At 62.2% G+C, this 223,218-nt stretch carries 239 protein-coding genes and 2 pseudogenes (2 of these 241 cut by a window edge); 97 read left to right on the top strand and 144 right to left on the bottom strand.

Annotated features, from left to right (window positions below; all coding sequences use genetic code 11):
- From L0U84_RS26515 to L0U84_RS26505, 3 genes and pseudogenes are all read right to left on the bottom strand, one after another.
- Positions 1-130, bottom strand: partial view of a hypothetical protein gene (locus L0U84_RS26515; RefSeq protein ID WP_233854141.1) — the beginning only. It extends 155 nt beyond the left edge of the window; only the first 130 of its 285 coding nucleotides appear in the window; its start codon is at positions 128-130; the stop codon falls past the left edge of the window.
- Entirely contained in the window at positions 127-1,182 is a 1,056-nt protein-coding gene (locus L0U84_RS26510; protein ID WP_233854139.1) for a helix-turn-helix domain-containing protein, read from the bottom strand. The genes L0U84_RS26515 and L0U84_RS26510 overlap by 4 nt, the downstream gene beginning before the upstream one ends.
- 228 nt (positions 1,183-1,410) lie before the next feature.
- Positions 1,411-1,578: pseudogene (locus L0U84_RS26505) on the bottom strand (aldo/keto reductase); the annotation flags it as partial.
- Positions 1,579-1,747: 169 nt separating this feature from the next.
- On the opposite strand from L0U84_RS26505, the gene L0U84_RS26500 reads away from it, so the two are divergent.
- Positions 1,748-1,945 (top strand): hypothetical protein, encoded by a 198-nt coding sequence (locus L0U84_RS26500; RefSeq protein WP_233854138.1) that lies wholly within the window; start codon positions 1,748-1,750, stop codon positions 1,943-1,945.
- On the opposite strand, the gene L0U84_RS26495 is transcribed toward L0U84_RS26500, so the two are convergent.
- Positions 1,942-3,480 (bottom strand): hypothetical protein, encoded by a 1,539-nt coding sequence (locus L0U84_RS26495; RefSeq protein ID WP_233854137.1) that lies wholly within the window; start codon positions 3,478-3,480, stop codon positions 1,942-1,944. The two genes, L0U84_RS26500 and L0U84_RS26495, sit on opposite strands and share 4 nt — an antisense overlap.
- A gap of 337 nt (positions 3,481-3,817) precedes the next feature.
- On the opposite strand from L0U84_RS26495, the gene L0U84_RS26490 reads away from it, so the two are divergent.
- Complete coding sequence (locus L0U84_RS26490; RefSeq protein WP_233854136.1) at positions 3,818-4,429, top strand: hypothetical protein; 612 nt, start codon at positions 3,818-3,820, stop codon at positions 4,427-4,429.
- A gap of 100 nt (positions 4,430-4,529) precedes the next feature.
- Here the strand turns inward: L0U84_RS26490 and L0U84_RS26485 are convergent, their stop codons facing one another.
- From L0U84_RS26485 to L0U84_RS26280, 42 genes are all read right to left on the bottom strand, one after another.
- Positions 4,530-5,132, bottom strand: coding sequence for an alpha/beta fold hydrolase (locus L0U84_RS26485; RefSeq protein WP_233854134.1), 603 nt, complete (start codon positions 5,130-5,132; stop codon positions 4,530-4,532).
- Positions 5,129-5,590, bottom strand: a complete 462-nt coding sequence (locus tag L0U84_RS26480) for a hypothetical protein (RefSeq protein ID WP_233854132.1) — start codon at positions 5,588-5,590, stop codon at positions 5,129-5,131. Before L0U84_RS26480 ends, L0U84_RS26485 begins: the two co-directional genes overlap by 4 nt.
- Positions 5,591-5,600: 10 nt before the next feature.
- On the bottom strand, positions 5,601-5,897 hold the full coding sequence (locus L0U84_RS26475) for a hypothetical protein (RefSeq protein WP_233854130.1): 297 nt from the start codon (positions 5,895-5,897) through the stop codon (positions 5,601-5,603).
- A gap of 11 nt (positions 5,898-5,908) precedes the next feature.
- The gene (locus L0U84_RS26470) at positions 5,909-6,352 is read right to left on the bottom strand and encodes a lysozyme (protein WP_233854129.1); all 444 of its coding nucleotides are present in this window, start codon (positions 6,350-6,352) and stop codon (positions 5,909-5,911) included.
- Entirely contained in the window at positions 6,349-6,708 is a 360-nt protein-coding gene (locus L0U84_RS26465; protein WP_233854128.1) for a hypothetical protein, read from the bottom strand. Before L0U84_RS26465 ends, L0U84_RS26470 begins: the two co-directional genes overlap by 4 nt.
- Positions 6,692-6,865: a hypothetical protein gene (locus L0U84_RS26460; RefSeq protein ID WP_233854127.1), complete on the bottom strand. Its 174-nt coding sequence runs from the start codon at positions 6,863-6,865 to the stop codon at positions 6,692-6,694. Before L0U84_RS26460 ends, L0U84_RS26465 begins: the two co-directional genes overlap by 17 nt.
- Positions 6,866-6,875: 10 nt before the next feature.
- Entirely contained in the window at positions 6,876-8,744 is a 1,869-nt protein-coding gene (locus L0U84_RS26455) for a glycoside hydrolase family 55 protein (RefSeq protein ID WP_233854126.1), read from the bottom strand.
- Positions 8,744-11,320: a lytic transglycosylase domain-containing protein gene (locus L0U84_RS26450; RefSeq protein WP_233854125.1), complete on the bottom strand. Its 2,577-nt coding sequence runs from the start codon at positions 11,318-11,320 to the stop codon at positions 8,744-8,746. Before L0U84_RS26450 ends, L0U84_RS26455 begins: the two co-directional genes overlap by 1 nt.
- Positions 11,320-12,834, bottom strand: a complete 1,515-nt coding sequence (locus L0U84_RS26445) for a hypothetical protein (protein ID WP_233854123.1) — start codon at positions 12,832-12,834, stop codon at positions 11,320-11,322. Before L0U84_RS26445 ends, L0U84_RS26450 begins: the two co-directional genes overlap by 1 nt.
- Before the next feature lie 3 nt (positions 12,835-12,837).
- On the bottom strand, positions 12,838-13,662 hold the full coding sequence (locus L0U84_RS26440; RefSeq protein WP_233854122.1) for a hypothetical protein: 825 nt from the start codon (positions 13,660-13,662) through the stop codon (positions 12,838-12,840).
- Positions 13,659-14,495, bottom strand: a complete 837-nt coding sequence (locus L0U84_RS26435) for an SET domain-containing protein-lysine N-methyltransferase (RefSeq protein ID WP_233854121.1) — start codon at positions 14,493-14,495, stop codon at positions 13,659-13,661. The genes L0U84_RS26440 and L0U84_RS26435 overlap by 4 nt, the downstream gene beginning before the upstream one ends.
- Positions 14,496-14,839: 344 nt before the next feature.
- Positions 14,840-15,559 (bottom strand): hypothetical protein, encoded by a 720-nt coding sequence (locus tag L0U84_RS26430; protein WP_233854115.1) that lies wholly within the window; start codon positions 15,557-15,559, stop codon positions 14,840-14,842.
- 77 nt (positions 15,560-15,636) lie between these two features.
- Positions 15,637-17,211 (bottom strand): hypothetical protein, encoded by a 1,575-nt coding sequence (locus tag L0U84_RS26425; RefSeq protein WP_233854114.1) that lies wholly within the window; start codon positions 17,209-17,211, stop codon positions 15,637-15,639.
- The gene (locus L0U84_RS26420; protein WP_233854113.1) at positions 17,211-18,215 is read right to left on the bottom strand and encodes a hypothetical protein; all 1,005 of its coding nucleotides are present in this window, start codon (positions 18,213-18,215) and stop codon (positions 17,211-17,213) included. The genes L0U84_RS26425 and L0U84_RS26420 overlap by 1 nt, the downstream gene beginning before the upstream one ends.
- Positions 18,212-18,544, bottom strand: a complete 333-nt coding sequence (locus tag L0U84_RS26415; protein WP_233854112.1) for a PASTA domain-containing protein — start codon at positions 18,542-18,544, stop codon at positions 18,212-18,214. The genes L0U84_RS26420 and L0U84_RS26415 overlap by 4 nt, the downstream gene beginning before the upstream one ends.
- Positions 18,545-18,552: 8 nt before the next feature.
- Positions 18,553-18,861, bottom strand: a complete 309-nt coding sequence (locus L0U84_RS26410) for a hypothetical protein (protein WP_233854111.1) — start codon at positions 18,859-18,861, stop codon at positions 18,553-18,555.
- Position 18,862: 1 nt separating this feature from the next.
- Positions 18,863-19,204, bottom strand: a complete 342-nt coding sequence (locus tag L0U84_RS26405) for a hypothetical protein (protein ID WP_233854110.1) — start codon at positions 19,202-19,204, stop codon at positions 18,863-18,865.
- 12 nt (positions 19,205-19,216) lie between these two features.
- Positions 19,217-19,624, bottom strand: a complete 408-nt coding sequence (locus L0U84_RS26400) for a hypothetical protein (RefSeq protein WP_233854109.1) — start codon at positions 19,622-19,624, stop codon at positions 19,217-19,219.
- Positions 19,625-19,636: 12 nt separating this feature from the next.
- Positions 19,637-21,001 (bottom strand): P22 phage major capsid protein family protein, encoded by a 1,365-nt coding sequence (locus tag L0U84_RS26395; protein WP_233854108.1) that lies wholly within the window; start codon positions 20,999-21,001, stop codon positions 19,637-19,639.
- A gap of 74 nt (positions 21,002-21,075) precedes the next feature.
- A complete protein-coding gene (locus tag L0U84_RS26390; RefSeq protein ID WP_233854106.1) occupies positions 21,076-22,083 on the bottom strand; it encodes a hypothetical protein in 1,008 nt (335 codons plus the stop codon).
- Positions 22,084-22,085: 2 nt separating this feature from the next.
- Positions 22,086-22,505 (bottom strand): Gp49 family protein, encoded by a 420-nt coding sequence (locus tag L0U84_RS26385; RefSeq protein ID WP_233854104.1) that lies wholly within the window; start codon positions 22,503-22,505, stop codon positions 22,086-22,088.
- On the bottom strand, positions 22,502-24,709 hold the full coding sequence (locus L0U84_RS26380) for a portal protein (RefSeq protein ID WP_233854101.1): 2,208 nt from the start codon (positions 24,707-24,709) through the stop codon (positions 22,502-22,504). Before L0U84_RS26380 ends, L0U84_RS26385 begins: the two co-directional genes overlap by 4 nt.
- Positions 24,706-24,963, bottom strand: coding sequence for a hypothetical protein (locus tag L0U84_RS26375; protein ID WP_233854099.1), 258 nt, complete (start codon positions 24,961-24,963; stop codon positions 24,706-24,708). Before L0U84_RS26375 ends, L0U84_RS26380 begins: the two co-directional genes overlap by 4 nt.
- Entirely contained in the window at positions 24,956-25,171 is a 216-nt protein-coding gene (locus L0U84_RS26370; protein ID WP_233854097.1) for a hypothetical protein, read from the bottom strand. The genes L0U84_RS26375 and L0U84_RS26370 overlap by 8 nt, the downstream gene beginning before the upstream one ends.
- Positions 25,164-25,379: a hypothetical protein gene (locus L0U84_RS26365; RefSeq protein ID WP_233854097.1), complete on the bottom strand. Its 216-nt coding sequence runs from the start codon at positions 25,377-25,379 to the stop codon at positions 25,164-25,166. Before L0U84_RS26365 ends, L0U84_RS26370 begins: the two co-directional genes overlap by 8 nt.
- A complete protein-coding gene (locus tag L0U84_RS26360; RefSeq protein ID WP_233854095.1) occupies positions 25,372-25,575 on the bottom strand; it encodes a hypothetical protein in 204 nt (67 codons plus the stop codon). Before L0U84_RS26360 ends, L0U84_RS26365 begins: the two co-directional genes overlap by 8 nt.
- Positions 25,572-26,921, bottom strand: coding sequence for a phage terminase large subunit (locus tag L0U84_RS26355; protein ID WP_233854093.1), 1,350 nt, complete (start codon positions 26,919-26,921; stop codon positions 25,572-25,574). The genes L0U84_RS26360 and L0U84_RS26355 overlap by 4 nt, the downstream gene beginning before the upstream one ends.
- Positions 26,918-27,313, bottom strand: a complete 396-nt coding sequence (locus L0U84_RS26350) for a hypothetical protein (RefSeq protein WP_233854086.1) — start codon at positions 27,311-27,313, stop codon at positions 26,918-26,920. Before L0U84_RS26350 ends, L0U84_RS26355 begins: the two co-directional genes overlap by 4 nt.
- Before the next feature lie 819 nt (positions 27,314-28,132).
- The gene (locus L0U84_RS26345; RefSeq protein WP_233854085.1) at positions 28,133-28,561 is read right to left on the bottom strand and encodes a co-chaperone GroES family protein; all 429 of its coding nucleotides are present in this window, start codon (positions 28,559-28,561) and stop codon (positions 28,133-28,135) included.
- The gene (locus L0U84_RS26340) at positions 28,558-28,752 is read right to left on the bottom strand and encodes a hypothetical protein (protein WP_233854084.1); all 195 of its coding nucleotides are present in this window, start codon (positions 28,750-28,752) and stop codon (positions 28,558-28,560) included. The genes L0U84_RS26345 and L0U84_RS26340 overlap by 4 nt, the downstream gene beginning before the upstream one ends.
- Positions 28,752-28,907 (bottom strand): hypothetical protein, encoded by a 156-nt coding sequence (locus tag L0U84_RS26335; RefSeq protein ID WP_233854083.1) that lies wholly within the window; start codon positions 28,905-28,907, stop codon positions 28,752-28,754. The genes L0U84_RS26340 and L0U84_RS26335 overlap by 1 nt, the downstream gene beginning before the upstream one ends.
- Positions 28,897-29,058 (bottom strand): hypothetical protein, encoded by a 162-nt coding sequence (locus tag L0U84_RS26330; RefSeq protein ID WP_233854069.1) that lies wholly within the window; start codon positions 29,056-29,058, stop codon positions 28,897-28,899. Before L0U84_RS26330 ends, L0U84_RS26335 begins: the two co-directional genes overlap by 11 nt.
- 243 nt (positions 29,059-29,301) lie before the next feature.
- Positions 29,302-29,451, bottom strand: coding sequence for a hypothetical protein (locus L0U84_RS26325; RefSeq protein WP_233854067.1), 150 nt, complete (start codon positions 29,449-29,451; stop codon positions 29,302-29,304).
- Entirely contained in the window at positions 29,448-29,696 is a 249-nt protein-coding gene (locus L0U84_RS26320; RefSeq protein WP_233854066.1) for a hypothetical protein, read from the bottom strand. The genes L0U84_RS26325 and L0U84_RS26320 overlap by 4 nt, the downstream gene beginning before the upstream one ends.
- Positions 29,693-29,875 carry a hypothetical protein gene (locus L0U84_RS26315; RefSeq protein WP_233854065.1) on the bottom strand — a complete coding sequence of 61 codons (183 nt, stop codon included), beginning with the start codon at positions 29,873-29,875 and terminating at the stop codon, positions 29,693-29,695. Before L0U84_RS26315 ends, L0U84_RS26320 begins: the two co-directional genes overlap by 4 nt.
- Positions 29,872-30,255, bottom strand: a complete 384-nt coding sequence (locus L0U84_RS26310) for a RusA family crossover junction endodeoxyribonuclease (RefSeq protein ID WP_233854064.1) — start codon at positions 30,253-30,255, stop codon at positions 29,872-29,874. Before L0U84_RS26310 ends, L0U84_RS26315 begins: the two co-directional genes overlap by 4 nt.
- The gene (locus L0U84_RS26305) at positions 30,252-30,467 is read right to left on the bottom strand and encodes a hypothetical protein (RefSeq protein WP_233854060.1); all 216 of its coding nucleotides are present in this window, start codon (positions 30,465-30,467) and stop codon (positions 30,252-30,254) included. The genes L0U84_RS26310 and L0U84_RS26305 overlap by 4 nt, the downstream gene beginning before the upstream one ends.
- Positions 30,464-31,423, bottom strand: a complete 960-nt coding sequence (locus L0U84_RS26300) for an AAA family ATPase (RefSeq protein ID WP_233854059.1) — start codon at positions 31,421-31,423, stop codon at positions 30,464-30,466. Before L0U84_RS26300 ends, L0U84_RS26305 begins: the two co-directional genes overlap by 4 nt.
- Positions 31,414-31,926 carry a histidine ammonia-lyase gene (locus tag L0U84_RS26295; protein ID WP_233854058.1) on the bottom strand — a complete coding sequence of 171 codons (513 nt, stop codon included), beginning with the start codon at positions 31,924-31,926 and terminating at the stop codon, positions 31,414-31,416. The genes L0U84_RS26300 and L0U84_RS26295 overlap by 10 nt, the downstream gene beginning before the upstream one ends.
- Positions 31,923-32,669, bottom strand: coding sequence for a hypothetical protein (locus L0U84_RS26290; protein WP_233854057.1), 747 nt, complete (start codon positions 32,667-32,669; stop codon positions 31,923-31,925). Before L0U84_RS26290 ends, L0U84_RS26295 begins: the two co-directional genes overlap by 4 nt.
- Positions 32,670-32,752: 83 nt before the next feature.
- Positions 32,753-33,061, bottom strand: a complete 309-nt coding sequence (locus tag L0U84_RS26285; protein ID WP_233854056.1) for a CII family transcriptional regulator — start codon at positions 33,059-33,061, stop codon at positions 32,753-32,755.
- 63 nt (positions 33,062-33,124) lie between these two features.
- Positions 33,125-33,349, bottom strand: coding sequence for a helix-turn-helix domain-containing protein (locus L0U84_RS26280; RefSeq protein WP_233854054.1), 225 nt, complete (start codon positions 33,347-33,349; stop codon positions 33,125-33,127).
- Between the two features lie 81 nt (positions 33,350-33,430).
- Between L0U84_RS26280 and L0U84_RS26275 the strand changes: the two genes are divergently transcribed.
- The 21 genes from L0U84_RS26275 to pdeR all read left to right on the top strand — a co-directional run bounded on the left by L0U84_RS26275 (position 33,431) and on the right by pdeR (position 49,919).
- Positions 33,431-33,937: a helix-turn-helix domain-containing protein gene (locus L0U84_RS26275; protein WP_233854053.1), complete on the top strand. Its 507-nt coding sequence runs from the start codon at positions 33,431-33,433 to the stop codon at positions 33,935-33,937.
- A gap of 300 nt (positions 33,938-34,237) precedes the next feature.
- Positions 34,238-34,570, top strand: a complete 333-nt coding sequence (locus L0U84_RS26270; RefSeq protein WP_233854051.1) for a hypothetical protein — start codon at positions 34,238-34,240, stop codon at positions 34,568-34,570.
- Positions 34,563-34,742, top strand: coding sequence for a hypothetical protein (locus tag L0U84_RS26265; protein WP_233854049.1), 180 nt, complete (start codon positions 34,563-34,565; stop codon positions 34,740-34,742). The genes L0U84_RS26270 and L0U84_RS26265 overlap by 8 nt, the downstream gene beginning before the upstream one ends.
- A gap of 1 nt (position 34,743) precedes the next feature.
- Positions 34,744-34,881: a hypothetical protein gene (locus L0U84_RS26260; protein WP_233854047.1), complete on the top strand. Its 138-nt coding sequence runs from the start codon at positions 34,744-34,746 to the stop codon at positions 34,879-34,881.
- Positions 34,881-35,069, top strand: coding sequence for a hypothetical protein (locus tag L0U84_RS26255; RefSeq protein WP_233854045.1), 189 nt, complete (start codon positions 34,881-34,883; stop codon positions 35,067-35,069). The genes L0U84_RS26260 and L0U84_RS26255 overlap by 1 nt, the downstream gene beginning before the upstream one ends.
- Before the next feature lie 57 nt (positions 35,070-35,126).
- On the top strand, positions 35,127-35,339 hold the full coding sequence (locus L0U84_RS26250; protein ID WP_233854044.1) for a hypothetical protein: 213 nt from the start codon (positions 35,127-35,129) through the stop codon (positions 35,337-35,339).
- A 13-nt stretch (positions 35,340-35,352) separates the two neighbouring features.
- A complete protein-coding gene (locus L0U84_RS26245; protein WP_233854042.1) occupies positions 35,353-36,603 on the top strand; it encodes a hypothetical protein in 1,251 nt (416 codons plus the stop codon).
- A 26-nt stretch (positions 36,604-36,629) separates the two neighbouring features.
- Positions 36,630-36,818, top strand: coding sequence for a hypothetical protein (locus L0U84_RS26240; protein WP_233854040.1), 189 nt, complete (start codon positions 36,630-36,632; stop codon positions 36,816-36,818).
- A complete protein-coding gene (locus L0U84_RS26235; protein ID WP_233854038.1) occupies positions 36,815-36,961 on the top strand; it encodes a hypothetical protein in 147 nt (48 codons plus the stop codon). The genes L0U84_RS26240 and L0U84_RS26235 overlap by 4 nt, the downstream gene beginning before the upstream one ends.
- Positions 36,958-37,824, top strand: coding sequence for a PD-(D/E)XK nuclease-like domain-containing protein (locus L0U84_RS26230; RefSeq protein ID WP_233854032.1), 867 nt, complete (start codon positions 36,958-36,960; stop codon positions 37,822-37,824). The genes L0U84_RS26235 and L0U84_RS26230 overlap by 4 nt, the downstream gene beginning before the upstream one ends.
- Positions 37,817-38,578 (top strand): hypothetical protein, encoded by a 762-nt coding sequence (locus L0U84_RS26225; protein ID WP_233854028.1) that lies wholly within the window; start codon positions 37,817-37,819, stop codon positions 38,576-38,578. The genes L0U84_RS26230 and L0U84_RS26225 overlap by 8 nt, the downstream gene beginning before the upstream one ends.
- 24 nt (positions 38,579-38,602) lie before the next feature.
- The gene (locus L0U84_RS26220) at positions 38,603-39,289 is read left to right on the top strand and encodes a hypothetical protein (protein ID WP_233854026.1); all 687 of its coding nucleotides are present in this window, start codon (positions 38,603-38,605) and stop codon (positions 39,287-39,289) included.
- Between the two features lie 24 nt (positions 39,290-39,313).
- Positions 39,314-39,469: a hypothetical protein gene (locus L0U84_RS26215; RefSeq protein WP_233854024.1), complete on the top strand. Its 156-nt coding sequence runs from the start codon at positions 39,314-39,316 to the stop codon at positions 39,467-39,469.
- Positions 39,469-40,374, top strand: a complete 906-nt coding sequence (locus tag L0U84_RS26210) for a hypothetical protein (RefSeq protein ID WP_233854022.1) — start codon at positions 39,469-39,471, stop codon at positions 40,372-40,374. The genes L0U84_RS26215 and L0U84_RS26210 overlap by 1 nt, the downstream gene beginning before the upstream one ends.
- Complete coding sequence (locus tag L0U84_RS26205) at positions 40,367-40,741, top strand: hypothetical protein (protein WP_233854020.1); 375 nt, start codon at positions 40,367-40,369, stop codon at positions 40,739-40,741. The genes L0U84_RS26210 and L0U84_RS26205 overlap by 8 nt, the downstream gene beginning before the upstream one ends.
- Before the next feature lie 59 nt (positions 40,742-40,800).
- The gene (locus tag L0U84_RS26200) at positions 40,801-41,244 is read left to right on the top strand and encodes a hypothetical protein (RefSeq protein ID WP_233854018.1); all 444 of its coding nucleotides are present in this window, start codon (positions 40,801-40,803) and stop codon (positions 41,242-41,244) included.
- Positions 41,241-41,441 (top strand): excisionase, encoded by a 201-nt coding sequence (locus tag L0U84_RS26195; protein WP_233854016.1) that lies wholly within the window; start codon positions 41,241-41,243, stop codon positions 41,439-41,441. The genes L0U84_RS26200 and L0U84_RS26195 overlap by 4 nt, the downstream gene beginning before the upstream one ends.
- A gap of 7 nt (positions 41,442-41,448) precedes the next feature.
- A complete protein-coding gene (locus tag L0U84_RS26190; protein ID WP_233854013.1) occupies positions 41,449-41,727 on the top strand; it encodes a hypothetical protein in 279 nt (92 codons plus the stop codon).
- Between the two features lie 13 nt (positions 41,728-41,740).
- On the top strand, positions 41,741-42,826 hold the full coding sequence (locus L0U84_RS26185) for a phage integrase Arm DNA-binding domain-containing protein (protein ID WP_233854011.1): 1,086 nt from the start codon (positions 41,741-41,743) through the stop codon (positions 42,824-42,826).
- A gap of 388 nt (positions 42,827-43,214) precedes the next feature.
- Positions 43,215-47,723, top strand: coding sequence for a DEAD/DEAH box helicase (locus tag L0U84_RS26180; protein ID WP_233854009.1), 4,509 nt, complete (start codon positions 43,215-43,217; stop codon positions 47,721-47,723).
- A gap of 192 nt (positions 47,724-47,915) precedes the next feature.
- Entirely contained in the window at positions 47,916-49,919 is a 2,004-nt protein-coding gene (pdeR, locus tag L0U84_RS26175; RefSeq protein ID WP_233854007.1) for a cyclic di-GMP phosphodiesterase, read from the top strand.
- A 19-nt stretch (positions 49,920-49,938) separates the two neighbouring features.
- Here the strand turns inward: pdeR and L0U84_RS26170 are convergent, their stop codons facing one another.
- Positions 49,939-51,042, bottom strand: coding sequence for a malate/lactate/ureidoglycolate dehydrogenase (locus L0U84_RS26170; RefSeq protein WP_233854002.1), 1,104 nt, complete (start codon positions 51,040-51,042; stop codon positions 49,939-49,941).
- A gap of 124 nt (positions 51,043-51,166) precedes the next feature.
- The gene (locus L0U84_RS26165; RefSeq protein ID WP_233856817.1) at positions 51,167-52,624 is read right to left on the bottom strand and encodes a M20 family metallopeptidase; all 1,458 of its coding nucleotides are present in this window, start codon (positions 52,622-52,624) and stop codon (positions 51,167-51,169) included.
- Between the two features lie 168 nt (positions 52,625-52,792).
- On the opposite strand from L0U84_RS26165, the gene L0U84_RS26160 reads away from it, so the two are divergent.
- Positions 52,793-53,104 carry a superinfection immunity protein gene (locus L0U84_RS26160; protein ID WP_233854001.1) on the top strand — a complete coding sequence of 104 codons (312 nt, stop codon included), beginning with the start codon at positions 52,793-52,795 and terminating at the stop codon, positions 53,102-53,104.
- A 75-nt stretch (positions 53,105-53,179) separates the two neighbouring features.
- Here L0U84_RS26160 and L0U84_RS26155 read toward each other — a convergent pair whose 3' ends face one another.
- The 4 genes from L0U84_RS26155 to L0U84_RS26140 form a co-directional block, all read right to left on the bottom strand.
- Entirely contained in the window at positions 53,180-53,449 is a 270-nt protein-coding gene (locus L0U84_RS26155; RefSeq protein WP_233854000.1) for a YodC family protein, read from the bottom strand.
- A 489-nt stretch (positions 53,450-53,938) separates the two neighbouring features.
- Positions 53,939-55,492, bottom strand: a complete 1,554-nt coding sequence (locus tag L0U84_RS26150) for an MFS transporter (protein WP_233853999.1) — start codon at positions 55,490-55,492, stop codon at positions 53,939-53,941.
- 57 nt (positions 55,493-55,549) lie between these two features.
- The gene (locus tag L0U84_RS26145) at positions 55,550-56,179 is read right to left on the bottom strand and encodes a TetR/AcrR family transcriptional regulator (protein ID WP_129958400.1); all 630 of its coding nucleotides are present in this window, start codon (positions 56,177-56,179) and stop codon (positions 55,550-55,552) included.
- A gap of 193 nt (positions 56,180-56,372) precedes the next feature.
- On the bottom strand, positions 56,373-56,798 hold the full coding sequence (locus tag L0U84_RS26140) for an OsmC family protein (protein ID WP_062137154.1): 426 nt from the start codon (positions 56,796-56,798) through the stop codon (positions 56,373-56,375).
- A gap of 320 nt (positions 56,799-57,118) precedes the next feature.
- On the opposite strand from L0U84_RS26140, the gene L0U84_RS26135 reads away from it, so the two are divergent.
- Positions 57,119-57,427, top strand: a complete 309-nt coding sequence (locus tag L0U84_RS26135) for a DUF4148 domain-containing protein (RefSeq protein ID WP_233853998.1) — start codon at positions 57,119-57,121, stop codon at positions 57,425-57,427.
- Between the two features lie 129 nt (positions 57,428-57,556).
- Here the strand turns inward: L0U84_RS26135 and L0U84_RS26130 are convergent, their stop codons facing one another.
- From L0U84_RS26130 to L0U84_RS26115, 4 genes are all read right to left on the bottom strand, one after another.
- Positions 57,557-58,111, bottom strand: a complete 555-nt coding sequence (locus L0U84_RS26130; RefSeq protein ID WP_233853996.1) for a carboxymuconolactone decarboxylase family protein — start codon at positions 58,109-58,111, stop codon at positions 57,557-57,559.
- 32 nt (positions 58,112-58,143) lie between these two features.
- Positions 58,144-59,472 carry an aspartate aminotransferase family protein gene (locus L0U84_RS26125; RefSeq protein ID WP_233853995.1) on the bottom strand — a complete coding sequence of 443 codons (1,329 nt, stop codon included), beginning with the start codon at positions 59,470-59,472 and terminating at the stop codon, positions 58,144-58,146.
- Between the two features lie 5 nt (positions 59,473-59,477).
- Positions 59,478-60,569 (bottom strand): C45 family autoproteolytic acyltransferase/hydolase, encoded by a 1,092-nt coding sequence (locus tag L0U84_RS26120; protein WP_233853994.1) that lies wholly within the window; start codon positions 60,567-60,569, stop codon positions 59,478-59,480.
- Between the two features lie 120 nt (positions 60,570-60,689).
- Entirely contained in the window at positions 60,690-61,544 is an 855-nt protein-coding gene (locus L0U84_RS26115; protein ID WP_129958403.1) for a MurR/RpiR family transcriptional regulator, read from the bottom strand.
- A 336-nt stretch (positions 61,545-61,880) separates the two neighbouring features.
- Here L0U84_RS26115 and L0U84_RS26110 point away from each other — a divergent pair, with 336 nt between their 5' ends.
- Positions 61,881-62,087 carry a hypothetical protein gene (locus L0U84_RS26110; protein WP_233853993.1) on the top strand — a complete coding sequence of 69 codons (207 nt, stop codon included), beginning with the start codon at positions 61,881-61,883 and terminating at the stop codon, positions 62,085-62,087.
- A gap of 247 nt (positions 62,088-62,334) precedes the next feature.
- Here the strand turns inward: L0U84_RS26110 and L0U84_RS26105 are convergent, their stop codons facing one another.
- The 4 genes from L0U84_RS26105 to L0U84_RS26090 form a co-directional block, all read right to left on the bottom strand.
- Positions 62,335-62,934, bottom strand: a complete 600-nt coding sequence (locus tag L0U84_RS26105; RefSeq protein ID WP_233853992.1) for a lytic transglycosylase domain-containing protein — start codon at positions 62,932-62,934, stop codon at positions 62,335-62,337.
- A 582-nt stretch (positions 62,935-63,516) separates the two neighbouring features.
- Complete coding sequence (locus tag L0U84_RS26100) at positions 63,517-64,650, bottom strand: porin (RefSeq protein ID WP_233853991.1); 1,134 nt, start codon at positions 64,648-64,650, stop codon at positions 63,517-63,519.
- A gap of 388 nt (positions 64,651-65,038) precedes the next feature.
- Entirely contained in the window at positions 65,039-66,091 is a 1,053-nt protein-coding gene (locus tag L0U84_RS26095) for a LacI family DNA-binding transcriptional regulator (RefSeq protein WP_233853990.1), read from the bottom strand.
- Positions 66,092-66,191: 100 nt separating this feature from the next.
- A complete protein-coding gene (locus tag L0U84_RS26090; protein ID WP_233853987.1) occupies positions 66,192-66,914 on the bottom strand; it encodes a haloacid dehalogenase type II in 723 nt (240 codons plus the stop codon).
- A 359-nt stretch (positions 66,915-67,273) separates the two neighbouring features.
- On the opposite strand from L0U84_RS26090, the gene L0U84_RS26085 reads away from it, so the two are divergent.
- Positions 67,274-68,395 carry a branched-chain amino acid ABC transporter substrate-binding protein gene (locus L0U84_RS26085; RefSeq protein ID WP_233853982.1) on the top strand — a complete coding sequence of 374 codons (1,122 nt, stop codon included), beginning with the start codon at positions 67,274-67,276 and terminating at the stop codon, positions 68,393-68,395.
- A 28-nt stretch (positions 68,396-68,423) separates the two neighbouring features.
- The gene (lhpH, locus tag L0U84_RS26080) at positions 68,424-69,431 is read left to right on the top strand and encodes a trans-3-hydroxy-L-proline dehydratase (protein ID WP_233853981.1); all 1,008 of its coding nucleotides are present in this window, start codon (positions 68,424-68,426) and stop codon (positions 69,429-69,431) included.
- Between the two features lie 112 nt (positions 69,432-69,543).
- Here the strand turns inward: lhpH and L0U84_RS26075 are convergent, their stop codons facing one another.
- From L0U84_RS26075 to gltA, 4 genes are all read right to left on the bottom strand, one after another.
- On the bottom strand, positions 69,544-70,200 hold the full coding sequence (locus tag L0U84_RS26075; protein WP_233856816.1) for a hypothetical protein: 657 nt from the start codon (positions 70,198-70,200) through the stop codon (positions 69,544-69,546).
- A 59-nt stretch (positions 70,201-70,259) separates the two neighbouring features.
- Entirely contained in the window at positions 70,260-70,886 is a 627-nt protein-coding gene (locus tag L0U84_RS26070) for a DUF429 domain-containing protein (protein WP_233853979.1), read from the bottom strand.
- Positions 70,883-73,162, bottom strand: a complete 2,280-nt coding sequence (locus L0U84_RS26065; protein ID WP_233856813.1) for an amylo-alpha-1,6-glucosidase — start codon at positions 73,160-73,162, stop codon at positions 70,883-70,885. Before L0U84_RS26065 ends, L0U84_RS26070 begins: the two co-directional genes overlap by 4 nt.
- A gap of 294 nt (positions 73,163-73,456) precedes the next feature.
- The gene (gltA, locus tag L0U84_RS26060; protein WP_233853977.1) at positions 73,457-74,755 is read right to left on the bottom strand and encodes a citrate synthase; all 1,299 of its coding nucleotides are present in this window, start codon (positions 74,753-74,755) and stop codon (positions 73,457-73,459) included.
- A 410-nt stretch (positions 74,756-75,165) separates the two neighbouring features.
- Between gltA and L0U84_RS26055 the strand changes: the two genes are divergently transcribed.
- The gene (locus L0U84_RS26055) at positions 75,166-75,567 is read left to right on the top strand and encodes a hypothetical protein (RefSeq protein WP_233853975.1); all 402 of its coding nucleotides are present in this window, start codon (positions 75,166-75,168) and stop codon (positions 75,565-75,567) included.
- Between the two features lie 66 nt (positions 75,568-75,633).
- Here L0U84_RS26055 and L0U84_RS26050 read toward each other — a convergent pair whose 3' ends face one another.
- The 3 genes from L0U84_RS26050 to L0U84_RS26040 all read right to left on the bottom strand — a co-directional run bounded on the left by L0U84_RS26050 (position 75,634) and on the right by L0U84_RS26040 (position 78,671).
- The gene (locus L0U84_RS26050; protein ID WP_233856811.1) at positions 75,634-76,422 is read right to left on the bottom strand and encodes an alpha/beta fold hydrolase; all 789 of its coding nucleotides are present in this window, start codon (positions 76,420-76,422) and stop codon (positions 75,634-75,636) included.
- A 320-nt stretch (positions 76,423-76,742) separates the two neighbouring features.
- Positions 76,743-77,795, bottom strand: a complete 1,053-nt coding sequence (locus L0U84_RS26045) for a rod shape-determining protein (RefSeq protein WP_233853974.1) — start codon at positions 77,793-77,795, stop codon at positions 76,743-76,745.
- A 189-nt stretch (positions 77,796-77,984) separates the two neighbouring features.
- Positions 77,985-78,671, bottom strand: coding sequence for an alpha/beta hydrolase (locus L0U84_RS26040; RefSeq protein ID WP_233853972.1), 687 nt, complete (start codon positions 78,669-78,671; stop codon positions 77,985-77,987).
- A gap of 299 nt (positions 78,672-78,970) precedes the next feature.
- Between L0U84_RS26040 and L0U84_RS26035 the strand changes: the two genes are divergently transcribed.
- On the top strand, positions 78,971-80,572 hold the full coding sequence (locus tag L0U84_RS26035) for a DHA2 family efflux MFS transporter permease subunit (protein ID WP_233853963.1): 1,602 nt from the start codon (positions 78,971-78,973) through the stop codon (positions 80,570-80,572).
- Between the two features lie 113 nt (positions 80,573-80,685).
- On the opposite strand, the gene L0U84_RS26030 is transcribed toward L0U84_RS26035, so the two are convergent.
- The 3 genes from L0U84_RS26030 to L0U84_RS26020 all read right to left on the bottom strand — a co-directional run bounded on the left by L0U84_RS26030 (position 80,686) and on the right by L0U84_RS26020 (position 83,611).
- Positions 80,686-81,462, bottom strand: a complete 777-nt coding sequence (locus L0U84_RS26030; RefSeq protein WP_233853961.1) for an AraC family transcriptional regulator — start codon at positions 81,460-81,462, stop codon at positions 80,686-80,688.
- 122 nt (positions 81,463-81,584) lie between these two features.
- Positions 81,585-82,454, bottom strand: coding sequence for an NmrA family NAD(P)-binding protein (locus L0U84_RS26025; protein ID WP_233853958.1), 870 nt, complete (start codon positions 82,452-82,454; stop codon positions 81,585-81,587).
- Between the two features lie 638 nt (positions 82,455-83,092).
- A complete protein-coding gene (locus tag L0U84_RS26020; protein WP_233853950.1) occupies positions 83,093-83,611 on the bottom strand; it encodes a hypothetical protein in 519 nt (172 codons plus the stop codon).
- A 36-nt stretch (positions 83,612-83,647) separates the two neighbouring features.
- Between L0U84_RS26020 and L0U84_RS26015 the strand changes: the two genes are divergently transcribed.
- Together L0U84_RS26015 and L0U84_RS26010 are read left to right on the top strand one after the other, a co-directional pair.
- The gene (locus tag L0U84_RS26015) at positions 83,648-84,058 is read left to right on the top strand and encodes a hypothetical protein (protein ID WP_233853949.1); all 411 of its coding nucleotides are present in this window, start codon (positions 83,648-83,650) and stop codon (positions 84,056-84,058) included.
- 269 nt (positions 84,059-84,327) lie between these two features.
- Positions 84,328-84,867 carry an alkyl hydroperoxide reductase gene (locus tag L0U84_RS26010; protein WP_233853948.1) on the top strand — a complete coding sequence of 180 codons (540 nt, stop codon included), beginning with the start codon at positions 84,328-84,330 and terminating at the stop codon, positions 84,865-84,867.
- A gap of 598 nt (positions 84,868-85,465) precedes the next feature.
- On the opposite strand, the gene L0U84_RS26005 is transcribed toward L0U84_RS26010, so the two are convergent.
- From L0U84_RS26005 to L0U84_RS25990, 4 genes are all read right to left on the bottom strand, one after another.
- Positions 85,466-85,771 (bottom strand): helix-turn-helix domain-containing protein, encoded by a 306-nt coding sequence (locus L0U84_RS26005; protein ID WP_233853947.1) that lies wholly within the window; start codon positions 85,769-85,771, stop codon positions 85,466-85,468.
- Positions 85,743-87,053: a type II toxin-antitoxin system HipA family toxin gene (locus tag L0U84_RS26000; RefSeq protein ID WP_233853946.1), complete on the bottom strand. Its 1,311-nt coding sequence runs from the start codon at positions 87,051-87,053 to the stop codon at positions 85,743-85,745. Before L0U84_RS26000 ends, L0U84_RS26005 begins: the two co-directional genes overlap by 29 nt.
- Before the next feature lie 274 nt (positions 87,054-87,327).
- Complete coding sequence (locus L0U84_RS25995; protein WP_233853939.1) at positions 87,328-88,341, bottom strand: FAD-binding oxidoreductase; 1,014 nt, start codon at positions 88,339-88,341, stop codon at positions 87,328-87,330.
- A gap of 19 nt (positions 88,342-88,360) precedes the next feature.
- Positions 88,361-89,473 (bottom strand): MFS transporter, encoded by a 1,113-nt coding sequence (locus tag L0U84_RS25990; protein WP_233853938.1) that lies wholly within the window; start codon positions 89,471-89,473, stop codon positions 88,361-88,363.
- A gap of 101 nt (positions 89,474-89,574) precedes the next feature.
- Between L0U84_RS25990 and L0U84_RS25985 the strand changes: the two genes are divergently transcribed.
- Both L0U84_RS25985 and L0U84_RS25980 read left to right on the top strand, forming a co-directional pair.
- Positions 89,575-90,438, top strand: a complete 864-nt coding sequence (locus L0U84_RS25985) for a PadR family transcriptional regulator (RefSeq protein ID WP_233853937.1) — start codon at positions 89,575-89,577, stop codon at positions 90,436-90,438.
- Positions 90,439-90,500: 62 nt separating this feature from the next.
- The gene (locus L0U84_RS25980) at positions 90,501-91,337 is read left to right on the top strand and encodes a siderophore-interacting protein (protein ID WP_233853936.1); all 837 of its coding nucleotides are present in this window, start codon (positions 90,501-90,503) and stop codon (positions 91,335-91,337) included.
- A gap of 188 nt (positions 91,338-91,525) precedes the next feature.
- Here L0U84_RS25980 and L0U84_RS25975 read toward each other — a convergent pair whose 3' ends face one another.
- On the bottom strand, positions 91,526-92,428 hold the full coding sequence (locus L0U84_RS25975; protein ID WP_233853935.1) for a LysR family transcriptional regulator: 903 nt from the start codon (positions 92,426-92,428) through the stop codon (positions 91,526-91,528).
- A gap of 119 nt (positions 92,429-92,547) precedes the next feature.
- Here L0U84_RS25975 and L0U84_RS25970 point away from each other — a divergent pair, with 119 nt between their 5' ends.
- The 5 genes from L0U84_RS25970 to L0U84_RS25950 all read left to right on the top strand — a co-directional run bounded on the left by L0U84_RS25970 (position 92,548) and on the right by L0U84_RS25950 (position 97,320).
- Positions 92,548-92,958, top strand: coding sequence for a (R)-mandelonitrile lyase (locus tag L0U84_RS25970; protein ID WP_233853934.1), 411 nt, complete (start codon positions 92,548-92,550; stop codon positions 92,956-92,958).
- 88 nt (positions 92,959-93,046) lie between these two features.
- Positions 93,047-93,751: a carboxymuconolactone decarboxylase family protein gene (locus L0U84_RS25965; protein ID WP_442794084.1), complete on the top strand. Its 705-nt coding sequence runs from the start codon at positions 93,047-93,049 to the stop codon at positions 93,749-93,751.
- A 90-nt stretch (positions 93,752-93,841) separates the two neighbouring features.
- The gene (locus tag L0U84_RS25960; protein WP_233853933.1) at positions 93,842-94,069 is read left to right on the top strand and encodes a tautomerase family protein; all 228 of its coding nucleotides are present in this window, start codon (positions 93,842-93,844) and stop codon (positions 94,067-94,069) included.
- 10 nt (positions 94,070-94,079) lie between these two features.
- A complete protein-coding gene (locus tag L0U84_RS25955; RefSeq protein WP_233853932.1) occupies positions 94,080-95,276 on the top strand; it encodes an arabinose transporter in 1,197 nt (398 codons plus the stop codon).
- A gap of 115 nt (positions 95,277-95,391) precedes the next feature.
- On the top strand, positions 95,392-97,320 hold the full coding sequence (locus L0U84_RS25950) for an enterotoxin (RefSeq protein ID WP_233853930.1): 1,929 nt from the start codon (positions 95,392-95,394) through the stop codon (positions 97,318-97,320).
- A 19-nt stretch (positions 97,321-97,339) separates the two neighbouring features.
- Here L0U84_RS25950 and L0U84_RS25945 read toward each other — a convergent pair whose 3' ends face one another.
- A complete protein-coding gene (locus tag L0U84_RS25945; protein ID WP_233856807.1) occupies positions 97,340-99,211 on the bottom strand; it encodes a beta-galactosidase in 1,872 nt (623 codons plus the stop codon).
- Positions 99,212-99,551: 340 nt separating this feature from the next.
- Between L0U84_RS25945 and L0U84_RS25940 the strand changes: the two genes are divergently transcribed.
- Genes L0U84_RS25940 through L0U84_RS25930 form a run of 3 tightly spaced genes read left to right on the top strand, consistent with a single transcriptional unit; the run spans position 99,552 to position 102,312 of the window.
- The gene (locus L0U84_RS25940) at positions 99,552-100,112 is read left to right on the top strand and encodes a FecR family protein (protein WP_233853929.1); all 561 of its coding nucleotides are present in this window, start codon (positions 99,552-99,554) and stop codon (positions 100,110-100,112) included.
- A complete protein-coding gene (locus L0U84_RS25935) occupies positions 100,109-100,726 on the top strand; it encodes an OmpA family protein (protein ID WP_233853928.1) in 618 nt (205 codons plus the stop codon). Before L0U84_RS25940 ends, L0U84_RS25935 begins: the two co-directional genes overlap by 4 nt.
- Positions 100,727-100,764: 38 nt before the next feature.
- The gene (locus L0U84_RS25930) at positions 100,765-102,312 is read left to right on the top strand and encodes a CHASE2 domain-containing protein (protein WP_233856805.1); all 1,548 of its coding nucleotides are present in this window, start codon (positions 100,765-100,767) and stop codon (positions 102,310-102,312) included.
- 200 nt (positions 102,313-102,512) lie between these two features.
- Here the strand turns inward: L0U84_RS25930 and L0U84_RS25925 are convergent, their stop codons facing one another.
- Positions 102,513-103,010: an aminoacyl-tRNA deacylase gene (locus tag L0U84_RS25925; RefSeq protein WP_233853927.1), complete on the bottom strand. Its 498-nt coding sequence runs from the start codon at positions 103,008-103,010 to the stop codon at positions 102,513-102,515.
- A gap of 162 nt (positions 103,011-103,172) precedes the next feature.
- Between L0U84_RS25925 and L0U84_RS25920 the strand changes: the two genes are divergently transcribed.
- Together L0U84_RS25920 and L0U84_RS25915 are read left to right on the top strand one after the other, a co-directional pair.
- Positions 103,173-103,361 (top strand): hypothetical protein, encoded by a 189-nt coding sequence (locus tag L0U84_RS25920; RefSeq protein ID WP_233853926.1) that lies wholly within the window; start codon positions 103,173-103,175, stop codon positions 103,359-103,361.
- A 195-nt stretch (positions 103,362-103,556) separates the two neighbouring features.
- Entirely contained in the window at positions 103,557-103,886 is a 330-nt protein-coding gene (locus L0U84_RS25915) for a hypothetical protein (protein WP_233853925.1), read from the top strand.
- Between the two features lie 76 nt (positions 103,887-103,962).
- Here L0U84_RS25915 and L0U84_RS25910 read toward each other — a convergent pair whose 3' ends face one another.
- From L0U84_RS25910 to L0U84_RS25865, 10 genes are all read right to left on the bottom strand, one after another.
- Complete coding sequence (locus tag L0U84_RS25910) at positions 103,963-105,057, bottom strand: AI-2E family transporter (RefSeq protein WP_233853923.1); 1,095 nt, start codon at positions 105,055-105,057, stop codon at positions 103,963-103,965.
- A 236-nt stretch (positions 105,058-105,293) separates the two neighbouring features.
- Positions 105,294-105,479: a CsbD family protein gene (locus tag L0U84_RS25905; RefSeq protein ID WP_233853921.1), complete on the bottom strand. Its 186-nt coding sequence runs from the start codon at positions 105,477-105,479 to the stop codon at positions 105,294-105,296.
- A 138-nt stretch (positions 105,480-105,617) separates the two neighbouring features.
- Positions 105,618-105,872, bottom strand: coding sequence for a hypothetical protein (locus tag L0U84_RS25900; protein WP_233853919.1), 255 nt, complete (start codon positions 105,870-105,872; stop codon positions 105,618-105,620).
- 272 nt (positions 105,873-106,144) lie between these two features.
- Entirely contained in the window at positions 106,145-106,510 is a 366-nt protein-coding gene (locus L0U84_RS25895; protein WP_233853917.1) for a hypothetical protein, read from the bottom strand.
- Between the two features lie 263 nt (positions 106,511-106,773).
- A complete protein-coding gene (locus L0U84_RS25890) occupies positions 106,774-107,937 on the bottom strand; it encodes an enoyl-CoA hydratase/isomerase family protein (RefSeq protein WP_233853915.1) in 1,164 nt (387 codons plus the stop codon).
- A complete protein-coding gene (locus tag L0U84_RS25885; RefSeq protein ID WP_233853913.1) occupies positions 107,934-108,734 on the bottom strand; it encodes an enoyl-CoA hydratase in 801 nt (266 codons plus the stop codon). Before L0U84_RS25885 ends, L0U84_RS25890 begins: the two co-directional genes overlap by 4 nt.
- Positions 108,731-109,648, bottom strand: coding sequence for a 3-hydroxyisobutyrate dehydrogenase (gene mmsB, locus L0U84_RS25880; protein WP_233853911.1), 918 nt, complete (start codon positions 109,646-109,648; stop codon positions 108,731-108,733). The genes L0U84_RS25885 and mmsB overlap by 4 nt, the downstream gene beginning before the upstream one ends.
- A gap of 32 nt (positions 109,649-109,680) precedes the next feature.
- The gene (locus L0U84_RS25875) at positions 109,681-111,222 is read right to left on the bottom strand and encodes a CoA-acylating methylmalonate-semialdehyde dehydrogenase (RefSeq protein ID WP_233853908.1); all 1,542 of its coding nucleotides are present in this window, start codon (positions 111,220-111,222) and stop codon (positions 109,681-109,683) included.
- Positions 111,223-111,385: 163 nt separating this feature from the next.
- A complete protein-coding gene (locus tag L0U84_RS25870; protein ID WP_233853906.1) occupies positions 111,386-113,077 on the bottom strand; it encodes an AMP-binding protein in 1,692 nt (563 codons plus the stop codon).
- 122 nt (positions 113,078-113,199) lie between these two features.
- The gene (locus L0U84_RS25865) at positions 113,200-114,333 is read right to left on the bottom strand and encodes an acyl-CoA dehydrogenase family protein (RefSeq protein ID WP_233853901.1); all 1,134 of its coding nucleotides are present in this window, start codon (positions 114,331-114,333) and stop codon (positions 113,200-113,202) included.
- A 221-nt stretch (positions 114,334-114,554) separates the two neighbouring features.
- Here L0U84_RS25865 and L0U84_RS25860 point away from each other — a divergent pair, with 221 nt between their 5' ends.
- The 7 genes from L0U84_RS25860 to L0U84_RS25830 all read left to right on the top strand — a co-directional run bounded on the left by L0U84_RS25860 (position 114,555) and on the right by L0U84_RS25830 (position 121,437).
- The gene (locus L0U84_RS25860) at positions 114,555-115,601 is read left to right on the top strand and encodes an AraC family transcriptional regulator (RefSeq protein WP_233853898.1); all 1,047 of its coding nucleotides are present in this window, start codon (positions 114,555-114,557) and stop codon (positions 115,599-115,601) included.
- Positions 115,602-115,685: 84 nt separating this feature from the next.
- A complete protein-coding gene (locus L0U84_RS25855; RefSeq protein WP_233853897.1) occupies positions 115,686-117,359 on the top strand; it encodes an NfeD family protein in 1,674 nt (557 codons plus the stop codon).
- The gene (locus L0U84_RS25850) at positions 117,356-118,126 is read left to right on the top strand and encodes a slipin family protein (RefSeq protein WP_129962313.1); all 771 of its coding nucleotides are present in this window, start codon (positions 117,356-117,358) and stop codon (positions 118,124-118,126) included. Before L0U84_RS25855 ends, L0U84_RS25850 begins: the two co-directional genes overlap by 4 nt.
- Before the next feature lie 218 nt (positions 118,127-118,344).
- Positions 118,345-118,611: a DUF4148 domain-containing protein gene (locus L0U84_RS25845; protein ID WP_233853896.1), complete on the top strand. Its 267-nt coding sequence runs from the start codon at positions 118,345-118,347 to the stop codon at positions 118,609-118,611.
- A 155-nt stretch (positions 118,612-118,766) separates the two neighbouring features.
- Positions 118,767-119,261: a YaiI/YqxD family protein gene (locus tag L0U84_RS25840; RefSeq protein ID WP_233853895.1), complete on the top strand. Its 495-nt coding sequence runs from the start codon at positions 118,767-118,769 to the stop codon at positions 119,259-119,261.
- Positions 119,262-119,434: 173 nt separating this feature from the next.
- A complete protein-coding gene (locus tag L0U84_RS25835; RefSeq protein WP_233853894.1) occupies positions 119,435-120,736 on the top strand; it encodes an NCS2 family permease in 1,302 nt (433 codons plus the stop codon).
- A 167-nt stretch (positions 120,737-120,903) separates the two neighbouring features.
- Complete coding sequence (locus L0U84_RS25830; protein WP_233853893.1) at positions 120,904-121,437, top strand: cytochrome b; 534 nt, start codon at positions 120,904-120,906, stop codon at positions 121,435-121,437.
- Between the two features lie 158 nt (positions 121,438-121,595).
- On the opposite strand, the gene L0U84_RS25825 is transcribed toward L0U84_RS25830, so the two are convergent.
- Positions 121,596-121,886 carry a DUF1488 domain-containing protein gene (locus L0U84_RS25825; protein WP_129962318.1) on the bottom strand — a complete coding sequence of 97 codons (291 nt, stop codon included), beginning with the start codon at positions 121,884-121,886 and terminating at the stop codon, positions 121,596-121,598.
- Between the two features lie 305 nt (positions 121,887-122,191).
- Here L0U84_RS25825 and L0U84_RS25820 point away from each other — a divergent pair, with 305 nt between their 5' ends.
- Positions 122,192-122,500 (top strand): 2Fe-2S iron-sulfur cluster-binding protein, encoded by a 309-nt coding sequence (locus L0U84_RS25820; RefSeq protein ID WP_233853892.1) that lies wholly within the window; start codon positions 122,192-122,194, stop codon positions 122,498-122,500.
- A gap of 60 nt (positions 122,501-122,560) precedes the next feature.
- Here L0U84_RS25820 and L0U84_RS25815 read toward each other — a convergent pair whose 3' ends face one another.
- From L0U84_RS25815 to L0U84_RS25805, 3 genes are read right to left on the bottom strand one after another with little or no spacing between them, the layout of a single operon-like run.
- Positions 122,561-122,761: a YqaE/Pmp3 family membrane protein gene (locus tag L0U84_RS25815; RefSeq protein ID WP_233853890.1), complete on the bottom strand. Its 201-nt coding sequence runs from the start codon at positions 122,759-122,761 to the stop codon at positions 122,561-122,563.
- 36 nt (positions 122,762-122,797) lie between these two features.
- Complete coding sequence (locus tag L0U84_RS25810; protein ID WP_233853884.1) at positions 122,798-123,025, bottom strand: DUF1653 domain-containing protein; 228 nt, start codon at positions 123,023-123,025, stop codon at positions 122,798-122,800.
- 58 nt (positions 123,026-123,083) lie between these two features.
- The gene (locus L0U84_RS25805; RefSeq protein WP_233853883.1) at positions 123,084-123,728 is read right to left on the bottom strand and encodes a helix-turn-helix transcriptional regulator; all 645 of its coding nucleotides are present in this window, start codon (positions 123,726-123,728) and stop codon (positions 123,084-123,086) included.
- A 238-nt stretch (positions 123,729-123,966) separates the two neighbouring features.
- Between L0U84_RS25805 and L0U84_RS25800 the strand changes: the two genes are divergently transcribed.
- The 3 genes from L0U84_RS25800 to infA all read left to right on the top strand — a co-directional run bounded on the left by L0U84_RS25800 (position 123,967) and on the right by infA (position 125,466).
- Positions 123,967-124,185 carry a hypothetical protein gene (locus L0U84_RS25800; protein ID WP_233853882.1) on the top strand — a complete coding sequence of 73 codons (219 nt, stop codon included), beginning with the start codon at positions 123,967-123,969 and terminating at the stop codon, positions 124,183-124,185.
- Positions 124,186-124,770: 585 nt separating this feature from the next.
- On the top strand, positions 124,771-125,052 hold the full coding sequence (locus L0U84_RS25795) for a hypothetical protein (protein ID WP_233853881.1): 282 nt from the start codon (positions 124,771-124,773) through the stop codon (positions 125,050-125,052).
- Between the two features lie 135 nt (positions 125,053-125,187).
- Positions 125,188-125,466 carry a translation initiation factor IF-1 gene (gene infA, locus L0U84_RS25790; protein ID WP_233853880.1) on the top strand — a complete coding sequence of 93 codons (279 nt, stop codon included), beginning with the start codon at positions 125,188-125,190 and terminating at the stop codon, positions 125,464-125,466.
- A 296-nt stretch (positions 125,467-125,762) separates the two neighbouring features.
- Here infA and L0U84_RS25785 read toward each other — a convergent pair whose 3' ends face one another.
- The gene (locus L0U84_RS25785; RefSeq protein ID WP_233853878.1) at positions 125,763-126,524 is read right to left on the bottom strand and encodes a GntR family transcriptional regulator; all 762 of its coding nucleotides are present in this window, start codon (positions 126,522-126,524) and stop codon (positions 125,763-125,765) included.
- A 204-nt stretch (positions 126,525-126,728) separates the two neighbouring features.
- Here L0U84_RS25785 and L0U84_RS25780 point away from each other — a divergent pair, with 204 nt between their 5' ends.
- The 3 genes from L0U84_RS25780 to L0U84_RS25770 all read left to right on the top strand — a co-directional run bounded on the left by L0U84_RS25780 (position 126,729) and on the right by L0U84_RS25770 (position 130,036).
- On the top strand, positions 126,729-127,970 hold the full coding sequence (locus tag L0U84_RS25780; RefSeq protein ID WP_233853876.1) for a cyanate transporter: 1,242 nt from the start codon (positions 126,729-126,731) through the stop codon (positions 127,968-127,970).
- Between the two features lie 331 nt (positions 127,971-128,301).
- Positions 128,302-128,877 (top strand): ANTAR domain-containing response regulator, encoded by a 576-nt coding sequence (locus tag L0U84_RS25775; RefSeq protein WP_129962327.1) that lies wholly within the window; start codon positions 128,302-128,304, stop codon positions 128,875-128,877.
- A 7-nt stretch (positions 128,878-128,884) separates the two neighbouring features.
- Complete coding sequence (locus L0U84_RS25770; RefSeq protein ID WP_233853874.1) at positions 128,885-130,036, top strand: CmpA/NrtA family ABC transporter substrate-binding protein; 1,152 nt, start codon at positions 128,885-128,887, stop codon at positions 130,034-130,036.
- An 88-nt stretch (positions 130,037-130,124) separates the two neighbouring features.
- Here L0U84_RS25770 and rhaS read toward each other — a convergent pair whose 3' ends face one another.
- The 6 genes from rhaS to rhaM form a co-directional block, all read right to left on the bottom strand.
- Positions 130,125-131,135 carry a rhamnose ABC transporter substrate-binding protein gene (gene rhaS / locus L0U84_RS25765; RefSeq protein WP_233853873.1) on the bottom strand — a complete coding sequence of 337 codons (1,011 nt, stop codon included), beginning with the start codon at positions 131,133-131,135 and terminating at the stop codon, positions 130,125-130,127.
- Between the two features lie 79 nt (positions 131,136-131,214).
- On the bottom strand, positions 131,215-132,243 hold the full coding sequence (locus L0U84_RS25760; RefSeq protein WP_233853872.1) for an ABC transporter permease: 1,029 nt from the start codon (positions 132,241-132,243) through the stop codon (positions 131,215-131,217).
- Positions 132,236-133,291 (bottom strand): ABC transporter permease, encoded by a 1,056-nt coding sequence (locus tag L0U84_RS25755; RefSeq protein WP_233853870.1) that lies wholly within the window; start codon positions 133,289-133,291, stop codon positions 132,236-132,238. The genes L0U84_RS25760 and L0U84_RS25755 overlap by 8 nt, the downstream gene beginning before the upstream one ends.
- The gene (locus tag L0U84_RS25750) at positions 133,288-134,817 is read right to left on the bottom strand and encodes a sugar ABC transporter ATP-binding protein (protein WP_233853868.1); all 1,530 of its coding nucleotides are present in this window, start codon (positions 134,815-134,817) and stop codon (positions 133,288-133,290) included. Before L0U84_RS25750 ends, L0U84_RS25755 begins: the two co-directional genes overlap by 4 nt.
- Before the next feature lie 86 nt (positions 134,818-134,903).
- Positions 134,904-135,797 (bottom strand): amidohydrolase family protein, encoded by an 894-nt coding sequence (locus tag L0U84_RS25745; protein WP_233853866.1) that lies wholly within the window; start codon positions 135,795-135,797, stop codon positions 134,904-134,906.
- A gap of 66 nt (positions 135,798-135,863) precedes the next feature.
- Positions 135,864-136,202, bottom strand: a complete 339-nt coding sequence (gene rhaM, locus L0U84_RS25740) for an L-rhamnose mutarotase (protein ID WP_233853862.1) — start codon at positions 136,200-136,202, stop codon at positions 135,864-135,866.
- A 121-nt stretch (positions 136,203-136,323) separates the two neighbouring features.
- Between rhaM and L0U84_RS25735 the strand changes: the two genes are divergently transcribed.
- The gene (locus L0U84_RS25735; protein WP_233853860.1) at positions 136,324-137,319 is read left to right on the top strand and encodes a LysR family transcriptional regulator; all 996 of its coding nucleotides are present in this window, start codon (positions 136,324-136,326) and stop codon (positions 137,317-137,319) included.
- Positions 137,320-137,338: 19 nt separating this feature from the next.
- On the opposite strand, the gene L0U84_RS25730 is transcribed toward L0U84_RS25735, so the two are convergent.
- The 5 genes from L0U84_RS25730 to L0U84_RS25710 form a co-directional block, all read right to left on the bottom strand.
- On the bottom strand, positions 137,339-138,121 hold the full coding sequence (locus tag L0U84_RS25730) for an SDR family NAD(P)-dependent oxidoreductase (RefSeq protein ID WP_233853859.1): 783 nt from the start codon (positions 138,119-138,121) through the stop codon (positions 137,339-137,341).
- Between the two features lie 66 nt (positions 138,122-138,187).
- Positions 138,188-139,366: an L-rhamnonate dehydratase gene (gene rhmD / locus L0U84_RS25725; RefSeq protein ID WP_129962339.1), complete on the bottom strand. Its 1,179-nt coding sequence runs from the start codon at positions 139,364-139,366 to the stop codon at positions 138,188-138,190.
- A gap of 99 nt (positions 139,367-139,465) precedes the next feature.
- Complete coding sequence (locus tag L0U84_RS25720) at positions 139,466-140,218, bottom strand: SDR family NAD(P)-dependent oxidoreductase (RefSeq protein ID WP_233853858.1); 753 nt, start codon at positions 140,216-140,218, stop codon at positions 139,466-139,468.
- Between the two features lie 161 nt (positions 140,219-140,379).
- Complete coding sequence (locus tag L0U84_RS25715) at positions 140,380-140,613, bottom strand: hypothetical protein (RefSeq protein ID WP_129962341.1); 234 nt, start codon at positions 140,611-140,613, stop codon at positions 140,380-140,382.
- A 149-nt stretch (positions 140,614-140,762) separates the two neighbouring features.
- Positions 140,763-141,380 carry a copper-binding protein gene (locus L0U84_RS25710; protein WP_233853856.1) on the bottom strand — a complete coding sequence of 206 codons (618 nt, stop codon included), beginning with the start codon at positions 141,378-141,380 and terminating at the stop codon, positions 140,763-140,765.
- 947 nt (positions 141,381-142,327) lie between these two features.
- Here L0U84_RS25710 and L0U84_RS25705 point away from each other — a divergent pair.
- Positions 142,328-142,606, top strand: a complete 279-nt coding sequence (locus tag L0U84_RS25705) for a hypothetical protein (RefSeq protein WP_233853854.1) — start codon at positions 142,328-142,330, stop codon at positions 142,604-142,606.
- A 129-nt stretch (positions 142,607-142,735) separates the two neighbouring features.
- Here the strand turns inward: L0U84_RS25705 and L0U84_RS25700 are convergent, their stop codons facing one another.
- Complete coding sequence (locus L0U84_RS25700; protein ID WP_233853852.1) at positions 142,736-143,044, bottom strand: hypothetical protein; 309 nt, start codon at positions 143,042-143,044, stop codon at positions 142,736-142,738.
- 789 nt (positions 143,045-143,833) lie between these two features.
- Here L0U84_RS25700 and L0U84_RS25695 point away from each other — a divergent pair.
- Positions 143,834-144,160 carry an H-NS histone family protein gene (locus L0U84_RS25695; protein WP_233853850.1) on the top strand — a complete coding sequence of 109 codons (327 nt, stop codon included), beginning with the start codon at positions 143,834-143,836 and terminating at the stop codon, positions 144,158-144,160.
- Here the strand turns inward: L0U84_RS25695 and L0U84_RS25690 are convergent.
- The 3 genes from L0U84_RS25690 to L0U84_RS25680 all read right to left on the bottom strand — a co-directional run bounded on the left by L0U84_RS25690 (position 144,157) and on the right by L0U84_RS25680 (position 145,925).
- The gene (locus L0U84_RS25690; protein ID WP_233853849.1) at positions 144,157-144,795 is read right to left on the bottom strand and encodes an arsenate reductase/protein-tyrosine-phosphatase family protein; all 639 of its coding nucleotides are present in this window, start codon (positions 144,793-144,795) and stop codon (positions 144,157-144,159) included. The genes L0U84_RS25695 and L0U84_RS25690 overlap by 4 nt on opposite strands.
- Before the next feature lie 216 nt (positions 144,796-145,011).
- Entirely contained in the window at positions 145,012-145,203 is a 192-nt protein-coding gene (locus L0U84_RS25685; RefSeq protein ID WP_233853848.1) for a hypothetical protein, read from the bottom strand.
- A gap of 8 nt (positions 145,204-145,211) precedes the next feature.
- Complete coding sequence (locus L0U84_RS25680; RefSeq protein ID WP_233853847.1) at positions 145,212-145,925, bottom strand: J domain-containing protein; 714 nt, start codon at positions 145,923-145,925, stop codon at positions 145,212-145,214.
- A gap of 507 nt (positions 145,926-146,432) precedes the next feature.
- Between L0U84_RS25680 and L0U84_RS25675 the strand changes: the two genes are divergently transcribed.
- The 6 genes from L0U84_RS25675 to L0U84_RS25650 all read left to right on the top strand — a co-directional run bounded on the left by L0U84_RS25675 (position 146,433) and on the right by L0U84_RS25650 (position 151,746).
- Positions 146,433-147,131, top strand: a complete 699-nt coding sequence (locus L0U84_RS25675; RefSeq protein ID WP_233853846.1) for an NADPH-dependent FMN reductase — start codon at positions 146,433-146,435, stop codon at positions 147,129-147,131.
- A 324-nt stretch (positions 147,132-147,455) separates the two neighbouring features.
- Positions 147,456-147,671 (top strand): hypothetical protein, encoded by a 216-nt coding sequence (locus L0U84_RS25670; protein WP_008917353.1) that lies wholly within the window; start codon positions 147,456-147,458, stop codon positions 147,669-147,671.
- A 203-nt stretch (positions 147,672-147,874) separates the two neighbouring features.
- Positions 147,875-149,329, top strand: a complete 1,455-nt coding sequence (gene iaaH, locus L0U84_RS25665; RefSeq protein ID WP_233853845.1) for an indoleacetamide hydrolase — start codon at positions 147,875-147,877, stop codon at positions 149,327-149,329.
- Between the two features lie 103 nt (positions 149,330-149,432).
- The gene (locus L0U84_RS25660) at positions 149,433-150,221 is read left to right on the top strand and encodes a CDP-diacylglycerol diphosphatase (protein WP_233853844.1); all 789 of its coding nucleotides are present in this window, start codon (positions 149,433-149,435) and stop codon (positions 150,219-150,221) included.
- A gap of 159 nt (positions 150,222-150,380) precedes the next feature.
- Positions 150,381-151,448, top strand: a complete 1,068-nt coding sequence (locus L0U84_RS25655; protein WP_233853843.1) for a fatty acid desaturase — start codon at positions 150,381-150,383, stop codon at positions 151,446-151,448.
- Positions 151,402-151,746 (top strand): Arm DNA-binding domain-containing protein, encoded by a 345-nt coding sequence (locus tag L0U84_RS25650; RefSeq protein ID WP_233853838.1) that lies wholly within the window; start codon positions 151,402-151,404, stop codon positions 151,744-151,746. The genes L0U84_RS25655 and L0U84_RS25650 overlap by 47 nt, the downstream gene beginning before the upstream one ends.
- Before the next feature lie 133 nt (positions 151,747-151,879).
- Here the strand turns inward: L0U84_RS25650 and panD are convergent, their stop codons facing one another.
- From panD to L0U84_RS25635, 3 genes are all read right to left on the bottom strand, one after another.
- Entirely contained in the window at positions 151,880-152,266 is a 387-nt protein-coding gene (gene panD, locus L0U84_RS25645; protein WP_233856803.1) for an aspartate 1-decarboxylase, read from the bottom strand.
- A gap of 119 nt (positions 152,267-152,385) precedes the next feature.
- On the bottom strand, positions 152,386-153,396 hold the full coding sequence (locus L0U84_RS25640; protein ID WP_233853836.1) for a zinc-dependent alcohol dehydrogenase family protein: 1,011 nt from the start codon (positions 153,394-153,396) through the stop codon (positions 152,386-152,388).
- 444 nt (positions 153,397-153,840) lie between these two features.
- Positions 153,841-155,211, bottom strand: a complete 1,371-nt coding sequence (locus tag L0U84_RS25635) for an MFS transporter (protein WP_233853834.1) — start codon at positions 155,209-155,211, stop codon at positions 153,841-153,843.
- A gap of 458 nt (positions 155,212-155,669) precedes the next feature.
- Here L0U84_RS25635 and L0U84_RS25630 point away from each other — a divergent pair, with 458 nt between their 5' ends.
- The 4 genes from L0U84_RS25630 to L0U84_RS25615 all read left to right on the top strand — a co-directional run bounded on the left by L0U84_RS25630 (position 155,670) and on the right by L0U84_RS25615 (position 160,867).
- A complete protein-coding gene (locus L0U84_RS25630) occupies positions 155,670-156,854 on the top strand; it encodes an iron-containing alcohol dehydrogenase family protein (protein WP_233853832.1) in 1,185 nt (394 codons plus the stop codon).
- A gap of 34 nt (positions 156,855-156,888) precedes the next feature.
- Positions 156,889-157,827 carry a LysR substrate-binding domain-containing protein gene (locus L0U84_RS25625; protein WP_233853830.1) on the top strand — a complete coding sequence of 313 codons (939 nt, stop codon included), beginning with the start codon at positions 156,889-156,891 and terminating at the stop codon, positions 157,825-157,827.
- Positions 157,828-158,187: 360 nt separating this feature from the next.
- Entirely contained in the window at positions 158,188-159,426 is a 1,239-nt protein-coding gene (locus tag L0U84_RS25620; protein WP_233853826.1) for an acyl-CoA dehydrogenase family protein, read from the top strand.
- A 97-nt stretch (positions 159,427-159,523) separates the two neighbouring features.
- Complete coding sequence (locus tag L0U84_RS25615; protein ID WP_233853824.1) at positions 159,524-160,867, top strand: CaiB/BaiF CoA transferase family protein; 1,344 nt, start codon at positions 159,524-159,526, stop codon at positions 160,865-160,867.
- Positions 160,868-160,979: 112 nt separating this feature from the next.
- Here the strand turns inward: L0U84_RS25615 and L0U84_RS25610 are convergent, their stop codons facing one another.
- From L0U84_RS25610 to L0U84_RS25570, 9 genes are all read right to left on the bottom strand, one after another.
- Positions 160,980-161,870, bottom strand: coding sequence for a LysR family transcriptional regulator (locus L0U84_RS25610; RefSeq protein WP_233853823.1), 891 nt, complete (start codon positions 161,868-161,870; stop codon positions 160,980-160,982).
- A 257-nt stretch (positions 161,871-162,127) separates the two neighbouring features.
- On the bottom strand, positions 162,128-163,546 hold the full coding sequence (locus L0U84_RS25605; RefSeq protein WP_233853822.1) for an aldehyde dehydrogenase family protein: 1,419 nt from the start codon (positions 163,544-163,546) through the stop codon (positions 162,128-162,130).
- 136 nt (positions 163,547-163,682) lie between these two features.
- Positions 163,683-165,308 (bottom strand): GMC family oxidoreductase, encoded by a 1,626-nt coding sequence (locus tag L0U84_RS25600; protein ID WP_233853821.1) that lies wholly within the window; start codon positions 165,306-165,308, stop codon positions 163,683-163,685.
- 59 nt (positions 165,309-165,367) lie between these two features.
- On the bottom strand, positions 165,368-166,807 hold the full coding sequence (locus tag L0U84_RS25595; protein WP_233853820.1) for an NAD(P)(+) transhydrogenase (Re/Si-specific) subunit beta: 1,440 nt from the start codon (positions 166,805-166,807) through the stop codon (positions 165,368-165,370).
- Entirely contained in the window at positions 166,804-167,127 is a 324-nt protein-coding gene (locus tag L0U84_RS25590; RefSeq protein ID WP_233853819.1) for an NAD(P) transhydrogenase subunit alpha, read from the bottom strand. The genes L0U84_RS25595 and L0U84_RS25590 overlap by 4 nt, the downstream gene beginning before the upstream one ends.
- 20 nt (positions 167,128-167,147) lie before the next feature.
- Positions 167,148-168,293 (bottom strand): Re/Si-specific NAD(P)(+) transhydrogenase subunit alpha, encoded by a 1,146-nt coding sequence (locus L0U84_RS25585; protein WP_233853818.1) that lies wholly within the window; start codon positions 168,291-168,293, stop codon positions 167,148-167,150.
- A 126-nt stretch (positions 168,294-168,419) separates the two neighbouring features.
- Positions 168,420-169,625 carry a 3-oxoadipyl-CoA thiolase gene (gene pcaF, locus L0U84_RS25580; RefSeq protein ID WP_233853815.1) on the bottom strand — a complete coding sequence of 402 codons (1,206 nt, stop codon included), beginning with the start codon at positions 169,623-169,625 and terminating at the stop codon, positions 168,420-168,422.
- Between the two features lie 81 nt (positions 169,626-169,706).
- A complete protein-coding gene (locus L0U84_RS25575; RefSeq protein WP_233853813.1) occupies positions 169,707-170,885 on the bottom strand; it encodes a thiolase C-terminal domain-containing protein in 1,179 nt (392 codons plus the stop codon).
- 10 nt (positions 170,886-170,895) lie between these two features.
- On the bottom strand, positions 170,896-171,312 hold the full coding sequence (locus L0U84_RS25570; protein WP_233853811.1) for a Zn-ribbon domain-containing OB-fold protein: 417 nt from the start codon (positions 171,310-171,312) through the stop codon (positions 170,896-170,898).
- Positions 171,313-171,772: 460 nt separating this feature from the next.
- Here L0U84_RS25570 and L0U84_RS25565 point away from each other — a divergent pair, with 460 nt between their 5' ends.
- Complete coding sequence (locus L0U84_RS25565) at positions 171,773-172,327, top strand: carboxymuconolactone decarboxylase family protein (RefSeq protein ID WP_233853810.1); 555 nt, start codon at positions 171,773-171,775, stop codon at positions 172,325-172,327.
- An 80-nt stretch (positions 172,328-172,407) separates the two neighbouring features.
- Here L0U84_RS25565 and L0U84_RS25560 read toward each other — a convergent pair whose 3' ends face one another.
- The 6 genes from L0U84_RS25560 to L0U84_RS25535 all read right to left on the bottom strand — a co-directional run bounded on the left by L0U84_RS25560 (position 172,408) and on the right by L0U84_RS25535 (position 178,946).
- Positions 172,408-173,616 carry an ABC transporter substrate-binding protein gene (locus tag L0U84_RS25560; protein ID WP_233853806.1) on the bottom strand — a complete coding sequence of 403 codons (1,209 nt, stop codon included), beginning with the start codon at positions 173,614-173,616 and terminating at the stop codon, positions 172,408-172,410.
- A 71-nt stretch (positions 173,617-173,687) separates the two neighbouring features.
- Positions 173,688-173,855 (bottom strand): hypothetical protein, encoded by a 168-nt coding sequence (locus L0U84_RS25555; RefSeq protein ID WP_233853804.1) that lies wholly within the window; start codon positions 173,853-173,855, stop codon positions 173,688-173,690.
- 188 nt (positions 173,856-174,043) lie between these two features.
- Positions 174,044-174,769, bottom strand: a complete 726-nt coding sequence (locus L0U84_RS25550) for an electron transfer flavoprotein subunit alpha/FixB family protein (RefSeq protein WP_233853802.1) — start codon at positions 174,767-174,769, stop codon at positions 174,044-174,046.
- Positions 174,770-174,786: 17 nt separating this feature from the next.
- Positions 174,787-175,536: an electron transfer flavoprotein subunit beta/FixA family protein gene (locus L0U84_RS25545; RefSeq protein ID WP_233853800.1), complete on the bottom strand. Its 750-nt coding sequence runs from the start codon at positions 175,534-175,536 to the stop codon at positions 174,787-174,789.
- 25 nt (positions 175,537-175,561) lie between these two features.
- The gene (locus L0U84_RS25540; protein WP_233853799.1) at positions 175,562-177,715 is read right to left on the bottom strand and encodes an acetate--CoA ligase family protein; all 2,154 of its coding nucleotides are present in this window, start codon (positions 177,713-177,715) and stop codon (positions 175,562-175,564) included.
- Positions 177,716-177,725: 10 nt separating this feature from the next.
- A complete protein-coding gene (locus L0U84_RS25535) occupies positions 177,726-178,946 on the bottom strand; it encodes an acyl-CoA dehydrogenase family protein (protein WP_233853798.1) in 1,221 nt (406 codons plus the stop codon).
- Between the two features lie 457 nt (positions 178,947-179,403).
- Between L0U84_RS25535 and L0U84_RS25530 the strand changes: the two genes are divergently transcribed.
- From L0U84_RS25530 to L0U84_RS25520, 3 genes are all read left to right on the top strand, one after another.
- The gene (locus L0U84_RS25530; protein WP_233853795.1) at positions 179,404-180,633 is read left to right on the top strand and encodes a CaiB/BaiF CoA transferase family protein; all 1,230 of its coding nucleotides are present in this window, start codon (positions 179,404-179,406) and stop codon (positions 180,631-180,633) included.
- A gap of 405 nt (positions 180,634-181,038) precedes the next feature.
- A complete protein-coding gene (locus L0U84_RS25525; protein WP_233853794.1) occupies positions 181,039-181,515 on the top strand; it encodes a tripartite tricarboxylate transporter TctB family protein in 477 nt (158 codons plus the stop codon).
- Positions 181,512-183,065, top strand: a complete 1,554-nt coding sequence (locus L0U84_RS25520) for a tripartite tricarboxylate transporter permease (RefSeq protein WP_233853793.1) — start codon at positions 181,512-181,514, stop codon at positions 183,063-183,065. The genes L0U84_RS25525 and L0U84_RS25520 overlap by 4 nt, the downstream gene beginning before the upstream one ends.
- Positions 183,066-183,103: 38 nt before the next feature.
- Here L0U84_RS25520 and L0U84_RS25515 read toward each other — a convergent pair.
- The 3 genes and pseudogenes from L0U84_RS25515 to L0U84_RS25505 form a co-directional block, all read right to left on the bottom strand.
- Positions 183,104-183,256, bottom strand: a pseudogene (locus L0U84_RS25515) (MFS transporter); the annotation flags it as partial.
- Between the two features lie 42 nt (positions 183,257-183,298).
- Positions 183,299-184,312, bottom strand: a complete 1,014-nt coding sequence (locus L0U84_RS25510) for an alpha/beta hydrolase (RefSeq protein WP_233853791.1) — start codon at positions 184,310-184,312, stop codon at positions 183,299-183,301.
- A 150-nt stretch (positions 184,313-184,462) separates the two neighbouring features.
- A complete protein-coding gene (locus tag L0U84_RS25505; protein ID WP_233853789.1) occupies positions 184,463-184,930 on the bottom strand; it encodes a DUF2255 family protein in 468 nt (155 codons plus the stop codon).
- An 81-nt stretch (positions 184,931-185,011) separates the two neighbouring features.
- Here L0U84_RS25505 and L0U84_RS25500 point away from each other — a divergent pair, with 81 nt between their 5' ends.
- The gene (locus L0U84_RS25500; RefSeq protein WP_233853787.1) at positions 185,012-185,947 is read left to right on the top strand and encodes a LysR family transcriptional regulator; all 936 of its coding nucleotides are present in this window, start codon (positions 185,012-185,014) and stop codon (positions 185,945-185,947) included.
- A gap of 128 nt (positions 185,948-186,075) precedes the next feature.
- Entirely contained in the window at positions 186,076-187,074 is a 999-nt protein-coding gene (locus L0U84_RS25495; protein WP_233853785.1) for a zinc-dependent alcohol dehydrogenase family protein, read from the top strand.
- A gap of 91 nt (positions 187,075-187,165) precedes the next feature.
- On the opposite strand, the gene L0U84_RS25490 is transcribed toward L0U84_RS25495, so the two are convergent.
- Complete coding sequence (locus tag L0U84_RS25490; RefSeq protein WP_233853783.1) at positions 187,166-187,945, bottom strand: SDR family oxidoreductase; 780 nt, start codon at positions 187,943-187,945, stop codon at positions 187,166-187,168.
- 328 nt (positions 187,946-188,273) lie between these two features.
- Here L0U84_RS25490 and L0U84_RS25485 point away from each other — a divergent pair, with 328 nt between their 5' ends.
- Positions 188,274-189,071: an enoyl-CoA hydratase/isomerase family protein gene (locus L0U84_RS25485; protein ID WP_233853781.1), complete on the top strand. Its 798-nt coding sequence runs from the start codon at positions 188,274-188,276 to the stop codon at positions 189,069-189,071.
- A 79-nt stretch (positions 189,072-189,150) separates the two neighbouring features.
- Here L0U84_RS25485 and L0U84_RS25480 read toward each other — a convergent pair whose 3' ends face one another.
- Complete coding sequence (locus tag L0U84_RS25480) at positions 189,151-190,866, bottom strand: sigma-54 interaction domain-containing protein (RefSeq protein ID WP_233853780.1); 1,716 nt, start codon at positions 190,864-190,866, stop codon at positions 189,151-189,153.
- A gap of 369 nt (positions 190,867-191,235) precedes the next feature.
- Here L0U84_RS25480 and L0U84_RS25475 point away from each other — a divergent pair, with 369 nt between their 5' ends.
- The 3 genes from L0U84_RS25475 to L0U84_RS25465 all read left to right on the top strand — a co-directional run bounded on the left by L0U84_RS25475 (position 191,236) and on the right by L0U84_RS25465 (position 194,519).
- Positions 191,236-192,015: an enoyl-CoA hydratase-related protein gene (locus L0U84_RS25475; protein ID WP_233853778.1), complete on the top strand. Its 780-nt coding sequence runs from the start codon at positions 191,236-191,238 to the stop codon at positions 192,013-192,015.
- Positions 192,016-192,041: 26 nt separating this feature from the next.
- The gene (locus L0U84_RS25470) at positions 192,042-193,712 is read left to right on the top strand and encodes a class I adenylate-forming enzyme family protein (RefSeq protein ID WP_233853777.1); all 1,671 of its coding nucleotides are present in this window, start codon (positions 192,042-192,044) and stop codon (positions 193,710-193,712) included.
- 63 nt (positions 193,713-193,775) lie between these two features.
- Entirely contained in the window at positions 193,776-194,519 is a 744-nt protein-coding gene (locus L0U84_RS25465) for an SDR family NAD(P)-dependent oxidoreductase (RefSeq protein ID WP_233853776.1), read from the top strand.
- 103 nt (positions 194,520-194,622) lie between these two features.
- Here L0U84_RS25465 and L0U84_RS25460 read toward each other — a convergent pair whose 3' ends face one another.
- The 3 genes from L0U84_RS25460 to L0U84_RS25450 form a co-directional block, all read right to left on the bottom strand.
- Positions 194,623-196,101, bottom strand: coding sequence for an NAD-dependent succinate-semialdehyde dehydrogenase (locus L0U84_RS25460; RefSeq protein ID WP_233853775.1), 1,479 nt, complete (start codon positions 196,099-196,101; stop codon positions 194,623-194,625).
- Between the two features lie 122 nt (positions 196,102-196,223).
- Entirely contained in the window at positions 196,224-197,069 is an 846-nt protein-coding gene (locus L0U84_RS25455) for an oxidoreductase (RefSeq protein WP_233853774.1), read from the bottom strand.
- Between the two features lie 75 nt (positions 197,070-197,144).
- Complete coding sequence (locus tag L0U84_RS25450; protein WP_233853773.1) at positions 197,145-197,627, bottom strand: MaoC/PaaZ C-terminal domain-containing protein; 483 nt, start codon at positions 197,625-197,627, stop codon at positions 197,145-197,147.
- A 279-nt stretch (positions 197,628-197,906) separates the two neighbouring features.
- On the opposite strand from L0U84_RS25450, the gene L0U84_RS25445 reads away from it, so the two are divergent.
- A complete protein-coding gene (locus tag L0U84_RS25445) occupies positions 197,907-198,476 on the top strand; it encodes a DUF2889 domain-containing protein (RefSeq protein WP_233853772.1) in 570 nt (189 codons plus the stop codon).
- Positions 198,477-198,541: 65 nt separating this feature from the next.
- Here L0U84_RS25445 and L0U84_RS25440 read toward each other — a convergent pair whose 3' ends face one another.
- The 7 genes from L0U84_RS25440 to L0U84_RS25410 all read right to left on the bottom strand — a co-directional run bounded on the left by L0U84_RS25440 (position 198,542) and on the right by L0U84_RS25410 (position 205,796).
- On the bottom strand, positions 198,542-199,663 hold the full coding sequence (locus tag L0U84_RS25440) for a CaiB/BaiF CoA transferase family protein (protein WP_233853771.1): 1,122 nt from the start codon (positions 199,661-199,663) through the stop codon (positions 198,542-198,544).
- A complete protein-coding gene (locus tag L0U84_RS25435; RefSeq protein WP_233853769.1) occupies positions 199,660-200,343 on the bottom strand; it encodes a 3-hydroxyacyl-CoA dehydrogenase family protein in 684 nt (227 codons plus the stop codon). The genes L0U84_RS25440 and L0U84_RS25435 overlap by 4 nt, the downstream gene beginning before the upstream one ends.
- 2 nt (positions 200,344-200,345) lie before the next feature.
- On the bottom strand, positions 200,346-201,221 hold the full coding sequence (locus L0U84_RS25430; protein ID WP_233853767.1) for a 3-hydroxyacyl-CoA dehydrogenase family protein: 876 nt from the start codon (positions 201,219-201,221) through the stop codon (positions 200,346-200,348).
- 9 nt (positions 201,222-201,230) lie between these two features.
- Positions 201,231-202,397, bottom strand: a complete 1,167-nt coding sequence (locus L0U84_RS25425) for an acyl-CoA dehydrogenase family protein (RefSeq protein ID WP_233853766.1) — start codon at positions 202,395-202,397, stop codon at positions 201,231-201,233.
- A 92-nt stretch (positions 202,398-202,489) separates the two neighbouring features.
- Positions 202,490-203,260, bottom strand: coding sequence for an enoyl-CoA hydratase/isomerase family protein (locus L0U84_RS25420; protein ID WP_233853763.1), 771 nt, complete (start codon positions 203,258-203,260; stop codon positions 202,490-202,492).
- 65 nt (positions 203,261-203,325) lie between these two features.
- Positions 203,326-204,258, bottom strand: coding sequence for an electron transfer flavoprotein subunit alpha/FixB family protein (locus L0U84_RS25415; RefSeq protein ID WP_233853761.1), 933 nt, complete (start codon positions 204,256-204,258; stop codon positions 203,326-203,328).
- A 308-nt stretch (positions 204,259-204,566) separates the two neighbouring features.
- Positions 204,567-205,796, bottom strand: coding sequence for a CaiB/BaiF CoA transferase family protein (locus L0U84_RS25410; RefSeq protein ID WP_233853760.1), 1,230 nt, complete (start codon positions 205,794-205,796; stop codon positions 204,567-204,569).
- Between the two features lie 425 nt (positions 205,797-206,221).
- Here L0U84_RS25410 and L0U84_RS25405 point away from each other — a divergent pair, with 425 nt between their 5' ends.
- The 12 genes from L0U84_RS25405 to L0U84_RS25350 all read left to right on the top strand — a co-directional run bounded on the left by L0U84_RS25405 (position 206,222) and on the right by L0U84_RS25350 (position 218,094).
- Positions 206,222-206,563, top strand: coding sequence for a carboxymuconolactone decarboxylase family protein (locus L0U84_RS25405; RefSeq protein ID WP_233853759.1), 342 nt, complete (start codon positions 206,222-206,224; stop codon positions 206,561-206,563).
- 69 nt (positions 206,564-206,632) lie between these two features.
- Positions 206,633-207,535 (top strand): NAD(P)-dependent oxidoreductase, encoded by a 903-nt coding sequence (locus L0U84_RS25400; RefSeq protein ID WP_233853758.1) that lies wholly within the window; start codon positions 206,633-206,635, stop codon positions 207,533-207,535.
- Between the two features lie 28 nt (positions 207,536-207,563).
- Positions 207,564-208,451, top strand: coding sequence for an NAD(P)-dependent oxidoreductase (locus L0U84_RS25395; RefSeq protein WP_233853757.1), 888 nt, complete (start codon positions 207,564-207,566; stop codon positions 208,449-208,451).
- A 97-nt stretch (positions 208,452-208,548) separates the two neighbouring features.
- On the top strand, positions 208,549-209,883 hold the full coding sequence (locus L0U84_RS25390; RefSeq protein ID WP_233853756.1) for an MFS transporter: 1,335 nt from the start codon (positions 208,549-208,551) through the stop codon (positions 209,881-209,883).
- A 161-nt stretch (positions 209,884-210,044) separates the two neighbouring features.
- Positions 210,045-211,022: an amidohydrolase family protein gene (locus L0U84_RS25385; RefSeq protein WP_233853755.1), complete on the top strand. Its 978-nt coding sequence runs from the start codon at positions 210,045-210,047 to the stop codon at positions 211,020-211,022.
- A 233-nt stretch (positions 211,023-211,255) separates the two neighbouring features.
- On the top strand, positions 211,256-212,158 hold the full coding sequence (locus L0U84_RS25380; protein WP_233853753.1) for an NAD(P)-dependent oxidoreductase: 903 nt from the start codon (positions 211,256-211,258) through the stop codon (positions 212,156-212,158).
- 97 nt (positions 212,159-212,255) lie between these two features.
- Positions 212,256-213,473 carry an ABC transporter substrate-binding protein gene (locus tag L0U84_RS25375; protein WP_233853751.1) on the top strand — a complete coding sequence of 406 codons (1,218 nt, stop codon included), beginning with the start codon at positions 212,256-212,258 and terminating at the stop codon, positions 213,471-213,473.
- 180 nt (positions 213,474-213,653) lie between these two features.
- Positions 213,654-214,358: an ABC transporter ATP-binding protein gene (locus L0U84_RS25370; RefSeq protein ID WP_233856793.1), complete on the top strand. Its 705-nt coding sequence runs from the start codon at positions 213,654-213,656 to the stop codon at positions 214,356-214,358.
- A 2-nt stretch (positions 214,359-214,360) separates the two neighbouring features.
- Positions 214,361-215,071, top strand: coding sequence for an ABC transporter ATP-binding protein (locus L0U84_RS25365; protein WP_233853750.1), 711 nt, complete (start codon positions 214,361-214,363; stop codon positions 215,069-215,071).
- A gap of 2 nt (positions 215,072-215,073) precedes the next feature.
- The gene (locus L0U84_RS25360) at positions 215,074-215,943 is read left to right on the top strand and encodes a branched-chain amino acid ABC transporter permease (RefSeq protein ID WP_233853749.1); all 870 of its coding nucleotides are present in this window, start codon (positions 215,074-215,076) and stop codon (positions 215,941-215,943) included.
- 1 nt (position 215,944) lies between these two features.
- A complete protein-coding gene (locus tag L0U84_RS25355) occupies positions 215,945-216,979 on the top strand; it encodes a branched-chain amino acid ABC transporter permease (protein ID WP_233853748.1) in 1,035 nt (344 codons plus the stop codon).
- 83 nt (positions 216,980-217,062) lie between these two features.
- Complete coding sequence (locus tag L0U84_RS25350; RefSeq protein WP_233853747.1) at positions 217,063-218,094, top strand: amidohydrolase family protein; 1,032 nt, start codon at positions 217,063-217,065, stop codon at positions 218,092-218,094.
- A gap of 57 nt (positions 218,095-218,151) precedes the next feature.
- On the opposite strand, the gene L0U84_RS25345 is transcribed toward L0U84_RS25350, so the two are convergent.
- Entirely contained in the window at positions 218,152-218,451 is a 300-nt protein-coding gene (locus tag L0U84_RS25345) for a superoxide dismutase (RefSeq protein ID WP_233853746.1), read from the bottom strand.
- 48 nt (positions 218,452-218,499) lie between these two features.
- On the bottom strand, positions 218,500-219,060 hold the full coding sequence (locus L0U84_RS25340; RefSeq protein ID WP_233853745.1) for a flavodoxin family protein: 561 nt from the start codon (positions 219,058-219,060) through the stop codon (positions 218,500-218,502).
- 168 nt (positions 219,061-219,228) lie between these two features.
- On the opposite strand from L0U84_RS25340, the gene L0U84_RS25335 reads away from it, so the two are divergent.
- From L0U84_RS25335 to L0U84_RS25325, 3 genes are all read left to right on the top strand, one after another.
- Positions 219,229-220,185: a LysR family transcriptional regulator gene (locus tag L0U84_RS25335; RefSeq protein ID WP_233853743.1), complete on the top strand. Its 957-nt coding sequence runs from the start codon at positions 219,229-219,231 to the stop codon at positions 220,183-220,185.
- 131 nt (positions 220,186-220,316) lie between these two features.
- Positions 220,317-221,600: a CaiB/BaiF CoA transferase family protein gene (locus L0U84_RS25330; RefSeq protein WP_233853741.1), complete on the top strand. Its 1,284-nt coding sequence runs from the start codon at positions 220,317-220,319 to the stop codon at positions 221,598-221,600.
- A 47-nt stretch (positions 221,601-221,647) separates the two neighbouring features.
- Entirely contained in the window at positions 221,648-222,136 is a 489-nt protein-coding gene (locus L0U84_RS25325) for a MaoC family dehydratase (protein ID WP_233853739.1), read from the top strand.
- A 99-nt stretch (positions 222,137-222,235) separates the two neighbouring features.
- Here the strand turns inward: L0U84_RS25325 and L0U84_RS25320 are convergent, their stop codons facing one another.
- Together L0U84_RS25320 and L0U84_RS25315 are read right to left on the bottom strand one after the other, a co-directional pair.
- A complete protein-coding gene (locus L0U84_RS25320; RefSeq protein WP_233853738.1) occupies positions 222,236-222,976 on the bottom strand; it encodes a lactate utilization protein in 741 nt (246 codons plus the stop codon).
- A 36-nt stretch (positions 222,977-223,012) separates the two neighbouring features.
- Positions 223,013-223,218, bottom strand: the 3' portion of a protein-coding gene (locus tag L0U84_RS25315) for a Bug family tripartite tricarboxylate transporter substrate binding protein (protein WP_233853736.1). The gene runs 763 nt beyond the window's last position; 206 of the gene's 969 nt are visible here — the last part of the coding sequence; its start codon lies off the right edge, out of view — the gene reads right to left on this strand; the stop codon is at positions 223,013-223,015.

Here is a 223,218-nt window from a genome sequence, read left to right as displayed (position 1 = left end):
AGGCATGCAGCGCATCGACCACGTGCTCGATGTCGTTGGTGACGCTCATCCCCTCGTCACGGTCGGTGACACACACAAAGCGCACCGAGTTGCGCACGCGGGTTTCAACGCTGTAGGTGGAGTGCATCATGCGGCCCGTGCCTCCGCGCTGCGCGCACGACGCAGCACCTCCTCGGGTTGCGCACCGCGCACCGGCACACGCACGTTCGCCTCGGGCATCCCTGCGGGTCGGAGCAACTGGGCGGGCTTGCAGTGGAGCGCCGCGGCCAGCTTCTCCAGCGTGCGGGCGCGCAGGGTTGTATCGCGCTCCTCCATCTTGCGGATATTGTCGTTGGAGCACCCATACGCGTCGGCAAGCTGCGCGACGGTGAGTTCGCGGTGGATCCGCCACGCGGTGAGCGGAGACTTGCCGCCGATGATATGTGCGAGCACCGCCTTGGGATACTCGGTGCCCTCGGGTGCGTTCACTTCCGGTTTCGCGCTGTCCGCTGGAGGTGTATTGGACTGCTCGATCACGCGTAGCCACGGCTGCGTGTTGCTACCCGGCTTCGCGGTCAGTTGCGCAACGCTGCAATCCAGTATCTCGGCGAAGCGGGCGAGTGTCTTTGGCGTGGGTGTGGAGTATCCGTTCTCGTGCCAGTTGACCGTAGCCTTGCTCTTGCTGAACAGGTCCGCGACATCGTGCATGGTGAGCTTGCGGTAGACGCGCCACGCGCGCAGGAAGTACACGCCGCGCCGCACCTGCTCGGCGACTTCCTCGGGGACCGGTGCGGCGAACTCGCGCACGAAGATCACCTGCTTGGTCTTGTGTCCGGTGATGCGGTTTGGATCGGTGGGTGACGCGGCAGGACTTGGAGTGGGATCGGCGGGGGCTGGTGAAACTTCGGGTGGTGCGAGTGGTTCGGGTGGTAGTGCTGCGCACAGCTTGTCCCACTGTGACGGTCTGGTGCGAGGCGGTGGTTCGGCTGGTGATGTGGTGGGTTCGACAGCAGCGGCAGCGAGCGAGGTCTTGAACTGTCCCGGTCGGGTCTGTGTCTCCAGGCTCGCGGTCTGCGCCCTGCGTGCCTCGCGCCAGAATTCGACCAGCGCGGAAAACATGGGATAGGGAATGGTGGCCTTGAGCTTGTTGCCTGCGTGGTCGGTCTCGTACCGAACCTCGGACATGTCGAGTCCGTAGTACATGCGCGCCTCCCTTGGGCTTTGGCAAAGACTGCACCCTAGACGATAGGTTAGACAAACCCGAATCGGGGTTAACTCCCGATGGTCTGAAACCCTTGCTGGACGGGGCGGAAAACGTTTGCGGGGAGGCGGTCTAAGGGTTAACGCTCGATGGTCTGAGACCCTTGCTGGACGGGGCTTGGCGGCGGGTTATCCCAAAAAGTGGGGTACAATATATTGAGTGGTTTTAGTGGTATCGATGAAATTGATGCCCGCGTCGAGCGCCCGGCCGACCAGCCGCTCCGCGTCGTTCTGCTGCAGGTCGCCGATCTGCCGCCAGATGCCTTCGCCGCCGCCGAAGGTCATCGTGCCCAGGCACAACTCCGAAACAAACGACCCGATAGACGAAGGTTTACGCAATCAAATCATCAGGTTGCGCGATTTTCAGTGGTAAAAACAACATGCAGAAACGTCATGTTGCGTCGTAAACAAATCAATAAGTTACGCGTGGTTTTGAACGCAGTTACCCGTGTCGCATAGTTCAAATCCGCCACGCTGCTAGAATCGTCCGACCAAACGGAGACGCCTAATGAACAACGAAAAATGCAGGTTTTGCGGATATGTCGGCCCTATCGTCTGCGACGGAATCGGCCCGCGCATGGGGTGCGACATGCCGGGAAAGCAGCCTGGCTATCAACCGCCATCAGACGCGCTGATTCGCGCGGAGATCAACGGAGATAGCCCGGTCATGCCGTTCGTGTCGGAGTTGCAGACGCTGGTGCCCTAGCTCCCGGTATCGACGAGGGAACCCATCAGGGCTGAGACCGTAGTCCCGAGCGGGTTGGATAGCGTTGCGGTGGATGGAGTAGCGACCATGCCCCACGGATCGCCCTGGAACATCTGATAGACGAGCACGCCTGCGATGTTGTACTTGTATTTCAGGTTCCACGCCTCATTCATCAGGCGAGTACAGTAAGCAGCGTTCTGTGCCTCGGTCCAACCACCGTTGCCGTTGAACTCGGAAATGATGATCGGAACGCCGAACTGCTCTTTCAGGTACTGGTAGACGTTGAAATACGGTCCGTTGACGAACGTCTGCATGCCAGTCAGGAACCCATACGACTGATAGTTATGGAACGCGCTGATATCCCACCGAACGGGCGGCCCTCCAGGCGTGACGGTATTCCCGGCGGCCGGCGAATTCCCGTTCCAGAGGTTGACCATCGCGCCGACGCTCGCGATCGTGAAGGCATTCGACGCTGCCAGACAGCCGAGCGAATGCACACCATCAACAGCGCCGTGGATGATGCCGCGCATAATCGGCCATTGGGCAATGCTATACGTGTACGGGTAATAGCCCCACGTTCCGCCGCCTGATGTCCCGTTGCCATACTTCGTATCCAGTTCGTTCCCACACTCAAACATCGTCACGCCGTAGGGCTTCAGCGCGCTCACGACGTGCTGCGCGTAGAGATAGCCGTACGTATAGGCGGCCTGCTCGTTCGGCCATTGATTCGTACCATCTGAGGTCTGGTCAAGGTCGATGCAGACGTAAAGCTGAATGTTCAGCGAGTTCGCCTGGATGTACTGCGCGAGGTTGACAATAGCCGCGAGTGATGCATCACTTGACTGCCACGTGTATCCGACGTTCTCGACCGTCAGTCGCAACGTCGTCGCATTCATAGCCGTCATACATGACGCCATCTGCGCATTGGTGACAGCGCCACCGCCGGCAGACAGGTCATTGAAGTGCGCGTTGGCACCCCAGAAAATCTTTTTACCTGGCAGCAGCCGGTTCGTCGGATACGACTTGCCCTGCACCGCCCAGATGCTGTACCGCTGGATCTGCATGCTGTCTGAAGCACTGGCCATCGTTCCCCAGAACGCCATCTGTAGCGGCTGGCCCGCGATGCCCGAGTAAGTCATCGTGAACGTTGTCGCCTTGAATGCAGTAGTCGACGACGAGCCAGGCACCTTGGATGATGAAACCAGTTGAGCCGTTGCAGTCTGCCCAGAGAACGTGATCCGGAACATCAATTCATTCGAGATATTGGTCGTCTCGATGTCCGAGAACAGCGTCGCCATCAGCGTGCCGATGTCGCCGAAATTCACGTCGAGTTGCTTGGTATTGGCGCTCGAGCTGCACGACCAGCTGATATTCACAAGCAGTTCTGTATCCGGGGTAATGGTCGCAGGAACAGTGATATTCACTACGTCGAGCAAAGTCCGCGACGTTGTGCCAGTCAGCGAATATGACGGCACATTGCTCTGTGCCAGAGAAATGACGTTATTGTTTGGCGACGCGCCGATTGCTCGCAACATGACTGCTTCTCCTTAGCGGCGGCGCCGCGCCGTGATGGTCCCATATGCGGAAAGTGTGCTGGTAGTGAAGTTGCCTTGGGCTACCAGATAAACCGTGGTCGTCGATGCCAGACTCACCCGAATCGTCGGGATCGTGACGCCAGCTACGGTCGTAATGCCCGCTGCGTATGAGCCTCCCGTAACAAACGGCGTGGCTGTAGTGGCGCTCGTCTGACTGGCTGATCCCACAAGCAACTGAACGACAGTCGTAGCGCCAACGTTGTAGTCCACCGCGCCGAAAACGTCCCAATCACCAGCGGTCAATGAGATGGATGTGACATTGACGGGCGTCCCGGACGTGAGCGAGATCGCCGAACCGGAAGCGATCGAGGAAGCGATCGTCTCGCCAACGCTCCCTGCGTTCGCATTGTTATTCGTCGTGGTGCCTACGATGCCGTTCGTCTGCGAAGGCGTGAACGTGCTGGTGCTGCTGAGCGTGGTGAAGCTACCGGCCGCCGCTGCCGTGCCGCCGATCGCAGGCGGCGACGCGAGGTATGTGCTGAAGCCTGAGCCACTGACCGTGCTACTCGCGGCAAGCGTCGTGAACGATCCGGTGCTTCCGCTGATTGGAGTCCCGGTCACGCCGTCAAGCATCGTCACAATACCGGTGCTGTTCGCGACGGAGATCGGGCTATCAGTGAACGTGCCCGCGACGTATCGCCCGAGGGTAAAGGCGCTCGTTGACGATGTATTCGTCAATGCCCATTTACCAGTTCCGGTGTTATTGAAGAACAGCGATGAAGCGCTGGCGCCGCTGGTATCGTTGATCGCCATCACAGGGCTAGCGTCGCTTACCTGTACGGTGCCTGTGAACGTCGCGCCAGTCAGCGCCGCCGCGCCTGTCACGTTCGCGACCACCATCGTTGCGAATGTTGGCGCACTGGAAGGGCCATTCGATATGATCGCCTGACCGCTCGTTGATCCGACCGGATTCAAGAGTTGAACAGGAACGAGAGTCGCGCCGAAAGAAGCGGCCGAGAAAAGCGCCAGCAGCGCGCCGAAGATTCGTTTCATGTTGTCGCTTCCTGAGAAGTGGTCAGAGCATCGATCACCTTGACGATTGAGTGATCGAGCGTGTTAGGGAACGGCAATTCAGGCTTTCCGATCTGAATGAGAGGCGCGGAGAGCTGCCAGTAAAACGGCACGTCCGGAACGATGTCGAGACCATTGCGATAGAGCGCGACCGGGACCGTGGCGAGGATCGCAGCTATGTTCGTTTCCGGGCTCACGCGCGGCGGCTCGAAGCCATAGACGGCGATCGGCGGCTTACCTTCTACCGTCAGCGCAGCTGCGGCACAGACTGCGATAGCGGCGCCAAGACTATGGCCCACGAAGATGACCGGCCGATCCGCGATGGCAGCGACGACAGCATCGGAGAGCGTCACCCATGCGTTCCAGAAGCCGCGGTGAACCTTGCCGATGCCAGGCACGTCGATAATGTCGATATCGAAATCGGCTTCCCAGCACTCGCCATTGTCCGAGCCGGGAAATGCGACGACGAGCCCCGCATCAGTCAGTCGAACGATCGCGCGCGAGGCGCTTGCCGCAACGCCGATATCCGGCGCCGCGGTATAGGACTCTTGCGCGATCAGCGCGAATTCCAGCGCGTTCATTGCGACACAGCCGGAGCAGATGCAGCAGCGGGCGCCGAGGCAGCGGCCGGCGCGGTTGCCGGATGCACCGTTGCGACTACCTGCTCGGCGAGTTGCAGCAGGAGCGGCCCGAACGTTCCCAATCCCAAAGCGATAGCCTGGCTCGGGAAAGCGGGCGTAGGCGGGATTGCGTTGAGGATGATCACGAGCTGAGGCAGCAGCGTATTCGCCAGTTTCTGTACGCTGCTCACGTCGATTGCCGATCCCGCGTTACAAGCAAGCACGTTCAGGTCGTGCGCCTCCTTTGCAACGGCTTGCCCGGCCGGATTGACCAGCGGGCTGATCGAGATCGTTTGCAGATCCGCTGTGACGGTCGGACAGAGCGCGTTGAACTGCTGCTGCACGGTCGGAAGGTTCTTGCAGCCGGCGAAACCGACAAGTGCCGCGAGCGCGGCGAAGATCAGAAAGATGCGTTTCATGGCGGTTCCTTTAGTGTTGGGGAGTGGCGGGGATGGGAGCACCGACGACCGCTGGGACTGCGGTCGCTTGCTTCGCCGCAAGGAGAGTGGCTACTTCCTCAGCGACGGAGGTCACATTCACGCCGGTCTCTTTCGCGTGCATGACGTTCAGCGCGAGCGCGTCGAGTACCCGATATGCCTTCCCCCACGGAGTAGCGGGATTCGGCGTCGGGATGACCGCGGCGATTGCAGATGCCGCAACCACCAGATGCGACGGATCGGCTTGCAGCCAGTTGAGAATTGCCATCAGGAATTGCATGGTGTTCATGTGATTTCCTTTTAAGAGCCAAGTAGAAAGAGAGCCTTCTCGGCGTCCCTGCGCTTCACCAGACCGGGCAGAACTTCTCCTCCGGCCAGATCCCATTTGTCGAACTCATTCGCAGCGGCAAACGGATTGCCTGCATTGACGAGTTCAAGCAGTGTCGAGTGCTGAAGATTGCCGAGGCCTTCGTTGTAGGCGAAGTCGCACAGCGCGCCCTTCTGCTCATCCGTCAGAGCGACAGTGCATATCTCGTCGATGCGCGAGCCGATCGCGTTCATGCGGTTCGAGAGATCACTATCGGCCTGCTCCTGCGTCCAGACGGTCTGCTTCGTGATGCCGTAGCCGGTCGCGCCATAACCTATGGTCGGAACCAGCCAGCCGTGTGCAGGGTCCGGATAAGCCTGCAATCGGCATCCTTCGAACTGCTTCGCGAGCGAGACCGCCAGATCGACCCAACTCATACGATCCTCGCCGGTATAACTGCGTCTTCGTCGAGGCTGTAGACGGCGCACGCGCGGTGGTAGCCGTCAGCAATAATCAGCTTGTCGCCAGTGCGCACGAGCAGGATCGGCGAGAGCTTTTGCCCTTCATGAACCTTCTGACGATCGCGTTCGATGTGGCTATTGCTGATGCCAAGGATCGGCAAACCCGAGGCGCGCATGATGTCCTTCGCCTTGAATGAAACCTTCTTGGCGTGTCGCAATCTGTCGACGAGTTCAGCCGCTTCCTTGAGCGTGAAATGCAGGCAGAGATACGACAGCGCCGCAGGGTAGTCGTGATGTTCCGGCTCATCCAGCCATTCAATCGCGTGAGACATTTCTCCCTCTCGCAAAGTGCGCCCATATCGTCACGACGCTACAGACGATCGACAGAACCAGAGCAATGTTCGAGAGCGTGATGTCGCTTACGAAATGGCCCATCGCAAAGGCGAGCCATGAAACAAAAGAAGCGATCAGATTGCTGTGGTTATTCATGTTTTCCCCGTTATTGCGAGCCGCCGCCGATGGTGTTGTTTGTGCCTGCGTTATTGACGTTCGTCCCGTTCCCGCTGTAGCAGTTGGACTGGACGTTGACGAACTGAGAAGCCGCGAGCAATGCAATTGCGATGGTCAGCCCGTTGAACTGGTTGCCAGTGATGACGCCCGCGCCCTGCTCATAGGTGCCGATTTGCACGCCCTGCTGATTCACCGGCGAGCCGTTTGCGGTGCTGAAGATGTTCCCGACGATGCTGAGATTGGCCATCTGTGCCGCGTTGATGCCGACCGAGTTATTCAGGACCAGGAAGAAGCAATTGACGAACGAAACCGCCTGGCAGAAGACCTGGAACAGAACCGAGTCGTTAATGTTGGCGAACTGCGACGAATTGACGGTCAATTGATCAGGCGCGACGGCCGTATTCGGGACGATGATCCCGACGAAATTCCCGGTGAAATTGCACTTCGAGACGGTGACGCCCTGGCAGTTACCGCCGTAGACGAGGCCGCTTTGCAGGTGCGTGAACGAGCAGCCGTCGAGGTTGTAGACCACAGGAATGATCGTGTGATCGTTCGGCGCATATCCGAGGCTGATGCCGGCGCCGAATGGCGTTCCGGTAGGGCCATAGAAGGTGCAGTCGTACCAGTTGATATTCGAAGCGCCGAGCACGCTGCAACAGTTGCCCCAATAGTTCGTTTCGTTGAAGCCATCGCTGCCGCGGAATTCGAGATCGCGCATTGTGCTGAGGCTGTATTGCCCCTGCCCTGTTGCGAACGTCGCATTCTGCTCAAGCGTGAGGCCAGCATTACCGCCCGCAGTCGGAGACAGGAACGAGATGCCTTCCACGCGTACGCCAGTCCAGGCGGAGCCATACAGAATGGTGAAGCCACTGCTAGCCGCGGCGAACTTGAATAGTGTGATGCCCGAGCCCGCGCCACGAATCGCCAGACCAGCCGGATTCGTCTGCGTCGATGTCATCGTGATCGTCTGCTGCGTGGCGAAGTAGTACGTCCCGGCCGGGAAATAGATGTTGACCTGATTCGTCGGGCACGAAGCGATAGCGGCGGTGAGTGCCGCAGTGCAATCCGCCACGCCAGTCGGATCGGCACCGAACTGCAATACGTTCACATGGTCATAATTACCGACGACGTTTTGCCACTTGGCGGGCGAGACCGCCGTTGCGACGACCGATTGCCCGAGCGTCGTGTCGTAGTACATCTGCCCGATCGACTGCGGAACCGGGCGCGCGCTCGTAGGACCAAACACCGGGAAAGAGAAATTGGCGATACCAACCGTGTTGGTTCCGGGCGTGCCGACAGTCAGCGCCGTTCCGCCCTTCACATAGACTTTGTTCGTCCCTACCGGAATAACGGCGTTGAACGTGAGCGTGTTTCCGCTGAGCGTATAGGTATCGCCGCCTTGTTCTACTCCGTCGAACGCGACCCACAGATTCGATGCAGAGCCGTAGTTCTGCGAGAGCGTCAGGCTCGTGGTCGTCCCTGCGGTGAAATCCACACCGTTGACGAAGCCAACCTGGCCGCCGCTGCCCTTCTCGTCAGTCATGTTGCCGACAGCGATAGGCGCGATCGCCATCACGTCACTGGCCGTCCATAGCTGATTGCCGAGCGAGTCGAAAAGCGTGAAGGCGTACTGAATCCCGGTCTGCAAGAAAAGCTGACAGGAGATCCCAGACGAGTTCGAAATCTCGCCGCGCGAGTTCAGCGGAATCGGATTCGGAAGCGGCGTTGCGCCGGCTGAATCCTGATAGGTCGGATAGTTGACGCCGCCTACCTGCGTGAGAAGGCTGCCGCCTGCATTAAGCAGACCGGCATTGTTCAGAAACGACAGGATTGGCGATTCGGCGAGAGCGACGGACATTATTGGGTTCCCCGATTACGGATCAGCGAGTTCAGCGGGACGCCGACGCCTGCGCCCGGTTCGAGCGAGCGGGACACCGCTTTTTCACCCGCGCGACGCTCAAGCGCCTGTCGGGTCCATGTGCCGATTGGCACGCCGAAGGCCGCTCTATTGGCGACGCCCTCTGCGGCAGATTTGGCGGCGCTGGCGGCGCTCGCGACGAACGTATTGCTGTTGTTCACGTAGCTGCCGCGCGGCTGCTCCTGCGTATAGCGCGCCACGTTGCCGAGCTTTTCGAGCGTCTGTGAGGCTTGCGGGCCGAGGACAATGCGTGTCTTGTCGCCGAGATTGACGAGCGCCTTATTGAGCCCCGCCTGGCTGATGTTTCCTGAGCCAGTGCGTAGATCAACGCCGGCCTGCTGTCGAACGTGGTCCATCAACGCAGACGCGACGAGTTCCCGGTTGGCTGGATCGTTCGACAGGTTCTGCATCATGTTCTGGACGTTCGATGTCTTGCCGCCTGCGATGTACTTGCGCGCGAAGTCATCAGCAAGCGCGGAAGGCTCGCCAGCGGGCGCTATATCGTTCACCGCGGCCTTGTATGCCGGGTCTGCATCCATCGCCTGGAATCGCGCGCGCGCGCTTGCCTGCGCCGTCTTGTATGCAGCAAAGGCATCGGCGCCAGCGGCCGACGGATCAAGCTGCGAATTGACGATGCTGTCGCGCAGTGCGCCGATGTCGTGCCGAACCGAGCCATCCGTTGCGCTTTTCAGCGCTCCGGATAGTGTCTTGTCGATGTCCATCAGGTCACCGACGTTCATGGGGCGCACTGACGAACCATTGACCTCGAAGCCGGGAGGAAGCGCGACCTGATTGGCGCTCGCATCGCGGAAAATCTGCTGCACGTTCGCCGGCAGAGCGTTAAACCGCGTCGGCCCGATCTGCGCGGCGAAGTCCTTCATCTGCGGCGCGGCATCGACCAGAGCAGGCGCGCCGTTGTTATCGCGCGCTTTCGCGTACAGCTCCGAAATCTGCTGCTGTATCGGCGCGTCCATTTCCTTGTACGCATCGACCAATGCTTGACCGGTCGGCGCGCCAGAAGGGACATTGACGTTCGGCGAGACCTGATCGCGGATCGCGGAGAGGTTGTCGGCAATCTGGCCGTTCTGCGCGTTGAAGCGGTTCGCAAGTTCCGGATTACGGCCGCGCGAGTTCATTTCGCTCGACAGCAGATTCACATCACCGCTCGCCTGCCCTGCGGTCAACTCGATCGGAACCGGAAGAGATCCGGCTTCGATATGGCGCTCAGCAGCGGTCGGATTCAATTCACCCGATTTCTCGGCTGCGGCGATCTTCTGGACGATCGGTGAAGGAACGCCTTCATCTGCGGCTTGCTGGGCAAACGAGGTACCGGCCGCGCCAACGCTTGGGCGCCCAGGAACCGGCATAGGCGCATTCGTGAGCGCGGGCGCTTCCGGAGCCTTCAGGCCGGTCACCGTGCCTATTGCATTGCCGAAGTCGCTAGCAGTCTGACCGGCTGCTCTGCCTGCATCAGCGACCGCTCCGCCGACCTTGCGCACGCCGGCCGCTGCTGCATCTGCGGCATAGCCGACTTCATTCGCAATGCCGCGCGCGAGCGGTGCGGCGAGATGCGCGGCGCCCGGAACGAGCATCGCGGCAGACTGCGCCATGTTCGCTACGTCCTGCTGCGGCAAGCCGGTCGCATTCGCTACTGCATTCACGCCTTGACCGACAGCGCCGCCTACGGCCTGCATCGCGCGCTGTGATGCTTCGCCCTGATAGCCCAGTGTATTCGTGACGCCGAACGCATTGCCCACAGGATGAATCGCACCGCCGAAATGCGCCGCTTGGGCCTGCGCTTCTTCGGGGCTCATGCCCGAGGCGCGCGCGAGTGCGTATGTTCCTTGCTGCGCTATCTGACCGGGCAGACTCAGCGCGGTATCGGCGAGCCCCGCTGCGGCGTGGCCGAACTGCTGAAGCGGCGTTTCGGCTTGCTGAGGCGCGGCTGTCGGCTGAACTGGCTTTGCGGCTGGCGCTGCGGGCGCGCCGCTCATCGCCGATTGCAATGTGTCCAACAGATCCGACTTCGGGCCGCTATCGGCCGGCGCCTGCTGACCTGAATAGGACTGCCCCGGCGTGGTAGGTGCAGGACCGCCAGAGAAGCCCGGTACGCCGTTCTCAACGTGGTTGATGTACTGCGACGGATCGGCATGCACGAAGCCGCCATAGGCCTTCAATGCGCCGTCATAGCTGCCGCCGTTCTGCGCTTTCAGCTTCTGCAAATACCAGTCAGCCGCCGCGCGCGATTGCTGCGGGTCGAACGGATCGAACTTGACGCCCTGTTGACGTAGATCGGCGATCGTCTGCGGAAGGAACTGGTACGGTCCCATCGCGCCGGTCTGCTTGTTGACGAGATTCTTGCCGCCGCTGCTTTCCTGATTGGCCAGGTTGTCCAGCATTTGCGACGGCGTGCCATAGCTTTTCGACGGATCGAATGCACCCGGGCCACTCGGCGCGGCGCTCTGCGGCATCTGCGCGCCGGTTGCCTGCGAAAGCGTGGCGAGAAGATCGTCCATTACTGGGCGCTCCCCGTATTCGACAACTGCTGAAGCGCGGACGCCTTCTGCATCAGCGCCTTGAACTGCGGTGAGTTCTTGCCGCCGAGGCTATTGACGATCGAATTGACGGTCTCGGTGTCGCCACTCTTCGCCGCGTTGTACATCTGGTAGATGCGCGGATCGAAGTTCGCGCCCCATTGCTGGTCAAATTGCCGCTTGGCGAAAACGCCAGCAGAAGGGTTCGCTGCGATGGCGCGCTCAAGACCAGGCTGATACGCCTGTACACCGGTCGTCAGCGCATCATTGAGCTTCGTAACTTCCTTGATGGCTTGAGGCGTATATCCCAGCGATCCATTAGCCTTGATCTGCGCGTCCAGCCCGGCGTTTGTGTTCGGGCCCATCGACTGAGCAGCCTGCAATGCGGACCGCTCCAAGCCCTTACCAACGAGGTCATAGGCAGTCGCCGCGTCGGAATTGCTGTTGATCCCAAACACACTCAACGCGTTGCGCGCTTTCATGCCGATCGGACCTGTCGCAGCCACCTGATCGATGTTCTGCAAGACAAGCTGATTGTTCGTGTGAGCAGACGGTGCATTCGCAAATGCAGAGCGAGCCTGTTCGCGTTCAGCCGAAAGACCCGGCAGCGCCTGCGCGTCGCCCGGTTGTGGAACGTAGACGCCCTGCGTCGGCGGATTGGTGAGGCCGGTGATCTGGCCGCCGCCATTGCGGTTGACGATCATCGGTCCGCCGGTGACGCTGTTCGTGCCGACTTGCTGACGCTCGCCAAGTGGGATGCCTTGCTTGACTTCCGGACCTTGAGCGCCCATCGGCGTAGCCGAGTTCGGATTGACGTTGAACGCCTGCACACCGCCGTTCGGGCCGGTCGTGGTTTGCATATTCGGCGCCTGCTCATTAGCCGTCGTGCCGGCCGGCTGCAATCCCTGCACCGCATGCCTCAAAACCTGATTGCGCTGATCGGGAGTCGCATTCGGCGGAATCGCGCTAACAGCTTGCTGCGCGTTCTTGATAAACGGCACTAGGTCTGGATTCTGCTGGGCGAGTTGATCCAGCCGGGAAGAAACGCCGGAACTGTCGGGTTCGCCAATACCGGACGCCAGTACGCCACTAACCGCGCTGCGCTGCTCGTTGGTCAGTTTCAGAGCATTCGTGTGATAGGTATTGGCGTTGTCCAGCGTCGAGATGATGTTTTGCTGGACTGCCTGGCCGCTGATCGGGAGATACTTGTTCGCGAACTTGCTAACAGCCGGATAGTTCAGCGAGCCATCGGGATTCTTTATAGAGTTCCCATCCGGATCTTTCCCAGATGACAAAGCACTTTGATACAACTGGCGCTCTGCCATCTGCTGTTGCGCCATTTGTGCTTGACCCTGACCGACCTGAAGTTGCTGTTGGCCAAGCTGAAGATCCTGATTCGTTTTCGCGAGACCCAACATCCCCGAGAGCGTTTGCATCCCTTGGGTCGGGCTAGGAGATGTGATCTGATCTGCGACAGGCGCGCCAAAGTCCGGCATGGCTTAGCTCCCCCCCGATGCCGGCGACCATCCAGGAACGCCATAATCTGTGGAATTGTTGTTGGTATTGCTGAGCATGTTGCCGAGCGTCAGATAAGAACCAAGCGTATTTCCGGCTCCGCTCAATCCGCTGGAAAGCGCATTCGCTGATCCCACAGTGCCGGCCGCTTGCGAAGCCGCTGCTCCGGCGGTGGCTTGGGCCATACCAGTTCCGAGTTGCGTACCGGCCGTACCGACCTGGCTGGCAGCGTTCTGGCCCAATCCAGCAATCCCGGAGAGGCGAGAGAAGATGTTGTTCTGCTGGCTTTGAAGCGAATTCAGGTTCGTCTCATACTGGTTCTGCGCCATGTTGTAATAGTTGTTGTAGTACTGCTCGGCAGTGCCAGTTGCGAAGCTCGTCAGATCCTTGAGCGCTGCCCCTGAGAGAGCACCAACCGCGGGCGCGGCCGCGTTCTGAACCTGCTGTAGCCCTTGGCTTTGCGCAAACTGATAGGCCGGCGAATTCGCCATCGTCGACGGATCGAACGAAAACTGCCCCATCGTCTGATTGAGGTAGCCGTTCGGCAATCCCCCGGGACCGGCACCGTTCGTCAGCCCTAGCAGGTTATTAAGTGCGCCGGCCGCGCCATTGCCGATACCGATAAACGGCTGTTCCTGCCCGTTTATGGTGTTGAACATGTTCTGCTGAACCTGTGCGGCTGCGTCTTGCCCGGCTGCCTGTGTATTGGCCGCCGATTTCGCACCGCTGGAACTGATAACGGCGCCGGCTACCGAACCGACGCCCGCCGCAATACCACCGATTGCAGCCGCCGAAAGCCCCGCGCTCATGATTTATCCCCGAGTGGTTTGAACCCGGCGCCATTGACCTGCATGGCCTGCCGGTAGTCGACAGTCACTTCGTCTCCCATGCCGATTGATTTGCAGGCATAGGCCATCAGATCGCCATTCGGCATGGCGACAAATCGGCAATTCGGATTTACTGAGTGATTGATGAAACGCCCTGCTGGTGTGCGTTTGTCATCTATCCGGACTGGTGCGATCAGATCGCCATCGGATAAAGCGTCTCGCGCAAACATGCCGTAACCGGCAATCAGGGAAGCGCCTCGCACGAGAGTGTCAATTCCGTGAGGCATCTGAATCTGGTCGAGTTCGTTCTCGACAAGCAGCGACACGTATTCCTGTGTCAGACCATATTCGACGAGGAACCGGGAATAGTCTTCACGATCACGTTGCGCGCGCGCCTGAACATTGTTTGCACCGCCGATCAGCTCTGCGCTCGTCGATTCGGTGATTTCCTCGATGAGCTGGTCGATATCCGTCGTATCGGTCGCGTGGTATGTCGTCCAGACGGTTTCCTCGATGGCATATCCGACGCGCTTTGCGCCCGGTTTGCTCACGATCGTGCATGGCGCCGCAAGTTCTTTCATGCCCTCGTCGGTCGAAACTAGAATCCGTCCTTTGCTTACAGTGCAAAGATGCTCATGCCGATGCACCGCGCCAGTGATAACGACTCCAGCCGGAATCGTCATTTCTCGCGCGGCCATGCCGGGTGCGAAATAATGGCGAACCGGGCAATCAACCTGAGGAAGACGCTGAATCTCGCGCTCAAGTGCGACGACCTGATCGAGAGTAACGGGAGACGTTTCGACGACGTCGCTCATACGATGAGAACGCCGGATGCAGTAAACGTTACCGAACTGGCCGAGCCCGCAAAGACATGCAGAACAGAACCGGGATTGATAATGGCGCCCGCGAGTTCTGGCGAAACGTAGGATTCGCCTGGGGCAAGAGTTCGCGCGGAAATCATCGTGGTAGAGGCTCCGAGTGCTCCGCCGGTCGTGATACCGGCAGTGATGGTGACTGCACTCGAAGAGGTGTTGCAAAACACCGCACGGCCGATCTGGGCCGATGTATTCGTGCTCGGAGAATATACGGCTGTATCTGTTGCGGCAAGCTGTTGCGGCGCAACTAGAAGAGTTGGAGTGATAGTAGTGATTTCAGCCTCCTACGCAGGAAGAAACGCGACAGTCGGCGCGCTTGAATAAGTGATGACGACTTTGTCCAGCCGGCGCAGTGGAACGAGACCGCCGGATGCGCTAACCGTCGCTGCGAGCGCGCCTTTGACGTAGACCTTGGTTGTGCCGACAGGAATGGCCGCGTTGAAAGTCAACGTCGTACCGGACAACGTGTATGAGTCCGCGCCCTGTTCGACGCCATCAAAGGCCACCCACAGACGCGCGGCGCTTCCATATGCCTGCGAGAGCGTGAGAGAGGTCGTTGTGCCAGCCGTGAAGTCGACGCCGTTGGCAAATCCGAATGTGCCGCCAGAACCCTTTTCGTCGGTCAGGCTCTGGACGACGCCTGAACTTGAAGACGTGATGCCGGTGGCAACCGTGACGCCCTGTCTGACGATGGAAACGTTTGACGTGGCGCCGCCAGTGACAGAAAGCGTGCCGTTTGCGAGTGCGGTATAGGTGAATGGCGACGCGCCGACAGTGACTGTCTGCGCCGGCTGTGCCGCGGGCGTTGGGTCTTGCAGAGCGGGCGCCGCTATCAGCGCACGCAGATTTGAGATCTGCCGGAACGCCTGCGGAATGTCCGAGGTCGCAGCGAGAAGATCTGCGGCGTCGATCGCATCGAATGGGGAAGCCGGGGTACTCCCGCCCCCGCCGCTGCTGCTGAGTGTGCTGTTCCACAGGTTGTAGATCAGCAGGAACCAGGGCATGTCGATGGTGACTTCTTTTCCATCCGGCGTACGCCCGAGTGGCACGCTCTGCTGCGGGAACTGGTTCGGTAGCCCGCTCATGCTGAACTGAACGCTTTCAACGTGGCACCAACGAGATCGCGCGCGACCGGGTCAATGACCTCAATGTCGAGCACGTTGTCGCGCCCCATGCCCAGGCGCCGCCACATCGTACGGTTGCGATACTGCCCGGTCTGGCCGATCGGCGCCGGCCACGGCTGGCCGAACGTGATCCCGCCATCGCGCGAAATACGCAGATTGCATTGCGGGTTTGAGCCCATGCCACTCGAATTGCCGACGCCCGGATTGAAGTCGAGCTGAAGGCTCTGCATGAAGACGCGGCCGCGCTGGCCGTCATCCCACACATGCGGCGAGCGACGTTTAGCAAGCAAGGGCCAGCCAGCATCCGTATATGCGTTGCGCGTGAGCCAGTAGAGCGCGCCGTTCTGATAGTCGCCGACGACGCGCATGCCGCCGAAGTTCATGAACGAGTTCGATCGATGGCGGTGCATCTGCTGCGCGTACGGATCGTATGAGGCGCGCTTGTGCAGCAATCCGGACTGACCGTCATAGACCCAGGTAACGTCCGCGGTCGGGAAGGTCAGCACATAGAATTCATGCGTGTCTTCCTGATAGGTGTAGGCGATCGCATCCGCGGTCGTCGGATACGTGGCGACCTCATCACCGAAAGCCGGCGTCGAGACGGTCTGATCAAGAAAGCCCTGAGTCTTGATAATGACGTTCTCGCCGCGCTCGGAGCGGCCGAACCACATCAGCCCTTCCTGCCCCTGCGAGGCAAAGCGCGCGATCGAGGCAGCAGCCTTGCAGCCGGTTTGCAGAAGCGTTCCGGAGATCCGCTGGAACGGGAAATACTGGCCGCCCGCGTCGTACCAGATTTCGGTTGTGCGCTCGCCAAGCAGCCAGAGCATTTCCTTGTTCTCGAAGACGGCGACAAGGTTGTCTGAAGCGGCGTCTTTTAGCGCGAAATAGAGACCATTGAAGCCGGTTCCATACACAGGGAAGTTCGTATAGAACGTCTGCGTCCCGGGCTTGTTGAAAATGAACCAGCCATCGATAAAGGCGACCGTGTTCGAGCCGTGAAAGTTCGGATCGTTGATCTGCGTGAACTTCTGCGTCGCGATGTTGTACCAGTAGCCATACGGGCCATCGACGAGCACCGCATAGCCGCCTGCGTTGTTGTCGCGGATGCATACAGGCCCGGTCGAAGTCTGAAGCGTGCCAACTGACGCCATGCTGAGCGTAGGCCATACCGTAGGCGCGGTCTGCGTCGCGGTGACGAGATAGCAGGTATTGCCAATCACGGCGAGCGCGGTTGTGCCGCCCGGCAATGGCCATAAGCCCCGCACCGGGAGTGCAGGACCGGAATAAGGCTGCGGCCATACGGTCATCGTGCTGGTGAAGCCAGGAGCACCGCCACCAGGCGCCGCGCAAAGCTGTTGCAATCCAGGCGCGCCGAGCAGCCCGACGACCTCTTTCGCGTTCATCTGGTTTACTTCGGCATACCAGTTCACACAGAGCTGATCGTCTTGCCGCTTGTTCGGTGCGTTGTCCTGGCCGCCCGCGAGACCGAAGTCCCCGAACATGTTGAGCGGGCCATTGTTGGCGCCGGCCATTACCGATACCCGCCGTGAGTTATCCAACCACCATCGGGCCGGTTGCCGCGCACCAGTTCGCGGTCATACTTCGCGACCGCCGCGGGCTTCGCGTTGAGAGCCTTGATGTAGTCGGCCGCCTCGCGCGAGAGCTTTTCCAGCATGCTCGGGATCTGGCTTGCGCCCATATATTCGAGCCAAAGCTCACGCGCGAGAAGCAGTTTTAGCGACCGCGCATATCCCTGCGGCATGACGAGAACGCTCGTCAAGGTGAGGTTTTGCAGGAGCGTATCCGTGAACAGATGGCATTCGGCGCTGTTGCCTGGCGTCTGGTAGACGTTAAGCAGGCCATACGGCATCGTGTTGTTGTACCAGGCCACCGTTGGCCACGGTCCCGGCTGCGCCTTGTACAGGAACTCGGTGTATTGCGTTTCCGTCTCGTACACGTCGAGCGTGAAGTCGAGCGCATTGAATCGCGTGAAGCCGTGCGTGATGCGCAACGGGCGCGGGATCGGGAAATCGCCCGGTACGGTGTAACTGACCTGGTCGAAGCCGGCCGAATTGCCGATGGCATTCGCCGACATGGTGATCGTGTTCGCGCCAGCGTTGAACGAAAGGACAGTCGTGTTCGCCGGAATCAGCCCCTGCACGTCGGTCAGGATTGAGCCGGAGCCCACGGTATAGGCTGCGTTCTGCCCCGCGACGAGTTGCGCCGGAAAGTTCGTCACGCCGGTAATGACGGGCGATCCTGCCGTCAGCGTGCCGGCGAACGGCGCGAGGCCTAGCAGCGTCATGACCGGATTGCCGATCTTGTACAGCCGCTGCTGAGCCGTCCATGTCAGGATGTTTTCCTGCGAGCCGAAGATGAACTGCTTGTCCGTGCTCAGCGAGTCGAGCAGATCGTTCAGCGTGTCAAGAGAATCGAGTTCGTCAGGCGTCGCAATAGGCTCGCCGGACTGGTATGAGTTGATCTTGCGGAGCGCGCCCTGAATGAGGTTAAGCGCGGTCGTTGTACCGATGGTCATGAGAATGCCCCTGCGGTGAACTGGCTTGACACGGCCATCGTTGGCGCGTTGACAGTGAGCGTGATTGGCGGCGTATAGCTCTCGTTGACAGGGACCGAGTTGACGACCGTCACAGGCTGACCTGATGCCGGCGACTGAGCCGTCACGACGCCTTCGGGAACACCCTTCTGCCAATGAATAGCCACCGGCCACGGCGAGAAATAGCCCACCATGGCCGGCGGATTTAGAGCGGTTGGCACTGACCCATCGTTCGGAATAACGCCGGCCTCGATGAGCGCCACCGTTGCCGCACGCCATTGGAGGCCGACGAGGTTGGGCATCGTCGGCATACTTCCCCCTATATGCCGTCGCCGGGCGTGACTTCGAACCCGGTTGCGCTGCTCGCGATCATGAAATCGCCGAGACCGGTGAAAGTCTCGGTCGAGCTCGGCAGCATCCCGATCGTGGCCACAGCAGGAACGCCAGCGGAAGGCGGGCTTGCCGAAGTGACGCTGCTCGTTGCCCCGGTCGTGAAGTACTGCACCGATGTCGACAGGTTGCGCACGCGATAGCTATTGGAGACGCGGACGTTCTGGCCTATCTGCGTGGCGGTGGCGCCGACAAAAACTGTCGGGCCACTCGGTGCGAATGCGAATGATGAGGCCATGTCAGGGAATCGACGAAGGGAGAGCCGCGAAGCCCAACGAATCGGCGTCCGAGCGCGTCACGCCCATGACGATCTTGTAGCCGGTCTGAACGCCGATCGTGCCGGTCGTGGAGTTCTGGAACTGCACGGTTAGAACCCCATTCGCTGCGCACCAGCCCGCAACGATCGCGAGGCCGGCCGTATGAGTCTGCGGAACCGGATCGCAAAGATCGTTGACGAGCAGGCCGGGAACGTTGTACGTCGCTGTCACCGACGTATTCGCACCGACCGAAGGCGTCGACACCGTGAGGCCAAGCTGCCATTGGCCTTTCGTGTTTCCGTACGGCAGCCATGCGCTAGTCATGTCTGCCTCTCCTTACCAGTCAAGCTGGTTGCCGCTAGCCGGCTTCACCCAGTTCGGTTGGACGCGGAATACGGTCACGAGGTAGTTGCCGGCCGGCGGCGTCAGAGAACCAGCAGTCGGATTCACGAACTGAATCGAGAGCTGGTCAGCAGCCGACACCCACGTGGAACCTTGAGTAACGCCGGCCGTAGCGCCCGGAGGCGTCACAACCACGGCATCGGTCGTCAGCAGGCCAATACCGGTCGCGGCGAAGTTCTGGATCGGTGCGCTGATCGTCGCGACTGCTGCCGGCGTCAGAGAGATCGAAAAGGTTCCGATCTTCCAGAGGTTGCCGACCGGGCTCTGCGTGGTATCCGGTTGCGTGACTACGTTCGGTCCCGGATTCGAGCCGTCGACGTTTGTGCTTGCAGGAAATGACATGTCGGTAGCTCCTTAGCCCGAAACACGAACAGCGAGCGAACGGTAGAGGCTTGAGAAGCCATAAGCCACGTCCATACGCGTCGGTTCAGCGTCGTTGTTGATGGTGTACTGCGTCGCAACGCGAATCGAGAGACCGAGGTCTTCGTCGAACGCGCGGCTTGCTTCCACTGCGGTACGCGGAAGCGGCAGATCGACGAATGCCAGCGCGAATGCATCACGATGGAAGTACAGGTTTTCCGTCGAAGCCGTACCGCCTGCCGATCCGCCGTTGATCGTCACGGCCGGCGTGCCGGTGAATGCCGCGGTCGCCATGCAGTTCTGGAACTGGCCGCCAGTGATCACGCATTCGCCAACCGTCACCGACAACGTGCCGGAACCGCTCGACGTATAGAGCCCGGTCGTCGCGTTGAACGTGCCGGCTGCGAGCGTTGCGGGTGCGAACTGAGGACCGCCAGGAGCAGCCGAGCCCGTCATCTGCGCGTAGCCGCCCGGAGGCAGCACGACGAACGACTTCAGCGTGTTGCCGTAACGGCCGCGGTTCTGCGGGTTGACCGGGTAGATACCTGCGATCTGGATCGTGTCACCGACCTGGCATTGCGCAGCCGTGTTCGTGAGCCCTTGCAGGTTCAGAACGCCCGTCTGTGCCCAACCCGAAGTGATGATTGCCGAGCCGCCAGCCGAGGTCGTCACGCCTGCGAGAACCGGAGTACCGGTCAGCGTACCGAGCGAGTAGTTGGCGATGTTCGGATCTTCGAACCAGTCGGCGCCAGCAGTCTTCGACGCGACCATGCCGGTCTCGAAGAATTCGCTGATCTGCGCTTGCGGGTTGAAGAGGCCCTTCAGGCTGTCAGCCATCGACGACGATGCGAGCGGGTGCAGGACAGCGGTCGGCATCAAGCCCTTGGGCATGCCTTCTGAAGCCAGAATCGCGCGAGCGTCCGAGAACGACTTGAACGAGGTCGGCGTCGTGCCGGGATTGCCGAGGCGGTTCGCCGTGTTCTGCATCGCGAAGTACGCGCCATCCGAGTCGATCCGGTTGCCAACAGCGACGCAAGCCGGATGGATGAAGCGCTCTTCGAAATCGTCGATGTCCAGCAACATATTGATCGTGTTGAACTGGATGTCGACGTGGAACTGATACAGGATGTTGACCGGCACATAGTTTTCGGTCGAGGGCTCAACGTTCAAAGCCGGACCGAAAGTACCGAGGTAGCGCGGGGGCAGACGCACGTTACACGTGGCGCCGATCTTGCGGCCCTTTTGCCCGAATTCCTTGTCGTACTGACGGTTAAATTTGTCCGTCAGCACACACAGATTTGCCAGAACCGGGAGAGCCCGGTTGGTGATCTGGCTGATTGTGAGAAGCTGATTCGCCATTTTGGTTGATCCCCAAGCGCGCCATAAGGCGCAAGCACATTACGAGTGCGTGTCTTGGGGCCAACCGGGGACGGCTAGTGCCGTTTGCGCATGCCGAGATTTGCCTTGTTGCGCTTGGAATAATCCTCGATGGCCTCGCGGATGTTCATATCCTTCGAGTCCTTGTGGATTCCAGCGCTACCAGTACCATCTAACGGCGTGATCACCGGGGCCGCTTTGACACGCGGCTTGCTCGGACTTGTGTCCGTTTCTGCGCTCGGTGCAGGCTTGGCCTGGCCGTCAGATGCTTCCTTGCTCGACTTTTGGTCGTTTTCGGTCTGTTTTGACCCGAATGGCGAGAGGGTACTCTCAATCTTTCCGACTTTCACTAGTTGCTGATGCGGCGTGAGTTTGGCGAGTGATAGTAATACTTCCGGATTCTTCGCGAAGTAATAGCTAAGTTCCGCGATCATTTCGGACTGTTCGAGATACGTCCCCACCGCTGCGGGGATCTCCGTATCGACCGCGCCGACCACGTCGTCGAAGTCCGGAACCGCCTTTCGCGCGGCATCGATCCGCTTCCCGATCGCGGCAACTGCTTCCTCGCGCGCCTTCTTGGCCGCCGCCTCGGCATCTTCCGCAGCCTTCTCGCGGAGCCGCTCGTCGACGCCGTATTGGATCATCGCGTCAACGTATTCGTATTCGTTGGCGAAATTCTCCCGAAGCGGTTTCGTTGGTGCTTTCTGCGTCTCAGGCGACGTACTTTTGGCCCGCTCCGCAGCGAGTTCCTTCTCCAACCGGTCGGCGCGCTCTTCGGCGAGCTTGCGTTCGTTGTATTGCGCCGCAGCGAACTCCTCGGCTTCCTTCTGCATGCGATGCTTTTTACCGATGGTCTTCTGCATCTTCTCGGTTAGGTCGCGCCGCTGTTCGGCCGTCAAGCCGTTCTCATCCTCGTCGTCATCGCCCGCGATGCCTTTGTCGGCCGACTTCGTTTCCGGTTTCTCCACCGCTTCCTGAGGCTTCTCGGTCGGCTGTTCAAGCTCGACGCCCGCATCGGCCAAGATCGCGGCGGTATCTGTGCTGTCAATGGTTACGACTGCCATGATTACTCTCCCTTCGAAAGACGGTCTTTGAGCGCATAGCCCATCAGCGGCCAAATCTTCTGCACTGCATTCTGGCGTGCAATCTTCCGGCCGATCTCTTCATCGAAGTTCTCGGGCGATGCGCATGCGCTCTCGCCAGTCACTGTGAATCCGTTTTTCAGGACAAGTACGCAGAACGTCAGTAGTTCGAGAGAAGGAGGAATCTGAATGCTTCCATTTCGGACAGCGATCCAAAACCCATCGGGAGCGCCGACAGTCCGGAATGCACCTGCCATACCGTCTTCCGCCGTGAAATAGTGCTCACTCGAAATTGCCGCTTCGATGTCTGCCGGCGTAATGCGTGCGGCTATCTTGCCCTTGCGGACGATCTCGTTTTCGATGCTCTGATCTTCAGTAAGCGGGGTTTGGACTGCCATGTTCATGCGCCTTCTCCTGTGGGTTGTTGAGCCGCCGCGGCCCGGTCAGCCGAAGCATTCATGTTGTCGTTGTGCATCGTAGTCATCGCCATGCGCGCTTCGTGTTCAAGCTGGTCGGCGAACTGCGCGGCAGAAGCATCACGATCAGCACGCGAGTCGATGAGCTTGCCGGCTGCGCGGATCTCTTCGACCTTTAGCGCCGTGTCGGCACGCGTCTCGGTGTCGTGCGCCTTGACGACGGCCTGCATATGAGCTTTGGCGAGACCTTGCTTGACCTCGGTCTGAGCCGCCTGCAACGCCTGCTTGAGCTGCTGATTCTCGTTGGCGAGGTATTGCACGACGTTCTTCGCGCGGCTCGACAGGCTGTCCATAACCTTCTTGAGACCTTCCGGATTGGCCGCCATGAGCCGGTCAGACAGTTCCTGCATGTACGGATGGTCGATCGAGCGGAACACGAGGTCTGCGCCCTGCTTGGCGATCAGTTCGGCCAGCGGCGGGATCTTCATGAGCTCGATCATGTTCGCCGCGCCCTCTTCGCGCTTCGTCTCGTAGCCGGGGCCTGTGTCCATCACCACGTCATAGCGGCCGACAGACATATCGTTCATCACCTTCTGCTCTGCCGGGTCTTCGCTCGGCTGGTTGAGCGTCACCATTTGCGGCGTCGAGTCTTCGCCGATGATGCGCTGCACGCGGTTCGGCTCGTTGAAATAGGCCGGAATCCATTCCTGGATCACGCGCCAGCACTGTGCGATGGACTGCGTGAGGCTGTCGTAATACTGGTAATGCGACTGATCGGAAAGGAATTGGCGTCGGTCGATCGCCTTCCCGGAGACCACAACACCTTGCTGATCCTGCCCCGGCTCGTTCGGCATGCCAGCAACCGCGACGAGATTCGAGCGCATGCCCTGCACGAACTCGCTGAAGCCTGCCTCGATCTGTGCGGGCTCCTGACGCATCGGAGGCGGCACCATGACCGGCAAGCCGCCCGTTTCAAGCAGCACCGGCTTGTAGGTGAGCACCGAATAGGCTTTCTGATTCGCGTCATCCCACTCTGGATGGCCGTCAAGCTGGCCTTCAGCGGCGACCCACGGCGCCTTAGGCGCGAGGCCAAGCCGCTTGATTTTCGCGACCTCGCCATAGTTCACCATGCGCTGTGGGTCCATCATCGATTCGACCATGCCGCGGCGACGCACACGCCCGTCGATGTCGACCGTGTTGCCTTCGACGCGGAACACGGGGATGTATGAGCCGGGGATCTCCTGCCGCTCGACCACGACGAGGCCATTCAGCCGGAACCACTCGACCTGCCGCTTGATCGAGTCGCGCTCGCCGTCGATGTACCAGTTCTGGCCTTTCAGTTGATTGGCCGCATAGTCGACGCTGAATTTGACACCACGCTGGCGAGGCATCTCCGATTGATACGCGGTACGCTCTTCGCCCCGCGGATTGCGCAGCATGAACAACGTCTCGGGCTTCTCACGGATGCGGAAGTATTCGGCGAGGCGCACCTCTTCCTTGTCTTCCCACTCAAGCCGGTTCGTCTGCCGGTCCAGATCGTTCCAGTTGACGTTCTTCGCGTTGGGATAGCGGCGTCGGTATTCCTGCCGCTTCATCTTGACCGAGATGAGGCACCAGTTCTGATCCGCACCGCTCGGCATGATCGCGCCGGGGTCCATGTAGACGCTGAAGATGTTGCGAATCGGCAGGATGCGCAGGTCTTTGCGGAACGACCGCGGGCTCTCGTACTCGGCAATCAGGCGGAAATAGCCCTCACCTGCGTCGACTGCGCGCTCAGCGGCCAGATCATATGCAACCGAGGCCTCAGAGCGTGTCTCGACGTGCCGTCCGATGCCGTTGATGATCTCGGCAAGTTCGATGTCAGCACCATCGCCTACAGGATGACACTTGCCGCGTGGCCGCTGCTGCTTGATGTTGTTCACCACGCGGCGCACGAATGCATCGGTCAGGTTGATCGTCAGTTCGGGCGAATCCTCGAAGGCTGTCGTGGTGACGTCGTGGTCCCACTGATCGCCCTCGCGGAATCGCATCGCTGCTTTAGCGCGAGTGCGGTTCTCCTGATAGGCCTCAGCCGCGATCTGAAGCCGATCCTTGGCTTCCTCCCAAATGTCCTCGTCCTTGATAGCGGCGAACTCGCGATCCTCTTCCGTGCGCTCGACGGGCTCATTGGCTGCGTAGGTGTCGTCACTCATAGCGTCCCCATTGCGATGATGGGCGCTAGGCGCCGCTCAGAGAATTCATCGATATTCATCAAAAGATCGTGCGTGCTGAAAGGCCTGATCTCTGCCGCTCGCTGACCGACCATGATCCAGAGGGAGGTATTGTCATCTCCGATCGAATACATGATCTGGACACCTACTGTCCATGGTTCCACTCCAAGTAATCGAGCTATTTCGTCGCCGATCTGTTCTAGTTCAAGCAGGTGCGCGCTCATGTCCTCATCCATCCAGTGTTTTTCCCGATGCGCCGATGAATGATCTGGCCGCGCTGCTCGGGTTTGGGTTGCTCAGGCTTTTAGACTTTGACGCCTCAACCCACCCATACCATGCGCCCCATGCATGCGCGCTTTGCAAAGAAGATTGCGGGAAACGTTTCACATACCAATCAATAAATACTTTACGTTCGTCAGTAGCAGTTTTCACGTCCTCATCCATCCAGTGTTTTTCCCGATGCGCCGATGAATGATCTGGCCGCGCTGCTCGGGTTTGGGTTGCTCAGGCTTTTAGACTTTGACGCCTCAACCCACCCATACCATGCGCCCCATGCATGCGCGCTTTGCAAAGAAGATTGCGGGAAACGTTTCACATACCAATCAATAAATACTTTACGTTCGTCAGTAGCAGTTTTCACGTCCTCATCCATCCAGTGTTTTTCCCGATGCGCCGATGAATGATCTGGCCGCGCTGCTCGGGTTTGGGTTGCTCAGGCTTTTAGACTTTGACGCCTCAACCCACCCATACCATGCGCCCCATGCATGCGCGCTTTGCAAAGAAGATTGCGGGAAACGTTTCACATACCAATCAATAAATACTTTACGTTCGTCAGTAGCAGTTTTCACGTCCTCATCCATCCAGTGTTTTTCCCGATGCGCCGATGAATGATCTGGCCGCGCTGCTCGGGTTTGGGTTGCTCAGGCTTGGCAAGCTCGGGGAATAGATCAGAGAACGCCCAAACCATCGCGTCGGCCCGATTTGGCGAGTTCTCGCCCATATAGCCGTGCGTGGTGAAGGCGCAAAGCTCGTCTTCCAGCTCGCGGAAGATGCCAGCCATGCGGACCTTTCCTGACTCGACGAGCGCCGATATGGGTTCGGCACGCACGACTTTGCCGCGGGAGGCCGTGACGGGCCGGAATGGCGTGTTAGCACGAGCAGCACGAATGACGAACTTGACCATCGCACCGCCAAAGTTCATTTCAGCCACGATACGATCAGCTTCCCAGCGGTCAAAGGCGTCAGTTGCCACCTTGCCCCATACTCCGGGACCAGCCTTGCATGTGAGGTCTTCGAGCACGTAGCCATTGCCATCGATCCCAAGGCCGCATACCACGATGCCGATCTCGTCGTTCTCGATGTTGTCGTCGTCATCAGCGCCGGAAGGATCCACTGCAACAACGATGCGTAGCATATCGGGTAGTTCGTCGTCGATATTGCGCCAACGCTCGAACCAATCATCGCGAAAGAGTGCGTTAGGAGCGGCATCTCTAAATTCACCGTAGAGGAAGCGTTTGCGGAGACGTTCGGGCAGGGATTCGAGCGTCTTGACGTAGGAACCGGAGAGATTGACCAGATTGTCGCCGGGGTTTATCTGATAGAACTCGTAATCGCGGCCATCAAGCGGCCGTTTTGTTTCCGGATCGACCTTGAGCTTGAACATTTTGTACGTCCAGTGCCCTTTGTCCGGAGGGTTTTCCGCATAGTACATTTTGAGCGGAAGATTCTGACCGGTCGCACGATCAGTAACCTTCTGCGCAAGACGCGTTACTGCCACGTTCCGGCTGTCATAAGGAATCTGGCTGCACTCTTCGAGAAAGATGGTTGCGTACTCATTCCCCAAAATCTTCTCGACTCGCTGCTTGTCGTCCAACCCGCCAAAGTAGATCTCCGAACCGCCGGGAAGCTTCACATACAGATCGGACTTGTTCAGGTCATAAGCCACAGTCGGGAAACAGAGTTGCATCACCTTTGGGAAAGTGTCCATGACGATGGATTGCTTCACGTGCCCGAGGCGGAATCGAAGGATTGCATGACGTGAACCGGGCGCTTTGAGCGCACGAATAACGATGGCACGCACAAGTGCGAACGTCTTGCCCGAGCGGCTCCCGCCTGCCAGCATGATGTGCGTAGCCTGCGAGCCCAGAACCTCGTTGGCCTCTTCCTGCTTGGCTGTGAGCTTGAATTCGGTCACAGCTTCACATCCGAATCAGAGAGAAAGAGTTGCACCGGCGCATCCGGATCACCCGAGTGCGTGATGCTGTCGCCGTACTTCTTGCGGTTGCGGATCTTCAGCTCCCACTTTCGCGCGTCCATCCGGTTCTTCGCGATCGAGGCATCTTTTTCGGTGTCGGCGATGTAGACGATGTCCTGAAGCACCGAATCCTCGTAGTCCCTGTATGCCTGGTCATACTGCGCCTGAAGCTCGGCAGTACGCTTGCGCCATCCATTGAACGTCTTACGGTCAGGCATGCCCTGTAGCTCGCAGATTTCGCGCAAGCTCTTGCCATCAGCTATCAAATCGCAGATGGCATCGAACCGCTCCTGTGTGAATCCCGGCGCGCGCGGCTCACCTTTCTTCGTCATGTCAGCGGCTCCGAGGTTTGTCGTGGGCCTGCGATTTCGACCATTTCGAATGCTCGGTCCGAGTTCCCCAACGGCAATGCTCAGGGAAACCGATAGAACGCTCCATGCACGATTCGGCCCGCTTGTCTTTATGCAGAGGATCAGTTGAACCACAGCAGAGCCAGTAAGGCTGTTCTTTTAGCTCATCCATGTCAGTGCCCGCAGCAGGGTTGGGTGGCTGAGCCGCAGCCGAGGCATACCTTGAATGCGTCACGGCGCACGTCGTATGCATTCTTCGGGATGAATCCGGCTGCGAGGTGTCGATCAGCAACCGGAGGTAAGCCGAGTAGACGTTCGGGATCATCAAGCAGATTCCTCATCAGCATCCGCTCCATACTCTCGTATAGCATCTTCAATATCGGATCGCTCATCTCGCCCTCGGATCGTAGTGTTGGTGCGCGTACCAAGCGGAGACGAACGCCTGGCATTCGCCCAAGTTGGTGAACTTGAGGCAGCGGTCTTCGTGCTCGGGCGAGTACTCGTCAGGCCAACGCGTTACCACGTAATACTCGCCGCGGTTGCGTACGTTAAGCAGTTGGCCCTTGACCCAGTCGGCCGGCGGTTGCATCGGGTCAATGGGCTTTTCTTCCTCGGTCACCGCTGGGGCGCAAGTGGATTCTTCCTCTCCGCTCGCTGGTGCTTGAGAAGAATCTACCTTGCGCGGACGCGGGCGCCCCTTAGGCCATGCCATGACGCAGCACTCCGAAGTTCACCCAGCCGGGAACCTTCACAATCATCGGACCGAGCCGCGTAGGCACGATCAGGTCGACGCCGTAGAGTTCAGTCATCGCAGACCACCCCGCTTACGTCAGCCTCGCGGCACATGATGTGCATCTTCGAGCCGATCATGATCTGTTGAAACGAATAGCCGGACATCTTCCCGTCGATGCGGATCGAGCCCAACTCGACAAGATCGCCGACCTTGATCTGCGTCGGCTGAAACGTCTTGCTCTTCCACATCTTCGTGCGCTTGTGCTTGTCAGGGTGATCGTAGACGTTCGGGTAGATGCCCGGACCGATCGCCTTGACGACACCGCGCACCGGCTTGATGTTCTCGACCACGTCGAGGATCAGCGAGTGCTCGATGTTCAGCGGCTCGACGATCATGTAATCGTGCAAGCAACGGATCGTGGCCTCGGGCTCGATATACGTCGTCGATGCGTACGAAAGCTCGCCGGACCGGCCGTCAGGAGCGCGCAGGATGCTCAATGGCGCCTCCGCGAATAGCTCGGCTCCTTCGCCGTCTTCCCGGGCTTGGCGCCATCCTTCTCGGTCACCTTGCCGGCGTTGGGCGTCTTGCCGCTGCCGCCCTGATCCTCGGACTTGAAACCGTCGGGCTTGTGCGCGATGCCCGGCTTCGCGTCCTTCTTAACGGCTTTGCCGTACTTGTCGCGGGGCATTATTTGCTCCCCTTCTTTTCGTTGCACGCGTCGGGCGTCGGCCGCACGGCGCCGGTCGACTTGCCTTGGCTGGTGCCGTTTGCGTTCCAGTTGCCGCCCGGCGTGCGCTGGTTCGGTTGCGGCTGAACTTGCTTCTGATTGCCTTTACTTGCCATGACGGCTCTCCTTTTTGCTACGTTCACGAGCCTCGGCATAACCCACTGCGAGGCGCTGTTTCATTTCCGGGAACTTGCGTTCCTCCCGTTTCGACGAGACGAAGCGGCCGATGAAATGGCTCAGCTTCTCGCCTTTCTCGCGTGCAGGCATTACCCCTCCTTCCTCGCGCTGAAAACGTTGGGCATATTCTTGCGCCAGCGAAATCGCAGATGGTATTTCCAAATCAGCAGTTCAATCGAAAACCACCGACCCGGTTTCGGGGCATAACCGACGTTCCAATTGATGCCTTGCCGAAGAGGGTCGCACTCTAAGCGTCGATGGATCATTTCGCCTACTCCTTGAGGATGCCTGTTGATACAGCAAGCGTGCGCCGCTCGCAATGCAAACTATCACTCAATGCGAGACGATCATCATCAGCACGCCAATTCCGAGTGCGATAACAGCGACAGTGGCGAAGATAGCCTTCGCAAGCTGGCGCCATGCAGGGATGAAGATGCTGCCGATGCAAACGAACAGCATGATGAAGAGGACGGCACCGATCATGTTTTGTCTCCTGAGAAAAGCTGCGATACGTCGTCCTCGATCCATTCGAGGCGCGTCGCAAGGGTGTAAATGCCGATGAGTAGACCGCGCGTGCCATAGCCTCTGCGAGCCGGATAGGGATACGTCAGTAGCATGCCTTGATAGAGCCGCACCTGACGCGTGCCGAGTGTCTGGAGCTTGATATAGATGCGCTCGGCCGCCAGACGGGCTCTATTCGCTTCCGCGCGGTGTATGTGCGTATTCATGTCGAGCCTTCCTGCCGCACCCATCGGAACGTCGCCATGCGATGCGCGATCACTTCGTCCCAAAGCGCGTCGAGTTCATTTGCCGCGAGCTTGCGTGCGCCCCCGTTCTTGCCTGCTTCCGAGCTTTCGCGCTCGGTTGGCGTGCCCCTGCGCGGGACTGTTGACTCTTCGGTTTTCATATCAACGTCCCTTCCTCTTCCCTCACAGAAATCATCACCCGGCACTCGCCACCCTTCAGCACCGGCCCGCGAATGATGTGTAGCTCGTCGATCTGCTCATCGTCATCAAACACGCCGGCATGCTCCAGAGCGTCACATAGCGCCTTGAGGCGGTTATCGAGATCAGATGCCCTCTTATCCCTCATCGACAGCCGCACGGCCATGAAGAGCCGCGCTGTGCCGAATTTGAGGCATTGGCGCTCGGCGATGATCTCGGCGACAGCTTTGCGGAAGTCTTTGCCCTGCTGCGTGATGTACATGCCGTGCGGGCTCTTGCGCCAGTAGGTGTTGACTGATGGCGGCAGCGGGAGCGTGATGAATTGCGAGAGGTCGGCAGTCATGCTGATTCACTCCCCTGCCGAACCATGCCACACGTCATGTTGTCGATCTGCGTCAGCAGGCCGTACAGGTCATCAAGCGGCTTCCAATCCGGAGCGGTGTGGCGCCAGTGCTTGTGATGGAGAACGACGGCGATGGCGTGCGCATATGCGGTGGCGCGCTCAAGCTCTTCGGTCAGCTCTTGCGCGTGCGCGCGGGTGGTGGCGGCGGTCATCGTGTCCACTCCTGTTTCCATGTGTTCGACGAAAAGTCGATGTATTGACGGGCTGAGTTCGGGTGCTCGAGCAATTGCTGGCTGTCCTTGTCGAACCACAGGCTGATCTTCCCTTCCCATGTGAAGTGACGCTGCTTGGCGCAGATCAGGAAGGAATCAGGAACGAGCGCGACTTCCTCGAGCTTTTTCAGGTCGGTCTCGGCCTCTAGTTGGGCCTCCTTGCGCTTGTTCCGGAACACGACGAGTACGTTGTCGACCAGATCGGTGATCTCGCCAGCGCCCTTGATGCCGAATTTGTCCGGCATATCGGTCTCGCGGTCGCCCTTGCGCATGTGGTGAACGAGGTGGATGTGCAGTCCGGTGTCTCGAGCGAGAACGCACAGCGCATCGACGAAGTTCTTCTGCCCGGTGTAGTCATCGGGCGCAAGGCCACATTTCATCAAGCTGTCAATGACGATGTGATCGACGCTCAATTCCTTGCGGCAATAGCGGGAAACGGCCACCATTCGGTCAGGAGTGACCTTGCCGCGATGGTTGTAGAGCCAGAGACGGTCATCCGTCCATCGGTGGAAGCGGTCGATCAGCTCTAGCGTCGGCAGATGCGAACCAGCCGCCTGGCGGCACATGCGACTCATCGTTGCCTCAGGCGCCATTTCGAACGAAGCGATACAGGCCTTGCCGCCGTCGACCATGGCGTTAAGCATGATGTAGCCGGCCGCACCGGACTTTCCGTGCCCGTTGATGCCGGCCCAAAGGGAAACCTCGCCGGGACGGAACATGAGCCTGTTCTCGACCTTTGCCCAAGGGGTACGCTGGCCGAGCGCCTGCTCTTCCTCGCCATGGAAATACTTTGCGACTGCGTCGGCCCATTCCGAGGCGCGGCGTACATCCGCGCGGCCGTCGTCCTCGGCCTCTAGGTACGCAGCGAAATCGATGTTGTCCGGAATCAGGCGCATGGCTGATTCTCCGCAGCAACCTGCAAAGCCAGATCCATGGCACGGTCGTACAGGTTCGGCAACGTATCGCCGACCGCTTGCCAGAGCTTGCGGGCGATTGCCTGCCCGTCGTTCCATGCTCGGATGTGTTCTGTCGGCTCTGCTCGACGAGGCGTCACCACCATCGGGAACCAGTCGAACAGCGCGAAATCCATCACGGTTCGCATCTCTCCGCAATCGACGCACGCGCCTTCAGTGAAGGTCAGAATCATGCGCTTCGGCACGACAGCAGCGATGTCGGCAAGTGTGCGAAGCAGTTTCGACCAAGGAACCTCGAGCGAAACGAACAGTTCCACCTCGAGCGCAGCAACCGCGCGCCAGTCATACGGTTTTCCTGCTTCGGCGTACAGCACGACGTTCGTGAAGTCGAGCTTGCCAACGAGCGAAACCAGCACTGGAAGCTCCGGAATACGTCCATTGAGCCGAAAATCGATAAGGCTTTGAGCGTTCAAAGGAAGGTTCACAGGGCGCCTCGCATCATGTCTTCGAAACCGTTTAGCACGGGCGTTGAATGCCCATTGACCGCAGCCCCGACGTCTTCCCATCGCCGGCCGTTTAGCCATGTCGAGGCGTAAGGGATAAACCGACCATCGTCCTTGCGCCATTGATCCGAAGTCTCGGCCCGCTTGACGCCTGCAAGGATCTCGGCGAGAAGCTGCTCGTTCGGAGCGATTTTGTCGAATGCCTTCTTCGCCTGGACTTTCGAATCCTTTCGAGGGTAGGCAATCCAGAATTTCTCGAAGTCGTCATCACGCGTGTCGACGCGTCTTATATCTTTCCTTTCCTTTCCCTTCCTACCTGCACGTAGATCACGCGTCGTTGACGCGTCACTGACGCGTGCAGCCGATAATGGCTGAGGCAATACTGACGCGGCTTCACGAGGGTTGATGTGCTGGTGGAGAGAAAACTTCGGGACGAAAGCGAGAACGTCTTCCTCTTTCTCGATTTCTTTATCGAAATCCGTATTTCCGTCGAATCGATAAAGTTTTACGAGCCCTTTCTCGAGCAATTCGTTGCAAATCGAGAAAATATCGAGATCGTCAGCAGGGAAATAGCGCATCTTGAAAGTGCGTGGTTTCCACAGAAAACGCCCTTCACGATCGGCCTCACACCACAGCGCGATGTACAGCAAACGGGCCGGCATCGACAGTGAAACGATGTCCTCGCTCGTGAAGAATTCCGGCTTGATTGTGCGGATGCGAGCCACAGCGTTACCTCACTCCGCGCCAGCAACCGACCGCACACAGCGCGATCAGGCAAAGCATCCACAACGCGCAAAAAGTAGCCATTTCAATCCTCGTCCAGTGCGATCTTGGCGACGGTCCCGGAATCCTCGATCACGCTGTAGAGGATCGTCAGCATCGCTTCGAGCATGTGTTTCTTCATCACCGCGCGATCACTGCGAACGACCTTGAAACCGGCATGCGCGAGAAGTTGACACGTGCGTTCAAGGTTTTCATTCACGAGGCGCGACATGGTCGACTCTGAAACCGCGATTTTGTCGGCGATGGTGTTCTGACCAACCTCTTGCAGGCGTCTCAAGATGCGGGCGTGCGACTTTCTGGCTACCTCGTCCGGAGTGGCGGATGATTGATTCACAGTGATCCTCACAGATGCCCTCGGTCCCAAGGCTGATTGGGAGTTGGTTGATCAGTTTTTGTTTTAGGCAGCAGCAGCCGACTCGACGGGTTTCAACTTGCCCGCCTTCATATCGGCGTGAAGACGAAAGATCGCGAGCAAGGTCGTCGATGAGCACTTCACCTGACCTTTCAGCATGCGATTGACGGTCGGTTGAGAAATCTCAAGGCGGCTCGCCAGTGCTGTTTCAGTCATACCGGTGAAGCCCTTGATTTCCGCGAGCATCTCGCTAGGGGTTTGGTCGCCCATGTCGGTGTCCAAAAGTTGATTCGCTTGAACACAGTCTATACATCTATGAATACATTTGTCAATGCATCTGTGGATAGCTGCTTGAATGATTCATATTCGCGCGCGTATATTTCCCGTATGAACATTGGCGACAACCTCGATGAGGCGATGCGCGCGCGGGGGATCGAGAGCCAGGTTGCTCTCGGCAAACTGTCGGGCGTTCCTCAACCAACTATTGCCCGGATCCTGAAGGGGAATACCCCTGATATCGGAACGGCTAAAAAGCTCGCGGACGCTTTACAGGTAAGCATTACCTGGTTGATAGATAGGACCGGTAACGGTCCCAATTCGTCGATCAGAGACCAAAAGACCCCTCTATCCGACGAAGCGGAATTGTTAATTCAGTGTGTCAGGCTGCTGGACGGTTCCGGCCCCGAAATCGCGCAAATGTTTGCGTCGCATGCTCGTTTATTGGTACTTGCCGCGCATCTTAAGGGAATACATGATGCTGACGTGGACCGCGACCTGCTTATCGAAGAGCAAAAATTGACGGCCCACATCGATGAAACGAGGGGCCACCATGCGAAGAGAGACCGCAAAAACAGATGAGATCATTGACCTAGCCGCCTACAGGGCAGGCAAACGCCGCGCGCCGAAGATCCCCACCCGCGAGCCACGGCCAACTCCAGAAGACGCCGAAGAAGCGCTGAACGAGATCGCCAGACACCTCCTGATGGCCGTAAGGGTCATCACGGCCCGTAAGAACTGACATTCCCGCCCGCGCCATATCGAAGCCCGCCAGAGAGCGGGCTTTTTAACGCAAAAAAATATTCACAGATGCATTGACATCTATTCGGCGATGTATAGAATGGTTTCTAAGGCGTCACACACGACGCAGCGGAGACCGAAATGTCCAGCATCCCCCACCTGATCACCGCCCACAGCAAGTCCGACTCGTGGCTATTTGACGCCAGCGACGAGGAGGCTGAAGGCATGAATGCGCTTCGCGATGCATGCGAAGCGGCCGTACTCGAAGAGGAAATTTTCTACCACTACGGCGAGCTGCCGCAGCGCATGCAAGCGGCTCTCATTAAGGCGCTCAAGGCAGGCGACACCGAAGCCAACGATCGCGAAGTCGGTCGCATCATGCGCGCCGCTTTCAATCGCGCGGTTAACGACGCGCTAGAAATGCGCATCGACCGGATCAAGGCTGAAGCGATGATCGGAGAGCGCGATGACTAACTTCTTTGACTTCATCTACACCGCGCGGCAAGCGGCGGCGGACATGGATTGGAACCGCGGCTTCTTCTGCTTTGACGTGGAATCGCTGGACGCGCCGCAATACGTTCCGGCTGGCTCGACTGAGTCGCGCACCAACTTCCACATCACGAGCTTCACGTTTCGGGAGTACTGAAATGTCCACCCTTGCGAAAGACCTGATCGAACTCAACGCGTTGCCATTGCCGCACGGCAGCTTGACTGAGCACCTTCTGCGCGAGATCGCTTTGAACCTGATCGCGGAAGGCGTGGCCGACGAGCGCGGAGGTCTGTGATGATGACTCTCGACCAATTCCGCAATCGCGCGATGACCGTGCGCGTGCTCGACTGCTGCCCGGAATGCAAGCAACTCAGCGAGGACGTTACGGCTCGCGAGGAATGGTGGCCGCGCGTGAAGGTAACGACGTGCGAACCGTGCTTCAAGAAGCTCGTTGCTGAGGCGCAAGGACTTATTGCCTGCTAAGGAGGCTGTCATGTCTGGAATCGTCATTGCCGCCCTGATCTGGGGATTCGTCGCGCTGTGCTGCTGCTTCTTTATGCGCGGGTGCTAATCATGTCGACGTTTCATCGGCGTCGCCAATGGCGCGATAAGCAAGTGCGCCAGCCGGTGACATTCGAACAACTGATGAAGGCAGACCTTTATATCGGACTGCACATAGCAATTACGGGGTTCTTTCTGGCCGTTCTTCTGATGCTTCTCGTCTTCGGTGAACGGTTCGTCAATCTGTTCTGAGAGGAAAAATCTCGTGAAAAAGCTGATCGCCATTGCTGCCGCTTTGTCTTTCGCTTCTGGCTCTGCCTTTGCCCTTAGCGCGAACACGTCGGCCAATACGATAACCGGCGCGTTTTCGAATGGCACGCTGTCCGGTAATACCAACGTCGCGAAGGGAAACCTTCATTCGCTGCTGTACGCAGGGAACACGACGCAGATCATGGTGCATTACCTACCGTGGTTCGATGGCGGCATGGACTCAGGCATCAACGTAAACTATTCGAACAGCGATCCGACCTACGTCAACGCGTTCATGACCGATATCGTGAGCCGCGGCATTGACGGCGTGATGGTGGACTGGCAAGGACAGACCGACATCAGCAACACAGGCACGCTCACGCTTCAGCCGATCATCCACAACTACACGTCGCTGCAAGGCCAGTCGATGAAGTTTCTGATCGTGCTCGATGCGAACCTGCTGAACAACACGAGCGGATCGACGAACACGCAGAAGGTCGTGAACGCAATGAACTACATCACGACGCAGTATCTGAGCGATACGGCCTATGTGACGTACTCAGGCAAGCCGGTCGTGATGGACTTCGGTCTTACGGCTTCGTCGCCGGCCGTCAATTGGGCAACCATCCAGAGCGACTTCCCGAACGTCGAATTCGTTCACCTGGACAATGCCACGTCGCCGGATGGCTTCGGCATCACGGATTCGTCGGGCTCGTTTGCGTGGGTGACGCCGAGCGACACGAGCTTGGGTCATGCGCCGAGCCTGTCGTATCTCGACGACTTCTACACGCGCGCGCTCACGCATACGAGTCAGATCGCGGTCGGCGCCGCGTTCAAGGGCTTCGATGCGAACCCGTACGCGCCCTGGGACGGTCCGAGCTATCGCTACACCGACCAGCAGTGCGGGCAGACCTGGCTGAACACCTTCGCGCGGATCAACGCGCATTTCAGCAGCGCGCATCAGCTGCCGTTCCTTCAGCTTGAAACGTGGGATGACTACTACGAAGGAACGCCGATCGAAACCGGCGTCGACAACTGCATGACCGCGACGGCATCGAACAGCGGCCGCACGATCAACGTCACGTACTCAGGCAACACGAACACGATGACGAACATCGAAGTGTGGCGCCTCGACGATGGAAGCCATGTCACCTATACGAACATGCCCGCGAGCGTGACCGTATCGCAGCCGGGGACGTACGAAGTGAAGTTCAACGGGCAACCTGGCATCAAAACCACGATCAGCTCGCCAATGAGCATTAGCTGACCTGAGGGTTAGCGCAGGAGACCGACATGTTTTCCAGAGACGTCAAGCATTGCCGACCGACGCCGCGCACGATCAATCAGGCGTTCGGGCCGTACGCAGAGATCCAGATCGGCCGCAGGCGCGAGCGTAAGGCATGGCTATACGCGATCGGCTACGGCTTCGCTATCGGCCTGACGTGGTACGTCATTACGGCGATCAAGGCGGGGGCGCGGTGAAGAAGATCAATCGCTATTTAGACCGGCATCCGCTGCTTGCTATTGCGCTCGGCGCGTTACTGCTCGTCGTCATCGTGCTGGTGGCTGTGCCGAAAGATCCGGATTACGTGGACGCGGCTGTGCATATGGGGAAATCGACGTGATCGACTTCATTCCACCACTAGAGAACGGGCGCGGGCTTGTTGAGAATCTGGACATTGAGAGATATCACGCGCTCGAGCCGGTCTCAAAGTCGCAACTCGACGATCTCAATGTGTCACCTTTCCACTTTTATTCGTGGCATCGCGATCCGTTGCGGCCTGTGCGCGAATCGAAGTCTGGGCAACTCGAAGGAAATCTCGCGCACTGCGGGATTCTCGAACCGGACGCGTTTCAGGACCGCTACGTCGTCGGGCCAGCAGTGAATCGCAATACAAAGGTCTGGCGCGATTTTGTCGAAACACACGAAAATGCGGTTGCGATCCAGCCCGATCAGTACGAAACGGCAATGCGACAGGCCGATTCGGTGCGCGCGCTACCTGAAATACAGGCGTATCTGGCGCGCGGTAAGGCTGAAGTTTCCGCATTCTGGACCGATCCGATAACCGGCGTCGAGTGCCGTTGCCGTCCCGATTTCGTGCATCCGTTGTCGAAATCGTCGGTCGTTCTTCTTGACGTGAAAACGTTCAGCAGTGTAGACCCTGACGATTTTCGCAGGCAGGCAGCGCGCAAGCGTTATCACGTTCAGGACACGTTTTACTCGGCCGGATTCAGTGAAGCCGCGCGCGTCACTGTAGAGAAGTTCATCTTCGTGGTTGTCGAAAGCGCATGGCCATATGCAGCAGCGGCTTACACGCTCGGCAATGAAAGCCGCGAACAGGGCTTTCTCGAATGGCGGCGCTTGCTTGACGTGTACGAGGAATGCGTACGCACAAAAACATGGCCCGGCTACGCGGAGAAGACCACGCAAATTGATCTTCCGTCGTGGGCCTTTACCTCTCAGGAAGTGGAGATTTCTTATGTCTGATATCACCGATCTCCGCGGCACGATAGTGCCGAAGTCGGACCAGCTCAATGCTGAACAGTTGCTGGCCGGCGACGTAACAATCACCGTTACCGACGTGCGCATGGGCAGCGAAGATCAACCGGTCATCCTGCACTATGAGAACGACGAGGGACGCCCGTACAAGCCATGCAAGACCATGCGGAAGCTGCTTATTTTCGCATGGGGCGAAGACGGCCGCGCATGGGTTGGCAAGTCGATGACGCTCTATAACGATCAGGCTGTGCGCTTCGGCGGGATGGTCGTCGGCGGAATTCGCATCAGCCATCTGAGCCATATCGAGCGCGAGATATCGCTGTCGCTCACGGCGACGAAGGGCAAGAAGGCACAGCACACCATTCTGCCGCTCCAGGTGCTGACAATCGATGACGTGCTCAAGGCAATCGCGACGGCGACCGATCGCAACGGCATGAACGCCGCGAAAGCTATGGCGATGAAGCTGACCGGCGAGAAGGATGCCCAGCGCGCGCAGGACGCATACAACGCGCGCATGAAGGAACTTCGCGGCACGTCTGCGCGCAAGCCAGCGGAGCCGCCCCCGACAGACGAAAACGCCCCGCTCGTCGACGAGGCCGAAATGCTTCGCCGCATCGAGTCGTGCATCGATGTCGACGTGCTCGATCTGTGCGCCGACGCAATCCGCGACTATCCCGAAGAAGTGCGAGATCGTCTGAACGAGGCATATAACGCCCGTCGTGAAGATCTGCTCGGCGCATAACCAATCCACCACGAAGGAGAAAGCATGTCTGACCAGAATGAGCAAATGTTGATCGACGGCGTACAGGACACGGCGCCTCACGCCAACGGCCCGCGCCGCATGATCGCGCGCGTCAACGCGATGGTGCTCAAGATCGTGTTCCCGTTCATGGCGCAGGAAGATATTCGCTATTACCTGAACGGCATCAACATCCGGCCGCTTGTCCTCGAAGACGGCGTTATGGTCGTGGCGACAGACGGTCATCGCTATGTGGTCGTGCGCGACCAGCACGGCTACGCCGAAGAAGAAATCATCGTCAGCATCAAGAAAGACGCGCTGAAGAGCTGCAACACGAAAAGCACGTTCGATGTGATGTCGAATGGTTCGGCGATGGTCAATGACGAGACCGGGCAGGAGCAATTCATTCAGCCGGGTAACTCGCTGATCGAAGGCACGTTCCCGCGCATCGAGAACATCGCTTCGGCCATCGGCTACAAGGAAGGCATTTCCGGCGCGATCAATCCGGCATATCTGAACGACGCGCTCAAGATCGGTCAGCACTTCGGAAGCATCCGCTTCTTCACGCGCGATCAGGACAGCCCGCTCACATTCGTTGTCGGCGGTCTGGGCGATCTCGAAGTGTTCGGCGGAATCATGAAGATGCGCGATTCGTTCGAGCAGTTGCCGCGCTGGTTTCCGCGTCCGGTGCCGTTCGAGTTGACCGAAGTATGACGCGCATCGACTGACTAAGCCTCCATGCCAACCCCCACGGACGCGCTAAACCTACGCCTGATCGCGGCGATGGCCGAGAAGATAGCGAAAGCGATCGAGCGCGGCGCGCTGTGGCCCGGCGAACTCACGATGGCCGTCGCGCAGATGCAGAAATGGCTAAACGAGATTAAGGAGCGGTGATGACTAAAGACCAAATCCGCGCCATCTTCATGGCGCATGGCTTCACGATCAAGGACGGCCAGACCGACTTAAAAGACTACGTGTATGAGGCGGCCGAAGCCCTGCTATCTGCAAGCAAGCCTGCCGCCGAAGATCAAGCAGTAGCAGAACGCTGCGCTCGATTAGCTGAACTGTACCGCGACGAGCATGCGACCGGAAAACTTGCCGAAGAAGCGTGCGACGCCATTGCAGAGGCGTGTCGCCAATATGCCGCGCCAGCGCAATCGGCTGAGCCGGTGGCGATGAAGACAGTGCAGGAAGCAGCGGACTGGATGTTCGCCGCCCCGCAACCATCCCAGCCCGCGCAAGCTGGCGAGGCGTGCGACGTTAAGTGCGCGGTCGGCAAATACAAGAACACCGATCCCTGCCTGGAATGCCCGAATGCCGCCGTGGTGCTGGACGATGAGCGGGCGACTGACGCATGGCTGATAACGGTGAAGGTTCCCGGCAAATGCACGTCATGGGCTTCTGTAGACAGGCACGAAGAAACGCCTGCCGATTTGGTGAAATGGATCGACAAGCAGTTTGAGCGCACAGAACAGCCGCTCTTTTTCCGCGCCGCATCCCCGCAAGCGCCAGCACAGACGGCGACCTTTACCGTCACACCAAACGCTGTGCCTGACATGACGGATCGAATCGTTGAAATCAACGCGCAGCCAGCACAGACGCGGGCGCTGACGGGTGATGCGCGAGACGCAGCGCGGTATCGGTGGCTGCGTGAGCATGCGATACCGCAATGGCGTAACGGCCCTGGGCTGTACTGGTATCTGCCGCGCCTCATGGAAGGAAGCCCTGCCGAAAAACTGGACACGGTTCTCGACTCCGCCCTTCTCGCCGCACAAGCAAGAGGAGGCGACCATGACTGACATCACCGATCTGGTAGAGCGCTTGCGCGACCATAAACACCGCGATCTCAAAGACTTCTATCTTTATTTCGAAGCGGCCACGGCTCTAGAACAGCAAGCCATCCTGATTACCCGCCTCATAAGCCAGAACGAAGCCCAGCGCGTGCTGATCTCGGAGCACATCGAGGCGCAGAGGAAAGCGCGCGGAGAGGCGCTGGAGGAGGCGGCGAATCTATGCAACACAAAGGGCGACGAATACTTCGCAGCATACAAGCGGTCGCCGGTTGATGATCCTCGACGCGGCAATCCATATGTCGAAGGGATGTCGGACGGTTGCAGCAACTGTGCCGACGCTATCCGCGCCCTCTCGCACGCGAAGGAGGAGTGATGAAAACGCCGAAGCCCGAGACAATCGCCGCGGTCACGGCCGCGATCGAAACCAAGGCATTGCGCGTGCCGCAGATTTCAGACGCGATTGGCATTTGCCAGATCAGCGTGAAGTACACGATCAACTATCTGCGCGCGACCTACGGCTCGATTCATATCGAGCGCTGGGAAGTCGCAGGGCCAGCGAATAACCGTCAGGTTGCGCTCTATCGATTCGGCTTAGGTGAAGATGCGGCGATGCCTGCTAAGAAGGTGAAGGACCGCGCCGAGATCGAAGCACGACAGGAAGCGCAGCGCATCTACCGCGCGGCCTGCGAAAGAAGGAAAGCGCAGGAAGCCGAGCGAAGAAACCGCGAGCGCGCGATCAGGGAAATGGCAAAGCCGGTGAGGCGCGATCCGTTCATTGCCGCTTTCTTTGGCCACGCTGCGCCAGTGCAGCCGGTCTGCGGGCGCGTCTACAAGCAGGATATGACAATCACGGATGACGACGAGGTGACGGCATGAAGGTCCGTTTAGACAAGTGGCTCTCGGACAACTTCGACCCAGCGCCCGCCATCCGCACCGCCCGCCTGTGGATCAACGCGGGCAAAATCTACCCGGCGCCGGTCAAGGTCGGCCGGAGCTATTATGTCGAGCAGAACGCCACCTTTCAGGACGGCAAGACGGCGCGCGCCCCGCTCGCTCAACGCATTCCACGATAAGAGCCATATGATGATTGATACCGACCGCGGCACAGGCCGCACGACGAAACAAATGAAGGATGCACCCATTGGCGCAATCTACGTTTCCTGCCATGCATCTGCAACGAACTATGACAGGTGCCTTGCACACAAGCTGAAGCGGACTGATCTGAAAGTCGTCGAACCATCATGGCTCGATCATGGATGGTATGGAAAAATTCTGACCGGCATCGTGATCGACCATGCAGCCCATCTCACTGAGCGACAGCAAGACTCGCTGCTAGTCGCACTGACCAGGGTTCGGTAATGACGAGGACTCGATGAGCCCGCGCCCACGAATCCGCAAACGCGCCAACTGGCCCGCGAACCTGCACGAACCGCGCGCGGGCTATTACACATGGCGCGATCCGCGCGACGGCAAGACACACGTTCTAGGCCGTATGCCGCTCGCGCAGGCCATCCACGAGGCGCAGGAAGCGAATCTCGTCGTCGAGGGCGGGACGATCGCCAGGACGCTCGCTGAGCGCGTCGCGCAGGAGCAGCACACGGTCGCAGACCTGTTGAAGAAGATGCCGGTCAAGGGCGCCGCTAGCACCATACGGGGCCGGAAGTACCACGATGCGCACATAGCGAAGTGCATAGGGTCAGTGCCATGTGCCGATCTGACGACGAAACACATTGCCGACATTCTGGAAGCCCTGATCGACGCTGGGAAAGCGCCCTACGCGCGGACCATCCGAACCCGGCTCGTCGCCGTCTGCAAGCGTGGCGCCGCGCTCGGCTGGATCACAAACGGCAATCCGGCCGCCAACACCGAGCAGGAAAGGATCACCGTCAAGCGGCGGCGCCTCCGCGGCATAGAAGAGTTCAACGCGATCTTCGAGAAGGCGCCCGAGGTTTGCGACTGGCTGCAAAACGCCATGCTGCTCGCGCTCGTGTCCGGACAGGACCGCTCGACGGTAGCACGCTGGGAGCGCTCGTCCGTGAAAGACGGCATCGCGACGGCGTTCCGGAGGAAGACGAAGGTATATGTCGAGATCCCGACTGCGCTCCGCATGGATGCGCTCGGCATGTCACTCGCTGAGGTCATCGCGCGATGCAAGTCGACCGGCGTCGTCAGCAAGTATCTGATCCACCATGTGCGCAATAAGGGCGGCGCAAAGAGCGGACAGCCGGTCAAGATCGATTCCCTTAGCCGGACTTTCATGGAGGCGCGCGAGTTGGCCGGCATCACTGGCGACGACGCGCCGAGCTTTCACGAAATTCGCAGTCTTGCGAAGCGCCTGTACGAAAAGCAGGGAGGCGTTGACACGAAAGCGCTGCTCGGACATATGACAGAGACCGCTGCCGATCTGTATGCTGACAGCCGGGGTATCGAACCGATCCGCGTTAAGATCAGCGCCTGAGTTCTGAACATCTGTTGAACAGATTTTGAACAGGCCACGCCCAGCAAGGGATTGCGCGGCTAATCACATTTCCGAAACAAACACACCGGTACGGCCCAACTGGTTATATCGCATCGTCGACGCTCCATCGTGGGTGCAGGGAGAAGTCGACAAGCGTACTGCAAATGGCGGGGACCGGCAGGAGGGGCGCGCGCGGCAAAAACTACGAATTCCAGCAGCAACGTGAAGCCCGACGCGCCGCGCACGAGTGCCGAAAACCTGCGAGACTGAGCGCTATTGCCCGCTCAGGTGGAACGACCTGCAACCGCCAAACCGGGCGACTTCAGATGTTTGCAACCCAACCGCGCAACCACTGGATATCCCCCGCGCCGCCCTCACCTACCCGAGCATGACTTCGGCCAAAACCACCGCCGCACTCGACGCGGCGCCCCGTTCCCGCAAGGCACGCTCCACCGCGAGCGCGGCGCGCGCCGCCGCGCCTGCGCTGGCGCCGGCCCAACAGGCGCTCGACGGCTTTCACCCAGCCGTGGCCAACTGGTTCCAGAAAACCTTCGCCGCCCCAACCGACGCCCAGGCCGCCGCCTGGCCGCAAATCCGTAGCGGCCGCTCGACGCTGGTCGCCGCGCCGACCGGCTCCGGCAAGACGCTGACCGCGTTCCTGTCCGCGCTGAACGACCTGGTAACGCAAGGCGAAGCGAACAACGGCGCGTTGCCCGACGAAACACTCGTCGTCTACGTGTCGCCGCTGAAGGCGCTTTCGAACGATATCCGCCTGAACCTGCAACTGCCGTTGCAAGGCATTGCCGCCGAACTCGACGCGCTCGGCCTGCCGCCGCTCGACATCCGCACCGCAGTGCGCACCGGCGACACCACGCAGCAGGAACGCAATGCGCTGAAAAAGCGCGCGCCGCACATTCTAGTGACGACGCCCGAATCGCTGTACGTGCTGCTCGGCTCGGATTCGGGCCGCCGCATGCTGGCGACGGTGCGCACGGTGATCGTCGATGAAATTCATGCGCTCGCGGGCGGCAAGCGCGGCAGTCATCTCGCGCTGAGTCTCGAGAGGCTCGACGCGCTGTGCGCCCAGCGCCTGCCGCGCATCGGGCTGTCGGCGACGCAAAAGCCGGTCAGCGCGGTCGCGCGGTTTCTGGTCGGCGGCGCGAGCCTCGACAGCGACGTGCCGGCCGAGTGCGCGGTAATCGACGTCGGCCACGTGCGCGCCCGCGACCTCGCGCTCGAGATCCCGCCGGTGCCGCTCGAAGCGGTGATGGCCAACGAAGTATGGGAACGCGTCTACGACCGGCTCGCCGAACTGGTCGCGCAGCATCGCACCACGCTGGTTTTCGTCAACACGCGCCGCATGGCCGAGCGCGCCGCGCGCCATCTGACCGAGCGGCTCGGCAAGGACGCGGTCGCCGCGCATCACGGCAGCCTCGCGAAAGAACATCGTTTCGACGCCGAACAGCGCCTGAAACGCGGCGAATTGCGCGTGCTGATCGCGACCGCGTCGCTCGAACTCGGCATCGATATCGGCGACGTCGATCTGGTCTGCCAGATGGGTTCGCCGCGCGCGATCGCGCCGTTCCTGCAACGCGTCGGCCGCTCTGGCCACCACGTCGGCGGCATGCCAAAGGGGCGGCTCTTTCCGGCCTCGCGCGACGATCTGCTCGAATGCGCGGCGCTGCTCGATTGCGTGCGGCGTGGCGAGCTCGATGCGCTGCGCATCCCGCGCGCGCCGCTCGACGTGCTCGCGCAACAGATCGTCGCGGAGGTGTCGAGCGCCGAGTGGAGCGAGGATGCGCTGTTCGACATGCTGCGCCGCGCCGCGCCGTACGCGGATCTGGCGCGCGAGCAATACGACGCGGTGCTGCGCATGCTCGCCGAGGGCTACACGAGCCGGCACGGTCCGCGCGCCGCCTACGTGCATCGCGATGCGGTCAGCGGCACGCTGCGCGGCCGGCGCGGCGGCAAGCTGGTCGCGGTGACCTCGGGCGGCACGATTCCGGAGAACGCCGATTACGCGGTCGTGCTCGAACCACAGGCGCTCAATATCGGCACCGTCAACGAGGACTTCGCGGTCGAAAGCCTCGCCGGCGATGTGTTCCAGCTCGGCAACGCGTCGTACCGGATTCTGCGCATCGAAAGCGGCCGCGTGCGCGTCGAGGACGCGCAGGGGCAACCGCCGAACATTCCGTTCTGGCTCGGCGAGGCGCCGGGGCGCAGCGACGAGCTGTCGTTCGCCGTCGCGCGACTGCGGCAGCAGGTCGAGGCGTTGCTGACGGAGCGCGACCCTGAAAACGAACCCTCCACCCCACTCCTCGACCACGCCATCGCCTGGCTCGCCGTCAACCTCGCGCTCGACGAACCCGCCGCGCGGCAGATCGTCGAATACCTGGCGCGCGCACGTGCAGCGCTCGGCGTGCTGCCGACGCAGAGCACACTCGTGATGGAGCGCTTCTTCGACGAATCGGGCGGCACCCAGCTCGTGATCCACTCGCCGTTCGGCAGCCGCGTGAATCGCGCGTGGGGGCTCGCGCTGCGCAAGCGCTTCTGCCGCAGCTTCAACTTCGAGCTGCAGGCCGCGGCCACCGAAGACGCGATCGTGCTGTCACTGACCGGCAGCCACTCGTTCGTGCTCGACGAGGTCTGGCGCTATCTGCATTCGAACAGCGCCGAACATCTGCTGATCCAGGCGCTGCTCGATGCGCCGTTATTCGGCGTGCGCTGGCGCTGGAATGCGACGACCTCCCTCGGCCTGCCGCGCTACACGGGCGGCCGCAAGACCGCACCGCAACTGCAGCGCATGCGCAGCGAGGATCTGCTCGCAAGCGTGTTTCCCGAGCAGGCCGCGTGTCTGGAGAACGTCGTCGGCGAACGCGAGGTGCCGCGCCACCCATTAGTTGACCAAACCATCGACGACTGCCTGCACGACGCGATGGACAGCGAACGCTGGCTCGCACTGCTACGCCGCATCGAGCACGGCGAGTTGCGGCTCGTCGCGCGCGATCTGCCGGCGCCGTCGCCGCTCGCCGCCGAAATCCTGACCGCGAAGCCCTATGCGTATCTCGACGACGCGCCGATCGAGGAGCGCCGCACCCAGGCGGTGCTGAACCGCCGCTGGACGGACCCTGCCAGCGCCGACGATCTCGGCGCGCTCGACGCCGCCGCGATCGACAGCGTGCGCGACGAAGCGTGGCCGCAAGCGCGCACCGCCGACGAAATGCACGAAGCGCTGACGGGCCTCGCGTGCATCACCGAGGCCGAGGCGCGCGCGCACGAAGATTGGCCGACGCTGCTGGCGGCGTTGGCGAAAGCCGGCAGGGCGACGCGCTTGCCGCTGGCCGCGCCTGCGAACGCGAGCACCGCCAACGACAACCACGATGACAACGCCCTGTGGCTGCCCGCCGAACGCCTCACCAGCTTCGAAGCGCTGTACCCGGATATCGCGCGCGATCGCTACACGCCGCCGCTGAGCGCCCCGAAGGGCTACACCGAGAGCTGGAGCGCCGACGACGCGCTCGTCGACGTACTGCGCGCGCGGCTGACCGGCTTCGGCCCGCTGACGGTCGAGGCAATCGCGCGCCCGCTCGGTTTGCCGCTCGACCGGATCGAACAGGCGCTGATCCGGCTCGAAGCCGAAGGCTATCTGTTGCGCGGCCGCTTCACGCCGCATACGAGCGACGAGCAATGGTGCGAGCGGCACCTGCTCGCACGCATTCACCGCTATACGGTGAAGCGGCTGCGGCGTGAAATCGAGCCGGTCGAGCGGCACGACTTCATGCGCTTCCTGTTCGAATGGCAGCATCTGACGCCAACCACGCGCGCCGAAGGCCGCGACGCGCTCGCCGCCGCGCTCGAACAGCTCGAAGGCTTCCAGGCCGCGGCCGGCGCGTGGGAGGAGGACATCCTGCCGGCGCGCGTGCGCGCCTACACGAGTAGTTCGCTCGACGAGCTATGCCGCGCCGGCAAGATCGTCTGGACCCGCCTGACCGAGCGGGCGCGCGGAGCCGCCGGTCCGGTCCGCGCCACGCCGATCGTGCTGCTGCCACGCGCGCAGTTGCGGGCGTGGCGCGCGCTGCTCGATCCGGCGCGCCAGCTCGAGTTGTCGGCGCTCGCGCAAAGCGTGCACGACACCCTCGCGCAACACGGTGCGATGTTCTTCGACGAACTGCTCGCCGAAGTGCGCGTGCTGCGCATGGAGCTCGAAAACGCGCTCGGCGAGCTGGTCGCGGCCGGCCTCGCGAACTCCGACAGCTTCGCGGGCCTGCGCGCGTTGCTGAAGCCGGTCGCCAAACGCAACGCGTTTTCCAGCGGCCGGCGCGCGCGAGCGAGCGCGCTGATCGGCGGCATGGACGACGCCGGGCGCTGGGCGCTCGTGAGCCGCCCGTCCGCGGTCGCGCCGGAAAATCCGCCCGAGCGGCGGCGTCAGTTGCCGCCCGAGGTGCTCGAACACGTCGCGATGACGTTGTTGCGGCGCTACGGTGTCGTGTTCTGGCGCGTGCTCGAACGCGAGGCCGAATGGCTGCCGCCGTGGCGCGATCTGCTGCGCGTGCTGCAGCGGCTCGAGGCGCGCGGCGTGATCCGCGGCGGACGCTTCGTCAACGGGCTCGCGGGCGAGCAGTTCGCGCTGCCCGAGGCGATTCCGCTGCTGCGCGAGGTGCGGCGGCAGCCGAACGACGGTGCGCTTATCTGCGTCGCGGGGACGGACCCGCTGAATCTGGCCGGCACGCTGCTGGTCGGCGACAAGGTGCCGGCCGTGGCCGGAAACCGCCTGCTGTATCGCGACGGCGTGGTGGCGGCCACGCTGGTGGCCGGCAAGTTCTGGTTCGACGCTCCGCTGGACGCCAGTCCGATCGAGCGCGAACGCGCCCGCGCGTTGCTGGCGCACCGCTTCTAGTGGCGTCATCATGGTGTCGTTTTGCCGCGCAATAATCGCGCGGCGGGCCGCGTCCATTGTTAGCAAAACGTTAATGATTCTTCGCTCGAATTGTCACGCTTAGATACAATAAGACAGATTCAATTTAGTATGAGGAAGACTGTCTGCGGCCGCCCGCCTTGGTAGGGACTGCCGGCACACTCCGGGGATTTCATGAGCGACGAGCTACACGACCAGGTGCTTCACGCGCGGTTCGGCACGAGCAGCCCTTGCTGGCGCCTAGCGGCGGCCAGCGACACGCTGGAACTCGTGCCAGTGCACGGCCACGCGGCTGCCGGCGTCGCCATTCCCCTCACGTCTTCTCAAGCCTCCCAGGTCCGCGCGCTGAGCGGGGTGACCTCGCACGTGGTCGTCGACGTGCAGCTGGACGGAGCGCCGCTGCGGCTGCATCTGGTCGGCAAGAAACTCGACTGCCACAGCTGGGGCGGCACCGCGTCGGCCCATGCCGACACCGAATCCGTCGCGCGCGCGCTGCTGCACGGTCTGTCGTTCGCCGAACAGGTGGTCTCAGAGGTCAATTCGGTGGTCGTGATCGTCGACCGGCACGGCCGGATACAGCGCTTCAACCGGCTCGCCGAGGAGCTGACCGGCCTCCGGGAAGAGGACATCATCGGCCGCAGCGTGTGGACGCTGTTCATGTCGTCCGACGGCGACGTGGTCTCGAACCAGGTCAGCGCGAACTTCTTCAATCGCGGCGAGCCGTACGAGATCGAACGGCGCATCAAAACGGTGCACGGCGAGCGGCTGTTCCTGTTTCGCAACAAGTTCGTGCGCAGCGGCAGCGGCATCGAAGACCAGTTCCTGATCTGCTCGGGCACCGACATCACCGAGCAACGGCTCGCCCAGGACCGCCTGATCGAGCAGGCCACCACCGACCCGCTCACCGGCCTCGCCAATCGCAATGCGATCCAGGAGCGCATCCAGATCGCGATCGAACAGGCCGCGCCCGGCGAAACCGTCGGCGTGCTGTTTCTCGATCTCGACAACTTCAAGAAGGTCAACGATCACTACGGCCACGTGTTCGGCGACCGGCTGATCTGCGACGTGTCGGATGCGATCCGCAACTGCCTGAATCCGGGCGACTCGCTCGCACGCCTGGGCGGTGACGAATTCATCGTGCTCGCGGCGAAGGGCTCAGCGCATCTGCTCGAAAACATCGCGCAGCGCATTCTCGACCGCATGCGCATGCCGTTCGCGGTCGGGCTGGTCGAGGTCTATACCGGCTGCTCGATCGGCATCGCGTGTTGGCCGGAGCACGGCGACAGTCTCGAATCGCTGATCCGTTCGGCCGACACCGCGATGTACGTCGCGAAGGACGAAGGCAAGCGCACGCATCGCGTGTTTTCTCCGGACATGAACCGCCGGGTCGCGGAGTTCATGTGGCTCGACACGAATCTGCGCCGCGGACTCGAGGAAGGCCAGTTCGCGCTGCACTATCAGCCCAAGCTGAACCTCGCCACGGGTGCCGTGCAAGGCGCGGAAGCGCTGGTGCGCTGGAATTCGCCGGAGCGCGGCCAGATCATGCCGGTGGAATTCATCCGCTATGCCGAGGAATCCGGGCTGATCGGCGTGCTCGGCCGCTGGGTCATGGAAACCGCCGCGAAGCAGGCGGCCCGCTGGAAGGCGGCCGGCTATGACCTGCGCGTCGCGATCAACGTGTCGGCGCGACAGCTCACCGATACGGCCGTGGTCCGTCATTTCACCGAGGCGTTGCAGCATGCGAGCCTCGATCCTTGCCTCGTCGATCTCGAGCTGACCGAAAGCTGCCTGATCGAAAACGAAGCGGCCGCGATCGAGCTGATCAAGCAGTTCCGCCAGCTCGGCGCGCAGGTGCATCTGGACGACTTCGGCACCGGCTACTCGTCGCTGTCGCAACTCGGCCGTATTCCGCTCGACGTGATCAAGCTCGACCGCAGCTTCACGCGCTCGATCCACGCCGACATGAAGGCACAGGCACTGGTGCGCTCGATGGTCGCGGTCGCCCAGGAGCTCGATTTCCAGGTGGTCGCCGAAGGGATCGAAACCGAAGCGGAAGAAGCCTTCATGAAGGGGCTCGGCGTCGATTACGTGCAGGGCTTCCTGTACGCGAGGCCGATGCCCGCCACCGAGTTCGAGCGCTGGCTGCTCGATCGGCGCAAGCTCAGGCTGATCGCCTGAGCCTATGCTGTCGCGCGCTTCAGTCGAGGCGCGCGGACCAACCTTCCACTTCGTCTTCACTCATCCCGACGGCGCGCGCCGCAGCGTGGATTTGCGCCCACGTGGCGGCGTCGATCGGAACGCCGGCGGCTTCGCGTTGCGCCCGCGTCACGCGCTCGGGCTCACCGGGTTCGTAGATGCGCTCGGTGCCCGCCGCGAGCGGCGACGCCTTCACCCACGCGAGGAACGCATCGGCTTCGGCTTGCGCGTCGGGCGCGTCGAATGCGGCCGGATCGATGATCACCGACAGCATGCAGTTGATGATCGCATGCGTGGTGCCGAGCGTGTCCGCATGCGTCGTGAAGCCACCCGACAGCGCGCCGCCGAAAATCTCGCACATCGCCGCCAGCCCGAAACCCTTGTAGCCGCCGAACGGCGTCAGCGCGCCGAACGGCGCTTCGTGCATGACCTTCGGTTCGAGCGTCGGCATGCCTTCGTGATCGATCAGCGCGCCGGGCGGTGTGTGCTTGCCCTGGTTATAAGCGACGCGCGTCTTGCCGAACGCGATCGTGCTGGTCGCGAAGTCGAGCACGAGCGGCGGCTTGCCGGGTCGCGGATAAGCCGCGCAGAACGGATTCGTGCCGATGCGCCGGTCCGCGCCGCCGAACGGCGCGACGAGCGGATCGCCCGCGACGTTGACGAAGTGGAACGACACCAGACCGGCGCGCGCGCACTGCTCGGCCCAATGCCCGATGCGGCCGATATGATGCGCGCCGCGCAACCCGACCGCGCAGATGCCGAGCCGCTGCGCGCGCTCGATGCCCCGCTCGATCGCCTCGAACGCGATCACCTGACCGAAGCCCTTGCCGCCTTCGACGGTCAATATCGCGCCCGCGTCCTTGACGATGTCGGCGTGCCGATTCAGTTGCAGTTGCTTGTCGGCGAGCGACTCGACATAGCGCGGGATCATGCCGACGCCGTGCGAGTCGTGCCCGGTCAGATTCGCGGCCACCAGATGATCGGCCACCAGCTCGGCTTCGCGCGGCGTGCTGCCCGCTCGCTCCCAGATTGCCCTGACGTAGGCATGCAGTTGATCGGCCGGAATCCGGGGCGTGGTGGCTTGGGCAGTCTGGGAGTCGGTCATTCAGCGTGTGGGTGGGGTTCGATCGGAAGGAATGAAACGGCGGGAACAGACAGCTGCTTCAAAACAGCGGCAATAAACAGCGGGGCCCGGATATGCCCGAGCCCCACTCAAACGAAATCAGCACTCAAGGCGCCGCGGCGATCACCTCGGCAACCGCGGCCGTCAGCTTCTTGCCGTACGGCACGTGCAGGAACTCGTTCGGCCCATGCGCGTTCGACTTCGGCCCGAGCACGCCGCACACCATGAACTGCGACTTCGGGAAGCCCGCCTTCAACACGTTCATCAACGGGATCGTGCCGCCGAGGCCCATGTAGGCAGCGTCGGCACCGAAGTGCTGACGCGATGCGTCATTCAGCGCGGTGGCGAGCCACGGCGCGACTTCCGGTGCGTTCCAGCCGCTCGCCGCGCCTGCATCGGGTTTGAAGGTGACCTTCGCGTTGTACGGCGGATCGAATTCGAGCAGCGCCTTCAGTTCGGCGACCGCCTTGTCCGCTTCGATGGTCGGCGGCAAACGCAGCGACAGCTTGAACGCGGTGCGCGGCCGCAGCACGTTGCCGGCGTCGGCGAGCGCGGGCAAGCCAGCCGCGCCCGTCACCGACAGCGACGGAAGCCACGTCGAATTGAGCAGCGCCTGCCGCGGATCGGTCGTGGTGGGCAGCACCTGGCGGCCGTCCTGGCCGCACGCCCACGGCATCTTCTTCCACACGTCATCGCCGAGAATCTTTGCGGCGGCCTCGGCTTCGCGCAGACGATCGGCCGGCACCGGGCAATGGAAGCCCTTCGGCAGCAGCGTGCCGTTCGCGGAGTCTTCGAGACGGTCGAACAGTTGCCGCATGATGCGGAAGCTCGACGGTACGATGCCGCCGTAGACGCCCGAGTGAATACCTTCGTCGAGCACCTGCACTTCGAGATCGCCGGCGACGAGTCCGCGCAGCGACGTGGTCAGCCACAGTTGATCGTAATTGCCCGCGCCCGAATCGAGACACACGACCAGCCCGACGTTACCGAGCCGCTCGCGCAGCGCGTCGACGTAGGGCAGCAGATCGTAGCTGCCCGACTCCTCGCAGGTTTCAATCAGACCGACGCAGCGCGGACGCTCGACACCCTGCGCATCGAGTGCGGCGAGCGCCGTCAGGCTCGCGTAGATCGCGTAGCCGTCGTCCGCGCCACCGCGGCCGTAAAGCTTGCCGTCTTCGAGCTTCGGCGTCCAAGGACCAAGGTCGTTGCGCCAGCCATCGAACTCGGGCTGCTTGTCGAGGTGGCCGTACAGCACGATGGTTTCGTCGCTGCCCGAGCGCGTCGCGGCCGTCTCGAAGAAGATCACCGGCGTGCGGCCCGGCAAGCGGATCACCTCGAGCTTCAGCCCGCGCACCGGTTGCTGCTCGGCCCATTGCGCGGCGTCGGTGATCACGCGCTCCAGATAACCGTGCTTCGCCCAGTCGGGATCGAACGCCGGACTCTTGGCCGGCACCGCGATGTAGTCGGTCAGCGCGGGCACGATCTCGTCGTTCCACTTGCGCTCGACGAATTCTCGTAGTGTGTCCGGGTTCAGTTGGGCCTGCTGGGTGTCGTCGGTGATCATGATCGGGTCCGTGAAGTACCGTTCAGTCGAAACGATCATGATAGTCCCGATGCGTGTCGGGCTGAACCCCTTGCAGCGATTGGATGCCGAGCGGGAATGCGCAGGTGCGAGGCACGCAACGGCCATTCGAGCGACAATCCCTACATGCATCGCGCATCAGGAGTTTTTATGGGTGGCAACGCGGTCGTTCAGGCCATCGGCGCGGCGTTCGCGCTAGCGCTGTATTTTCTGCCGGCGATCATCGCGGACCGGCGCAAGCGCCGCGACGTGCTGACGCTCGCGCTGTTCAACGCCTGCCTCGGCTGGACCGTGCTCGGCTGGATGCTCGCGCTGTATTGGGCGCTACAGCCGAATCCGGCGGAGAGCCTTGCTAGTGAAGTCGTAGAGACACGCAAGCTGTCGACCTTGCGCGCGTTTTCATCGGCGCTGACGATGCGCGTGCGGCGACGCGAGGCTGCGCGCAACCGGCCCGGGCGCTGAAACGATTCGGGCTCGAATACGACGGGCAATAGACGAACAACAGGAAACAGATTGATCGACGTGCACCTGCGTCACTCAGGCTGCGCGCCCGATGCGACTCCACTGTACCGAGCCCGCCGGGATCGAGCGCGGCTCCGCGCGCACGGCTTGCGGTGCAAAGGTTTCGTGGCGCAGTTCGCCGTGTTCGTCGAACCACTCACAGATCAGCCAGCTACCGGGATCCAGCGCTACCGGGCCTGCGTACGTCACGGTCATGCGCGGGCCCCCTTCTTTTAACTTGACGACGTCGCCCACGTTGAAGGCGGCGGATGTTGTCTGGAACGCGTCAATGGTAGCGGTCAGCATATTTCGTCCCCCTATCTTGAGCTTTATTAAGTCATTGAGCCCGGCTTATCGACTTCGACCTGCTGAATGAACATTCTAAAAGTTAAGACAGATTAACAATTGAATTTAAACGCGGCAAGCGCTTTTTATTGATACCGTTTTCACTGGGACGGAAGCTGACGCCTGACGACTAAAGTTCCCGGCGCTCCAAGAAAATGCCCACGACACGCTGTGGGTAACCCCTATGTGCGCTACCGCACATACGCAACACTTACTGTAGGCCGTTTGCAGGCCGGTAGAAAATGCGAGGCGGTATTCGTCTGCTTAGAAAACGTGACGCAGCGCCGCATAGCCGTTAATCAGCGGGAGCCAGTTTGATCTAAATCAGAATTACCTGTGAACCAGTAGATCGCCGGTAAATACCACGCAATTCGTTATACCGCTTCGTTCAAATTCAACGATTTTTTTCAGCCAGCCAACAAATGAAAACGATTACCAGCGAATCAAATTTCAAACCGCTTGCGCGACTGAGCGCCGCGCGCCTTGTTGATGACGCACCAGCAGCACGCTCAGGCCGATACACACGAACATCAGCACGGCATTAATCGCGAGGCTCAGTTGGAACGCGTGCGCATACGACGCGGGGGCCGCGCTGCCGCCGAGCGCCCCGAAGAACGCGCCGCTGATCGCCGCGGTGCCGAATGCGGAGCCAATCTGCAACGTCGACGACACCACCCCCGATGCAAGCCCGGCCTTCTCGGGCACCACCTCCTGTAGCACGATGCGCATGATCGACGGCAACAGCAGACCATGTCCGACGCCCGCGCAGACCAGCCCGCAGTAGAACAGCAGATCGGGCGTCGCGGATTGGGTCGCGGACCAGCCGGTTACGGTGAAGCCGAGCGTCATCATCGAGAAGCCGAGCGTCAGCACGTGCGCGCCGATTCGCTTGACCACGGCCGGCGACGTCAGCGGCCCGATCACGAAGCCGAGCGCGAACGGCATGATCGCGATGCCGGACGCGAGCGGCGTCCAGTGCAGGCCGGTCTGTAGAAAGATGCCGTAGGTCAGGAAGAACGCACTATTGCAATAGAACAGGAACGCGAGCACGAGGCCGAGCGCGAACGCGCGATTGCGGAACAGTTGCAGATCGACGAGCGGATGGCCGCCGCCGCGCTCGACGCGTCGCTCGGTCGCGACGAACAGCGCGAACACCGGCACCGCGAGCGCGAACATCGCGAAGGTCCACGCGGGCCAGCCGGCTTCTCGGCCATGCGTCATCGGATAGATGACGAGCAGCAACACCGCCGACAGCAGCGCGACGCCCTTCAGATCGACGCCGGTATGCGTGGCCGGCTGGTTCTCCGGCACGAACTTCCATGTGCCGATGAACGCCGCGATGCCGATCGGGATGTTGATCAGGAAGATCACGCGCCAGTCGAGCCCGAACGGGTGATACGTGATCAGCGCGCCGCCGCCGAGTTGCCCGACGATCGACGACAAGCCGAACACGAATCCATACAGACTCATCACGCGTGTCTGCTGATGCAACGGTACGACCGCGCGGATCGTCGCGAGCACTTGCGGCGCCATCACCGCGGCCGCGATGCCTTGCACGATGCGCGAGATCACGAGCATATGGCCGCTCGTTGCGAAGCCGCACAGCGCCGACGCGATCACGAAAGCCGCCATGCCCGTCATGAACATGCGACGGCGGCCGAACAGATCGCCGAGGCGGCCGCCCGTGATCAACAGCACCGCGTAGGCGGAGGCATAGGCGGACACGACGAGTTGCAGTTGCGCGTCGCTCGCGTGGAGGCCCGTGTGAATCGACGGCAGCGCCAGATTGACGATGAAGTAATCGAGCGGCGCGAGAAAGACGCCGACGAACAGCACGGCGAGCGCGAGCGCCTGGCGCGGGAAGCCTGGCGCCGCCCCTTTGGCGGCGATCGCCGTGCTTGCCACCACCGCGCCAGGGCCGCTCACGGCCCCCGCTGCGCACGCCGCGCAGCTGGCGGATCCACCGAATGCCGCCGGAGCGGACTTGATCGCTTCGCTTTTCATGACCGATCGTTCAAAAATTAGTTAAAAAATTTTGCGTCAGTGTGCGCAGACGACGCGCTACACCAGCGCGCGCATCGCCACATCGACGATACCGATCAGCGCATCCTGCCGATGCGCGACCCGTCCCATGACGCGCAAGCCCTGCATCACGCAGAGCAGGAAATCGCCGACGGCTTTTTCATCGAGCGTCGAATCGAAGGCGCCGCTCGCCTGGCCGCGAATCACCGCCGCCGCAAGCAAAGTTGCCATGCGGCGCTGAATCGCGGCGACGCGCGCGCGCAGCACTTCATCGTCGGGCTGCATTTCGAGCGTCGTATTCGTAATGAAACAGCTGCGCCGGCCGCTCAACCCGCACGACACCCGCGCGTAGTGCAGCAGCGCGTCGCGCAGCGCCTGCTCCGGCTCGGCCGTCGCGCTCAGTCGCTGCGCGAGCCGCGCGACCGCGCCTTCCGAGTAATGGTCCAGCGCGGCGAGCATGATGCCGTGCTTGTCGCCGAACACGCCGTACAGGCTGCCGCGCAGCAAACCGGTGGCCTTGCACAGATCGTCGATCGACGTCGCGTGGTAGCCGTGATCCCAGAACACCTGGCTCGCGTTGGCCAGCACGGTGTCCGTGTCGAACTCGCGCGGACGGCCCCGCGGGCATGTTTCGCCGGCTTTTTTCGATGCTTGCTTTGAATGACTCAATTGCGATGACCTTGCTGCCTGGTTGGCGTCGGTTCGTGGATATTATGACTGCCTGTTCAAGAAATCAAGGACGGCTTTTCGTAGACCTACTGGCGTCGGGGTCATCCGTTCATTCAACGACCGCCAGTAAAAAGCCGGCGGCGGGCGTCGCCCTTCGCCGGCTTCGTTGCGAGACGACAGCGACAGCAGAGGCTCAGGTCTCGAGCTTCGCATCCATCGTGATCGTTGCATTCAGCACCTTGGACACCGGGCAACCGGCCTTCGCGTCCGCGGTGGCCTTGTCGAACGCGGCCTTGTCTCCGCCCGGAATCTTCACGGTTACGTCGAGATGCACCGCGGTGATCGAGAAGCCGCCGCCGTCCTTGTCGAGCGTGACGGTGGCCGTGGTGCCGATCCGCTCCGGCGTGATGTTGGCCTTGCCCAGCTCCGCCGACAACGCCATCGAGAAACACCCCGCGTGCGCAGCCGCGATCAGCTCTTCCGGATTCGTGCCGATGCCGTCCGCGAAGCGCGTCGCGAACGAGTACTGGGTGTCCTTCAGGACGCCGCTGTCAGTGGAAATCGAGCCCTTCCCGTTCTGCAGGCCGCCTTGCCAGACTGCCGATGCCTTGCGCTTCATTGCTCTCTCCTGTTTGTGCCTTGCCGCGCATGCTGCTCGACCGAAGATGATGCCCGCCGCGGCGGTCCGCCCAGAAGTGTCCGCGCTCGGGCATCGGTCGCAGGTGCCGCGCGGCCCGCAGGCGCGGGCGTTGACCGGATTTCATCATAGGCGCTTCCGTGCGCCGGCGCGGAAGACCACCCTTTTCACTATCTCAAATTTGGCAATAATATTTCACCGGAAAGCCGCTTTTTTGCCGACCTCGTAAGAAATAGACTGCGTGCAACGGATCGGGAAACGTAGTTCACACCGATCCACTACACAATCAATTGGAGGTCATCATGAAATCGCTTATTTCCGCAGTCGTCGTCGCATCCGCTCTGATCGTTCCGGCAGTTTCGTTCGCCCAGCGGGCAAACGCTCCGGTCACGCGCGCTCAGGTGCGCGCCGAACTCGTAGCTGCGCAAAAAGCGGGCCTCCTGAACCAGAACGACACCACCTATCCGATGGCCGTGCCGCAAGGCTCGACGATCGTCACGGCTTCGGCGGACGGTTCGCAGGATGTCGGCGGCGCGAAGGCCAGTTCGTCGGACGCAGGCGCCCCGACGACGGTGCAGCAACGTCTCTTTTCGACGTATCGCGGTAACTAAAAGTAGTCACTGATCGTGCTGGCAGTTAATGCGGCACTCAGTAGAAAAGCCCCGGTTGCGAAGTTCCGCAACCGGGGCTTTTCGTTGGCGCATGCGGCGCTAGTACGGCGCCGCTCGCTTGCAAACTCGCTATTCGGGAAACGGCAGACTTTGCTGTCCCAATGCGCGCATGTCGAACACGTTCAGCGTCATCGCGACCAGCGCGTAGTAGCCGAGCAGGCCGACCAGGTTGATCACGACCTGATGCCCGAAACGCCCGACCGCCCGCGCGTACGTCGCCTCCGTCACGCGCTTCGTCTCGTACAGTTCGCTCGCGAAGCCGTAGATCAGCGCGTCGTCGGCATTGGCGAACTCGGGGCGGCGCCCCTGGAGGATCGTCTCGGCGTCCGCTTCACTGACGCCCGCCTGCAGCGCGATCGGATAGTGGATGTACCACTCCGCCTGCGCCTGCCAGCGTGAAGCGGTCACCAGAATCGCGAGTTCCGACAGGCGCAGCGGCAACCCGGTCTGGTAGCGGCAAAACGCGCCGAGGCGTTGCGCGTGCTGAGCGAGTTCCGGGCTGTGAATCCAGCCGAGGAACGGTCCGTTCAGATTGCCGCGCGGGCCGGACAGGATTTCATCGAGCACCGCCTTCTGTTCGGGCGTGGCGGTGGACGTGTCGAAGTGAGGCAAGCGCTCGGTCATCATCGTTCTCGTTGAGGGCGGTGGTTCGGATATCAGACGGCTGCGAGCGACGCGCCGATCGCATCGCTCAGGCGGCTGACGATCTCGTCGATATCACCTTCCGTGCAGATGAACGGCGGCGCGAGCAGCACGTGGTCGCCGCTCTTGCCGTCGACGGTCCCGCCCATCGGATACACCATCAGGCCGCGCGCGAACGCTTCGCGTTTGATCGTCGCGTGAAGTTTCAGTCTGGCGTCGAACGGCTCTTTGGTAACGCGATCCTTCACGAGCTCGACGCCGACGAACAAGCCGCGCCCGCGCACGTCGCCGATATGCGCATGCTGCGCATAGTGCTCGCGCAGCCGGCTGCGCAACTGCTCGCCGCGCGCCTGCACATTCGCCAGCAGCCCGTCTTCCGCAATCACGCGCTGCACTTCGAGCGCGGCCGCACACGCGGTCGCATGGCCGATATAGGTATGGCCATGCTGGAAGAAGCCCGAGCCCCCGACGATCGTCTGATAGATGCGGTCGCTGACCAGCGTTGCGCCGATCGGCTGATAACCCGCGCCAAGGCCCTTGGCGATGGTCAGGATATCGGGCGCCACGCCGTCTTCGTCGCACGCGAACAGATAGCCGGTGCGACCCATGCCCGACATGATCTCGTCGAGAATCAGCAGCACGCCGTAGCGGTCGCACACCGCGCGGATCTTGCGGAAGTACTCGCGCACCGGCGGCACCGCGCCGGCCGTCGCGCCGACCACCGTTTCCGCGACGAACGCCGCGACCGTGTCCGCACCGAGTTCGAGAATCTTCTGCTCGAGTTCATCGGCGAGACGCTGCGCGAACGCTTCTTCGGTTTCATCCGCGCGTTGCTCGCGATACGCGTAGCACGGACTCACGTGATGCGCTTCGATCAGGATCGGCAGGAACGGCTCACGGCGCCACGCATTGCCGCCGATCGCGAGCGCGCCGAGCGTGTTGCCGTGATAGCTCTGCCGACGCGCGATGAAATGACGCCGCTGCGTCTCGCCCTTCTCGACGAAATACTGACGCGCGAGCTTCAGCGCCGCCTCGATCGCCTCCGAGCCGCCCGACACGAAGTACACGTGTTCGAGTCCGGCCGGCGCGCTCGCGACGAGCTGGTTGGCCAGCTCCTCGGCCGGCTCCGTCGTGAAGAACGACGTGTGCGCGTACGGCAGCTGTTGCGCTTGCCGCCTGATCGCGTCGATCACGCGCTGGTTGCTGTGACCGAGGCACGACACGGCGGCGCCGCCCGATGCGTCGATATAGCGCTTGCCCGTGGAGTCGATGATTTCGATGCCGTCGCCCGCGACGGCCACCGGCAACGATTGCTTCGGAGAACGATGGAAAACGGTGGACATGGTGGTCAGTTCCTGGTGATGGCGGCAGGCGCACAAGCGCGAGCCGGCCCGGGCGTCGCGCACGCGATGAAAGTGTCGAACACGCATTGCCGCTGGCGATACGCCTTTATCGATACGCCCGTGCTGCCGATTTCGAACAGCGCGCTGGCGAGGGTGTTCTCGTCGTCGGGATCGTGAGGATCGTCGCGATAGATCGGCAAGCCTGCCGGCGCGCGATCGTGCAGTAGGTCGAGCAAGCCCGCCGGTTGCAGCGGGCCGGCCGCGGCGAGCGCGGGCAACAATGCGTTCACGCGCACCTGCCGGTCGCGCGACGACTCGGTGACGATCTGCGCTTCCGCTTCGCAGCCCGGATGAATCATGTGATTCGCGTGGCCCGACAGTGTCCGCACCGGCTGCACCGAGCAGCGCCGCGCGCTCGCTTCGACGCTGAACAGCCGCGCGTCGCCCGCACAGCCGAGCGTGTGATGGAAACCGCTCGCCGACGGCATGCCGCGCAGCGTCTGCAACGCCTGATCGAGCGAGCCCGCGTCGAGCACCGCCCGCGCGATGAGCATGCGCGGCACGCCGGTTGCCGGCGCACGGATGCGCAGGTTATTGATGGCTTGCGTGAGTCCGGCGCGATTGGCCGCGAACGTATGACCCGGCAGCGAGCCGGGATAGTAGAAGCTGACGAAGCCTGGGCGGCCGTTCGGCTGGACCTCGACCATCGCGCAGCGTTCGCGAAGAAACGGGTCGCCGTCTTCGTTGTGCGCGATGTAGCGCGGGTTGCCGGCGCTGCCTGGGATGGCGGCAAGCGTCGTGCAGCCGTCCGGCGCGTTGTGAATCAGCTCGCCGCGGCAGTTCCACAGGAATATGTCTTCGGCGGCCCAGCCGAGGCCGGCCGCCATGCCGTCGAGTTCGGCGAGCAGCGCCGGACAATGCGCGCGCGCCGCGTCGCGCAGCGTCTGCACGAACGGCGCGCCGCGCCAGCGCCGCACCGCCTGCCAGGCGGCGCTTTGCGCCATGTAATCGGCGAACACCGGCCGCGCGATTTCGCCGAGCCGATAGCCGATCTCGTACGGCTCACCGCTGACCTGAAAGACACTGAATCCCTGCATCGACGCCACGGGTCGCACCCATATTCAACAATCAGTACGTATTTATACGCCAACGCAACATTTGTTGTCAAATATTGCTGGACAGCACCAGCTGGAGTGCGGCGTGCTTCCCGCAATCGCTCAGGGAACGTACGCGCCCTTCGCGTGCAACGATTGTTCGGCGAGAGCGAGCTGCTCGAGCGCGTCCGTGCCTTCGAGCGCCAGCAGATGCGCGACCAGCGCCTCGGCGATCGCGGTGGCGGCCACCAGCGACGGAAAGAACGATGGGCTTTCGTGCGAGAAGATCAGCACCTTGTCGGCGTTCAGCGCGATCGGCGACACGGCGCTGTCGGTGATCGCGATCAGCTTGCTGCCTTTTTCGAGCGCGGCCTCGGCGACGCGCGCGGCCTCGACCGAATACGGCGCGAAGCTGATGACGATGGTCGCGCTGTCGCGCTCGATCGTGCGCAGCTGCATTTCGAGCGTGCCGGCCTCGCCGTTGAGCAGCGATACCGACGGACGAAACAGCCGATAGCCGTACACGAGACCGAATGCCACCGGGTAACACGAGCGGAAGCCAGCCACGTGCACGTGCGGCGCGCGCCGCAGCACCCGCGCCGCCTCAACGATCACGCGGCCGTTGTGCGCGGCGGTCGTTTCGAGATTGTGCTGCTGCGCGACGAGCAGGTCGTTCGCGAGTGCATCTTTCGATTTGACCATCGAGCGCGCCCGACTCGTCAACGGCTCGGGCCGCGTGCGCACGCGCGCGACGAACAGATCGCGCAATTCGTTCCAGCCGGGAAAACCCAGTTGCTGCGAAAGCCGCACCAGCGACGCGGGCTGCACCTGCGCGCGCTCGGCCACCTTGCGCATCGACGACACCGCGACCTCGTCGGGATGATCGAGCAGGAAGCCCGCTCCCATCTGGAACTGGGGGCTCAGTTCGGGGAAGCGCGCCCGGATCAGGGCGACGAGCTGATCGAAGCTGTCTGGCATGGTGAGGTGGCTCGGCGCCGGGGTGAAAGATGACAACAAATGTTACCACCGGGTAGGCGCGTTTCAACGGGTGAAGACACTGTAACTTCTCAGAAAAGCTACGAAATCGCCAACTGCAGAAGAACAACCATTCCGGCTTTAAGGGAGTCATGTGGAGTGAGGGAAAGAACTCCTGGGCTGCTCGTGCAGGGGTGAACGGAATGAAGGGTTACCGTGGATCGTTTAAGAAGCAAGAGGCAGGACACGCCGCATATTCGAAGCGGCCGAGGAACCGCATGGCGAATTCGCCCCGTGCGGAAGGACTGAAGAAGGCACCATGGACTCAAGGAAGGCGCAATGACCCGTACGGACGGAGTACAGGAATATCTGGACGCAAGCGAATCCTACTTGACCGCCATCAAACCGACGGCGCGACAGACCGCAACGTTCTGTGCGGCGACGGCACAGATGCTCGCGGATGATCTGGGCGGGAAGGTGGCGATCTCGTTGCCGGAGGGAATTTACATCGTGCGAATGCCGAACCGGAAGAAATATGGAACTTGAACTCAAAGCGCCGGTGAAGCAGAAATCGCACAGAATTTGAATGACTCAACAATACGCATTTGTTGAATCCGGTAGCGCTCGTTCGTCGCCGCTCGGCCGTATTCCGGCGTACCAGCGTCGTCACACGAACGTCGGCTTTGTTCTAATTGCGTGCGTAGTTCATCCGTCGGATTTCGGCTGCAATGCTCTCGCTGAAACTGCAGGTCTCCCCGCTCGCTGGATAGAAGGTCATCTCAAGCAAGCCGCACTACGAGCCGAATTCAGCCTTCATCATGCTCAAGTGATCGGCCACGCGTTGTGCATAGCCCTTGGCACCCCCGCTATAGCGATCTAATGCGGACTCGATGTTCCCATCTGCCGCTCTGATGTAGTCACGCAGAATTGCGGACCCGATGCGGACGTTCGTGCGCGGGTCGGTCAGATCCGACGTGCGAAGGACAAGATCCTGGTGCTGGGACGGAAGTACTTGCATCAACCCTCTGGCGCCAACCACACTCACCGCGAATCGATCGAAACTGGATTCAACCGCGATAACTGCAAGTAACAACAGCGGCGAGATTGTGTATCGCCTGGCTGCATTCATCACCGCGTGACCAATCTCCAATGCGTCGTGCAATCCTACATGGAAGCGAGTGTTCACGACGGTGGCGATTGCTTCCGCAGTGGGCGTTTCGCCTCCAGGCACGTCGACAATTTGCATGGGCGTTGGCCCAACTTGCGAATCGGCGCCATAGCACAGTCCCGTTAGCGAGCCGAAAATCACAATTGCAGCGAAGACAAGGCCGCGGAGACCGTTAGCAATAGTGCGTGACCAATCAATAAGATCTTCGTTCAGGTTCGCGAACATGGCCTATTTTCCATAAAAGTCCCTGGTCACGAGGTTCCATCGGTGCTTGCGCTAGAACAGCCTGACGAAGGTGGGTCAACAACAAAATCAAAAGCAAAGTTAAGCGTGCCCGGCAGGCATGCCTAATTGGGAAACCAATTCATTGTTGGGAAAACCTTGGCGGGTGGATAGACGCACCATGACCCGTCCTCATGTCGAAAGAAGACAAGCGCAAACGTTCCGGACGAACGCGTGACTTCTACCCGAACAACTCGCCATGGCATGTGTCGCGAGCGATCTGGTCGGGTGATTCTGAAATTTCCGTTTCGTCCAAACCAATCACTCACAATAACCCGAAGGGATTCGCACTGGTTCCTCATTTCCTTCTCCGTGCTTCGTGGTTGAACTAGCAAACCGAGTCAATTGCATGAGCAATATCAGTTGCCTCGACGTCTTTAAGCTGCCCTGGCGGCATTTCAAGCAGAAAAAATAGCCGGTGTGAGGGTCTGGAGGAGTTGTCACACCGGCCTCTTCAAATGAAGAGTAAAAACAGGGTTTCTCCGATTCACTGAGTCCTTGCACTCTCTACGATTTCGCAGGCGCTCAGAACTGATGCATGACGCCCGCGAAAATTCCTTCCTGGCTATGGCCGTAATTCGGATTTCCATTCGACGCCGTGTTGGTCACCGGATCGAAGTTGTTGTTTCCATAAGCGCTGTCGTACAAAGCGAGGTTGGACGTCGAGCTGTTGTGGATATAGCCCGCTTCTGTGTAAAGGAACGTACGCTTCGACAGGTTGTAGGTAGCAGCAAGCGTGTACAAGGTCGCATTGCCGTTGCCGTGATTGGCATTCGCGTGGTAGAGCGCTGCCGTGACCGCCGTCGCGGTGGATACCTGCCATGCCGCGCCGAACCACTCGTGATCCACGGAGGTCGGTGCGCTGACGCCGCCAGGTTGTGAGCCCGGCGTCACACCGACGCTCGCGTCAGTCGCATTGGGTGCGTTCAGGTGCTGGTAACCGGCATAGAGATGCACCGGCCCGAACACCAGCGTTCCGCCTGCGAGCAACGAACGCGAGTGGTTGTATACATCATTGAAAGCGCCATCAGCACCGCGTACTTCGTCGTAAATCACGCGAAAATCGCCCATCCCGAACGTGTAGACACCTTCAATACCGTTGGTACGACCCTGCCCCGTGGACGTGGCGGCTGTATTCCAACTAGTGTTGTTGGTAAGAGCGTATTGACCTCTGAAGTACAGTCCACTCCAGGTGGGCGTCTGATATTCGAAGGCATTTGCAGCACTCGCCCAATTGCGCCCGCGCACCAGCGACGAGATTCCGTAACGCTGCATCAGTTGAGGATCGGTGCCCCAACTATCCTGGGAAATCTCCCCTGCGCCGATGTTGCCCATCTTGAACGTGCCGTAGCTCGGATTGGTGAATCCGATCGTGGCATGACGGCCGAAGAGATTGCCCTCCAGTTGACCGTTCATCGTGTTCAGCTGGCTTTCCAGCTGGAAGATGGCCGCGGTTCCACCACCCAGGTCTTCGCTTCCCTGCAGCCCCCACCAAGAGCAACCGAAATTGCCGCTTTGCGCGCTCCACGCGTGGCCTCCTGGAATACCGCTTTCGAACTGGATGCCGTTATCGATGCGCCCGTACAAGGTGACGCTGCTTTGGGCCTGCGCCGCGGCGGCCATCGCCAGCAATGAAAGTGCCAACGCCGTCTCCTTCATTTCGCTCTCCTATCTTTACTATGTACTTCAACACCGAATCTTCGAATTCATCGAGTAGCGCGAGCACAATCATCAGACCGCCAAAGGGTTGCATAGCCGCAACCCCTTCTCATTCAAAAAAAATGCTCGATGCCAAGACCACCCGTTATGTCGGACATGCTCCCGCGGCTACCAGACGAGCCGTCTGCGCATCGACTTCCCTCCTGTTTCAGTACCAGGTTGCTCTCAGCTACTGCCCTTCTGAAAGCGCTTTCATAGCTGGACGGTTTGTGCCGTCATTGGCCCCACGCTCGATATTCATTGCAATGTTGTACTAATATATTAGTTATATGAAAGCGCTTTCATAACTCGGCAGCTTTTGCCCATCACGGGCTACGCCGTCAAAAAATCAGCCTATGGAGTTTGTTTTTGGTTCGGAGGACCGCACGGCGCAAGTGGTTTCCCGCACGATCAGGCTCAGCGGGGCCACGCTCAGCGTAACGGGCTCCTTGCGGATCAGTCGCACAATCGCTTCGGCCGCTTGACAGCCCATTTCATAGATCGGCTGGCGCACCGTGGTGAGCGGCGGCGTGACGTACTGTGAGGTCGGCACGTCGTCGAATCCGACTAGCGATACATCTTCCGGCACGCGCAGGCCGCGCCGATGAAGGACCAGACGTGCCCCGTAAGCAGTCTGGTCGTTCGCGCAAAATACCGCGGTAAAGCCGACCCGCCGTTCGAACAGGCGTTCCATGGCGATCACGCCGCCAGATTCGAGAAAGTCGCCCTGCTCGACGCGAACGCTATCGAAGCCAATGCCTGCTTCCTCGAGCGCCATGCGGTAGCCGACCAGCCGGTCGACCGCATCGGCGTGGCTCATCGGACCCGCGATAAAAGCAATCTTGCGATGACCCTGGGCGATCAGGTGCCGCGTCGCATCGCACGCGCCCTGCACGTTATCGATGGGGAAGCCGGCCAGCGTCGGAGCGTCGTCAAACTCGCGCCCCAGAACGACGATGGGCGTTTGCCGGGAGAATTCCACGAGACAGTCCTCATCGAGTTGGCCGTGCAGAATGACGATGCCGTCGACACGCCGCGCGATGAACTGCTCGATGCGGGCACGCTCCTCCTCGACACTCCAACGACTGCTGACGAATACCGGGGTGAATCCCGGCTCATGCAGCGCGTCTTCGATACCGCGAAGCCACTCGGCGTAAAACGGGCTCGCGACGGTTTGCGTCAGCACCCCGATGGTGTCGGTCTTGCCGCTGGCAAGACTGCGGGCGAGCACGTTCGGCCGATAGTTGAACCGCGCTATCGCCTGTTCAACAGCCTCCCGCTTCTCCGGCGACACTCGGACCGTTCCGTTGAGGATTCGCGATACCGTGCTCGGAGAAACGCCCGCGGCACGCGCGATCTCTTCGAGCTTGACGTTGGGCGGGGTGGGATCGGTAACTTTCATGAGCCAAGCGTAGTCGACTCTGAAAGCGCTTTCAAAGAGGGGAAACCCGAATGCGCGATGCATATCACGTCAAGACAGCTTTAGTTCGCCAGCCACCGACTCACTTCACCAGCGCTTCCCGATGCGCGTTGACAAAGTCCGCCATGCTGTCGAAGCGGAAGTCGATGTTCGGCTGCGAGCCCGGATTCATCGTCGCGCCAAAGCCAGGCTGCGAATGACGGCGGTAAATCCAGCACGACGCCAGGCCGAACCCGTTTGCAGGCTTGTGGTCATGGAAAAGGCTTTCTGCCGTGTGAAGGATTTTCTCCTTCCTGATGCCGCGGTCATTGAGCTTCTCGAGCATGTACGCGAAGTTGCGTGGCGACGGTTTGTAAGAGCCGACGTCTTCTGCTGTGATGATGGCGTCGAACTCAACCTGCAGTTTGGCGTTGCTGAAGGTGAAGCTTTCGTTGTCGATATTCGACAGGATGACAAGCTTGTAGTGCTTCTTCAGATACTGCAGCGCGGCTGCGGAATCGGCGAATGCCGGCCAGTTTCTGATCGACCGGCCGTACGCCACGCATTCATCGTGGGTATAGGGCAAGCCCCATTCTTCTGCCATGCGCTTGTACACGATCGGCAGCAGGTCCTGATAGCGCTTCGCGGGCGTGAAGCTCTGCTGCGACGACTCGTGGCGCGCGTGGGCTTCCAGAACCTGGTCACGCGTGAGCGGCGTACCGGCTCGCTCCAGCAGAGGTTTCAGGCCTTCAAAGATGCCACTCTCCCAGTCGATCAGGGTGCCGTAGCAGTCAAAAGTCAGTGTGTCGAAATCGGTCAGTTTCACGACTCCTCCTATCAGATGTCCATGACGAGAACCACAATGGATTGAGCAAGCGCCGCAACCAGAACTTTAATGCAGCGGCGAAACAACAGCTTCACCGTCTCGGCACAACTCGAAACCGACCTCTCGCGTGCTCTCCGATTGGCTCGCAAACCCTGGCGTTTTCCCGAATGCGACCGTGCTGACGAAATCCGGTTCGCGGCCACGGCGAGTCATGCGCCACAGCGGCAAGCATGCCGGCAACATCTCGCCTGCCAAGGAATCGGGAGATATTCGCCACCGAGTTGCGAATGCGCAAAGGTTGAACCCGCGCAGAAGCGGAGCTAATCTGCTCTAACCCCGGTCCAATACTTGGAGACTTTATGCGCCCCCTCGTCATAACAATGGCTGTCCTGACAGCCGCCGGCATCACCGCATCGGCCAACGCTCAATCGGTGGTCACCCTCGGTCACTCGGCTCCGCTTACGGGCCCACAGGCGCCGAACGGAAAGGACAACGAGAACGGCGCCCGCCTCGCTATCGATGAACTCAACAAGAGCGGTGTCACGGTTAACGGCCAGAAAGTAACGTTCAAACTGGACTCCGAAGACGACCAGGCAGACCCGAAGATCGGCGTTCAGGTCGCGCAGAAACTGGTCGACAGCGGCGTGATTGCTGTGCTGGGCCCGTACAACTCAGGTGTGGCTATTCCGGCATCGCGCGTCTACAACACCGGCGGGGTACCGATGCTGCCGGTTGCCTCCAATCCGGCGCTGACGAAGCAAGGCTTCAAGAACATCTTCCGGATCGGCGCGAGCGACGAGCAGCTAGGCGGGACGATGGGTGAGTTCGCGGCCAAGACATTGAAGGCCAAGACCGCCGCGGTGATCGACGACCGCACGGCCTATGGGCAAGGTGTGGCCGAGCAGTTCATCAAGGAGGCCAAGGCGAACGGTATTCAGATCGTGGACCAGCAGTTCACGAACTCGTCGGCGACTGACTTCCTGGGCATTCTCACCAGCATCAAGGCCAAAAATCCGGATGTCGTCTTCTTCGGCGGGTACGCCGCTCAAGGCGCGCCGATGGCCAAGCAGATGCGTGCACGCGGGCTGCGAGCCAAGCTGCTGGGCGGTGATGGCATTTGCTCGGCCGACATGGGCAAGGTTGCCGGCGACGCGGCGTCGATCGTGTATTGCGCCCAGGGCGGGATCGCGCTCGACAAGACTCCAGCCGGCCGTGAGTTTCTGCAGAAATACAAGGCCGCCTTCAACACCGACACGCAGGTCTATGCGGTCAGCTATTACGACGGCGTAAAACTGCTGGCCGATGCGATGGTCAAAGCGGGGACCACGACCGACAAGGCAAAGCTCACCGCCCAGTTGGCAAAGACCAACTATAAGGGCGTGGCAGGCACCTACTCTTTCGATGAAAACGGCGATCTGAAGGGCGCGCCCACGACCGTCTACGTCATCAAGAACGGCCTTCCGGTGCCGTACGGTCAGTGACGTTCAATCGACCAACCCCAACCCACACATGAAAATCACTCGCACCATTTCGACAGTCGAGGTTCATACCGGCGGCGAAGCGTTCCGTATCGTGACGAGCGGGCTTCCTCGTCTGCCCGGTGACACCATCGTGAAGCGTCGAGCGTGGCTGAAGGAGAACGCCGACGAAATTCGTACCGCGCTGATGTTCGAACCGCGCGGTCATGCCGACATGTATGGCGGATACCTGACCGAACCCGTTAGTCCCACCGCGGACTTCGGCATCATCTTCGTGCACAACGAGGGTTACAGCGACCACTGCGGACATGGCGTCATCGCGCTGTCCACCGCGGCGGTCGAGTTGGGCTGGGTTCAGCGCCAGATTCCCGAGACACGAATCGGCATCGACGCTCCGTGCGGTTTCATCGAGGCGTTCGTGCAATGGGATGGTGAACACGCGGGCAATGTGCGGTTCGTGAACGTCCCATCGTTCATCTGGAAACGGGATGTCACGGTCGAGACGCCGTCGTTTGGAACGGTAAAAGGTGACATCGCCTTCGGTGGCGCCTTCTACTTCTATACGGACGGTGCGCCGCACGGTCTCGCAGTCCGGGAGTCTTCTGTCGAGGAACTCATCAGGTTTGGCGCCGAGGTAAAAAAAGCCGCAAACGAGGCGTACCCGGTTGAGCATCCGGACATCCCGGAAATCAACCACATCTACGGGACCATCATTGCCAATGCACCGCGGCACGAAGGCTCGACACAAGCCAACTGCTGCGTGTTCGCCGACCGTGAGGTGGACCGTTCACCCACCGGCTCAGGCACGGGCGGACGCGTCGCGCAACTCTATCTGCGCGGCGAACTGGCCAAACACGAGACGCTCGTCAATGAGTCCATCATCGGCACGGTCTTCAAGGGACGGGTACTCGGTGAGACGAGCGTCGGCGACTTCAAGGCTGTCATCCCCGAGGTTCAGGGCAACGCATATGTTTGCGGTTTCGCAACCTGGCTCGTGGACGAGCGTGACCCGTTGACTTACGGTTTCCTCGTCCGCTAAGCGGCGCCTGGCAGTTGCTTTGAGCGCGGAACGCCGTGACCGGCATTCCGCGTTTTTTGATTGGCGAATCGAGCGGCCCGAATGACGCAAACCCGGTGTTCGATGACACTTTTCATCGCCCGTTCTTGCCTTGCGTCCTCTTTGCAGTCGCACTGCACCGGTTCCGCAGCGCGAAGAACACACCGGCTCCGAGCGCGACGAGCAGGACTGCGATCAGGCCGCCACCCATGCCGGCCATACCGGTCATGCTGCTTGAAGCACGCTCACCGGGCACCGCCGACGCAGCCGCGGGCGCGGAAGCCTCCGGCGCGACCGGCTGCGGAAGCGCCACACCGGCGGCACTGCCTTGCCGCACAAGAGTGGCTTCCGATGTCGGCAACGCCTGCGACGTCGGCGACACTTCGTCCGCGGACGCGACAGGAGGCGCCTCCGGATTCGGTCCGACAGGGGCCATCGCCGTTTCCGAAGCCGTCACGACAGGCGCGGCCGCCTGAGGACCGGCCTGGACCGACCGGGCCATCGTCTTCCACTTATCAAAAACGCCATCCACGCAGTGCACGTCGATACAGGCGTTGCGCGCCTGTCGCCATTGCGCCAGTTGCGCGGCCGAGAGTTTCCCGCTGCTCAGAAGAGCCTGTTGCTGCGCGAAGATATCGTCGTACTCGTTGTTCAGGATCGCGTGATCGCAAATGACGCGCTCGGCGGGTTGCCGCGTGGTCGCACACTGAATGTCGTTCGCCGATGCCGCGGTCGAACCCAACGCTGCCATGGATAGCAGCACTACCCCAAATCGTCGTGCTGGATGCACCCGTCCTCCCGATGTGAGTGTCAAAGTCTGGGCACCACGATGAATCCGCCCGACTCGTCACCGTATGTATCGACTCTGCCTTCCAGCAGATAACGTGCCGCCAACGCGCATAGCGCCGCGTCGACATCGTCGATCGATCTCAGCGGCGCTGTGTCGATGCCTTCCCGAGCGAGGATTGCCCGGCGCTGCGGGCCTTTTTGCTTCGCGGATGCGACGTCCGTCCCGAGAAATGCGCAGGTGATCGCGTGGGGGAACGTTTCGAAGCACACCCGGCCCGTGATTTTTTCGCCGCCACTGAAAAGCGGAAAGCGCGCGGCGAACGCGTCGTAGACGCGCTCGCCGTTGAACATCCATCCATAGAAGCCGCTTTTGCTGGCCATCGCCAGTTCGCGTGCCGGCGTCGCAAACGAAAAGATTCGCTGCCGCGCGAGTGCCTTCTCCGCTAGCCGTCCCGCGGCACCCGTTCGCCAACGGCACGGCGCGTCGATACCCACCGCCGCCACCTCGTGTGCGCGACACCGCTCGAGCATCTGTTCGGGAGTCGAGTGGCCGAGATTGCACACCATCTCGGTGCCGCGCAGGATGACCAGATGGTTACCCTTCCGGTCACCGCCGATATCGATGCCAGCTACGACGTGAGGCGTCAAAGCAGCGCCACCACCCTCACGTCGCCCTGCTCCGCCGACGCCACCACCTTCTCGCCGATCCGTCGGAACGTGATCGTCACCGATGCATCTCCGACCCGCAGATCGCTGACTTCGAGCCAGTCGATTCCTTCAGGAAGCATTGGCTGTTCGATCAGCACTTCGCGGCGCTCGGCATCGATCGTGATGCCCAGACACGCCTCGAGCATCATGAACGGCGAGCCCGCCGCCCACGCCTGCGGCAAACACGCGACCGGATAGGCCGTGGGCGGCTCGCCGCGGCGACGCGGGAAGCCGCAGAACAGTTCGGGCAGGCGCATGTCGAAATTGACCGCGGCCTGAAACAGCGCCTGCAGCAGCTTCACGGCCGACGCCTTGCCGCCATAGCGCGACAGCCCGCGCGCGCACAGCGCGTTGTCGTGCGGCCAGACCGAGCCGTTGTGATACGCCATCGGATTGAAGCGCGCCTGGCTCGCGGCCAGCGTGCGCACGCCCCAGCCGGTATGGAACAACGTCGAGTCGAGCGCGCGCACCACCGCTTCGCCGCGCTCGCGGGTGGGCAGACCGAACGCCAGCAGATGCCCCGCGTTCGATGCCATCACGCGACACAACTCGCCATGACCGTCGAGCGCGATGCCGTAAAAGCCGACCTCGTCCATCCAGAACTTTTCTTCGACGCAGCGGCGGATCTTCTTCGCACGCTCCGCATATTGCGCGGCCGCGTCGCGCAGGCCGCGCAGTTTGGCGTAGTGAGCCATCGTGTCGAACGCGGCGCTCGCATAGGCCTGCACTTCGACGAGCGCGATCGGACCGTCGGGGAAGCGTCCGTCCGCATGGAACACCGAATCGTGACTGTCCTTCCAGCCCTGGTTCGCGAGGCCGCCATCCGATTCGCGCTGGTAATCGAGCAGTCCGTGCCGGTTCTTGTCGCACACGCCCGCGACCCACTGCGCCGCGCGTTCGAGCGCGGGCCATAGTTCGTCGATCAGCGCGACGTCGCCGGTGCGGGCCGCGTAGGCGCCCGCCAGCACGATGAATAACGGCGTGGTGTCGACGCCGCCGTAGTACAGCGCGAACGGCACTTCGCCGGCCGCGGCCATTTCGCCCTTGCGCATCTCGTGCATGATCTTGCCCGGCGCGGCGTCGCGAAACGGCGAGTTCTCGCGCGCCTGGTGCTCGGCGAGAAAGCGCAGCACGCCGGCCGCGAGATGCGGCTGCAGCCACAGAGTCTGCAGCGACGTGATCACCGCGTCGCGGCCGAACGGGGTCGAAAACCATGGGATGCCCGCGTACGGGTATGGGCCGGTCGCGAGATCCGTCGTCAGCAGGCCGAGGTCGGCGAACGAGCGGTCGATCCACGCGTTGAACAGCGGGTTGCTCGAACGCACGCGCGCGCTCGCGTTGCGTCGCTCGCGCATCACCAGATGCGCGTCCACCTGTGCGGCGCGTACCGCCGCGCGGCCGACGCGGGGACGCTCGGTATCGATCTGCGACATATGCGCCTCACTGAGCGCATGCATCGGCTGCGACACGTCGGCGCCGGGCTTGCCGGTCATCGGCACGACGTGCACCGACACCGACAGATAAAGCGACACGCACGCCTGCGCGGGCAGCTTGACGGTGTAGTCGGCGCGGTCGGCGAACAGCTTGTCCGGCTGCGGCGAGAACGCGATTTGCACGTTGCGCGCCACGTCGTCGAGACCGATATAGCCGAGCAGCACCTCCTGATTCTCGATCCGCGCGGGCTGGACGCGACCCTGTTTGTCGCGCTTCAGGCCGCGCACTTCGAACATGTCGCGGAAGTCGCTGGAAAACGAAATGGACAGCGGCACGGTCGCATCGCTGGTGCCGTAGTTCGTGAGCTCGATCGCCTCGTTGAGCACGGTGCCCGACAGCACGCGCACGCGTTCGACGTGGATCACGCCCTCGGGCGTGCTGCTGCCGCCGAGCGGCGGCAGCGGGCGGTTGGTCAGGTGAGCGGTAAACGTGGTGTTGTCGCTGCTGACGCTGCCCGACAGCAGCGACGGCGCGCGGCCGCCGAAGGTCAGGCGCAGTTGCGACATCACGCGCGTGTCGTTGACGAACAGGCCGTCGTCGTGGCCGGTGATATCACCGAGCGGATCGTTGACGATGAAAGTGTCGCCCGACTTGAGCACGTGCTGCGTGGCGCTCGCGACGTTGAGGTTTTCCGTCGGGATGAAGACGCCGTCCTGCTCGGGCTCGCGATGATCGACACCGCCCGAGTGGGTCAGCCCGCCGAGGGCTTCTGGCTGCTGTATCAAGGTCGCTCCTATGAATTCGCTGCTGCGTTCAGTTGCACTTCGGGTCTCGCCTCGGATTTGCCGCCGGCCGGCCCCCGGTTGGCCGGCCCATCCGATTGTAGAGGCTCCGTGCGCGTGAGACGATCTTATCGCGTCGGAGTTTCAGCTTTTTGCGCCGTTTTTTTTGGCGCTTCTAGTGGCACAGGACGTGCAGGCGTGAGGAATGCGCGGAACGCAAAAAAACCCACGGCCTCGTGAGCCGTGGGTCCGGGAACCTCGATGAACGCTTGATGGAGCGTCCTGTCGGGTCTGTTACCGTTTCGCGACCGGCTTCGCTTCGCGCAGCGTCTCACCGATGAACAGCTGACGCGGACGGCCGATCTTCTGCTCGGGATCGGCGATCATTTCGTTCCACTGCGCGATCCAGCCGACCGTACGCGCCATCGCGAAGATACACGTGAACATCGACGTCGGAATGCCCAGCGCGCGCTGCACGATGCCCGAGTAGAAGTCGACGTTCGGGTACAGCTTGCGCGACACGAAGTATTCGTCTTCGAGCGCGATCTTTTCCAGCGCCATTGCGAGCTTGAACAGCGGGTCGTCATGCAGGCCCAGTTCTTCGAGCACTTCGTGGCAGGTTTCGCGCATCAGCTTCGCGCGCGGATCGTAGTTCTTGTACACGCGGTGGCCAAAGCCCATCAGCTTCACGCCCGAATTCTTGTCCTTCACCTTCGCGATGAAGTCGGGGATGTTGTCGACCGAGCCGATTTCTTCCAGCATGTTCAGCGCGGCTTCGTTCGCGCCGCCGTGCGCCGGGCCCCACAAACACGCGATACCCGCCGCGATGCACGCGAACGGATTCGCGCCCGACGAACCGGCGAGACGCACGGTCGACGTCGACGCGTTCTGCTCGTGGTCCGCGTGCAGGATCAGGATGCGGTCGAGCGCGCGCACCAGCACGTCGTTGACCTGGTACTCCTCGGCCGGGTTCGCGAACATCATGCGCATGAAGTTCGCGCTGTACGACAGATCGTTCTTCGGATAGACGAACGGTTGACCGACGCTGTACTTGTACGCCATCGCGACCAGCGTGGGCAGCTTCGCGATCATGCGGATCGCCGACACGTCGCGATGCTGCTGGTTCGTGATGTCGAGCGAGTCGTGATAGAACGCGGACAGCGCGCCGACCGCCGCGACCAGAATCGCCATCGGGTGCGCGTCGCGACGGAAGCCGCGGAAGAAGAAGTGCATCTGCTCGTGCACCATCGTGTGCTGCGTGACGGTGTTCTCGAACTCTTCTTTCTGCTGCGCGTTCGGTAGCTCGCCCTTCAGCAGCAGGTAGCAGGTTTCGAGGAAGTCGGCGTTCTGCGCGAGGTTGTCGATCGGATAGCCGCGGTACAGCAGTTCGCCCTTGTCGCCGTCGATATACGTGATTTCGGAGTTGCACGCCGCCGTCGACATAAAGCCGGGATCGTATGTGAATTTGCCGGTCTGGCCGTACAGCTTGCGGATGTCGATGACGTCGGGGCCCAGCGAGCCCTGATAGATCGGCAGATCGATGGTCTGGTCGCTGTCGGAGAAGCTCAGCGTTGCGTGTGACTTCGAGTTCATCTACATCTTCCTTTTGCTTGATACCGCACAAGTGCCGGCATGCAACGCAGTCGTACCGCGAGACGCGATAAAGGCGCTCTCGAAGAGGTACGGGCATGCCCAGGCTCCGCTGCGCATTCTACGGCTCGACGTGTCGTTGATTGCGTCGATTGCTCGCAACAGACCATCTCCGTGTGCGCAACATTCGTTGTCGCCACGCGGCGCGTGCATTCGCGAGCGATGCGCATGCGTGCATCGCGAAGCCGCTGAAAGTTGCACGAAAGTCGGAACACCAATAGCAACAATGTTTTGCTGCCAGCACACTGCGTCGGCCTCGATCCATCTGCGATACTCGATCCGTGCATTGATGCTTGCGGCCCGCGATTCGAAGCGGGCTTTTTTGATCACACCGAAAAGCAGGACGAATACAAATGAATGCCTCTCTCGAAACGCTGTTTCCGGATCATGTCCATACCGAAAGCCACACGGTCACCGCGCTCAATCATCAGGACATCGTCGTCGCATTGTCGGCGGCGCTGAAGACGCAGGACGTCGCGGTGCTGCACATGCTCTATCCGCGCACCGACGCGCGCACGCATCGCAGTCTCGACACGCTCGTCGACGTGCTGCACGGACACGGCCTGCATGAAGTCGCGGATCTGATCGCGCAGGAAGCGCACTATCTGCTGTTCAAGGACCCGGTAAAGGCGTGGAAGGTGTTCCACGAAATCCGCAACGACTCGCTCGCGATCGGGGTGCATCTGTACTATCACGGGCTCGTCGGCGAAGCGGCCGAACGCGCGCTCGACAAGGACGCGCACCGCAAGTCCTGATGCAGTCAACGGGAGATCGGCGGCGGCGCGCGCAGGCCGATTGCCCTCGAGATTCGCCGCACTGCTTCAGAGCGCGCTCATCGCCTGAATGAATTCATCGACGTAGCGATTGAATGCGGACGGATGCGCAAGGTTCATACCGTGCGACGCACCGCGTACCGTTTCGCGGCGCGCATCCGGCAGCCATCGCTGCAACGCGCTCACCGTGCGGTGGAACATGTCGGGACTCTTTTCGCCATCGATCAGCAGCACCGGGCAGCGCAGGTCGGCCGCGTCCTCGGGCACGTAGGCGGGCAGCGGATCGCGGAATTGCCGCGCGAGCGTGTGCGCGTTGTCGGTTGCCATGCGGCGAAAGCCGGGAGTGCTCATCGCCCAGAAGCCGGGGCGGCTCACCGAGTCGACGAACAGTTGCAAGCCTGCGTCGACCTCGCCGCGTTCGATCAGCTCGGCCGCTTTCGCACGCAATGCGTTGACCGTCTCCGGCAGGCTCGCAGGCGGACGTCCGGCGATCTGCAACGGGCCACCGGGATCGGCGAGCGTCAGTGTGCGCACGTGCTCGGAATGGCGTCGCGCGAAATGATAGGCGACGCAGCCGCCGCGCGAATGCCCGACCACATGCGCGGGCCCCGCGCCGAAACGGGCTATGAACTCCGCCACTTCGTCCGCGTGATCGCTCCAGCTGAACGGATGGTCCGCCGCGCTATCGGTTACCGGCCAGTAATGCGTGAGACTGACCGCGACGCAGCGATAGCGCTTCGACAGGCCGGCCAGTTGCGGCTGCCAGTAGCGGTAGTCGCACAACGAGCCGTGCACGAACAGCAGCAATTCGCCGCCGCCGGCCTCGACGTAAGGCATGCGCAAGCCGCTGCGTAGTTCGATGAAGGATGGCGATGCCGACAGGGACGAAGCGGAAGCGGATTGATTCACGGGTGATCTACGGACAGCGCGGCATCGGCACGCGAATGCGCACGCAGCCGGCAACAGGCGTTGGGAAAATGGGACGCGATGCCTATTGTCACATAAGCGTCAGCGACGCGTCGGGCCGTCGCCTGATCAGCGCTCCGACCCAATGCGAATCCGGCGCACCCTGACGGATGACCAATCGCTGAGCCACCACGCGCCCGAGCACAGACCCGAATACGGGCCTGAGTGCAGGCCCGAGCACCCGCCCCTGCTCACTCGCCCCCGGCTTCCTCGACCAAACCCGCCGCGGCCGCCGCGCCCGCGCCTCGCACCGCGCAGGTCAGCGGTTCGTCGGCGACGTGCACGTCGAGCCCGGTTTCCTCGCTCAAGCGCCGCCCCAGATTGCTGAGCAGCGCGCCGCCACCGGTCAGCACGATGCCGGTGTGCGCGATGTCCGTCAGGAGTTCGGCGGGCGCCATTTCGAGCCCGCGCTTGACCGCGCCGATCACCTGCCGCAACGGCCCTTCGATCGCCTCGGAGATATCGTGATTGCTCAACTGCACGGTGCGCGGCAGGCCGTCGTCGACGCTGCGGCCGGTCGCGTTCATCTGCGCGAGCGGCACGTCGTGCACGGCCGAGCCGATGTTTCGCTTGACGTACTCGGCGGTCTGCTCGCCGAGCAGCACGCCGTACAGATTGCGCACGTAGCTGATGATCGCCGCATCGAAATTGTCGCCGCCGACGCGCACCGAGCCGCTATACGCGGTGCCGCCCAGCGCGATCACGCCGACCTCGGTGGTGCCGCCGCCGATGTCGACCACCATCGAGCCGGTCGCGTCGCGCACCGGCAGGCCCGCGCCGAGCGCGGACGCAAACGATTCACCGATCAGGTTGACTTTCCACGCGCCGGCCGCCTCGGCCGCCTCCCGGATCGCGCGGCGCTCGACGTGGGTCGCCGCGGCCGGCACGCACAGCGTGAATGCCGCGCGCCAGCTGAATAGCGAGCGCGGCCGCGCCATGTCGACGAATTGCTTGATCATGTGTTCGGCGGCAGAGAAGTTGGCGATCACGCCGTGGCGCATCGGCCGCACCGCTTCGAGATTCAGCGGCACCCGGCCGAGTAGCTGGCGCGCCTCGGCGCCGATCGCTGCGATCCGTTTCGCCCCGCTCGCGGGCTGCTTCTCGAAGCACACGACGGACGGCTGGTTCAGCACGATGCCGCCGTCGTCGGTATAGATGAGAGTGTTGGCCGTGCCGAGATCCATCGCCACGGAATGGCGGAACAGTCGCTCAAAGAGCGGGTAATGCGGCGTCGGTCTGGCCATAAGAAGGCTCTGATGTGTCGTTATCCGCCGTCTCGGGCGGTCTGGAAATGCGCCCCCGGTACCCCGAAACCGCGCGATACGCCCGGCTGGGCGTTGCGCTTCCCGCGCGGCGGGGGTGATTTTCAAGCTATTGCCCGTATGACGGCAAGCCAATCAGAATCTTTAGGGCCACTTTCTAGAGGGGTTGTATCAATCGCGCGACAGCCCGCCCAGTGCGCGTTCCAGCGCGTCACGGCCGAGCGCGACGCCGTCGGCGTTGATCGTGTGGCCGACGCCGGGCAGCATGTAGGCGTCGACCGGATAGCCGGCGGCTTGGAAAGCGTCGGCCGCGGCTTCGAGTTCACGCACCGGGATCACGTCGTCGTCCTCGCCGTGCACCAGCGTGAGCGGCGTCGCGTGGTTCGACGACACGATCGGCGAGGCGAGCCGCCCCGAATACGCGACCACGCCCGCCGCGCCCTCCACGCTCGACGCGACGTGATGCAGCGCCATGATCGAACCTTGCGAGAAGCCGACCAATGCAAGGCGATCGAAAGACAACCGCCAATGCGCGAGTTCGGCATCGAGCACGCGGCGCAGCGCCGGATAGGCGGCGGCGACGCGCGCTTCGCGGTTCGCCTCGTCGACGTCGCGCAGGCTGAACCACTGGCGACCGCCGAAGCCGCCGTCGAACGGATCGGTGCCGTCCAGCGACACGAAGGCCGTGCCGGGCAGGTGCTCGCTCCAGATGTCGGCGAGCGGCATCAGATCGCGCGCGTTGCTGCCGACGCCGTGCATCAGCACGACGAGGCTCGTCGCGGGCGCGTCGTTCGACGTACCCTGCGATGCGTGTTGCGGCGCGCGCCGCCAGCCGTGTTCGAATTGCTGCCAGCTCATGGTGGTGTCCTTTTTTCCGTGGGATTGGGTTCGCGGGTCTGGCTGTCGTGATTCAGCCTCAGCCGCGAGCATACGCCGCGGGCCGCGTTCGCGTCGTCGGGAGCCGCATCGGCCACGGCCGCGGCCGTGGTCGGCGCCGGCCAGCGATTGCGGGTATGCTTTTGCCGATCGATGGACCCGCCGCCGCGGTGCTCTGTCCGAGGCACCCTGCGCCGACCCTGCATGGCGAACCGCGCGCCCTCGCCGTCCGTCCGCAGGCCGTCCGCGCTGTGCGCCGCAAAACGTCCGGAGAAACCCGTTTGAGCCAGCCCAACGCCGCGCCTGATTCCGCGTCGCCGCCGCCTCAGCCACCCGCGCCACCGCCGCCCCCCGCACCTCTCGAAGGCGGCCGGCTGGTTCTCGCGACGATCGCGGTTGCGCTCGCCACGTTCATGAACGTGCTCGACACGTCGATCGCGAACGTGGCGATTCCGACCATCGCGGGCAACCTCGGCGTCTCGGTCGACGAAGGCACGTGGGTGATCACCGTGTTCGCAGCCTCCAACGCGGTGGCGATTCCGCTGACCGGCTGGCTTACGCAGCGCTTCGGCCAGGTGAAGCTGTTCGTCGGCGCGATCCTGTCGTTCACGCTCGCGTCATGGCTGTGCGGCGTCGCGCCGACGCTGCCGATCCTGCTGCTCGCGCGCGTATTTCAGGGCGCGGTGGCCGGCCCGCTGATTCCGTTGTCGCAGGCGATCCTGCTCGGCTCGTATCCGAAAGAGAAATCGTCGACCGCGCTCGCGCTGTGGGCGATGACCGCCACCGTCGGCCCGATCGCGGGCCCGGCGCTCGGCGGCTGGATCACCGATAGCTACAGCTGGTCGTGGATCTTCTACATCAACATCCCGGTCGGCCTGTTCGCGGCCGGCGTCACCTGGATGATCTACCGCACCCGCGAATCGCCGACGCGCAAGCCGCCGATCGACGTGGTCGGCCTCGGCCTGCTGATCACGTGGGTCGCGTCGCTGCAGATCATGCTCGACAAGGGCAAGGACCTCGACTGGTTTGCGTCGCCGGTGATTGCGATTCTCGGCCTCGTCGCGCTGGTCAGCTTTGCGTTTTTCCTCGTCTGGGAGCTGACCGAGGAGCATCCGATCGTCGATCTGCGACTCTTTCAGCAGCGCAATTTTCTCGGCGGCACGATCGCGATTTCGGTCGCGTACGGGGTGTTCTTCGGCAACCTCGTGCTGCTGCCGCAATGGATGCAGGAGTATCTGAACTACCGCTCGGTCGACGCCGGCCTCGTCACCGCGCCGCTCGGCATCTTCGCGATCATCCTTGCGCCGATCCTCGGCCGCGTGCTGCCGCACTCGGACGCGCGCGTGATCGCGACGGTCGCGTTCGTCGGCTTCGCAATCGTGTTCTACATGCGCTCGAAGTACGTGATCGAAATCGACACGTGGCATCTCGTGCTGCCGACGCTGCTGCAAGGCATTCCGATGGCGCTGTTCTTCGTACCGCTGACGGCGATCATCCTGTCCGGCCAGCCGCAAAGCCGGATTCCGGCGGCGGCGGGTCTGTCGAATTTCGTGCGCGTGTTCTGCGGCGCGGTGGGCACGTCGATCGCGGGTACCGCTTGGAACAGCCGCACGATTCTGCATCACGTACGGCTCACCGAGCAGGCGTCGGTCAACAACCCGTTGTTCGCGCAGCAGATCGACAACACGCAGTCCGTGCTGCATCTGAATCCGCAATCGGCGAATGCGCTGTTCGATTTCACCGTGAACACGCAGGCCGCGATGATGGGCCTGAACGACATCTTCTTCGTGTCGGCGATCATCTTCGTGCTGATCATTCCGCTGATCTGGATCACGCGGCCGGGCAAGGGCGGCGGTGGACCGGATGCGGCTGGCGCGCATTGAGGCGGATTGGTTTGTTTGCGCGCGACGGCGACGCTCGCGCGGTGATCGCGCGGTGATCGCGCGGTGATCGCGCGGTGGTCGCGCGGTGGTCGCGGGGTGATCGCGAAGCGGCCTCAGCGGAAATAGCGCGCCGGGGTGTCGCCGAACGCATCGCGAAACACCGCGATAAACGACGACACGTCGTTGTAGCCGACTTCGAGCGCCACCTGGGTGACGCTTTCGCCGGCGCCGAGATGTTCGAGCGCGGCCAGCAGACGCAACTGCTGGCGCCATTGACCGAAGGTCTGCCCCGTTTCCTTCGCGAACAGACGCGCGGCCGTGCGCGCGGTCACGCCGGCAGCCGCGGCGAGTTCCTCGAGCACCAGCGATTGCGCGGGATTCGCGCTGAGCGCCTCGGCGATGCGCTGCGCGCGCGGATCGCCCGGCCAGTTCAGGCCGAGCGGTGCGGCCGGCAAGCCGGCGACGCGATCCAGCAGCACCTGCAGCAGACGGCGGGCGGGTTCATCGGGTGGTTGGTCGAGCGGCAGAACGGCCGCGGCCCCGAGCAGCGCCTGCACGAGTGTGTCGGGGATCAGCGCACCGGTTTGCGTGGGCAGCGGCGCGGCATCGGCGGCGGCATCCAATGCGGAATCGGTCGCGATGTAGAGCGAATACAACCGCACGGGCCGCGTCGCGTGCAGGCAGTGCAGCGTGTTCGCGGCGATCCACAGCGCGCGGGCGGGCGGCACGACCCAGCGGCCCGACGCCGTGCGCACGGTCAGCACGCCTTCGGTGACGTGAATCAGTCGCGCGCGCCGATATGCGCGCCACGGCTCGTCCAGCGCCGCATGGCGCTCGCCGACCACGAAGACCGCTTGCTCGATGCCGTCCGGATCGAAGGCTTCCGTCATGGTGTCTGCTCTGACGCGGGACGTCCGCGAAGGGAGCAAGATTAGCACGCGCGCGTGGCTCGACAGCGGGCCGATCTCATCGGTTCCGGCAACCGTGAGCGCGGCCCCGCCCGACGGCTGGCCTACCCTGCCCGCCTCAGCAGTTCCGCCAGCACAGTCCGATACGAGGTCGTCCCGACCACCCGCTCGTTCGCCCCGTCCTCGAAATCGATCCACCCCGAGTTGAAACCGTCGAGCATCTCGATACGCGGCGCGGGCCACTCGGTGCCTTGTGCCTGAAACTGCGCTTCCCACTGCTCGCGTGGCACCGTCCGCGCTTCGACCGGCCGCCCGAGCAGCTCGGCGAGCAGCGCGGCGATCTCGCGCTGCGTATAGCGCTGCGGTCCCTCGATCTCGATCACGCGCCGCCCCTGCCACGACTGCGTGAGCGCCTGCGCGACCACGCCGCCGATATCGGCGGTCGCGACCATCGGAAACGCCCGCTCGAGCGGCTGCAGATAGCTCGGCATCACGCCGGAGGCGCGGGCCGGTGCGATGTCCCACAGTGAGTTCTCCATGAACCAGGCGGGCCGCAGAATCGCCGTTGGAATCGTCAGATCGGCGAGCGCCTGTTCAAGAATATGCACCTGCGTGATGAGGCCGAGCCCCGTTTCGCGCTGCCCGCCCACCGACGACAACGCCGCGACCCGTCCCGGCCGCGCCTTCGACAACGCTTCCTTCAGCACCGCGGCCGCCGCATGCGCGTTCGGATAGCCGGGCTGCGGCGCGAAGTTCGGCGCGATCATCACGAACACGCCGGCCGTATCGCGAAACGCGGCGGTGAGCGCGATCGCATCGTCGAACGACGCGATCGCCACGTCGGCGCCGCGCTCGCGCCACGGTGGCACCTTGCTTTCGTCGCGCAGCACGGCGCGCACTGCGTGGCCCGCGTCGAGTAGCGCTCGTGCCGCCGCGCCGCCCACCTGCCCTGACACACCGGTAATTGCAAACATCATCTTCTCCTTGATTACGGCGGATGCCGTGTTGGGAGGCATTCTCGGTGTGGCGCGGCGATTCCGCGATGGCACGAGTGTTACTTGTTTAGTGACTCGATGTCATCAAATCTTCTGTCGACGCATGGTTTATCGCTATGAAGACACATCAAAGTCTGCGGGGAAAATTGATTGGAAGGCCGCTATCACCGTTGGGGGCTCAAGCATAAGACAGGGGCACGGTTCGAGGCAGCAACTGAGATTTCTGAGACAGCATTGATTTCGGCTCCGCAAAGTCTGCGGGATCGCCCACCAACAACGTTTCTGAGAGCGACAACAAAAAGTGCCACATCGAATTCGTGCTGCGCCGCATTAAATGGGGACGCAGCATTGCGAATCGGGTATGGAAGCCGAAACGTAGTTCATGGATTTTCACCCGCGCAGCCGCGTGCGTTGTTGCGGATGGGATTGAGTGCAGGTGGGGGCCGGCGCCTACCATGCCACCCCCTGTCAGATTCGATGCACGCTACTGGCGCAGCCTCCGACGTCCGCGCCACGACGTTCAAGAAAAGCGCAACGTGCCGGTTGCACGGCGGCTCGAGGGGTTGCGCGGAATGGCGTGGAGCGTTGCCGCCGTCATCTACACGCGAAAGACCGCGTCATGGTTGAGCGGGCCGGCGGTTCGCAACCTGGCAAGCGGTAACAGAGCAGAGATCCCGGACAATGGTCGTTCCCGGGCCAACAGCAAGATCTTTCATCAGTACCTTCGCGGTGAGCGTGCGCCTACACGTGGACCGCGGGGAAAGTGAGGCTTCGATCTGATGGGTGCCGTGCACTCCCTGCCGGGCGGCGCCATGGCGCGCCTCTATCTCGAATCGCCGTTGTGGGATCTGCTTGATCGGAACGTGTCCCTCGACCGTGCGAAGTCGATCCTCTTTTTGACCAATCAGCATCAGCCGTGTATGCCGCTGCGTGGCTACATCAGCGCGTGGGCGCAGTACCGGATTGCCATCGCGAAAAGTTAGCCTCCCTCGCAGCAGCAGCGCTGGGCGGACAGGCTCCTTCAGTTGCACAGGATCCTGCGAGACTTCGATCCGGTCTTCGACCACCTGTTCGAGCCGCTGATGCACTATCTGGCGACGCACGAACCACAAATCGGGATCGAATAGCGCCGGCAATCACCGTTGCCGAAGTCCGCGTATGGACGCCGAGTCATGGAAGCTGCCAGGCGCGCCCGGCAAGTTGATCACAGTTTTGACGATGGCGTTTGGCGGTTCCTGCTCTCCGGTCGCCTCCCGGACCGCCGCTTCCTGCGAAAGTACCGCCACAGGTGGACCAACTTCATGCTGCACGACGGAACTATTAATAGATGCGCGGCGGACCTCCGTGCGGAGGAACCATCCAGATTTGTAGCCCCGCTACGAACCGGATTCTGCGGTATCGCGGAAGCCTGCGTCGCGTGCTGCGCCAATGTACCCCCGGCTGCGACGCCGCGTTGTCGGCGCATCTTCGTCGCCGAATTGCCCGAGACCGACCTGCCGACCCTCACCGGGCAGGCAGTCGACAGCCAAAGCAACCGCGGCGTGCAGCTCATGCTGCTGGCGCTGCCGCCACACGGACATTGAAGGAAGATGTGCGATAGCGCATCAATGCGCACCAACGCTCAAGGGAACATTGCCCCGCACCCTCTTGATCCCGATGGCAGATCGGCGCTGCACGTTCTGTCGAGATTCCTTTCTGTTCCTGCATTTTTTCACCTAATCTGTGAAGGTCTCCAGGGGACCGAGTCATGTTAAACGTCAGTGTCAGGTCACAGCTGCAGACGTATCTGCGAAACGTCCGCAGACCTGTCGAACTGGTCGTGTCACGGGACGCTCCTCAGGAATCGCCCGAGATGCTGACGCTATTGAACGAAATCGCGTCGTTGACTGGTCTCGTGACGGTAATCGAGGAACAGCAAAACGACGGGCGCCAGCCATCATTTTCAATCAGGCAGGCGGGAGCAAAACCCGGCATCCGGTTTGCCGCCACTCCAACAGGGCCTGAATTTTCGTCCCTTGTCCTCGCAATACTCCAGGTGGGAGGACATCCCGTAATAGCCGACCGTGAGACCATTGAACAGGTTCGAACGCTGGAACGTGACTATTATTTCGAGACCTATATCTCGCTATCTTGTGCATGTTGTGTGGACGTGGTGCAAGCGCTGAACATGATGACGGTGATCAATCCAAGGATTCGCAACACTACGATCGATGGAGGGCTTTTTCAAAGTGAGCTGTCGGCGCGCGATATTAGCGTTGTGCCAACGATGTACATGAACGGCGAGCTATTCGGCGAGGGGCGCAGGAGCTTTGAGGAGCTCGGCGCGAGGCTTTGCGACATTGAAATGAGCATGAGAGCGGCACTGCACGCAGCGGGCAAGCCGCGGCACTAATTTGGTTGAGGCGGTGCCGGGCAGCCCGAAAAATCAGGGCTCCCTCGGTGGCGTTATGTGAAACGCTGGTCCTCACGCGTGGACGTCAGCCGACCGTGTCGAGCTGCAGTCGGCCACAAGCTGCCGCCCACATGCGCCGTCGGTTGGACATTCAGGCGTCGGCTCTACCCCGCAACGGGCCATCGGGTTGTTAAATTAAAGACGAACGCACCTTCATCGGCCACAGCTGACATTGGGCCGGGCTGAGTTCTACGTCAGCGATAAGGCGGCGGATCGCTGACGGTCGTGGCACCGACCAGCCGAACGACAGCTTCCTCGATCGGCGAACTCACACTCCCGACCCACATGTGCCCTTCGACCCGACGCGTTCGCTACGGCAGCCTCCAAAGTGGAACAGCCATTCGAGCAGCCGTCTTGGCCGGGAAGTTCTCGGCCCAGCCTTGCTGCCGTTTGGATTGCTGAACTGACGAAGAACGGATTGAGCCGGTGGCTACTTGCTAAGATCCGAAATTCCGCAAGCCGGACGCACCAAAGAAAGAACCCGCCGGCACTCCGTGTGCAAGTATGCGGCGGGCGGGGTTTCAGGTTCGATTGCGCTTCAGTCTTGCGAAGGCGGAACCGGTTCGCTTCGCCGGATAGGAACCAGGCCGACCTGCAGCCCAAACAGCTTCGCGATGCTGTTCAGCGATTCGACCGTCGGGTTGCCGGTGTCCCGCTCAATGTCCTGGATCACGCGGCGGCTCACGCCCCGATGCTGGGCGAACTCCGCCTGGGTAAGGCCCGTCATCTTGCGCATTGCCAACATTGCCTCGGCGATGCTCAGTTCGCCCTTGCCGATACGTTCGTAGAATGCGCGGCGCCGCGCATTCTGTTCGTCACGGCTCAGGGATGTGCGACGTGGCATGATGGACCTCGGGAGGTTGAAGGGCCCGCAGTTGCCTGAGCTGCGTGTCGATGGAGGGCATCAGGAATTCGATGATGTCGTGATCGGCACCCTGCGCCTGCATGGTGTCGGGCAGGCGCTCCACCTGCGAGGCAAACGCGCCCAGCGCTGCGCGGAGCTGCTGCCGCTCGCGCGCGTCCACCGGCAGCGCTGCGAGCACATCACCCCATTCCGTCAGTTCAGCCCGAGTGCTGTCCGGCCGATACCATCTGAGCGTGCGCGGGATCATTTCGGGATCGAGATACATCGGCGCAAAGTCGAACAGTGGCGTGAGCTGCACCCTGCCATCGACGAGCTGAACCGCCGTGTTGCGCACATGGTTGTCGGTGTTGCGCATGGCGAGGTTGAGCACGTCACGCCGAATGAATTCCAGCGTTTCGGCAGCCGGGTCCGTCGTCACCCGGCGGATGCCCGCCACGACCTCAAACAGGCCAGGACGCTGGTCAAAACCGCTCAGGCCGAGAATGGAGGCGACGCTCTCCTGGTGAAGCCGCTCGACACGCCCGTCACGCACACGACGGTCAAAGCGCGGAATCAGCAGCACGTCGCCATGAAGCTCGGGCAGCTGCCCATGCGTGCGGATGCCGGTCGCGGCGGCCACTCGCATGTATGCCGCCTCGTTGTGGAGCACCTTCAGGTCGGCGGCGGTGCTGCCGCGCGGCAGCTTCGCAATCAGGTGCCCAATCGCCTGCGCGTCAGGCAGCACGGCGTCGCCATGCAGCAGTCCCGCTCGGTCGCGCGTGAGCAGGTATTTGGGCGCAGCGCCCTGCACGCCCGTGGTCCCGGTGCCCAGCATGCCGTGCAGGTACATGCGTTCCGTGAAGTCGGCGCTGCGATCGACCACGTCGGCGAGCATCATACCCGGCAGTCCGGGCACGTCCGGGTGTCGCCCCATATGCGCCGCGAAGTACTCCACGGCTTCGGTCACGCGCAGGCGCCCGATCGGATTGAATGCGCCCGCGCAGACGAGCGGAAAGTCCGCCTCAGGGCCGTCCGGCAGGCCTAGCTCGCCAAGCAGGAACCGCCGGCCGCCGCCCTGCGGCACGAGGTCGTAGAGGAAGGCCGGCAGCGCGCGCGCCGAGCGCAGTTCCATGTCGACCGGCTCCGCGAACGACAGCGGGTCGTTCGTGTGGTCGAGCGCGTAGGCGACCAGCGGGCTCCACTGGCACAGGCCACGGTCGAATTCGATCTCGGCGCAGTCGACCCACGCGTTATCCAGGAAAACCTGCAGAGTACACTCCACGCCCCACCTCCTATATGCCTCATAAATGTAGCATAAAAGGAGGATGACAGGATGGAATGCTTCTTTTATGGAGCACTATCTTGAAACAAGGAGTCATTGGCAGCGCGCAGGCGGCCCCGGCATGAAGACGCCGACAGGCGGTCCGCATCCACACGGCCGTGGGATTGTCGTCAAGCGCGACCAGGCTGGCCGCCGCAGCCTCTTCACCCAGTTGCTTGTAGTGATCGACTTACGACATGATGTCGTCCTGTAGTGTGACTACCCTTGGGTATGGTTAGCCCATACGCGGACCCGGCGAGGCCGCTGGTGCTTCCGCGACGTACCAGCCGAGCGGATCCCGCCACTCGAATGCCGCTTCCGCATCAATGCGCAGTTCGTCGCCACTGAAGGCGAGCGCCTCGGCGATCGTCAGGAACCCCCTGCTCTCGCCGTCCGTGATCACCTCGATCCGGATGGGCTTGTCGACGACCAGATCACGGCATCCGTACGGGATGACGAACTGAGGGAACTCGGCGAGCTGGCTTTGCGCAACCACTTCTATGTCGAATACCGCAGGCTGGTCGCGCGGTATCGGTACGCAGAGGGTGGCCTGGAAGTCGATGACCCGCGCGAACGTCTGGTCGAGATGCGCAACGGTTCCAGGTGCATCGTGTTTCCCTCCCTCTGCGGCGCGGCGTCCTTCCGAGCCGATGAAAAGCTGCTTGAGATCGATGTCAGTCGTGTTCTTCGTCACGCGGTTCATCATCGACAGCATCGTGCCATCCGGTAAGGCAACTCCGAGCCCTAGAATCAGATCACGCATCGTGCCAAACCGGATCACGCGATTGCCGCCCGCATTCGTTGCCGCATTGCCGCCGATCTGACAGGTGCCGCGGGCACCGAGATCAAGCGGAAAGAACCACCCTTGCGCTTCGACGTGCGTCTGCAACTGCTCCAGTGGCACGCCCGCCTGCACGGTCAGCGTTCCGCCGATACGGTCGAACGACTCGATCGCATTGACGCGCGCCATCGACAGCGCGACCTCGTCTGCTTGCGGCGTCGCGCCGCCCGCAAGACCCGTCAGTCCACTTTGAACGACGACACGCTGCTGATGCTTCGCCAGCACGCGCAACGCGCGTGCGACGTCTTCTGGCGTCCGCGGCAGCAGTGTCATGCGCGGCCGCAGACGCGGCGCGTCGCTCCAGTCGCCCGCGTGCGCTTCGGCAACGGACGGGTCGAGCGATACGCAGTCGTCACCCAGTAATTCAACGAGCGCTATATGAAGCGCATCGGCATCATGTATAGGCATGTGGTTCTGATGCTCCGATTCAGTTCTTTGCCCGCGCAATCTGTCCGCCGAACCGGCCGACGAAGACGCCTGCCAGCAACGCGATCAGTGCAACGCCCGTCAGGAAGATCCCGGGTGCAGTCGTCGAGCCCGTGTGATGCACTAGTTGCGTGACGACCAGCGGCGTGATCCCTGTGAAAACGACAGTCGCGAGATTGAGCGACAGCGCAATGCCGCTGAAGCGGACGTTGGTGGAAAAGAGATCGGCAAGCAGGTACGCGTATGCACCGTTCACGAATCCACCGACGAAGCCGATCGCCATGAACGCGACGAACGGACCGATCTCATGGGCTGCCACCAACCGATAGAACGGATAGCGTGCGAGCAGCATGATCAGCGAGCCGATGCGATGCCAATGGCGCGGAGGCACCAGATCGCCAAGCCATGCAAAGAGCAGCAGCGAAGCCGACATCGTTGCGATACCGAGGTTCTTTCCAGCGCTCACTGAGGCGGGCGCGTAGTGCAGCACGGTCGTCATGTACGACGGCAGCACGACGAACAGCAGACTGTTCGATGCATTCACGATACCCGCCACGCCAACACCGATCGCAACCTGCTTCGGATACTCGGTCAGGACTTTGCGGAACGGCCGCTTCGCCTTGTGGCTCTTGAGCCGCTGATATTCGCTCGACTCTTCGAGCGAAGTGCGAAGCCAATACGAGACGAGACCGATCACACCGCCGAAGATGAACGCAATGCGCCAACCGTACGTGAGCACATCGGCGGCGTTGAGCAGCGAGTGCAGCGTGAGGCTGATCAGCGTCGCCGTCAGCACGCCGGAGTTCAGGCAGAAGATCACGAGTCCGCTGACGAGGCTCGCACGTACCGGAATCTCTTCAACGACGTAGGTGATCGAGCACGGCAATTCGCCTGCGAGGAAAAAGCCTTGTGCGAGACGCAGCAGCACTAGCAGGACCGGCGCCATCACACCGATCGACGCGTAGCCGGGAATCAGCCCGATGCCGATCGTCGCAGCCGACATCGCCAGCACCGACACCAGAAAGATCACGCGCCGCCCGAAGCGGTCGCCGAGACTGCTCAACACGACGCCGCCCAACGGGCGCGACACATAGCCGATCGCGAACACTCCCACAGACTTTGTTGTCTCCCCATAGTTGCAAAAAAAAGTTTGACAGACTATCTTTAGATATATATCTTAAGATGCATCTTACGACACTCATGGGAGTCTCCCAAATGCGTCATCGCCATCATTTTTCCGGTCCGCGCGGCGCGCACGACCGTTTTCACGCGGGCTTCGGCCATCCCTTGCTGGCTGCAGGCGAGCTCGCCGGCGGCGGCGCCCCTGACGCCGCCACTTCGCCCGACGCCCGTCACCGCTTCCTGTTCCACGTTTTGCTTCACGGCTTCGGCCGCCATCAGGAGAGGCGCTTCGGCGGCCGTGGCTCGCGCTTCGGCAGCCATGGCGGTCATGGTGGCCCCGGCGGCGTGGGCGGGCACGGTGGTTTCGGCGGCGGCCGTGGCGGCTTCGGCGGCGACGGCGAGGGTTTCCCGCGTGGCCGCAAATTCAGTTCCGACGACCTGCAACTGCTGCTGCTGTCGCTGATCGACGCGCAGCCGAGTCACGGCTACGAGTTGATCAAGGCGCTCGAAACGCGTTCGAACGGCTTCTACAGCCCGAGCCCCGGCATGGTCTACCCGGCGCTGACCTATCTCGAAGAGCTCGGCTACGTCACCGTGCAGCTCGAAGGCAACCGCAAGCGCTATGAGCTGGCGGATGCGGGCCGCGAATATCTGGCCGCGAACCGCGAACGCGTCGAACTGATGTTCGCGCGACTCTCGCATATCGCACGCAAGATGGATTCGGTGCGCCGCGCGTTTGCCGGCGAAGAGCCGGCCGACGTCAGCGAAGGCGGCTGGGTGCCCGAACTGAACGAAGCGCGCCGCACGCTGAAGAATGCGCTGCTGCGCCGCGACAACGCGCCGGCCGACGAGCAGCGCCGCATCGCCGCGATCCTGATGCGCGCCGCGAGAGAAATCGAAGGCGGCAACCTCGGCGACGACGCAAAGGCCGGCAACGACAGCGAGCCGACCGTCTGAGCGCGCGCTCGTCCACGAGACGACCCGCGCGTCCTCCCGAACCGAACAGGAGCACCACCCTCATGCAAGAGCAACACCATCGCCCCGATCTCGCCGTGCATCGCGTGCGGCATCCGTTGAAGTTTCGTCTGCTGCAGGTCAAGCAGGTGCGCGCGCTGACGCCGCACCTGATTCGCGTGACCTTCACCGGCGACGATCTGCACGACTTCGAGTCCGCGTCGTTCGACGATCACATCAAGGTCTTTTTCCCCGAACCCGGCGCCGACAAACCGACGCTGCCGCAAGCCGGCCCCGACGGCCCGGTGTTCCCTGAAGGCAAGCGGCCGACCGCGCGCGATTTCACGCCGCGCCGTTTCGATCGCGACGCCCGCGAGCTGGACATCGAGTTCGCGATGCACGATGCGGGCCCTGCGGCGACGTGGGCCGCGCAGGCGCAGGTGGGCCAGTACCTGGGCGTCGGCGGTCCGCGCGGCTCGCTGGTGATTCCGACCGGCTTCGACTGGCACCTGCTGATCGGCGACGACACCGCGCTGCCCGCGATCGCACGACGTCTCGAAGAGTTGCCGGCGGGCACGCGCGCCGCCGCGCTGATCGAGGTCGCCGATGCGTCGGCGCGCATCGAGTTCACGACGCGCGCCGAGCTGCATCTCGTCTGGTGCTATCGCAATGAAGCCGACGCGCAGACGCGCACGCGCGGCGAAGCGCTGTTGCACGCGGTGCGCGATACCTGGCTGCCGGAGAACGGCGAAGGTTACGTATGGGCCGCCGGCGAAGCGGCGACGATCCGCGCGGTACGTCAGCATCTGTGCGGCGAGCGCGGCGTCGACAAAACGCGGATTCGCGCGGCCAGCTACTGGAAACAGGGCGCGGTGGCGGTCCACGAGACGATCGACGACTGAGCTTCCGCTTGCGTGGCGCACGCGGCATGAGCGGCCTGCTTCGACGCTCATGCCGCCACCATGCACGATGGAAGACTCTGGCGGTGATAGCGGGTGTTGTCGCGGCTATGCGTTCGTACACGTCCCGGCTGCGCGTAACGCACTTCCATTCACAGGCGCTCCATCCGTCACGGCAGCGCGGTGAAACGTCAGCGCGCTCGACGCCTGTATCCAGCCTTCAGCGCATCGACGACGAGTTGCACCGCCCGGGACGATTTGCGCCGACTCGGATAGTAAACGTGGTGCCCAACGAAAGTCGGAAACCAGTCTGCGAGAACCCAACTCAGCCGGCCAGCCTTGACGTGGGGGTCGGCGAGATCCTTCGGCACATAGGCGAGCCCGAAGCCGCCAAGCGCTGCGTCGACCATCTGATACACGTTGTTGAACGTGAGCTGACCTTCGACCCGGACCTGCAATTCACGCTGTCCTTTACTGAGCTCCCAGGCAAGCAGCGAATCCCTCGTCGGCAGTCGCAGGTTGATGCAGTTGTGCAAGGTCAGATCGTGCGGCGTCTTCGCAAGAGGTCTTGACTGCAAGTAGTCCGGCGAACCTACGATCGCCATCGTCATGTCCGGCGCAATGCGTACAGCGACCATGTCTTTGGCCACCTGATCGCCAAGCCGCACGCCGATGTCATAGCGATCCGCGACGATATCCGCGAGGCCGTAGTCGTTCACAAGTTCGATCTTCAACTCGGGATACTGGCGCAGGATGGTCTGCAGCCGCGGCCAGACGTAAGTGTTCGCCGCGTAATCCGTCGTCGTGATCCGCACCGTTCCCCCCGGCCTGTCCGTCATCGCACGAAGCGACTCGAGCTCCTCCTCGATTTCTTCGAGTCGTGGCCCGATCGACGTGAGCAACCTTTCCCCCGCTTCTGTCAGCGAAACGCTGCGCGTCGTGCGCGTTAGCAGTTGCAGGCCCATTCGCTCTTCGAGGCCGCGCACCGTCCGGCTCAACGCGGATTGCGAGACGCCCAGCTGCGCGGCAGCCCGTGTGAAGCTCCGCTCCCGCCCGACGGCCATGAAACCCACCAGATCGTTGAAATCTTCCATTGATTAATGCTCCACAGCATAAGGGCATGCCGATATTGCCATCTAGTCGCATGAATGGATAGCCGTTAGATTGACGGCATCGGCTCTTACGCCACTACAGCACATTGACAGGATCAATCATGGAACTGAAACGCGCAGGCTCCCAGCCCTCGAAGAAAGGCCCGGAAGAGTGGTTCACCGGCACCGTACGGCTCGATCCGCTCAACGCTCCGCCACCGCCGGCACGGGTCTCGTGTGCGAGCGTGACATTTGAGCCGGGCGCCCGTACCGCCTGGCACACCCATCCGCTCGGCCAGACGCTGATCGTGACGGCCGGATGCGGCTGGACTCAGTGTGAAGGCGAGCCGCGCGTCGAAATTCGCGCGGGCGACGTGATTTGGTGCCCGCCGGGTCATAAGCACTGGCATGGCGCCACGGCAACCACGGCAATGACGCATATTGCCATCCAGGAAGCGCTCGACGGCAAGAACGTCGAATGGCTGGAGAAGGTGACAGACGAGCAATATCTGCACAGCGGCGAGGAACCGTGAGGGATGGCTCGGGCGGATTGCGTCGCTGGCCGCAGCGGCAACCGTGACGATCCTGATCCCCGCCTGCGCGCACATACAAAGGACTGAAATGATGCAAGAACCGTCATCGCTCACCGACTTGAAGTCCGTTTCTCCGGCCTTCGAACGCTACACGACCGAGACCGTCCTCAATGGCTTGTGGAAGCGGCCGCAGTTGTCGCTACGTGACCGTAGCATCGTGACCCTTTCGGTGCTGATTGCCCGCGGCCAGACCGTGAAAATGCCGTTCCAGATCCGGTTCGCGCTCGATAACGGCGTAAAGCCCGCGGAGATATCCGAAATCATCGCGCATCTGGCCTTCTACTCGGGATGGTCCAACGCGACAGCGGCTTCGGCCGTCGCCAAACCTGTTTTCGACGAACGCGGGATCGGTGTCGACCAGCTTCCGGCCGCCGAAGTAGCCTTGCTGCCGCTCAACGAAGTTGCGGAAAAGCAGCGCGCACAAACGGTCGAGGAGAATTTCGGCGCTGTCGCGCCGGGCGTCGTTCAATACACGACCGACGTGCTCTTCCGCGACCTATGGTTGCGCCCGGGACTCGCGCCACGCGACCGAAGTCTGGTCACGGTGAGCGCCCTCGTTGCGAACGGTCAGGTCGCACAAATTCCGTATCACCTGAATCGCGCCATGGACAACGGCCTGACCAGGGACGAGGCGTCCGAGATGCTAACCCAACTCGCCTTTTATGCAGGTTGGCCAAATGTCTTTTCGGCATTGCCTGTGTTCAAGGACGTGATTTCGAAGCGAGCCGCGTAATCACTGAACCACGCATCCAGGACTTTGCTCGTGCGGGCGCGCAGCAATTCGCGCGCGTTCGTCGCACTTAATCAATGAAGGATGAACCTCATGCCGCACGTCATCGTCAAAGCGTGGCCCGGGAAGACCGAGGAACAAAAGCGACGCCTCGCCGAGGCGATCACTCGTGATGTGATGGATGTGCTGGGATACGGGGCTGAGTCTGTCTCAGTTGCTTTTGAGGAAGTCACTCCGGACCGATGGAAGCAGGACGTCTATCGTCCCGATATCGAAGCACATGCAGACACGCTCTACAAAAAGCCAGGATACAAAATGTAAAGGCACCTCTATGTCCGATTCACCTCTGGCGAGCACGGCCGAAGAATCTGTTGTCGCTACGTTGATGCCGGTCATGACCGCCGTGCTCGCCGGCTTCGCGATCATCGGTGTAGCGCTTCCGGTACTTCCTTTACACGTCAGCCACGGTCTTGGCTTCGGGACCTTCGTAGTCGGCCTTGTGGCAGGCGCGCAGTTCGCCGCTTCGCTCATCTCGCGTGTCTGGGCCGGGTCCTATTCCGATAAACGCGGCGCGAAGCGCGGCGTGCTCGCCGGTCTGATTGCTGCGTCAGCGGCAGGTCTGCTCTATTTGTTGTCGCTCGCCTTCGTAGCGGTCCCGGTGCTATCCGTCGCTATCCTGCTGACGGGGCGCGCGGTTCTCGGCGGGGCTGAAAGCTTCATCATCACCGGCGCCGTCGCGTGGGGCCTCGGCCTCGTCGACAGGCAACACGCCGGGAAAGTGATCGCCTGGGTGGGTACGGCGATGTTCGCGGCATTGGCGCTGGGTGGCCCGATTGGGGCTACGCTGTACGCGTCGTTCGGATTTGTCGCGATAGCGTTGATCACGGTGCTGCTGCCCCTGATCGTACTCGCTCTCCTGTTCCGGATGCCCGCAGTGGCGCCGCACGCCCACACGGAGCATGCGTCCTTCCGCACGATCGTCGGAGCCGTCTGGCTACCGGGGCTCGGCGCGGCGCTGGCCAGTATCGGCTACTGCGCGATCCTGGCATTCAGTTCGCTCCTCTATACCGAGAGGCAGTGGCAGCCGGTTTGGATGGCTTTCACCGCCTTTGGTGCCGCCCTGATTGCTGCGCGCGCGATTGCGGGTCATCTTCCTGACCGGTTCGGCGGTGCGAGAGTCGCTTTAATATTCGTGATGGTCCAGGCGACCGGTCTGCTGCTGATGGGACTAGCCGGGACGGCTCTCCTCGCGTCCACGGGAGCCGCGCTTGCCGGCCTCGGCTATTCACTCGTCTATCCAGGACTCGGCGTTGAGGCAGTGAGGGGTGCCTCAGCCAGAAATCGCGGGGTGGTGATGGGCCTTTATACAGCCTTCCTCGATCTCGCGATGGCTGCGGGCAGTCCGGCGCTCGGATGGGTGGGCGGGCACGCGGGCTTGCGTGCCGTCTTTCTGGTGAGTGCGATGACCGTCGTTTGCACCGCTGGCGTCGCTGTCCAACTGCTTCGCCAGCACCGCGTAACGCGATGAATCCGCGCGCTGCGTCTTGAGCACGTGGGCCGTTGCCGCTACGCTATTGAAGCTGCTCCGGCCCGAGACAGGTTTCTCCATGCGCGCCAACCATGCTTTGCCCACGCAAACTGGCATGCCCGTGTTCCAGACGACGGGCCGCATCTCCACATTGGGCAACGATGCGATCGCATTGCGCTGGACGAACGAGGACGAACGTCTCGCCGGTTTCTCGCTGATCGATTGCGAGCGCAAACGCACGCTGCCCATCGTCGCGCCGTTCACGCTCACGCTTGCTGACGGAACCACCACGGGCCTGGCCGCGCTGAGGGTCGTTGCGCCCGCGAGCGACGGCGCGCTCGAACCGGCCCCGCTAGCGTCCCGCCTGGGCGAACGAATCGCGGGGCGACGCGTGAGCGTCTCCCTGGTCGATGCTCATGGGCGCCTGAAGGTGCAATGGAGCGTGGAGCAGCGCGAAGGCTCACGATATCTACGCGTCCAGCTGGCGATCACGGCGCTGCTTCAGGACGAAGCGATCTCCGCCGTGTCATTGCTGCAGATGCGCGCCGCTGGCGCCAAGGCCAGTAGTGAGCGCAACGGCACGCCAGTCATCGCGGGCAACTTCTATCTGGGCTTCGAGCACCCGCTGGCGACCAGTCAAGTGGACGGCCACAGCTTCAGCTTTATGCTGCATCGCGCGTTGCCGCTGGAGAAAGACAGGACGCTGGTCTACTCCGCCGTGGCGGGCGTAGCCAGTGACGGCCAGATCCGGCGCGACTTCGGCATCTATCTGGAACGGGAACGGGCTCGCCCGTATCGCCCGTTTCTGCACTACAACAGTTGGGGCGACATCGGCTACCTCACGCCGTACACGCAGGAGCAGGCGCTCGAACGCATCGGAACGATCGGCCACGAGTTGCGCACAGCGCGCGGGGTGCAGATCGACTCTTTCCTGTTCGACGATGGCTGGGACGACCTTGGCGGCGGCTGGCGATTCAGCAACGCATTTCCACATGGCTTCGTTGCGCTGCGCGACGCGGCCGCGCGATTCGGCGCCGCTCCAGGCATATGGCTTTCCCCGTGGGGCGGCTACGGTATGCCGAAACAGGAACGCGTGACGCGAGGCCGTGCCGCTGGTTATGAGGTCATCGACGACGGTCTGGCGTTATCGGGGCCGACGTATTACCGGCGCTTTCATGAAGTCGTGATGGACTTGCTCGACAAGGGCGGCGTCAATCAATTCAAGTTCGACGGCACAGGCAATGCCGACAGGGTGTTCCCCGGCAGCCTGTTCGATAGCGATTGGGACGCGGCGATTCAACTGATCGAGGACATCCGCGCGGCCAAACCCGAAACCTTCGTCAATCTCACCACAGGTACACATCCGTCGCCGTTCTGGCTGCGCCATGTAGACTCCATCTGGCGCGGCGGCAGCGACGATGGCCTGGCGGGCAGCGGCACGAACCGCGAGCGCTGGATCACATACCGCGACATGCAGACGTATCACAACGTCGTGGAGCGCAGTCCGCTCTTTCCACTCAATTCGCTGATGCTGCACGGCGTCCTCTACGCTCAGTGCAATCCGCGGCTCGATACGTCGGCGGGCGACGCCTTCTCGAACGAAGTGTGGTCGTACTTCGGGACCGGCACGCAATTGCAGGAGCTATACATCACGCCGACGCTGCTGGGCGAGCACGACTGGGATGTGCTTGCGCGCGCGGCCCGATGGGCGCGCGAAAACGGCGACATACTGCGTGACAGCCATTGGATCGGCGGAGCGCCGGACGAACAGGCGGTCTACGGTTGGGCGGCGTGGGCGCCGCAAAAGGCGATCGTGACGCTGCGCAATCCTCACAGCAGCACACAACGCTTCACACTCGACCTGCGGCGCCAACTGGAACTGCCGGATGGGTCGGCGGGACGATTTGAAGCGCGCAGCGTCGGGCGTGCAGTGGCTTGCGGTATTCCTGCTCACCTCAACGCGGATCGGCCGCAAGCACTGCAACTCGCGCCGTTCGAAGTACTTACGCTCGAACTGCTGCCGGTTGCCGCGACGAAGCGATGAAGGCGACAAGACGTATGAGCTAGTACAAGCTGTCGGCAAGTCGAATCGGCTTTGCCTCGATCTGATGAAGGTCGAAGACCAGCACCTCGTTGTTACCTTGCACGAGCCATGGCGCGGGGCAATACAGACGCCTTTGCGGGCCGATGTTCCAGTAGCGTCCGAGGTTGTTGCCATTGACCCAGACGATGCCCTTGGTCCAGTTGCTCATGTCGAGCCAGGTATCGCCGACTTCAGTCAGCAGCAGACTCGCCTTGTAAAAGAGGCCGGGCTTGCGCGGGTTCGTGCACCCTTCGTTGAGGTTGGCGATGAACGTTTCATCCATCGGCAGCAGGTAGACGTCCCATTCATCGAGCAACGAGAGCGAGCCGTCCATGTGTTTCATCGTGACCGGTTCGAGCAGACCTTTGCGGTCGACGATCGCGGGTCCGAAGTTGACGCGCCCCATGGCCTCGACGAGTATCTCCAGCGCTACCGGGCCGTCCTGGTTCGACTCCTGGTTGCGCCGCGCCGAAGCCAGCGCGAGCCGCGCGCGATGCGTCATATGGAGCGACTGTGCGTACCTCTGCGGCAGTTGCGCTCTCGATACGCCACCCGCGTACCGTTCACCAAGAAAAACGGTTGCATAGTCATGAACGCCGCTGATATCCAGCACGCCGCACGCGTGTGCCGGCAACGGCTTGCGATACAGCACGAAGCCGAACGCCTGACCGTAGCGTTCAAACGACTGCGGTTCGACGCCATGCTCGCGCGGCAGTGCCGCGGGCAGGTTGTCCCAGATCGACGCGTAAAGTGTCGGCATCAAGGCCCCAACGCCTGTGCGCTCGAGCGTGCCGATGGGCTCGGGTATGGCTGGCAACGGTTCGGGCAGATAGCTGGCGATCAGGTCCCGATACTTCATGTACTTCGGCGTCGCCATGCCTTGCTCATTGATCGGCGCGGAGTAGTCATAGCTCGTGATGTCGGGCTGATAGTTGCCTGAATCGTCCACGTTCGCGCCGGCAAAAAAGCCAAAGCTCGTGCCGCCGTGAATGACATACAGGTTGAACGACAGCCGCGCCTGCATGAACGCGGCCAAGGTGCTGGAGAGGTCGTAGTCCACGCCCGCGAACCCCGCTTCGCCCCAATGCGTGAGCCACCCGGGGTACACCTCGCCGGCCATCGCGGGCACCGTGGGGAATTCGCGCCGCACCGTTGCGATTTGCGCTGCGTCGCCATTACTCAGCGCGATCGCGCCGCCCGCTACCGTGGTGTGATTGCGTTCGAGTTGCAGCAGACCGTCTTCGGTATAGAACGGCCCGGTTATTCCTCCGTCGAGCCAAAGCTGCCGGAGTTCTTCGAGGTAAGCCGGATTGCTCGCATACGAACCGAATTCGTTTTCGATCTGGATCATCAGGATCGGTCCGCCGTGCTCGCTCATCAATGGCTTGATACGCGCAACCAGTTCGTCGATATAGCGAGCCACCGCCGCCATGTAGCGAGGATCGGTGGCCGAGTCCGTGCGCAACCGGATGTCCGGATCGCGCAACAGCCAGGACGGCAGGCCACCCAGATCCCACTCTGCGCAAACGTAAGGCCCGGGGCGCAACAACACCCACATCTGCTCGGATTGGCATAGGCGGATGAAGGCCTCGATATCGCGATTACCGCTGCGGAAGTCGAACACGCCTCTCTGCGTCTCGTGGTAATTCCACATGATGTACAACGCGATGCAGTTCATTCCCATCGCCTTTGCCATGCGGATTCGGTGTTGCCAGTACTCGCGCGGGATGCGGGCTGGATGCATTTCGCCACTGCGAATCTGGAACGGCAGGCCGTCGAGCAGGAAATGTTCGCCGTCGGGGCTGAAGGAGAAGCCGTGGCTGCGTTCGAGGTTCACGATGGGCGTTGTCAGGTTGGCGATGCGGCGAGGCGCTCTCGAAGTATGGCGCGATGACGTACCGCGTTGATCCGATGTCCGGAAAGCGCGAAGTGCTGACGGATCGCCCCGAAACGATTGGTTTATATGTCTGGCCACGATATGCGCGGAATCGCACAGAGCGACGCGCGCCGGGCACCCTATTCTGCTCGATGCCGCACCCACGAAGCGCGAGTTTGAAAGGCCGCTGTTTGCGCGTGCCTGGCACCTGTCTCAACGCCACGAGCAGTCGGTCAAGATCGGTCACAACCCCACGTCGACATCGGCAAGCCGCGCTGTCGCGTGAAATTAGCGTTTTCGCCAGCAGGTGCCGCCGATGCATGCCCCCTCCATCACCCGTGTCATGACATTCGCGTGCGGCTTGGCGAGCACTGCCGTCATCGCTTTTAGCGCTCTCACCGCCACTGCCGCTTTTGCCGCTGACCCCGCCGCGTCCGCATCCGACGCCGCTTCCACGTCGACGAGCGCGCCCACCGTCGCGTCGGATGTCGCCGGCGTCGTCAAGACCGTCAAGGGCACGGTGCGCCTCGAGCGGGCGGCAGGCAGTTCGCCGGCGGTGATCGGCAGCGACGTGTACAGCAAAGACCGCGTCGTGACCGGCCCGGAATCGTCGGTCGGCATCACCTTGCGCGACACGACCCAGCTTTCGGCCGGCGCCAATACCACGCTCGAACTCGAACAGTTCGCGTTCGACAGCACGACCCATGGCGGCGTGCTCAATGCGCGCGTCCAACGCGGATCGCTCGCCGTGATCTCCGGCAAGCTGGCCAAGGCGAATCCCGACTCGGTCCGCTTCAGCACGCCGACCACCACGCTGGGTGTGCGCGGCACGCAGTTCATCATCGAAGTCGGAGACAAAGGGGAGACTTCGCATTGAAAGCCGCGATCCGATCTGGGCGCGTCGCATCAGCGGCCGCGTTCGTCACACTGGGCTGGCTCGCGGGGTGCAGCACGCCGCCGGACAAGATCATCCTGTTGCCCGATCCCGACGGGAAGGTCGGCGCGGTCGTGGTTCGTAGCGCGAGCGCCCAGCAGACCATCGACAAGGCTTACGCCGGCGTCGACGTCGCGCAGAACGGCAGGATAGAAACGACCATGGACAGCCAGCAGGCCGTGCAAACACGTTATAGCGATCTGCTCGCGGCGCGCCCGCCTCGCCCGGTGACCTTCACGCTGTTCTTCCTGTTCGACTCGGCGACCGACCTGGCGCCGGAGTCGCCCGCCACGGTCGAAAAGATGAAAGCCGTGCTCGCGACCTGGCCTGCGCCGCAGGTAGTCGTGATCGGCCACACCGATCTGGCGGGCTCGCAGGAGTTCAACGACCGGTTGTCGATGCGGCGGGCCCAAAGCGCCGCGGCGTTTCTGATCAAGCAAGGAATTCCCGCGAAGCAGATCGAAACCGCCGGGCGCGGCAAGCGCGAGCCGCTCGTCCCGACGCCGGACGGCGTGCCCAACCGCATGAACCGGCGGGTCGTCATCACCATTCAATGACGCATACAGCCCGGCGCCGCTGACTGCCCTTGCCCGCGATGAAACGCTTCTTCGACCTCTGGCGCGCGCGGATCCGCAAACTACTGAAGGCGTGTCAGGGGCGGCCGGTTGCATTGATCATACTGTTCGGCCTGAGCCTGCTGAACCTGATCAGCGAATGGCCGAGCGACATCCCGCGTCCGTCTTTTGTCGATAGGGTCGACGAAACGCTGCCGGACACCTTTAAATCGGCGCGGCAACTCCTGTTCGATCAGTTCCAGCGCCACTACCCGCGAATGCCGGCCACGCAACCGGTGATCATCGTCGAGATCGACGAGGAGACGCTTGCGAGCGTCGGCCAGTGGCCGTGGCCGCGGGACCGGCTCGCCGGTTTGATCGACGCGATTGCGGCGCAGCAACCGCTTGCGATCGGACTCGACATCTACATGCCGGAGCCGGACCAAACGTCTCCCGAGCGCGTCGCCGACAATCTGCCGCCCAGCGCCAAGACGCTCGCCGCCGCGCTGCGCGCGCTGCCGATGCACGACGAGATCCTCGCGCAGTCATTGCGCGCGGCGCCGACCGTCCTCGGCGCGGCCGCGCTCGATCACCCCGCGCTCGCCACCCGCACCTCGATGCGCAGCGCGCCGATCGTGCTGCACGGCAGTGATCCGCTCGATCGCGTGCGGCGCTTCGAGTACGTGCTCGCGAGCCTGCCGGTGCTGCAGGCGGCGGCGCATGGCCAGGCGCTGCTGAGCGTCGCGCTCGAACAGGGCGTGGTCCGGCACTTGCCGCTCGTCATGGGACTCGGCGACAAACTCGTGCCGAGTCTGCCGATGGAAATGCTGCGCATCGCAACCGGTTCGCCCGCCCTCGACGTCTATGCCGACCACTCGGGCGTGCAGGCTGTCGGCGTGGCGGATGTACAGGTGCCCACGCAACCCGGCGGCGACATCTGGCTGCATTTCGCGTCAATCCGCTCGACGCTGGCCCGCTACGTGTCAGCGCGCGACGTCCTGCAAGGCAAGCTCGATCCGCAGCGCTTTCGCGACAAACTCGTGCTGGTCGGCCTGACCGGCGCCGGCGTGACGGACATGCGCACGACGCCGCTCGGCGAACTGGTGCCGGGGATCGAGATACAGGCTCAGGTGATCGAGACGATCTTCGACGGACGTTTCCTGCTTCGCCCGACGTGGCTGAAATGGGCGGAGACCGGCTTCATCATGGTGGTCGGGCTGCTGATCGTCTGGTACGTGCCGCGCAAGAACACCCGGCTCGCGATGTTCATGACGGCCGTTCCGAAGGGCATCGCGCTGGTCGGCGTGTCGCTGCATCTGCTGAATGTGCTGTGCTGCTTTTACATCTTCATCCACTTCGGGCTGCTGGTCGACGCCGCGGCGATATTTATCATTCTGTCCGCCGTGATGGGGTGCTTCCTCTCGCCCTCGTTGCTTCATCTGCAGCGCTTGGCGACCGCGGAAGCCGCGCTTGCGCGGGAGGTGCCTCTGGTTCAGGTTCAGGCGCAGATACAGGCGCAGGCTCGAGCCCACGCCAGCGCCCCGAGTGAAAAGAACGAAGGCGGTGCGGGCGAGGCGCCGGGGTCGTGACGCGGGCGCCCTGTGCGAGGCCGATGCCATTGGATAGCGCCGGTTGTATCAGGCCTGCGCGCTGCCGCGCGTGCAGCCACTCTTTCGCCGCCCGTTGCCCATGAAAAAAAAGCCGGCAAGCGTTGCCGGCTAATGGATTGATACGCTCAACGAATCATTATTTGCTCGTTGCTTACCTGGCCCTCATTGGGCACCGCAGGCTACGCCCAGGCTCGCCCGCCCGACCCTCGCATCCGCCGCGCGAAATGCGCGCGCTCCGCGTCGTCCATCAGCATCAGGAACTGATCCGCTTCCATATGAATCAGTTCTTCGTGATCGCCCGCCTCGAAGTAGACGTCGGGCTGGCCTGCCAGGCTGGATTCCAGGTAAGTCTTCATGCCATACGCCATACAGATCGGCGGCAGCGCTCCCACATCGCAGTCCTTGAACAATTCGCGCAGCTCGACTTCCGTGGCGAGAGTGAGCCGGCGCCCTGTCTTGCTCCAGAACTCGGAGAGCTGCACGGCGTACGTCGACGGCAACACGGCGGCCACATAGCCGTGTTCGTCTTCGAGGAGCACGGTCTTGGCAAGGCGGTCACCCGATATGTGCGCCGCAGCAGCCGTTTCGATACTCGAGTGGCTGTATGGGTGACGCACGACCTCGTACCGGGAACCCTTGCTCTGCAGGCGCTCCTGCAAGGTTGGCGAAATCGACATGACACACCTCCTGTCGAATACGTGAAAAGGAATGAACGTTTGAGGTCTATTCAGAATAGTTCACGGACCGGTAATACGCACGTTGGCTGATCGATTCCAAATCCCAAGGTGGCATTACAGCCGTGAGGTTTCGGCCTAGAATCGTCTGAGGAGGTGCCAGTCATGTCAGCTACCAGGCGCATCGATCCGGGCCATCTCGTCTATCAGGCGGCACTGCACAGGACGACCCGCTACCCTGCGGAGCACGTCACGTTGACAGCGGGTGCCAGAAGAAGGCAGCGCCCCTGTGCGGCGCATCGCAAGCTCGGGCGCGGCAAGGTCGGCGTTGGCGGCAGGAGCGGTGACAAGTAGGTATGTGCGCGCCCTATTTGCGCGTCGGGCGTGGGAAGGGTGGCAGCGCGACGCCCTGCGCCCCAGCGTGGCAGTCGCGCTAGCGGCAGATGTCGATGTCGTTCTTGCGGTGACGATCGGAAGAGAGACTCGACAATGAATCAGGCGCTTAATCGCCGCCTCCCGGCTTCTGGAACTGTTATCGAGGAGATCGCCATGTCCCGCGTGTCCGAATGGGTCAAGCTTCTGCTTCGTGAGGAATTCCCATCCGACGTCGAATTTCTCGAAGGAAGTGCGCCCAACCATGTCGTAGTCGAATGGCCGGGAGTCGGACCGGATGACGCGCCGAGGTGCAATGCGCCCTTCGTCATCGTCATCGACACGAAAACAATGGACCGCTACGACAACAGCAACCCGTCAGAGCAGGCGCGAATAGCGTCGCGAATCCGGGAAATCGTGCAGCAGCGCGGCGCTCACTTCGTGGCTTCTGGTCCGGTCGACGTCGTCGAACCATTCGTCGTCGAGATTGACGAGGGTGACCTCTAAGGCATCGCCGGGAACGCAATGATGGGCTGGGCGGCGCTCAGCGCCGCTGGCGAGACGACGCCTCGCGCGCCGCGTACTACGCCTCGTCGTCGGTGCTGCCCGTCAGCACGCGCCGCGCGGCCTCGCCCTGCTCGTGCGATGCTGAGTAAAACAGGCGCGCCCGGCCGATCACGATTTTCAGCGTCGCGATCACGGGCACCGCGAGAAAAATCCCCGCGACGCCGCCAAGCTGGTCGCCCGCAAGCAGCCCGACGATCACCAGAAACGGACTGACCTCGACGCCCTCGCTCATCAGATACGGATTGAGCGCGTAGTCCTGAAACAGCCGGTACAGCGCAATAAAAATCACCAGCCACAACAGGTGCGGATAGCCGCTGAACACCGCGACCACGAGCGTGATCGCGACCGCGGCAAGCGGCCCCGCGAACGGCACGAATTCGAGCAGCCCGGCGCTGACCGCGAGCAGAAACGCGTACGGCACGCCGAACAGCGAGAACCCGACGCCGTAGGAAAACAGCGTGGCGAGCGACAGAAACAGCAGCGCGCGCACGTACTTCGACAGCAGCACGTTCACGTCGTCGACGATCTCGCTCCACAGCACGCGATGCCGCCTGTCCAGCAACGCGAGAAACGCGTCGCGCATGCGTTCGCCGTCCTTGATCAGCAGAAAGCTCAGGATCGGAATCAGCACCAGATAGATCAGGTTGCTCGCCGCATGGACGACACCGAGCCCGAGGCTGCGCGCCAACGGCACGGCCTTGTCGGAGCCGGTCTCGATCTGGCTGCGCACGAAATCGACGATCCGCTCGCGCAATGGTTCGAGAAAATGCGGCAACGGCAAACGGTTCGGCACGTCGGTGCGCAGCAGCGTGGGCAGTTGCGTGAACAGGCGCGTCGCCTGATCCTGCAATTCCACGCCGAACAGCGAGCCGACCACCGCGAGCAGCGCAACCACGACGACGAACACGACAGCAATCGACGCGACGCGCGGCACGCGACGCGGCCTCACGCGTTCGACCAGCGCCACCATCGGGTAGATCAGATAGCTGAAAAACACCGCGAACACGACGACGAGCACCGTCGTCGACGCGATATAGATGACGAAGAACAGCAGCGCGAGCAGAAACGCGGTCCAGACTTTTCTGGCCGCGCCGACGTCGAATCCCAGCATGAAGCGTCCTCAAATGGGCGATGCGTGGCCGGCGCGACGAGTGCGCCGGCTGACTCTGGACCGTAACAGAAATTTACACGATACGTGTGACGAACGCCGCGACGCGGCGAGCACCGACGGCGTGCGAGGCGCTACGCGCGTGGTGCGTCGATGCACGGCTTGCGTGCCTGATTTGATGCGCCCGAAACCGGGCAGTCCGGGTAAATGTAGCTGCGGGTACGTGAAACTGCGGCGCGCTAACCCTTCACGCGTTCTTCTTGTACCTCTTCCGCCTCTTCGCCGATTCTCGCCTGGATCCTGCCGGCTATTTTTTCGGCCGCCCCTTCGGCCTGCTTCGCGCGATTGCGGGTGACCTTACCGATCGCTTCCTTGACGGAGCCCTTGAGCTCCTTTGCTGTACCTTCTACACGATTCCTGTTCATGATGCCTTCCTGCAAATTGTGACTGTGGAGTTGCCTGCTGGCGTGGCAACGAAACAGCCAACGTAAGGCGCGACGCGCCGCGTGATGGTGCGGACCGCTTCGCCAGAGGCGATCCGCGTGGGAGCAACCTGAAAAGTCCTAGCATTCGACGTTCCCGATACCCCGTGCGCCGCGCGTCGTCGCCTCTGCGTGACGAGGTCTTTCGCGGCGTCGCTGGCGGCATCCTTGCCGTGATGCCGGACCATGATGATCATCTTTCACGCCGTGAAAGATATGCTTGAAAAGTTCGTTGTTTTTTGCGCCGTTCAAGAGGTTTCGCAGCGCGGCTTCGTCGCCCGCCGGCTTGAACGACAGCACTCTCTTGCGGTAACGCTCCCTGCGTTCATCGAGCATGTAACTCGCCCGCCGCGGCAGTTCCGGCTTCCCACCTCGAGATCGATGCCTTCGAAGGACAGCAGCCCCGCATCGTGCTTGATGAACACGCACTGCTTTTGCAGATTGCCGGCCTCGGGCAGCCTGCCGCCCATGACCGCAGAATTTCGGTCTTCGGAATGTCCTCTGGAACGGCATAGTAAATCGGATAACCCGCCCTCAGGTAAAGCCGCAGTTGCAACACTTCGTAACAGCGCCCCAATGCATGGATCGACGCTACGAGCAGAGACCGTTCATCCGACTCGTCGCCTTCGGTGGGTCCAGTCGCCGTCTGGCTGCGGATCGAAGGATGCTCCCGGCAGGAACGGGTGGACGATCAGATGCGTCGACGCCCTGCGTTTGACGCGCTCGCTCGTATCGGCTTCAGCGGGTAGCGTGGGATGCCATTTGCGCGACGAGCGCACGATGTCGCCGATCGCCTTCGCCACGCAGATGCCGTTCGGCAGTCCGCCGCGCTCCTCGTCGGCCCAGGTCTGCACGAGATCCCACGGCTCGCTGATCGGCACGCCGGGAAAGTAAAGGCCGAGCGATACCGCCGTGCCAGGACTCGCGCGCCCACCATTGCTTGTCGATATCGAAGAAACGTTGCGTGAACGCACCGCGAGTCGGACGAGCGCCCGTGATGAGGGCTGTGAGCAGGTTTTGCCGGTCGGGACGGGCCTGAACTATCTATCTAAGATCTAAGATTGCGCCCGGAAAGATGTCAATTGGCGCACATAGTCTGTGTGCGCCAGACCACAATTGACACCCGGCGTGCTGACCGGGGGACGCTGGGATCACGATGCCAGGCAGACCTAAGGGCGGCCGCATTCCAGTCGGGCGCGCGGGGGCGTACCACGCCCCACGCGCCACGCCACGTGAGTCAGTCGCCGTGCTCCGCGCCCAGCGCCGCCAGCGGATGCGTGTCGCCGTGCCACGGCGAACTCAGGAAATGCCGCACGCGCTCGGGCCGCACCTCGGCGAGCGTCGCCGCCGACCAGCGCGGCTGACGGTCCTTATCGATCAGTTGCGCGCGCACGCCCTCGCGGAAATCGCCTTCCTCGATCGCGCGCTTCACGATGCCGAGCTCCATGCGGAAGCATTCGGCAAGCGTCATCTGACGGCCGCGCAGCAGCGCCTCGCGGGTCACCTGCAGCATCGTCGGCGAATGGGCGGTCAGTGCGTCGTAGGTCGCTTGCAACCACTGCCGCAGCTCGCGCGGCGGTTCGCGTTCGAGATCCTGGCGCAGCGTCGCGACGATGCGCTCGACGCCCGAGCGCCGGTCGAAGTGGCGCAGTATCAGTTGCGTCAGCGCGCCGAGCGGCGCGTGCGGCACGATATTGCACGGCGGCTCGAATACTGCGCGCAGCGCGGCGATGGGCTCCCCGTCATGCGACATGCGCTGCAACCGTTCCTCGAAGCTCGCCAGCCAGTCGGCCGGCACGCACAGGTCGGCCAGTTGCAGGCGCATCGCATCGGCGCCCGATAGCGTCGCGCCGGTCAGCCCGACATACAGCGCGAGCTCGGCCGGCATCACGCTCAGAAAGCGGCTCGCGCCGACGTCCGGCACGAAGCCGATGCGCGTCTCCGGCATTGCGATCCGGCTGCGTTCGGTCACGATGCGCAGCCGCGCCGCCTGGCCGAGGCCCATGCCGCCACCCATCGCAATGCCGTCGAGCAGCGCGACCACCGGCTTCGGAAACGTGTGCAACGCGTAGTCGAGCCGGTATTCGTCGACGAAAAACGCGAGCCAGCGCGGATCGCCCTGCGTCGCGAGCCGATGCACCTCGCGCACGTCGCCGCCCGCGCAAAAGCCCTTGTCGCCGGCGCCCTTCAGCACCAGCGCGACGATCCCGGGATCCGTGCGGCAATGCTCGACCAGCACCGCGAGTTCGCGCACCATCGCATGTGATAGCGCGTTCAGCGCGGCCGGCCGGTTCAGCGTGATGATCGCCACGCGGTTGACGACGCGAAACAGCACATCGGGTTCGGCTCGCGTGTTCGTCGCATGACGCGCTTCGGCCTCGACGCTCTGCAGGGCGCTCATCGCTGCGTCTCCCGTGGTGCAGCGCTCGCCTGCCAGCGCGGCGCGCGTTTTTCAAGGAACGCGTTGACGCCCTCGCGCTGATCGGCGCCATCGAACAGGTCGACGAAGCGCTCACGTTCGAGCGCGAGCGCGGCGGCGCGCGGCACGCCATGCCGCGCCTGATGGATCAGCTCCTTGCTGAAGCTCACCGCCTGCGGGCTCAGACCGGTCACGCGCTGCGCCATCTTCAGCGCGGCTTCACGCGCGGCGCCCCGCTCCACCACTTCTTCGACGAGACCGATGCGCAGCGCGGTCGCCGCATCGACGCGCTCGCCGGTCAGAATCATCCGCTTGGCCCAGCCTTCACCGACGAGCCACGGTAGCGTCTGCGTGCCGCAGCCGCACGGCAGCAGGCCCACGGCGGTCTCGGGCAGCGCCAGCACCGCATGCTGCTCGGCGATGCGGATATCGCAGGCGAGCGCGCATTCGAGACCACCGCCCATCGCAAAGCCGTTGAGCGCCGCAATCACGACGGGCCGCGCATTCTGCAGCATTTCGAACGCGGCGCCGAAGCGCGCCGCCGCGGTGCGCGCGACTTCGCGATTGCCGTCGGCGAACGTGTTCAGATCGGCGCCCGCGCTGAAGAACTTCGGGCCGTCGCCGGTGATCACCAGCGCGCGCACGCGCGCATCGGCATTCAACTGCTCGACGGTGCGTTGCAGTTGCAGCAGACCGTCGGGCGTGAACGCGTTCGCGGGCGGCCGTTTCAGCGTGATCACGGCAACGGCGCCGTCGTGCGCGTAATCGAGTTCGATCATTGCGTGCCTCCCTGGCCGTCATCGCCGCGATCGCGCGAGCGATACAGCTTGATCACCGCCGAAAAGTCCAGACGTCCCGCGCCGTTCGCGCTCATCGTTTGATAAAGCTGCTGCGCGAGCGCGCCGAGATAAACCGGTTGGCGCACGCCGCGCGCGGCATCGGTGGCGAGGCCGAGGTCTTTCAGCATCAGGTCGGTGCCGAAGCCGCCGGTATAGCCGCGCGACGACGGCGCGGTCTCGATCACGCCCGGCATCGGGTTATACGTGTCCGAACTCCAGCAGCGCCCGGTCGACGTATTGATGATGCCGCCGAGCACCTTCGTGTCGATACCAAGCGCCTCGCCGAGCGACATCGCCTCGGCGACGCCGGCCATCGAGATGCCGAGCACGAGGTTGTTGCAGATCTTCGCGACCTGGCCCGTGCCGGTGTCGCCGCAATGCACGATGTTCTTTCCCATCGCCAACAGCACCGGCTTCGCCTGCTCGTACGCGCTCGCGCTGCCGCCGACCATGAAGGTCAGCGTACCGGCCGCCGCGCCGCCCGTGCCGCCTGAGACCGGCGCGTCGACGAAGCCGTTGCCGTGCGCCGCGGCGAGTTCTGCAAACGCCTTCACGCTGGCCGGATCGATCGTGCTCGAATCGATGATCGGCACGCCCGGCGCGATGCCGGCGAGGATGCCGTCGTCGGCGGTGAGCACGCTGCGCACGTGCGCCGCGGCGGGCAGCATCGTGATCACGCATTCGACGTCGCTCGCGGCGGCCTTCGGCGAGCCGGCCGCCTGCGCGCCCGCGTCGACGAGCGTGCGCACGGCCTGCGCGCTGAGGTCGAATACGCTGAGCGCATGGCCCGCCTTCAGCAGGTTCAGCGCCATCGGCGCGCCCATGTGGCCGAGTCCGATAAAGCCAATTTTCATGATGTCGTCTCCGTGTGTGCGTTCAGCGCAATTCAACGCAGGCGGATCGTCGTGTTGACGCCGTCGTTGACGGTATCGTCGTCGAACCAGCGCGCGGTGACCGTCTTCGTCTGCGTGTAGAACTGCACGACCTGCTTGCCGTACGGACCGAGATCGCCGAGCTTCGAGCCGCGTGAGCCGGTGAAGCTGAAAAACGGCACCGGCACCGGGATCGGAATGTTGATGCCGACCTGGCCGATATCGATCTCGCTCTGGAACTTGCGCGCCGCCGCGCCGCTTTGCGTGAAGAGACCAACCCCGTTGCCGAACGGGTTGGCGTTGACGAGCGCGATCGCATCTTCGAGCGTCGCGACGTTCACCACCGCGAGCACCGGCCCGAAGATTTCGGTGCGGTAGATCTCCATGTCGGTCGTGACGTCGTTGAATACCGTCGGGCCGATGAAGTTGCCCTGCTCGTAGCCGCGCACTTTCACGTCGCGGCCGTCAAGCGCGAGCGTCGCGCCTTCCTTCACGCCGGCGTCGATCAGACCGAGCACGCGCTGTTTCGCCGCGCGCGACACGACCGGCCCGACATCGGTGCCCGGCTCGTGCCCCGCGTTGACCGTCAAGGTCTTCGCTTTCGCGACGAGTTCGGGCAGCCACTCGCGCGCGGCGCCGACCAGCACCGCCACCGAAGTCGCCATACAGCGCTGCCCGGCCGCGCCGAACGCGGCGCCGGCGAGCGCGTTGAGCGTCTGCTCGCGATTCGCGTCGGGCAGCACGACCGCGTGGTTCTTCGCGCCCATCATCGATTGCACGCGCTTGCCGTATTCGCTGCCGAGGCGATACACGTGCGTGCCGACCGCCGTCGAGCCGACGAACGAAATCGCTTTCACCAGTTCATGCGTGCACAGCGCATCGACCACTTCCTTGCCGCCATGCACGACGTTCAGCACGCCCTTCGGTACACCGGCTTCGAGCGCGAGTTCGACGAGTTGCATCGTCGACAGCGGGTCCTGCTCGGACGGCTTCAGCACGAACGTGTTGCCGCACACGAGCGCCATCGGGAACATCCACAGCGGAATCATCGCGGGGAAATTGAACGGCGTGATGCCGACGCATACGCCGAGCGGCTGACGCAGCGTGTAGGTGTCCACCCCGCCGGCGACGTTCTCGGCGAATTCGCCCTGCTGCAACGTGCCAATCGAACACGCGTGCTCGACCACTTCCAGACCGCGGAAGATGTCGCCCTCGGCATCGGGAATCGTCTTGCCTTGTTCGGCCGACAGCGTCTTCGCGATACGCGCCATATGCTCGCGAATCAGCGCCTGGTACTTCAGCATGATGCGCATGCGCGCGCCGATCGGCGTGTCCTTCCACGTCTTGAACGCGGCTTGCGCGCTGCGCACGGCGGCGTCGACTTCCGCGACGGTCGCGAACGGCACACGCGCGAGGACCGCCTGGGTGGCCGGGTTCACGATGTCGCGCCACTCGGCCGTGTTCGATTCGACGAACTCGCCGTTGATCAGCAGTTTGACGGTATGAACGGCGCTGGCAACGTCGCGGCTGGTCTCGTTCGAAGCAAGGGTGCTCATGCTGAAACTCCTGTGCGATGGCCGCGCGGCGGCCGGACAACGATGGGGAAGAAAAAACGGTGCCCCGCCGGGTCGAATCCGAAGCTCGAATCCGAAGCTCGAATTCGACGCGTGCGATTCAGACCGGGGCGCCAAAACCGGTAATAGCGGGGAATAGAGACACTCAACGCAACTCGGGAAAATCCTCTTCCCAGTACTCGTCGGGTAAACGCGCGGGCTCGGCCGCGCGCTCCATTTCGCGGCGCCGCAGCTCGACGCGGCGGATCTTGCCGGAGATCGTCTTCGGCAGTTCACTGAATTGCAGACGGCGAATCCGCTTATATGGCGCGAGTTTTTCGCGCGAGAACGCGAACACCGCGCGCGCGAGTTCGGGACCGGCTTCGTAGCCGTGGCGCACGGTGACGAACGCCTTCGGCACCGACAGACGCAACGCGTCCGCACTCGGCACGACGGCCGCCTCGCCGATCGCCTCGTGTTCGATCAGCACGCTTTCGAGTTCGAACGGACTCAGGCGATAGTCGGACGACTTGAACACGTCGTCCGAGCGGCCGACGTACACGTAGTAGCCGTCGTCGCGACGCAGCGCGACGTCCGATGTGCGATAGAAGCCGTTGCGCATCGCCTGCGCGGTCGCGTTCGCGTTGTTCGCGTAGCCGGTCATCAGGCCGAGCGGCCGTTCGGCGAGCGGCAGCGCGATTTCGCCTTCGGTTACCGGGTGATCGTCGGCGTCGAGCAGTTCGATCCGGTAGCCCGGCATCGGTCGTCCCATCGAGCCGGGCACGACCGGCTGGCCCGGTGAATTGCCGATCTGCAAGGTCGTTTCGGTCTGGCCGTAGCCATCGCGAATCGTGATGCCCCACGCGTGCCTGACACGCTCGATGACCTCCGGATTCAGCGGTTCGCCCGCGCCGACGATCTCGCGCAGCTTCACCGGATAGTCACCGAGCGGCTCCTGCACGAGCATGCGCCACACGGTCGGCGGCGCGCACAGCGTGGTGACGTTGAAGCGCACGAGCGCGGCGAGCGTGTCTTGCGGCACGAAGCGCGCGAAGTTGAACACGAACACGCAGGCCTGCGCGTTCCACGGTGCAAAGAAGCAGCTCCACGCGTGCTTGGCCCAGCCCGGCGAGCTGATGTTCCAATGGATGTCGCCGGGTTGCAGGCCGATCCAGTACATCGTCGACAGATGCCCGACCGGATAGCTCTGATGCGTATGCTCGACGAGCTTCGGCTTCGACGTGGTGCCGGACGTGAAGTACAGCAGCATCGGATCGCTGGCGCGCGTGACGCCATCGGGCGTGAAAACCGGCGAGGCCTCGTAAGCGGCGGCGATATCGATCCAGCCGTCGCGCGGCGCGCCGACCGAGAAGCGGGTGAGCGGCACCTCTAGCGCATCGAATTTGCCGAGCTCCGCGCTATCGACCACGGCGTACTTCGCGCCGCCGATCTGCACACGGTCGCGCACGTCGTCGGCCGATAGCTGCGTGGTGGCGGGCAGCACGATCGCGCCGAGCTTCATCGCACCGAGCATCACGTCCCATAGCTCGACCCGGTTGGGCAGCATCAGCAGCACGCGGTCGCCGCGGCCGACGCCCGCGCCGCGCAGAAAGTTCGCCATCCGCGACGAGCGCTCCGACATCTGCGCGTACGACAGACGCAGGCCCTCGCTAGAAGGATCGTCGACGATCCAAAGCGCGGGGTTGTGGTTGTCGCGCGCGATCGCGTCGAAGTAGTCGAGCGCCCAGTTGAACTCGCCGAGCGCGGGCCACGCGAATTCGCGGTAGGCGCGCTCATAGTCGGTGCGATGGCGCACTAGCAGATCGCGCGCTTCGAGAAAGGCTTTCGCTGCTGTCATCGTCGTCTCCTGGTGGCGCTCGCGGCGCTCGGTTTTTTTGCCTCTGGTTTTTGCCGCCGTTCCGCTCAACGAAGCTTTCACGGCCAGGCTATTGTGCGCTCAAACTCGCGACACAAACGCCCTCAAACATGGCGCGCGATCACCATTCGCTGCACTTCGCTCGTCCCTTCGTAGATCTGCGTGATCCGCGCGTCGCGATAGTGGCGCTCGACCGCATAGTCCTCCAGATACCCGTAGCCGCCATGAATCTGGATCGCGTTCGAGCAGATCTCCTCGGCCAGTTCCGACGCGAACAGCTTCGCCTGCGACGCCTCCGACAGACACGGCCGCCCCGCCGAGCGCAGCCGCGCCGCGTGATGCACGAGCAGGCGCGCGGCGTTCAGGCGCGTCGCCATGTCGGCGAGCATGTTGGCGATCGTCTGGTGGTCCTTCAGCGGCTTGCCGAACTGCTCGCGCTCGCTCGCGTAGCGGCGCGCGGCATCGAACGCGGCGCGCGCGATGCCGACCGCCTGCGCGGCGATGCCGATGCGCCCGCCTTCGAGATTCGACAGCGCGATGCGCAGACCCTCGCCCGGCTCGCCGAGCAGATTGGCCTCGGGCACGGCGCACTGATCGAGCGAGATCGGGCAGGTGTCGGACGCGCGAATGCCGAGCTTGTGCTCTGGCCGGCCGACGTCGAAGCCCGGCGTCGAGGTCGGCACGATGAACGCGGACAGGCCGCGCTTGCCGCGTTCGGGATCGGTGACGGCGAACACGATCGCGAGACCGGCGCGCGCGCCGTTGGTCACGAACTGCTTGCTGCCGTTCAGAATCCATTGGCCATCGCGCAGCTCCGCGCGGGTGCGCAGATTGTTCGCCTCGGAGCCCGCCTGCGGCTCGGTCAGGCAGAACGCGCCGATCGTGCGGCCGATGGCGAGCTCGCGCAGATAGCGGTCTTTCTGCGCCTCGCTGCCGAAGTTCAGGATCGGCGCGCAGCCGACCGAGTTGTGCACGCTCATCAGCGTCGCGCAGGCGGCGCAGCCGGCCGCGATCTCTTCGAGCGCGAGCGCGTAGGCGACGTAATCGGTATAGGAGCCGCCCCACTCGGCCGGCACCATCATGCCCAGAAAGCCGAGTTCCCCCATCTGCGCGACGACCGCGGCCGGCAGTTGCGCGTCGCGATCCCATTGCGCCGCGTGCGGCGCGAGGCAGTCGGTCGCAAAGTCGCGCGCGGCGTCGCGGATCATCCGTTGTTCGTCGGTGTAGAAGCTGTCCATGACTGCGTCCTCGTTGGTGCTGACGGCCGTGCTGGCGATCTCGGTGATGTGGCAAGTGTAGGCAAGCGACCTGCGTCGCTCGATGCTCGCTCCGCTCAGATTTGCTGAGCGCTTTTGCCATAGTGCTACGATGCGCGTGCACGGGGCCTCGCCATTTCAGGGGCTTCATGAACCCGGCGCCGGCTCATGCTGAGCGCTTTTGCCAGAAAAACCGCATCTCGATGAAAAGCGACAAAGGCACGATCTCCGTCAGTCTCGTCGAGGAAACGCTCGCGCTCGCGAAGGCGCGCGGCCTCGATGCGCGAGCGTTCGCCGAGGCGGCCGGCATCGCCGCGCCGATGCTCGCGTCGCCGAAAAGCCGGGTGTCGTCGGCGCAATACGGCGCGCTGTGGGCCGACATCGCACGCGCGCTCGACGACGAGTTCTTCGGCCAGGACTCGCATCCGATGAAAAGCGGCAGCTTCATCGCGATGACGCAGACGGCGCTCGGCGCGCGCAACGGCGCGCAGGCGCTCGCCCGCGCGGTCGGCTTCATGCGGCTCGTGCTCGACGATCTCGGCGCGACGATCGACACCGACGCCGAGCGCGTGCGCCTGAAGTTCGTCGAACGCGCCGGCACGCGCAAACCGGCGATGTTCGCCTACGCGACGTATTTCATCCTCGTGTACGGGCTCGTGTGCTGGCTCGTCGGCCGGCGCATTCCATTGCTCGAAGCGCGCTTTCGCTGCGCCGCGCCGCCGGCCGCGCACGAATACCGGCTGATGTTCTGCGAAGACATGTATTTCGACGAACCCGAGTCGTACGTCGATCTCGACCCTGCGTTTCTGGAACTGCCGGTGATCCAGACTTCGCGCTCGGCGCGCCCGTTTCTGCGTGATGCGCCGGGCAGCTTCATCGTCAAGTACCGCAATCCGGGTTCGCTCGCCGCGCGCGTGCGCAAGACGCTGCGCGCGCTGCCGATGGCGGGCTGGCCCGCCGCCGATCAGATGGCCGCGCGCCTGCACGTCGCCGAGGCGACGATGCGGCGGCATCTGAAGCAGGAGGGCCACACGTATCAGTCGATCAAGGACGCGCTGCGGCGCGACATCGCGATCGCCGAACTGCAGCGCACGCAGCGCACCATCGCCGATATCGCGAACGCCGTCGGCTTCGCGGAGCCGAGCGCGTTTCATCGCGCGTTCCGCAAATGGACCGGCATGCGGCCGACCGACTATCGGCCAGCCCGGGCCGCCGGGCCCGATCTCACGCGTCGCGCCGAATCGGACTAAGCTTTAAGCGGCAACAGGCCAGCCTTGATCGAGGTATCGGCCCGCGCCGCCGGTTCGCGCCGGCGGGCGCGGCGGCCGTCAGCGATGAACACGACTCCGCGTCTCCCGCTCCGGCAGTCCAGTCCGCGCAAGCCGCCTATCCGCGGCGGCATCGTGGGCCGTTTGATGCGCGGCATCGCCGTGCTCGGCGTGCTATGCGCGTTTGGCTTCGCGACGCGCGAAGCGCTGGCGCCGCTGCAAGCGGCCAATGCGGCGAGCGCGGCCAACGTTGCCGCCGTGACCGCCAACAGCGTCGAGGTGATTCCGGTGAACGGCGCGATCGGGCCGGCCAGCGCCGATTTCATCGTGCGCGGCTTGCAGCGCGCGGCCAGCCAGGGCGCGCAGCTCGCGGTGCTGCAACTCGATACGCCCGGCGGCCTCGATACGTCGATGCGGCAGATCATCAAGGCGATCCTCGCCTCGCCGGTGCCGGTCGCGACCTTCATCGCGCCGAGCGGCGCACGCGCCGCCAGCGCCGGCACCTACATCGTCTACGCGAGCCATATCGCGGCGATGGCGCCGGGCACCAACCTCGGCGCCGCGACGCCGATCCAGATGGGCATCGGCGGCAACGAGCCGCCCGCGGGCGGCGGCCCGCCGGGAATGCCCGGAACACCGGGAACACCGGGAACACCTGGGACACCCGGCACCCCAGGCACGCCGGGACTGCCGGACATGCGCACGCTGCCTGGCGGCGCGTCCGGATCCACGCCCGCGTCTGCGTCATCCAGCGCGTCATCCGAAGCCGCCGGTACGCTGCCGCTCGACACCCAATCGACCGAACTGCGCAAGCAGGTCCACGATGCCGCCGCCTACATTCGCGGCCTCGCGCAGATGCGCGGGCGCAACGCCGACTGGGCCGAGCGCGCGGTCCGCGAGGCGGTGAGTCTGTCCGATGAGGAAGCGCTCGCGCAGCACGTCGTCGATATCGTCGCGCGCGACGTGCCCGACCTGCTGCGCCAGCTGAACGGCCGTACGATCGTCACCAGCGCCGGCAGCGTCACGCTGCATACCGCGCATGCGCCGCTGATCACGCTCGAACCCGACTGGCGCAGCCGTTTCCTCGCCGTGATCACCGATCCGAGCGTCGCGCTGATTCTGCTGATGCTAGGCATGTACGGCCTGTTCTTCGAATTCGCCAATCCGGGCTTCGTGCTGCCCGGCGTAGTCGGCGCGATCAGCCTGTTGCTCGGGCTGTTCGCGATGCAGATGCTGCCCGTCAGCTACGTCGGCCTCGGGCTGATCTTTCTCGGCATCGCCTTTCTGATCGGCGAAGCGTTCCTGCCGACCTTCGGCTCGCTCGGTTTCGGCGGCGTGGTCGCGTTCGTGGTCGGCGCATTGATGCTGATGGATACCGATGTGCCCGGCTACGGCATCCCGCTGCCGCTGATCGCCGCGGTCGTCGTGTTCAGCGTCGCGTTCGTGCTGGGCGTGTCGCGGCTCGCGTTGCGCGCGCGGCGCCGGCCGGTCGTGACGGGCTCGGAGGCGCTGATCGGCTGCGTCGGCGTGGTGCTGGACGCCGGCTTGCTGCCCGAACCCGAGCACGCCTCGGGCGGCCCGCTGGCCGGCTGGGCGCGCGTGCACGGCGAGCGCTGGCGCGTGTCGAGCACGACACCAGCCGCGCCGGGCCAAAGCGTGCGCGTCACCGCGCGCAACGGCCTCACGCTGACCGTGGTGCCCGTTGCGTCAGTCGACGCCTTACAAGGAGAACGCTCATGATCGGCTTCACATTCGGCTTCGGCAGCATCCTGATCTTGCTGGTGGCCGCGCTGATCGCGTCGTCGGTGCGGATTTTTCGCGAGTACGAGCGCGGCGTCGTGTTCATGCTCGGCCGCTTCTGGAAGGTCAAGGGGCCCGGGCTCGTGCTGATCATTCCGATCGTGCAGCAGGCGGTGCGCATGGATCTGCGCACCGTCGTGTTCGACGTGCCGACCCAGGACGTGATCACCCGCGACAACGTGTCGGTGAAGGTCAACGCGGTCGTGTATTTCCGCGTCGTCGATCCGGAGAAGGCGGTGATCCAGGTCGCGCGCTACTTCGAGGCGACCAGCCAGCTGGCGCAGACGACGCTGCGCGCGGTGCTCGGCAAGCACGACCTCGACCAGCTGCTGTCGGAGCGCGAGCAGCTGAACACCGACATCCAGAAGGTGCTCGACGCGCAAACCGACGCATGGGGCATCAAGGTTTCGATCGTCGAGATCAAGCACGTCGATATCAACGAAACGATGATCCGCGCGATCGCGCGTCAGGCTGAAGCCGAGCGCGAACGACGCGCCAAGGTGATTCACGCGGAAGGCGAGTTGCAGGCGTCCAAGCAGTTGCTCGAAGCGGCCCAAACGCTCGCGCGGCAGCCGCAGGCGATGCAGCTGCGCTATCTGCAGACGCTGACGACGATCGCCGCCGACAAGAACTCGACGATCGTATTTCCGTTGCCGATCGACCTGGTGAGCGCGGTGATGGAAAGGTTCAACAAGCCTTCGGCGTGATAGGACGATATTTTGTCAGGACACCCGTTCAGCACGGATTAGCGTCGAAGTTTCAGCCTACCCGCCCGCTTCCACGTTGGCAGAGCTTACGTGGCGAACGAGGCTTGCGGCGGGTTCGTTCTGCCGGCAGAAATGGTGCCCCGCTTTCAACCGCCTTACCCGGCGCGCACCGAAAAACCATCAAGCCCGGCTGTTTTTCTGCTCCGCAGGAGCCCGCCATGAAACTGTTCTCCCGCATTGGACTCGGCGCGCTGTTGGCCGCCGTAGGTATCAGCACCGTCTACGCGCAAGCGGTGATGCAGCCCACCGATCCGTCGGCACCGAAAACGCGCGCCCAGGTCCGCGCCGACCTGTTGGACTGGCTCGCCGCCGGCTACGATCCGTTCGACTGGATCAACTATCCGGAGAACGCGCAGCGCGCGGGCCGCATCGTCGCGGAACATCGCGCGCAGCAGCAAGGCATCGTGCCGACGACAGTGCAGTAAAGCGGTCGCGGCCTGGGTAGCCGCTGCTTGCGCAGTCGCAGCCTGAATGCCGCCCGGCGCGGGCGGCATGGGCACGGCTTGCGTCGCGGCAAGGTATCATCCCGTCCCTCCAACCCCACGTAGCAAACCCGCCGCACTCAGCCGGAACCCGCACCATGCCAATCTGGGTCGATGCCGACGCCTGCCCGGCCGTCGTCAAGGACATGCTTTATCGCGCGGCGCGCCGGACCGGCATGCCGCTGACGCTGGTCGCCAATGCGTTCCTGCGCGTGCCGCCGTCGCCGCTGATTCGCGCGATCCAGGTGCCGGCCGGCTTCGACGCCGCCGATCAGCTGATCGTCGAGCGCGTCGTTGCGGGCGATCTCGTGATCACCGCCGACATCCCGCTCGCCGCCGCCGTGCTGGCGAAAAATGCCCACGCGCTCGATCCGCGCGGCAACTGGTACACGCCCGGCACGATCGAGGAACGCCTGCGCATGCGCTCGATGCTCGACCAATTGCGCGCAAGCGGCGTCGACACGGGCGGCCCGGCGGCCTACAGCGCGCGCGACGGCAAGACGTTCGCGGGCGAACTCGATCGCTGGCTCGCCCGTCACGCGCCGCGCGGTGATGCGCCGGCGCCACACTCCGGCGGTAAACCGCCCGCCTGACGGGCCTGACGGGCCTGAGTTGCCTGCCGTCGGCGCCGCAAGTGCCGGGGCGTCCCCATTCGTGTTTACAATCCGCCCTAACGCCCCTGTGCGGCCCGCTTTGGCGGGCCGCACAGGGGCCGCCTTAATTACAAAATCACGTTCTGAACGACGAGAGAGAAAAAATCCGCCACATGGACTCGATCAAACGCTATTTCGGCTTCGACGCCGTCGACACCAACCTGCGCACCGAAGTGCTAGCCGGCGTCACCACCTTCCTGACGATGGCCTACATCATCTTCGTGAACCCGGCGATCCTCGGCGACGCCGGCATGCCGAAGAGCGCGGTGTTCGTCGCGACCTGCATCGTGGCCGCGCTCGCGTCGCTGATCATGGGTCTGTACGCGAACTACCCGATCGCGCTCGCGCCCGGCATGGGCCTGAACGCGTACTTCGCGTACACGGTCGTCAAGGGCATGGGCTACACGTGGCAGGCCGCGCTCGGCGCGGTGTTCATCTCCGGCTGCCTGTTCCTGATCGTCACGCTGTTCCGGGTGCGCGAGGTGATCGTCAAGGGCATCCCGCACTCGATCCGGATCGCGATCTCCGCCGGTATCGGCCTCTTTCTCGCGATCATTTCGCTGAAGTCGTCCGGCATCGTGGTCGGCAATCCGGCCACGCTCGTCACGCTCGGCAATCTGCATGACCCGCACGTCGTGCTCGCCGCAGTCGGCTTTTTCGGCATCGTCACGCTCGATCATCTGCGCGTGCGCGGCTCGATCCTGATCGGTATCGTCGGCGTGACGATCCTGAGCTTCTTCTTCGGCGGCAACCAGTTTCACGGCGTTCTGTCGATGCCGCCGTCGATCGCGCCGACGCTGTTCCAGCTCGATATCCGCGCCGCGCTGTCGAGCGGCGTGCTGAACGTGGTGCTGGTGTTCTTCCTCGTCGAACTGTTCGACGCGACCGGCACGCTGATGGGCGTCGCGAACCGGGCGGGACTGCTCGTCGAGGGCAAGATGCATCGACTGAACCGCGCGCTGCTCGCGGACAGCACCGCGATTCTTGCCGGCTCGATGCTCGGCACGTCGTCGACCACGGCGTATATCGAAAGCGCGTCGGGTGTGCAGGCCGGCGGCCGTACCGGCATGACCGCGATCACGGTTGCCGTGCTGTTCGTCGCTGCGCTGTTTTTCGCGCCGCTCGCCGAAGTGGTGCCGCCGTATGCGACCGCGCCCGCGCTGCTGTACGTGTCGTGCCTGATGCTGCGCGAACTGGTAGACCTGCCGTGGGACGACGCGACCGAAGTCGTGCCGGCCGCGCTGACCGCGCTGCTGATGCCGTTCACCTACTCGATTGCGAACGGTGTCGCGTTCGGCTTCATCTCGTACGCGGGGCTCAAGCTGCTGACGGGCCAGGCGCGCCAGGTGAAGCTGGTCGTGTGGATCATCGCGGCGATTTTCCTGTTCCGCTATTTCTATCTCGGCAGCGAGTGAGGACGCAGCTTGTGAAGTGCTGAAACGCGGCGTTGGAATGGGTGAATGTGTCGTAGGGTTCGGGGACCATTTATCATCTGATGTTTCGAATGATGATCGACCGGGTCTCGATAGACCGGGTCGCGATCGACCGGGTCGCGTACGACCGGGTCGCCCCAGGAGCCGCGATGTCCTCATATAACCGCACGACGGACCGTTACACGAAGCCCGCGATCTTTTTTCACTGGGTGATTTTTCTGCTGGTCGCGCTGGCCTATCTGGCCATCGAAATCCGCGGCCCACGCGGCTCCGACAGCCGCACGTTCTGGACCGGCGTGCATTTCTGGGCGGGCACGCTGGTGCTCGGGCTGGCCGTGTTGCGGCTGCTATGGAGGCTGTGGGCCGGCGCGCCGGAGGAACTCGAAAGCAACCGGCTGCTCGCTTTTCTGGCGCGCGCCGCGCACCTCGTGCTTTATGTGTTCATCTTTGCGCAGCCGCTGCTCGGCATACTGATGGTCAACGCGGGCGGACGGCCGGTGTCGCTCGCCTGGACGGACATCAGCTTCACGCTGGTGCATGCGGATTCGATCGCGCGGCCGCTTTTGAAGGACGCGCACGAGTGGCTCGGCAACGTGTTCTATTGGGTGATCGGACTGCACGCGCTCGCGGCGATCGCGCACCATGTGGTGTTCAAGGATCGGGCGCTGCGGCGGATCATTTGATTGCGATGGAGTTGGCTGCTTGCCGCCGCTGCGTTTGGCGCGGTCGCGGCTTGCGCGCGAGCGATAGCGGCTCGGGTGAATCCGAACTTCGCGCTTCGGCAGCAAATAGTGCTTGCCGAAGCTTCAGTGCCGGGAGCCAGCTGATAAGTCGCGGTCAGTCAGTTACGCCAGTTCGCCTCATAAAAACGCACGTAACCGCTTCTGAGCACGAGACATTGCGCGCGCGTTTCCGACAACAGCCGGCGCGTGGCGGCCTCGATGCGCGGCCGGTGCGCATCGAATGCGACGATCATGTCCTCGAGCCGGGGCGACGCAGCACCGAAGTGATCTTCCAGTGCTTCCGCGGTGATCATGCACTCCACCCTCTGCCCATCGATCATTGCCGGAAACGCCAGCGTAAGTTCGCGCCCTGAATATTCAGGGGCTTCGTTCGGAAATTGGATCTGCATGGGAGTCACCTGGAAGAGTGCGCGCACGATGCACTCGGGTAATGCGCGCGCGGATTGCTTGCTATCGCGTCTGCCGCTCGTTCCTCCTTGTCCCATGCAGTCGACGCGGGCCGTCACCTCGACCGGGCATCGTCAGTTCGCGCCACGCGGAGGTGAATTGATTCACTTTAGACGAGTTCGGGCAAGGCGCAAGATTTCGATGACATTTTCTTGAATGCGCGACTTGCGAACGCATGTTGCAGCGCGATATAAAGCCGCGTTCGATCCCGTGTAAAGTGTCGCGCACCCAGCCACTGATCAGCACGATGTCCACCCCCACCCGCCCCCCTGTGGTTCGCGTCGAACCGCTCGGCCAGAGCTTCGAAGCGCCCGATTCGCTGACGATTCTCGAAGCCGCCGCTTTCGCGAATCTGCGTTTGCCACGTTCGTGCCGCAACGGCACGTGCCGAACCTGCCTGTGCCGGATGACTTCCGGGCGTGTGCGCTACGCGATTGAGTGGCCCGGGGTGAGCCGCGAGGAAAAGGCGGACGGTTATATCCTGCCGTGCGTGGCGATCGCGGAAACCGACGTGGTGATCGAAGTGCCGGATGCGGTCGTAATAGCGGCGGGCTAAGTGGTGGCGCGAGCGTGAGGGCGAGGCGCCACGCTCGCCGACGACTTCAGGCGCAGCGTCTTACCGCCCGTTGCCGTTGCCCATTGCGCGGGCGATTTTCTTGTCCGTGTTGTACTGGCTCAGCGCGTACACCGACCAGATGGCCGCCGGCACCCAGCCGATCAGCGTGATCTGCAGAATCAGGCAGATGACGCCCGCAAACGGACGGCCGATCGTGAAAAACTGCAACCACGGTAGAAGGATGGCAAGCAAAAGACGCATTCGGTTTTCCTGTTCCTGTCGTTAAGGCAGCACGCGTTAGTCCGCGGGGGACGCATCTGCCTCGTTGTTGAACTCATCGAGCGGCGCAAAGCGCGGCACCTTGACGCCGTCGCGCTCGACCAGCTCGAAAAACACGCTCGCTGGACGGGTCCAGATCGTACCGTTGGCCGCCTTGTAGACGATCATCGTGACCGTCGGATCCGATTCGAGCGTGGCCTCGCAGACCAGTTCGTAAATGCCGCCTTTGTAGTGTCGGTAGCGCATCGCATATGTCCTAGTTTTGGGCGTCATCGAAGCATTTTCAAGTACGGCGTGCCTGAGCTCAGCCGGCCTCTTTCATCTGCTTCAGGATCTTGTAGACGGTCGCACGGCCCATGGTCAGCACCGCCGCCACGTAATTCGCCGAGCTGCGGCCGCGAAACGCGCCCTGCGCGTGCAGCGCTTCGACGATTTCACGCTTGTGCTCGCGCGTCAGCGCATTGATGCCGATCTGCCGGTCGCGCAGCCACGTGTGCAGGTACGTGTTGATGCGGTCCTGCCAGTCGTCGCGGAACAGATCGTCGGCGGGCGCGCCCGTCATCGAGCCGCCCTTGATGAACAGGTCGAGCGTCGAGCGCACATCCTCGAACACCGCGATGTTGAAATTCACACACAGGATGCCGGCGGGCTTGCCATCGTCGTCGAGCAGGATGTTGCTCACGCAGCGCATCCGGCGCCCGTCCCAGTTCAGTTTCTCGTAGGGACCGATGGTCTGGCCGCGCGCCGCGAAGTGCGCGTCGTCGAGCACCGACGGCGCGCCCACTTCGAGCCGCGACAGATTGTTCACCAGATACGCGATGGTCTGATCGCGCAGATCATGAATCACCACTTCGGCGCAAGGATAAAGCAGCGCCGCGATGCCGTCGGCGATCGGCGCGTAGCGCTTCAGCAGCAGGTCTTTGACAGGAGACACGTTCGGGTTGCGCATGGAAAAAACGCGGGGTTCGAAGGAGGCGGCGCGCGATACCGGATGACGACGATGCCGGCAGCCAGCAGCGGAAGTCGACGCGCACGCTTCGGTCCGCAATTTCAGGAAGCCGCCATTGTAGCGGCCTCGCGCTGGTGCCGCGAATCAATGCCGACGGCAATTTTGTCGATCTCGCGAGCTCATTTTTTTCATGCGATAAACACTGATCCACCGACATCCAATCGAACGGAGCCAACCGATGGCCACACTCGAGGCGCTTCGCGCCGTGCTCGACGACGAACGCACGCCGGAGATCATTCGCAACCACATCATCGATTCGCTGCAGTACGCGCTGCGCAACTACGGTCAGATCTTCACGGCGAAGGAAATCGAATGGCTCGCCGGATGGAACGATGCGCGCCTGCCGCTGGCGGCCGCGCGCGAATTGCAGAAGCGCGTCGCCGAGACGTCGCGCTGACGCGCGCGTTCGAATCCCGGGCCTCGCTCGCGCAACTCGCGCGAGCGTCACCCGTCACGCCTCCGACACGACTTCGCCAACCGCCCGGGAAACCCCGCCAGGCGGGCGTTCCGGCCGTGAGCTGAAGATTGCACTATCCAATCAGCCCTATTTCAGGCATCATATTGCAATAGTTGCACCTCGCACCCATATAGCACTGGCAGCACCAGGCAGTCTCAACCCGGCATCTCCGCACCACCCCCGACTGTTCGCGACCGCCGCTTATCGGCGATCCCGTCACTCCGGCAATGCGCCGCCTGCATTCGCCGCCGCGAGAAGTACACCGAGCGGTTCAGCATCATGCGCCCGGCGCACGAATTGGCGCGCCGCTTCAGCGTTTTTTGGTCGAATCCGCGTTTTCGCGCGACCGCTCGAGCCATTGTCATTGAGCCCGCCGGGTCTAGCAGGCCTGTGCCAACCATTTTTATCGCGGCGCGCCCATCGGTGCTGCGCCGCCGGTCCGCGTCGCGACGCGTCAAAGGGGCGCTGCCGGAAGCGGCGCCCTGCACGCGGCCCGCGGACCACGCAATACAGGACATTTTTTTCATGAATCCAGCAGTCAAGACCTACAAGGGTTACGAAATTCACCCGCTCGTTTATCCGCGCCGCCCCGCGGGCGCGCAAGCGACCCGCGATCCTCGCGCCGGTTACGACGCGTCGGTGCGCATCTGTCGCGTCGGCGCCAATGCGGCAGCCGACGGCCGGGTGTTCCGCCTGCAGTATCTGTTTCCGTTCGACGGCATGGGCAAAGCGCGCATCGCGTGCATGGCGCATGCGGAACGGCTGATCGACGGCCAGGTGAGCGGTCAGTCGGTCACCGATCTTTGAGCGGCGTCATCGGCGCGTCACTCGCGTCGCGCAGCGTGCTTTCGGGCGCCGCTGCTTTTCCAACGAATCCTCAGCCGCGGCGCCCGCAATGCGCGCGGCCGATTTCCCCTTTATCCCATCGACCAGGAGTTATGCATGGCGAAAGAAGAACTGCTTGAACTTGACGGTATCGTCGACGAAGTGCTTCCGGATAGCCGCTACCGCGTGACGCTCGACAACGGCGTCGTGGTCGGCGCTTATGCGTCCGGACGCATGCGCAAGAACCATATCCGTATTCTCGCGGGCGATCGCGTGACGCTCGAAATGTCGGTCTACGACCTGACCAAGGGGCGGATCAATTTCCGCCACAAGGACGAACGCCCGAGCGGCGGCGGTGGGCCGCGGCCGGCATCGCAAGGCGCGCGGCGCCGCTAGGCGGTGATGGCGGCACCGCCCTGCGTACCTGCGATGCTGTGCAGGTGACGCGGGCAGCCCGCCCGAACGTCGTGTGAAAGCGCGAGGCCCTACAGACTCGCGCCATACCTTCCGACTTCGCTTTTCTGCATCAACCCGATGCGTCGGCATCGCCGCCTAGGCGCACGAAATCGGCGTCTCCCCCGACATCCGGGATGCTTTCCAGCGCTTGCGCGATTGCGGTAAGCCGCGACATGCCTTGACTGGAATCTCGCGGCGCGCCGCTTCGGCAACCACGCACGTCGCAGCGCCACCCGCTAAACCCCAAACACCGCCCCCAAATCCTGCCCACCCGCGCTTTTGCGCACCTGCTCGACTACCCGCTCCTCCAGTTCCGAAAGATGCTCCCGCATCGCCGTCAACGCGGCCTGCAGGTTGCCGGCATCGAGCGCGTCGATGATCCGCGCGTGCTCGTCGGCGGAACAGCTCGATCCCTTCGACGGATCGAACAGCGCCTTGTACAGCTCGGTCTTCGCGACCAGTTGCCCGACCAGTCCCAGCAACTCGGTACCACCCGCCAGCTCCGTCAGCAGTACGTGAAACTGGCCGGCCAGGCGCACGGACTCATCGATGGCGCCAGCGCGCAGCGCCTTTTCCTCGCCGCGCACATGCGCGCGCAAGCGCCGCTTATGCGCGGCGCTCAGCGCCCCGCACAACGACGCGACGATGCCCGCCTCGACGATCTGCCGTGCCCGATACACCTGGCGAATGTCCTCCTCCGACGGCGACGGCACGAACGCGCCGCGATTCGCCTCGAGCACGAGCTTGCCCTCGAAGCCTAGCCGGGCGAGTACCTTGCGCAGCGCGCCGCGGGTGCAGCCGAACGCGGCCGCGAGATCGCGCTCGACCAGTTGCGCACCCGGCCGCAATCGCCCCTGCAGCAGGGCCGCGGTAATCGACGCGTAAATGCGCTCTTCGACGCTCGGCGAGGCGTCGTCGCTCGCAGCGGAAACAGCGGAAACGGGGGAAGCGGGTGGAGCGGATTCCGCGGGGGAAGAACGCGGGGAACGCGTAGCCATGATTTCAGTGACCGTAGACGGTGAAAAACAACAACGGAACAACGCCGCAGCATTCTAGCGATGCTCCGCTCACGACGCCAATCCGGCTGGCTCCGTCGCCGCTTATACCGGACATTCGCCGAAATGGTTAACCATTTTAAGTTACTATGGTTGACCAAAACGCAAACCGCAACGTTTTCCCGCGGTCCAGTTCTCAGGCTCGCCATGAATTTGCCCACCAGCGCCACTCCTCACAGTACCTCCGCGAACCGCGCCCGCTCGGCGCTGACATGGCACGAGCTCGCGTGGCTCGGCGCGATCGTCGTGATCGGCATCAATCTGCGCCCGCTGCTGACGTCGATCAGCCCATTGATGACGACGATTCGCGACGCGACCGGCCTGAGCTTCTACGGCGCGTCATTGCTGACCAGTCTGCCGGTCGTCGCGATGGGCGTCGGCGCATTCGGCGCGGCGGCATTGACGCGCCGCGTCGGCGAAACGCGCGGCGTCGCGCTCGGCCTCGTCGCAATCGCGCTTGCATGCGCAGCGCGCTGGGTGGCGTCGAGCGGCTTCACGCTGCTCGCGACGGCGCTGCTCGCGGGCGCCGGCGTCGCCGCGATTCAGGCGCTGCTGCCCGCCGTCATCAAGCAGCGTTTCCCCGCGCGCGTGCCGCTCGCAATGGGCGTGTTCTCCGCGTCGATCATGGGCGGCGGCGGCCTCGGCGCGAGTCTGAGTCCGTGGGTCAGCCACGCGCTGCGGACGTGGCATGCGGGGCTCGCGGTGTGGGCGCTGCCGGCCTGCGGCGCGCTCGCGTGCTGGTGGCTGCTGACGCGTCGGCATGCCGTGGCCCACGCCGCGGTTCACAGCCAGGCCACGCCCGCGCCGGCGTTCTCGCCGTGGACCACGCGGCGCGCGTGGACGCTCGGCCTGTACTTCGGCATCGTCAATGGCGGTTATACGAGTCTCGTCGCGTGGCTGCCGGCGTTCTATCAGCAGCGCGGCACGAGCGTCGCGGCGAGCGGTTCGCTGCTCGCCGCGATGACGGTCTTCCAGGCCGCGTCGGCGCTGCTGCTGCCGCTCGCCGCGGCGTCGTTCCGCGATCGCCGCCCGTGGCTGCTGCTTGGGTTGTCCGCGCAGCTGGCTGGCGTGCTCGGCCTGATCGTAGTGCCCGACGCCGCGCCGCTGCTGTGGGTCGGTGTCGCGGGCGCGGGGCTCGGCGGCGTGTTTTCGTTGACGCTCGTGACCGCGATGGATCATTCGGCCGATCATCGCGTGGCCGGGCAGCTGGTCGCGTTCACGCAGGGCGTCGGCTTTATCGTCGCGGCCGTTGCGCCGCTCGTGGCCGGCATCGTACGCAGCTGGAGCGGCGGGTTCGTCGCCGCGTGGATCATGCTCGCCGGCTGCATCGCCGCGATGATGGCGGTGACGTTGCTGTTTTCGCCGCGTAGTTATTCGCGCTGGCTTTGAGCCTTCGAGCCTTCGAGCCTTCGAGCCTTCGAGCCTTCGAGCCTTCGAGCCTTCGAGCCTTTGAGGCTTTGAGTCTTCGGCCGCGTCATACGCGATGCGCCGCTTCGGTGCATCGGGCCTGCGCGGTCTTGCGTGCCCCGCGCCGGTGCAGCGCGACTGGCGTGGCCGCGCGCCTGTTGCGCTGCCGATCCGCAGCCGACGCCCGCAAAAATCCCAATCGATCCGCGCCGTTTGCGCGCGCACACTTTCAAAAGACCTCGCCAGGCCTCGTCGCACGAGGACTGGCATGTTCGTTGCTTTACAGGTAGTCAGTTGCCCTTCCACCGACTCCATGCTGCGCGTTCTTCTTGTCACCGACACCGACAAACCCATCGGCGATCTGCGCGACGCGCTCGCCCTGCTAGGTTGCGAGATGCTCGCCGGCACCGCGACGCCGCAGGCACTGCATCGCGCGGTGCAGGACGAGCGTCCCGACGTCATCATCATCGATACGGAATCGCCGTCGCGCGATACGCTCGAACAACTCGCCGTGATGCACGCGACCGCGCCGCGCCCCGTGCTGATGTTCAGCCACGACGCGAACCAGCAACTGATCCGCGAAGCGGTCAACGCGGGCGTCACCGCGTATCTGGTTGAAGGCCTCGCGAGCGAACGGCTCGCGCCGATTCTCGAAGTCGCGCTCGCGCGTTTCGCGCAGGAGTCGCAATTGCGCGAGCGGCTTGCGCAGGCTGAGAACGAACTGGCCGAACGCAAGCTGATCGATCGTGCGAAACGCCTGCTGATGGATCAGCAGAAACTCTCCGAACCGGCCGCCTATGCGAGTCTGCGCAAACGCGCGATGAACCAGGGTGTCAAACTCGCCGAGGTCGCGCGCGAGGTCGTCGCGTCGGCCGGCTTGCTCAAATGATGCGCTCATGAATCCAGCCATTTCCGTCACCGCGGCGGCCTTTGCGGAACCGCCTGAAAAGACCCATCTGAGGCTTGGCTTCGTCGCGTTGTCCGACGCGGCACCGCTGATCGCCGCGAAGCTGCTCGAGTTCGGCCACGCGCACGGACTCACGCTCGAACTGTGCCGCCAGCCGTCGTGGGCCGCCGTGCGCGACAAGCTGCTAACGGGCGACCTCGACGCCGCCCACACGCTTTACGGTCTCGTCTATGGCGTGCAGCTCGGCCTCGGCAGCCCGCGCACCGACATGGCCGTGCTGATGGTGCTGAACCGCAACGGCCAGGCCATCACGCTGTCGAATCGGCTCGCCGATGCGCTCGCCAGCCGCGGCACGTTGCGAGACGCGCTCGCGACGCTCGGCCGCAAGCCGGTGTTCGCCCAAACCTTCCCGACCGGCACGCACGCGATGTGGCTGTACTACTGGCTCGCGGCGCAAGGCGTCGATCCGTTGCGCGACATCGACAGTGTCGCGATTCCGCCGCCACAGATGGTCGCCGCGCTCGCCGAAGACCGGCTCGACGGCCTGTGCGTCGGCGAGCCCTGGAACGCGATGGCCGAGGCGCACGGTGTCGGCAGAACGATCGCCTATACGAGCGAGGTGTGGCCCGAGCATCCCGAGAAAGTGCTCGCCTGCCGACGCGATTTCGTCGACGCGCATCCGCGCACGACGCGCGCGCTCGTGCAAACCGTGCTCGAAGCATGCCGCTGGCTCGATGGCGCCGGGCATCGCGACGAGATCGCGCGCTGGCTCGCGCAGCCCGACTACATCGGTATCGACGAAACGCTGATCGCGGCACGGCTCGGCGACCAGCTTGACACGACGAACCCGCGCCGCCTGCCGATGCGTTTCTTCGACGACGGCGCGGTCAACTATCCGCATCCATCCGAAGGCGCGTGGTTCCTGACGCAGTTCGAGCGCTGGGGGATCATCGATGCGCGCAGCGATTACGACGCGATTGCCGCGCGGATCAACCAGACGCAGCTGTATCGCGAGGCCGCCGCGCGCGTGAACGTGGCGGTGCCCGGCGAGGACGTGACAAGGGAATTGATCGACGGCGAGGTGTGGGGAAGCGGCTCGCCATCCGCCGGGTATGCGCGGCGTTTTGCGATCCGCCGCTGAGCGGACCGCACGCGAAAACTCGAACCGATGCGCTGACTGCCCACGTATCGCCAATGGCGCTCAGGTGGACAGTCAGCGTTGCCGAAGCTTAGAAGTTGTACTTGTCGATATTGCTCGCATCGAACGTGGTCGGCGGTCCGAGAATGATTTCGCCTTGCGGGCCGATCGTGCGCTTGCCGAGCTTGCCGGCGTCGAACGTTTCGCCCTCCTTACCCGTGATCTTGCCCGACGCGAGCGACGCCGCCGCGTACGCGGCCAGATAACCGAGCTCGCTCGGGTCCCACAACTGGAACGCGGTCACCGTGCCGTTCTTCACGAACGCGCGCATCTGGTTCGGCGTGCCGAGGCCCGTCACCGCGACCTTGCCCTTGCTCGACGACGACGAGATATAGCGCGCCGCCGCCGCGATGCCGACCGTCGTCGGCGCGACGATCGCCTTCAGGTTCGGATACGCTTGCAGCAGACCCTGGGTTTCGACGAAGGACTTCTGATCGTCGTCGTTGCCGTACGCGATCTTCACGAGCTTGATCTTCGAGTACTCCGGTTTCTTCAGTTCCTCCTGCATGTACTTGATCCACGTGTTCTGGTTCGTCGCGTTCGGCGTCGCCGACAGGATCGCGAACTCGCCCTCGCCGCCCATCAGCTTCGCCACCAGTTGCACCTGGCCGCGGCCGATGCCCTCCGCGTTCGCCTGATTGACGAACAGCTGCCGGCCTTCGGGCGCCGTATCGGAGTCGAACGTGACGACCTTGATGCCCTGGCCCATCGCTTTCTTCAGATACGGCACGACCGCGTTCGCGTCGTTCGCGGCGATCACGATCGCGTCCTGATGCTGCGTGATCAGCGTGTTGATATACGAAACCTGCGACGACGCGCCCGCATCCGACGGCCCCACCGCCTTGCCCACGCCGCCGAACTCCTTGATCGCCGAGAGTCCACCGTCGTCGGCGATCACCTCGTACGGGTTGTTGATCTGCTTCGGCACGAATGCGATCTTCAGCCCGCTTTTCAGGTCCGCGGCGAACGCGCCGCCGCAACTGATCGCGAGCAACGCGGCGCATAGCGCGGCCGTGCCGGTGTGACGTAGAGGCTTGAACATGAAGTGTCTCCTGCGTTGTTGTTGGACAGAGAGGGGTCCGGGTTATCGGTCCTTGGGAGCTTCGGACTAACGGTGACGACTAGGTTGCGGATGAAGACGCGGCGGCGGACTTCGCGATGAAACGCCGGTCGCGCGCCGCCCGCCAGCGCGCGACGAGGTTCGGAATCAGCACCGACGCGAGCAGCAGCACGCCGGTCACGATGGTCAGCGTTTCGCTCGATACGTCGTCGAGCGTCAACGCGTTCTTCAGCACGCCGATGATCAGCAGCGACAGCAGCACGCCGACCATCGAGCCGCGTCCGCCGAAAATGCTGACGCCGCCGAACAGCACCGCCGCGATCACCGACAGCTCGAAGCCCTCGCCGTTGTCGCCGCGCGCACTCGTGAAGCGCAGCGTATAGACGATGCCGGCGAGCGCGCTCACGAGACCCGACATCACGAACAGGCGCAAACGGATCTTCGCGACCTCGATGCCGGAGAACGCGGCGGCGGTCGGATTCGCGCCGATCGCATAGAGACTGCGGCCGAACGCGGTGGCTTGCAGCAGCACGGTGAACAGCACCGCGGCGACGATCACGATCACGAACGGCAGCGGAATGAACGTGGGCCCAAGCGTGTTCATGCCGAACGCCGTGTAGGCGGCCGGAAAATCCGCGACCGCCTGATCGCCGAGCAGCACATACGCGAGACCGCGAAACAGTGCGAGCGTACCGATCGTGACCGCGAGCGACGGCAGGTTCAGCTTGACGATCACGAGTCCGTTGAGCAGGCCCGCCAGCGCGCCGGCGATCAGAACCAGAACGATCACGACCGGCATCGGCAGACCCATGTGCCACAGCACGCCCATCAACGCGCTCGACGCGCCCAGCACCGACGCGACCGACAGATCGATTTCGGCGGCGACGATGATCAGCGTCATCGGCAACGCCATCAGCGCGATCTCGGTCAGATCGGCGAATACGTTGCTCAGGTTCGCGCCGCTCAGAAACACCGGCGACAGCCAGCGTCCCAACACCAGCGACACGATCAGCACGACCACCAGCAACACTTCCCATTGCAGCGGCGTTTCGCGTTTGCGCGTCAGCAGCGCGGAATCGGGTTTAGCCATGATCGCGTTTCCTCATCATGCGTTTGGCGACGGAGCGGGCCAGCAGCGTATCGGCGGCGATCGCGGCGACGATCAGCGCGCCCTGGATCGCCTGCTCCCAGAATGGCGACACATGCAGCACGACGAGCGCGATGCTGATCACACCGAGCACGAGCGCACCGAGCGTCGCGCCGAGGATCGTGCCGACGCCGCCCGTAATCGCGACGCTGCCGACCACCGCGGCCGCGACGACCTGCAATTCGATGCCCTTCGCGGTGCTCGCATCGACGGTGCCGAAGCGCGCGAGCCACAACGCGCCCGCAAAGCCCGCAATCGCGCCGGACAACAGAAAGCCCGACATCACGCGACGCTCGACGTTGACGCCCGCGAGCCGCGCGGCTTCCGGATTCGAGCCGATCGCGTAGTGCTCGCGACCGCCGCGAAACTGCTTCAGATACACCGACAGACCGGCAAGCACGACGATCGCGATCAGCGCAAGCGTCGGGATACCGAGCAGCGTGCCGGTCGCGAGCCGCGAGTACGCGTCGGGCAGACTCGTCGCGTTGATCTGGCCGCCGTGCACCCATGCGTAATCGGCGCCGCGAAAGATGTACAGCGTCGACAAAGTCGCCACGAGCGAAGGCACGCGCCCCACCGCGACCAGCACCGCATTGATGCCGCCCGCGACTAGGCCGATCGCGAGCCCAGCTCCCAGCGCGACGAGCACCGGCATATGCGGGAACGCAACGTACAGGCTGCCCACCGCGTACGCGCTGATACCCACCGTCGAGCCGACCGACAGATCGATATGCCGCATCAGGATCACGACGGTCATGCCAGCCGTCAGCAGACCGATGATCGACACGTTCAGCAGCACGTCGCGCAGGTTCTGCAGGTTCAGGAACTGCGGCTTCGCGAGCCCGGTCCCCGCGATCAGCAGGATCAGTACGACGAACAACGTGGTTTCGCGGCTCTTCGCGAGGCTGGCGACGAGACCGCCCGATGAAGCGGCGGACCGCTTCGGCAGCGACTGCCGCACCGGCGCGGGATGGGTCGAATGGCGCATCATGCTGCACGTCCCAATGGTGAAAGTCCCTGACCGAGCGCGGCGCCCATGATGCGCTCCTCGTTCGCGTCGGCGCGCGCGATCTCCGCGCTGATGCGGCCCTCGTGCATCACGAGCACGCGATCGGCCATGCCCAGCACCTCGGGCAGCTCGCTCGAAATCATCAGCACCGCCATGCCGTCGCGCACGAGTTCGGCGAGCGCGCCATACACCTCGGCTTTCGCGCCGACGTCGATACCGCGTGTCGGTTCGTCGATGATCAGCACCTTCGGGCCGGTCGCGAGCCACTTGCCGAGCACGACCTTCTGCTGGTTGCCGCCCGACAGCGTGCCGACCGGCGCGTTCGGGTCGCCGGCCTTCAGGCGCAGTCGCGTGCCCCACTTGTTCGCCAGCTGCGTTTCGCTGCGCGTCGAAATGAGGCCATGCCGCACGAGCCGTCCGAGCACCGTCATCGACGCATTGCGCGCGATGCTCAGCTCCAGCGCGAGGCCTTGCTGGCGACGATCTTCCGGCACGAGCGCGAGCCCGGCGCGCACCGCGGCCGCGGGCTTGCCGGTGGCGAGCCGCTTGCCGGCCAGCCACACTTCGCCCGAATCGAGCGGATCGATACCGAAGATCGCGCGCGCGACCTCGCTGCGCCCCGCGCCGACGAGACCCGCGAGCGCGACGATCTCACCCGCGCGCACGTCGAACGAAACGTCCTTGAACACGCCGATGCGCGTCAAGCCGCGCACCGACAGACGGACGTCGCCGGGCGTGCAATCGGCTTTCGGATAGAACGTTTCCAGATCGCGGCCGACCATCTTCGCGACGATCGCGTCGGTGCTCAGATCGGCGGTCAATGCGTCGAATACTTTCGCGCCGTCGCGCATGATCGTCACGCGCTGCGTCAACGCGAACACTTCGTCGAGCCGGTGTGTGATGAACAGAATCGCGACGTCGCGTTCGCGCAGCTTGCGCACGATCGCGAAGAGCCGCTCGACTTCGGGCAGCGACAACGCGGCCGTCGGTTCATCCATGATCAGCACGCTCGCGTTCAGCGACAACGCCTTCGCGATTTCGATCACCTGCTGATCCGCAATCGACAGACCGCGCACCAGTTGATCCGCGCGCAGCTCGACGCCGAGCGACGCGAGCAGTCCGTCCACTTCGCGATGCATCGTGTCGTACTGGATCCGGCCGAAGCGGTCGACCGGCTGCCGCCCCATGAAGATGTTCTCCGCGATCGACAGATCGAAGAACAGCGTCGGCTCCTGATAGATGACCGCGAGCCCGGCGTCGCGCGCTTCAGCGGGTGTCGCGAAGCGGCGCGGTTCGCCGTTCACCAGAAGCTCGCCGGCATCGGGCTGATGCACGCCGGCGAGAATCTTCACGAGCGTCGATTTGCCAGCGCCGTTCTCGCCGAGCAGAGCATGCACCTCGCCGGGCCACAGCACGAGGTCGCCGTCGGACAAAGCGCGCACCCGGCCGAAGGATTTGCTCGCGTGCCGTAGTTCGAGTCGCGGCACCGCGGATGGGGATGGCTGCACTACGTGTCTCCTACTCTGGTCCCATGCAACTTTGTTGCGCTTCTGTTGCGCTTCTGTCGCGGTTCGTTATTCGTTTGCCTGACGCGTCAAATCCGGTAATACCGCTCCGCGTTACGCCTGAACAGCGCGTCTTTCTCAGTGTCACTTGCATCCGCGACGATTGCCGCATACGCGCGCCACAAATCCGTATATGAACCAAACAGCCGGTCGACCGGAAAGTTCGATGCAAACATCGCGCGCTCGACGCCGAACGTATCGATCGTTTCGAGCACGTACGGCCGCAGGCTTTCGACGCTCCACTGATGATCGAACATCGCGAGCCCGCTGATCTTCACCGCGATGTTCGGACACGCCGCGAGCACGCGCATGCCGTCGCGCCACGCGCGATAACCCGCCACGCTATTACGATCGACGAACATGCCCGCATGATTGACGATCAACAGCGTGTCCGCATGCGCACGCGCGAGCGCGGCCGCCTCTTCCATCTGCGACGGATAGAGTTGCAGATCGAACGACAGATCGTACCGGCGCAGCAACCCGAAATGCTCGCGCCACTGCGGCTCGCGCATGTAGTGACGACCGACGTAATCGAACAGCTTGTTGTCGTGCACGTTGAGAATCTGCCGAATGCCGCGTGTATTCGCGAACGACGCATGCGCTTCGAGCAACGCCGGTGCGTTCTGCGCGGAAAGGTCCACGGCCGCGACGATCGCGTTCGGCATGCCGCGCGACGCGTCGCGATCCGCAATCGACTGCAGCCAGCGCGTTTCTTCTACGGGATCGGCCGGATCGTGATTCGCCTCGACGTGCACGAGCTTCAGCACGTCGATGTCGCCCGCTTCGCCGAGCAGATCGTCGAGCAGATAGTCGTGCTTCAGATCGCGCGCATCGCCGACGAACGACACGCCCGGGTTCTCCAGCCACGGATAGCGATGCGTCTTCAGGTCCCACAGATGGATATGCGAATCGACAACCTGCATGCGGCACCTTCGTTCGGTGAAAAGCGTTTCGAGGTTCGTGCGTCGTTTTGCGGGGTTTCGCTGTGTTCAGCCGGGTTCAACTCTACTCAAATGACTGAGGTGAAAGACCGGTTCGAGCGTCTGCGACCGCGGCGTATGATCGGGCGCGGTCTGCATGATGTCGGCCATGTAATCCCACCATTTGCGCATCACGTCGAGTTGCGGCAACTGGTCCATCGCGTGATCGCTGGTGCGCGAAAGCACCGCGAAAAGATGATGCGTATCGGGGTCGAAGAAAATCCGGTAGTCGCGCACGCCGGCGTTGTGCAATGCGTCAACGAGCTCGGGCCAGATCTGCGCATGACGGCGTTCGTATTCTTCGCGCATGCCAGGGTTGAGCACCATCCGGAAAGCGATTGTCTCCATTGCGGCCTGTCTCCTGTCGACCTCTTCGAACGACTATAATTCCGGCATCGATAGCCTCTCAATCCGTTGTTGGGATTGGGCGATCCACAAACCGAATCGCACGGGCACTCCTACCGGCACCATGAGCCAACATTCAGCCGCCGTCGCACTCGTCAACCGTCTCAAGTTCAAGCATCTCGCCCTGCTCGTCGCGCTCGACGACACCCGCAACCTGCATCAGGCCGCCGAGGCCGTCAACGTCGCGCAACCGAGCGCGAGCCGCATGCTCGGCGACATCGAGGAAGCGTTCGGCTTCCTGCTGTTCGAGCGCAACGCCCGCGGCATGACGCCGACGCCGCTCGGCGTCGTCACGCTCGCTTACGCGCGCCGCGCCCTCGCCGAACTGACGCGCTTCGCCGAAGACCTCGACGTCAAACGCCGCGGCGGTCACGGCCAGCTGACCGTCGGCGCGATCATGGGTGCCGCGCCCGATCTGCTGGCGATGTCGGTTGCCGCGCTGAAGACCGAAAGCCCGCTGCTCAATGTGCGCATCCTCGGTGAAACGAGCGACCAGGTCGTGCAATTGCTGCATCGCCGCGAGGTCGATCTCGCTCTGGGGCGCCTGACCAATCCTTTGCAGCACAATGACTTCAGTTTCGAGCCGCTCGCGCGCGAAACGCTGCTGCTCGTCGTGCGCGCAGTGCATCCGCTCGCGCGGCGCACGCGCATCACGTTGCGCGAACTGGTCGCGTGGCCGTGGGTCGCGCAGCCGGTCACGAGTCCGGCGCGCGTGCTGTTCGAAGAAGAACTCGCGCGTGCCGGGCTCGCCACGCCAGTCAATCTGACTGAGTGCGCGTCGATCTTCGCGACGCTGCAATTGCTCGAGAATTACGATGCGGTCGCGATGCTGCCGGAGTCGGTCGTGCGCGATCACGTGCGCGGCGGGCTGCTCGTCGCGCTGCCGCTCGAAATCGGCAAGAGCCTTGCGGGTTTCGGCATTCTCACGCGCAAGGAAGAACCGCTCGCCGAGCCGGCGCTGCGCTTCATCGAGCTGCTGCGCGGCTTTTCGCGCAACCTCACGCGCGATAATCCGCCCGCCGCCCCCGGCACGCTGACTACGCCCGCCACGGTCAATTGACGCCCCCATCGTTCGTCACTTATTGCAGGTTCACGAACAGGCCGCCGTCGACGAGCAGCGCGGCGCCCGTCACATAGCGCGCGCGGTCCGACGCGAGAAACACGACGCAATCGGCGACGTCGTCCGGATGCCCGAGGCGGCCGAGCGGGATGCGCTTTTCGAAGTAGGCCTTCTTCGCTTCGTCGGCGAGATCTTCGGCGTTCAGATCGGTCGCGATCGTACCCGGCATCACCGAGTTGCAGCGGATGCCGAACGGCCCCAACGCGATCGCGCACGACTGCATCAGCGAGTGCACGCCGGCCTTGGTCGGCGTGTAATGCGTCTGCATGCCGCCGCCCACCAGCGCGCTGATCGAACTCGTCGCGACGATCGCGCCGCCGCTGCCCTGCTTTTTCATCTGCTGCGCGGCGGCTTGCGTCACGAAGAACGCGCCGTTCAGATTGACCGCGACCGTCGATTCGAGCACCTCCGCCGGCATGTCGAGAAAGGCGTGGAACGGGCAGATGCCGGCATTGCTCGCAAGCACGTCGACCTTGCCGAACGCGTCGACCGTGCGGCGCACCAGTTCCTGACCCGTCTCGTGCGCCGCGACGTTGCCTTCCACCGCGATCACGCGCCGCCCCAACGCCTCGATTTCGCCGACCACCTCCGCGACCGCCGAGCGGCGGCCATACGACGCGTCGTTGTCACCCCAGTAGTTGATCGCCACGTCCGCGCCTTCGCGGGCGCAGGCCACCGCGATCGCGCGTCCGATACCGCGCGAGCCGCCGGTGACGATCACGACCTTGTCCTTGAGCAGCACCTTAGTCTCCTTTGCCAGGGTTCGCCGTTCGCTACACGTTCAACACGTTCAACACGATCAAATCGTTCAATGCTGATAAGGCCGCACTAGCGCGCACTCCGGATTGAGCCGCACGCCGAAGCCCGGCGTGTCCGGCACCTTCATGCGCCCGTTCACCGGCACCGGTTCGTCGAGCAGCAGCGGGTTGAACATCGGCACGACCTGGTCGGCTTTCGGCGCCATCATCAGAAACTCGGAAAACGGCGAGTTGTGGCGCGTGACGACGAAGTGATAGCTGTACACCGACGACCCGTGCGGCACCACCATCACGTTGTGCGCATCGGCGAGCGCGGAAATCTTGATCAGCTCGGTGATGCCGCCGCACCAGCCGACGTCGGGCTGGATCAGATCGCAGCACTCCATTTCAAGCAGCATCCGGAAGCCCCAGCGCGTCGCCTCGTGTTCGCCGGTCGACACCATCATGCCGCGCGGCACGTTGCGGCGCAGTTCGGCGTAACCCCAGTAATCGTCAGGCGGAAGACACTCTTCGAGCCATTTGAGGCCGTATTCGTGCGCGCCTTGCGCGAGCCGCGTCGCGTAGCGCACGTCGAGACTCATCCAGCAGTCGTACATCAGCCAGAAGTCGTCGCCGACGCGCGAACGCATGTCGGCGAGCTTCTCGAGGTTTTGCCTGAGTCCGTCCTCGCCTTCCGCGGGACCATGCTGCAACGGCAGCTTGCCGCCGATGAAGCCCATCTCCTTCGCGAGATCGGGCCGCGCGCCGGTCGCGTAGAACACCAGCTCGTCGCGCACCGGGCCGCCCAATAGTTGATACACGGGCTCCTTGCGAACCTTCGCGAGCAGATCCCACAGCGCGAGGTCGACGCCGGAAATCGTGTTGAGCACGACGCCCTTGCGCCCGTAGTACAGCGTCGCGAAGTACATCTGATCCCACATCTTCTCGATGTCGGTCACGAGTTGCCCTTCGAGAAAACGCGCGAGATGCTTTTCGACGATGAACGCGCCGATCTCGCCGCCGGTCGTCACCGCGAAGCCCACGGTGCCGTCGCTCGCCTCGATCTCGACGACCAGCGTGCCGAGCACGTTGATGCCGAACGACTGGCGGCTCTGGCGGTACTCGGGATAACGCGCCATCGGCGTCGCGATGTGGTCGTCGATCCAGTGTCCGCCGGCCTGGTCGTGATAGTCCGCGCCGCCGCCGCGAACGATGAAGGCACGCACGTGCCGGATGGTAGGCATGGCCATGAAAGGGCTCCGTGAGAGAGGCGTCGAAGCGGCTCGACAACGCGCGCTCGACGCGTGTGCAATGCGCCGCGGTACGTGAACAATGCGCGAGCAGCGCGCTCAGTAGGTGGCGCGGCCGCCGGACAGGTCGAACACCGAGCCGGTGCTGAACGCGCAGTCTTCGGAAGACAGCCACAGGATCAGCGACGCCGCTTCTTCCGGCAGCAGGAAACGGTTCATTGGAATCTTCGACAGCATGTAGTCGATGTGCTGCTGCGACATCGAATCGAAGATTTCGGTCTTGGCCGCGGCTGGCGTGACCGCATTGACGAGGATGTTTTTAGTCGCGAGCTCCTTGCCGAGCGACTTGGTGAGCCCGATCAACCCCGCTTTCGATGCGCTGTAGTGCGAAGCATTCGGATTGCCCTCCTTGCCCGCCACCGACGCGATATTGACGATACGGCCATAGCCCTGCTTCAGCATCTGCGGCACGACCGCGCGGCAGGTCAGGTACGGGCCGATCAGATTCACGTCGATCACGCGGCGCCACATGTCGGGCTCGAGCTCCCACGTCGTGCCGTTTCCGCCGGTGATGCCCGCGCAGTTGATCAGCACGTCGATCGAGCCGTGCTCGGCGACCGTTTGTGCGGCGGCCTGCTGGACCGCGGCGTCGTCGGTCAGCTCGACCGTGACGGCGCTCACCTTGCCGAGTTCGCTCAGCTCGCGCTGGCTGCGCGCGAGGCGTTCGCTATCGACGTCCCACAACGCGACCGACGCGCCCGAGCTCAACGCCCGCTGCGCAACCGCGTAGCCGATGCCGCGCGCGCCGCCGGTGATGACGACCGCGCGCCCCTCCAGATCGATCCGATTCATTGCTGTGCTCCTGTGGGCCGCCGTGCGGCGTGCCATCGAGTTGTTGTATATCGCTGCGGTCAATATACGGGCGGTGCGATGCGCCAACAATTCGACTATTGGAGGGGGCGATAGCAAAAGTGGATCGACAGCGGAATCGGACGCTAACGAAAACGAAGCTGCTAATCGTCGGCAGCGACGAAAAGCATCGAAACATAAAGAATGGTCGACACGACGATGATGCCGACGCCGACCAGCACCTTGGTCCGGTCGAAGTTGATCCCGCCGATGATCGCGATGCCGATTCCGAAGACCGACGCCAACGTGCCGACCGCCGCAAGGCCCACGTGTATCTTGCTGCGGATCAGCCTTTTGCGCTCCGATTCGGCAGCGGATTCCGTTTCGCTCTGTTCCATTCCCTGCTCCTTCGCGCGCGCCGCGATGACCATAGTGAAACCCGAGCCGCAGTGGCCGGCGCGCGACATCGAACCCCGGGATCAGTTCGACGCCGCGCGCCTCGATACGCTTCAGCGTAGTTGATTTACGCCCTTTTAACTAAGCGCCGTTATTTGACGTCCTCGCCATTGCGCGACACCTGCGCCGCGATGGCCGACACGAACACCGCGCGCACCGAATCGCCGACTTTCAGTTTCTCGAGCGCAATGTCCGGCGCCACGTCGAGCGTTTCCGTGCGCGACGGCCCCCGCAGCGTGATCGTGCGCTTCTTGCGATCGATCTTGCGCACCGTCGCCACGACCTCGACGCGCCGCGCCGATGCAACGACACCGTTGGCCGCGGGCTGCGTGACTTCGGTATCGATGCGCGAACGAATTCCGTTCGGCGCGAGTTTGTCGACGCCGACCAGCACCGCCTTCTTGTACGCGATCGTCACGACGTCGCCGACATGCAGCTTGCTGACGTCGGCGGCTTGCGGATTCACGTCGAAAGTCTCTACGCCGCCTTGCGGGCCGCGCAGCGTCACGCTGTTCGTCGCGGGATCGATCGAGACGACGCGCGCCTGAACGTGCAGCAGCGCGGCTGCGCCGATTACCTGCTGGTCCGGCGCGGACGCCGCCGCGTTGTCCTGCGCGAGCGCCGGAGTCGCCGCGGCGACCGAAACCGCCAACGCAACCGTGATCGCCTTCACTCGCATGAGCCTAGAGCCCGTTGTATTGCAAGCCATGAAATGCTCCTTTTGATTGCGTCGTCGTTACGGTAAATGTTTTGTCGCAGATCGCGTACTACGCGCGGCAGTAAGTGTGGTTGCTTCCAATATAAAAAGGAAAACGGACTATTAATCGCTTTTATCGGACGGAGTTACGCTTATTGAAACCCAATGGCGGTTCTTCTCTAATGCGTCGATTTGTGCAGAAGAACTCCTTGCGAAAAACGCATGCCTCTCCATGCGACGTAATCGCAATGCGCAGCAGTGGCGGATGAGCTTGCGCGAGGAGCTGTGCGGCTTTGCGCACGTTCCCGCGGGCGTCAGCGGAGGGGTTGGGAGCTAGCCATAACATATTCCTCGCAACGAGATGGACTACCGGGCGACCCAATGTGCAGCGGGTCCGGAAATTGCCGAACGTTATGACTATTTCAAACTGTCTCGGGGATGCTAGCAAACGCGTAAGGGAATGGCAAGGCAAGCGGTGGCGTATTGCGATTTCCGATTAATCGGCGTTGCCGAGTCAAATCTTTTATGCCGGGTCGGCGATTCATTTGCCATCAAAATGTAACGCACGCAATTCGTTGGGTTCAGATGCCCGGCAACGCCGTCCTCGTTCTGACTCTGTGCAGTTGCCTGACAACGGTCGAATCGACGCATTCGATATGCATTGGAAAGCGCTAAGCGCTCGACGAAGTGGCAATCGCCGAACGACTCAGCACAAACCCTTAATGGATGATACTGAAGCTATTTCGCATCACTGATGCGACGAATACAAAAAATTGTCGTCAATCATTGGAATACTGCCAACACGGCCGCATTGATTGATCGAGCCAAATTTTTCATGAAGGCGATGTGAAAGGACGCGTGAGCCGGTGCGCACAAAACGTGGCATCACAGGCACAGCGTTTGCTCAAGCTCGCGTTAGCGCTTAACACACTCATTGGTTTATCGAAAGGACACCACACATGCTCGCTTCTCGCCCCTGCACCGCCGCCTGCGTCATCGACGGCCGCCTCGTCACGCTGACGTTCTATCCGGACAACGGCGTATTGCGGATTGCCGATTCGTCTGGTGTCTGTCTTAGGGAAACGCGCTGGCATGGGTCATGGCGCGCGCTTCTCGACGAGTTCCGCGATTACTACGATGCGGCGGAAAACCACGACACGGTTCGCGGCGTCGACGATATCGTCGCGCGCCTCGGTGAGCGCAGCGCTGGTGCGCAGCCGGAATTGGCATTGGCGTGAAATGGCATGCGCTTGCAGTCAAGCGCTTGAAATGCGGCGGCGGCGCGCGGCACCTGTTCGTCGCCTGGTGAACGCGCGTCGTTCGCGGGGTGCTTCATCCGAGGCGCCCCGCTGCCGCTCGCGAACCGGTCACTGACCGAAATAAGTTTTGCACTCCGTGCCGAACGAGCAGGACTGGCTGCGCCGACCTCCCGCTTGCGACTCCCCCGCCGGAACACCACCATACGACGCGTTGCGCACGCCCTGCTCGCGCGGATCCCAGCTCTGACCGAACGACATGTCGGTGGTCGCCTGCGCCGATTCGTTGGCATTGTGTTGCATCATCGCGCGCCCCGACATGCCGGGGTCCGCCTGGCCACTCAACTCCTCCGCGGTCGCCGTTCTCGGCGCGAGAAACAGAACGGCGGTTGCGGCAATCATCAATATACGCACTCTCATTTCCGGACTCCCTCGAATCCGGCGCAGCAGTGTTCGTCCTCCATAAGAATTGATCCGCGAACAGCCAACCTGCCCAATGGGCCGAGGAACGGGTCGATGCCAATGCGCTACTGCTGCGACGGGTCACCGAATTAAACAGATGAAGAATTACCGCATTTGCAACCGATACTCGACGCGTTCCCGAGCGTCGGCGGAATCGGTGCGCACAAGGCGGTTGTAAGTCTGCATTTGCGCAGCTTTTCGTCTTTCTTTTATAGTTCGCGCACCCCGGAATTCAATCCAGGAGGTTCCAGCAGTGTGGTCAATTGTCCACACCGTTCGATAAACCGCATTCACCAAGAAATTCAATGTGAACTAAGCGTGCTTTGCTCGCGCATTGCGTTATGATGTTGCTACAAAGCATAAAAGGCGGCACCGCACATCGGCGAAAGTCCGGTGAAAGACGGACAGCGTGGAGTGAGTCCATCCATTCGCAATCATTGCATCGAGACACACAGTTATCCATAGCGAACGTCAGGCTTACCGGCCTCGTTTGCCGCGCTGCGACATGCTGAAATATTTGCTGATCGAGACTCTCTGTTCGAGGGTCGGTTGTTCCGGCGGCCGTGTTTGTCCGAGGCCGTATTGCAATTCAGGGAGCAACGTTTTTTAACCCGGCCCATGGCATTTCCGTCAATCGGCAACCCCATCGCGGGGCGGCCCCATTCCGTCGGGCTCGACGCTTCGCAGCTTTTTCCCCGCAATCTGTCTTCGACAGCACGCTGCACGTTTTAGAAGGACGAATATCCTATGGACGAAAGGAAGCGAGATAGCATGATTGCGTATCTCCGCCATCGTATGGAAGAGTTTGGTATCAGACCGGAAGACCTTGCCGCGGCGCTGGCGACCGAGTCATTGGCCAAAAAGGCTGAACGCTATCGTAGTGCGACCGGAGACAGTTGGGACGGTAATGGCGAAATGCCGCAATGGTTGAAGCAGGCCATTAGTGCCGGCCAGAGTATTGAGCATTTCGAATTGGCCGCAAAACCGGCGCCCGCGCCCCAACCGAAAAAACCGGTGGACTGGTCGAATGACCCGTTCGCCGGCACGCGGCTCGGACGCCCGAATAGCCGCTAGGTGCAGGCCGCCGCGCTCGAAGGCGCGCACGCAATGGCTGCGGTTTCGAAATGGACCGCTGTGCCACGCACCGGTTTTGCACCACCGCTTGCCACATTCATGGCATTCGCGGCATTGACTGAATTCCCCGTATTGATGGCATTCGCCGCATCGGCGATATTCGCGTGACTCGCGTGATTCGAGGCAGGCTGCGCATATTGCGGCAACTCGATCAGCGCGCTGACCTGCCGCACGATCTGCCAGAACGTCTTGTCGAACAGACGGGCCTGCTCGTCAGCGGACCCGTGGCCGCTCGCGAGCGGATCGGCAATGGTCCAATACACGAACGCCGGCGCGCCGGGAAACACCGGCGCGTGCAGTCCGCCGACGAATTCGTCGAGCGCGATCACGATATCCATGCGCGGCGCCCATTCGCCGGTGAATTCGAGCCAGCTTTTCGGGCTCAGCACCGCCCGCCCCGAAATGCCTGGACGTAATTGCGCGACCGCAAGTGGATGAAGGCGCGCGGCCGGTTCAGGGCCCGCGCTGAACGCATCGAACCGGTGCCCCGCCAGTTCGCGTAGTAAAGCTTCGGCAATGATGCTGCGGATCGAATTATCGCGGCAGAGAAACAACACCTTATATTTTCTGGACACGCTTACCCCGTACCGATGTTTTTTTATTTGGCCTCTGGGCGGAATTGTGCCGCTCCAGTCTTGCGCCCCCGTGACACTACGGCGTCTTTATTATTTGCGCCACGGGATTCGCACCAGGTATCTCGAGTCACGGGGCACAGAGCACAACTTTGCGAACGATCGGCAGTGTACCAGTGTCCGGCCCGCTGTTTCACCACCCTGTCAATATTTGTCAGATCACCCGATGCTGCCGCCGTCCCGCCGGTCCGGCACGATTGGGTTGGCCGTGTCGCCGCCGGCGGCCGGCGCGGGGGTGAGCGCGGGCGCGGCGGGTGTCGCCTCGAACGAGGTCGTCGCGGGCGGCGTCCAGGGTGACTTGACGCCCATGGCGTTACCCGGCGCCGCGATCCAGGTGATAAATGCCGCCATCCGACGGGTCAGAACTTCAGGCTGTTGAGGAACTGGAACCACAGGTTGCCCAGTGCGCCTGCCGGATGCATGTCGCTGACGGTTTCATCGTGCTTCGCGTGGTTCGCGCGTTTGGTATGCGGCGTGTCGTGAGGGGCGGTTTGCGAAGCCGTGCCGGTGTCTTGCCCGGTTTGCGCCAGTTCGGACTCGGCCGCCTCAGCTCGCGCTGATTGCGCGCCGTTCGCGGTCGTTCCCGCGCGCTGCGCATTTTGCGCGACGTCAGCCTCGGCGCGGCGTGCGGCCTGCAATGCCGCGACGCTATCGGCGATTTGCGCGGCGCGCTGGGGTTCGCATTGCCGCCCGAGCAGCACGCCGAACAGCACGTCGCGATTGTGGCCCTGGTCGGCGAAGCGGATCGCGATCGACACCATCTCCGCATACGCGGCTTCGTCGGCCGCGCGAGCCGCAGCCTCACGCTTCGCCTGCGCGCGTTGCCGGCGCGTATGCTGCGCCTCCCACTCGCGCATCTGTTCGGCGTAGACCGCGTCGTAGACCTTGCGCTGCTCGGCATCGGACAGGATCGCGTACGCGTCCTTGATGTCCTGGAACGCCGCGCGCGCCACGTCCTCGGCACCGTGGTTGCGGTCCGGATGCCATTTCATCGCGGCTTTCCGGTAGGCCCGCTTGATTTCATCGTCGGTGGCGTGCGTGGGCACGCCGAGCGTGTCATACAGGGTTGCCATGCTGGGCTCGATCTCGCAGAAAAACCATGCGGGCATCGTAGCATGCTAAAAGCGGCGTCATCGTGAAGCGACCTCCACGCAAGCACGCGCATGGCGGCATCGCCGCGATGGCTCGGCGGCCCATCGCCCATCAACGATCCACGAAAAAAAGGCCCCACCACTTGCGTAGCGAGGCCGAGTCCCATGTCTAAGGAGATGTCATGGAGGAGACGGGTCCATCTTATCGTCAGACCTGCGCGCGCCCAACCAACGGTTCGCCATATGCTTATCGGCCGCGCGCTCACGTGCATTGCAGGGGGGCTTGGCGGCCTGCGACCGCACGGTTATATCGTTAGAACAAAAAGTCGCTTAGCCGCGCGGCGACCGCTCATTAAGATGACGCTTCAAAGTCCGGTTCGCTCCGGCCGGTCGGTTCGAGGCCGTGCACGTGCGTTGCCAGCGCTGCATGAGTTCCGCTTGAACCGCGCCGTGAACCGTACCGTGAACCGCAATCGAAGGAGCATCACGTTGAGCAGATCCAATCACTCCCGGGCGCCGCTCGTCGTCGGCATTGGCGGCACGACGCGCGCGGCTTCGTCGACCGAGCGCGCGCTCGCCTTCGCGTTGCGCGGCGCCGAAGCGGCGGGCGCGCATACCCGCCTGTTCGGCGGCACCTTCCTGCATAGCCTGCCCCACTACGCGCCGGAACAGCCGGCCCGCACCGACGAACAACTCGAGCTGATCGAGGCCGTGCGTCGCGCGGACGCGGTGATCATCGCCACACCGGGCTATCACGGCGGCGTGTCCGGGCTCGTGAAAAACGCGCTCGACACGCTCGAGGAATTGCGCGCCGACGAGCGCCCGTATCTGGATGGCCGCGCGGTGGGCTGCATCGTCACCGCCTACGGCTGGCAGGCGGCGGGCTCCGTGCTGACGTCGCTGCGCTCGATCGTGCATGCGCTGCGCGGCTGGCCGACGCCGTTCGGTGCCGGCATCAACACGCTGGAGACGCGCTTCGATAGCGCGGACAGTTGCTCCGATCCGAAGGTGGTCGAGCAACTCGCGACCGTCGGCCAGCAGGCCGCGCAGTTCGCGCTCGCGTTCAATGCACAGCATGCTCACGGCACCCCCGCCGCATCGAGCCACTCCACTGCGAGCCCGGCCTCCGCGCAAAGCACTTCCATCGCAGCGGACGTCCGTTCCGCACGCGTCCTGCACGCGGTCTGAAACACTCCCCGGTCACCGTGACGCCGCCGCGAAACGCGCGCGGCGCCACGCTTTGCCCCGAGCGACCGTGCGCCACATAACAGACACCTCGCCCCCACGCGCATAGAGTCACCGAACACAGCGACTTTGATCCAATCCGGGCCTTTGATTACCACTCCCGCCCCGCGCTGATTTGCTTCCGACGAAAGATTGGTTCACCCGCTGCGCAGCGCGCCCTACGCTTGACCCTGCCCGCCGCTTCACTCACCTCCGGCAATGACAGGGCCGCGCCGCACGCATGGGTATTCCGCACAAGAAATGCGGACACATAGAGAAGTCAAGATCATGAACTCACACATCCGCTACAAGGGCTACGAGGTCGAAGCCGCAACGCAACTGCTCCCCAACGGATTATTCGCCGCCAATCTGACGATCGAGCAGCGCGACGAAAATACGCGCAAGGCTTATTCGTTCGACGCGCTCGACTACTTCTTCGACGAAGAGCATGCGCTCGCTTATGCGTCCGACTGGGGGCGCATGTGGATAGACAATCACCAGTAAGCGGATCGCAGAGCGCATCGCCATTCATAACGGCGAGCGCGACGCGGGTTGTGCATCACCCGGCATCGGCTTTCGGGCGGATGTGCCAGAATAGGTGAACCCTTGCGTTCGCTGCCTGCCCGCGTGAGCTGTCCGCAACTTCGACGGATGCAGTCGAAACTCGCGCCGCCCGCGACGCATCCATCGATACGGAGACGCCGGTCATGACATGGACCGTCGACGCACAACTCGCGCTCAGCGCGACACAAGCGGTCGAGGCGCTGCAATCGGGCCGCCTCAAAGCCGCCGACTACGTCGCCACCCTGCTCGCGCGCGCCGCCGCGCTCACGCGCCTGAACGCGCTCACCACGCTCGACTTCCACGGCGCGCTCGTCGCCGCGCAGCGCATCGACGCATTGCCGCCGGCCGAGCGGGCGCGTTTGCCGCTCGCCGGCTTGCCGGTCGTCATCAAGGACAACATCAACACCGCGGGCCTGCCGACGACGGCCGGCACGCCCGCGCTCGCGGGCTTCGTGCCGAAGACCAACGCGCCATCGGTGCAACGCCTCGTCGATGCGGGCGCGATCCTGCTCGGCAAGGCCAACATGCATGAGCTCGCGTTCGGCATCACGAGCACCAACCTCGCCGCGCACGCGGGGCCGGTGCGCAACCCGTACGATCCGTCTCTAATGCCGGGGGGCTCGTCGGGCGGCACCGCGGTCGCGATCGCCGCGCGCATCGCGCCCGCCGGACTCGGCACCGACACCGGCGGCTCGACCCGCATTCCGGCCGCGTTGACCGGCACCGCGGGCTTGCGTCCATCGGTCGGCAATGGCGGCGCCGAGCGGCGCTATCACGACCCCAACGCGGTCGTGCCGATCAGCCATACGCGCGACACCGTGGGCCCGATGGCGCGCAGCGTAGCCGATCTGGCGCTGCTGGACGGCGTGATCACCGGCGACGGCGGGTTGCCCGCGATTGCGCTCGACGGCCTGCGCATCGGCTTGCCAGCGCCACTGTGGGACGATCTCGAGCGACAGGTCGAGGACGTCGCGCGGGCCGCGTTGCACAAGCTCGAAGCGGCAGGCGTCACGTTCGTGCAGGTCGCGATGAATGAGTTGGAGCATCTGAACGGGATGGTCGGCGGTCCGCTCGCGATTCACGAAGCGCGCGGCGACGTGCTCGCGTGGCTCGTCGCGAATCAGGCGCCGGTGCAAACCGTTGCCGAGCTGGCGATGCGCATCGCGAGCCCGGACGTGCGCGCGATCTACGACGACGTGCTCGCCGATGCGCTCGGCTCGCACTACTCGGCGGCGCTCAATTACTGGCGGCCGCGGCTGCAAAGCTACTTTGCCGCGACGTTCGCGAATGCCGGTCTCGACGCACTGCTGTTTCCGACTACGCGGCTCGTGGCGGTGCCGATCGACGATCTGAACGGTTCGTCGACGGTCACGATCGATGGCGGTCCGCCGATCGATACGATGGAGGCGTTCCTGCGCAATACCGACCCGGCCAGCACGTCCGGCATTCCGGGGCTGTCGCTGCCGGCGGGAATCAGCGCGAGCGGGTTGCCGGTCGGCCTCGAACTCGATGGGCCGCTCGGCTCGGACCGGCGGCTGCTGGCCATCGGCGTCGCGTTCGAACAGGTACTGGGCGCACTGCCGGCGCCGGTGCTTTGAAGCCCCTGTTTCACGCGCACGCCATCGGCTTTGTGCTTTAATGCCTGCGCGTTGGAGCCCGCCTTCCGACGCCTTGCCTGCCTGAACCTCACCCTAAGCGACGATGACGAACTCCGCCACCGCCCTCTCATCTCGCGGCCTCGCGCGCCGCGTCGTTCACTGGACGGCCGTTCTCGCGGTCACGTTAGCCGCCAGCGCCTGCGCGCGCCTCGCGACGGTTGATTCCAACGCGCTGTGGAAGATCGTCGACATTCGCTGCGTGCCGTCGCAGCAAGCCACCGGCACGCCGGGTCAATGCACAGTCGTGGATCTCGACAAACGCTACGTCGTACTGAAGGATATCGCGGGCCGCTCGCAGTTTCTTCTGATGCCGACCGATCGCATCACCGGCATCGAAAGTCCGCTGATCCTCACGCCGGATGCCATGGACTACTGGAGCGACGCGTGGGATTCGCGCCATTACGTGCAGCAAGCGGTCAAACGCGAGTTGCCCGACGATCAGCTCGGCCTCGAAATCAACTCCGAATCTCGACGCTCGCAAAATCAGCTGCATATCCACATCGATTGCATGCGGCGTGAAGTCAGCGCCGCACTTGCCAGGCACGCCCACGACACGCCCGGCGAATGGCGCTGGGACACGCTGGATGGCGAGCGCTACCGGATCATGCGCGTGAGTTCGCTGAGCGGTACCGACAACCCGTTCAGGATCGTCGCGCGCGACAATCCCGATCCGGCGACCATGGCCACGCAAACGATCCTCGTCACCGGCGCGGGACCCTCCGCGGCTCAGGATGGCTGGCTGATCGTCAACAGCGGGATCGACGTCGATGGCGGCAGCGGCACGGCCGAAGGGCTGCTCGATCATGCGTGCCAGGTGGCGGACGAGCATTGAGCGTTGACCGGATACGCACTATCCGCGCGTGCCTTTCCACGATTGCGCAGATGCATTGCTCAATAAAATGGTTCGGGCGCGCTGCATTGCCCCGTACGATCGGTCTGAACCTGCGGGTCAACACCGCGGGTTCGAACATGCATTCGGACCGATTCAACGATGGCGATCTATCTCGACGACACCCAGCGCAACGATATCGACCGTCTGGCCGCAAGCCGGGCCTGGCGCACGCAATGGCCGACATGGGTGCTGATCGTCGTGATCTACGGTGGCTGGTTCGGCGTCGCCACGCACGCGCGTCTGCTGGGTCTGCCGCTGACGGCCGCGCTGCTGGCCGTATTCGGCGCATGGTACATGTCGTTGCAGCACGAGCTGTTGCACGGTCATCCGACGCGCTCGCGATTCGTCAACGCGCTACTCGGATTCGCGCCGCTCGCGGTGTGGTTTCCTTATCGCGTGTATCGCGACTCGCATCTGCGTCATCACGACGATGCGCATCTGACGGAGCCCGGCAACGACCCGGAAAGCTATTTCGTCAGCGCAGCGGAGTGGCAACGCGCGGGAACCGCGATGCGCGCGTTGCTGATTTTCCGCAATACGTTGATCGGTCGATTGCTTTGCGGGCCGGCGTTTTCGATTGCCGCGACCGCTGCGCAGGCGCTCGGCAAGATTCGCGACGACGATTGGCGCGACGTGCCCGCATGGCTCGCGCATCTCGCCGCGCTGGTTGCGCTCACCGCATGGTTACAGCAGGTGTGCGGGATACCGGCGTGGGTGTTCATCGTCGGCGCGGGGTATGGCGCGCTCGCGCTTGCATCGGTGCGTTCGTTTCATGAGCATCGGGTCGCGCAGGAGCCCGCGCATCGCACGGTGATCAATGAAGCGGGATGGTTGTGGCGGTTGCTGTTTCTGAACAACAACTATCATCTGGTTCATCATGACTTGCCGCAGGTGCCGTGGTTTGCGCTTCGGGAGGTCTATGAGAACTCTCGCCAGCAGTATGTCGATCGCTCCGCAGGCTTTCTGGTAAAGGGTTACAGCGAATGGATGAAGCATTTTTCCTTGGCTTCGGTAACGCATCCGGTCGCTACCTCTGGGTCCAGCGACTTCCGGGAAAATCCGCCAGCTTCCGCCAGTTTTGCAGGTAAATTCATGGTAGTTGCCCCTCACGGAGCTCGCCGTGAAGCTCGCCTATCCGTTCCTGCTGAACGCGAAGCCCCAAGCTAGGCCGTATAAGCTCACCGACCGCGATTCGATGTATTTATACGTATCCGTTACGGGTACAAAGACGTGGAAATTTGACTACCGGCTGGATGGCAAGGCGTGTACTTTCACCCTAGGGCGCTTCTATGACCTAATGCAATCGATCGCAAAGCGCAAACCGCTTGCGCGCGATGAACGCAAGGCCGACGGTGCTCCCTATATCGCGATACGGCTCCGCCAACACCTCGATGCAATATTCGGGCGAGCGATTATCAGCGGGCGAGCCGACGCGAATCCTGTTAAATATAAGAGTCAGTTCTAGCTCTGGCCGGAACTAACATCTCCGAACCGTCTGGGATTTGTTCCCGCCATCTTTTTTACCTCTGCGACCGTTTCATGTCCTTCATGCCCGCAAGGTGCTAGCTTTGCTAATGTGACGAGTTGTTCATTCTTTCCTAGTCCCACTTTTGCGTCCGCACGTGATCGCGGCTTCCTTTGACCTTGTTATGTTCATCGACGAACACTAGATTTGGCTTCCATCCCGCCGTCAGCTCCACCTCGTCGGCCTCCGCGAACGCTGCGATGATGATGAGATCTCCGAGGTGCGCGCGCCGCGCGGCCGAACCATTCAGTGAAACCATGCCGCTGCCGCGCTCGCCCTTGATCGCATAGGTCGAGAAGCGATCCCCATTGTTGACATTCCATATGTCGATACGCTCGTTCTCGACGATGTTCGCCGCTTCGAGCAGATCTTCGTCGATCGCGCACGAACCCTCGTAATGAAGCTCACAGTGCGTGACCGTGGCACGATGAATCTTCGACTTCAGCATGTTTCGTCGCATGGCTAATCCTTTTACTTTGCGGTGCGTAAGCCGCGCATTGATTTTCCCAAGACCGCGGGCGTACAGACATTTCGAGTTTATCGGCAACGGAGAACGCGAGACCCACGTCGGCCCTGTTGTCAATGAGAGATGACGACCTTACCCATAAAGGCTCGGTCGTCGAAGTGGCGCCAGGCATCAAGTGCACGCTCGAATGGAAACACGGTGTCGATTACCGGCTTCAGTCCGGATGCCGTGATCGCACGCACGAGATCCCGCAGCCCAGCACGGTGGCCGACCGAAATCCGGTAGAAAATGCCACCGCTGCGAAACAGATCGTTGAAACCGAGGTCCACGGTGTCGGAAGCAAGAAAGCCGATAAGCGCAATCTCGCCACGACTCGCCACGGCCTTAATGGACTGCGCGAGCGTACCTGCTCCGCCAACCTCAAGGACGCGGTCGACGCCGCGTCCCTCGGTTAGCTCGCGGACCCGCTCGCCCCATGCCGGCGTCTCCACATAATTGATGACTTCGTCTGCGCCGAGTGCCTTGAGGCGCGCCGCTTTTTCCGCCGAAGAGGTTGTCGCAATTACGCGCGCGCCAAACAGCCTCGCGAGCTGAACTGCGAATACAGAGACGCCGCCACTACCCTGCGTCAACACGGTTTGTCCGGGACGCAGCGCCCGCAATCCCGTCAATGAGGTCCATGCAGTCAGCGCAGCACAAGGCAGGGTCGCGGCCTCTTCAAACGAAAGGTCTGGCGGGGCAGCGATGACCGCTTCCTGACTAACGACTTTAAGTTCGGTCAGCCAGCCATCGCGGTGCGAGCCGTAGCTTTCCGAGCCGAGCGTCGACGGTGGATCTCCACCATACCAGCGCGGATGAAACGTGTTAATGACACGATCGCCGACCTTAAAGTCTGTAACGCCCTTGCCTACCGCGAGAATTTCACCGGCAGCGTCGCTAAGAGGGATCAGTCCGGTCTGCTGCCCGCGCAAGTAGGTGCCATGGATCATCGCGATGTCGCGATAGTTGAGAGACGACGCGCGCACACGCAGCAGCACTTCGCCACGCTCTGGCTCTGGCGTAGCCTCGTCGTGAAGCGTCAGATGCTCGAGACTGCCTGGCCGGTCGAAACGATATACTTTCATCTGGACTCGCTACGAAATCGCACTATGCAGACCTCTTGCCGGCAATGGGCTTACGGGCCTCGCGCGAATGGTTCGCCCGATGGACGCTAAACCTCTCGCCGCCCCGACCATTGGCAATGCAAGCTTCATGCCGCACCGCGCTTTCACCCAACATTGCTTAGCAAACCTCATCCGCAGCCAATTTCTGTCGTTTGGGCGTGCCGCGGAGGTTGGAAATGCGAATTGCGCGAGTGACCCTGACAACTACAGCTGAGTGTTTGCGCCAGACGCATAAACTGCTTTTGCGCACGAACTGCATCTGCCCGGCGTCTCGCACTAGCCACCATGCTGAAAACTGCGGGACGCCAGTTCCTGAAAGGCAGTCCGTCAGGAACCCCGATGGCATGCCATTGGCGGAAAACACCCTCTACGTGAGCGGTGCACCAGCCGCGCGCCAATGACCACTCAGTTGCGACGGTCGCCGTTCGCCGGCGCCCCGCTCATCGTCCGGACCGGGTAGCGTTGCCGCCCCCGGGCATTCGCTCTCATGCCGATCACCACTCCGCTCAATAGACAAATCGCAACGATAAAGGCGAGGATCAGTTGATAACCACCGCCGTTCAAGGCGAGCAGTGATGCGAGCGTAATGGGCGCAAATCCGGCGCCCACGGTCGACGCGGTCTGCAACCCCAACGATGCGCCGGTGTACCGGGAATGCGTGTCGAACTGTTCGGCGAGATAGGCGGCAGAAGGACCGAGTACGGGGCCAATCACACAGACGTTCATGAGCAGGAAGCCGACGGATGTTTTGAACACGTCGCCACTGGCCAATAGCAACAGAAAGGGATACGCGAGCACAGCGCCCGCAGTAATGCCGAAAATCAGCACGGAATGACGACTGAACCGGTCCGACAGATATCCGCACAGGACTTCGCTGACCGCGCAAAATACCGCGCCTGTGGCTTGTATTGCCAGCACCGACGAAATCGGCAGGCCGTGCTTTCTCGCATAGGTGAGTCCGAAGGAGGCGACGAGACTGTATAGCGTGAACGGTCCGAGCATTGAGATGAATCCGGCCAGCAACGGTTTTGGCGCGCGCAGAACGTCGAGAAGCGGCGGCTTGTGCGTGGCTCCGGTGGCTTGACGTTTGCGTTGCGCTTCGATGAACAATGGCGATTCCGCAACCCGAATGCGCATCCAGAAGCCCACACCGACCAGCACGGAACTAAGCAGGAACGGAATGCGCCAACCCCATGCGAGAAACTGCGACTCCGGAAGCAACGCGAATAGACCAAGGACCGCTGCCGCGAGCATGGTTCCGGCGGGTCCTCCGGCAACCGAGCAACTCGACGCGAAGCCGCGGCGGTGCTTTGGCGCATGCTCGAACGCCATCAGCGCACCTCCGCCCCACTCGCCACCGACCGAGAGGCCTTGTAACATCCGCAGAAACACCAACGCTGCGGGCGACCATGTACCGATCTGCGCACTTGTCGGCAAAATTCCGATCAGCGTAGTCGAGACCCCCATTGTGATTAAGGTGGCAATCAACACCGATTTGCGGCCATACCTGTCGCCGAAATGCCCGAAGATGGCTGCACCCAATGGACGGCTCAGATAGCCCACTGCCAACGTGCCGAGCGATGCGATCGTTGCCATCGTGGGCGTCAAGTTGCTAAAAAACAGCCGGCCAAATATAAGACTTGCCGCCGCAACGTAAAGCAAAAAATCATAGTACTCGATGGCGCTGCCTATACAGCTCGACAGCAGAACGCGACGCAACTCCTTTCGGCGAGTTGCGACTGCGGCGGACTGTGAGGAACCAGCGGAATCTCTCATGTTCGTCTCCATCACATCTGTTTTGTAAATCCGGCTCGTCACGTTTGACGTGCGGGATTTGGCTTCTGTGCGATTCGAACGCGCACAGCATGTCTCGCACGACCGGCGGACACTACTCATCTTCCAGAACTGCCAGCGGTAAGTCGGCATTCAGTCTATCGACCGCAATTTCCACTGTCGCTTCGGTTTTTTTTGGAGGCCCGTAAGTATTTCTGACGTCGAACGCGGCGGTGCACGAGCCAACTTTTTCCCGTGCTGTAGTGAGGACGAGGCATGGCCTAACCGGTCACGTTGTCCGCGATGCGGACACCCCTGTCACAGGGTTGTCTGCGCTGCGCGCACTCGCCGCCCACGTGCAGCGGGAGAACCCCTTTTTATCGGCAGCACCGCAATGGCACGGTCTTTGCCCTACAGCTCGCACCCGATCTCGTCCTGCCTTTCCCTCGGTGCCCTCACTCATGAATTGCAATGTCGCCGCACTCTCGTTCCAGCATGTATCTTCCGAACTGAGGCTCTTCTGCGGAGAGGACAGCCTGGGCCTGCTATCGCGCGAGCTCGGCCGGTTCGACTGCCGCCGAGTCGCTGTCGTGTGTGGGCAGTCGGTCGGCGCATCGCATCTGATCGAGACGTTGCGCGCGACCCTGGGTCCCCTCTTCGCCGACGTCTGCAAGACAGTTCAGCCCAACAGTCCAATTGCGGCAGTGGCAGCCACCGCTAATGCCCTGAAGAACCTGGACGCGGATGGCGTGATCGCAGTGGGCGGCGGCTCGGCTGCTGTAACGGCGCGCGCCGCCAGCATCCTGATGGCCGAGCAGACGCCAGTGAAAGACCTCTGCACCACGCGGGATACGAATGGTCACTTGCGCAGCCCGAAGCTCGATAAACCGAAGCTCCCGCAGTTCGCGATTCCGACGACGCCAAGCACTGCGTTCGTCAAAGGCGGTAGTGCGGTGCTTGACCCGAGCGGCCATCGGCTGGCGCTATTCGACCCGAAGACACGCGCGAAGGCGGTCATATTGAGTCCGGCTTTTCTGCAAACGTCGCCCCCGGCACTCGTCCGTGCAGCGGCGTTGAATACGCTCTGCACGGCGGTCGAGGCGTTGTCATCGCCGACCTGCGACGCAGTTTCAGAGGCAATGCTCAGACAGGCTGTCCGCTTGACCGCGCAACATCTGCCGAACGTGGAAAGCGACACCTCGGCGCGCCTTCAGGCAGCCATAGCCGCCGTGCTATGCGGGCGTGGAACCGACAACGGCGGAGGCGGCCTTGCGTCAGCACTGGGGCACGCGATCGGACACCGCTACAGCGTCGACAACGGGACGGTCAACACCATCGTGTTGCCGTATACGATGCGGTTCAACGCGGCGCATGTGGAATCGACCACAGCAAGGATAATAGAAGCGCTCGATTTATATGGCGGCGCGCTGACGTGTTCCCCGCCTAGTGAAGAGCAAGCGATTGCCAGTCTGAACGCAATACTTGACACACTTCCCGTCCCCCGCCGCTTGCGCGATATCGGCGTGGCACGAACGGACCTTCCATCGATATCGTGCGAAGTCATGTCCGACTGGTTCGTCAACCGAAACCCCCGCCCGGTGACAAGCGCGGAAGAGGTGACCGCCGTGCTCGAAGCGGCATGGTAGGACTCGCGCGTCGGGCGAGCGGCAATGCGCAACCATGGAACTTAGACACTTACGCTACTTCATCGCGGCAGCCGAGGAGCAGCACTTCGGCCGGGCGTCGGATCGACTGCATGTCACGCGACCAGCCGTATCGCAGATCATCTCGGATCTCGAGGCGGAGATCGGTGCTACGCTCTTCGTGCGGTCCCCGCAGGGCGTGAAGCTCACTGCCCCGGGGCGCACGCTCCTGCCAAAGTTGCAACGCGTCATGGACGACCTTGCCACAGCGTTCGCGCTGACACGGCAGGTTGCGGAGGGCAAAAGCGGCTCGCTCACCCTCGCGTATGGCTCGCTGACGTTGCTGCATCCGATCTTTCGTGCAGTCATCAAGCATTTTAGCGAAGCGTATCCCGACGTTACGCTTTCGCTCGTGGAAATGCTTTCGTCGCAACAGCCTCGGGCCCTCGCCGACGGCACTATTCAAGCGGGCTTCATGCATTTCGGACCGCTGCCAGCGCTCGCTGACGACGCCCTTAGAGAAGGCGTTCTCCCTCTGGAGCAGATGACGCTCCGGTGGTATCGCATTCAGACCGGGAAGTTGGGCGTCATGCTACCGCCTGAGCATCGGCTCGCAACGCGCCCCTCGTTATCGCTGGCTGAACTCTCGAGCGAGCGCTTCGTCGTCGTGCCGCGCTCGAGCAGCACGCCCGGTTACGGTCCGTTGTTCGCGCTTTGCCAGAAGGCTGGCTTCGAGCCGAATATCGTTCAGCGGGTCAATTCGATCGCAGCCCAGATCAACCTCGTATCGGTCGGCATGGGCATCGGCCTCACAGTCATCGGCAAGGAATTTCGCTACCCATCCAGCGTGACTGTCGTGCCGCTCGATGGTGTGAACTACCAGACCAGCTTCGTGTTCGCCTGGGCCGAACTCTGCACAGACCCGATCATCGAACGCATGCTAGGCGTCATCAAACAGTGGACCGAAAGCGCATAACTGGATATCGCGTCTCTGCGCTTTCATCATTCGCTTCTTCATATTGCGCCCACATTGCATCACTCGCGCCTCGTTGTGCACATGACGATGAAGAGCTTGGTGTCACCGTGTGCCCTCTGCACTGTGCTTTCGCCACCGCACCCCCATCAGCCGCAGTTACCGCGCGGCAAGAAAAATCGACTCGACGTGAACAGCCGCGCAATGGAAGATTGGTCTCATGCGCTAGTCCACGTGGTTCATTGCATCGCGCGTCTTTCGGCATCGCCGCGCTATCCGATTCGAAGCGAAAGAGCGTCCGGGAGTGTCGGCGCCGCACCCGCGGGAGAGCCAGTATCAGTTTAAAAACATAGGAGGCAAACAATGTTTGATCCGTCAGCGTCCCCCGAGATCGAAGCTGTTCGCGACATGGTCGCCCGCTTTATGGATAGCGAAGTGGTTCCGGTTCTGGAAAGTTACGAGAAGCGCCGTGAATTTCCACGGGAACTGGTGCGCAAGGCCGGTGCGGCCGGTCTGTACGGCGCAGTATTTCCCGAGGCGGTTGGCGGTAGCGACATGGGGTACCTCGCTGCTACTGTCATCCAGGAGGAGATGGCGCGTATCGATGTGCGCTTTGCTCACTGCAACAACCAACAGGGCTCGTCCTGTCCCAGTTGCATCTACTTTGGCGGGACGCCGGAACAGATCGGAAAGTATGTGCCCGACCTTCTCGCCGGCGAGACGATCGGCATGATGTCGCTCACGGAACCAGGCGGCGGCTCCGACCCGGATGGCAACATGAAGACTTTTGCGCAGCGCGACGGAAACGTCTATCGCATCACGGGGCAAAAGATGTTCGCGTCCATGGCCGGGGAGACCGACGTCGGCGTGCTGTTTGCAAGGACTGACCGGACGGCGGGCGCGAAGGGCGTATCCGCGTTCATCGTCCATCCCAAGCAGTATCCCGGCTGGCACGCACAACCCATCGACACGGTCGGATTGTCGAAAGCCTTCCGTACCACGGTTCTGTTCCTCGACGATTTCATCGTGCCGGTGGAAGACAGGCTCGGCGAAGAAGGCGATGGCTTCAAGATCGCCATGCACGGATTGCAGCCCGGTCGCGTCACGGTGGCAGGCAAAGCGTTGGGTGTCGCGCGGGCCTGCTTCGAGGATGCCGTGCGCTACGCGCAGGAACGTACGCTGCGCGGCCAGCCGATAGGTCATTTCCAGATGATCCAGTCGGACATCGCGGAGATGGCGACCGCGATAGAAGCCAGCCGCGCACTCGTGTACAAAGCCGCCTCGTTCCTCGACGAAGGTCTGCCATCCAATCGCATGGCGGCGCTCGCCAAATACCATGCGTCCCAAACGGCGAAGCTCTGCGCGGACAAGGCGATGCAGATCTTCGGCGGTTATGGCCTCGCGCGCGAATACCGTGTGTCATGGCTGCGCGCCTATGCCGACATGTTCTTTACCGGCGAGGGCTCGGCGAACGTGCAGAAAATCATGATCGCCGAGGATGCGTTGGGCTACAAGCTGGCCGACCGTCACCACGGCAAGACCGGCTTGCGCGATATCCGCCGCGACCGCGTGGCCGCCGAGATCAACGAGCGAGCCGCCTGAGGCGGAATACAGCATCGCGGGTCGTGCCAGCCGCGCTTCTCGTCCGCCCACCAGTCGCAGACGCATTCAAACCAAGCTACCGTCGAAGGCTGCATCCATGAATCCGAACACTCCGAAAGCTCTTCCGCTGAAGGGCGTCAAGGTGATAGAACTTAGTCATCTGATCGCCGGCCCTCATTGCTGCCAGATGCTCGCCGATGAGGGCGCCACCGTCATCAAGGTCGAACCGCCAGGCGGCGAGTTGACCCGGCATCGGGAGCCCACTCGCCGTTGCGAGGAAGGGGAAGTCACCGCCTACTACGCATCGCTGAATCGAAACAAGCAAAGCATCGTACTGGATCTGAAGAACCGTGACGGCCTGGGCGTATTCATCAAGCTGCTGGAGACCGCGGATGTGTTCGTGACCAATCTGCGCGTCTCCGCCCTTGCGCGGCTGGGCTTACACCCCGAGATGTTGCGGGAACGCTTTCCGCGCCTGATTATTGCGGTCATTTCGGGCTTCGGCATGAACAACGCGGGAGAACATGCCGAACGCGCCGGCCTCGCGATGGTCGCCGAAGCGATGGCAGGCGCCACTGGTCTGACCCGTGATCATGCAGGCAACCCTGTCTGGTGCGGCTTTGCGCTCGGCGACATCATGGCTGGCGTGTCCGCGCATGCGGGCATACTCCTCGCGCTACGCGATCAGGAACGTCTTGGTGAGGGACACTTACTGGATATTGGCCTCGTCGAATGCATGTTGCCGACAGTGTCTGTCGCGCTCGGGCGGGTGCAGGTGGAAAACAACCATTTCTCGGATTTCGCCGGGTCGAATAACTTCCATGGCGTCCCTTATGGCGCTTTCCCTGCAGCCGATGGCGCAGTGAACATCGGTTGCAATCACGATCAGTACTGGCGCCGGCTATGCGTCGCAATGAATCGCCCTGAACTGGGCACCGACGAGCGTTATGCGAGCTACCTCGATCGGATCAAACGGCAGGGCGAGGTTCATGCCATCACAGAGGCATTCACACGTGCACATACGCGTGCGGAGATCATTGCGAAACTGTCGGAAGCCGATGTGCCGGTCGCGGGCATTCTCAGCATGGAGGAGGTCGTCAGCGACCGCTATCTGCACGAGCGCGGCGCGTTGATCGAAGTCGAAGACGGTTATGGCGGCACGTTCACGCTGCCCTCGAACGTTGTGTGGCCGGGCCAGCAGCAGCCGGCTTCAGGCGTGCCGCACCTCGGCCAACATCGCGACCAGATTTTGTCGAGCGAACTCGGCATGACGACGGCACAGATCGAGCAATTCGCGCGACAAGGCGCTTTTGGAGCGCTCACGCGTGCTGAGCTCGAACACACGAACGTTGCTTCCCGAGCCCAGCGCGATACTGCGATGACAGGTGGCTCATTGGACGGCGCGGCCGCTGAACTCGAAACACGTATCGCAGCAGGTTGACGCGAAACAATGTCCAAACAGCCGATAACAAATGCCGTCGTCGAATACAGTCGAGTTCGGCCGTCTGGCGGTGGCAATAGACGCGTAGCATCAACGTCGGGAAGCTTGCGCCCTAATCGCGATATTTTAGGGCTTCGATCAGCAGCCCCAAGGCGGCCGATTTGAGACGGCGACTTGGGTAATACAAGTGATAGCCCGAAAACGACCGGCACCAATCCGCCAGCACCTGAACCAGCGAACCGTCGGTCAATTCGCTGGTTAAAAAATCTTCCGGCAGATAAGCGAGACCGAGCCCCGACCTCGCGGCTCTAATAATTGTGTGCAGATTGTCGAAGATAAGTTGCCCTTCCACGTTGGCGTTGACGAGGCGCCCTCTTTTCGCAAATTCCCAAGGCCGCAATTGCCCCGTGGATGGCCGACGGTAGTGAATGCAGTCATGCTGCGAGATATCATGCGGTGTCGATGGCTTGGCACGGTGAGCAAAGTAGGAAGGCGATCCAACCACGATCATTCGCATCTCAGGACCCACGCGAACGGCCACCATGTCTTTCCCGACCTCCTCGCCTAACCGGATCCCGGCGTCGAATCGCCCGGTGACAATGTCCGGATAAGTGGAGCCGACTTCAATCTCGAGCTTCACCAAAGGATGGTCGCGAATGAACGTTTCCAGCTTGGGCCACAACAGATCGACTGCATGCTCAGGTGCGTTTATTCGCACTGATCCAACCGGCGTCTCTCGCATCTCCGCCAAAGAGTCGAGCTCGGTCTGGATGTTTGCGAACGCCGGACCCAAGGTTTGCAGCAATTTCTCGCCAGCGTCCGTCGGTGCCACGTTTCGAGTAGTCCGGTGCAACAGTCTGACGCCGAGGCGCGTTTCCAGCCGTCGAATCGCGTAGCTGAGCGCTGACTGGGACGTCTTCAGCTTGACGGCTGCGCGCGTGAAACTGCGTTCCTCGGCTACGGCCGCATACGCGTTCAGATCCAGCAGGTCTTCACGTTGCATCTTGCGCTGCGCCCCCTGAGCCGAAGCATTTCATCGCGCGCAAAGAAACCCAAGGTGTTTCATGCGGTCGATGTATTGGGGACAGGCAAAGCCGGCAAAATCTCACGACCCACCCCATTCATGAATCCGCAGTATAAGCGCCTCGATCGCCAGGAGCAACGAAGGCAACTCCGTGGTGAGCCGCCACCAATCTTGAGTCCGGGTCAGTTTCGGCCTCGCCCAATGAAAATTGCCAGAAAATGTTCGGACGCTAAAGGCTATAGAAAGCCGATGATAGCCTTGACCTCAAGGTACTCTTCCATCCCGAACACACCCATTTCCCGACCATTACCGGATCTCTTGTAGCCTCCCATCGGCGCCGAGGTATTAGCGGACGCACCATTAAAGAAGACCCGGCCGGCCTTCACGGCGCGGCTCATCTGGAGCGCCTTTTTATGATCTCTGGAAAAGACATAGGCACCCAAACCGTACGGGGTATCGTTGGCGATTTCTATCGCTTCGTCCAAGGTTCGATACGTCAGTACGGAGGTGACCATTCCAAAGATCTCTTCCCGTGCGATCGTCATATCTCGAGACACGTCAGCGAAGATCGTCGGACGCACGTAGAAGCCGCGGTCGATGCCTTCAGGGCGGCCGGGACCGCCGCATACCAGCCGGGCACCTTCCGAAATTCCCACATTGATGTAGTGTTGGATCCTTTCGAACTGCGCTCGATTGACTACCGGCCCATGTGTCGTCTCGGGCTGCCTCGGATTGCCGACCCGGAGCTTTTCCACCTCATCGGTGAGATATCCCAGGACTTCGTCGAGTTGCTCTTCATGGACCAGCAACCGGGTCGGAGAGTGACAAGACTGACCGCTGTTGGAGAATCCACGCGTAACGTTGAAAGTCGCCGCGGCTCTAAGATCTGCATCGGGAAGAATAATATTCGGGGACTTGCCGCCCAGCTCCTGGGCAACCCGTTTCACAGAAGGTGAGGCGGCCTGCGCTACCAGAATTCCAGCCCGCGTCGAACCCGTGAATGACACGACGCCGATGGCATCATGTGCGCTGATCGCATGGCCGACCGTCGGGCCGTCGCCGTTGACGAGGTTGAAAATGCCTTCGGGCGCGCCCGCATCGTGAATGACCTCCGCCACAAGCAGTGCGCTCAATGGCGTGTATTCCGACGGCTTCAGAACAACAGGACAGCCAGCAGCGAAAGCGGACGAAATCTTGTTGCAGATGAGTTGAACGGGCCAATTCCACGGCGTGATCAGACCGGCCACCCCGATGGCTTCGCGGCGAATGATGTTTTCACCCAAGCGCGTCTCGAAGCGATAGTCCTTGAGCGTTTCAATCGCTTGCCTGAAAGCGGCCAAGCCTGAGCGCGTATGCTGCTTTAGACGAATAGGGCAGCCCATCTCCTGAGTCAGCGCCGACAGGATGTCGTCTTCCCTGCGTTCGAATTCCGCGGCGATGTTCGTCAACAGATCGATTCGATCCCTCGTGGAACTCTCGCTGAACTGTGCGAAGGCGCCCGATGCGGCGCTTACTGCTTTGTCGACATCTTCCGCAGTACCCATTGCAACGGTTGCAAAAGGCTCCTCGGTCGACGGATCGACCAGTTCAAATGCGCTCGTCCCCAGTGCGGCGACCCACTCGCCGCCGATATAAAACTTGTCATAGTGTCTCATTCTTTCGATGCTCCCGAAGTTGACCGACAATGCATGGCTGGGCGGGCTCGAAAGCCAGCCGCGCTACTCGCAACAGGCTAGCCCGCACCCAGGATGCCATTTTCAAAGACGTAACGAATCAGGCTATGCCACGCATTCAAGATGCGCTTAGTGCGGTGGTCGAGGGTCTAGCGGCCAATATCATGTCGGCCCCTTTCTCGCCAATCATGATGGTTGGCGCGTTTGTATTGCCGGAAGTGACTGTCGGCATGATGGACGCATCCACCACCCGCAAGCGCTCCACGCCGTGCACTCGCAACTGGGCATCAACTACAGCGAGGGCATCTCGTCCCATCTTGCAGGTTCCGGCCGGATGGTATGCGCATTTTCCTTGCTGCTCCATGAACTCCACTAGACGCTCGTCGCTATGGACATCCGGCCCCGGCGACATTTCCCGAACGATGCACGATGCCATCGGCTGCGACGCAAGTATCGATCGAGCATGTCGCAGTCCGGCCAGCATCGCGTGCTTGTCTTCTTCCGCGTGCAAATAATTGGGATGAAAGGAAGGCGCCAGTAAAGGGTCAGCGGAGCGGAGCACGACTTGTCCGCGGGACGCCGGACGGACCCGATATACCGACGCGCTGATCGCATGGTAGGGATCGACTGCGACCGAGCCAGAATCGTTGTGCGTGAATGTCATGGGCCGGAAGCTGATTTCCAGATCGGCGTAGTCGACATCCGGACCGCTCTTCACGAATGCCGCCGCAAGAGAAGATCCGAGCGCCAGATAGCCGCCTTTCGTGGTGACATACCGCAATCCCTGCCAGTATTGGCGCCAGCCGAGCAGGTCGAAGTTGTACGAACTGCCGGGTAGCGTCTGCGCCTTGACATGGACCGAGAAATGATCCTGCAAATTCTGACCGACGCCAGGCGAATCCATGAGAACGCCGAGGCCATGTCGCTGCAACATCGCGCCGTCGCCGATACCCGACAGCATGAGCAGATGCGGTGAGCCCAACGCGCCCGCGCAGATAACGACTTCGCGCAACGCACGAATTTCGCGTACCCGGTCCCGCTCGAGCACCTCCACGCCGCTCGCCTGCCTTCCCTGGAACAGGATGCGTCGCACATGCACGTCAGTGCGCACCGTTAGATTCGCACGGTGTCGCACCGGGGCAACGAACGCATCGTATGCGGACTGCCGGACGCCGTCGCGAATCGTCGCCTGAAGCACACCCACGCCCTCCTCGCCAGCCGAACTCAAATCCGCGACGTAGGGAATGCCTTGCTGGCGGGACGCTTCGATGAAGGCCTCGACCGAGCGCGGCATGACCGCCGGGTCGCTGATCCTCAGTGGTCCGCCCGCACCGCGATAACTGCTGGCGCCCCGCTCGTTATCTTCCGCGCGCTTGAAAAAGGGCAGAACGTCGTCCCACCCCCAACCATCGTTTCCGAGGCTTGCCCAATGATCGTAGTCGCGACGATTGCCTCGGGTGTACACCATTCCGTTGATCGCGCTGCTGCCGCCGAGCGTCTTGCCGCGTGGCCAGTAGACCCTCCGGTTGCGAAGCGCAGGCTCCGGCTCGGTCGAGTAACGCCAGTTATACCGGTCCGACAAAAACAGCCTGGCCATGCCAGCGGGTGTCCTGATCCAGAAGTCATCGGCCGGCGGACCTGCTTCCAGCAGCAACACACGCGAAGCTCCATCGTCTGACAAACGGCGCGCCACCACGCAGCCTGCCGACCCGGCGCCCACCACGATGTAGTCGTAGCTCTCCACCCTTTCTCCTGTTATTTACCAATATGGACCGAAGCTCGGACGCCAACCAGACGAAGCGATCACGCCGCTTTCAACATTTCCTCGATCACTTTCTTCGCGTCACCGAACACCATCATTGTCTTGTCCATGTAGAAGAGTTCGTTGTCGAGCCCCGCATACCCTGCCGCCATAGAGCGCTTGTTGACGATAATCGTACGGGCTTTGTAGGCTTCCAGAATGGGCATGCCTGCGATCGGAGACTGCGGATCGTTCTTCGCCGCGGGATTGACCACGTCGTTCGCCCCGAGGACCAGCACCACATCGGTCTGTCCGAACTCGCCGTTGATGTCTTCCATTTCCTGCACGAGTTCGTATGGCACCTCTGCCTCCGCGAGCAGCACGTTCATGTGGCCGGGCATGCGGCCCGCGACGGGATGAATCGCATAGCGCACGTCCACGCCCTGCTCGATCAGTTTGTCGGTCAACTCCTTCAGCGCGTGCTGTGCGCGAGCGACAGCAAGTCCGTAGCCGGGTACGATCACGACGCTCTCCGCGTTACCTAGCATGAAGGCCGCGTCATCGGCGGACCCGGATTTCACCGGCCTTTGCTCTTGCGATGCATTCGCCGTCGCGCCTCCCGTCTCGCCGCCGAAGCCCCCGAGAATCACGTTGAAGAACGAGCGGTTCATCGCGCGACACATGATGTACGACAGGATCGCCCCAGAAGAACCCACCAGCGAACCGGCGATGATCAGCATCGCGTTGTTCAAGGAGAACCCAATGCCGGCCGCCGCCCAACCCGAATAGGAATTGAGCATTGAGACGACGACCGGCATGTCCGCACCGCCAATCGGGATGATGATCAGAACCCCAAGCGCGAACGCAATCGCCGTCATACAGATGAAAGGCAGCCACGATTGCGTGACGAAGAACGCGACACCGAAGCCGATCATCGCAATCGCAAGAAGCAGGTTTATCAGATGCTGGCCGGCGTAGACCACCGGTGCGCCTTGAAATAGCCGGAACCTGTACTTGCCTGAAAGCTTCCCGAATGCGATGACCGAACCGGAGAACGTGATCGCCCCGACGAACGTTCCGATAAAAAGCTCTACGCGATTGCCGTACGGAATCAGCGCGCCGGGCGCCGCGAGGCTGAATGCGGACGGTTCGGCGACCACGCCATACGCAATACACACGGCCGCCAGACCGATCAGCGAGTGCATCGCGGCGACCAGTTCGGGCATCTTCGTCATCTCGACTTTCGCGGCGATATAAGCACCCGCTGCACCGCCGATCACCAGAGCCCCGAGGAGCAACGCGAGACCGACTGACAAATTCGAGCCAAGATAGGTCGACTGATTCACGATCAGCGCGATTGTGGTCAGCATCGCGATGGCCATCCCGCCCATACCGAACGCATTGCCCAGACGCGCGCTTTTTGGATGAGACAGTCCCTTCAGCGCCTGGATGAAACAGACGGATGCAACGAGATACAGAAGCGTAACGACATTCGCGCTCATTTTTCACCTTCCTTGACCGCAAGTCTGCGAGGCTCTTTCTTTCTGAACATCTCCAGCATGCGTCGCGTGACGAGAAACCCGCCGAACACATTGACCGCCGCCAGCAGCACTGCCAGCGTGCCGAAGAACTTGCCCATGCCGCCGACGGTCAGCCCTGCTGCGAGCATCGCTCCGACGATGACAATGGCCGATATCGCATTGGTCACGGCCATCAGCGGCGTGTGCAGCGCGGGCGTGACGTTCCAGACGACGTGGTAGCCGACATAAATGGCGAGCACGAAGATGATCAGATTGATGATCGTGTGATTGATGACTTCCATTTAACGCATCTCCTGAAGGATCATGCCGCCTCGCGCATCAGTGAGCCGTCGCGCGTGAGCAGTGTCGCGGCCACGATGTCGTCGCTCGTGTCGATTGCAAGCGCCCCCTCTTTCGTCAAAATCAGCTTGAGGAAATCGAGTACGTTGCGCGCGTAGAGCGATGATGCATCGGCGGCGACCATCGAAGGCAGGTTCGTATGGCCGACGATCGTCACGCCGTGTCTGTTCACGATCTGGTCCGGCTCTGTCAACGGACAATTGCCGCCACGCCGCCCGTCCTGCTCGGGACCGCGTCCGGCTGCGAGATCGACCAGCACGGAGCCCGGCTTCATGGCTTGCACGGTGTCGGCGGAGATCAGTGTGGGCGCGGCCGGTCCGGGAATCAGCGCGGTCGTGATGACGATGTCCGCCTGCTTCGCACGTTCATGCACAAGGGCCGCCTGTCGCTGCAGCCACCCTGGCGGCATGGGGCGTGCGTAACCGCCAACCCCTGCCGCCGCGTCGCGCTCTTCGTCGGTTTCGTAAGGCACATCCAGAAACTTCGCCCCGAGCGACTCGATCTGCTCTTTCACAGCCGGGCGCACGTCAGACGCTTCGATTACGGCACCGAGACGCTTTGCGGTTGCGATCGCCTGTAGCCCCGCGACGCCTGCGCCAAGAATCAGCACGCGCGCTGCCTTCACCGTGCCCGCTGCGGTCATCAACATCGGCATGAAGCGCGGATAGAGACTGGCCGCGAGCAGTACCGCTTTATAGCCTGCGATGTTGGCTTGAGACGAGAGGACATCCAGACTTTGCGCACGCGTCGTGCGCGGTGCCGCTTCCAGCGCGAACGCCGTCACGCCGGCTGCCGCCAGCCGTTGTGCGCCGTGGGTATCGAACGGATCCAGCATCCCGACCAGAACGGCGCCGGCTCGCATGCTCGCAAGCTCTTGCCGGCCCGGCGCGCGCACCTTCAACACGAGGTCACAAGACAGCGCGCCTGCCTGATCCGTGAGTTCCGCGCCCACCGCGCGATAGGCGTCGTCCGTTGCGCTCGCTGCCACGCCCGCGCCGGACGCGACACGGACGACATGGCCCTGGGCACAAAGCTTTTTGGCCGTCTCCGGCGTAACGGCGACGCGTGTTTCGCCTGGGATGGTTTCGACTGGCACGCCGATGTTCATGCGCGCGACTCCTGTAGTTGCAAATACTCGAAGCAGCGCGAAGCATGTGCGCGGCTGGACGCCGCGATTACATTCACGCTGGCAGAGCTTGCGGGTTAATGAGGCGAAAAATTGTTGCGAAGCGGCTCAGACTCGCTCGAGCACGACCGCGATTCCTTGTCCAACCCCGATGCACATGGTGCACAACGCGAACCGTCCTCCGCCCACGTGGAGCTGGTTGATGGCTGTCGTAACGAGTCGTGCACCCGAAGCGCCAAGCGGATGGCCCAACGCAATGGCTCCGCCGTTCGGGTTGACGCGGGGGTCGTCGTCCTGCAGCCCTAACGCGCGCAGAACCGCGAGGCCCTGTGCCGCAAAGGCTTCGTTCAACTCGATGACATCCATTCGATCCAGCGTCAGCCCTGCAAGCGCGAGCACCTTCTCAGTTGCAGGCGCGGGCCCGATGCCCATCACGCGAGGCGCCACGCCTGCAGTCGCCATCGCAACCACGCGGGCGCGCGGCGACAGCCCATGACGTGAGGCCGCGGCTTCGTCGGCCAACAGCAGCGCACAGGCGCCGTCGTTGACACCGCTCGCATTGCCAGCTGTCACCGTTCCGTCGGGCTTCACCACGCCCTTCAGCTTCGCGAGCGCTTCGAGCGAAGTCTCCCGCGGATGCTCATCCCGTGAGACGACAACAGGATCGCCCTTCTTCTGCGAGATGGTGACGGGAATGATCTCAGCATCGAAAAATCCTCTCTTTTGTGCTGCCAGCGCCCTTTCCTGCGACGCCAACGCCATCCGGTCCTGCGCCTGCCGCTCGATGCCGTAAACGGTCGCCACGTTTTCGGCGGTCTCGGGCATTGAGTCGACGCCGTATTGCTCTTTCATCAGGCGGTTGACGAAACGCCAGCCGATCGTCGTGTCGTACACGGCGCTTGCGCGGCTGAATGCCGATTCGGCTTTTGGCATCACGAACGGTGCCCGGCTCATACTCTCGACTCCGCCGGCGATCATCAAGGCCGCCTCGCCTGACTTGATGGCCCGCGCGGCGCTGCCGAGCGCGTCGAGACCCGATCCGCACAGCCGATTCACCGTCGAACCCGGCACTTCCAGCGGCAATCCAGCCAGCAGGCTCGCCATGCGCGCCACATTGCGGTTGTCTTCGCCTGCCTGATTCGCGCATCCATAAATCACGTCCGCGACGGCAGCCCAATCGACGTTGGGATTGCGCTCCTTCAGCGCCTTCAGCGGTATCGCGCCGAGATCGTCAGCGCGTATTCCGGAAAGTGCGCCGCCGTAGCGTCCAAACGGTGTGCGAATAGCGTCGCAAATATAGGCTTCTATCGTCATGATCTCGATTCGTGGATGAGCAAGTGTCTTCTGAAGTTGGTGGCTTGGCAGTGTTGGGCGAAGGGGGCGACGTCCCGGAACTCAGCCTTTATCCTTCGCCAGGATGACCGTGCAGTGGGAAGAGAGAATGCCACCCTCGTTATGGACGAGCGCGACTTCCGCGCCCTCGACCTGACGCGGCCCGAACCCGCCACGCAGTTGCCGCACGGCCTCGACGATTCCAAAGAGGCCGCCCGCCGCGCCCGCGTGGGCATGAGAGAGCATTCCGCCGTGCGTGTTGACCGGCAGCTTTCCGTTAATGCGGGCATGTCCTTCGGCAAAGAACGCGCCGCCAGCGCCGGCCTCGCAAAAGCCGAGTTCCTCCAGTTCGATAATGGGCACGATCGTGAAACAGTCGTACAGTTCGGCCAGATCGATATCGCCCGGTCCGAGTCCCGCCATTTGATAGGCAATCCGTCCGGATTCCATTGCGCCGAACTCGGTGAGACTCGGCGCGCACATCAGGTGCTCGTGCGTGTGATGCTCGCCGATGCCCTGCAGATAGACAGGCTTGCTCGCCAGATCGGCGGCGCGCTCCGCGGAAGTCACGATGAACGCGCCGCCCGCATCCGAGATGAGACAGCAGTCCAGCATGCCGAGCGGGTCGGCGATCGGTTTCGCCGTCAGCACCTGTTCCGCCGTCAACGGCGTCTTCATGTGAGCATTGGGATGCAGGAGCGCGTGCGCGCGCGTGTTCACGGCGACCTGCGCGAGTTGCTCCCGCGTAGTGCCATACACATGCATGTGACGCTGCGCGATCATTGCGTAGAAGCCGGGAATCGATGTGCCATAAGGCTGCTCGAAGTACGGATGACCCACGGCCATTAGCGAAGCCACGGCGGCGTCACGCGTTTGACCCGTGGCGCGGTTTTCGCCAGCGCATACGAGGATGGTCTCCGCCTGTCCCGATACGATGGCCTCGGCCGCGTGCTTGAGCATCACGGCGGGGCTCGCCCCGCCCGCGATCAGCGATGCGTTGAAGCGGGGCTTCAGACCCAGGTATTCACAGATCACTGAGCCGAGCATGAAATACGGTTCGGTAAACGAGTAGGCAGTGAGTACGCCGTCGATGTCCGACACCTTCAGGCCAGCGTCGTCGAGCGCGCGTTTGGCTGCTTGAGCATTGAGGCCGAGCCCGGACATATGGGGAACCTTGCCGATTTCCGATTCGCCGACGCCGACAATGGCAACCTTGTTTTTGAGTGATGCCGCTGGTTTCATCTGACTGGCCTCATGCGTGGATTCGATTGAACTGCGGGATCAAGGCGCCGTCGCCACGATCCTCGAAGGTCACGCCAACGCGATCGCCAATGCGAACCGACAGTGCGTCGTCGCCGATGACGTTCGCCATCATGCGCGGCCCCTCGTCGAGTTCGATCAATGCGATCACATAGGGCGTTTGCGCGGCAAACGCGGCGATCGGTGCGCGACGGATGATCGTGAAACTATGCACAGTGCCCGTGCCTTTGCTTTCAACCCATTCAAGCCGATCCGACCAACATACGGGGCACAGATGTCTCGGCATGAAATGCAGCGCCTGACAATGGGTGCATTGGCGAATCAAAAGCCGCCGTTCGCGCGCGGCGTTCCAGTAAGGCAGAGAGTCGGCATTCGGAACAGGTAAAGGCAGAGGTGTAGCGGCTTCCATCAAGTTTTCTCCGTTGCATTGGACCCGTCATAATGTTTGTTGCCGCCGATGTACGCCCGAAACACGAGCCTTGCGGTGATCTCGCGATCGAGGCGTTCAAGCGAACTTAACCGGACCTAAATGCAACACCTGTGCCAATCGAAGCAGGCGTCTCGGTGCTCCGCGATCCACCCGCGCAGAAGAGCCTGCATCAATGCCTCGCTGCTCCGTTAGCTCATGGCCGTAGGCGCGCCCGCCCCGGGCTCGCCAGCATGCGCGTTGCGCCGATGTCTTCTCCTTCGACATGCGTTGTCTTTCCGACGTACAGTTCCCTGCATGACCTGATGCGGCCATCACCCGCAGCCTCGACCGGAGCATGCGATGCGATGCCCCGGCATCCGCGCTGGCACGCCTCCTGCATCGAAATACCGAGGTCACGCGCGCCCGGTGACGCAAATCGAACAGTTGCGAAGGAGTCTTTATGCCGTTCTTCAAATCGCTTTCCGCTGATGCGGGGCCCCCCAACGTCTTCACTCAATATCCGGATCTGTACAGCGCCTGGTCAAAGATGAGCGAAGTCCTGATGAACGGACCGTCTCCGTTGAGTCAAGCCGAACGGGAGCTGATCCTCGCCTACGCGGCGGGAGTGGGTGGATGCGAATTCGTGTATGTGGCGCACTCCGAGGTTGCGTACGCATGGGGCATCGAACAAGGTCTCATCGCACGGCTGCTCGAAGACCTCAACGACGCGCCCATCGATGAGCGGCTGAAGGCCCTGCTCGCGTTCGTGCGCAAGCTGATACTCACGCCCGGCGAGTTGTGTGAAGCGGACGCGGACGCAGTACTCGCAGCTGACTGGAGCGAGCACGCGCTACACGACGCGATTGCGATCACCGCACGCGCCGCTTTCATGCAGCGACTGGTGCAAGGCTATGGGTTCACCCCTCTGTCGCGCGAATCCGCTGCGAGGCATGCCAGGCGGCGTGTGGAGCGCGGCTACGTCAACCTTTATGCAGCTTTCCGCGAAAGCAAATAGCGTTCAGGCAAGGCGGGGGCCGCACTGCTGGCAGCGCGTGGCCCTACTTCCGATCGCTATTCACTTTAATCGCGTAGACGTCAATGCGCGGCTAACGGGCAACCGCTTTGCTCAAGCGGTTCGAATGCCGTGTCCTTCGGAATGACCGATCGAATCTTCAGGAGATCCCACTCACTCTTCGATTCCGATGGCTTTTTTGCCTCCGCTAGATACATGTCATGCACCATAAGACCATTCGCGAGGATTCGACCGTCTTTGGCGAAGAAGTCATGAATGGGCGTGGCGCGCAGCCTGGCCATGACTTTGTCGCTGTCGGTCGATTGTGCCGCCTGCACCGCCTCAAGGTAATGAATCACGGCGGAGTACATGCCTGCCTGGACCATTGTCGGCATCTTGTTGGTCACTGCGTAGTATTTCTTCGCGAACGCCCGCGTGTCGTTGTCGTAGTCCCAGTAGAACGCCGTTGTGAATTGAAGGCCCTGCGCGGTCTTCAACCCGATGCCCTTCAAATCGCTGTCGAAGATCAGCAGCGGCGCAACGATCTGCTTGCCGTTTGCCATGCCAAACTCCGCTGCCTGGCGAATGGCGTTTTGCGTATCCCGCCCCGCGTCGGCCAGTCCGATTACCTGGGCTTTCGACGCTTGGGCCTGCATCAGGAACGATGCGAAGTCCGAAGCCGACAAAGGATGGCTCACGCTTCCGTCCACTTTTCCACCCATCGAAAGCACGACCTTCGTTGCCTGAGCTTCAAGAGAATGGCCGAATGCGTAGTCGGCCGTGATGAAATACCAGCTTTTTCCGCCTTCAGCGGCGATTGCGCGTGCGGTGCCATTCGCCAGCGCGTAAGTGTCATAGACATAGTGCACGCCATAGGGCGAGCATTGTTTGCCGGTGAGTTCGGTGGTGGCCGAGCCCGCAAAAATGGTGATCTTCTTCTTTTCTGCTCCGAGTCTCTGCAATGCGAGCGCCGACGCAGAATCGGTCGACTCGATCACCATTGAGACGTTATCCCTGTCGTACCATTCGCGAGCCCGACTGGCTGTCACATCGACCTTGTTCTGATAATCCGCCGATAGCACCTGGATCGGCCGTCCTAATACCTTACCGCCGAAGTCTTTCACGGCGAGATTGACGGCCGCCACGCCACCAGGTCCTCCGATACCCGAGTAGACGCCCGACATGTCAACGATGACACCGATCTTCACGGGATCGTCTGGCGAGTCAGCGACGGCAAGCGGAGACAAAATCGACGCGCCGCACAGGAAGCTGGTTAAGATGGCTGACTTCATTTTCCGATCTCCGATGTTTTTATACTGTTGTCTACGTTCTGACCGCAACCGGCACCTCAGTTGGGTCCGTCTCAAACTTCACACACGAGCGCCTGCTCGAACCCGGTTTCCGTCGAAGTCGTCTGATCGTCCAGCGCGACGCCCATGACCGGCCGTTTGACGGCGGGCGGATAGACTTGCCAGCAGCCGTCGTCGTGAAGAAAGAACGCAAGGGAAAGCAAACCTTCACGACACGACATGTCCACTCGCACGCAATTGCAAGCCGTCCGCGTAGCTCGGCGAACCCGCCGCACCTGAATGCGTGCTCGCGCGTCGGGTCTCATCCATTTGTCGACCGCACTCCGCAGTGACTGTCTCTCGGGTCGCATGATCAGTCTCTCCCGCTGGTGTATGAGCTAGTGCATCAATTGATATAACGGCTCGGACCTCAATCCACGCACGAATACCGTTTGAGCCTCAGCCGCTCGTGAAAGGCTCGCGATGCACCTATCGCCGTTTCGAGCTTGTCGGACAGGGCTTTGAAAGTCGTCCCCTGGCTGAATCTGGTCGAGCGCCGCTCCTCTATGCAGCCTGTCCCATATTTCGCACGTCGCATCGCGTCGTTCGGCGCATCTAGCGACCGTCGCGTCTTTTGCGCAGACATCTTCTCGAGCATTGCACCGCCCCCCTCTGAAGCTGCCGCGTCGAAGGCATCCACCTTCACCGTGATCACGTTGATTACGTCGCACGATTGCTGGGTCTTCGACGCGCGATGCACAGCCGCCGCTCGCTCGAAAGTCCCGGCGCTCAGGATCCCCGTCACATCGCTGATCCACGCGACGCCGAGTGTTGCCGCCACGCTCGATGCAAGCCGCGATCCGTTCCGGGTCGCGGGAGCGAGTATCCATGAATAGCCTCGTGCAATCCGTTCGACCGTCATTGCATGTACCTCCGCCATGTCCGGGACCTGCAGCGGAACATCGACAAAGATGACCTTCGAGACGCCCGCGATGCGCGTCGCCGCTTCGGCGGCGGCCTTCGCATCGTGTCCGGCAACGAGCACGTGCACATCGAGCCCCGCGAACGTGGCGATCAACGCCGCCGCGCCCACGGTTGCGTGCGTTGACCGACCAAGGGCGGCGTTGTCGTGCTCTGCAATGACGAGAATGGTCACGGCGCTCCCCTGGCTGGTCAGATCACCTTTGCTTCGTTCCTGAGCTTGTCGACGAGCGCTCTCACATCAGGCACTTTCACGCCCGCGCTGCGCTTGGGCGGTTCCGTCACCTTGAGGGTCTTCAGACGCGGCGTGACATCCACCCCGAGCGTGTTGGGGGCGACGGTCTCCAGCGGCTTCTTCTTCGCCTTCATGATGTTCGGCAGCGTCACGTAGCGCGGCTCATTCAGGCGCAGATCCGTGGTGATCACCGCGGGAAGCGGCATCCTGAGCGTTTCCGAACCGCCATCGACTTCCCGTGCGACGGTGACTCGTCCGTCGGCGACCGTTATCTGCGAAGCGTAGGTGGCCTGCGGCAGATCAGCGAGCGCGGCGAGCATCTGGCCTGTCTGATTCGAATCGTCGTCTATAGCCTGCTTGCCGAGAATGATCAGTTGCGGCTGTTCCTTGTCGACGAGCGCCTTCAGCAACTTGGCGATCGCAAGGGGCTGCAACTCGTCGTTGCTTTCGACGAGGATCGCGCGATCCGCGCCGATGGCCAGCGCCGTTCGAAGCGTTTCCTGACATTGCGTGACTCCGCAGGATACGGCGATCACTTCCGTCGCGACGCCCGATTCCTTGAGCCGGACTGCCGCCTCCACCGCGATTTCGTCGAACGGGTTCATCGACATCTTGACGTTGCCGATATCTACACCGCTGTTGTCGGATTTGACGGTGACCTTGATATTGGCGTCGACTACTCTTTTGACGGGCACCAGGATCTTCATTTCCATTCCTCGATAACAGATTGGGTTAGCGTGTCGTCACCAGTGCGTCGACCGCACCGAGACCTTGACCGGCTGGCTTGACGATGACCGGGTTGATCTCGAACTCGAGCACGTCCGGCGTGGCCAGGAACATGTCGCCGAATCGCACTGCGGCCTGCACCAGCGCATCTACGTCGGCAGCTGGTTTGCCGCGGAATCCCTCCAGCAACGTCCACAGCTTGAGCCTGCGCAGCGCTGCCAGCACCTGGTCTGCCGACACGGGCAGCGCAAGGTGTGCCACGTCTCGATACAGTTCGACAGCTACACCGCCGGAGCCGATCGAGATGACCGGACCGAAATCAGTCTGACGAAGGCACGACAGAACGATCTCGACTCCATCGCCGAGCATCTCCTGCACGAGTACCGCCATGTTCGGCTTGTCGAGACGTCCGCGAAATTCCGCCGCGATCGCGTCGACCTCATCCGCCGAGCGCACGCGCAAGCGGACGAGACCCATCTCCGTTTTGTGCTCGCATTCGGATGGCAGCACCTTCACGACGAGCGGATACGACAAATGCGCACATGCTTTTGCTGCCGTTTCATCCGGGCCAAGCACGATCCACTTTGCAGGTGTTATCCCGCTTTCTTCGCAATAACGCATCGTGTCCGCCCAGTCTCGCGGCGCCGCACGTTGTGGCAATGGCTCCCGAACCGGTGACTTCGGCAGTTCGTGCATACGCTTGCGCTCGTAGAGCAGCGCCAAAGCGCTCATCGCCTGTGAAGGGTCGGGCGTGATGAGCACGCCAGCTTCCCGCAACCCTTGCCGCGTCTCCAGATCGGGCAATTCGCCGATAAAGCTCACTGCCAACGGTACTTTTGCGGCGACTGCCTTGAACACCTCGCCGTTCTGCTCCAGATACCGACGGCCGCTGCTGGCGAACTGCACGATCATTGCTTCGGTTCTCGGATCCGCCTCGATAGCCTCGCAGGTATCCTTGAACAGATTCGGCATACTGTTGATCTGCCCGGTCAGGTCGACAGGGTTTGCCTTGCGCGCGAATTCCGGAAGAACCTGCTCCAGGCGGATTGCAGTGTCTGGACTGAACTCGGCCATCGGAATTCCGTATTCGCTGCTGTGATCCGCAAGCAATGCGCCCGCACCGCCCGATGAGCTCATCACAGAGGCACCGCCCTTCGGGTCGCCGCTCACACGCGGATGCGGCAGGTAGGCCAACACTTCGACAGCCGCCAACGCCTCGATCAGGCTGTCCACGGCGATGACACCGGCTTGCTCGAAGACATCGGCATAGACGGCATGCGAGGACGCGATCTTGCCGGTGTGCGAAGCCGTTGCCTGTTGCCCGACAGCCGAACGTCCGGCCTTCAGCGCAACGATCTGCACGTCTCGTTCGCGCGCGCGCTCGGCGATCCTTAAAATCCGGCCCGCGTCTTCGAGGCCTTCGATATACAAGGCCACCACGCGCACGTCATCCTGCTCGATGAGGCTCGCCAAAACATCGAGCGCATCGAGGCACGTCTCGTTGCCGACGCTGATGATGTACGAGCAGCCCACCCCGTTGTTTTGCAAATAGTTGCCGATTGCGCCCGCCAGCGCGCCGCTCTGGCTCACGACGGCGATTGGCGCATGCTTGAGCGACTCTTGCCCGAGCGCTGCGGGACTGAACGTCAGCATGCTCCGGTGACGCACTGACCATACCCCCTGGCAATTCGCGCCCAGCACGGCCACGTTGTGCTCGCGGGCCGCCTCAGCCAGAAGACGCGCGTGTTCCTTGCCGCCTTCGGTTTCCTCAAAGCCCGAGCTGAACACGATGGCGGTGCGAATTCCTTTGGCACCGCATTCCGCAATCACGCCAGGCACCGTTTGCGCGGGCGTAATCACGAGTGCGACATCAGGTACCTCGGGGAGTACCGCTACGGATGGATAGGCCTTCAGGCCTTCCACTTCCTGGTGACTTGGGCTGACGGGGTAGACGTTGCCGGCAAACCCGTGCTTGAGCAACACCCGAACCATCGTGTTGCGCGGACTTCCGCGCTGCGGAGAAGCACCGACGATCGCCACGCTGCGCGGCTGAATCAGCTTGTCGAACCAGTTCTTGTCGTTCATGTCTCGAGTGTGTAACGGGCTTTCCGCCGTGGTTGCGTTGGATGGTTTAAGGTCGTCAATCAGTTCTTGGGACATGAGCTTTTCCTTATCTGGCCGCGTTCAGTTCTTTCGCAACGTCGTCCTTGCGGATGTCGCGCAACCCCGTCCTGCCGTGATGACGGTCCGCCAGCTTGTAGCCCAGTGCGTCTTCCGCGATCAGGATCTTCTGCACGTTCGCCGAGCCCTCGCCCGTGAAGAACATGTCCGCATAGGCCCGGTACCACGACACCCGGTATTCCTTCGCCAGACCATAGCCACCAAAAATCTGCACCGCCTTGTCCGCGCACAGCTTCGCCGTCTGCGACGCGTGGTACTTCGCGATCGCCGCCAGCCGGTTCGACGGCTCGCTCTCGTCCATCGCGATCGCCGCCTTGTACACCAGCGCCCGGCTCGCCTCGATCGCCACCGCCATCTCCGCGATGTCCGACTGGATCATCTGGAACCGGCCGATCGGCTGGCCGCGCAACGTGCGCTCGTTGGCGTAGCGAACCGCATCCTCGAAGCACGCGCGCGCCACCCCCAGCGCCTTGGCCGCCACCCCCACACGCCCCGGCTGCAGCGTGCGCATGATGATCTTGAAGCCCTCGCCCTCCTCGCCCAGACGGTCTTCCACCGGCACCACGAATTCGTCCAGGTACACGACGTTCGTGCGCAGCGCGTTGGACAGCCCCATCGTGTCGATCGGCGTTGCCGTCCACCCCGGATACTTCTTCGGCTGCACGATGAACGCGGTCACCCCCTTGGCGCCCGCAGCCCGGTCTGTCTTCGCGAACAGCACGCCGACATCCGTCTCGTTGGCGATCGACGCCCACATCTTCTGCCCGGTGATGCGGTATACGTCGCCGTCGCGCCGCGCGAACGTCTGCATGTTGCCCGCCGCGTCCGAGCCGCCACCCGACTCGGTCAGCGACATCATGCCGATCGTCACCCCCGCCAGCAGATTCGGTACGTACTTCTGGATCTGCCCGGCCGTGCCGCCGAAATAGATGCAACTCGGACAGGTCGAGCCCTGCTGGTTGTTGCATGAGGCAAAGCGCACGTCGATGCGGCACATCTCCTCCTGGATCACCGCGGCAGCGAGATACCCCATGTTGCTGCCGCCCACCGATTCCGGAAACACCGCCCCGTACAGGCCTGCCGCACCCGCCTTCCTGATCAGCTCGCGCGGGAACTCGCGACGCTGCTCGTAGCCTTCCATCACCGGCACCACTTCGGTCTGCATGAAACGCTTGACCATGTCGCGTACCGCTTCGATCTCCTCGGACATTGCTGGATCCACCACTTCCTCCTTTGCCGTTTTCGGAAGCGCTGTGCGACTGCATCTGATGCATGCCCACAGCGCCGTGTGCGGCCATTGATTTGCAACATGCATGCCATCAGGCACGGAGCGAATGGAAGCGCTCACGAAGGCTTGTCGTTTCTTGTCCGAGCCCTTGAACACCCGGCGCGTCGGCACGCGAGATGTCTGTTTGGAAGACGAATGAATCGATCGAATGTCTTCAGCGCATACACGACCTCACCCCAAGTCGTGTGCGCCCCGTATGACGTTGACCGATCGGCGCGCGGAGTTGGATGTGGGCGATCGACGCACGGCTTAGCGAGAGCCGCAGCATCACCGCGGGACCGATGCAACGCCGCCGTTCAGTGGCTGAGACGTCGTTGGCACGGCGTGGCATAGGACTTGCCCTGACAGGCTGCCAAGCGAACCCACAATGCCAATGACCATGACCGATCAAGACCGTCTGCCTCCTGCCCGCGAAGGCGCCACGCTGAACCTGCTCGATGGTGTGCGCGTGCTCGACCTGACCACCTCCGTCTCCGGCCCCTACACCACCTTGCTGCTCGCCGATCTCGGCGCCACGGTCGTGAAGATCGAATCACCCGGCCAGGGCGATGACGTGCGCGCCTGGGGGCCGCCGTTCCTCGACGGCGAATCGCTGTGGTTCCTGAGCATCAACCGCAACAAGCACAGCCTCACGCTTGACTACGGCAAACCCGAGGGTCTGGAGGTGCTGCGCCGCATGGTGGCGTGCGCCGATGTGGTGGTGGTCAACAAGACCGCTGCGGTACAGCGCAAGCTCGGCATCGATTTCGCGAGCCTGAAGTCCGTCAACGAACGCCTCGTGCATGCCTCCATTTCCGGCTTCGGGCTCGAAGGCGCGCGCAGCGAGATGCCGTGCTACGACCTGATCGCCGAGGGCTACAGCGGCGTGATGGATCTCACCGGCGAGGCCGACGGCGCGCCACAGAAAGTCGGCACACCCGCCGCGGACCTGCTCGCGGGCACCGATGCGGCGCTCGCCGTGCTCGCCGCGCTGATCGACCGCAACCGCACGGGGCGCGCACACTGCATCGACGTCTCGATGATCGAGAGCATGACGCGCTTCATGACCCCGCGCCTCGTGCCGTATCTCGGCTCGGGCGAAGTGCCGCGCCGCTCGGGCGGGCGCGACAGTGTGATCGCCGTCTATCAGGTGTTCCAGGCCGCCGATGCGCCGCTCACCATTGGTCTGGGCAACGACGGCATCTGGAGCCGGTTCTGGCGCGCGCTGGGCGAACCGCAGGTCGCGCAGCAGGCGTGCTACGCGAGCAACAGTGCGAGGCGGGGTCTGCGCGAGGAGATCGTCGCGAAGATCCAGTCGGTCATCGGCACGCGCGAGCGCGACTACTGGCTGGAGGTGTTCCGCGAAGCGCGCATTCCGGCCGGCCCGATCAACCGGCTCGACGAGGTCGCGGGCGATGAGCAGTTGCGCGGGCGCGGCTTCTTCTACGCGATCGAGCGTGGTGAGACGCCGATCCCTCAGGTGGGACTCGGCATTCACGTGGACGGCAATGCGCACACCTACCGCAAGGCGCCGCCACGACTCGGTGAGGACAGCGAGAGCGTGCTGAGCACGTGGCTCGACATGCCGGCCGACGAGTTTCAGCGCTTGCGCGACGAGGGGGTGGTCTAGTCTGCATCCCGCGCGCCACCGATGAGGGATGTGTCCTTGCAACGCACACAGTGGCCGTGGAGCAAACAGGCTTTGCGGTCGAAGTCCAACGCTGAAAACAAGGTGTCGGATGGCATACGACTTGCCTTGATACCGCACCCGTCACAGAACACCTATCGAGTCAAACGGAGGAGACATGCGACCGACAATGTGTCAGCTCGGGCCAAGGCTGCGCGCGTATTTCGCGCGGGTTCAATTGGTTCGCTTTCTGATTCCGCCAAACAAGAGTGAAACCAGCATCGTCGCAGCGGATGGTCACTCTTCACTCTGCGCTTCCGAAGCCGGACGACCATCGCGATGGCTTGCCAGCCTCGATCTCAACCGCCTCGGCGCGACCTACATCTACTCACCGTACACGGAGGCCACATGACACTCGTGCGTAACCTGCACAAGGACGTTGTCGGCGGCATCCTCATTGCGGGATTCGGTGTCGTCGTGGCGACGCATTCGCTATCTGCGTTTGCCATCGGCACTCTCAGCCAGATGGGTCCAGGCTTTTTTCCGCTTACGCTCGGCGTGATCCTGATTCTTTCCGGTCTCGCCATCGCAATCAAAGGCCACCTGTCGGGACCCCAAGCCAGTAAGGAAACGGTGCGACATCCACCCGAGTGGCGAGCCTGGTTCCTGATTTGCCTCGGCATCGCATCGTTCGTCGTGCTGGCGAAGTATGCCGGCATGGTGCCAGCCACTTTCTCGATCGTGTTCATTTCCGCGTTCGCCGATCGCAACAACAACTGGCGCCACGCGCTCGTCCTTGCCCTCGCGATGGCGTTGGTCAGCGTCGTAGTGTTCTGGTGGGCGCTGCAGATCCAGTTACCTTTGTTCAAATGGGGCACCGCATGATCGGACAAACACTTCACGACCTGTGGTTTGGCTTTAGCGTCGCATTGCTGCCGCACAATCTCATGTGGTCCTTCTTCGGCGTGCTGATCGGCAACCTGATCGGCGTGCTGCCCGGTATGGGCGCGCTTTCCGCGATCGCCATGCTGTTGCCGTTGACCTACACGATGCATGCGGTGCCGGCACTCCTCATGCTCGCGGGAATTTTTTACGGCTCGCAATATGGCGGTGCGATCGGCGCCATCCTGCTTAACCTGCCGTCGCATCCGCCTCACGCGGTGACTTGCATCGACGGCTACCCGCTGACCTTGAAAGGCAAAGGCGGGACAGCACTCGGCATTGCGATGATTTCGTCGTTTTTTGCGGCCTCGGTCGGGATTATCGTGATGATCGTGGCGTCACCGCTGCTGGTGAAGGTCGCATTCGACTTCGGGCCTGCCGAGATCTTCTCGATCATGCTGCTGGGCTTGCTGGCAGGGTCCACGATGGCGCGCGGCTCGCCGTTGAAGGGCATCGCGATGACAACCTTCGGCCTGCTGCTCGGCATCGTCGGCACGGATGTCAACAGCGGCGTAGAGCGCTTTACGCTTGGTTTCGTCGAACTCTCCGACAAGGTCGAACTCGTGGCACTCGCGATGGGCCTGTTCGGCGTCGCGGACTTTCTGCGCAACGTCAATCGCGTGCAGTTCATCGGCAAGCAGGCGAAAGTGCGTTTGCGCGATATGCGTCCCACTTGGGCCGAACTCAAGCAGTCGTTCATGCCGATGGTGCGCGGCACGTTCATCGGCACGCTGTTCGGCGCGATTCCGGGCACCGGTCCGACCATCACGACGTTCATCGCCTACGCTCTGGAACGCAAGGTGTCACGTCACCCGGAGCGCTTCGGTCAAGGGGCAATCGAAGGCGTGGCCAGTCCCGAGGCGTCCACGCACGCAAAAACCCAGGTCGATTTCATCCCGACGATGAGCCTGGGCATTCCCGGCGACGCGGTGATGGCGCTGCTGCTCGGCGCACTGCTGATTCAGGGCTACCAGCCCGGACCGCAACTCGTCACGGAGCACGCTGACCTGTTCTGGGGTTTGATCGCGAGCTTCTGGGTAGGCAACGTGCTGCTGCTGATCCTCAATGTGCCGATGATCGGCATCTGGGTCAAAGTGCTTCAGGTGCCGTATCGCTACATGTTCCCTTCCGCACTCTTCTTTATTGCCGTGGGCGTCTACAGCACCAACAATAGCCTGTTCGAAGTGAGCGAAGTGCTCGTGTTCGGAGTAATCGGCGCCATACTGCTTGCGCTTGATTTCCCGGTGGCGACCATTCTGCTTGGGTACGTGCTCGGACCCATGGTGGAAGAAAACTTCCGCCGTGCGTTGCTGCTGTCCCGCGGCGACCTGATCGTGTTCGTTCAGCGGCCCATCAGCGCTGGGTTCATCGGCATTTGCGTTCTGATGCTAGCCGTCCAGCTATATTTCGGGTTGCGCGCGACGCGTCGGAATCGACGCTCGTTGAGCAGTGAGATGCCGACGATCGGAGAACCCGCCACCGCTGACGAATAAGCGTGCCTTCGATGCCGAGCCGCTCCCCCAGCGACCAGAATGAACAGGTTGGTCAACAAGGCGAACGCGCCGGAAATGACAACAGCCTGTCCAGCTCGGCCTTCGCTGATATGCAGATCCACCGCAATCGGCGTGAGCAGGCTGACAGGCATGAGCTTGGACAGGACCTGGGCGAACGCAGCAAGCGACATCGCAAGAACGGCGCTCGATGCTTGTCGGCACCGTTTCCCTGATTACTTGAGATGGGCGCGGAAGAACGAGACCAGCTTGTCGAACGGGATCATGTCGGCGCGGTCGTACAAGTCCGTATGATTGGCGCCCGGAATAATCATGAGTTCCTTCGGCTCCACAGCAGCCGCGTAAGCCGTTTCGCTGAAATATCGCGAGTGCGCCTTTTCGCCGTGGAGAAGCAGCATCGGGCGCGGCGAAATTTCCGCGATGTAGGTCAAGATTGGCATGTTCATGAACGACAGCGGGGTGGTAAGGGTCCACGAGCCGTTCGAATTGACCGCGCGCGGGTGGAAGCCGCGCGGCGTCTTGTAGTAGTCGGCGTACTCCACCACGAATTGCGGTTCGCCGCCCTTGAGTTCAAGGGAAACCGGGCCGTACGCGGGAGTTCCATTTTGCGCATCCTGCCAACGCTGCTGGCCAAGTTGCTCCAGCCCTTGCGTGCGCTGTTCGAGGGTCACACTGTCGTCGTAGCCCTTGGACATGACGCGCGTCATGTCGTACATGGTGCTAGCCACGACTGCCTTGACGCGCTTGTCCACCGCGGCGGCGTTCAGCGCCATGCCGCCCCAGCCACAAATGCCGATGATGCCGATACGCTCGCGCTCAACGTTGGGTTGCAGGCCGAGAAAATCCACTGCGGCACTGAAATCTTCGGTGTTGATGTCCGGCGAGGCGACATTGCGCGGTTCGCCGCCGCTTTCCCCGGTATAGGACGGGTCGAAAGCGAGCGTGACGAATCCGTGTTCCGCCAAGGTTTGTGCGTAAAAACCCGACGATTGCTCCTTCACTGCGCCGAACGGGCCGCTAAGGGCAATCGCTGCCAGCTTTCCACTGAGATTCTTCGGCTGATACAGGTCTGCGGCCAGGGTGATGCCGTAGCGATTCTTGAAGCTGACTTTCTTATGGTCAACCTGGTCGCTTTTGGCGAAGGTCTTATCCCATTCATCGCCAAGTTGTATTTGCGGCTGCGCCAAGGATTGACCAACTGCATTGCCAGTTTCGTTTTGCGTTTTCATGATGATTTCTCTTAGTGAGCCGTACTCAAGCGGCAAGGTGGCGCTGGCTACTCGCGTGCATGGTCTCTGCCACCATGCCCTTCACAATTGAGTCGGTGAAGTTTTGTCTTGATGCGTCGTGAGGGTGAGGGGGAAAGGTCAACCGCTTCATTAAGCACTCGACCGAAGACTCACCTTGACCGTCGCTGCGCGTGCGCCAGCGCCGATCATGGGGCGGAGGTAGGAGCTGGCCTTGTATTTGGCCCGGTAGGCATCGTCGATGCTGGCGTTGATTTCGCCGTCGACCGGCTCGAACGCCACATCTTTAGTCATCCCCGCGGCGACGATCTGCCCGGCACGCTGGCGAACGGCGGCTTGATACCAGCGGGATTGCCTTCCGTTGTAGGCACGCACATAGAGCTCGCCGTCCACAGCGACGCACCAGATCCACGTCGGAGTGCCTGGGGTAATGCCGTCATCACGGAAAGGCGCGATCTTGAGATCGTCCGCTTCGACAATGCGGTGTAATTCGTCAGCAGACCATGCCATTTCTATTTCCTCATCCGGGGTTCCCAGGTCGAACACGCAATGTGAGACGAAGAGCTTGGTGCTAGCTTCGCCGTAAAGAACTTCCGACATGGCTTCAAGCGCACTCTATTGCCTACGCGACTAGTTCGGAAGATAGTAAAATCGGCATACTCATGTGAATGTAGCTCACCAATGCCGAAAGAGAATCTGAGTGACCTGCAAGCGTTTGTAGCCGTGGCCCGTGAACGCAGCTTCACCAGGGCCGCAGCTCAATTGGGTCTCTCGCGCTCTGCGCTGAGCCACGCCATGCTCGCCCTGGAAGCTCGCCTTGGCGTGCGGCTACTCACGCGCACGACCCGTAGCGTTTCCACCACGGAAGCCGGAACACGGCTCTTGAATGCGGTCGCGCCGCGGCTCGACGAAATCGAGCTGGAGCTGGGCTCGCTGAGTGCAATGCGCGACAAGCCAGCCGGAATGGTGCGCATCACGGCAAATGACCATGCCGTCGTGACCGCGCTGTGGCCGCGCCTTTTACCATTGATGCAGGCATACCCCGATGTCCAGATCGAGTTCAGCGTGGACTACGGGTTGACCGACATTGCTGCGCATCGTTTCGACGCTGGCGTGCGATTGGGCGATCAAGTGGACAAAGATATGATTGCCGTGCGCATTGCGCCGGACCTGCGCATGGCTGTGGTGGGTGCCCCCGCATACGTCGCTGTTCAACCATTGCCCGCAACGCCGCACGACCTGATCAAGCATCGCTGCATCAACTTACGCCTGCCCACGCACGGTGGCTTGTACGCCTGGGAGTTCGAGAAGGATGGCCAGGAGATCAAGGTCCGTGTGGAAGGCCAGACCTTGTTCAACAACACGTTCCTGATGTTGCAAGCGGCGTTGGATGGCATGGGACTGGCCTATGTACCACTGGATGTCGCGCAGCCTCACATCGACGCGGGACGGTTGGAGCCGGTGCTCAAAGACTGGTGGCCGCTGTTTCCCGGCTACCACCTCTATTACGCCAGCCGTCGGCAGCTTCCTCCAGCACTGGCACTGGTGATCGACACGCTGCGCTGGCGCGAGGGAAAGCCCGGCGTTGCCAGGGCGCGAAAAAAGCGCGGTAGTTAGCCGATGCTCCAGGCCGGTTTCGGCGGGAATGTCCTTCGCGAGCCTGCGGCCTCGGTCGGCAACGCGACGAGCACGATCCTGCTCACGAACCGGACACGGCGGACTTGCCGTGCACGCTTACCTCCACAATGAAAGGGCATTTCGTCGCTTATGTCGCCAGATTCTCAAACGGGGCGATTCTTGAAGGCGCTCATTTACCGTCGTTCGGCACACCCACTGAGCAGCTTCGTCTGGAAACACTTGCTTTGCCGCCGGCCAACCCGTTGCAGATGCGCGTTGCCATGACCGTTGCGCCGGTCAATCCGTCCGACCTGATTCCAATTACCGGCGCCTACTCGCACCGTATCCAGCTTCCCGCAGTCGCAGGCTACGAAGGTGTGGGTCGGGTGATCCATGCACCCGAAACTCACGCCGAACTCATCGGGCGGCGCGTGCTGCCGCTGCGCGGCACGGGCACCTGGCAATCCTACGTCGATTGCGACCCCGACCTTGCTGTCCCGGCGCCAGATACGATTGGCGATCTCGTCGCAGCGCGAGCCTATATCAACCCACTAGCAGCCTTGACCATGCTGGATACCTTCCCGGTCGCTGGCAAGCGGGTGCTTCTGAGCGGTGCAGGGTCAGCCTGTGCCGAACTTCTGGGACGATGGGCGCAGGAGCAAGGCGCAGCAAAAATTCAAGGCATCTATCGCTCTGACAGTCGTGTGAAACGACTTATCGCGTGTGGCATCGAACCTATCTCCATGAACGACATACAAGCGGTAACGGCAGCGGCGAGAGAAGCGGATCTAGCTTTTGATGCCCTCGGCGGGCCGGTCGGCTCAATCGTGATTGATGCCATGCTCGACGGCACGGTTTTCATCGCCTACGGCCTTCTATCCGGACAGAGCATCAGGCCATCCGGCACCCCACGCGCCAGCTACCGGCGGTTCCATCTTCGGGATTACCTGGCGACGATGCCCCCCGGCACATGGCAGAGACAGTTTCTGCGCTTGTGGCAAGCCTTGCTCCACGCCGATCCGCCTCCGGTTCAAGCGTTTGCCGTCGAGAATTGGAAAAGTGCGGTAGAGCAAGCCCTGCGACCCGGAGCAGCAAAGCCGATGCTTTGTTTCGGCTGCGCCGGATGATGAGCCGGGCGCGGCAGACTTCACGCCCGGTTCGGCAAGAGGCAGAGCCATGCCGAAAATTCGAATCCGCTACAGTCAAGCCATGCGCTCGTCAGGCAGCGACATACTTCAGCCAGCGACCGCCGTCCACGATGAGATTCTCTCCCGTGACATACGCGCCCAACCCCGATGCCAGAAAGACTGCTGCATTGGCGATGTCTTCCTTGCGGCCGAATCGTCCAAGCGCGGTTTTTTTGGCCTCGAGATCGCCCCGGCCCTTTTCGATATACATCCGCTGTACGCCCTCTGTGTCGCCGATGGGACCCGGAGAGATCGTGTTGACGCGAATGTCATCGCCACCCCATTCAACTGCAAGCGTGCGGGACAGTGACAGGATGCCGCCTTTTGCAGCTGCGGCGTGTGCTGCCTGAGGCCATCCCGTCACGCCAAGCATGGTGATGATGCTGATGATCGACGCGCCCTGCCTTGATTGCTTGAGGTACGGATAAGCCGCGTGACAACAGTGAAATGTTCCGTTCAGATCGATGTCGATGACCGTTTGCCAACCGCGCGGCGATAGCTCGGCCGTCGGACACACGAAGTTGCCAGCCGCGTTGTTCACAAGAATATCGAGCGAACCAAACGACTCTACGGTGGCGTCGACGGCGGCTTTCACTTCATCGTAATTGCGCACATCCGCCTTGCGCGCCGCAGCCACACCACCCGCTTCCGTGAGTGCCTGGGCGGCGGCTTGCACGCGTTCCTCGTTGCGGCCCACGAGCATTACCGATGCGCCTAGCTTCGCGTACGCCGTGGCGATCTCCAGCCCAATCCCTGTTCCTCCGCCCGTAATGAGCGCGGCGCGCCCCTTCAGTGTGTCATTCGCATACATCAAGTTATCTCCGTTGGTTCGATCGTCGTCTGCCGGTCTGCTGCTACTCGCCAGTCCGAGTGTTACCAAGGCAAGGTCCATGCCGGAGCGCCGTCTACCGAAATGACTATCGTGAGGGACCGTCGCACCAACCGATTCGCCAGCGAGAGCAACGCATGCCTTACTTTCGCTTTGCTGGCGCCACTGCGAGTGTTCCCGGCGCGGACGAATTTGTGTCCGGGAAGAACACATTCGATTCGCTTGGCCCAGTCAGGTGGACTTTCTTTGTTTGGCATGGCAGTTGCATTTGCCAAATTGCAATCCATCAAGAACGGTACAGGAGAACCCAATGACAAAGCAGCTGGTGAGCACGACGACCGAAGGTGCCGTGCTCGTAATCCGACTCTGTAGCCCGGAGAACCGCAATTCCCTCACCACTGAGCTGCGGGAGCAGCTCGGCGATGCAGTCGAACAGGCCGAACGCAATCGCTCTGTGCGCTCGGTGCTTCTTACGGCGGACGGACCCACATTCTGTTCTGGCGGCGATCTAAAGATGCTGCAAACGGCGAGCGATCCGTGGCCCGTGCATCGGCGCTTCCGCAACCTGAGCCGTTGGTTGACGCCGCTGATTACACTCGATAAGCCCGTGGTCATTGGTGTACGAGGCGCTGCAGTGGGAGGCGGCCTTGGCCTCGCGCTGACGGGCGACATGCTCGTTGCTGGCGAAAACGCAAAGTTCATTTCGGGCTTCTTTAAACTCGGTGCGCTGCCGGACATCGGCACGATGTACCACTTGCCTCGACTGATCGGCATGGCACGGGCGAAGAACTTCCTGTTCAGCGGCGCCACCATGTCGGCGCAAGAGGCTCTGGAGCTCGGCCTCGTTGCCAGGGTGGTCCCGGACGAGCAGGTCGAAGAAGTGAGCCTTGCGGAGGCGACGCGTCTCGCCGAGGGACCTTCGGAAGTGATGGGGCTCGCGAAGGCACTGATGGCACGCAGTTATGAAACCTCGCTGCACGAGATGTTCGCGTATGAGGGACTCGGGCAGGCGCTAGCGATGTCGAGCACGGAGTTTCGTGAAGGCCTCAATGCGGCATTGGAAAGGCGCCCCGCCGACTTCGCTGGAGCATGCCGCGACGCGGGTTGAGCGTGACGCGGCGAATACGAGGAGGCGACGGCGATCGGGCCGTCGCCTCTCGGCAACTCGGCGAATCGAGCCGGTTCGTTCAGTTGGCAAGCCCCATCTGACCGAGTCGCTTGTAGAGATACGACCTCGATATGCCGAGACTTGACGCAACACGCTTCTTGTTTCCGTCGTATTGCATCATCGCCGTGCGAATCAGTTGCTCTTCGACCTGCTCGACCGCGCTGCTTACGCTGACGGACTCACCCATCGCGGGCTGCGACTGCTTGCGCTCCGGATTGAGGTAGGTACGCGCGGACATCAGCATCGGCGGCTCGGCCCCGGCCGATTCTATCTGTCCGAAGTCAGCTGCGGTGATGACGTCGGACTCGCTGAAGATCGCCGCGCGTTCGACGGTGTGCATCAGTTGACGCACGTTGCCCGGCCATGATTGCGCCTTGAGGAACTCAATCGCCTGAGCCGACATTTTTTTCGGCTGTTGACCATGCCGTTCAGCGAAGTTTCTGAGCGCCAGATCCGCGAGCAGCGGAATATCGTCGAGACGTTCGCGCAGTGCGGGCAAGCGTATGACGACTGCGCCGATCCGGTAAAACAGATCCAACCGGAACGTGCCTTCGTCGATCATGGCTTCGAAGTTCCGGTTGCTCGCGCTGATCAGACGGAAATTCGAGTGGCGCGGCTCGTTGCCGCCGACACGTTGAAAAGAGCCATCCTGCAACACGCGCAGCAGCTTGACCTGTACTTCGGCTGGCATGTCGCCCACTTCATCGAAGAACAGGCTGCCTTGGTCTGCTTGCTCGATCTGGCCTTTTCTCCCCTTGCGCTCAGCGCCCGTGAACGACCCTGCCTCATAGCCGAACAGTTCGCTTTCGACGAGCGTCGCCGGGAGCGCCGCCGCATTGACCATCACGAGATTCGCATCGCGCCGCACACTGAGCTTGTGGATCGCGTGCGCGGCCAGTTCCTTGCCCGTGCCGCTTTCACCGGTCAGTAGCACGGGCACGTCGAGCGGGGCCACCTTGATGATCTGCTGTTTGAGCCGCTGCATCGCGAGGCTCTCGCCGACGATCTGGTCGAGCCCATAGCCTCGCGTTTTCAGATCTTTGAGTTCCCGCCGGTAATACGCGACTTCGGATTTGAGTTTGGCGAGTTCGTTCGAGAAAGCCTGCAATTGCTCAGGACCCTTGAACATCACTTGCCCGATCGCGCCGACGGTATCACCGCGCGCGTTCATGATCGGGTGCCGCGTCACCACGCGCGTGACACCGCGCATTTCCTGCAGCGAACCGATCTCCGACTTGCCGGACTCCGCGACCTGGTGCAAATGCGTGTTCTCGATCACGTCGGTTACATGACGGCCAATCCCGCTGCCGGCCTTCATGCCGAAGAACCGTTCGTGGACCGGGCTCATGTAGCGCAACATACCCGCCTTATCGACCACGGTCAGCGCTTCGAACGGATTCGTGAGGAAATGCGCAAGGATGTCGCTAGCGAAATCCACTGTGCTGACAAACTCGAAGAGCGCATCGCGCCCTTCCCGGACCATGGCCACCAGGACGGTGACATCGGCCTCCGGCAGCACCACGACAACGACCGGCGACGCGTCGGGACCCTCTACCGAAAAGAGCACCCGCTGACGCCGCCTCGCCTCGTGCCATCCGGACACGATGCGCGTCGCCATTTCTCGTTGTTCCGCGATGCCGCTAGCCACCAACTCCTTGCCGTCTGCAGCAAGGATCAACACACCGCGTAACGTCGATGCGAGCGGACGCGGTCGGACCATTTCAACTGTCTCCATGATTCAGTGTCTCCGTCGCGAGCATTGGTGTGTTCTGCTGATAAGTCTGTACTCGCCGTGGACACAAGCGTACCACCGTGGCTGCGTCCCATTACCGGTCGGCGGTTGATTTCACTTATATCTGCCTCTCATGAATCGCGAGTCGAAACCGCCGTTTGCATTGATTTCGAGTGCTTTGATGGAAGGCGATCACCCGGTGCCCACTCCGAATAACGAGGGTAATCCCGGCCATCCCCGGTCTCTCGCTCCATTGGCATAGGACTTGCGGAATTCGCCCCACTGCAACGCCGCGCAGACGTACTCGTCGACCGAGCCGAGAGCGTTTTGGCAGACGTGTTACGCGGACCATCACACAGGAGGAGCAAGTCCATGCAGTTCGAAGAGATCATTTATCAGGAAGACGGCCCGATCGGTACCATCACGCTCAATCGCCCCCATGACGGCAACATGTTCACCGCGCGCATGTGCCATGAGATTCGCGATTGCGTCAACGAGATCCGGAGAGAAACACGCACGCGCGTGATCGTCATCACGGGCGCAGGAGACAAGTTCTTCTGCACGGGCGGACGCAAGGACGGCATGGAAGATTCGCTGCTGTATGCGGGCGTGCTGCCAACGCTGGAAATGTACGAGAGCATCGACCGGTTGCAAAAGCCTGTGATTGCGTCGGTCAACGGGTTCGCCGTTGGCGGCGGCAATGTCCTGCAAGTGGTTTGCGACATCACCATCGCGAAGGAAAGCGCGATATTCAGGCAAGTGGGCCCGATGGTGGGCAGCTTCGACGCCGGCTACGGCACCTGGTACCTCGAAGACCTCATCGGGAAGAAGCGCGCCAAGGAGATGTGGTATCGCAACCCCAAACTCACTGCCCGCGGAGCGCAGGAATGGGGGCTCATCAATCACGTGGTACCAGACGCCGAGTTGCAGGATGCGACCCGCAAGCTCGCGCTCGAAATAGCGGATCGCGGCGCGTTCGCGCTTGCCTCCATCAAGGCTGCGTTCAACGCGAAGCACGGCGGCGTAAGCGGCCTTTCGCGCATGGCGCATGACCTCCTTCTGCGCGGCTATCTCGAGACTGACGAACACGCTGAAGTTGCCTCGGCATTCGCCGAGCGTCGCAGTCCGGACGCTACGCGCTTCGGTCACTGAATCTCGAGACTTGCGGAGCTCCGACCATGTCGCACCTTCTTACCCTGCATGATCCTGCGATCGATCGACGGCACTATCTCACAGGCATCTGGCAAACCGACACGCTTTATTCGCTGGCGAGGCGCCATGCGACAGAGCGCGGCAGCGCGTTTGCCGTGCGCGACGGTACCCGGCGCATGACGTGGAGCGCCATCGTCGCGTGGGCCGATGCCGTTGCAGCCGATCTTCACGACAGCGGCTTGCGCACCGGCGACCGTGTGTCGATCTGGCTGCCGAACCGGCTCGAAACGGTGGTGATACTGCTGGCCTGTTCTCGCAACGGTTACGTCTGCAATCCTTCATTGCATCAGAACTACACGGTCTCCGAGATCGTGGCCATGCTCGGACGCATTGATTGTCGAGCGCTGTTCGCCCAGCCGGGCTGGGGAGCGGACGCGGAAACCGCGAACATCTTCTCGCGCGTCTCCGACATGCCGCATGTGAAGCGGGTCTACGCTCTGCCGCCGCTGGACGCACAAGACCCGCGATTGCCCGAGGGCGTCCAGCGGATGCCCTATCCAGGACAGGTGTCGCGCATTCCGCTGCCGCCTGCCAGCACGAACCCGGATCAAGTCGTCTATCTGGCGTTCACGAGCGGGACCACTGGCACGCCCAAAGGCGTCATGCACAGCGACAATACGCTGCTGGCGAATGGCCGCGCGCTGGTCGCGGACTGGTCGCAGGACCACAACACGGTGCTGCTCACATTGAGCCCAATGAGCCATCACGTCGCAACCGTCGCCGTGGAGCAAACGTTAGTGGCAGGTTGCGAGCTCGTTATGTTCGATCCTTCGGCTGGCGTGACGGCACTTGACTGGATCGAGAGCACAGCTGCGACCTATGTAATGGGCGTTCCTACACACGCGATCGATCTGCTACGAGAGGTCGATCGACGCAGCGTTATGCGACTCGGCTCCGTGAAGGTCTTTTACATGGCAGGGAGTCTCATCCCCACCGAAACGGCCCGTAAGCTTCTGTCGCTCGGCGCAAAGCCGCAAAACGTCTACGGTATGACGGAGAACGGTTCACACCAATACACAAAGCCGGACGACACCGTGGAAACCATCACGAGCACTTGCGGCAAATCGTGCGGCGGCTATGAGATCCGTTTGTGGCAACCGGACAATCCGGACCTCGAAGCGGCCCCCGGTGAGGTCGGCGAAATCGGCGGGCGCGGTGGCGTGCTGATGCTCGGCTACTTCAACAATCAGACTGCGACCGAATCGTCGTTCAATAGTAGTGGATGGTTCATGAGCGGCGACCTCGGACGGTTCGACAGTGCCGGCAACCTCGAAATCGTCGGACGCAAGAAGGATCTCATCATTCGCGGTGGTCATAACATCCATCCGAGTCATATCGAGGAGTACGCGCATCGTCACCCGGGCATTAAAAAAGCCGCCGCGTTCGGGGTGGCGGACGAACGCCTCGGAGAGAAGGTCTGTCTCGCGATCATCTGCGACGGCATTGCGCCGACAGCAGACGATGTCCTGCAACACCTTGCGCGCGAAGGTTTGTCGAAATTCGACATGCCGGAATATTTGGTCGCACTGTCCGAGTTTCCAATGACGGCGAGCGGCAAGATTCTCAAACGCGAGCTGACGCTGCAGGTTCAGAAAGGCGAGCTCAAACCCGAACCCGTGCGGTTCCGTGCAGCATGAGTCGGATGGAAAGCCAGCGCTCAGGAGCCGGTCTAACCGAACAAATAGTCTGGAGTTGCGTGAATGAATCGTGATTGCATAGTCGTAACGGGAGCGAGTCGAGGTATCGGTGCGGCGATAGCTCTCGCGCTTGCTGCTCAAGGCCACCATGTCGTTTGTCTTTCCCGTTCCGGATCGCTGCCCTCGTGTGCGACTGACGATCCCGCGGTAACAGAGCGCTGGATCGCTCGCAAAGCGGACGTGACAGAACCCGAAGCGCTTTCGGCCGTGTTTAAAGAACTGAACGGCGAAGGGTGGCGTATCACCGGGCTCGTGAACAATGCCGGCGTGCACGTCGATGCGCCGTCGGCCGAGTTGCCACTTGACCAGTGGCGGCATGTGATGGACATGAACGCCACGGCAGTAGTCTCGGCTTGCCAGGCGGTCTACCCTCATCTGATCGCGAATGGCGGCGGGCTGATCGTCAATATTGGTTCGTTTTTCGACAAGCTGGGCGTGAAACGCAACCTTGCATACTGCGCGAGCAAGGCAGCCGTCGGTGCGATCACGCGTTGCCTCGCGGTCGAATGGGGCGGCAAGGGGATCCGGGTCATGAACGTGGCGCCCGGATACATTCAAACCGACTTGAACGCGGACTCCATCGCCGCTGGCCCGCTGAAGGCCTACCTGGAAAAGCGCATTCCCCGCGGCCGTCCTGGGACCGCCGATGAAGTTGCCGCTCTGGTCACGTCGCTGTTCGCTCCTACGAGCGGATTTCTTACCGGGGAAACAATCTACATCGACGGTGGACAAGGCATCGCGCACTAGGACGCGGACAGGGAGCGTCTTGTCCGCGCTCCCGCTTGACGGGCACCGAAGACCAGCTCTTGGAGTCTCATCGAACTGGCACGCCGCGAGGCGTGCCTTTTTCTTAAACGCGCGCCGTACGTTGCAATACGGTCTTCGTGATCGTATAAGAGTCGAGCGATTCGGCTCCACCCTCGCGACCCATGCCACTGTCTTTCACGCCGCCGAACGGGGTTTCGGCGCCAGGGCTCCCGAAGTGATTGATCGACAGTACGCCGCATTCGACCTCGCGACCGATACGCTCGGCGTCCTGCAGCGAATTGGTGAACGCATAGGCAGACAGGCCCACCGACAAGCTATTTGCCAACGCGATACCTTCGTCGAGATCGCGCATCGGCACGCACAGTGCAAGCGGGCCGAAGGGCTCCTCGCGCATGGCCTTGGCCCGCAACGGCACGTCGGCGATCACCGTCGGCGCATAGAAGTAGCCGCGCTCGCCAATGCGACGCCCACCCGCGGCCACACGCGCCCCGCACTCCCTCGCGTCACCCACGAGGTCCTCCAGCGCGGTAAGCCTGCGCCCGTTGGCGACCGGTCCCATTTGCACACCCGGTTCGAATCCGTCGCCAACGCGTAGTTCACTGGCCGCGCCGGCGAACGCCGTGACGAATTCGTCATAGATCTGATCGTGAATAATGAAACGTGTCGGCGATGCACAGATCTGACCCGCCATGCGCATCTTCGACGAGCAAGCGAGTCGCGCCACATTCGCAGCGTCGACGTCTGCTCCTATCAGCACCGGCGCATGGCCGCCTAATTCCATCAGTACCGGCTTCATGGCGGCGGCAGCAAGTTGCGTCAACTGTTTGCCGACCTGTACCGACCCGGTGAGCGTGATCATCCGGATCACCGGCGAGGCGATCAGCATGGACGAGATTTGCGCCGGATCGCCGAATACCAGATTCAGGACGCCCGCTGGCAAGCCGGCATCGACGAAACACTGGACGAACGCGCATGCCGTGGCCGGTGTTTCTTCCGCAGCCTTGAGGACGACCGAGCAGCCTGCCGCCAGAGAAGCGCTGATCTTGCGCGATGGCGAGCTGATCGGTACGTTCCACGGTGTGAATGCCGCGACCGGCCCAATCGGCTGCCGCATGACAAGCCGCTGCATCTGCGGCTCGGCCGGAACGATGCTGCCGTAGGTGCGCAGACACTGCGCGGCATCCCATTCCAGGAACGTGCTCGCGCGTTCAACCTCGCCTCGCGCATCCGCAATCGGTTTGCCCTGTTCGAGCGTAATGATGCGCGCGATCTGCTCGGCGCGATCGCGCAGCAGCGCGGTCGCTCTGAGTAACAGGGCGGCGCGCTTCTGTGGCGGCGTATCGCGCCATACCAGGAAGCCTCTGCCCGCAGCCTCGAGTGCGCGCGCGAGATCTTCACTCGTCGCACGCGGCACCGGACCGAGCGGACTTTCATCACTGGGATTGATGACCTGTTGACACGCGGGCCGATCGTAGATCCATTCACCGTCGATGAAACATCCGATGCGCGGATACGCACTCGCTGCCTTACTTTTTTCTTCCTCTGTGCCTGACATCGGCATGACCTTGCTCCTGTTGTTGCGTCGTTTTCATCCAGACGAGCCTCATGCACGCGGGAGCGGCCTCGCTGCCCGGTCTTCGAACACGCCGCCGAGTCTCTTCGTCCAGCCCGGCGACTGCCCGTTCAATCGTCTACCATCGTCGACATCGTGAGCTCCTCCCAGCGATCGAGTTCGGCGCTGACCGAGCGTAAGTCATCGCGAATGAGTTCGATGCTGTCGATTCCGAGCGGCAAGCGCAACGGCGGCTTCTCCGCGTCGACGAGCCGGCTCAGCGCGGGACCAAACTTGGCCGGGTCGCTCTGTTGCTTGCCGTGCCGTTCTTCGACATATTTTTCGATCATGCGGTTGGTGACCGCATAGTCCTCCTCGTCGCTCGACGCGCACACGAGAGAGGGGCCCGCGAAGTCGCTGCGGAAGCCGCCCGGCTCGATGAGGGTGACGTGAATGCCGAGATGCCTGATCTCCTTTGCCAACGCTTCCGAATACCCTTCCACCGCGAACTTGGATGCGCTATAGAAAGCGAAGCCGGCCGATCCGACAAACCCGGCCTTCGACGACAGATTGATGATGTGCCCCGAGCGCTGGCGGCGCATGATCGGCAAGACGGCGCGGGTCATTTCGACGAGACCGAAGAAATTGATCTCGAACATGTTGCGATACTTGTCCGCGGGAGTCGACTCGGCGACTGCGAGCAGTCCGTAGCCCGCGTTATTCACGAGGACGTCGATTCGGCCAAAAGCACGCTCGGCTTGCACGACGACTTCGTCGAAACGGCCATGGTCGCGCGCATCGAGGTGAAACGCTCGTAGCGTGTCGGGGTATTGCGCCGACAGGTTATGGCTGCCATCCGGCGCGAGCACCGTAACGATCACGCGATCGCCACGCTCGAGTGCGGCCTTCGCGGTCGCATGGCCCAGGCCCTTGTCCGCACCCGTGATCAACCAGGTACGAGGTGTTTGAACTGTCATTGAACACTCTCCATGTCGTTCGATACGTTTCGGGCAGAAGGCTGCCATCTGCCCTCTGTCACTCGTTCATACCGCTCAGCCATTTTGGGCCGACGAAGTCGATCCGCGACGGCGGTATAGCAGCGTCACCTCCATCTCCTGAACGATCGTCCCATCGTGCCGAACGAAGCGCCGCTGCATCTTCACCGAGCCGCGATCCGGCTTGCTGGACTCTTTGCGTTCCAGCACCTTCGTTTCCGCGTGCAACGTGTCGCCATGCTTGACGGGTGCGAGCATGCGCCAGCCGTCGATCTGCAATAGTGCGAGCAGCGTGCCGTCATTGATGCCGCTCGCGTAGGTCAGGCCGCCCATGATCCCGTAGACCAGCGGACCATGAGCAATGGGCTCGCCAAACGGCGTCGTCTTGCAGTACTCCCAGTTCGTGTGCACCTCATTGAAATCGCCGGTCAGACAGGCGAAGTTGACGATATCGGTCGAGGTGATCGTGCGTGCCGGAGTCTGCAAGACCATGCCGACCTCAAAGTCCTCCCAGAAAAGTCCCCTTCTGCTTGACGCCATTGCGCCGCTCCTTGCAATCGTTGAAGATGAAGCGGTAATGCAACCATCGTGCCGTCGCTCGCAAAGGTGGTGGAACGGGGCAAGGACCCGCTTCGGCCGTGGCGCGCAGCGCTCGAAGTGTCAGTCACGACAACACAGTGTCTTCGCCGATGACAGACAAACACCGATACCGTCGGGCGAAGCGGTTGATGGCGTGGCGGCGGTCGTAGCGAGTCGACTGGCCCGATCGTTGCTCGATATGGCCGTTGACGTAACAAGCCATGCATCCAGGGGAAAACTATGCCGTTGTCCGACGCCACAGCACGCCGTGAGATTCATCATCGAGTCATCGAAATGAAGGCCTACGAACGCGAGGACGGTCTGTTCGATGTCGAAGCACATCTGGTGGATCGCAAACCGTTCATTTTCAAGCGTGCCACGGTACCCGAACCCATCCCGCCGGGCGAACCGCTACACGATCTGTGGGTCCGCGTGACGATGGACCGCGACTGTGTCGTGCGGCATATCGAGGCGTCTTCGGATGTGACGCCGCATCCCATCTGCAAGGGCGCGGAGTCCAGCCTGGAATTGATGGTGGGAGAGCGCATTGCCAGCGGTTGGTCATCCAAAGTCAAGCAGCGCTTACGCGGCTCAGTGAGCTGCACGCACCTGATGGAGATGTTGATTCCGCTCGCCACGACAGCGCTGCAAGGATTGATGGGAATAAGGAAGGGACCGAATCGGTCGGTGGACGGGCAAGGCATCCCGGTGAAACTCAACAGTTGCTATGCGTACGACGTGCATCGGGACGTCGTGAAGATGTTGTGGCCCGAGCATCATCGAGCAGAAAACGAATTGCCCGATGAGTGACAGGTGGTCGATCGCGCGCCGCGGGCGCGCGATCGCATGCAAACGCTTGTCAATAACGTGAAGCCTCAACCACCACGCTCGAACCTTGCTTCGCTGCTGCCCAGCGCCGGGGAATCGCGCACCTCGTCCTTAGCCCGGAACACATCGGCGATCGGCACCGGAAGCGCCGTCATGACATCGCCGCCGGGCATGCGCACCTTTCGATCAAACAAGCCTCGTTGTACGAAGTGCGGATCCTTCACTGCTTCCTCCAGCCCGACAATGCGCACCGTGCAGGCGTCGACATCGGCAAAGCGTTCGACCCATACATCGGACGGTTCACTTCCGATCAGCGCCGCAACCCGATCCTTCACGGCAGGGTCAAGTCCGTCCGCTGTCGCCAGCTCCGGCGCACCGATAATCCGGGTGAAGTTCTGCCAGAATTTTTCTTCGAGCGGCGCGGCAGCCAGGTACCGGCCGTCCGCAGCGCGATAGATCTGATAGCGAGCCGTGCCGCCCGTCACGAGCTCACCGCCTGGTTTCGGCCAACCATATCCCGACTCGCCGTTGCCGAGCGCCCAGTACATGAACGTAAACAGGTTGTCGGCCATCGAAATATCGAGCCGGCAGCCTTGTCCCGTCTGCTCTCTTTGCCTGAGAGCGAACAGGATGTTCATCATCGCCGGATAGGTGCCACCCGCGATGTCGGCAATCAAGGCCGGCGGCAGAACCGGCGCGCCGTCGCTGCCGGCGCAAAGCGCGAGCATGCCGGATTCGGCGAGATAGTTCAGGTCATGCGCGGCCACGTCCGCCTTTGGTCCGGTCTGACCGTAACCGGTGATCGAACAATACACGAGGCGAGGATTGCGCGCGGCGAGGACATCGTAGCCGAGTCCCAGCCGATCCATTACGCCAGGCCGGAACTGTTCAACGAGGACGTCGGCTTGTTCGATCAACGCAAGCGCCGCATCGCGTCCGGCTTGCGTTTTGAGGTCGAGCGCGACGGAGCGCTTGCCGCGATTGAGCAAACCGAAGTTCACGCTGTCCGGCCCTCGCTTCGGCACGTAGCTGCGCATCTCGTCGCCCCCCTTCGGACGCTCGATCTTGACGACCTCGGCGCCCGCCTCGGCCATCAGCAGCGTGCACATCGGACCCGGCAGCAAGGTGCTGAGGTCGACAACCTTGACGCCCTGCAGCGGCAGCGTCATTGCGCCTTCTCCTTTGCCCGGCGATATGCCACCTGAGCGCGCCGCGCTGGCGCGTAAGCCGCGTCGCCGAGCGCTTCATACAAGGCCTGTGTCGCCTCGTAGTGATGCTGCAATCCCGTGCGCTCGAGCAGCGCGATGGGTCCTTCGGGATAGCCGAGCCCGAGGCGCAAGGTCATGTCGAGATCGGTTGAGCTCGCGAGCTTCTCGTCGAGCCGCCGTAGCGCCGCGTTGTAGTAAGGACGCACCAGGCGGTCGACAATCCGCCCAGGAAAGTCTCCACATACGGCAACGACGAAACCGGCCGCCTCGAACGCGGCTTTTGCCTGCTCAAGTGCTTCGCTATTCGCCTGCGCCGGCTTGACGAGTTCGATCAGGTTGCTGGGCACCGCTTCACCGAGCCTGAAGCGCGCGAAGCCAAAGACGTTGGGTGCGGCTCCCCCTTCAAGATCCGCGCGAGCAGAGTCAGCGGTGTAGTCGGCGAGGCACTCGTAGCCCAGTTCAATTGCGACGAACGGCGCGTCGGCAGCTTGCCATCCGCATTGCACGTCGCGCACGAACGCGCGTCCGGCATCGACTCCGACATAGATGCGCGCCTTCGCGTCGTCGGTCGCCGCATCGATGAAGGCATGGCCCTCAGGAAACGAACCGCTTTGTCCTGCACGAGTGATGCGATAGGTCATGGTCATGCTCCGAACATCTTCGTGTTGTCGTATGTGTGAAAACCCCGGCCCGACTTTTTCCCGAGGCGCCCAGCCGCGATCATGCGTTTGACCAGTGGCGGACATGCGGCGCGAGGCTCATGAGTCAGGCCATGCATGGCCTCGCACAACAGGCGCTGGGTGTCCATGCCGACCAGATCGAGGAGTTCCATCGGGCCCATCGGATAGCCCAGCGCGGTCTTGATTGCACGGTCGATGTCGGCCGGTTCGGCCACGCCCTGCTCCACGAGCCGGATGGCGTCGTTGTTGAATGGAATCAGAAAGTAGTTGAGGATGAACCCCGGCGTATCCTGAGTACGCACGGGCTTCTGGCCCAGGGCCTGAGCGAATGCCCATGCACGCTCGAAGGTGTCATCGCTGGTGTTGATGCCCGGCGACATTTCGATGAGCTTCATGAGTTGCGCCGGCAGGCAGAAATGCATACCGACAAAGCGGTCCGCACGGCCGCAGCCTCCTGCGATTTCCGTGATCGAAATCGTCGACGTGTTGGACGCGAAGATCGTGTGCGGGGGACACACCTTGTCGAGCGCGCTGAACAGTTGGTGTTTCACGCCGAGGTCCTCGAACACCGCTTCGATCACGACGTCGCATTCGGCGAGGTTCTCCAGCGTGGTCGTGCCGTGCCAGCGCGACATGATCTCGGGAACGGCATCGGCGGGAATCTTGCCGCGCTCGGCCGATTTCTTCAAAAAGCTCTCTGTCTGGGCACGCGCCCGGTCGAGCGCGTCCTGCCGCGTGTCGTACACCCAGGTGACGAACCCGGCGCGCGCGGCAACGATCGCCATGCCGCAGCCCATCGTGCCGCTGCCGGCGATGCCGACGGTCTTGATCTCTGCCATGTGGGTCTCCTATTTCTGAATGAAGCTTCGTCCAATGAGCTGACGGTGAACCTGATTGGTGCCTTCCCAGATTTGCGTGATCTTCGCGTCGCGCATCAACCGCTCGACACGATAATCCGCGCAATATCCGTAGCCACCTAGAAGTTGGACCGCGTCGGTGGTAATGCGCATGGCCGCGTCGGATGCGCGCATCTTGAGCATCGACGCCTCGATGCCGAACTCTGTTTCGCCCGCATCGATCTGTGCCGCTACCCGCCACAGCCACGACTCGCACATCGCCAGTTCCGCGGCGAGGTCTGCCAGCATGAACTGGATGCCTTGAAACTCGATGATCTTGCGGCCCGACTGCTTGCGCTCGTTGATGTAGGCCACGGCATCCTCGAACGCGCCGCGGGCGATACCCAGCGCATGCGCGGCGACACTCGGCCGCGAGCGGTTCAGCGACCCGAGCAGAATGCGCAGTCCGTCGCCAGGGTTGCCGATCAGATTCTCGCGAGGCACGCGGCAGTTTTCGAAAGCGAGCGTTGCGGTGCCCGATGCGCGGGTGCCCATCTTCTCTTCGGTGCGCAGCACGGCAAGTCCTGGGGTTCCCTTCTCCAGCATAAGGACCGAAATGGAACGCTTTGGATCATCGATTCCCGCCCACTTGCCAAACAGCAGGTATTGATCGGCGACATCGCCGTTGGTGATGAAGGTCTTGCCGCCGTTGATCACGATATGTTCGCCCTCCTCGCGGAAGGTCGTCTTCATGCCAGTGGCGTCCGATCCCGCTCCGGGTTCGGTGATGGCGAGCGACGCCAGCGCGCCCTCGGCGATGGCTGGCAGGAAGCGCTGCTTCTGCGCCGGGCTGCCATACTCGATCAACGGCTTGATCGCATGGTAGTTGGTCGCCCAGATGATGCCGGTCGACGCGCACGCCTTGGCGATTTCGCGCACACACAACGCGTAACAGGTGAACGACAGTTGCGCGCCGCCGTACTCCTCGGGCACGAACATCGCATTCAAACCGAGGGAATTGATCGCCTCGATGTTCTGCTGGGGAAACGCCCCCGTGCGATCGTATTCCGCGGCGCGAGGGGCGATCTGCTCGCGCACGAGCGTCTTCACGCTATCGGCCAGAAGTCGTTCGTCTTCGGTCAGCGGGATGCTTGAATCGATTCTTTCCAGTACATTCATCGTAGTTCCGCATGGTTGCGGCCATGATCCGGCCGTAGTACGTAAGCCGCGCATTCAAGACCGGCCGTATAACGGCGGCGTCTTCTCCCGCTTCACGCGTCCTTGAATTGAGCCGGCCGTTTCTCGACAAACGCTCGCATACCTTCGGCGGCGTCCGCCGTTCGGTACGCGAGCGTCGACAAATCGGCTTCGACGCGAAGCCCTTCTTGCAGATCGACGTCCAGCGCGCGGCGAACGGCGTCCCGTGCGAACGAAGATGCGCACTTGCTAAACCCGATAAAACGCTCCGCGTATTGCGCGCCCATCGCTTTCGGGTCGCCGCCTTCGACGATCGCATTGACGAGACCGATGCGCTCAGCCTCCTCCGCTCCTACCGTGCGGCCGGACATGACGATGTCCAGCGCGCGCGACTGACCGACGAGGCGCGGCAAACGTTGCGTGCCGCCATAGCCAGGGATGAGCCCCAGCTTGATTTCCGGCAACCCGAGCTTCGCCTTCGAAGTCGCGATTCGAAACGTGCAGGCCATCGCCAGCTCAAGGCCGCCGCCGAATGCATAGCCGTGGATGACCGCGATCGACGGCATGCGCAAGCGATCCAGCTTCGCGAATACCGACTGTCCGAACAACGCGCCGTCGCGCTGGGCCACGAGGTCCCGGTCCATCAGTTCATGGATGTCGGCACCAGCGCAAAACGATTTTTCACCCGCTCCTGTCACGACGAGCGCCCTCGCATCGCTACGGCCGACTTCGTCGAAGGCTTGGGACAGATCCTCCAGCAAGCCGAAGTTCAACGCGTTGAGCGCCTCCGGCCGGTTCAACGTGATATAGGCGATCTGTCCGCCCACTGTGATTTCAATTGACATCTTCGCTTCCCAAGGGCAGTCGAGCACGCTCGACGGATGAGTTTTCGCTCTTCAATGTGATGTCCTCAAATCTGTGCGACCAGTTCGGGCACTAACTCGAAGATGTCGCCCACGAGCCCATAATCGGCCACGCCGAAGATGGGCGCTTCCGGGTCCTTGTTGATGGCCACAATCACCTTCGAGTCCTTCATGCCGGCGAGATGCTGAATCGCGCCCGAGATGCCGCATGCGATATAGAGTTGGGGGGCGACGATCTTGCCGGTCTGCCCCACCTGCAAATCATTCGGCGCGTAGCCGGAATCGACCGCGGCGCGGCTCGCGCCCAAGGCGGCCTGAAGCTTGTCGGCAAGCGGCGAGAGCAGCGTATCGAATTGCGCCTGCGAGCCGAGGCCGCGCCCGCCAGACACGACGATGCTGGCGCCCTGCAGTTCCGGCCGCTCGCTTCGCGAGATCTCCGAGCCGACGAAAGTGCTCTTCGCAGCGGGCGGGACCGCGGCAATCGTCTGCACCGCGGAGGAGGACTCTGTTTGCCGCGCCGGGTCGAACGCCGTGGGACGCACTGAGATGACCTTGATGCGGTCGCTGCTCTCCACCGTGGCAATCGCATTGCCCGCGTAGATCGGGCGCTCGAACGTATTCGTGCTCACGACGCGCGAGATATCACTGATCTGGGCGACATCGAGTTGCGCGGCGACACGCGGGGCGACGTTCTTGCCGTTTGCTGTCGCAGGAAAAAGGATGTGGCTGTAGTCGGCCGCGATCGCCACCACCTGCGCAGCGACCTCTTCGGCCAGACCGTGCTCGAACTGTGCGGCGTCCGCATATAGCACCTGGCTCACGCCTTCGATGTGCGCAGCTGCTCGCGCAGCTGCGTCCGCACCGTGTCCGGCGACGAGGAGGTGAATATCGGTGCCACACGCGGTGGCCGCCGTGACCGTGTTGAGCGTCGCACTCTTGATCGACGCGTTGTCGTGCTCGGCAACTACGAGAATGGTCATGACTTATCCGTGGTCTGACTAGTTGAGTTGAACCGGAAGCCTGCGCACACGAAGGCGACGTCGAAGCATCGCGCATTGCATGTGCATGCTTCGTATAGCCGCGCTACGGTTCGGGCGCTTGCCGTGTCCGGAAGACACAAGTGAAAAAGCAACGATTGGGCCAATCTGCCGTTAGACCGTCAAAGCCCGTCCAGACGAGACTTTGCGTGCGTGGCGCGACGGACGGCTGCCTTTGGCGCAGACACTGTGTTGTCGCGATTGACACCGGAAGCCGGGGAATCGCCCGCCGCCGAGGATAGCCTTGGCCTTCAAATCACCCCCTCGTCGCGCAAGCGCTGATACTCGTCGGCCGGCATGTCGAGCCATGTGCTCAGCACGCTCTCGCTGTCCTCACCGAGTCGTGGCGGCGCCTTGCGGTAGGTGTGCGCATTGCCGTCCACGTGAATGCCGAGTCCCACCTGAGGGATCGGCGTCTCTCCACGCTCGATCGCGTAGAAGAAGCCGCGCCGGCGCAACTGCTCATCGCCCGCGACCTCGTCGAGCCGGTTGATCGGGCCGGCCGGAATGCGCGCTTCGCGGAACACCTCCAGCCAGTAGTCGCGCTCGCGCGTGCCGATGACCGACTGGATCTTCGCGACGATCTCCTCGCGCAGACCCCGCCTCGCACTGTTGCTCGCGTAGCACGCCTGCTGCGCGACCTGCGGTTCGCCCAGCGCGCGCCAGAACCGGCTCCAGATGCCGTCGTTGCCCAGACCAATGGTGAGCGGCGCATCGGCGGCCTGGAACACCTGATAGACGGCGATCACACTGTCGCGCCCGCCCGAGCGGCGCGGCACTTCGCCCGAGCCGAGATACGGCACGAGGCGCGGGGTCATGAAGCGCGTCATGCTCTCGATCATCGAGACGTCGATGCAGTGTGCGCGCCCCGTGCGGTTGCGGTCGATCAGCGCGGCGAGCACGGCGAGCGCCGCATCGGTGCCCGCGAGCAGGTCCGCGGCGGGTGTGCCGACTTTCTGTGGCGCGCCGTCGGCCTCGCCGGTGAGATCCATCACGCCGCTGTAGCCCTCGGCGATCAGGTCGTAGCACGGCATCTCGCTGCGCGCGCCTTCGAGCCCGAAGCCGGAAATGGAGGCATGCACGAGGCGTTCGTTGACGGACTTCAGGCTCGCGAAATCGATGCCGAGCTTGCGCTGTACCGCAGCGGTCTTGTTGACCACCACCACATCGGCGCACGCCACCATGCGGCGCAGCACCTCCAGACCCTCGGGTTTGCCGTAGTCAAGCGTGAGGCTGTGCTTGTTGCGGTTGATGCTCAGGAACCACAGCGATTCGCCGTCGAGGAACGGCGGCCCCCAGGCGCGCACGTCATCGCCCTGGCCGGGTGATTCGATCTTCACGACCGTGGCGCCGAGATCGGCGAGCAGCAAGGTGGTGTAGGGGCCGGAGACGGAGGTGGTCAGGTCGAGCACGCGCACGCCATCGAGCAGGTTCAGCGTGGCGCCTTCGCGCGCGGGAGGCAGACGGTCTTGATGGGTCATGGTCATTGGCATTGGGGGTTCGCTTGGCTGCCTGTCAGGGCAAGTCCTATGCCATTGCGTCCTTGCTCAAAGGCCAACGGTTAGCGCAGTGACGTTTCATCAGACAGCCGGCACGCAGCACCCTGCGCATCATCGGGCATGCATGCACGCCCCACGGTGGTCCGGCGCATTCACTGTCTTCACAGCGGACAGACTTTTGTCCACCCGGACTACAAGACGGCTCATCGGAATCGCGGCAAGCGCATTCCTTTGCAGTCGGTGGCCGCTGCGATTGACCGACGTCGCCCGACAGCCGCTCTGAAAAAAATGGCATGGCCTTTGCATGAATGGCGCACTCCCTGGCGACGAAGCTACGAAGCCTGGAGGAACCCTGTCAATGTACGGACCGCCTGCCTCATCTGCGATCCTCACCAAGGAGCCACTGAATGACCTTGAACTCCACGTCCGATTCCGCGCGTGTCTACAAAGCGGTACCGCAGCTCGCGCGGATCCGCGAGCAGGTTCTGCTCGGCGATGTCTGGAAGCAACCAGAAATGGCTTATCGCGACCGGATCCTCGTCACCTGTGGTGTGCTCGCCGCGACGGGCAAGCTCGACGAGTTGAAGGTGTGGATGAGCCGCGCCGTAGAGAACGGCGTTACGCACGACGAACTCCGCGGCCTGGTCGTGCAGGTCACGTTCTATGCCGGCTGGCCTGCAGGACTGTGCGCGGGCAAAGCTGCGCTGCCCTTGATCGAAGGCGACACCGACAGCGGGCAAACCGGCTAAACCGCGCTTGAGTTTGAAGCACCGTCGCAGGCACTTGATTCCTGCGACGGACTGACCCAGAGGTGATACGTGCAGATTGGTTATATCGGATTGGGCGCGATGGGCGGCGCACTTGCGCGCAGACTGCTGCTCACGCATCCGCTAAGCATTCTCGATCTCGATCGCGACGCAGTGGCCGCCTTCGAAAAGCTCGGCGCGTCAGCCGCAACTTCCGCCGCGCAGATGGCACGGAGCTGCGACGTGATCATGATGTGCCTGCCACGCTCGGCAAACGTCAAACAGGCGATTTTCGGCGACGGCGGCTTGCTGGAGGGGTTGTCCGCGGGAAAGATCGTGATCGATCAGACGAGCGGTGATCCGGCTCAGACCGCGGCGATGGCGAAGGTTCTCGCGCAGCACGGCGTCACGATGCTCGACGCGCCGGTATCCGGAGGGATCAGCGGCGCGCTGGCGGGAACGATCGCGATTATGGTGTCCGGTCCCCGCGCGGGCTATGAAGATGCTCGGCCTGCGCTTACGTCCATCAGTCCCAACGTCGAGTATGTAAGCGAGCGCATCGGCGATGCACAGGCTCTCAAACTCATCAACAACGCGATGAGCGCCGGCTGCCGTCTCGCGACGCTGGAAGCCGCGGCGCTGGGCCGAAAGCTCGGACTTCCGCTCACCACCATCGCGGAAGTGCTCAACCGGGGGCCGGGGCGCAACAAGGCATCGAAGGTGATGTTGCCCGCTCTCATCGAAGGCAAACCATCGGCGGGAAGCTTCGCATTGTCGTTGATGCTCAAGGATCTGAACCTGGCGACGGGACTCGGCATGAAATGCGGTGCACCGATGCCTATTGCCAATGTCGTGCGCGCATTGCTTCAGACCGGCGTGAACACGCTCGGTGATAAGGCGTTGCTTGAAGACACGGTCCGCATGGTCGATTCGATGGCCTGCACACATATCGCCAATGCGCCATCCGCCGCGTAACGAGCTCGGCTTACGGAGAATCCTCGAAATGAATGTGGCCTACATAGGTTTGGGAGCATGCGGGGCGGCCTTCGCACGGCGGCTGGCAAGTTCGTACCAGACCCAGGTGTATGACGTCCATGGTCCGTACATGCAGGCGTTCGGTGTGACCGATGCGATTTACGCCAGCGACCTTCCCTCACTGGCAAGCGCCTCGAACGTGATCCTGCTCTGTCTGGCGGATCAGGATCAGGTCGAAGAAACCCTGTTCGGCCCGACCGGACTCGCCCGAGCGCTCAATCCCGGCACACTCGTCATAGATCAGACAACGGGCGACCCGGACAGAGCACGCGCTTTAGCCGCGAAGTTGGCAGCGGCGCACGAAACCATCATGATCGACGCGCCGACGTCCGGAGAACCGGATGACATCGCGGCGGGTACGGCATGCCTCATGTGCGGCGGTCCGCAGGCAGCAGTCGAAGCAGCCAGGCCGATTCTGGCTACGCTTAGCGATAGCATCGTGTATTGCGGGGAGACGGGAAACGGACATGCGGCGGCGCTTGTCAGTCACGCCGTGGCCCAGTGCAACCGGTTGATCACTTATGAAGGGGCATCGCTCGCCGTGAAGTACGGCCTCGACCTCGGTATCCTCTCGGCTGTCATCAACAAGAGCGGCGCATGGAATGGCGCTTCCGAACGGGTGTTGCCGGTGCTCGCATCGGGAGGCCACGCGTCGTGCCGGCCCCTCGCGCAAGCGACGACGGACTTGCAAACGGCGACCCGTGCTGCAGTCGGGTGCGGTGCGCCGATGTTCATCGCGAATGCCGTGCGCAGTTTGATCGAAATTGCAAGTAATGACGCGGAGTCCGCAGCCGGTGTGGACGAAATCGCGCACCTGTTCGAAAAAATGGCAGACATCAGGTTTGCGGGTGCATAACTCTCAGGCCGACTGGCAGAGGCTCACGAAGCCAATGACCGGCTTGATGGACGAAGAACAAGCCACAACAGGCAAACACGAAGCATAGGATGGAGACATGAGCAAGAAAATGAGCGCACGCCGCGTACTCGCGGCCACCTGCATAGGGAACTTCGGGGAGATCTATGATTTCGCCGTCGTCGGATTCTCGATACCGGTCCTCGCCAAACATTTCTTTCCGGGCACTGATGCGACCGCCGCTGTTTTGAGCGTCTTCGCCGCCTATGCCGTCGCGTTCTTCGCGCGACCGCTCGGCGGACTACTGTTCGGCTTCCTCGCCGACAAGTTGGGGCGCATCAGGATATTGAGCACGACGGTGATCCTGATGTCTGTCGGTACTGCCTTGATTGGGGTTTTGCCGACTTACGAGACCATCGGCATCGGTGCTCCGATCGCGTTCGTGCTGTGCCGGATCTTGCAAGGCCTTGCGATGGGCGGCGAAACCACCAACAGCACCAGCTTCATTCTCGAATGGTCGCCTGATCATCGCCGGGGCTGGTACCAGGGCGTAAACTGGTTTTTCTCGTTCTGCCCAAATGCTTTTACTGCGCTCTTCGTGCTCGGCATGCAGTATGGAATGGGCCACGCGTATGGCGCCTGGGGATGGCGCATTCCGTTCCTCGTGGGCGGATTGGTCGGTGTCGTCGGCTTCTGGCTTCGCCGCAAATTGGACGATCCTGAGGAATACAAGCAAGCCGCAAGAGAAACTCCCGTCGAAAACCCGTTGCGCGCCGCATATCGCACAGGAATGCGCTCGATGGTCCAGGTGGTCATCATCGAGATCGTGCTCTCCGTTGGCGCTTATATCCTGCTTGGCTTCATGTACACGTTCCTCGTCAGACAGGCAAAGCTCGACTCGATCCTCGCGCTGACGACCAACGCGGCCGCCATTATGGTCATGTCGTCATTTCTGGCGATTGCCGGCGCCTTGAGCGACCGCTTCGGCCGAAAGCCGATCATGACCCTCGGTGCCGCGTGGGTGGCACTCGCAGCGTATCCCGCGCTACATATGGCCGCCTCGGGAACCTTCGCCGGTGCGCTCATTGGGCAGATTCTCCTGGCAATCGGCGTCGGAATCTACTCCGGAGCTGCGTTCATCACCATGCCCGAACTCTTCCCGACGGCATACCGGGCGACCGGTCTGTCGATCTCCTACCAGCTTGCGGTCGCCGTATTCGGGGGGACTACGCCTTTGGTCGCGACATGGCTCGTCGCCGTCTCTGGCTCGCCACTCGCGCCGGGTGTCTATACTGCCGCGGCTGGTGTCATCGGCCTCATCCTCATTCAATGGGTCCCGGAAACGCGTTGGACTCGGCTCCGCACCTCGGTTGAAGACCTGTCCACCGACGATGGCGCAATGCACGCCGAGCGCTCGAGCCCGCGCCATCCGTGAGCTGACAACCAACGGCTCGCCGCTTCTGCGAGCCGTCTTCTCAAAGCCGCCGATCACACCTCCAGGCTAAAGACATGAATCGCATACAGTCGTCGTCTGTCTTCGGTCAGACTCAGCGCCCGGACGAGCAGTGGCTCGCCCTCGCCTCCCCCGAAGAACCGTTGTCGCCGGAACTGCCGATCGTCGATCCGCACATGCATCTCTGGCATCACAAGAGCGGCTATCAGTATTTTGTCGAGCATTTTGCGCGCGACCTTGCCGCCTGCGGACACAACGTCGAGGCGACAGTCTTCGTTGAATGCAATGCCATGTATCGCGCCGGGGGACCTGAGCACCTGAGATGCGTCGGTGAAACCGAATTTGCTGTCGGCATGGCTGCAATGGGCGCAAGCCAAAAATACACATCGGCGCGCGTCGCGGCGGGTATCGTCGGCTTCGCCGATCTGACGCTCGGCGAACGCGTAACAGAGACGCTGCAAGCGCATGTTGACGCCGCGAACGGCCGCTTTCGCGGGGTGCGTCAGCGGGCGAAATGGGACGCGGACCCGATCGTGCGCGGCCCGGTTAGCGCGGACCGCGCGCAGCTATACCTCGAACCTTCCTTCGGCAAAGGCATCGATGTACTCACCGAGATGGGCCTTTCGTTTGACGCGAGCATTTACCATCCACAACTCCCCGATGTGACCGCGCTCGCTCGTGCACATCCCGACGCGAGCATCGTGTTGATCCATTCGGGGAGTCCGGTTGGGCACGGCACATACGCCGGAGACGAGAACAAAAACCACGCGGACTGGCTTGCGGGCATGAAAGAGTTGGCGTCCTGTCCGAATGTCACCGTGAAGATGGGTGGCCTCTTGATGAATCTCGCGAACTTCGACTTCACGACCGCCGTCGCGCCGCCGAGTTCGGTCGAACTGGCGCGACTCTGGAGACCCTATATCGAACCGTGCATCGAAATGTTTGGCGCGCAACGCTGCATGGTCTCCTCCAATTTCCCGGTGGACAAAGCGGGTTTCGGCTACGGGACAGTTTGGAACATGTTCAAGCACATCACTGCCGGATGCTCGGCGGCGGAAAAGCAATTGCTCTTTAGCGAAACCGCAAAACGCGTCTACCGGCTGAACGACATTGCGCGTTGAGCTGCCCGATTGGCTGCCCGATTGGCTGCCTGGGTGGTTCCCGTTCACGGACGGCAACGAGTTGTGTACGGAAAATCGACATCTGTTCGCGGCAACGACAACAACCGGCGAAGCCGCTCTTCCTGTAGCACGGCGCTTCAGTGCATGACACGCGGCGCGCGTCTGGCACCGAAGTTGCGACATGCAGGTCCGAGAGGAATCAACAAAACAACCTTCAATCAGGAGACGAATCAATGTTCGATTCGAGAGAAGCGACCGTGGGCTTTGTGGGACTCGGCATGATGGGCGGCCCGATGGCCGAGAACATCATCAAAGCGGGACACTCACTCGTCGTGTGCGATGTAGATCCGCGCAAACTCGATCGGTTCGTCGCGCTTGGCGCAAGACCCGCGCAAAGTCCCGCCGATGTCGCCCGCCAGGCGAGCGTGGTCGTTTCCATGGTCGACACCACCGCGCAGGCCGAGCAGGTCATCACCGGCTCCGAGGGTTGCGCGGCGAGCGCACAGACCGGCGACGTAATCGTGAGTATGAGCACCATCGATCCCGTCGCGCTGAGAAGAATGCAGCAAACGCTCGCGGCGCACGGCGCCGACCTCATCGACGCGCCCGTCAGCGGCATGGAAAAAGGCGCCCGCGAGGGAACGCTGAAGGCGTTTGTTGGGGGTGCCCCCGAAGCCCTTGAGCGCGCACGTCCGGTCCTGAACGCGATGACCTCCGAGATCATTCATTTCGGCCCGATTGGACAAGGCACGACGATGAAGCTCATCAACAACATGCTCGTTCAGGTCGCATGGATTTCCATCGCCGAAGCACTTGCACTCGGCGCCAAGGCGGGGCTCGACCCGAAACAGATGGTAGAGACGATCGGCAATGCGACCGGCAATAGTGTCGCTTTCCAGTACTCCGCGCCGCGCATCCTTGCGCGCGACTTCGATGGCATCCGCATGGACATCACCTACAAGGACATCGAACTGCAAACTTCGCTCGCAAAATCGCTTCAGTGTCCGATGTTCCTCGCCAATGTCGCGCAACAGGTCTACCAGATGGGCCGCGCCGCCGGGCTAGGCAGCGAGGACGGCGGCAGTGCCATCGTGAAGATCTATGAGCAGATGACTGGTGTGAAAGTCACCGGCTGACCTGACCCACAGTAAAGATGAAGTCGCCAGAATCCATCCGAATTTCCATATAACTTCGCATTCCAGAATAGATATACGTTGCGCGAGAAGACCAGCCATGAAACGACTTAATGCAGCTTTTCTGACGATCGCCCTCGCGATCTCAGCTTCCACGTCCCACGCCGAAGGCGCCGCCTATTCGGACAACGTGATCCGCATCGGCGTCATGAACGACCGCAGCGGACCTTACGCAGACCTCAGCGGCGAAGGTTCAGCGATCGCAGCGCGCATGGCCGCCGAAGAATTCGGCAATAAGGTCAATGGTGTACCCGTCGAGATCGTCACCGCTGATCATCGCAACAAGCCGGACATCGGGGCCGCGATCGCGCGCAAGTGGTTCGACGCGGACGGCGTTGACGTCATCGTCGACATCGCCAACTCGGCGGTCAGTCTCGCTGTTAACGGCCTCGTCAAGGACCGCAACAAGCTCGTCCTCCACAATTCCGCGTCGAGCGAATTGACAGGTAAGGCATGCAATCCCCACTCGGCGCAGTGGCAATACAGCGTCTATGCTGCGGCGAGCAACGTCGTGACCAAACAGATGGTCGACAGCGGTATGAACACTTTCTTCATCATCGCGGTGGATTACGCACTGGGTGAGTCGATCTCGAAGGACTTCAAGGCCGCCGTCGCGCGCGCCGGCGGCAAGGTCGTTGGTGAAGTGCGCCATCCGCTCAATACCACGGATTTCAGTTCCTACCTTTTGCAGGCACAAGCCTCTGGCGCCAAGGCGGTGATGCTGGCGGACGCCGGTTCGGATCTTGTAACGGCAGCCACCCAGGCGCAGGAGTTCGGACTCACGCCGAAAGTCCAATTGCTGGCTGGCGCGCTGACCAAGGATGTCGTCCGCTCGGCTGGTCTCAAGGTGATGCAGGGCATGCAGACGATGTCCTGGTACGAGATGTACCGCGATGATGCGTCGAAGGCCTGGGCGAAGAAGTTCGCCGAGCGCAACAAGGGCAAGACACCTACCGAACTTCAGGCTTCGACCTACTCGGCGGTACGCAGTTACCTTAAAGCAGTCCAGGAGGCCCACACGGACGATGCTGACGCCGTTATGGCCAAGCTCAGGACGATGAACATCAACGATGCGTTTGCCGCGAACGGGCACGTACGTCCCGACGGGTTGATGTCGCACGACATGTATCTCGTTCATATCAAAGCGCCGAGCCAGTCGGTAGGGGAAGGTGACTACTCGAACGTGCTCAAGACCATCAAGGGCGATGACGCGAATATCCCGCTCTCACAGAGCGAATGTCCGTTGGTGAAGAAGTGATCGCCGCTGGCACGAGCAAAACGACGCAGGAGACCAAGCATGCAACCTAGCCCTCTTCAACCCATCGGAGAGCGCCGCGCCGTCCATGGAACCGGGCACGAAGCCGCAGTCGCCGCGACGCTCATCAATGACGAAGAGCCGATCCTTGCCGCCACTGGTCTGACCAAATCGTTCGCGGGCATGGTCGTCGTAAAGGGCGCGAGTCTCTCGGTGAAGCGCGGCAGCATTCACGCGCTGATCGGACCGAACGGCGCGGGTAAAAGCACGATGTTCGGCATGTTGTCCGGCTTTCTGCGGCCGACGAAAGGCCGCATCGAGTTCGAGGGGGTGGACATCACGCGCGAGAGACCTGAGGCCGTTGCACAACGTGGTCTGGTCCGCTCCTTCCAGATTTCGGCCGTGTTCGGTCATTTGAGCGTTCACGAAAATGTGCGCGTGGCGTTGCAGCGTCACGCGGGCATGGCAAGCCAATTCTGGCGATCGGACGCGTTGCTTGAACGACTCGACGAGCGCGCCGACGAGCTGCTGGAAATGGTGAACCTGTCGGACTATCGCGACGTCCCCGCGGTGAACCTTAGCTACGGACGCAAACGCAGTCTTGAAATCGCGACCACCTTTGCCGTCTCGCCAAAACTGTTGCTGCTCGACGAACCGATGGCGGGCATGGGCCATGAGGATATCGACCGGGTTGTCTCTTTGATCCGCCATATCGCCGCTGGCAGGACCATTCTCATGGTCGAACACAACCTGTCTGTCGTTCGCGACCTGTGCGACACGATCACGGTATTGCAGCGCGGTGAAGTGATCGCGGAAGGCGACTATGCAACGGTCTCGAACAATGCGCGGGTACGCGAAGCCTACATTGGCACGGAAGAGGATGATTGATCATGTCGAATGCCATGACCGCGTTGCAAATCGACCGGCTCGAAGCCTGGTATGGCGAGAGCCAGGTGTTGTTCGGTGCGTCGCTCGACGTGCGTGAAGGCGAAACGGTGACGCTGCTCGGCCGCAATGGCGCGGGCAAGACGACCACGTTGCGAAGCATCGTCGGGCTCGTGCGCCGCCGCAAAGGCTCCGTCACGCTCGGGCGCTCGGATTTGCTCGCCCTCCCTGTTCACAAGGTTGCCCAAACCGGCATTGGCTACGTGCCCGAGGAACGGGGCATATTTGCGAGCCTCTCTGTCGAAGAAAACTTGCGCCTGCCGCCGAAGATCGCGGAAGGTGGCCTGTCTGTCGCCGAGATCTTTCGCATGTTTCCCAATCTCGAGGAGCGCCGGGACAGTCCCGGCACGAAACTCTCGGGAGGGGAGCAGCAGATGCTGGCGATTGCGCGCGTGTTGCGCACCGGCGCGCGCCTTCTGCTGCTCGACGAGCCAACGGAAGGTCTCGCACCCGTCATCGTCCAGCGCATCGGTGACTTGTTGCGCGACCTCAAAAGCCGGGGCTACACGATATTGCTCGTCGAACAGAATTTCCGCTTCGCTGCGAAGCTCGCCGATCGCTTCTTCGTGATGGAAAACGGCAAGATCATCGACGCGCTGACGTCCGCTGAACTCAAGACGCGCGCGAGCGCGCTTCATCAATACCTGGGGGTCTAGCCATGAACGCGTCGGCACTCGCCGGGCAGCTTCTTGTCGGCCTGATCAACGGCTCCTTCTATGCGATGTTGTCGCTTGGAGTAGCCGTTGTCTTCGGCTTGCTGCACATCGTCAATTTCGCGCACGGCACACTCTATATGCTCGGCGCATTTCTGGCATGGCTCGCCTTGCAGCAACTCGGACTGAGCTACTGGACCGCATTGATCGTCATTCCCCTCGTGGTTGCCGCGATCGGCGCACTAATCGAGCGATCCATGCTGTCGAGGCTCAAGGGCCTCGATCCGATCTACGGCTTTCTTCTCACTTTCGGCATCTCGCTCTCGGTGGAGGGCTTGTTCACCTATTGGTTCGGCTCTTCCGGCAGACCCTATCCGCCGCCGGAATTGCTGCGCGGCGGGTTGAACCTCGGCGTGGCGTTCCTGCCCGTCTATCGGGTCTGGATCGTGGTTGCCTCGCTGTTCGTTTGTACGTCGACCTGGTTTTTCATTGAACGGACTCGTCTCGGCGCGACGATGCGCTCCGCCACGGAAAATGCACCGCTGGTGCAGGTCTTCGGCGTCAACGTGCCATTGCTCGTCACATTGACATATGCCGGGTCCGCTGGCCTCGCCGCGTTGGCCGGTGTGCTAGCCGCTCCGGTGTTCCAGGTGAGTGCGCACATGGGATCTCAATTGCTCATCCTCGTTTTCGCGGTCGTCGTGATCGGCGGGATGGGATCGATTCTAGGCGCGGTCATCACGGGCTACGCGCTCGGGATCATCGAGGGCATTACCAAGTTTGTATATCCGGAAGGTGCGAGCATCGTCATCTTCGTCGTGATGGCCATCGTGCTGCTGCTCAAGCCGGGCGGTTTATTTGCGAGGAGTCGCTGACATGAATGCATCACCAGGCCGCGCTGCATCCCCGCGACGTTGCGCATTTCGCATGACTCTCGTCGGATCGGCAGCGGTGCTTGTCCTGTTGATCGCCGCCCCGGCGGCGGTCTATCCGGTGTTTCTGATGAAGCTGATGTGTTACGCGCTGTTCGCCGCAAGCTTCAACCTGATGATCGGGTATGCTGGACTGCTCTCGTTCGGGCATGCCGCTTTTCTCGGGGCGGGCGGATATCTTTGCGCCTATGCCGCGAAGGCATGGGGACTAGACCCTCTCGCCTGCCTGCTCGTCGGCGTCGTAGTGGCGGGGTTATTGGGAGCGATCATTGGCTTTCTCGCCATACAGCGCAAAGGCATCGAATTTTCAATGATTACGCTGGCTTTGGCCCAGGTCGTCGAGTTCATTGCACAACAAGCGCCATTTACGGGCGGTGAAGACGGCATCCATGACGTCCCACGCGGCCATCTGTTCGGATTCATCGATCTGAACAACGCTGTGGCGATTTACGCTTTCGTGCTGGTTCTTTTCGTGCTCGGAATGGCTGTGGTATGGAGAACGGTCAACTCGCCCTTCGGCCACGTCCTGCAGGCCATCCGCGATCACGAGGACCGGGCAGTTTCACTCGGCTACGGCGTGCGGCGATACAAGCTCACTGCGTTCATCATTTCCGCAGCGCTCGCCGGATTGGCCGGGGGCATAAAGGCGCTCATCTTCCAGTTGGCTACATTGGACGACGTGAGTTTTCATGTATCCGGTGCTGTGATCCTGATGGCGTTGCTGGGTGGCGTCGGCACGTTCTCCGGACCGTTGATTGGCGCAGCGCTCGTCGTCGCGCTGGAAAGCGCGCTGGCGACGTCAGAGTTTCCCGCTCCGGTTATCACGGGCGCGGTTTTCGTCCTCTGTGTGCTTGTGTTCCGGCGTGGCATAGCGGGTGAAATCGCGCTTAGACTAAGAGAGCGCAAGGCTCGGCGCAATAACGGGGACAATGGTGCCGTCACAGCTCAACCTCATGAAATCAAGGCAGTCGACGGTTGAGCCGCGGCTGAAACGGCCGTATCGTTCGATCAGCATCACACAGATCGCAGTCTCCTTTGAATTCAATTCGTCCAGGAACCTCCATGACCCCGTTCGCCACGATACAACCGCCGAACGAAGCGTGGCTCGCACGTGCTGAGCCGGAGCCCGTTCTCGACCCGGACTTGCCCATCATCGACACGCATTTGCATTTGTGGGACTTCGGCGGATATCGCTACTTTCTCGACGAGTATGTACGCGACCTCGAAAACTGCGGGCACAATGTCGAAGCGTCCGTGTTTGTCGAATGCTTCATGATGTATCGCGTGCGCGGCCCGGAGCATCTGAAGTATGTCGGCGAAACGGAGTTTGCGCTCGGCATGGCCGCCATGGCCGCGAGCGGAAAATACACGCAATCCCGGGTGGCCGACGCAATCGTTGGGTACGCCGATCTGACGCTCGGAGAGAAAACGCGCGAAACCATCGAGGCTCACGTTCAGGCAGCCAACGGCCGCTTCAGAGGGGTGCGCCAGCGCGCGAAATGGGATGCCGATCCGGCGGTGAAAGGCAAATATAGCGCCGACCGACCCGGGCTCTATCTGGACCCGGAATTTGGCCGGGGCATCGACATGCTTACTTCCTTCGGTCTCGCGTTCGATGCAAGCATCTATCATCCGCAGATTCCCGATGTCGCAGCGCTCGCGCGAGCTCATCCGGATGCCAATATCGTGCTGATCCATAGCGGCAGTCCGGTAGGCCATAGCTCCTATGCCGGCAAGGAAAAGGAGAATCACGAAACGTGGCTCGCGGGAATGCGCGATCTCGCACGATGCCCAAACGTATCGGTGAAACTGGGCGGCATTCTGATGAACCTCGCCAACTTCGACTTTACGAAGGCTCCAGCGCCGCCCACTTCGCGCCAGCTTGCCGAACTGTGGCGTCCCTACATCGAGCCGTGCATCGAATTGTTCGGCGCCGAGCGCTGCATGGTCTCCTCGAATTTTCCAGTCGACAAGGCGGGCTTCGGCTACGGGACTGTGTGGAACATGTTCAAGCACATCGCCGCCTCGTGTTCGCCGCATGAAAAAAGGATGCTTTTTAGCGAGACTGCGCGGCGCGTTTACCAGATGTCTTGAAGAACGCCCTTTGCAAGGCTTTCAGTGCCGACATGCCGCGGAGAAAGCGCGATCCGCTCAAGTATCGCCGGACGCGAAGAGCGACTCCCAACCCACAAACCTGCCGAGCGGAATAATCTCCCAGTCGATAAGGCCAACCCTGGCAAGTGGAAATTCCGCCAAGGCTTGTCTGGCGGCCTCTATCGAATCGCTCTCAGCAATAATGGCGACGCCCGGACGGTCCTCACGAAAGTAAATGTCGCGCACAAAGCCGGACTTGTAGAGATGCCAGCCGTGGCGCACTTCTTCATGAAGATGAGGCTGGTACTTTTCCGGACTGGCGCCCGGTAGAGGGATGTCGAGACAAAGCAATCTCATCAGCGGGCTCCTTGGAAGAATCTGGACAGTCGAGCGTCGCGCGCTCCGTTAGACCGCAGCTCCAGCTTTGAACCGGCCAGCCACTTCAGCCACCCGCTGGCCAAGGTGAGCAGCAGTCAGCAAATCGCTTTCGATCGGGGTCACGTCGGGCGATGCGTCATCTGACTGGGCCATGGCGCCGAGCCAACCGCCAATCCGGTTCATGTCGTTGCTGTTGGTGCTGGCAAAGAGATCGAGGCCGACCCAGATCATTCCGTGCTGAGCAGCGAACAAAGCCATGGAGACGAGCGAGCTGAGCTTGTCGCCATGCATTGCGCCGGAATTGGTGAAGCCTGCGGCGATCTTGTTGCGCCACTTCATAGGTAGCCAGGCGGGCCTTGTCGAATCCTCCATGAACTTCTTCAATCTTGACGAAAGCGATCCGTTGTAGGTGGGAGCGCCGAAGATGATGGCATCGCTGGCAGCCAGCGTTTCCCACGGCGTTTCGCCATCGGCGACCGCTATCAACTGCGCTTCGGCTCCCGGCACGCGTCGAACACCGTCGGCGACTGCCTGGGCCTGTTTTTTCGTGTGGCCGTAGCCACTGTCGTACACGATGGTTATGAGCATTTCGATTCCGCGCCATTGATAAGTTGGGGAGATGCCCCCATTGTCGCCAACCTCATCCTTTACCAGAAGTTGCGATTGGGTTGAATCAACCTCAACTGAAAGTTTAGAATGGTCATCTGCGGCAACTATGGCACGCACGAAAACAATCACCCGGTAACGGAGAATGGCGTGGATTCATCGCAGCGCGTTCGCGCGATCATGTCGCTGGTCCAGGCAGTGGATACCGGCAGTTTCGCGGCAGCCGGCCGCATGCTCGGTGTCACGTCGGCCGCCGTCAGTAAGAACGTGGCCGGCCTGGAGAAAGCCTTGGGCGTGCGACTCATGAACCGCACGACCCGCACGCTGAAGCTCACCGAAGAGGGAGAGGCATTTCTGCGCCAGGCTCGCGTTGCTTTGGAGGCGCTCGATGCCGCGGTCGATGCGATCGCAGCGCAGCGCGCTGTGCCTGGAGGACGGGTTCGAATTTCGACGAGTTCAGCCTTCGGCCAAGACCACGTGCTGCCGGCGCTACCGGCATTACTCAATCGCTACCCTACCCTTTCCGTCGAGGTCGATTTCGATGACCGGATCATCGATATCGTGCGGGATGGTTACGATATCGCGGTGAGGGGCGGCACCATTCCCGATTCTGCCCTCGTGACCCGTCCGGTCTGTCGCTTGAACGCAGTGCTGGTTGCCTCTCCCGAATACCTGGCGCGCCATGGAGTCCCGCAAACGCCTGAAGCGCTGCAATCGCATCGGCTCATCGCGAGGAAATTCCTGAGCGGTCAGGCTGCCTCGTGGAGCTTTAAGGCCGAGGACGGAAGCATTACCACACTGGACCCGGCGAACCGAGCGATGTTGACGCTATCAGCGCCCGAATCGCTCGTTCGGGCAGCCTGCGACGGCGTTGGGATTGCCCAGGTCGGTGTCCATCTTGCCTGGGATCACCTGCTGTCCGGTGCATTGAAACTGATCCTCCATGATTCACACCAGCCGGGAACGTACGAGATGGTGATGCAGTACCCGCATCGGGCGCTGATGGCCCCACGCGTGCAGGCAACACTGAAACATCTGCAAGAGGCGTTCGCGGCAGATGCAAAACTGCATGTGCGGATGAATGCTTTGGACGCTTATATCGCATAGCACTCTGCGCAACGCGGCGTCACACTGGGGAGCGTCAGTCGAGCTTACCGTGTACCCCAAAAAATACGACTCGACTGTCTCAATGGCTGCCGTGAGAATCAAAAGGTCATCCACCTCGCGAGCATCAAGCCATGTCAAGCACGAATAGCGCGCCATTGCCCCTGGAGGGAATCAGGGTCGTCGAACTCTGTCATCTCATCGCCGGACCCTATTGCTGTCAGATGCTCGCGGACGAGGGGGCTCAGGTGATCAAGATCGAGCCGCCTGGCGGCGAGCTGACCCGACATCGTGATCCCATCCGACAAGTAACCGGCGAGCAGATATCCGCTTACTACGCATCGCTCAACTGCAATAAGCACAGCATCGTGCTCGACCTCAAGAACGCGAGCGGACTCGGTGTTCTGCACGAACTTCTGGAAACGGCGGACGTACTTGTGACGAACCTTCGCACGTCGGCACTGGAACGGCTCGGCGTCCATCCAAAGGCCTTACACGAACGCTATCCGCGGCTCGTGATCGCCTGCATCTCCGGCTTCGGAATGGAGGATGCGGGGGATTACGCCGATCGCGCCGGACTCGCGATGGTCGCCGAAGCGATGGCTGGCGCGACGGGCCTCACCCGCGACCACGCAGGTCAGCCCGTGTGGTGCGGTTTCGCTCTCGGCGATATCGCCGCTGGCATGACCGCCCACGCCGCCATTCTGCTCGCGCTACGCAATCAGCAGCGCTACGGGATGGGCAAGCTCATCGATCTCGGTCTCGTCGAGTGCATGTTGCCGATGGTCTCCGTGGCGCTCGGACGCGTACAGGCGGGCAACACGGCGCATACCGCTTTCGCTGGCTCGAATGGCTTTCATGGCGTGCCCTACGGCGCGTTTCCAGCGTCCGATGGATACGTCAACATAGGCGTGAATCACGACTCGTTCTGGCGGCGCTTCTGCACGGCCATCGACCACCCTGAACTGGGCAGCGACGAACGCTATGCGACGTATCTCGAACGCGTGAAGCGGCAAGCGGAAGTGCATGAGATCACCGAGGCGTTTACAAGGACGCATACCCGCGCGGAAATCGTAGCGAGACTGGTCGAAGTGGACGTTCCAGTGGCCAGCATCCTGAGCATGGACGAAGTCGTTTCGGACGCGTATCTGCACGCGCGCGGCGCGCTGCGGCAAGTCGAAGACGGATTGGGCGGGACCTTCACACTGCCTGCGTGTCCTGGCGGATTCGGCACGTTAGCGCATCCACCGCGCGTGCCGCGTCTCGCCGAGCATCGCAATGAAATTCTCGCGACCGGACTCGGCCTCACGCCTGAAGACATCGCCGAACTCGAGCGATCAGGCGCCTTCGGCCAACCTGCGGCGACGTCGTTCCAGGGAAAAGCAGTCGACTCAAGAGAGCCCGCGCTGCCTCGATAAGCGCATCCTCGATCTGTGCCTCAGAGCTATTAGTCAAAGGAACAACCATGGATACTGGACTCTATTTCGAAGAATATGCCGACGACTGGACGTTTGAAACCGAGGCGGCAACGATTCTGGATGAACACGTGCGCGCTTTCGTGCAACTGCATGGCTTCAAAACGCCAACGTACACCGATCCCGCCTACATGCAGGCGGCCTACGGAGGGCGAATGGTGCCCGGTATGCTAGTGATGTGCACGGCCGAAGGTCTCGTGATGAACGCAGGCGTGACGCGCCGCCGTGGAATTTTTCTGATGGAACTAACGCCCCGGTTCAGGAAGCCGGTTTATGCGGGCGACACCATTCTGAATCGCATTCGCTTCAAATCGAAGCGTTTGACGAGCCGACCTGATCGAGGTGTAGTCGTCACTGCTCACCAGGTGATCACCAACCGCGGCGATGTCGCAATCGAGTACGATTCGGTGCGGATGATCCGCACGCGCCTGTTCGAAGAACCCGCCGAACAAGCGACTCCCGGCACGTCGGACAGCTGATCAATACAGTTCCTGAAAGGCGTCCGGAACTTCTCATCCCGGGCGTCGCGGGGCGTTGCTCGCTTCAAGGCGGATCAGTGAGCAGCGCCGTGCCGCAGTTCACATTCCAAGTTCCTCACCGATCAGAATCACATTGATCCGCTCCGAAAACCGTGGCAACGCGCCCTCCAGAATGCCGGTGTAATTGCAGATCCGTCGCGGATGATCGCAGTCCGAACACACGCCGCTCGATGCGCACGGCAAGTCCCCATACCAGCTTCGCCGATGCATGTCGAGGTGACGCCTGACGTTGACCGGCGCGCAGAACTCGTGAATGCGATCGAATGCCGCGTCGAGATTCTTGACGATCTTGTTGATTCCAACGACGATCACGACCTTGCCGGGTCCGAAGATCATCGGTGCGACGCGATTGCCACCGCCGTCCGTGCTCACGATCTTGCCATCCATCGTGACGGCGTTCGCTCCGGTCAGATAGACGTCGGCGGAAAATACCTCGCGTTGCAATCGCGCATAGAGCTCGCGGTTCACTTCGTAGTCGCCGTGGATGTTCAGACCGTTGCCGTCCTTCTCCTGCGGCCACATCACCTTGTTCTTGCCACGCGCGCGCAACGCTGGGACCACGTCCAATTGGTCCAGTGTCACCGAATCGGCGCGAAAAACCGTTGCGCCGTCGGGCACCAACGCCAGGATCGCCTCGAGCGCCTGCGCCCGTTGCGCGACATATTGCGCCTGAAAATGTCGCCGTTGAAAAGCGGCGACGACAGCCTGAGCGCGCTGTTCCCTGACCCAGTTGACAGGATGAGAGATATCGCGTTCGTCGACGGGTGAGCTGGCATGCATATCGAACCGCTCCTCGATGAAAGGATCTGCAGTATGTCAATCGGCGTGGACATTCGCGGCTTTTACGACCGGGCCCCAGCGCGCGATTTCCCGTTTGACGATCGAACTCCAGCCGTCCGGGGCGCAAGCGTTCGGCGTCAGTCCAAGCAATCTGAAGCGCTCCTGTACGGCCGGCTGAGAAATCACCTTGGTGATTGCTTCGTTAAGCTTCTTCGCGACCGCCAGGGGCGTATTAGCGGGAA

The organism is Paraburkholderia sp. HD33-4, assembly GCF_021390635.1.
Taxonomy (GTDB): Bacteria; Pseudomonadota; Gammaproteobacteria; order Burkholderiales; family Burkholderiaceae; genus Paraburkholderia.
Note: the sequence above shows the minus strand (reverse complement) of the source record. Positions and strands in the feature narration are given on the sequence as shown.

Bases quoted from the DNA above. Each gene is read 5' to 3' on its own strand.
- L0U84_RS25835 (WP_233853894.1), top strand. From the start codon at position 119,435: ATGGACTCGATCAAACGCTATTTCGGCTTCGACGCCGTCGACACCAAC.
- L0U84_RS26190 (WP_233854013.1), top strand. From the start codon at position 41,449: ATGATGATTGATACCGACCGCGGCACAGGCCGCACGACGAAACAAATG.
- L0U84_RS25940 (WP_233853929.1), top strand. From the start codon at position 99,552: ATGCATGCCCCCTCCATCACCCGTGTCATGACATTCGCGTGCGGCTTG.
- L0U84_RS26210 (WP_233854022.1), top strand. From the start codon at position 39,469: ATGACTAAAGACCAAATCCGCGCCATCTTCATGGCGCATGGCTTCACG.
- L0U84_RS25490 (WP_233853783.1), bottom strand. From the start codon at position 187,945: ATGTATGCGAATGACACACTGAAGGGGCGCGCCGCGCTCATTACGGGC.
- L0U84_RS26205 (WP_233854020.1), top strand. From the start codon at position 40,367: ATGACTGACATCACCGATCTGGTAGAGCGCTTGCGCGACCATAAACAC.
- L0U84_RS25375 (WP_233853751.1), top strand. From the start codon at position 212,256: ATGAAACGACTTAATGCAGCTTTTCTGACGATCGCCCTCGCGATCTCA.
- L0U84_RS26120 (WP_233853994.1), bottom strand. From the start codon at position 60,569: ATGCAGGGATTCAGTGTCTTTCAGGTCAGCGGTGAGCCGTACGAGATC.
- L0U84_RS26130 (WP_233853996.1), bottom strand. From the start codon at position 58,111: ATGACCGAGCGCTTGCCTCACTTCGACACGTCCACCGCCACGCCCGAA.
- L0U84_RS26495 (WP_233854137.1), bottom strand. From the start codon at position 3,480: ATGTTGCGAGCAATCGGCGCGTCGCCAAACAATAACGTCATTTCTCTG.
- L0U84_RS26225 (WP_233854028.1), top strand. From the start codon at position 37,817: ATGTCTGATATCACCGATCTCCGCGGCACGATAGTGCCGAAGTCGGAC.
- lhpH (WP_233853981.1), top strand. From the start codon at position 68,424: ATGAAAATCACTCGCACCATTTCGACAGTCGAGGTTCATACCGGCGGC.
- L0U84_RS26415 (WP_233854112.1), bottom strand. From the start codon at position 18,544: ATGCCGACGATGCCCAACCTCGTCGGCCTCCAATGGCGTGCGGCAACG.
- L0U84_RS25845 (WP_233853896.1), top strand. From the start codon at position 118,345: ATGAAACTGTTCTCCCGCATTGGACTCGGCGCGCTGTTGGCCGCCGTA.
- L0U84_RS25560 (WP_233853806.1), bottom strand. From the start codon at position 173,616: ATGAAGTCAGCCATCTTAACCAGCTTCCTGTGCGGCGCGTCGATTTTG.
- L0U84_RS25460 (WP_233853775.1), bottom strand. From the start codon at position 196,101: ATGCCGATGTCAGGCACAGAGGAAGAAAAAAGTAAGGCAGCGAGTGCG.
- L0U84_RS25365 (WP_233853750.1), top strand. From the start codon at position 214,361: ATGTCGAATGCCATGACCGCGTTGCAAATCGACCGGCTCGAAGCCTGG.
- L0U84_RS26100 (WP_233853991.1), bottom strand. From the start codon at position 64,650: ATGAAGGAGACGGCGTTGGCACTTTCATTGCTGGCGATGGCCGCCGCG.
- L0U84_RS25955 (WP_233853932.1), top strand. From the start codon at position 94,080: ATGTCCGATTCACCTCTGGCGAGCACGGCCGAAGAATCTGTTGTCGCT.
- L0U84_RS26455 (WP_233854126.1), bottom strand. From the start codon at position 8,744: ATGTCCGTCGCTCTCGCCGAATCGCCAATCCTGTCGTTTCTGAACAAT.
- L0U84_RS26485 (WP_233854134.1), bottom strand. From the start codon at position 5,132: ATGAACGCGCTGGAATTCGCGCTGATCGCGCAAGAGTCCTATACCGCG.
- L0U84_RS25805 (WP_233853883.1), bottom strand. From the start codon at position 123,728: ATGCGCAACCCGAACGTGTCTCCTGTCAAAGACCTGCTGCTGAAGCGC.
- L0U84_RS25325 (WP_233853739.1), top strand. From the start codon at position 221,648: ATGGATACTGGACTCTATTTCGAAGAATATGCCGACGACTGGACGTTT.
- L0U84_RS25780 (WP_233853876.1), top strand. From the start codon at position 126,729: ATGAATTTGCCCACCAGCGCCACTCCTCACAGTACCTCCGCGAACCGC.
- L0U84_RS26265 (WP_233854049.1), top strand. From the start codon at position 34,563: ATGACTAACTTCTTTGACTTCATCTACACCGCGCGGCAAGCGGCGGCG.
- mmsB (WP_233853911.1), bottom strand. From the start codon at position 109,648: ATGAAAATTGGCTTTATCGGACTCGGCCACATGGGCGCGCCGATGGCG.
- L0U84_RS26165 (WP_233856817.1), bottom strand. From the start codon at position 52,624: ATGATCACCGACGACACCCAGCAGGCCCAACTGAACCCGGACACACTA.
- L0U84_RS25820 (WP_233853892.1), top strand. From the start codon at position 122,192: ATGTCCACCCCCACCCGCCCCCCTGTGGTTCGCGTCGAACCGCTCGGC.
- L0U84_RS25710 (WP_233853856.1), bottom strand. From the start codon at position 141,380: ATGGCTTGCAATACAACGGGCTCTAGGCTCATGCGAGTGAAGGCGATC.
- L0U84_RS26055 (WP_233853975.1), top strand. From the start codon at position 75,166: ATGAATGCCTCTCTCGAAACGCTGTTTCCGGATCATGTCCATACCGAA.
- L0U84_RS25450 (WP_233853773.1), bottom strand. From the start codon at position 197,627: ATGGCGTCAAGCAGAAGGGGACTTTTCTGGGAGGACTTTGAGGTCGGC.
- L0U84_RS25465 (WP_233853776.1), top strand. From the start codon at position 193,776: ATGAATCGTGATTGCATAGTCGTAACGGGAGCGAGTCGAGGTATCGGT.
- L0U84_RS25610 (WP_233853823.1), bottom strand. From the start codon at position 161,870: ATGCAACGTGAAGACCTGCTGGATCTGAACGCGTATGCGGCCGTAGCC.
- L0U84_RS25620 (WP_233853826.1), top strand. From the start codon at position 158,188: ATGTTTGATCCGTCAGCGTCCCCCGAGATCGAAGCTGTTCGCGACATG.
- L0U84_RS26465 (WP_233854128.1), bottom strand. From the start codon at position 6,708: ATGTCTCACGCGATTGAATGGCTGGATGAGCCGGAACATCACGACTAC.
- L0U84_RS26170 (WP_233854002.1), bottom strand. From the start codon at position 51,042: ATGACCGACTCCCAGACTGCCCAAGCCACCACGCCCCGGATTCCGGCC.
- L0U84_RS25795 (WP_233853881.1), top strand. From the start codon at position 124,771: ATGAATCCAGCAGTCAAGACCTACAAGGGTTACGAAATTCACCCGCTC.
- L0U84_RS25425 (WP_233853766.1), bottom strand. From the start codon at position 202,397: ATGAATGTACTGGAAAGAATCGATTCAAGCATCCCGCTGACCGAAGAC.
- L0U84_RS25360 (WP_233853749.1), top strand. From the start codon at position 215,074: ATGAACGCGTCGGCACTCGCCGGGCAGCTTCTTGTCGGCCTGATCAAC.
- L0U84_RS26160 (WP_233854001.1), top strand. From the start codon at position 52,793: ATGGGTGGCAACGCGGTCGTTCAGGCCATCGGCGCGGCGTTCGCGCTA.
- L0U84_RS26430 (WP_233854115.1), bottom strand. From the start codon at position 15,559: ATGCCCTGGTTCCTGCTGATCTACAACCTGTGGAACAGCACACTCAGC.
- L0U84_RS25565 (WP_233853810.1), top strand. From the start codon at position 171,773: ATGCCGTTCTTCAAATCGCTTTCCGCTGATGCGGGGCCCCCCAACGTC.
- L0U84_RS25700 (WP_233853852.1), bottom strand. From the start codon at position 143,044: ATGAGAGTGCGTATATTGATGATTGCCGCAACCGCCGTTCTGTTTCTC.
- L0U84_RS26320 (WP_233854066.1), bottom strand. From the start codon at position 29,696: ATGAATACGCACATACACCGCGCGGAAGCGAATAGAGCCCGTCTGGCG.
- L0U84_RS25575 (WP_233853813.1), bottom strand. From the start codon at position 170,885: ATGAAACCAGCGGCATCACTCAAAAACAAGGTTGCCATTGTCGGCGTC.
- L0U84_RS25410 (WP_233853760.1), bottom strand. From the start codon at position 205,796: ATGACCCATCAAGACCGTCTGCCTCCCGCGCGCGAAGGCGCCACGCTG.
- L0U84_RS26040 (WP_233853972.1), bottom strand. From the start codon at position 78,671: ATGAGCTGGCAGCAATTCGAACACGGCTGGCGGCGCGCGCCGCAACAC.
- L0U84_RS25875 (WP_233853908.1), bottom strand. From the start codon at position 111,222: ATGAGCACCCTTGCTTCGAACGAGACCAGCCGCGACGTTGCCAGCGCC.
- L0U84_RS26110 (WP_233853993.1), top strand. From the start codon at position 61,881: ATGACCCGTACGGACGGAGTACAGGAATATCTGGACGCAAGCGAATCC.
- rhaS (WP_233853873.1), bottom strand. From the start codon at position 131,135: ATGTTCAAGCCTCTACGTCACACCGGCACGGCCGCGCTATGCGCCGCG.
- L0U84_RS26385 (WP_233854104.1), bottom strand. From the start codon at position 22,505: ATGAACATGGCAGTCCAAACCCCGCTTACTGAAGATCAGAGCATCGAA.
- L0U84_RS25320 (WP_233853738.1), bottom strand. From the start codon at position 222,976: ATGCATGCCAGCTCACCCGTCGACGAACGCGATATCTCTCATCCTGTC.
- L0U84_RS26270 (WP_233854051.1), top strand. From the start codon at position 34,238: ATGTCCAGCATCCCCCACCTGATCACCGCCCACAGCAAGTCCGACTCG.
- L0U84_RS25635 (WP_233853834.1), bottom strand. From the start codon at position 155,211: ATGAGAGATTCCGCTGGTTCCTCACAGTCCGCCGCAGTCGCAACTCGC.
- L0U84_RS25760 (WP_233853872.1), bottom strand. From the start codon at position 132,243: ATGGCTAAACCCGATTCCGCGCTGCTGACGCGCAAACGCGAAACGCCG.
- L0U84_RS25770 (WP_233853874.1), top strand. From the start codon at position 128,885: ATGAATCCAGCCATTTCCGTCACCGCGGCGGCCTTTGCGGAACCGCCT.
- L0U84_RS25855 (WP_233853897.1), top strand. From the start codon at position 115,686: ATGAACACGACTCCGCGTCTCCCGCTCCGGCAGTCCAGTCCGCGCAAG.
- rhaM (WP_233853862.1), bottom strand. From the start codon at position 136,202: ATGGAGACAATCGCTTTCCGGATGGTGCTCAACCCTGGCATGCGCGAA.
- L0U84_RS26215 (WP_233854024.1), top strand. From the start codon at position 39,314: ATGCCAACCCCCACGGACGCGCTAAACCTACGCCTGATCGCGGCGATG.
- L0U84_RS26445 (WP_233854123.1), bottom strand. From the start codon at position 12,834: ATGCCGGACTTTGGCGCGCCTGTCGCAGATCAGATCACATCTCCTAGC.
- L0U84_RS25925 (WP_233853927.1), bottom strand. From the start codon at position 103,010: ATGTCGATTTCGCCAACCTTGCAGGAGCGCCTGCAGAGCAAGGGTTCC.
- L0U84_RS26370 (WP_233854097.1), bottom strand. From the start codon at position 25,171: ATGGATGAGGACGTGAAAACTGCTACTGACGAACGTAAAGTATTTATT.
- L0U84_RS25570 (WP_233853811.1), bottom strand. From the start codon at position 171,312: ATGGAAGCCGCTACACCTCTGCCTTTACCTGTTCCGAATGCCGACTCT.
- L0U84_RS25910 (WP_233853923.1), bottom strand. From the start codon at position 105,057: ATGCTGGGATTCGACGTCGGCGCGGCCAGAAAAGTCTGGACCGCGTTT.
- L0U84_RS25340 (WP_233853745.1), bottom strand. From the start codon at position 219,060: ATGCTCATAACCATCGTGTACGACAGTGGCTACGGCCACACGAAAAAA.
- L0U84_RS25530 (WP_233853795.1), top strand. From the start codon at position 179,404: ATGACCGATCAAGACCGTCTGCCTCCTGCCCGCGAAGGCGCCACGCTG.
- L0U84_RS25440 (WP_233853771.1), bottom strand. From the start codon at position 199,663: ATGACGCTGCCGCTGCAGGGCGTCAAGGTTGTCGACCTCAGCACCTTG.
- pdeR (WP_233854007.1), top strand. From the start codon at position 47,916: ATGAGCGACGAGCTACACGACCAGGTGCTTCACGCGCGGTTCGGCACG.
- L0U84_RS25815 (WP_233853890.1), bottom strand. From the start codon at position 122,761: ATGCGTCTTTTGCTTGCCATCCTTCTACCGTGGTTGCAGTTTTTCACG.
- rhmD (WP_129962339.1), bottom strand. From the start codon at position 139,366: ATGGCCATGCCTACCATCCGGCACGTGCGTGCCTTCATCGTTCGCGGC.
- L0U84_RS26045 (WP_233853974.1), bottom strand. From the start codon at position 77,795: ATGGCCAGACCGACGCCGCATTACCCGCTCTTTGAGCGACTGTTCCGC.
- L0U84_RS25540 (WP_233853799.1), bottom strand. From the start codon at position 177,715: ATGTCCCAAGAACTGATTGACGACCTTAAACCATCCAACGCAACCACG.
- L0U84_RS25640 (WP_233853836.1), bottom strand. From the start codon at position 153,396: ATGAAAGTATATCGTTTCGACCGGCCAGGCAGTCTCGAGCATCTGACG.
- L0U84_RS25505 (WP_233853789.1), bottom strand. From the start codon at position 184,930: ATGTCGGAAGTTCTTTACGGCGAAGCTAGCACCAAGCTCTTCGTCTCA.
- L0U84_RS26005 (WP_233853947.1), bottom strand. From the start codon at position 85,771: ATGCCACGTCGCACATCCCTGAGCCGTGACGAACAGAATGCGCGGCGC.
- L0U84_RS25615 (WP_233853824.1), top strand. From the start codon at position 159,524: ATGAATCCGAACACTCCGAAAGCTCTTCCGCTGAAGGGCGTCAAGGTG.
- L0U84_RS26260 (WP_233854047.1), top strand. From the start codon at position 34,744: ATGTCCACCCTTGCGAAAGACCTGATCGAACTCAACGCGTTGCCATTG.
- L0U84_RS25950 (WP_233853930.1), top strand. From the start codon at position 95,392: ATGCCCGTGTTCCAGACGACGGGCCGCATCTCCACATTGGGCAACGAT.
- L0U84_RS25430 (WP_233853767.1), bottom strand. From the start codon at position 201,221: ATGGCAGAGATCAAGACCGTCGGCATCGCCGGCAGCGGCACGATGGGC.
- L0U84_RS26450 (WP_233854125.1), bottom strand. From the start codon at position 11,320: ATGGACGATCTTCTCGCCACGCTTTCGCAGGCAACCGGCGCGCAGATG.
- L0U84_RS26390 (WP_233854106.1), bottom strand. From the start codon at position 22,083: ATGGCAGTCGTAACCATTGACAGCACAGATACCGCCGCGATCTTGGCC.
- L0U84_RS26330 (WP_233854069.1), bottom strand. From the start codon at position 29,058: ATGCCTGCACGCGAGAAAGGCGAGAAGCTGAGCCATTTCATCGGCCGC.
- L0U84_RS25905 (WP_233853921.1), bottom strand. From the start codon at position 105,479: ATGAACAGGAATCGTGTAGAAGGTACAGCAAAGGAGCTCAAGGGCTCC.
- L0U84_RS25755 (WP_233853870.1), bottom strand. From the start codon at position 133,291: ATGATGCGCCATTCGACCCATCCCGCGCCGGTGCGGCAGTCGCTGCCG.
- L0U84_RS26500 (WP_233854138.1), top strand. From the start codon at position 1,748: ATGAACAACGAAAAATGCAGGTTTTGCGGATATGTCGGCCCTATCGTC.
- L0U84_RS25885 (WP_233853913.1), bottom strand. From the start codon at position 108,734: ATGATCGAACTCGATTACGCGCACGACGGCGCCGTTGCCGTGATCACG.
- L0U84_RS26030 (WP_233853961.1), bottom strand. From the start codon at position 81,462: ATGACGGAAGCCTTCGATCCGGACGGCATCGAGCAAGCGGTCTTCGTG.
- infA (WP_233853880.1), top strand. From the start codon at position 125,188: ATGGCGAAAGAAGAACTGCTTGAACTTGACGGTATCGTCGACGAAGTG.
- L0U84_RS25960 (WP_233853933.1), top strand. From the start codon at position 93,842: ATGCCGCACGTCATCGTCAAAGCGTGGCCCGGGAAGACCGAGGAACAA.
- L0U84_RS26010 (WP_233853948.1), top strand. From the start codon at position 84,328: ATGCTGACGCTATTGAACGAAATCGCGTCGTTGACTGGTCTCGTGACG.
- L0U84_RS25735 (WP_233853860.1), top strand. From the start codon at position 136,324: ATGAGCCAACATTCAGCCGCCGTCGCACTCGTCAACCGTCTCAAGTTC.
- L0U84_RS25670 (WP_008917353.1), top strand. From the start codon at position 147,456: ATGAACTCACACATCCGCTACAAGGGCTACGAGGTCGAAGCCGCAACG.
- L0U84_RS25545 (WP_233853800.1), bottom strand. From the start codon at position 175,536: ATGAAGATCCTGGTGCCCGTCAAAAGAGTAGTCGACGCCAATATCAAG.
- L0U84_RS26140 (WP_062137154.1), bottom strand. From the start codon at position 56,798: ATGAAGCGCAAGGCATCGGCAGTCTGGCAAGGCGGCCTGCAGAACGGG.
- L0U84_RS25970 (WP_233853934.1), top strand. From the start codon at position 92,548: ATGGAACTGAAACGCGCAGGCTCCCAGCCCTCGAAGAAAGGCCCGGAA.
- L0U84_RS26440 (WP_233854122.1), bottom strand. From the start codon at position 13,662: ATGAGCGCGGGGCTTTCGGCGGCTGCAATCGGTGGTATTGCGGCGGGC.
- L0U84_RS25860 (WP_233853898.1), top strand. From the start codon at position 114,555: ATGAAAAGCGACAAAGGCACGATCTCCGTCAGTCTCGTCGAGGAAACG.
- L0U84_RS26180 (WP_233854009.1), top strand. From the start codon at position 43,215: ATGACTTCGGCCAAAACCACCGCCGCACTCGACGCGGCGCCCCGTTCC.
- L0U84_RS25525 (WP_233853794.1), top strand. From the start codon at position 181,039: ATGACACTCGTGCGTAACCTGCACAAGGACGTTGTCGGCGGCATCCTC.
- L0U84_RS25930 (WP_233856805.1), top strand. From the start codon at position 100,765: ATGAAACGCTTCTTCGACCTCTGGCGCGCGCGGATCCGCAAACTACTG.
- L0U84_RS26400 (WP_233854109.1), bottom strand. From the start codon at position 19,624: ATGTCATTTCCTGCAAGCACAAACGTCGACGGCTCGAATCCGGGACCG.
- L0U84_RS26380 (WP_233854101.1), bottom strand. From the start codon at position 24,709: ATGAGTGACGACACCTACGCAGCCAATGAGCCCGTCGAGCGCACGGAA.
- L0U84_RS25415 (WP_233853761.1), bottom strand. From the start codon at position 204,258: ATGACCATTCTCGTAGTTGCCGAGCACGACAACGCGTCGATCAAGAGT.
- L0U84_RS26395 (WP_233854108.1), bottom strand. From the start codon at position 21,001: ATGGCGAATCAGCTTCTCACAATCAGCCAGATCACCAACCGGGCTCTC.
- L0U84_RS25995 (WP_233853939.1), bottom strand. From the start codon at position 88,341: ATGCCTATACATGATGCCGATGCGCTTCATATAGCGCTCGTTGAATTA.
- L0U84_RS25830 (WP_233853893.1), top strand. From the start codon at position 120,904: ATGTCCTCATATAACCGCACGACGGACCGTTACACGAAGCCCGCGATC.
- L0U84_RS25965 (WP_442794084.1), top strand. From the start codon at position 93,047: ATGATGCAAGAACCGTCATCGCTCACCGACTTGAAGTCCGTTTCTCCG.
- L0U84_RS25975 (WP_233853935.1), bottom strand. From the start codon at position 92,428: ATGGAAGATTTCAACGATCTGGTGGGTTTCATGGCCGTCGGGCGGGAG.
- L0U84_RS25810 (WP_233853884.1), bottom strand. From the start codon at position 123,025: ATGCGCTACCGACACTACAAAGGCGGCATTTACGAACTGGTCTGCGAG.
- L0U84_RS26420 (WP_233854113.1), bottom strand. From the start codon at position 18,215: ATGACCATCGGTACAACGACCGCGCTTAACCTCATTCAGGGCGCGCTC.
- L0U84_RS26410 (WP_233854111.1), bottom strand. From the start codon at position 18,861: ATGGCCTCATCATTCGCATTCGCACCGAGTGGCCCGACAGTTTTTGTC.
- L0U84_RS26085 (WP_233853982.1), top strand. From the start codon at position 67,274: ATGCGCCCCCTCGTCATAACAATGGCTGTCCTGACAGCCGCCGGCATC.
- iaaH (WP_233853845.1), top strand. From the start codon at position 147,875: ATGACATGGACCGTCGACGCACAACTCGCGCTCAGCGCGACACAAGCG.
- L0U84_RS26310 (WP_233854064.1), bottom strand. From the start codon at position 30,255: ATGACTGCCGACCTCTCGCAATTCATCACGCTCCCGCTGCCGCCATCA.
- L0U84_RS26195 (WP_233854016.1), top strand. From the start codon at position 41,241: ATGAAGGTCCGTTTAGACAAGTGGCTCTCGGACAACTTCGACCCAGCG.
- L0U84_RS25435 (WP_233853769.1), bottom strand. From the start codon at position 200,343: ATGACCTATCGCATCACTCGTGCAGGACAAAGCGGTTCGTTTCCTGAG.
- L0U84_RS25590 (WP_233853819.1), bottom strand. From the start codon at position 167,127: ATGGAAGTCATCAATCACACGATCATCAATCTGATCATCTTCGTGCTC.
- L0U84_RS26300 (WP_233854059.1), bottom strand. From the start codon at position 31,423: ATGCGCCTGATTCCGGACAACATCGATTTCGCTGCGTACCTAGAGGCC.
- L0U84_RS26115 (WP_129958403.1), bottom strand. From the start codon at position 61,544: ATGCCAGACAGCTTCGATCAGCTCGTCGCCCTGATCCGGGCGCGCTTC.
- L0U84_RS25585 (WP_233853818.1), bottom strand. From the start codon at position 168,293: ATGAACATCGGCGTGCCAGTCGAAACCATCCCAGGCGAAACACGCGTC.
- L0U84_RS25605 (WP_233853822.1), bottom strand. From the start codon at position 163,546: ATGAGACACTATGACAAGTTTTATATCGGCGGCGAGTGGGTCGCCGCA.
- L0U84_RS26075 (WP_233856816.1), bottom strand. From the start codon at position 70,200: ATGGCAGCGTTGGGTTCGACCGCGGCATCGGCGAACGACATTCAGTGT.
- L0U84_RS25350 (WP_233853747.1), top strand. From the start codon at position 217,063: ATGACCCCGTTCGCCACGATACAACCGCCGAACGAAGCGTGGCTCGCA.
- L0U84_RS25680 (WP_233853847.1), bottom strand. From the start codon at position 145,925: ATGGCAACCCTGTATGACACGCTCGGCGTGCCCACGCACGCCACCGAC.
- L0U84_RS25345 (WP_233853746.1), bottom strand. From the start codon at position 218,451: ATGAGATTGCTTTGTCTCGACATCCCTCTACCGGGCGCCAGTCCGGAA.
- L0U84_RS25420 (WP_233853763.1), bottom strand. From the start codon at position 203,260: ATGTCAATTGAAATCACAGTGGGCGGACAGATCGCCTATATCACGTTG.
- L0U84_RS25470 (WP_233853777.1), top strand. From the start codon at position 192,042: ATGTCGCACCTTCTTACCCTGCATGATCCTGCGATCGATCGACGGCAC.
- L0U84_RS25495 (WP_233853785.1), top strand. From the start codon at position 186,076: ATGAAAGGGCATTTCGTCGCTTATGTCGCCAGATTCTCAAACGGGGCG.
- L0U84_RS26155 (WP_233854000.1), bottom strand. From the start codon at position 53,449: ATGCTGACCGCTACCATTGACGCGTTCCAGACAACATCCGCCGCCTTC.
- gltA (WP_233853977.1), bottom strand. From the start codon at position 74,755: ATGAACTCGAAGTCACACGCAACGCTGAGCTTCTCCGACAGCGACCAG.
- L0U84_RS25405 (WP_233853759.1), top strand. From the start codon at position 206,222: ATGACCTTGAACTCCACGTCCGATTCCGCGCGTGTCTACAAAGCGGTA.
- L0U84_RS25715 (WP_129962341.1), bottom strand. From the start codon at position 140,613: ATGGAACAGAGCGAAACGGAATCCGCTGCCGAATCGGAGCGCAAAAGG.
- L0U84_RS26340 (WP_233854084.1), bottom strand. From the start codon at position 28,752: ATGCCCCGCGACAAGTACGGCAAAGCCGTTAAGAAGGACGCGAAGCCG.
- L0U84_RS25555 (WP_233853804.1), bottom strand. From the start codon at position 173,855: ATGTCGTGTCGTGAAGGTTTGCTTTCCCTTGCGTTCTTTCTTCACGAC.
- L0U84_RS26050 (WP_233856811.1), bottom strand. From the start codon at position 76,422: ATGCCTTACGTCGAGGCCGGCGGCGGCGAATTGCTGCTGTTCGTGCAC.
- L0U84_RS26095 (WP_233853990.1), bottom strand. From the start codon at position 66,091: ATGAAAGTTACCGATCCCACCCCGCCCAACGTCAAGCTCGAAGAGATC.
- L0U84_RS25915 (WP_233853925.1), top strand. From the start codon at position 103,557: ATGTCCCGCGTGTCCGAATGGGTCAAGCTTCTGCTTCGTGAGGAATTC.
- L0U84_RS25370 (WP_233856793.1), top strand. From the start codon at position 213,654: ATGGTCGTCGTAAAGGGCGCGAGTCTCTCGGTGAAGCGCGGCAGCATT.
- L0U84_RS25660 (WP_233853844.1), top strand. From the start codon at position 149,433: ATGACGAACTCCGCCACCGCCCTCTCATCTCGCGGCCTCGCGCGCCGC.
- L0U84_RS25840 (WP_233853895.1), top strand. From the start codon at position 118,767: ATGCCAATCTGGGTCGATGCCGACGCCTGCCCGGCCGTCGTCAAGGAC.
- L0U84_RS25445 (WP_233853772.1), top strand. From the start codon at position 197,907: ATGCCGTTGTCCGACGCCACAGCACGCCGTGAGATTCATCATCGAGTC.
- L0U84_RS25695 (WP_233853850.1), top strand. From the start codon at position 143,834: ATGGACGAAAGGAAGCGAGATAGCATGATTGCGTATCTCCGCCATCGT.
- L0U84_RS25685 (WP_233853848.1), bottom strand. From the start codon at position 145,203: ATGGCGGCATTTATCACCTGGATCGCGGCGCCGGGTAACGCCATGGGC.
- L0U84_RS26135 (WP_233853998.1), top strand. From the start codon at position 57,119: ATGAAATCGCTTATTTCCGCAGTCGTCGTCGCATCCGCTCTGATCGTT.
- L0U84_RS25510 (WP_233853791.1), bottom strand. From the start codon at position 184,312: ATGAAAACGCAAAACGAAACTGGCAATGCAGTTGGTCAATCCTTGGCG.
- L0U84_RS26470 (WP_233854129.1), bottom strand. From the start codon at position 6,352: ATGAGTTGGGTCGATCTGGCGGTCTCGCTCGCGAAGCAGTTCGAAGGA.
- L0U84_RS25355 (WP_233853748.1), top strand. From the start codon at position 215,945: ATGAATGCATCACCAGGCCGCGCTGCATCCCCGCGACGTTGCGCATTT.
- L0U84_RS26280 (WP_233854054.1), bottom strand. From the start codon at position 33,349: ATGGGCGACCAAACCCCTAGCGAGATGCTCGCGGAAATCAAGGGCTTC.
- L0U84_RS26425 (WP_233854114.1), bottom strand. From the start codon at position 17,211: ATGGCCGGCGCCAACAATGGCCCGCTCAACATGTTCGGGGACTTCGGT.
- L0U84_RS25520 (WP_233853793.1), top strand. From the start codon at position 181,512: ATGATCGGACAAACACTTCACGACCTGTGGTTTGGCTTTAGCGTCGCA.
- L0U84_RS25625 (WP_233853830.1), top strand. From the start codon at position 156,889: ATGGAACTTAGACACTTACGCTACTTCATCGCGGCAGCCGAGGAGCAG.
- L0U84_RS26150 (WP_233853999.1), bottom strand. From the start codon at position 55,492: ATGAAAAGCGAAGCGATCAAGTCCGCTCCGGCGGCATTCGGTGGATCC.
- L0U84_RS26015 (WP_233853949.1), top strand. From the start codon at position 83,648: ATGGAAGCTGCCAGGCGCGCCCGGCAAGTTGATCACAGTTTTGACGAT.
- L0U84_RS26335 (WP_233854083.1), bottom strand. From the start codon at position 28,907: ATGGCAAGTAAAGGCAATCAGAAGCAAGTTCAGCCGCAACCGAACCAG.
- panD (WP_233856803.1), bottom strand. From the start codon at position 152,266: ATGCGACGAAACATGCTGAAGTCGAAGATTCATCGTGCCACGGTCACG.
- L0U84_RS25920 (WP_233853926.1), top strand. From the start codon at position 103,173: ATGTCAGCTACCAGGCGCATCGATCCGGGCCATCTCGTCTATCAGGCG.
- L0U84_RS25745 (WP_233853866.1), bottom strand. From the start codon at position 135,797: ATGCAGGTTGTCGATTCGCATATCCATCTGTGGGACCTGAAGACGCAT.
- L0U84_RS25865 (WP_233853901.1), bottom strand. From the start codon at position 114,333: ATGGACAGCTTCTACACCGACGAACAACGGATGATCCGCGACGCCGCG.
- L0U84_RS25455 (WP_233853774.1), bottom strand. From the start codon at position 197,069: ATGACAGTTCAAACACCTCGTACCTGGTTGATCACGGGTGCGGACAAG.
- L0U84_RS26255 (WP_233854045.1), top strand. From the start codon at position 34,881: ATGATGACTCTCGACCAATTCCGCAATCGCGCGATGACCGTGCGCGTG.
- L0U84_RS26510 (WP_233854139.1), bottom strand. From the start codon at position 1,182: ATGTACTACGGACTCGACATGTCCGAGGTTCGGTACGAGACCGACCAC.
- L0U84_RS25775 (WP_129962327.1), top strand. From the start codon at position 128,302: ATGCTGCGCGTTCTTCTTGTCACCGACACCGACAAACCCATCGGCGAT.
- L0U84_RS26220 (WP_233854026.1), top strand. From the start codon at position 38,603: ATGTCTGACCAGAATGAGCAAATGTTGATCGACGGCGTACAGGACACG.
- L0U84_RS25480 (WP_233853780.1), bottom strand. From the start codon at position 190,866: ATGGAGACAGTTGAAATGGTCCGACCGCGTCCGCTCGCATCGACGTTA.
- L0U84_RS25785 (WP_233853878.1), bottom strand. From the start codon at position 126,524: ATGGCTACGCGTTCCCCGCGTTCTTCCCCCGCGGAATCCGCTCCACCC.
- L0U84_RS25890 (WP_233853915.1), bottom strand. From the start codon at position 107,937: ATGAGCGCCCTGCAGAGCGTCGAGGCCGAAGCGCGTCATGCGACGAAC.
- L0U84_RS25720 (WP_233853858.1), bottom strand. From the start codon at position 140,218: ATGAATCGGATCGATCTGGAGGGGCGCGCGGTCGTCATCACCGGCGGC.
- L0U84_RS25395 (WP_233853757.1), top strand. From the start codon at position 207,564: ATGAATGTGGCCTACATAGGTTTGGGAGCATGCGGGGCGGCCTTCGCA.
- L0U84_RS25900 (WP_233853919.1), bottom strand. From the start codon at position 105,872: ATGCTCGATGAACGCAGGGAGCGTTACCGCAAGAGAGTGCTGTCGTTC.
- L0U84_RS25655 (WP_233853843.1), top strand. From the start codon at position 150,381: ATGGCGATCTATCTCGACGACACCCAGCGCAACGATATCGACCGTCTG.
- pcaF (WP_233853815.1), bottom strand. From the start codon at position 169,625: ATGACGATAGAAGCCTATATTTGCGACGCTATTCGCACACCGTTTGGA.
- L0U84_RS25595 (WP_233853820.1), bottom strand. From the start codon at position 166,807: ATGAGCGCGAATGTCGTTACGCTTCTGTATCTCGTTGCATCCGTCTGT.
- L0U84_RS26325 (WP_233854067.1), bottom strand. From the start codon at position 29,451: ATGATCGGTGCCGTCCTCTTCATCATGCTGTTCGTTTGCATCGGCAGC.
- L0U84_RS25485 (WP_233853781.1), top strand. From the start codon at position 188,274: ATGACAAAGCAGCTGGTGAGCACGACGACCGAAGGTGCCGTGCTCGTA.
- L0U84_RS26365 (WP_233854097.1), bottom strand. From the start codon at position 25,379: ATGGATGAGGACGTGAAAACTGCTACTGACGAACGTAAAGTATTTATT.
- L0U84_RS26375 (WP_233854099.1), bottom strand. From the start codon at position 24,963: ATGGATGAGGACATGAGCGCGCACCTGCTTGAACTAGAACAGATCGGC.
- L0U84_RS26315 (WP_233854065.1), bottom strand. From the start codon at position 29,875: ATGAAAACCGAAGAGTCAACAGTCCCGCGCAGGGGCACGCCAACCGAG.
- L0U84_RS26475 (WP_233854130.1), bottom strand. From the start codon at position 5,897: ATGAACACCATGCAATTCCTGATGGCAATTCTCAACTGGCTGCAAGCC.
- L0U84_RS25630 (WP_233853832.1), top strand. From the start codon at position 155,670: ATGAATTGCAATGTCGCCGCACTCTCGTTCCAGCATGTATCTTCCGAA.
- L0U84_RS26350 (WP_233854086.1), bottom strand. From the start codon at position 27,313: ATGACGAAGAAAGGTGAGCCGCGCGCGCCGGGATTCACACAGGAGCGG.
- L0U84_RS25380 (WP_233853753.1), top strand. From the start codon at position 211,256: ATGTTCGATTCGAGAGAAGCGACCGTGGGCTTTGTGGGACTCGGCATG.
- L0U84_RS26240 (WP_233854040.1), top strand. From the start codon at position 36,630: ATGTTTTCCAGAGACGTCAAGCATTGCCGACCGACGCCGCGCACGATC.
- L0U84_RS26125 (WP_233853995.1), bottom strand. From the start codon at position 59,472: ATGTCCACCGTTTTCCATCGTTCTCCGAAGCAATCGTTGCCGGTGGCC.
- L0U84_RS25500 (WP_233853787.1), top strand. From the start codon at position 185,012: ATGCCGAAAGAGAATCTGAGTGACCTGCAAGCGTTTGTAGCCGTGGCC.
- L0U84_RS26480 (WP_233854132.1), bottom strand. From the start codon at position 5,590: ATGAAACGCATCTTTCTGATCTTCGCCGCGCTCGCGGCACTTGTCGGT.
- L0U84_RS25825 (WP_129962318.1), bottom strand. From the start codon at position 121,886: ATGCAGATCCAATTTCCGAACGAAGCCCCTGAATATTCAGGGCGCGAA.
- L0U84_RS25850 (WP_129962313.1), top strand. From the start codon at position 117,356: ATGATCGGCTTCACATTCGGCTTCGGCAGCATCCTGATCTTGCTGGTG.
- L0U84_RS25535 (WP_233853798.1), bottom strand. From the start codon at position 178,946: ATGTCCGAGGAGATCGAAGCGGTACGCGACATGGTCAAGCGTTTCATG.
- L0U84_RS25330 (WP_233853741.1), top strand. From the start codon at position 220,317: ATGTCAAGCACGAATAGCGCGCCATTGCCCCTGGAGGGAATCAGGGTC.
- L0U84_RS26025 (WP_233853958.1), bottom strand. From the start codon at position 82,454: ATGTTTGCAATTACCGGTGTGTCAGGGCAGGTGGGCGGCGCGGCGGCA.
- L0U84_RS26185 (WP_233854011.1), top strand. From the start codon at position 41,741: ATGAGCCCGCGCCCACGAATCCGCAAACGCGCCAACTGGCCCGCGAAC.
- L0U84_RS26105 (WP_233853992.1), bottom strand. From the start codon at position 62,934: ATGTTCGCGAACCTGAACGAAGATCTTATTGATTGGTCACGCACTATT.
- L0U84_RS26460 (WP_233854127.1), bottom strand. From the start codon at position 6,865: ATGAATAACCACAGCAATCTGATCGCTTCTTTTGTTTCATGGCTCGCC.
- L0U84_RS25980 (WP_233853936.1), top strand. From the start codon at position 90,501: ATGCAAGAGCAACACCATCGCCCCGATCTCGCCGTGCATCGCGTGCGG.
- L0U84_RS25870 (WP_233853906.1), bottom strand. From the start codon at position 113,077: ATGACAGCAGCGAAAGCCTTTCTCGAAGCGCGCGATCTGCTAGTGCGC.
- L0U84_RS25705 (WP_233853854.1), top strand. From the start codon at position 142,328: ATGCTCGCTTCTCGCCCCTGCACCGCCGCCTGCGTCATCGACGGCCGC.
- L0U84_RS25390 (WP_233853756.1), top strand. From the start codon at position 208,549: ATGAGCAAGAAAATGAGCGCACGCCGCGTACTCGCGGCCACCTGCATA.
- L0U84_RS26305 (WP_233854060.1), bottom strand. From the start codon at position 30,467: ATGACCGCCGCCACCACCCGCGCGCACGCGCAAGAGCTGACCGAAGAG.
- L0U84_RS26435 (WP_233854121.1), bottom strand. From the start codon at position 14,495: ATGAGCGACGTCGTCGAAACGTCTCCCGTTACTCTCGATCAGGTCGTC.
- L0U84_RS25985 (WP_233853937.1), top strand. From the start codon at position 89,575: ATGCGTCATCGCCATCATTTTTCCGGTCCGCGCGGCGCGCACGACCGT.
- L0U84_RS25800 (WP_233853882.1), top strand. From the start codon at position 123,967: ATGGCCACACTCGAGGCGCTTCGCGCCGTGCTCGACGACGAACGCACG.
- L0U84_RS26405 (WP_233854110.1), bottom strand. From the start codon at position 19,204: ATGACTAGCGCATGGCTGCCGTACGGAAACACGAAAGGCCAATGGCAG.
- L0U84_RS25475 (WP_233853778.1), top strand. From the start codon at position 191,236: ATGCAGTTCGAAGAGATCATTTATCAGGAAGACGGCCCGATCGGTACC.